Genomic DNA, 228,765 nt, shown 5'->3' with positions numbered 1-228,765 from the left:
CCGCGACGTCGACCCGCGACTCGGGACGCTCGCCGACGCGGACGCCCTGCTGGCCGCCGCGCACGAGCACGACCTGCGGGTGATCGTCGACATCGTGCCGAACCACACCTCCGACCAGCACGAGTGGTTCCGGGCGGCGCTCGCTGCGGAACCGGGGTCGCCGGAGCACGCGCGGTACGTGTTCCGCGAGGGCTCCGGACCCGACGGGTCGCTGCCGCCCAGCGACTGGGTCTCGAACTTCGGCGGGAGCGCCTGGACCCGGGTGCCGGACGGGCAGTGGTACCTGCACCTGTTCGCGCCGGAGCAGCCCGACCTGGACTGGTCGAACCCCGAGGTCCGCGCCGACTTCGAGGACACGCTACGGTTCTGGTCCGACCGCGGGGTCGACGGCTTCCGCGTGGACGTCGCGCACGGGCTCGCGAAGGACCTGTCGACGCCGTACCGGCACTCGGACGAGCAGGCGCTGCCGCTCGACGGCTCGGACCCGCTGTACGACCGCGACGAGGTGCACGAGATCTTCGCGACCTGGCGGACCGTGCTCGACGAGTACGACCCGCCCCGCGCCGCCGTCGCCGAGGCCTGGGCGCCGGCGCCGCGCCGCGTGCTCTACGCCAGGCCGACCGAGCTCGGGCAGGCGTTCAACTTCGACCTGCTCGAGTCACCGTTCGACGCCGACTCGTTCCGCACGATCGTCGAACGGAACCTCGCTGCGTCCGCCGAGTCCGGAGCGTCGAGCACGTGGGTGCTCTCGAACCACGACGTCGTCCGGCACGCGACCCGGTACGGGCTGCCCGACGGCACCGACACCGACGCCTGGCTGATGACCGACGGCACCGACCCGGTGCTCGACCGGGAGCGCGGGCTCCGGCGTGCGCGGGCGGCGACGCTGCTCGTGCTCGCGCTGCCGGGCTCGTCGTACGTCTACCAGGGCGAGGAGCTCGGCCTGCAGGAGGCCGCGGCCATCCCGCACGCGCAGCTGCAGGACCCGAAGTGGCTGCGCACCGGGCACACGGTCAAGGGTCGGGACGGCTGCCGCGTGCCGATCCCGTGGACGCGCTCCGGGCCGTCGTTCGGCTTCGGCGACACCGCGCCGCACCTGCCGCAGCCCGAGGACTTCGGCGCGTGGTCGGTGGAGGCCGAGGACGGCGCCGCGGGGTCGACCCTCGAGCTGTACCGCGCGGCGACGGCGGCCCGGCGTCGGCTGCAGCGCGGCGAGGAACTGCACTGGGTCGAGGCGGGCGACGGCGTCGTGGCGTTCGCGCGGCACGACGGCTGGCGGTCCGTGACGAACTTCGGGACGACGCCGGTGCCGATGCCCGCGGGCGCGGTCGTCGTCGCTTCTGGGCCGCTCGACGACGAGCACACGCTGCCGGGTGAGACGACGGTCTGGCTCAGCTGACCGACCAGCTCCTTCCTCCCCAGGCCACCGGCGGCGGGCTGCTCTCCACAGTGTGAAGAACGCGCCGTCAGCGAGTGCTCCCTGATCGCGACGATCGGGGCATGAACCGACACACATCCCCATCCGGCGGCCCACCCGCCGCATCCGCCGCGCCCGCTGACCGTCCTGCCCGACCCGCGACGGACTGCTCGAGGCGCTGGTGGCGCCGACGGCCCGGACTGGTCGCCGCCGGCGTGGCCACGGCGCTCGGCCTGCTCGGCGGACCCGCGGTGCTCGTCGCGCCGTCGTCCGCCGGCTCGCTGCCCTTCCCCTACGTCGCCGACTTCTCGGACGTCGCCGGTGGCACTCTGAGCGGGGACGCCGCGATCGTCGACGGACGGCTCCGGCTGACCGACGACGAGCTCAGCCAGGCGGGGGCGTGGTCCACGGACGACACGTTCTCGTCCGACCTCGGGCTCGACATCGAGTTCGACTACGCGATGTACCACGAGGGCACGCGTGCGGGGGCGGACGGACTGCTGCTGTTCCTCGCCGACGGCGCCGCACCGCAGGGTGTCGGCCAGTCCGGTGCCGGCCTCGGGTACGCTTGCCGCTTCCACGAGACCCAGGGTGGGGATCACCCCTGCGACCTGCCCGGACTGCCCGGGGCCTTCGCCGGCGTCGCCATCGACCGGTACGGCAACTTCTCGCTGCCGCTCAACCTGTCCGGCCCCGGCGCCGCGCCGGACTCGGTGGTGGTCCGCGGATCGGGCGACGGACTCGACGGCTACCGGTACGTCGCCGGCACCGACGTCCCGCGCGGTGTCCAGACCGACGGACCCGAGCCCCGGACCGTACGGGTGACGCTGCTGCCGCAGGACGACGGCGGCCTCGCGCTCACGGTCCGGCTCGAGACCGAGGCCGGTGCGCTCCGGACCGTCCTCGACCAGGTGCCGCTCCACGGCGACGGCCAGGCGCCGCTGCCGCCGACGCTGCGGCTCGGGTTCGCGGCGTCGACCGGCAGCTACGTCGACGTGCACGAGGTCGACGAGCTCCGGGTGCAGGTGCCGGTCGACCTCGCCGTCGACCAGGACCTGGCACCGGAGGTCACCGCGGGCGAGCAGGTCCGCTGGGACGTCGTCGCGCGCGATGCCGGGCCGAGTGCATCCGATCCGAGCCGCCTGACGGTCGACGTGCCGGCAGGGCTGCGGGACGTCTCCTGGACGTGTCGTGGGGTCGACGGCGGCACGTGCGGCGCCGGCAGCGGGACGGGTGCGGTGTCCACCGACCTCGGGCTCCCACGGGGTGCCGGTGCGGTGGTCACCGTGACCGGCACGGTCCCGGACGACGCGACCGGCACCCTGACGAGCCGTGCGGTGCTCGAACCGGCGTCGGGGCTCGCCGACACCTTCGTCGAAGACAACGTCTCGGTGGCCGAGACGCGTGTCCGGGACGACGACGGACCCGGACCGGGACCCGTCGCGCGGCTCGGCACCGAGAAGTCCGTCGAGCCCGCGACCGACGTCCGCCCGGGCGATGCGCTCACCTACGCGCTCACCGCCCGGAACGACGGGAGCGTCGACGCCGAGCGTGTGGGCGTCACGGACGAGTTGCCCGCCGCCGTGCGCTTCATCGGGTCGGACGACGACTGCACGGCGGACGGACAGCTCGTGACGTGCCGGTCGGCGGACACCCTCGCGCCGGGGGAGCGTCGTACCTTCACGATCCGGACGGTCCTCGACGAGACCTACCGCGGGGACGGTTCCGACGTGGTCAACGTCGCGACGGCGACCTCGCCGTCCGACCCGGACGGGGGCGACCCGTCACCCGGCGTCGCGGTCGGGGTGGTCGACCCCGGCGACGGAGACGGGGGCGCCGACGGCGACGGCGGCGGCGGGACGGGCGCCTCGCCCACACCCGTACCGGCCACGGACACAGCAGGACCCGGCACCGGCGGACGCGGACCCGGATCCGGACCAGGGCGTGGCGGGTCGCTCGCGTACACCGGTTCGTCCGGCCTCGGTCTGCTCGCGCTCGTCGGTGCGGCGGTGACGGCGCTCGGCGGTACGGGCTGGTGGGCGGTCCGACGCCGCAGGGCGCGCGCGGACACGACGGACCCGGCCGGCGGCTGACGGGGCTGACCGGCTGGTGGCCGGAGTGCGGCGGCTCGGTGCTCCCTCAGCGCCGGCCGCCGCCGTCCGGTCGGCTCGCAGCGGGCACGGCGGTACGATTGGGCCACCACCCGCATGCCCGAAAGAGGTCTCGTGTCCGACTCCGTCGACGACGCCGACAAGCGCGCGCGGTACTGGCCGATCCCCGTCCTCCGGGCCGTCCCAGCCGCAGTCGTGGCCGTCGTCATCACCTTCTCCGCCAACCACGCCGCCGGGTACGGACTCGTGCTGTTCGGCGTGGTGGTCCTCGTCGACGCGGTCGTCCTCGCGGTCGCGGGGACCCGGCGGTTGACGGACGATCCCCGATCCCGGCGGACGACACTGGTGCACGCGGGCATCGACGTCGTCGCCGCGGTCGCGGCCTTCGTGACGAGCGGCCTCGGTCTGCCGGCGTTCATCGCGGTCGTCGTGGCCTGGGCGGTGCTGACCGGGGCGCTCGAGCTCACGCAGGGGCTGCGGGCACGGGGCCGGTCCCCGTTCGCCCGGGACTGGACGACCATCGGCGGCCTGACCCTGCTGCTGGCCGTCGCCTTCCTGCTCACCCCGCCGGACTACTCGCAGCGGCTCGGCGGCATCGAGAAGGTGTCGGGCACCCTCGACGCCTCGATCGTCCTCGTCGGCCTGCTCGGCGCCTACCTCGCCATCGCGGCGGTCTTCCACGTGATCGCCGGACTCTCGCACAAGTGGGGAACGGCGGCGCCGACCGCAGCCCCGGACGGAGCACCCCACGCATGAACGCCCCCAGCCGTCGCGACCGTCTCCGTCCGGCGGAGCTCCTCGTGATCTCCGCGATCGTCGCCGTGTTCATCGGCCTCGTCGTGCTGTTCTCGACGCGGGAGTTCGTGCTCGCCCTGGTCTTCCTCGGCATCGCCTTCATCGTCGTCGTGGTGGTCCTCGCGATGCTGCAGCTCGCGTCGTCGAGCGACCAGGACGACAACGACATGCTCGGTGGGCACAAGGCCCCCGGTGAACGCGTCGAGGGCGACGACTTCCACTGACGTCCGCCCAGCCCGCCCGGCCCGGGGCCCGCGGCTGACGCAGGCACGACACGCCCGAGGTCACGAATCGTGAACGGTCCTGTCAGGACCGCGGGTCCTGCCGACATCTCCAGGGTGAGGGAGGTGGGGTGTGGACGTGACCACGGAGACGGACGCGATGCTCGTCCGGGCGATGGCCACGGGCGACCGTGGCGCGCTCGCCCGCGCGTTCGACCGCTACGCCGCGACCCTCACCCGGTACACCTGGGCGCTCGCGGATGACCGGCAGGACGTCGAGGAGGTCGTGCAGGACGCCTTCCTGACGCTCTGGCAGCGCTCGGCGACGCTCGAACTCCCGGCGGACACGGTGCTGCCGTGGCTGCTCGTGGTGTGCCGCAACCTGGCGTTCAACGCGGGACGGAAGCGCACCAAGCACCGCGCCGACGAGCTGCCCGAGACCCTGGCGACCCCGTCCGACCACGGGGAGGCCGCCGAGACGCTCCGCTGGGTGCGCGCCGAGATCGCGGCGTTGCCCGAACTCGACCGGCGCATCTGCGAGCTGTGCCTGCTCGAGGGGCACTCGTACGCCGAGGCCGCGGAACTCCTCGGTCTGTCCGTCGGCGCGGTCACCCAACGCGTCTCCCGCAACCGTCGTCGACTCAAGAAGGTGGTGATGTACGATGAACACTGAACCCCCTGAGGGAGACGACCTGCAGCGCATGCTCGTCTCGATGAAGCAGCACGTCCTCGAACGCGCCACCCCGCGGCCGGCCCGGCGGCGCGGACGGTCCGGCATCGTCGTCGGCGTCGTGGCGCTGCTCGCGCTCGGCACGGCGACCGGTGCGGTCGCGTTGACGCTCACGCAACAGGACCGTCCGGCGGCAGCGCCCGCGCAGACGCAGCAGCCCGAGCCGGCGCCGTCCGCGACGACCCCGAGCTCGGCGCCGATCACCGGCCGGCCGACACCCCGGCCGACGTCGACCCCGGACACGGTGGCGTCCGTCCCGACCGACTGCCGGGCGATCGTGCCGGCGTCGGACTACGACCGCCTGTTCGGCGACGCGCCTTTGATGCAGGTGTTCCCCGACCCGGGGAGTCCCGCCGCGAACCAGATCCAGGCGGAGAAGGATTCGACGAGGCGGGATCCGCTCGCCGGGCCGACCACCCTGTACTGCCTCTGGCGTGACTCCCAGGCGGACATCACAGGGCTGGCCGTGACGCTCGGCACGGGAACGCCCGAGCAGATGGCCGAGCTGGAGCGGACGACGTTCCAGGGCTGGTCGCCGACCTGCGACGAGCGCGACGGCATCCGGACGTGTCGCGCCGTGCGGAGCGACCCCCAGTACGGCACGGACTGGGCGCGCACGACGTACGTCCGCGGGGACACCTGGTTGGTCATCGACCAGTCGAACTTCCCGACGAACGGGCTCCTGCCCGCGATCGTCGGGGAGGTCTGGGGGGACTGACGGCCTGGAGGCACGTGGCGGGCCCCGCCCCGTGCCTCCAGTCCGTCGGTGGGTCCCGTCAGGCCGCCCGCCGGGCCGCAACGACGTCGCGGGCCAGCGCCCGCGTCGCGCGGTTGGGTTCCGGGTCGGTCCGCATCGCCAGCCCGATCCGCAGTGGCGCGACGTCGTCCTCGAGCTCCAGGACCGCGCCGTCGTGCTGCACGCCGGAGTCCGGCACGACCCCGACACCGAGCCCGGCGGTCGCGAACCGCACCACGGCGGGCATGTCGTTCATCTCCGCGACGATCCGTCGCCGGATCCCGAGCCGGTCGAGGGCAGTGTCCAGGATGATCCGGTTGCCGAACCCGTGCGCCGTGTCGATGAACGGCTCACCGGCGAGCTCGGCGAGCCCGACGGAGGTCCTTCCCGCGAGCGGGTGGTCGGACGCCACGAACACGCGGAACGGCATCTCCCGCAGCGGCTCGACCGTGATGCCCGGCGGCACCGCGGGCAACCCCGTGTAGGCGAGGTCGAGTCGTCCGGCCACCAGGTCGTGGACGAGCCCGGTCGTCCCGGTCGGCGACGTCATGAGCTCCACCGCGACGAGCGGGTGGCGCTGCCGGAACCGACGGAGCACCCCGGTGAGGTCGACGATGTCCATGCTCGTGAAGATCCCGAGCCGGACCCGTCCGCGCAGGTCGGCGTCGTCCAGGGTGGCGAGGTCGCGCATCCGGTCGAGGGCGTCGAGGACGGCCCGGGCGTGGGGGAGCAGGTCCTCGCCCGCGGCGGTGAGGATGGTCCGGCGGCCCGTCCGGTCGAACAGCCGGACGCCGAGCGAGCGTTCGAGCGACGCGATGCCCGCCGAGACGGTCGACTGCGCGGCCCACAGGCGCTCGGCGGCACGGGTCACGCTGCCCTCGGCAGCCACGGCGACGAACTGTTCGAGCAGGCGGGTCTCCACCCGACGAGTATCGACCAGGTCGATGGCGGCCATCAAGGAGAACCGTTGGACTCGATGCCGCTCGCGGGACGACCATCGAGGCATGTCCTCGACCACCGCTCCCGCTCCCACCGCCGCTGCCGATCGGGTCCCGGCCCCTCGGGGCCGCCGCGCGCACACCCGGCGCCGGCACGGCTTCGGCTTCTGGGCCGTCGCGTTCGCGTTCCTGGCGGTCATGGCCTTCGCGACCGTCCCGGCCCCGCTCTACGTGATCTACCAGGCGCGGGACGGCTTCCCGACCTTCACCACGACCGTGGTCTTCGCGGCCTACGGGGTCGGTGTCGTGGCGTCGCTGTTCCTCGCCGGGCACCTCAGCGACGTGCACGGACGCCGCCCCCTCGTGCTGGTGTCCGTGGCGCTCGAACTCGTCGCCGCGGTGCTGTTCCTGCTGTGGGACGACGTCGCCGGGCTGCTCGTGGCCCGGCTCGTGACCGGCTTCGGGGTGGGGCTCCTCACCGCGACGGCCACCGCGCACCTCGGCGAGCTCCGCGTCCGGGCCACCGGGTCGGACGCGTCCGCGAAGGGCGCGAGCGTGGCGGCGGGGGCGGTGAACCTCGGCGGGCTGTCGCTCGGGGCGCTCCTCGGCGGAGCGCTCGCCGAGTTCGTCGGTCAGCCGCTGGTCGTGCCGTACGTCGTGTTCGTCGTGGCGCTGGTGGTCGCGTTCGTCGTGGTGCTCGCGGCGCCCGAGACCGTCGACCGTCCCGAGCAGCCGGTGCCGTACCGTCCGCAGCGGATGCAGGCACCTGCCGGGCAGGCCGGGGCGTTCTGGGCGGCCGGGACCGCAGCGTTCGCGGCGCTCGCGGTGCAGGGGCTCTTCACCTCGGTGGCGCCGACCTTCCTCGCGACGACGTTCCACGTGACCGACCGGCTCGCGGCCGGGGCGACCACGTTCGGGGTGTTCGCGGCGAGCGCGGTGTCGCAGATCGTCTTCGCCCGGCTCGCGCAGCGTCGGCAGGTCCAGCTCGGGCTGGTGCTCCTGGTCGTCGGGCTCGCTGTCCTCGCGGTCGCCGCCGTCGTGCTGCAGGTCGGCGGGTTCATCGGTGGCGGGGTCGTCGCCGGAGCGGGCGTGGGGCTGCTGTTCCGCGCGTCGATCGCCCGTGCCGGGTCCCTCGTCGGCCCCGAGCAGCGCGGCGGTGTGCTGGCGGCGACGTTCCTGATCGCCTACGCGGGGCTCACGGTCCCGGTGGTGGCGGTCGGCGCGGCGCTCCTCGTGGTCCCGACGCTACCGGTGCTGCTCGGGTACGTGGTCTTCGTGGTCGTGCTCGCCCTGGTGGCGGGTGTCCGGCTGGCGGCCAACGCCGAGTAGGACGCAGCCGCACGGGCCCCGCCGGCGCCGGGCGGCCCGGCATACTGGGGGCATGGCCCGGAAGCGCACACGACCAGCCCTCGCCGGCCTCGCCGCGGTCATCGCCGGCGGCCTGGTCGCCGCCGGGGTCGTGCTGACGACCGAGCGGAGCGGGGACGACCCGGCCCCCGGCAGCGGACCCACCGCGACGACCGCCACTAGCGCGGCGGAGGCCCCCGACGAGGTCACCGTCACGATCCCGCGCGAGGGCCCCGACCTGCCCGGCGCCGACGTGCTCGACCAGTGCCGGTCGAGCAGCCGCCAGGTCGTCGCACGCTACGAGACGGCCGCGCTCGGCGAGGTCGTCCTGCAGTGCGGGACGTCGGCCCAGGGCTACGAGCACATCCGCGTCCGGCACACCCGCGACTGGCAGGACGTCGTCGCCGGACACGGCAGCCGGGACTGGGACGACGCGATGCTCACCGCGGTGCAGACCGCACTCGGTTCCCCGCGGGACGGGTACCCGGTGGACGCCGGCGACGGCAAGGTCTGCTTCGCCGCACCGGTCCGCTTCGACGACGGCTCCCAGCCCGACGACGAGCCCTTCGTCACGGTCATCGTCTCGGCGACCACCGACCGGGTGATCACCGCCTACCCGACCCGCGACGACGGCTGCTGACGCCGACCGACACCGGCACGTCCTACGCGTGCACCTCGTGCTCGTGCCGCCGGTGCGACACCGGCTCGAGCTGGAACGTCGAGTGCTCGACCGGCACGTCGAAGTGCTCCGCGACGCACTGCTGCAACGCGTCGAGGATCCGCGGTGCGTGCGCCGTCGAGAAGCAGTGGTCGTCCACGACGACGTGCGCCGTCAGGTTCGGCACCCCGGTCGCGACGAGCGTCGCGTGCAGGTCGTGCACCGCGATGACGTGGTCGAGCTCCAGGATGTGCGCGCGCACGTCGTCCAGGTCGAGCCCTGGAGGCGTCGACTCGAGCAGGACGTTCGCGGTCTCCCGCAGCAGCCGGACCGCGCGCGGCAGGATGAGCAGCCCGATCAAGATCGCGGCGACGGAGTCCGCCCGTTGCCACCCCGTCAGCCCGAGGACGACGGCCGCGGCGATCACCGCGACCGAGCCGAGCGTGTCGTTCAGGACCTCGAGTCGTGCGGCGCGGGACGTGAACCCCTCGCCGGAGGCCCGGAGCAGCACCGCGTACGCCACCAGGTTCCCGACGAGTCCGACGACGCCAAACACCAGGAGCGGTCCGGCGTGCACCTCGGCCGGGACGAACAGCCGCTGGACCGCGGAGATCACCACGTAGACGCCGACCGCGAGCAGGATCGCCGCCTGCGCCGTCGCCCCGAGCACCTCGGCCCGCTGGTACCCCCAGGTCCGCTGGGCGGTGGGGGAGCGCCGGGCGAGCCGCGTCGCGACGAGTCCGATGCCGAGACCGCCCGTGTCGACGACCATGTGCCCGGCGTCGACGAGCAGTGCGAGCGACCCGGTCAGCACCGCCCCGACGACCTCGGCCAGCAGGATGCCCGCCGAGATGCAGAACGCGACCAGGAGTGCCCGCTCGGAGGCGTGTCCGTGCGTGTGCCCGTGGTCGTGACCCATGCCCTCGATCGTAGGCAGTCGCACCGACGACGTGCCAGGCTCGGCACGTGACCGTGTCGCCGTGGCAGCTGACGATCCCGCCCGACGTGCTGGCCCGGCTGCACCCGCGGCTCCGCACGTACTTCGGTCCGGTCCCGGCCGGTGACGTCGGTCGCGGCGAGGGCGTCTTCGCCGTGGTCGGCACACCGCGACGCTGGCTGTGGCCGGTCCTCGCGTGCCTCGCCCACGAGGGGGTGCTGTTCCCGGTCTGGGAGCGGGACGTCCCGTTCACGGTCGAGAACCGCCCGGCTCGCGTCGGTCGCGGGGCTGCGGACGGCCGGCAGGCTCAGATCGCCGTGGTCGCGCGCCGCACCTTCCGGTTCCGCTCCGGGTCCCGCACGATGGTGGACGCGATCGCCGCCGGACCGGACGGGCTGGTCGACCACCTCGGGCGCCGCGGGCGTCTCAGTGCGCTGCTGCGCGCCGAGGTCGACGCGACCGGGCCGGGGGCGGGTGCGCTCCGGCTGGTCTCCACCCGGGTGTCGTTGCGGGCGTTCGGGCGCGACCTGGTCGTCCCGGCCCGCGTCGCGCCGCGTGTGACGCTCGTGGAACGATTCGATGACGATGCCGACGTGCAGCGCGTGTCCCTGGTGCTCCACGCGCCGGTGCTCGGCACGCTGTACCGGTACGAGGGGACGTTCCGCTACGCGGTCGAGCCCGACACCGGTCGACGAGGGGATGGCTGATGGCACCGGAGCAGCCGAGGGTGGTCATCGCGGGGGCGAGCGGCTTCGTGGGGCGGTACCTGCAGGACGCCTTCCGCGACGAGGGCTACGAGGTCGTCACGGTCGGACGCTCCGGCGACGCCGTGTGGGGCAACACCATGCGCATCCGCGAGCTCGTGGACGGCGCCGCGCTCGTCGTCAACATGGCGGGGAAGAGCGTCGACTGCCGCTACGGCCGCCGCAACCGCGCGGAGATCCTGCGGTCCCGGGTCGACACGACGCTCGAGCTGGCCGAGGCGATCCGCACCGCCGAGCACCCGCCGCCGCTCTGGCTGAACGCGTCCACCGCCACGATCTACCGGCACGCCGACGACCGACCGCAGGACGAGGACACGGGTGAGCTCGGCGAGGGTTTCTCGGTCTCGGTGGCCCGGGCGTGGGAGCGCGCGTTCTTCGACGCCGACCTGCCCGCCACCCGTCGGGTCGCACTGCGCATGGCCATCGTGTTCGGCGACGGCAGCGCCCTGGTCCCGCTCCTCCGACTCGCGCAGACCGGCCTCGGCGGACCGCAGTACGACGGCCCGTGGTTCCCGACACGCTCCCGACTGCGCGCCGGGACGTACCACCACGACCGGCACACCCACGGGCGGCAGCGCTTCAGCTGGGTGCACGTCGCCGACGTCGTCGGGGTCGTCCGGTTCGTCCGCGACCACCCGGAGATCGAGGGTCCGGTGAACGTGTCGAGCCCGGAGCCGTCGGACAACCGCACCGTGATGGCGACCATCCGCGATGCCGTCGGGCGCCGCATCGGCATCCCGACCTGGCGCTGGATGCTCGAGCTCGGGTCGTTCGCGATCCGCACCGAGACCGAACTCGTCCTGAAGAGCCGGTGGGTGGTGCCGACCCGGCTGCTCGCGGCGGGCTACGAGTTCCGCCACCCCGACCTGCGCGGGGCGCTCGCCGGGATCATCGCCGAGCGCCGTCAGCACCGGGGCTGACCGGCAGCGGCTCGGGTCCGGCGACCGCCGCGGGTTCCGAGTGCGGCGGCACCGCCACGGTCTCCGTCGTCGGCACGACTCGGGGCGTCCGGGACGACCAGAGCACCGCCGCGACCACCACCGCGCCGGCGACCACCTCGACCACGTCGGGGACCTCACCGAAGGCCACCCACGACGCGAGCACGCCGACCACGGGGACGAGCATCGAGAACGGCGCGACCGTGCTCGACGGGTAGGAACCGAGCAGGCGTGACCAGATGCCGTACCCGACCAGCGACGCGACGAGCACGATGTAGAGCAGCCCGAGGTCCGCGGGGAGCGCCGCCGCGGTGAAGGCCGTGCCGAGGGCTGTGCCGACGCGCTCGGGTCCCTCGACGAGGAGTGCGAGGACGGCCATCGGCACCGGCGGCACGATCGACCACCACAGCGTCAGGTGCAGCGGGTTGACCGGACCGGCGCGGCGGGTGGCCACGTTGCCGATCGCCCAACCGAGCGCGCCGCACAGCGCGAGCACGACCGGCACGAGCGCCGCGGCCTGGGCACGGTGGACCGCGATCGCCGCGAGTGCTGCGACCGCGATCGTCACGCCGACCACCTGTCGTCCGGTCAGCCGCTCGCGCAGGAACACCCCGGCGAGCACGACCGTGAACGGCGCCGACGCCTGCAGCACGAGCGAGGCCAGCCCGGACGGCAGCCCGGCCGCCATGCCGAGGTACAGGAACGCGAACTGGAGCACCCCGAGGCCGGTACCGACGAGCAGCAGCCGTCCGAACGGCATCCTCGGCCGCGGGACGAACAGCACCGTCGGCACGGCCAGCAGCGTGAACCGGACGGCGGCGAGCAGGAACGGCGGGAAGTGCTCGAGGGCGAGCGCCGTCGCGGGGAAGTTCAGTCCCCAGACGACGGCGACCAGGACGGCGAGGAGTCGGTCACGAGAGCGCACCTCCCGATCGTCGCGCGTGCCGACCGTGCAGCACCAGCGCAGAGTTCCGCATCGACGTTGTAGCCTCGCTTCATGGTCGGCTTCGACGTGCAGCTCCTCGCCGTGCTCCGGGAGCTCGCCGGGCGGGGGAGCGTGACGGCGGTCGCCACGGCCACGCACCGGACCCCGAGCGCGGTCTCGCAACAGCTCCGCACCCTCGAGCGCCAGGTCGGCGTGCCGCTGGTCGAGCGCGCCGGCCGGGGCGTCCGGTTGACGGAGCACGGCCGGGTGCTCGCGCGCCTGGCGGACGGCGTCGCAACGGCCGTCGCGGAGCTGGACGCCGCGTGGCAGGAACACCTCGGCGGCACGGTCGGCCGCGTCGACCTCGCGGTGTTCCCCTCGGCCGCGGAACTCCTGCTGCCCGGGCTGCTCACGCGCATGCGGGACCACCCCGCGATCGACCTGGTCCTGGTGGACGTCGACGTCGACGAGGATGCCTTCGGGCCGCTCACCGCCGACCACGACGTCGTCATCGGGCACCGGCCGGACGGAGCGCCGCCCGCCGGGCGCGAACGACTCGAGACGGTCCCGCTGCTGCGCGAGCCGCTCGACGTGGCACTGCCGCTCGGGCACCCGCTCGCCGACCGCGACCGGGTCCGCATCGACGAGGTCGTCGGCGAACCCTGGATCGGCGTCCCCGAGGGCTACCCGATCGACCGCGTCCTGACGGCCATGGCCGCCGCGACCGACACCCCGCCCGACGTCGGCTTCCGCACGATCCACCTGCCGGTCATCGAGAACCTCGTCGCGGCCGGGCACGGCGTCGCCCTGGTCCCGCGGTACACGTCGGGCACCCGGGCAGCCGGTCGCTTCCACCTGGCGGAGCTCCGCGCGGTCCGCGCCGGACGCCGCATCGAGGCCCTCGTGCGGCCGGACCTCGCGGTCCGGCCCGCGGTCCGGACCGTCCTGGGGGCGCTGGTCGCGGAGGCACGCGACGTCACCACCCGGGGCGGGTGAGGCGCGCACCGGACCGGCACCGTGCCTCCAGTCCGGTCGTGGCGTCCCGCCACTCGCGCGACGCAACGAAGGCGGCTCCTCGCAGCGGAGTACCGCTGCGAGGAGCCGCCGAGGTTGCGTCTTGCTGACCGGATCGGACCGGACCGGACCTGCCCGGGCCCGGGCCTCAGACCTCGAGGTGGTCGACCAGCTCGTCCGCCAGGCCCGTGTACGTCGCCGGCGTCAGGGCCGTCAGTCGTGCCTTGGCGCCGGACGAGATGTCGAGCCCTCTCACGAAGGCCACGAGCTCGTCCTGGCCGATCCGCTTGCCCCGGGTGAGCTCCTTGAGCATCGCGTAGGGGTCCTCGATGTTCGACTGCCCCGCGGTGACCTCGGCCCGGATGACGGTCTGGACCGCCTCGCCCAGCACCTCCCAGTTGTGGTCGAGGTCCTCGGCCAGCCGCACCTGGTTCACGGCGATCTCGCCCAGGCCGCGGCGCAGGTTGTCGAGCGCGAGCAGCGAGTGCCCGAACGCGACGCCGATGTTCCGCTGCGTGGTGGAGTCGGTGAGGTCGCGCTGCAGGCGGCTCGTGACGAGCGTCTCGGACAGCGTGGAGAACAGCGCCGACGAGATCTCGAGGTTCGCCTCGGCGTTCTCGAACCGGATCGGGTTGATCTTGTGCGGCATGGTCGACGAGCCTGTGGCGCCCGCGACCGGGATCTGCGTGAAGTACCCCATCGAGATGTAGGTCCACACGTCCGTCGCCAGGTTGTGCAGGATGCGGTTCGCGTGCCGGACCCGGTCGTACAGCTCGGCCTGCCAGTCGTGCGACTCGATCTGCGTCGTGAGCGGGTTCCACGTCAGGCCGAGGCCCTCGACGAACTCCTTCGACAGGGCGGGCCAGTCGGCCTCGGGGTCCGCGGCCAGGTGCGCCGAGAACGTGCCGGTCGCGCCGGAGAACTTGCCGAGGTACTCGCCGCCCTCGATCTGGGCGAGGACGCGCTCGAGCCGGTAGACGACGACCGCGAGCTCCTTGCCGAGCGTGGTCGGGGTGGCCGGCTGCCCGTGGGTGTGGGACAGCATCGGCACGGCCTTGAGCTCTTCTGCCATCGTGCGCAGCGTCGCGATCACGGAGCGGTAGGCCGGCAGCCACACCTGCTCGACGGTGTCCCGGACGGTGAGCGCGTAGGACAGGTTGTTGACGTCCTCGCTCGTGCACGCGAAGTGCGTCAGTTCGGCGATGGCGTCGAGCCCGAGGTCGGACAGGCGACGGCGCACGAAGTACTCGACCGCCTTGACGTCGTGACGGGTCGTCGCCTCGATCTCGGCGAGCTCGGCGATCTCCTGCTGCCCGAAGGTCTCGACGACCCGACGGAGCGCGGCCTTGTCGTCGACGCTCAGCGGCGAGGTCGTGAACATGGCGTGGTCGGTCAGGAACACGAGCCACTCCACCTCGACCACGACGCGCGCACGGTTCAGGCCGGCCTCGGAGAGGTGCTCGCCCACCGTGTGCACGACCGGGTAGTACCGCCCGTCGAGCGGGCTGATCGGCTGCGGGGGAAGGGGGGTCATGGGGCTCCCTGACGGACTGCCGGTTCGAGTTGTCGGAAGAGCGCCCGGCAGGCCCGCTCGACGGTCGAGAGCACTCGGTCGAACTCGTGCCGGTCCGCGTAGTACGGATCCGGTACGTCGGTCTGCTGGGGCCAGGCGTCGTCGTACCGCAACAGGAGCGTCACCTTGGCGGCGTCGTCCATGGTCGGTGCCCATGAGCGCAGGACGCGTTCGTGGGATCGGTCGAGTGCGACCACCAGGTCGAGGTCCGGGAACCGGTCCGGGTCGAACTGGCGGGCGCGATGCCTGCTGCCATCGTATCCGCGCGCTGCGAGCGCCGCGATCGTGCGCTCGTCCGCGGGCTCTCCGACGTGCCAGTCCCCGGTCCCGGCCGACTCCACGTGGAACCGGTCGGACATCCCCGCGTCCGCCGCGATCTGCGCGAAGACGATGCCTGCCATCGGCGATCGGCAGATGTTCCCGCTGCAGACGAACGACACGCGGAAGGGTGCTGGGCCGTCCTCGGTCATGTGCTCATCATGACGGGTCGCGGCGCGTGTGCGCGACGGTCACCGGCTTGGAGGCACGGTGCCGGTCGGTCGCCCGGCCCGCGTCACCGACGGCGCCGGTCGAGCGCGGGGCGCACGAACAGGCCGATCAGCCACGAGAACACGGCGAGGACGAAGGCACCCACGATGCCCCAGCCGAACGACTCGACCTGCAGCCCGAAGCCCATCGCGTCGGAGATCCCGGCGACGATGAGCAGCAGGACGGCGTTCACGACGAGCGAGATGAGCCCGAGCGTCAGGACGTAGAGCGGGAACGCGACGACCCGGATGATCGTGCCGACGACGGCGTTCACGAGGCCGAACACGAACGCCACGAGCAGGAACGTCAGCACGACGGCGGTGGTGTCGCCGGTGCCGAACGGGACGACCGTGACGCCGCTCACGATCAGGGTCGTGAGCCAGAGCGCGACGGCGTTGACGACGAGGCGGACGAGGAATCGCATGCCGCCATGATGCCCGGCGGCACCGCCGGTTCCGCTGAGTCGGTGGTCACGCCGTCTGCGTGACCGACACGCGGTTACGCTGTCTGCGTGACTGACACGCGCGTGCACATCCGGCCCGAGATCGCGGTGCTCCCCGCGTACCAGCAGGGTCGGCAGGCCGCCGCGGACGCCTTCAAGCTCTCGAGCAACGAGAACCCGTTCCCGCCCCTGCCCGGCGTCGTCGAGGCGGTCCAGGCCCAGACGGCGTTCAACCGCTACCCGGACGCCAGCGCCCTCGCCGTCCGCGCGGTGCTCGCGAACCGGTTCGGCCTGACCCCGGACCAGGTGCACGTCGCCCCGGGGAGCGTCGCGATCCTGCACGAGCTCGCCCGCGCCGTGAGCGCGCCCGGCGACGAGGTCGTCTACGCGTGGCGCTCGTTCGAGGCCTACCCGGGCGTCGTCACGGTCGCCGGCGCCACGAGCGTGCAGGTCCCGAACCGGCCGGACGGCGGGCACGACCTCGACGCGATGGCCGCCGCCGTGACCGAGCGCACGCGCATGGTGATCGTCTGCTCCCCGAACAACCCCACCGGACCGGTCGTGACCGCCGCCGAGTTCGACGCCTTCATGGCGCGGGTGCCGTCGTCGGTGCTCGTGGTGCTCGACGAGGCCTACGCCGAGTTCGTGACCGAGCCGACCGCCGTCCGGGGCGCTCCGCTGCTCGAGCGGTACCCGAACCTCGTCGTGCTGCGGACGTTCTCGAAGGCGTACGGCCTCGCGGGTCTGCGCGTCGGCTACGCCCTCGGCCCGGCGTACGTGCTCGACGCCGTCCGCGCGTGCGCCATCCCGCTGTCCGTGACCGCGCAGGGACAGGCGGCCGCGCTCGCGAGCCTGGAGCGCGAGGACGAACTGCTCGAGCGCGTCGCCGAGCTCGCGCAGTCCCGCGACCGGATCGTCGCCGCGCTCCGCGACCAGGGCTGGGACGTGCCGGACGCGCAGGGCAACTTCGTCTGGTTGCCGACCGGGGAACGTACCGCACATGCGGCCGATGCCTTCGACCGCGCGGGGATCATCGTCCGGGCCTTCGGGAACGAGGGGATCCGCATCTCCATCGGCGAGCACGAGGCTGTGGAAACACTCCTCGAAACAGCGGCCTCGCTTGTGGAGGACCTCCAGATGGCCCCCTCGGACCGCCCGCTACGCTGACCGGCATGTCATTCCGCGCCGCGGCACCCGAGTCGACCACCGTCCGGCTCCTCGACCCCGAGGGCCGGTTCGTGGAGACCGACGAGAACGCCGAGTACGCCGCCGCTGCCCGGGCGATCCCGCAGGAGACCCTGCTGGCGATGCACCGCCGGATGGTCCTCACCCGGCGGTTCGACCACGCCGGGCACAACCTCCAGCGCACCGGACAGCTCGGCCTGTGGGTGCCGAGCCACGGACAGGAGGCCGCACAGGTCGGCTCGGTCTTCGCGCTCCGGGCGCAGGACCACGTCTTCCCGTCGTACCGCGAGCACGCCGTCACGATGCACCGCGGCGTCGAGCCGATGGAGATCATCGCGATGTACCGCGGGCAGACCCACGGCGGGTGGAACCCGGACGAGCGCGGCAACACGCACGTCTCGACCCTCGTCATCGGGTCGCAGACGCTGCACGCGACGGGCTACGCGCTCGGCCAGCAGCTCGACGGTGTCGTCGGCACCGGTGACCCCGACGTCGACTCGTGCTCGATCGTCTACTTCGGCGACGGTGCGACCAGCCAGGGCGACGTCAACGAGGCCTACGTCTTCGCGGCCTCGACGAAGGCCCCCGTGGTCTTCTTCCTGCAGAACAACCACTGGGCGATCTCCGTCCCGGTGACCACGCAGTCGCCGAGTCCGCTCGTCGACCGCCCCCGCGGCTTCGGCATCCCGAGCGTCCGGGTCGACGGCAACGACGTCCTCGCCTCGTACACGGCGTCCGTCGTCGCGACCGACCACGCCCGCAGCGGGCAGGGTCCCGCCTTCGTCGAGGCCGACACGTACCGCATCGGTGCGCACACGAGCTCCGACGACCCGAGCCGCTACCGCGAGGACGACGAGCTGGCCGAGTGGGTCCGCCGCGACCCGATCAGCCGGTCGGCCGCGTACCTCCGCAGCCTCGGCGTCACCGACGCGCAGCTCGCCGTGTTCGACGAGGAGGGCGAGGACATCGCCGCCGACGTCCGACGCCGCACGGTCGCCCTGACCCCGCCGTCGATCGACGTCATGTTCCAGAACGTGTACCGCGAGCCGCATCCGACGGTCGCCGACCAGCAGGCCTGGCTCGAACGCTACGAGGCCGGTTACGAAGGGGGCTCCCACTGATGAGCACCACCGAGCAGCTCTTCGACTACACGCTCCGCGCCCACCCCGGTGCCGGCGAGGTCCCGAGCGACCCCACCCCGAACCTGCCGATGGCGAAGGCGCTCAACGCCGGGCTCGCCGCGGCGATGCAGGCGGACGACAAGGTCCTGCTGATGGGCGAGGACATCGGCCAGCTCGGCGGCGTCTTCCGCATCACCGAGGGCCTGCAGGAGCGGTTCGGCGCCGCGCGCGTCCGGGACACCCCGCTCGCCGAGTCCGGCATCATCGGCACCGCGATCGGGCTCGCCCTGCGCGGCTACCGCCCGGTCGTCGAGATCCAGTTCGACGGCTTCGTCTGGCCGGGCTTCGACCAGATCACCTCGCAGCTCGCGAAGATGCAGAACCGACTGCCGGCGCACATGTCGCTGCCGGTCGTCATCCGCATCCCCTACGGCGGGCACATCGGCGCCGTCGAGCACCACCAGGAGTCCCCGGAGGCGTACTTCGCGCACACCCCTGGTCTCCGCGTGGTGAGCCCGAGCACGCCGAACGACGCGTACTGGATGATCCAGGAGGCCATCGCGTCGAAGGACCCGGTGATCTTCCTCGAGCCGAAGTCCCGCTACTGGCCGAAGGGCGAGGTCGACCTGATCGGCGGCCACGTCCCGATGCACACGACGCGCGTCGCCCGCACCGGCAGCGAGGTCACCCTCGTCGGCCACGGCGCGATGGTGGCGACGCTCATGCAGGCCGCCGAGCTCGCCGAGTCCGAGGGCACGAGCTGCGAGGTCATCGACCTCCGCTCGATCTCGCCGATCGACTGGGAGCCGCTCTTCGCCTCGGTGCGGAAGACCGGGCGCCTCGTCATCGCACAAGAGGCCTCCGGCTTCGTCAGCGTCGGCAGCGAGATCGCCGCGACCGTCGCCGAGCACTGCTTCTACACGATGCAGGCGCCGCCGCTGCGGGTGTCCGGCTTCGACGTGCCGTTCCCGGTCTCGAAGCTCGAACACCTGCACCTGCCCGACGCCGACCGGGTCCTCGAAGCCGTCGACCGCGCACTCGCGTACTGACCAGAACCGTCCTGACCGTCGAAGGAGCCGTAGTGGCCACCGCCGAATTCCCCCTGCCCGACGTGGGCGAAGGCCTGACCGAGGCCGAGATCGTGCAGTGGCGCGTGGCGATCGGGGACGAGATCGCCGTGGACCAGGTCCTCGTCGAGATCGAGACCGCGAAGTCCCTCGTCGAGCTCCCGTCGCCGTTCGCCGGCACCGTCACCGGACTGCTCGTGTCCGAGGGCGACACGGTCGAGGTCGGGAAGCCGATCATCCGGGTCGAGTCCGACGCGTCGGTCGCCTCCGGTGCACCCACCGGTGTCCAGCCGGGAGGCACGGCGCCGGTCGCCGACAGCGTCCCGACCTCGCCCGTGGTCGCGTCCACCCCGGCGCCCGCTCCCGCCGCGCAGGCCCCCGTGGCGCAGCCCCCCGCCGCACAGACCCCGCCTGCGGCTCCGGCCGCTCCCGCCGCCGCGGCGCCGCCGGCGGCGCGTCACGCCGCGGCGGCCCCCGAGGTCGCCGACCACGCCACGGTCGTCGGCTCCGACGAGTCCTCCGGGGCCGTCCTCGTCGGCTACGGCTCGGCGACCACGTCCCCGTCGCGTCGCAAGCCGGGTGCCCGCCGGGCCGCAGCCCTCGCGGCCGAGGCGAGCCGTGCCTCCAGTGCGGACGCGCAGGCGGCTGCCGAGGCCGCGTCGGACCCGGGTGAGGACTCGACGGCGCAGGCCGTCGCCGCCCAGGGCACGCGCCCGCGCAAGGCCCTCGCCGCCGTGAACGTCCTCGCGAAGCCGCCGATCCGCAAGCTCGCGAAGGACCTCGACGTCGAGCTGACCGAGGTCGTGCCCACCGGGCTCGCCGGCGAGGTCACGCGCGACGACGTCATCCGGCACGCCAAGCAGGCCGGCGTCTTCCGGAACATCGAGACGCCCGAGTGGGGCGACGTCCGCCGCGAGACGATCCCGGTGAAGGGCGTGCGCAAGGCGATCGCGACCGCGATGACCACGTCGAAGTTCACCGCGCCGCACGTCTCGCTGTTCGTCGACGTCGACGCCACCCGCACGATGGAGTTCGTCAAGCGCCTGAAGGCGTCGCCGACGTTCGCCGGCGTGAAGGTGTCGCCGCTCCTCGTCTTCGCGAAGGCCGTGATCTGGGCCGTCCGCCGCAACCGTTCGGTGAACTCGACCTGGACCGACCAGGAGATCATCGTCCACCACTTCGTGAACCTCGGCATCGCCGCGGCGACCCCGCGCGGGCTCATCGTGCCGAACATCAAGGACGCGCAGGACATGTCCCTGTTCGAGCTCGCCCAGGCGCTCGAGGAGCTGACCCTGACGGCCCGCGACGGCAAGACCACGCCGAAGCAGATGGCCGACGGCACCGTGACGATCACCAACATCGGGGTGTTCGGCATGGACACCGGGACGCCGATCCTCAACCCGGGCGAGGTCGCGATCGTGGCTATGGGCACGATCAAGCCGAAGCCGTGGGTCGTCGACGGCGAGGTCCGCGCGCGGATGGTGACCACGATCGGCGCCTCGTTCGACCACCGCGTGGTGGACGGCGACGTGGCCTCGCGCTTCGTCGCCGACATCGCGTCGATCATCGAGGAGCCGGCGCTCCTGCTCGACTGAGCGCCTGCGGGTTCAGTGCTCCTGCCGGTGAGCCAGGAGTGAGCGCAGCGCTGCACCGAAGGCCTCGACCGCGACGACCGCGTCGAGCGCGAGTTCCTCGGGAGTGTCGGTGCTCCCCGCCGCGGCGGAGAGTTCCGCGAACGCCAGCGCGCCGGGGGATCGGTCGTCGTCGAACAGGCGACAGGCCGCCAGCACCGCGTCGGTCCGGTCGCGGTCGCCGTCCCGGTCGAGCACGGTCGACACCGCTGCGGCGGCGCGAGGCTGCGCGGCGCGGAGATCCGCGACGAGCACCCAGGCGAAGTCGTACAGGTCCTTGTCGCCCCGCCGCCAGTAGGCACTGGCTCCCTTCGCGGCGAGGTAGCCGCCGAGGCCCGTGATCCTCGTGTCCTGCCCGGCGACGACGGCGGACTCGACGTCCCGGAGCGCCGGCCCCGGACCGCGGAGGTTCTTCGCGCCGAGGGTGCTCGCGCCCGGGAGCGCGATCTCCTGGTCGGGGCTGTCGGCCACGTCGACGAGGAACTCCACCAGGACGGGGAACCCGTCGACGTCCACGACCCAACGCCAGCCGGTGTTCGGCGATGCCGGGACGAAGCCGACGCGGCGGAGCGCATCCTCGAGCCAGGCGAAGTCGAGCTCGTCGCGGTCCCAGACCACGCCGATGTCGAGGAGCACGTCCACGTCGTTCGTCCCCTGGTGCGGGTCCTCTGACTCGACGAGGTGTTCGGGCACCAGACCCCCGATGAGCAGGAGCCGGTCCCGCCGGTGCCCGACCGCCCGCAACAGGCTGCCGTACGCCGACTCTGCGAGTTCGCGCGCACGCCTGGTCCGCGGAGTACCGGGACCGCTCACGAGAACGCCGGCATCGTCGTGCTGCGGAACCGGTCGGCCGCCTCCTGCTCCCGGTCGCCGCCCGCGCGGAGGTCCGCGTAGGTCCGAGCCGAGGAGGCGACACGGATCCCTGCGCGCACCGTGGTCGTGTCCCGGATGACCGGCGTCGCGGGCGCTAGGCGGAGCCTCGGTACTGCGGCCGGGATCAGCTTCGCGCGGCGCGTCCCCGCATCGATGTCCGGCCATCCGTCCGTCGTCTCGACGTAGGCCGTGACCACCCAGCTCCCCGTCAACGTCGGGACTGCGGTCTCACTGGAGGACACCCCGGTGAGGATGAGGGAGTTCCCGAAGGCCTCGACGAGCTGTGCGACAACCCGTTCGGGGTGACGGTGGACGGAGTGGAACCCGTCGAAGCGCCTCCGCTGTGACGTCTCCCACGCCGTCCAGGAGTCGAGGAGTGCCGGTCCGTTCGTCAGCAGCCTGCCCCTGGATCGGCCGCCGGCGCTCGTCCACCCCTCGGCGTCGAAGCGGGCGAGGGTGTTCGCGACGGTCCCGAGCGATCGGCCGGACAGCCGGGCGATGCTCTCGACGTCGGGTACGGGCAACGGCCCCTGGGAGCGGTCGCCGGAGAGCATCGCGAGCAGTGCCTCCGCGACGTCTGCACGGCCCCGTGACCACGAAGCGACGCTGCCGGACGCGGGATGCTCGCGGGTGGCGTCTCGGTCGACCCAGACCGTCCCGAGGTGCAGGCTGGCCGAGCCGTCGAGACCGACCCAGGATGCTCCCGCGGCCTGCAGGAGCTGTCGAGCCCCGGCGGAGACCGCGTGCGCAGCGACGACGATCAGGTGGTCGTCGTCGCGCGCGCGGACCAGGTCAGGATCGGCGAGGGTGCGCTGCACGTCGCGTGGGTAGCCGTACCCGGCCCATCCGAGGTGCAACGCGCGACGGGAGCCGTCCGGCAGCGTCGCGACGAAGTGCCCGTCGGACCTCGGCGCGAGCACCACGGACCCAGGGGGGAGCGCGGCCTGCAACGCTCGCCTCGCTTCTTCACCCGCAGACATGTTTTCACTGTACAGTGAAAAACGGTCAGAGAGTGAAGATCGGCCGGCCTGCGGCTCCCCGCGCGCCCGGGCCGGATCACGCGGACGTCGCGTGGTGTTCACCGCGTTGTCGGTGGCGCGGGCGATGATCGGTGCATGGCCCACCAGCTCCTGACCCCGGCGCAGGAGATCCGGACGGATCGCCTGGTGCTGACGCCGCTCACCCCGGCGGACATCGACGACGTGCACGCGCTGTTCTCCGACGCGCGCACGTGGACGCACCTGCCGACGGCGCGGCACACGACCCGCTCGTCCACCATCGACATGGTGCAGCGGAAGATCGGTGGTCGCGCGCGGCACGGGCTCGGCTCGTGGGCCGTCCGGACGACCGACGGCACGTTCGTCGGCGTCGGTGGCGTCGACATGACCGCCGGCCACGTGTGGAACCTGGGCTACCGGCTCGCGCCTGAGTCCTGGGGCCACGGCCACGCGAAGGAGATCGCCCGAACCGCCGTCGACGCGGCGGCCCGGGTCGACGCCCACGTGCCGGTGACGGGCCGGGTCCTCACGAACAACCCGGCGTCCGCAGCGGTACTGCGGGCGGCTGGACTCGCGATGGTGTGGCAGGGCAGCTCGGCCGCGCCGCTGCCGGACGGGGTGGAGCGCCAGGTGTGGGCCGACCGGGCACTCACGGACGACCAGTTCGCCTGGCTCGTGCGCAACGCCTGACGCGTTCGTCGGGGTTCGGCACCTGTCGCCCGTCTCCTGCGCGTCGGGTCAGTCCGCGGTCGTCAGGGTCAGGCTCCTGTCTGCCCAGCCGCTGACCGCGTCGGAGTGGGTGGCGACCACGATCGCAGCGCCGGCCGCAGCCAGCGCCTCCAGGTGCGTGAGCACGACTTCGGCGTTCGTGTCGTCGAGCGCGCTCGTCGGCTCGTCGGCGAGCACGATGCGGGGCTGCTTCACGAGCAGTCGCGCGAGTGCGACGCGCTGTTGTTCCCCGCCGCTCAGCTCGTGAGCACGGTCCGGACCGCGGCGGTCCAGGCCGACGCTCCGGAGTGCGGCGGTGACCGACGGCGCCGTACCGACCCGGTGCCGTGGACCGGGGAGCGCCAGCTCGATGTTCGCCGTCACGGACAGGTCGGGAACCAGCCCGAAGTCCTGGAACAGGTACCCGAGCAGGTCCCGCCGGATGTGGCGTGCGCGCCTGGCGTTCCCACCGGCGGTGCGACCGTCGAGGATGATGCGGCCGGCGTCGAGCGTGTCGAGGTGGCCGATGCAGTCGAGCAGGGTCGACTTGCCTGAACCGCTCGGGCCGCGGAGGGCGAGGACCTCCCCGGGTTCGACGCGGAAGGACAACCCGTGCCACAACAGCCGACCGCCGCGGCGCTTCGACGCGTCCTGGACCTCGATCATCGCGCTCCTGCTCCTCGCTCCCGGACGACGGTCCGGGCCGTCGAGCCGACGACGACCACTCCGACGGCGGCCAGGGTGACGACGACCGCGGCAGCGAGCAGCGCCGCGGGGTCCGCCGCGCGGGCGACGGGGTCCAGCACGGAGTGCAACCCGGTCCCGTCCGGACGTCGGCCGACCCAGGTTTCGACGACGGCGACGACTCCGCAGGCCACGAGGATGAACTCGACCGCGAACAGCCCCAGGTCCGCGCGGAGTCCGGACACCCCGGCCGTGGCGAGCACGAAGCGCCGTCGGCCGGAACGCCGTCGGTGTGCCGCGGTGGCGAGGACCGAGAGCGACACCGCGACGGCGAGCCCGCTCACCACCGCTGCCGTCCCGACGCCGACGGCGAGGCGCGCGCGTCGTGCCTCCTCGGCCGCGGCCTGCCCGACGTCGACGACGGCACTGAACTCGCGTCCGATCCCAGCGCGGGTGATGCTGCGCTCGGCGTCGGCCCGGGTGCGGAAGACGACGTCGCCGCTCGACAGCCACGACCCGAGCTGGTCCGGTGTGAAGACACGGGCAGGGTCGGGCACGACGACCAGCGCGGCGTCGTCCAGCCACGTCGGGGTCGTCGCGTCGCCCGGGAAGGTGTAGAGCGGACCGTCGGCCAGCCGGACGGCTGACAGGTGCACGCCCGGCTCTGCGGCGTTCCGCAGGTCCCAGTCTCGAAGCGCCCGGACGAGCCCCGTCCCGTCGAGGTCCGTCCCGTCCGGGAGCCACACCGCCGGTCGGGTGCTGCCGGGCGAGACACGCGAGCCGTCGGTCGCGCGGACGTCCCGGAGCCGGAGGTACCCGTCGTCCACGAACAGCACCGGGACGGTCGAGCGCGCGGCACCGACCGGCACTTCGACCGGCGCGGCGAGGATCGCGCCGCCGTCCACGAGTGCGGACGCCGCGAAGTCCCCGATGCGGTCCCAGTACTCCTGCGTGTCGACCGGGCGTGGGTCCGGCGTGACCCAGAGCTGCACGCTCGCACCGGCGGCACGGAGGTCGCGGTCCATCGAACCCGACCGCGCCACCGCGGTCGCGCCGACGAGGTCGAACACCGCGGCGACGAGCAGGAGCACCGCCGGGAACCGCGCAACTTGGGCGAGTGCGACGAGCGGGGCGGTCGGGCGCGCACCGCGGACCCCCTCCGCCATCGGCACGCGGAGCGCGGCCAGGACGCCGACGCCGTGCGCCGCGATGACGGGGAGGAGGAGCACGGCGGCGATCGCCGCGACCGCCAGCACGAACGGGCCCACGTCCGCGAGGCGGTTGTACCACCAGAGCGCGGCGGCTCCCGTCGGGACAGCGACCCCGATCAGGGGGAGCAGTTCTCGCACGACGGAGCATTCGCCGAGCAGGACCGCGCCGCTGCTCCGGCCGAACGCCTGCTGCACCGCGTACCGCCGCGGGGCTCCCACGGTCCCGACCAGGCACAGGACGACCGCGCCGGTGACCACGAGTCCCACGAGCCCGAGCGTCCCGTCGAGTCGGTCGCTCATGCCGAGCCGCCGTGCGAGCGGGATCGCCTCCGACGACGCCTCGTAGCCGACGCTGCGCAGCGCGTCGACCGTCGCACTCCGGGCGAGGTCGCTCCCGTCGAGCTCGTAGGTCCCGGTGGGGTCGAATTCGACCAGCGCCGCCATCGGCTCGACGCGGGTGGACATGCCACGGGAGAAGTCCGGGTAGCCGGTCCGCAGCCACGTCGCGCCACGCGTCCCGGGTGCCCCGGTCGTGAGCGCCGTCCGACGATCGACGGGCGAGGCGCGGTCGGCGACGAAGCGGACGATGGTGACGTGTTCGGTCCGGGCGACGCGCTCGAGCGCCGCGGCGACGCGCTCGTTGGATCCCGTCGCGGCGCCGGCGGTGGCCGTCACCGTCCCGGTGCTACCGACCGCGCCGGACTCCGCGACCTGGAGCAGCCCGACGAAGCCGAGCACGACCGCGAGGACGGCGGGCACGGCGTATGCGAGCTGCAGCATCCGGTGCGACACGTGCGTTCCCCTCGGTCCCCGAGCAGGGCGGGCGCCGCCGGGGCGCCCGCCCTGCGTGTCAGCAGTTGTGGTAGTACGCCTGGTTGCCGCTGCCGGCCTTCGGGGTCGCTGCGTAGGCGTACCTGCCGCCCGGTACGTTCGTCACGCGCTTGGTCTTCTTCCCCACCGCCGTCGCGCCGTGACAGCTCCGTTCGCGGAAGTAGTTCGACCAGACGTCGCCGCCGCTCACGCCGTACTGCCAGAACGCTCCGTCGCCGCCGCGGGCTGTCCCGCCGACGCCCGTCGTCCTCGAGACCGTGGTCGTGTCCGCGGTGGACAGGACGACACCGCCGGCGTCAGGACCGGACCCGAGTTGCTCGAGCGGCGCGGCCGTCGCCGTCGCGGCGGTGCCGGCCACCAGGCCGACGGTCAGCGCGAGGCCGACCAGCATGTGCTTGTGTGTGCGGTTCATCGTTCCCCCTTCGTGGTGTGCCCGGAACGGGCACGACCACGATGGCAGCAACCGGAACTGATGTCCAGGCCTCTGGAACGTTGTATATCGGTTGTTCGATCACTGGGCGAACAGCGCGTCGCAGAACGGTGTCACGTCCGTCCGGAACGCCCACTGCACGGTGTTCCAGTCGTGCCCGCTCCCCGGCGCGCTCGACACCGACACCCGGGCCCCGGCTGCCGTCGCAGCAGCGCCGAGCTTCCGCGCGTTCGCCGTGAACTCCCCGTCCACCGACCCCGCGACGAGCCACACGCTGTGCCCGGCGAGCCCGTTCTGCCGCAGCAGGGCGATCGGCGCCGCGGCCTGCCACCGCGCGATCGAGCCGCCGAAGGCTTCGTCGGCGCTGTGCCGCGGGCTCTGGTCGATCGGCTGCAGCTCGCTCGAGACGGCGAGGGCAGCGCCGAAGTCACCCGGGTGACCGGACAGGAACTGCATCGTGCAGGTCGCCCCCTGCGAGAACCCGGTCAGCCCCCAGGCCTTGCGGTCGGTCGTCGCGGGGGTGTTCGCGAGGATCCACGCTGGGACGTCCTGCGTGACGTAGGTGTCGACGTTCCCGAGTCGGGAGTCGACGCACATCGTGTTGAGCCCCGGCGAGGAGAGCTGGTCGACCGACACGACGATGGGCGCTCGACCGCCGTGGGCCCGGGCGTACTCGTCGAGGGGCGTGGCGAGCTGTCCGGCGGTGAACAGGTCGCTCGGGGCGCCCGGCTGCCCGGAGAACGCGATCACGACCGGGAGTGGCTGCGGGTCCGGGACGAGCGCCGCCGGCGGCAGGTACATCGCCGCCGGCCGGGGGTGGAAGCCGGAGCGCGTGCCCGGGATGTCCGCGGAGACGATCTGCCCGGACGCGGGCATCGCCGGGGTGGCGGAGGCCGTCGGGCCGCCAGGGGTCGGGTGCGCGGTCGACCGGGCCCCCGCGTGGTAGGTCGGGTAGGGGTCGCTCTGCACGACGGTGCCGAGGGTCGGGTACTTCGCGAACTCGACGTTGATCCCGAGCGCGGGCACGACGAGCGCCGCGGGGACGAGCACGATCGCGAGGGCCCGCCGCCACCCGCCGCCGTGCACGATCCCGGTGACGGCCAGGGCGAGGGCGGCACCGGCGAAGGCGCTCCACATCTGTGTGACCGGGCTCAGTGCGACGCCGAACAGGTCGACGACCGAGGTCGTGAACCAGCACGCGACGAGCACCAGTCCGGCGCCGGCGAGGGCGATCCCTGCTCGCCAGGCCACCCGTCGCCAGGCCGCGCGGTCACGCCACCGCCGGACCGCCGGCAGCAGCACCACGAGGGCGAGGACGACGAAGGCCGTGTCGATCGGGACGAGCTTGTTCGGCGCCTGCAGCGGCGTCGCGAGCAGCCACTCGGTCGGGCTCACCGGCTGCCCGCGCCGACGGGTGCCGGCGCGACGGGCTCGGCGGTGGCGGTGTGCGCCTGCCGGAGGGCCCACAGGTGCTTCGGGCGGAGTCCGGGCACGTACGCGCTCGTCAGGGCCCGGGCCACCCGGGGTGCCTGGAACGCACTCGGCACGACCAGCCAGAGCGGCTCGTGCCGGGCGCCGAACTTCTCCTTGAACCGCTGCAGGGACCGGAACCCGTACACCGGCTCGAGCACCCGGGCGAGCAGCGCGGACCCGCGGGCGACCCAGGAGCCGGCGTCGGTGTGCGGCGCGAGCGGCGTGCCGGACAGGCTGATGGTGGTCAGACCGGCCTCGCGGGCACGCAGGGCCGTGCGGGCGATGAGGAACTCCATGACGCCGGGCATCCCGTCCTCGCCGCGGCGCATCACGTCGAGCGTGTAGCCGGTCAGGGTGCCGTGTTCGTGCACGGGCAGCCAGCTGGTCACGGCGGTGACGCGGTCGTCGGCGGTGACGGCGAGCAGGAGCCGCACGTCGGGGTCGTCGAGCTCGCGGAAGCCGCCGAGCGTGAAGCCCATCTCCGGCAGACGCCGGTCGGCCGCCCAGCGGGTGCAGATCGCCTCGACCTGGGCGCGCATCGCCGGGTCGAGCGCGGCCAGGGTCGTCCACTCGTCGCGCAGGCCCTCGCGGTCGGCGCGGTTCGACGCCGTCCGGAGGTCCTGCCGCTTCTTGCCGCGCAGGTCGAACGTCGTCACGTCGAGCACCGACTCGACGCCGACCGGGAAGGACGCCCAGCCCTCGGTGGCGAGGATCGTGCGGACGGACTCGTGGACGCTCGTGAACGCGGGCGTCCAGCCGTTCCGCTCGCAGGCTCGGGCGAAGGCGGTGACGACCTCGGCGCGGTCACGGGCGGCGCAGGCGGGGTCGGACACGGTCAGGGCGACGTCGCCGTGCACCCGGTAGGCCACCGCGCCCAGCCCGTCGGGGTGGGTCCAGGTGGCGTTGCCGGTCCACGTCCCCATGTGGCCGAGGGTACCGGCGTCCCCGTCGCGGAGCATCTCCCGGTAGCCCGTGTCGCCGAGGGTCGCCGCGGCGAAGCGGGCCCGGACGAGCCGGCCGCGCAGGAGTACGACGGCCAGCAGCACGGCGGCGGGCACGGCCCAGGCGCCGAGCAGCGTCACCTGCCACTCGACCTCGTCCATCGTCAGGCCCCGCCACTGCACGAAGCCCTCGCTCATCGGCTCGATGAGGAACACGTCGGCGAGCACGGCGGTCAGCACGACGAGCAGCCCGGCGGCCAGGACGACACCGGTCCGACGGCCGCGGTGGACGAGCCAGGCGGCGGCGAGGAGCAGGATGCCGACCAGGACGGTCGCCCGGTCGCTCATCGCGTCCGCGAACGGCGAGAGCACGCCGTCCGGCTGCGGCACGACGAGGGTCACGAGCGTGCCGGCACCGAGCGACGCGAGCGTCGCGACGACGACCGAACGGGGCTGGACGGCGGGACGGGCGGCGGTCCGCGGGCGCTCCGGGGCCGGCCGGGAGGCACGGCGCACCACGATCGCGCCGGCTGCGGTCCCGAACAGGGTCGCGAGGGCACGCGCGGTGTCGGACCCGTGCCCGGCGAACAGCACGAGGGTCAGGACGACCGTCCAGAGGACGGCCCGGATCCGGCGACGGCGGCCGACGGGCATCGTCGCGGAGGCGGCGCCGACGAGGGCCGTCGCGACCATCGAGGGGGCGAAGAGCGGCTGGCCCGCCGCGGTCTCGGCGTGCGCCTCGCCCATGGCGGCGCCGACCGTGACGGCGAGGAGGGTCGTCCCGGCGGCGGCCAGGGGAGCGAGCACGCCGATGGCCGCCGTGCGGAGCGATCCGAGGGTGCGTTCTGCGAGCAGGGTGGCGAGCACGACGACCACGAGGGCGGCCCAGGCGACGGGCGGGTGGTGCGGGAAGTCCGGCTCGGCGTGCGCGATGCGTGCGGTGACGACGAGGACGACGGAGGCCACGGCGACGGCGGTCGAGACCGGGTGCCGGCGGAGTGCTGCGACGAGGGTGTTGGGTGCCACGGTGTCATCACAGCCGAGGTGCCACCGTTCCGGCATCGGGCGGTGGCGTGAACCCGGGTGGCCGATCGGCCATCGCCGGTCACCCGCGCGGTGGTGCTCCGACCGCGACCTCCGGCGGGACGTGCTCGACGGGCAGGCGCAGGTGCAGCGCGAAGCCGTCCCCGGGTTGCGGGCCGGACTCGAGCCGACCGCCGAGCAGCGACGCGCGTTCACCCAGTCCGATGAGCCCGAGACCGGACCCCGGGAGCTCCAGTCGCTCGGCACGCGGCGGCCCGTTCACGACGTCGACGAGCACCTGCTCGTGGTGCAGCCGACCGCTGATCCGGACGCTCGCCCCCGGCGCGTGCTTCCGGACGTTCGTCAGGCCCTCCTGCACGAAGCGGTAGACGGCGCGCTGCAGCGGCTGCGACAGGGTGTCCGGCAGGTCGACCGCGACCGAGGTCTCCAGGCCGCTCGCCGCGATGAGCCGGTCGAGGTCGCCGAGCAGGGGCTGCGGCGCCATCTCGCGGTCGGTGCCGCCGGACGCGCGGAGCACCTGCACCATCTCGCGGAGCTCCTGCAGGGTCACGACGCAGAGCTGCCGGATCGTCCGCGCGAACTCGCGCTCCCGGTCGTCGCGTCCGGCCATCTGCATCCCGCCGGCCTGCACCGCGATGAGCGTGACCTGGTGCGAGACGACGTCGTGCATCTCGCGGGCCAGGAGCGCCCGCTCGCGGGACAGCGCGACCTCCGCGCCCCGACGGCGTTCCTCGGCGCGGGACGCCCGGAGTTCGGCGATGCGGTCGACGAGCACCGCCCGGGTGCGGACGAGCATGCCGATCGCGAGCGGTCCGAGGGCGAAGATGAGCGCGTAGACGGTGGACACGACGATCTCGTCGAGCTGCTGCGGGGGACCGACGACGAAGCCGCTGAACCCGACGAACTGCACGACCGCGGCGAGGAGCATCAGCCACCGTCGACTCGTGCGCTCGCCGAGGGTGAAGAGTGCGATGCTCGCCGCGACGACCCCGGAGCCGATGAAGAGCCCGGGCATCGTGAGCGCGAAGGTCAGCACGGGGAAGCGTCGGCGGAGCACCAGTGCCCCGGCGGCGACCAGGGACAGCGTGATCTCCGTCGTGGTGGCTCCCGACAGGTCGAGCACCGCGTCGACGACCGCAGCCGCCAGGAACACGGCGTCGACCACCCACCACGGCGCCTTCCGGGTGCGCGCCCGGCGCAGGCCGGCGTCGACGAGTCCCTCGAGCCTCCCGTCCAGACGCGTCAGCGCGGCCCGGACCCGCCCGGCGGACTCAGCCATCCAGCAGTCCGGCCTCGGCCGCGCGGAGCGCGAGCTGGACGCGCGTGGTGACGCCGAAGGCGGCGAGCAGGGCGCGCACGTCCTCCTTCACGGTGCCGGTGCTGACGCCGATGCGCTGGCCGATCTCGGGGTTGCTCGCGCCCTCGGCGACGAGTCGCACGACGGCGTGCTCTCGGTCGGACAGCTCCGGCGGGACGGTGCTCCGGCGGAGCGCGAACAGGCGGGTGCGGTCGACGCCGGGGGCGAGCACGATGCCCCCGCGGGCCAGCGCCCGGACGTACTCGGCGAGGGACTCGGGGTCGGTGTCCTTGAGGAGGAAGCCGGCCGCACCGGCGTCCATCGCCTCGGCGACGACCTGCGTGTCGGTGTCGAACGTCGTGAGCATCGCGACGGCGGGCGGTTCGGGCAGCTCGCGCAGCTGGGCGAGCACCTGCAGTCCGTTGACCCGGGGCATCCGCACGTCGAGCAGCACGACGTCGGGTCGGTGCCGCCGCACGGTCTCCACCGCGTCCAGGTCCCCGCTCGTGGCGAGCACCTCGATGTCCGCCGCGGCGCCGAGGATGAGCTCGAAGCCGTAGCGGACGAGCGTCTCGTCGTCGACGATCACCACCGTGGTCACGGGCGTCATCTTGTCACGACGTTGGCGAACACCGATCGAATCGCTACTGTGAGGCCCACTGGTCATGTCCGCGCATGACCACCTGCACGACCAGTACGCCGAGCGACGGAGCAGAGGGACCCGCATGACGAGCCGCATCACCGAGGGTGCCGAACCGAAGCACCAGCAGCTGCGGCGGATCCTGCTCGACCTCGCGACCACCCGGCTCGCCCCCGGTGCGGCCATCCCCTCGGAGCGGCAGCTCATCGCCGAGTACGGGGTCTCGCGGATCACGGTGCGCGAGGCGCTCGGGCAGCTCGTCAACGAGGGCTACCTGGAGCGTGTGCGCGGCAAGGGGACCTTCGTCGCCCACCGGCCCGTGCAGTCGACGCTGCACCTGGCGTCCTTCACCGAGGAGATGCGGGCGCTCGGCCACGTCCCGACCACCGTCGTGCTCGTCCGCGAGGAGACCGTGCCGCCCGCCGACACCGTGGCCGCGCTGCGCCTGGGGGACGGTGCGACCGCGTACCACCTCAAGCGCCTGCGGATGGCCGACGGGGCACCGGTGTCGATCGACGACGCGTGGCTCTCGGCGGACGCGTTCCCCGGGCTGCTCGAGCACGACCTGTCCGGGTCCGTGTACTCGCTCGCGGCGACCGAGTACGACACCCCGATCGACCGCGCACAGCAGACCGTCGCGGCGAAGTCCGCCGCCGACGACGTCGCGACCCTGCTCGGGACGAGGACGGGTGCGCCCGTGCTCGAGTTCGACCGGGTGTCGTACTCCGGCGACCGGCCCGTGGAGCACAGTCGCTCCTGGTACCGCTCGGACCGCTACCGCGTGCAGATGGAGGTCACGGCGACCAGCCCGGCCGCCTGACCTCCACCGCCGGTCCCGCGCTGCGCGCGGTGTCAGACCGTGAAGAGCGTGGCGCCGTCGGTGAGCACCGAGCCCACGGTGGACTGCTCGACCGAGTCCGGCGCGCTGCCGAGCACCACCACCGGGCAGACGGGGGAGTAGCCGGCGGCGGAGATCACCGACGGGGTGAACCGCACGACGGGGTCGCCCGCGCGGACGGTGTCGCCCTCGGCCGCGAGCAGCTCGAAGCCCTCGCCCCCGAGCTTCACGGTGTCGATGCCGACGTGCACGAGGACGTCGGTCCCCGCCGCGCCCTGCAGGGCGAACGCGTGCGGGTGCAGCTTGACGATCGAGCCGTCGACCGGGGCCACAGCGGTGACGGGGCCCTCGACGCCGGTGGGGTCGACCGCGACCCCGGCGCCGACGAGCTGTCCGGCGAACACCGGATCCGGCACGTCCGCCAGGGCGACGACCGGACCCGCGAAGGGCGTCCGGACGGTGGTCACCGCTGACCCCGCTGGCGCCGCGTGCCCGTCGTCGGGACTCCGACTCGGACTCCGGCTGCGGCGAGCACGGCGATGGCTCCTGCCACGGCACCCTCCTCCTCACGAGGACATCGACCTGGGCGGAGTTGCCCGGTCGACTCGACTGTAGGCCCTGACCGGACGCTGGCCGTCGAGCGAGTCGACGCCACGGGCAGTTCGCTCGACTCCGGGCGCCCGGACCGGTCCGACGGCGACCGACCGACTGTTGCGCTGTCCGAGTGACGGAACGGGGTCCGTCGTGAGGATGAAGTCCGTGTGGGGGGCTGGACCACGCTCGTCACGGGCCGCTTGACTCTCGGAGCCCGGGGGAGCCTTCCCGACGCGGAAGAGAGGGGAATGCCGATGACGGCACGCGAGATGTTGCTCCAGCAGATCATCGATCAGGACGAGCTGAACGAGGTCCGGGGAGGGGCGTGGATCGACAAGCTCCGCGCTTGGTACTACAAGTACGGGCCCAAGTGCGGCTCGGTCGGCCTCATCGGGATCGGTTCGCCGTCCTGGGTCGGCAAGATGGCTGCGTACGCGATCCTGCACAGCAAGCCGGCGCCGCCGAGCAGCGGCAGCTGCGGTACCTGCATCTGTCACTGAGTTCTGACCGGGCGCCATCGATCGCATCGCCGCGGTCGGTGGTGCCCGCATGGAGAAGCATGCAAACAACTGATGTCTTCCGCTCCCCGGGGGATCTGCCGGTCGGCCTCGGTGCCGTCCGGGCGCAGACCCTCGCGTCGAGCACCTTCTGGCCGATCGACTCAACAGACGTTCCAGTCGACGACGGCTCACTCGTCTTCGTGGTCGTGAGCGCCGGCGACCCGACTCGTGTCCTGCGCTGTGTCGAGAGTCTGACCGCGGACGCTCGTGTGTTGGTCGTCGACAGCGGACCGGGGCAGCTCGACCTCCTTCGGTCGGTGGGCGGCCGGAACGTGGAGGTCGTCCGGCGTCAGTGGACGGGTGACTTCGCGGCAGCACGCAACTTCGCGGTGGACCAGCTGGAGAACGGCTGGGTGGCGTTCGTCGACGACGACGAGTTCCTGCTCCCCGGTCACGCTCAACGGGTCGTCGATGCAGCTCGGGCCCTGGAGAGGCGCCCGTTACGCGATCGCATCATCGGTGGTGTCACCGTCCTCGATCAGACTGCCGGAGTCACGCCGTTCCTGCCGCGTCTGTTCCGGGTGCGCGGAGCCGTGCGGTGGAGCGGGCGGCTCCACGAGGTGCCTGTCCTCCGTGCCGACGGTCAGGTCGAACGTGTTGCGCTCGACGTCACCGTGGCGCACGACGGGTACGAGACGGAGGTGGCCGAGCGACGCCGTCGGAACACGACGATCATCGAGGGCTGGAGAGCCGAGGATGGGCCCGAGGGCCGGCGACTTCTCGCGCACGCGCAGGAACTGGCCGCGGAATCCGAGAGTCCGGAGCGCCGACAGGTGCTCCAGGATGCGATCGCGTCCGGAAGTCTGTCCCTCGAGGAGGAGCTGGGTGCGCGACTCTCCCTGCTCGTCGGGCTGCTCCTGGACGGCGGTCCTCGTGCCGTCCTGGAGGCGCATGAACACGAATCCGCCGCTCGCCGTTTCGGAGAGCCGGGCGCGCTCGAGCTCGCGCTCCTCCGCGCTCGGGCGCTGCTGCTGTTCGCCGAGGTCGAGTGCGCGCGCACCCGTGCGCTCCTCGCGCGCCACCTGCAGAGTGGGTCGGCCGGTGACCCGGCGAGTGATCTCGCGGCCCGCGCAGTCGACGTACTCATCGAGCTCACGGATCGCCTCGGGGAGGACAGCGCGCCCTTCCGTGACCTGTACGGTCAGCCCGGAGGAGCGCTGTGAGGTCGTCAGGCATCCCGGACCACGGTTCCCGTAAGCGTGCACCGCACGTCCCGCAACGTCTCGACTCGGACTGCGGCGTCGCCGCGCTGAGCTCCGTCATGGGGTGCTACGGGGTGCGCCGGAGCGTCGGGCGCATGTGGCAGCTGTACGGACGCTCGCAGACGGCGATGTCCCTGCTGGAGCTGCAGCGGGTCGCGGACCGGAACGGGTTCGACGCGACGTGCTACCGGTTCGACGATCTCCGACAGGTGAGCGATCGGTACCTCCCGGCGGTCCTGCACCTCGACCGTGACGGCGGGCACTTCGTGGCAATCGACCGTCAGCGAGGCGACCGTGTCCGGGTGACCGACCCAGCGGGCGACCAAGGATGGGTCCGGAAGGCGGCCCTCGACACCTCGGGCTACCTGATGACCGTGGTGCCGAGCGAGAGGCCGGCGAGTGCGCGCGAGGACCGCAGCGGGGGAGAGGTGGTGCGTGGACTGCTCTGGAGCGCTCGCGGCCGTCTGTCGGGTGTTGCTCTCCTCTCGCTCGCCGCGACAGCGTCCGGCCTCGCAGTGTCCCAGTTCGTCCGGGTCCTCGTCGATCTCGCCGCCGCCGGCGCACTCTCGTCTGCCGCACTGGTCGCGATCGGGATGATCACGCTGCTCGTCGCAGCCGCGGGAGCCACCTTCGGTTGGCTCTCGACCCGGAAGGCCTTCACGAGCTCGGTGTCCATGGAACGCGAACTCGCGCTCGGCTACGGGACGACGGTGCTCTCCCTGGGGGGTACTGCCTTCCGGGCGTACGCCCCCGGAGACCTGATGGCCAGGTTCACGGACCTGTCCGAGATGCGGTCGTTCGTCCACGACTCGGTGCTCTCCGGGATCCTGAGCGCTGCCACTCTGCTCGGTGCGGTGACGGTGCTGGGGTTGCAGAGCCCGGTCGCAGCACTCGCGTGTCTGGTCGGTGTGTCGGCGATCGCATCAGCGAGGTGGATCAAGGGGAAGCGAATCGAGTCACTGCAACGGCGTGCCGCGGGCGCGGAGAGTGCCTTGACCCAAGCCATGGTCGAAGTCGTCGAGGGTTCCGTGACGAACCGTGGGGCAGCCTGGGTCGCCTACCAGCGACCGAGACTGCGTGCGGCCTTCGACGGACTCATCGATCAGACCAGACGGGTCTTCCTCGTCTCCGCAGCGCTCGAGTTCTCCACGGCCTTCGCCGGGAGCGTGGTCCTGATCGTCGTGATGACCCTGATGGCCTTCCAGGTCCAGGCAGGAACGCTCTCGCTGGGTTCGCTCGCTTCGCTCGCGGTCCTGCTCCCGATGATGTCGGGAGCTGCGTTCGCGCTCGCTGGTCTGCAGCAGGACGTCCAGCGGGCGACCGTCAGCGCGGAACGGATCGAGGAGATCTCCTTCGCGCGGGCTGCGCTCCCGGTCTCCGGCGGCGCGCATGCGGGCGACGGGGCACCGTTGCTCCGTGTCGAGGCGCTGCGTGTCGTCGCGGCCGGGAGCGTCCTCGCGGACCTCCCGCGGCTGAGCATCCAGAGCGGTGAGGTCGTCGGGCTGCGAGGTCCCAACGGAGCGGGGAAGTCGACGATCTGCCGGGTGTTGGCGGGTCTCGAGGACGACTGGACCGGCTCAATCGCGCTCGACGGGGAACCGCTCCGCGACGCCGGCGGCGAGCCCGTGCGGTACGTCCCCGATGCCGTGGCCGTGATGGCCGACACACTCTTGAACAACGTCACGTTCGGTCGGGACATCGAGGACGTCGATCGGATCTGTACGGCGGTCGGTCTCGACGACCTGGCCAGCCGGCTCCCGCTGGGCTACGCGACACCCATCGGACCGCCGCACGTCCGTCTCTCCGGAGGCGAATCGCAGCGGGTCGGCATCGCCCGGGCGCTCGTCGATCGGCCCCGTCTGCTGATCCTGGACGAGGCGACCCGGATGCTCGACGTCGCGACCCAACGCGTGATCGTGGACCGGATCATGGGGCTGGGACTCTGCTCTGCCGTGCTGCTCGTGTCGCACAGCGAGGCGCTCGACAGCCTGGCCACGCGCGTGGTCGAAGTCGGGGTGCCGAATGTCTGACGGGTGCTGGGACGTCCCGAGTGCGCGCGCGGCCATGGGCGCCACGGCCTCGGCCCGAGAACGCGCGTTCCTCCTCCGTCGGATCGCCGTGCTGACGAAGGTGGCGCGCGGGAACATCCTGATGTCCTCCGCGAACCGGCGTCCGGATGCCACGGAGTCCTCGTCGACGGTCACGTACTGCATCCTGGCGTCCGTCCCGGGAACCGACCTCTGTCCGACGCTGTCCTCACTCCCACCCGGAGCAGACGTCCTGGTCGTCGGAGTGGACGACGTGTCGGAGATGCGGCCCGCGGACCGACCGGACCTGCGGGTCACCGCGATCCCGTGCCGATGGAGGAACGACTTCGCGGCGGCGCGGAACGCGGGACTGGATGCGGCCGGCGAGGGTTGGGTCGTGTTCGTCGACACCGATGAAGTGTTCGTGCCGCAGGCATCCGAGTCGCTGGAAGAAGTGCTGCGACACTTCTCGCAGCACCCAGCGAGCGGCCGGCTGGGCGTCTCGCTCCGCGTCTGGGACGGCAATCGCGGGACGGTCTCGCGGGTGGGTCGGGTGATACGAGCGGACGGTCTGGTCCGGTACCGGGGCGCCCTGCACGAGGAGCTCTTCGTCCGCGGCGGAGTCGTCCTCCAGGTCGACCTCGACTGTGACCTCGTGCACGACGGGTACGACGGCGCTGCTGGAGCCGACAAGGCCCGCAGGAACCAAGAGGTTCTGGACGCCGTCGTGGCACGTGGTGAGGCGACCGCGAAGGACCACTACTACCGGAGCCGGGACGCCCGGCCGCTCCGGACCGACGAGGCCACCGAGGCTGACCTTCGTGCGGCGATCGTCCTTGGGCCGCAGACGATCGCCTTCCAAGGGGAACCCCACGTCGCTGCGATCCGGGACCTGATCGGGAGCCAGTTGCAGCGCGGTGCGGTCTCGCAAGCCAGATCGACGCTCGAGACCTCCGAGCAGCAGCTCGACGTCGCGGACCGTGACTCGCTGGCACTCTCCATCGAGCGCGAGGCGCTCCGACAGCAGGCGCGGCAGATCCGGTCTCGCGTCGCCGCGCAGTTGCTGGGTGGGTCCGAGGCCGACCCGGGGCTGCTCGATGACCTCGGTCTGCTCTCGCTGCTCGTCGGCGACGACAGCACCGCGTGGGCGGTGCTGGAGGGCCGACTCGGGGGAACCGTCCCGGACCGGTTCCGAGAAGCTGCCATCGGGATCCGGGACGCGCTCGAGCGTCTCGGAGCGTGAGCGGAGCGCGCCCGCCCGTCTGAACAGGCTCGCATGAGATCGGTTTTGACAATCGTTATCAAGTAGGCCTACGGTCGTCAGCATGCAGAACCGCCGCCTCCTCGCCCTGCCGCTCGTCGCCGGCGCCGCCGCGCTCGTCCTGACCGGCTGCGCGACCTCCTCGTCCCCAGGCAGCGCGTCGAGCGACGGCACGGTCCGCGTGGTCGCCTCGACGAACGTCTACGGCTCGATCGTGCAGTCGATCGGTGGGAAGGACGTCGAGGTGACGAGCATCCTCGACGACCCGTCGCAGGACCCGCACTCGTTCGAGTCGAGCGCGAAGACGCAGCTCGCGGTCTCGAAGGCCGACCTGCTCATCGAGAACGGGGGCGGCTACGACGACTTCATGACCACGCTCGCGAAGTCCGCGAACACGAAGGCCCCCACCATCAACGTGGTCGACCTCTCCGGGCTCGAGAAGGACGGGGACAAGGAGTTCAACGAGCACGTGTTCTACAGCTACCCGACCATGGTGAAGCTCGTGGCCGAGGTCGAGCAGCGGCTGGCGAAGCTCGACGCCGGGCAGGCCGACACCTTCGCGGCGAACGCGAAGACGCTCACCACGAAGCTCGAGGACCTCGAGTCGCAGACCGCCGCCGAGAAGCAGAAGGTCGACGGGGACAAGGTGGCCTACACCGAGCCCGTCCCGGGGTACCTGTTCGAGGCGATGGGCCTCGACAACGTCACGCCCGAAGCCTTCTCGGAGGCGATCGAGGAGGGCGACGACGTCCCGCCGGCCGCCCTCAACGACACGCTCAAGCTGTTCAGCGACAAGACCGTGCGGCTCCTCGCCTACAACGAGCAGACGTCCAGCCCGGAGACCGAGCAGGTCAAGAAGGCAGCCGACCAGGCCGACATCCCGGTGGTCGGTGTCACGGAGACCCTCCCGAAGGGGAAGGATTACGTCTCGTGGCAGCAGGCGAACATCGACGCGATCACGGCGGCCCTCGCGAAGTGACCGCCGTCCAGACCCCCTCGCGAACCGCTGCGGCCCCCGGCCGTGGCGGTTCCGCCGTGCTCGAACTCCGTGACGCGGCGCTGTCGTACGGCTCCCGTGCACTGTGGTCGCACCTCGACCTCGATCTCGCACCCGGGGAGTTCGTCGCCGTGCTCGGGCCGAACGGCGCCGGCAAGACCTCGCTCCTGCGGACGGTCCTCGGCCAGCAGCGCCTGACCAGCGGCACGATGTCGTTCCTCGGCCAGCCCGTCCGACGCGGCCACCGGCGGATCGGGTACATCCCGCAGCAGCGGCTCATGGAGTCCGGGACCCCGCTCCGCGCGCGGGACATGGTCGCGCAGGGCGTGACCGGTTCGCGCTGGGGTGTGCTGCCGGCCAGCCGTACGGAGCGCGCGCGGATCGACCGGATCCTCGACGAGGTCGGCGCGACGGCGTTCGCGGACGCCCCTGTCGCCGAGCTGTCCGGCGGCGAGCAGCAGCGCACCCGCGTCGGGCAGGCGATCGCGGCCGACCCCGCGCTGCTCCTGTGCGACGAGCCCCTCATCTCGCTCGACCTGCGGCACCAGCGCGGCGTCACCGAACTGATCGACCGGCAGCGGCAGCAGCAGGGCGCCGCGGTGCTGTTCGTCACGCACGACGTGAACCCGATCCTCGACGTGGTCGACCGCGTCCTCTACATCGCCGGCGGGCGCTTCCGGATCGGCACTCCGGACGAGGTCCTGCGCGCCGACGTGCTGAGCGACCTGTACGGCACCCCCGTGGACGTCGTCCGGACCATGGGACGCATCGTCATCGTCGGCGGCAACGAACCCCACGACCAGACCGGGGCGCACCACCACTGCGACCCCGACCCGCAGGCGACCGTGCCGGACGAAGGGCGGATCTGATGGACGTGCTGTCGACCGTCTTCTCGTTCCAGGACTACGGCGAGCTGCTCGTGCTCGTCCAGAACTCGATCTGGGCCGGCGCGGTGCTCGGCATCGTCGGCGGCCTGATCGGCCCGTTCGTCGTCGCCCGGAACATGCCGTTCGCGGTGCACGGCATCTCGGAGCTGTCCTTCGCGGGGGCGAGCGCGGCGCTGCTGTTCGGCGCGAACGTCGTCACCGGCTCGCTCGTCGGGTCGGTCGTCGCGGCGCTGCTCATCGGCCTGCTCGGCTCCCGGGCCCGCGAACGCAACTCGATCATCGCCGTCCTGATGCCCTTCGGCCTCGGTCTCGGCATCCTCTGCCTCGCGCTCTACAAGGGCCGCGCGGCGAACAAGTTCGGCCTGCTCACCGGCCAGATCGTCTCGGTCGACAACCCCCAGCTCACCTCGCTCGTGGTCGTGTCCGCGATCGTCGTCGTCACGCTGCTGCTCGTCTGGCGCCCGCTGATGTTCTCCTCGGTCGACCCGGACGTCGCCGCGGCCGCCGGGGTCCCGGTCCGGACGCTCGCGCTCGTGTTCATGCTCGCGCTCGGCCTGGCGACCGCGGTGTCCGTGCAGATCGTCGGCGCGCTGCTCGTCCTGTCGCTCCTCGTGACCCCGGCCGCCGCAGCGCTCCGACTGACCTCGCACCCGGTCGTCGTCCCCGTCCTGTCGACGGTGTTCGCGGTCGTGTCGGTCGTCGGCGGCATCCTGCTCGCCCTCGGCGGCGGGCTGCCGATCAGTCCGTACGTCACCACCATCTCGTTCCTCATCTGGGTCGTCTGCCGCGTCGTCGGCTCCAGGAGGGACCGCCGTGGACGCGACCGGGTCGCGGTCCGCGAGCAGACCGCCGGGGGCGAGCCGCGCCTCCCGGCCGGCGGAGCCGACGCGTCGACCGACGCGGGCCGCAGGGAAGGAGTCACCGCGTGAACGCCGTGCAGAAGCCGAAGCGGAACACCTGGCAGCGCGAGGCGGTGCGAACCGCCCTGTCGAGCACCGAGGGGTTCGTCAGCGCGCAGGCGCTGCACCAGCACCTGCGGGACGACGGGTCCACGATCGGCCTGGCGACCGTCTACCGGGCGCTCGCCGACCTGGCGACCGAGGGTGACGCCGACTCGCTGCAGCAGGACGGCGAGTCGCTCTACCGTGCCTGCACCACCGACACGCACCACCACCACCTGATCTGCCGGAACTGCGGCCGCACGGTCGAGATCGAGGCCGACCCGGTCGAGCGGTGGGCGCAGGACGTCGCGGCCGCGAACGGCTTCACGAACGCCAGCCACGTCGTCGACATCTTCGGCGAGTGCGCGGTGTGCACGGCGTCGCGGACCGGCGCGTAGTCTCCGGCGCATGCACGTCATCCTGGTGCCCGGGTTCTGGCTCGACGCGAGCGCGTGGGACGAGGTGACCCCGGTCCTGCAGCGTGCCGGGCACTCGGTCCAGACGATCACGCGCGACGGCGACACGCTCGACGAGCAGGTCGCGGCGATCGTGGCCGTGCTCGACGACGTGGCCACGCCGGAGGAACCCGTCGCGCTCGCGGGGCACTCCGGGGCCGGGCCGATGGTGCTCATGGCCGCGGACCAGCGACCGGCGCTCGTCGCGCACCTGCTGTACGTCGACACCTTCCCGGGACCGGAGGGCGGGTGCGTCAACGACGAGCTCCCGGTCGTCGACGGCGTCGTGCCGCTGCCGTCGTGGGACGTCTGGGAGCCGGCGACCGTGCGGGGGATGACCCCGGAACTCCGCGCGGCGTTCGAGCAGCGGGCGGTCCCGGAGCCCGCGGCGGTGCCCTCGGACCGGTTCCACTACGCCGACGCCGCGCGGCACACGATCCCGGCGACCGTGGTGTCGTGCGAGGTCCCGGCGACGGAGCTCGCGGCGATGGTCGCGGAGCACCACGCTTGGACGACGGAGCTCTCGGCGGTGGAGGACCTGACGATCGTCGGGCTCGAGACCGGGCACTGGCCGATGATGACGGCGCCGACGGAGCTCGGGGAGCTCCTGGTACAGGCGTTGGCGCCGCGGCCGACGGCGGCGGCGTAGGGCGATCTTCGGCGCCGGCGCTGGCCGGCGTTCGTCGAGTGGGCAGGCGTTCGTCGAGCGGGCCGGCGTTCGTCGAGCGGGCAGGACATGCCATGCGCTAGTCGTCGAGTGGGCGAACTTCGTCGTCGCCGCGTGCCGAGCGTGCCAGATCTGGCCCGCTCGCCCCCGCTGCCCGCACCACCTCGCCCCGCCGCTCCGCCGCCTGCCCGCCCGACCCGGCCCGTCGGCCCCGGCTTGCGACACGCGCGGCCGTCCCGTAACGTTGTCCCCTGGTCCGCTGCGTCCGCGTGGCAGACCCAGTTGTTCCAAGCCCTCCGACCGTCGCGAACGCCGCGGTCGCGCGGTGCTCCCGGCCCTTCGACAGGGTCCGCGAGCCTGGGCGGCGCACACAACCCCCTCGGATCGTCCCCGGACGTTCCGCGTGTGCGCCAGGCAAGTGAACTTGGGAGCGGCCGTCCGGTCGCTCGGTACCTCAGGAGGAAACCATGGCAGCAGTGTGCCAGGTGACCGGAGCCACCCCCGGCTTCGGACACAACATCTCGCACTCGCACCGCCGGACGAAGCGTCGCTTCGACCCGAACGTGCAGAAGAAGACGTACTACGTGCCCTCGCTTCGTCGTAACGTCACGCTCACGCTCAGCGCGAAGGGCATCAAGGTCATCGACGCACGCGGCATCGAGTCCGTCGTCAAGGACCTGCTCGCCCGAGGGGAGAAGATCTGATGGCCAAGAAGGGTCAGGACGTTCGTCCGATCATCAAGCTCCGCTCCACGGCGGGCACCGGGTTCACCTACGTGACCAAGAAGAACCGTCGCAACAACCCGGACCGCCTCGTGCTCAAGAAGTACGACCCGGTGATCCGCAAGCACGTCGACTTCCGTGAGGAGCGCTAAGCATGGCGAAGAAGAGCAAGATCGCGAAGAACAACCAGCGCGCCGAGGTCATCGCGCGCTACGCCGAGCGTCGTCTCGAGCTGAAGAAGGCCCTCGTGGACCCGAACGGCACCGACGAGTCGCGTGAGGCTGCTCGCGTCGGCCTGCAGAAGCTCCCCCGCGACGCGTCGCCGGTCCGCTACCGCAACCGCGACGCCATCGACGGCCGCCCCCGTGGCCACCTCGGTGAGTACGGCATCAGCCGTGTCCGCTTCCGCGACATGGCCCACCGTGGCGAGCTCCCCGGCATCACGAAGAGCTCCTGGTAAGCACCGGCTCCAGCGAACGCCCCGTCCCCTCCGAGGGACGGGGCGTTCGTCGTCCGCGGACCCGTACCGGGGTACACGGCCGTCACATCCGTCACTCGGACCTCACCAGACCCTCGACAACCCCGGAAATCCGGGCGAGTCGGTCCGCGACGACCCGTCCGGCTGGTAGGTTCGCTGACGGTTCCGCCGGGTGTCCTGCCCGCCGGTCCAGAACGTCCAGGGCACCCGCTCCGGGCGGGCGGGCGTCCCGCACGTCCCACCGACACTGCAAGAAGTCCGAGGAGGACATCCATGGCTGACAAGTCACTGAACCGCACCGAGCTCGTCGCTGCCGTCGCGCAGGAGTCCGGCCAGAGCCAGGCCACCGTCAACGGCGTCGTCGACGCGCTGTTCAGCGTCGTCTCGTCGTCGGTCTCCGACGGCACCAAGGTCACCATCCCCGGCTGGATCGCCTTCGAGAAGACCCACCGCGCCGCACGCACCGGCCGCAACCCGCAGACGGGTGAGGCCATCGAGATCGCCGCGAGCGACTCGGTCAAGGTCAGCGCCGGCTCGAAGCTCAAGGCAGCCGTCAAGTAAGACCACTGCACCACACGGAAGGGACGGCTGCGGCCGTCCCTTCTGCCGTTCCCGGGTCCGGCCGGCGGTCCGCGACACTCCTGCACCGGCCTGGAGGCGCGGACCACCGCCCACAGGCAGCTCCGTCGGGTGGGTGGTCGCTCCGGGCAGCGCCTAGGCTTGTCGGGTGGATCGGATCGCGCGCATCGCCGGCCCCGCCGTGCTGCTGCTCGTCGGGTTCGTGTCGCTCCTCGTCGCGCTCGTCGTCGGCGGGGGCGCGGACCGTGCCCTGATCGCCGACCCCGGCGCGGTCGTGCGCTTCGGGCTGCCGATCGCGCGGCTCGTCGTCGACCTGGCCGCGGCCGCCACCATCGGCGGGCTCGCGCTCACCACGGTGGGACTCTCGCGCAGCCGCCCGGAGTGGAACCGAGCCATCGACATCGCGGCGGGCGCGGCCGGTGTGTGGACCGTCGCGGCCGCCGTCGCCACCTTCTTCACGTTCCTCAGCGTCGCCGGTTCCCGGATCAGCCTCGACGAGCAGTTCGGCCAGTCGATGGGGGTCTTCCTCACCGGCACCGACCTCGGGCTCGCCTGGCTCGTCACCGTCCTGGTCGCCGCGGCCGTCACGGTCCTGTGCTTCGCCGTCCGGGCACGCGGCATGGTCGCGCTGACCGCCGGCATCGCGATGATCGGGCTGATCCCGATCGCGCAGCAGGGGCACGCCGCCGGCACCGCGAGCCACGACTCCGCGGTGACCGCACTCGGGCTGCACCTCGTCGGCGCCGCGCTCTGGGTCGGCGGACTCGTGCTGGTCGTGCTGCTCCGCGGGGTCCTCGGCGGCGATCGCCTGCCGTTGGTCGTGGGGCGGTACTCGAGCATCGCGCTCGGGTGCTTCGTCCTCGTCGCGGTCTCGGGCGTCGCCTCGGCGCAGATCCGGGTCGGGGCCTTCTCGAACCTCGGCAGCCCGTACGGCGTGCTCGTGATCGTGAAGTCCGCGGCGCTCCTCGCCGTCGGCGTGCTCGGCGCCGTGCACCGCCGTCGGACGATCCGGTCACTCACCGCCGAGCCCGGTCGCCGCGGACCCTTCTGGACGCTCGTGCTCGTGGAGCTCGCGGTGATGGGCGTCGCGAGCGGGTTCGCCGCTGCGCTCGGACGCACCGCGACCCCGGTCGACCAGGTCGCGCTGAGCAAGACCACCAACCCGTCGCCCGCCGAGCTCCTGACCGACGACCCGTTGCCCCGTGACCCGGGCGCCTGGGGCTGGCTGACGGCGTGGAACATCGACCTGTTCTGGCTCATGGCCGCGGTGCTCGTCGCCGCCGCGTACGTCGCGGGCGTGGTCCGGCTCCGCCACCGCGGGCAGGGCTGGCCGGTCGGCCGGTCGGTGGCGATGGGGATCGCGCTCGTGTCGCTGGTCGTCGCGACCTCGGGCTCGCTGCACACCTACGACCGCTTCCTGGTCTCGGCGAACGTCGGCGCGCACGTCGTCCTCGGCCTGGTGGTGCCTGCGCTCCTCTGGGCCGCGGCGCCGGTCCGGCTCGTCCGCGCCGCGGTGCAGACGCGTGACGACGACAGCACCGGGGTCCGCGAATGGACGGGGCTCCTCGTCGACAACGGCGTCGTGCGGTACCTCGTGCAGCCCTTCCCGGCGTTCGTGCTCCTCGCCACGGTGTGGTGGGCGCTCTACGGCACCCAGGTCCTGCGCTGGTCGGTGAGCGACCCGACCGGCCGCACACTCGTCGACGTCGGCCTGCTCCTGGTCGGGCTCCTCGCCGTCCCCACCCTGCTCACGCCGGTCGCCGCCGGTGCCCGCTCGGCCTCGGTCCCCGCCGCCCTGGTCCGGATCGCCGGCGCCGTGGTCGTCGCGGCCGGTGTGGTCTCGCTCGGCGTCGCGCTGCAGGGGCCGCTCGGGCTCGTGCAGGCGTCGTGGTTCGGGGCGATGGGGCGGACGTGGGGTCCGGACCCGCTCGTCGACCAGGCGCGCGGCGGGGTGGTCCTCGTCGTCGCCGGATCGGCCCTGCTCGTCACGGTCGTGGTCGTCGTCCTGCTCCGACTCCGTCGGGACCGCGGCGCCGTGACGGACCCGCGGCCGACCGAACCGGTGACGACGGACGCCTGATGGCCGTCGAGCTCAGCGCCGAACAGCGGGCCGTCTTCGAGTACATCGAGACGACACGCGACCACGTGTTCATCACCGGTCGTGCCGGGACGGGCAAGTCCACGCTCCTGAACCACCTGTCGTGGAACACCGAGAAGCAGGTCGTGATCTGCGCACCGACCGGGGTCGCCGCGCTGAACGTCGGCGGGCAGACGATCCACTCGCTCTTCCGCCTGCCCATCGGACTCATCGCCGACGCCGAGCTCCGCCAGGGACCCGAGACCCGCAAGCTCCTCAACACCATCGACACGCTCGTGATCGACGAGGTCTCGATGGTGAACGCCGACCTCCTCGACGCCATGGACCGCTCGCTGCGCAAGGCCCGCGGACGGCAGTTCGAGGCCTTCGGCGGCGTCCAGGTCGTGATGTTCGGTGATCCCTACCAGCTGCCGCCGGTCCCGGGCGACGGGGACGAGCGCGCCTACTTCACCGACCACTACCGGTCGATGTGGTTCTTCGACGCGAAGGTGTGGCTCGAGGCCGAGCTGCACATCGTCGAACTCGCGAAGGTGCACCGGCAGCGTGACGACGCCTTCGCGGCCATGCTCACCGCGGTGCGGCACGGGCGCGTCACCGCCGACGTCGCCGGGCAGCTCAACGCCGCGGGGGCACGGCCGGCACCCGACGACGCGATCACGCTCGCGACCCGGAACGACACCGTGGCCCGGATCAACAAGGCGGCGCTCGACCGGCTCCCCGGCAAGGTCAAGACCGCCAGGGCCGACGTCAACGGCGACTTCGGCGGTCGGAACTTCCCGGCCGACGAAGCGCTCGAGCTCAAGCCCGGCGCGCACGTGATGTTCCTGCGCAACGACCCCGACCAGCGCTGGGTGAACGGCACGCTCGGCGTCGTGACGACCATCCGTGACACCGTGTGGGTCGACGTCGACGGGGAGTCGTTCGAGGTCCAGCCGTCCGTGTGGGAGAAGTTCAAGTACTCCTACGACCCGGACAAGAAGGAACTCAAGAAGGACACCGTGGGGGAGTTCCAGCAGTTCCCGCTCCGCCTGGCCTGGGCGGTGACGATCCACAAGTCGCAGGGCTCGACGTACGACCGCGCCGTGGTGGACCTCGGCAACCGGGTGTTCAGCGCCGGGCAGACCTACGTCGCGCTGTCCCGGCTGACCTCGCTCGAAGGGCTGTACCTGACGCGCCCACTCCGGCCGCAGGACATCATCGTCGACCTGGACGTCCGACGCTTCATGTCCGAGGCTCCCCGGATCGTGGCGACCGAGCTCGAGGCCGCCCGCCAGCCCGACGCCGACGCCTGAGGTCCACCGCGTCCGCCGCTCGTCCGACGCGCCCGCAATCCGACGATCGTCGTCCGCCGAGTGGCCCAGATCTGGCGCGATCGAGCGTCACCGCCGACGGATCGCGCACGCTCGGCGGACGACGCGCGGCGTGTCCTGCCCGCTCGCGCGCCAGCACTCGCCCCCCGACGCGACGACGCCCCGCCCACCGGGGTGGACGGGGCGTCGGGGGAGCGGTCGATCAGACGGTGACGTCCATGCGGCGCGAACCGCGGATGGCGCGGATGTTCTCACGGTCGGCGCCGAACGCCGTCAGCAGCAGCACCACACCGACGATCGCGTGGAACAGGTTGTCCGCGAAGGTCAGGGCGAAGACGTTGGCCGAGGTGTTGCCGAGCGCGAAGCCGTACACCGCCATGACGACGAGCACGATGCCGACGAGCAGGTTGCCGTTCCGCGACCCGATGGTGGTGCCGAGGCCCGTGATGAGCAGCACCACGGCGAGGAGCACCCAGAGCAGCGACATCGCCGGGTTCACGCCGAACGCGTTCCAGAGCATCCCGCCCTGGCGGCTGAAGAAGCCGGGGTCGCCGTCGGCGGCGAGGAAGAAGCCCAGGAAGCCCCAGAGCGCGAGGAGGGCACCTGCCGTCAGGGCCAGGCCGCGGTTCGGCGAGGCGGTGATGCTCGGTTCCTTGATGGCCACTTCGGTCTCCTCCTGGTACAGGGTGGTGGCGGTGGGCCCGCCGGCGTACGGAGCCGGTGCGTCCGCCCGTGTGCCGCGTGCGGTGCGGCCGTCGCTCCCGGAGGGGGTGCTCCCCTCGTTCACAGGCGCAGACCGGCGGACCAACGGTATCGTGACCGGCCCCGACCGTCCGAATCGCACCCGAGGAACCAGGCGCACGAGGAGGCCGATGACCGCCACACCGAGGAGGACCAGTCCGGTGACCCGAACGCCCGACCGCACGGCACCCGAGTCGCGGGGACCGAGCGTCTCGCGACGGCTCCGGTGGGGGCTGCTTGCGGCTCTGGGGTTCGTGATCGTTCCTTCCGTCTACGCGGCCGCCGTGCTGACGTCCGTCGGGCAGCGGGTCGAGGACGCCGCGCTGGGCGGGGTCCGCGAGTCCGACCTGTTCGGTTCGGACACTGCGCTGAACGTCATCTCGGTGCCGGTCATCCTGTTGCTGGTCGTCGTCATCGCGGCCGTGGCGTTCGCCCGACGCCGGCTCGCGGTGGGGCTCGGAGCAGGTGTCGTGGTGCTCGCGTCGGCAGCGACCTCGACGCTCGTGAAGCGTATCGCCGAGCGCCCGGAGATCGCCCAGTCGACGACCCCCAACTCGTTCCCCTCCGGCCACGCCACCATCGCGCTGGCCGCCCTGTTCGCCGTGCTCATGGTGACGCCGAGGCGCTTCCGCGGGGTCGTCACCCTCCTCGGCACCGCGTACGCCGTGTTCGTCGCGAACCAGACCGTGGTCTACGGCTGGCACCGGGTGAGCGACATCGTCGGTGCCTGCGCCATCGCCCTGTTCTGGGTGGGCGTCGTCCGCGCGGTCGGCCCCCGGGTGGACCGCGGTGAGCGCGGGGACCGTGACGGCAGCCGGGGTCCGCGGCGCGTGGTGACCGCGATCCTGCTGATCGGTACCGCTGTCACGTTCCTGGTCGGCGTCGTCGCGCTCGTCGTCGGGCTGGCCGGGGGCTCGCACGACCACGGCGCGATCCTGGTCGCCGGGCGCATGGCGTCGAGCGCGAGCGTGCTCGCCGTGGTCTCCGTGGTGTGGCTCGCGGACCGTCAGCACCACGCGGACCGGACCGACACCGCCGCACTGCCCGCCCAGCGCTGACGCCCGCCCGTCCGAGCCCGTCCGCCCACGCCGCCCACGCGCGCCGACCCTGTCGATGGAGCAGACGACGTCGGGCAGCGGCGCAGGACCCGACATCGTCTGCTCCATCACAAGCCAGCGACGGGCGAGGGCCGGTGTCGGGCGGACGCCGGATCCTCCGGCCAGAGTCGCCCGGAGCCGGGAGATGGCGGGAATGCCGCCGCCTGCGCTACGTTGTACCCATCAAGTCGATGCAAACGCATCGATTGGCCGCTGGCGAACAGACCGGCGCGAGCGAGCAAGCCAGGAGGCGTGCACCATGCAGTTCGGCATCTTCACCGTCAGCGACGTCACGACGGACCCCACCACCGGCCGGACGCCGGACGACACCCAGCGCGTCAAGGACATCCTGACGATCGCCGAGCACGCCGACCAAGCCGGCCTCGACGTCTTCGCCACGGGTGAGCACCACAACCCGCCGTTCGTCGCCTCGAGCCCGACGACGATGCTCGGCTACCTCGCCGGTCGGACGAAGCACATCACCCTGTCGACCAGCACGACGCTGATCACCACGAACGACCCGGTGCGCATCGCCGAGGAGTACGCGATGCTCCAGGTGATCTCCGACGGCCGCATGGACCTCATGATGGGCCGCGGCAACACCGGCCCCGTGTACCCCTGGTTCGGCCAGGACATCCGCCAGGGCGTGAACCTGGCGATCGAGCACTACGCGCTCGTCCGCCAGCTCTGGGAGAACGACGTCGTGGACTGGCAGGGCAAGTTCCGCACCCCGCTGCAGGGCTTCACGTCGACCCCGCGTCCGCTCGACGGCGTCCCGCCGTTCGTCTGGCACGGTTCGATCCGCACGCCCGAGATCGCCGAGCAGGCGGCCTACTACGGCGACGGCTTCCTGCACAACAACATCTTCTGGCCGATCCAGCACACCGAGCAGATGGTCGGTCTGTACCGCCAGCGCTTCGAGCACTACGGGCACGGCACCGCCGACCAGGCGATCGTCGGTCTCGGTGGGCAGTTCTTCGCCCGGAAGAACTCGCAGGACGCGTGGAACGAGTTCCGCCCGTACTTCGACAACGCCCCGGTCTACGGTCACGGCCCCTCGATGGAGGACTTCACCGCCCAGACCCCGCTCACGGTCGGCTCCCCGCAGCAGGTCATCGACCGGTACGCGACGATGAAGGACCACGTCGGGCACTACCAGCGCCAGCTGTTCCTCATCGACCACGCCGGGCTGCCGCTCAAGACGGTGCTCGAGCAGATCGACATCCTGGCCGAGGACATCGTCCCCGAGCTCCGTCGCATCAACGACGCGGACCGTCCGGCGCACGTGCCGTCGGACCCGCCGTCGCACGCGGACCGCGTGGCCGCGGCGCTCGCCGCCGGCACCGTCGGCAGCGACCACGTCGCGGCCGAGGACGCGTGGACGGGCGCGTCCGTCTGACCGCAGACGTGACCACCTGACGGACGGGAGGCACGGTGCCAGCTGGCACCGTGCCTCCCGTCCGTCACGCCGGTGACGTTCCGTCCCATCGCGACCGACCTGGGATGCCGATCCGCGCATCGGAAGCCGGATCTCCGGTCCTCCCATGCGCGGATCGGCCTCCTGTGCGCGGATCAGTCTCCGACGCGCGGATCGGAGTGCGAGGTGCGGGCGGGGGCTGGGCGGGCGGGGGCCGGGCGGGCGGGGACCAGCTTCAGGCCGACGACGCAGCCGACGATCCCGGCGATGAACAGCAGGCGCAGGACCGTGACGGGCTCCACTCCGGTTGCCATGCCCCACAGCACGGTGAGCGCGGCGCCGGTGCCCGTCCACACGGCGTACGCGGTGCTGATCGGGATGTGCCGCAGCACGTAGCCGAACGCCACGAGGCTGACGACGATCGTGACGGCGAAGACGGCCGTCGGACCCGGCTGGCTGAAGCCGTCGCTCGCGCCGAGGGCGGTCGCCCAGACGGTCTCGAGCGCGGCGCTGACGAACAGGACGAGCCACGCCACCTCAGCTCACCACCTTGAGGCCGACCACGCAGGCGACCAGACCGAGCACGAGGGCGACCCGGGCCAGCGACGCGGCCTCCTGACGGCGCAGGATCGCGACGACCACGGTCAGCGAGGCGCCGATCCCGACCCAGACGGCGTAGGCCGTACCGACCGGGATCGCCTGCATCGCGAACGCCAGGCCGACCATGCTCAGCGCCATGCCGGCGACGAACACGATCGTCGGGACCACCTTCTTGAATCCGTTCGACGCACTCAGCGCGGTGGCCCACACCGCTTCGAGCACGCCGGACGCCACCAGGACCAGCCAGGCCATGGGAAGCTCCTCTCCTCGTTCCGGCGTGAGTCGCACGAGTGTGCGACTCTTACCGGACCGACGGTAGCACGACTCGCACGACCGTGCGAGTATGGACGGATGACCACGCGCGAAGACCTCGAGCAGCGCCGCGTCGACGTGTCCGACGCCGCGTGCCGCGTGCTCGCCCGGGACGGCCTCGGCGCGCTGAGCGTCCGGGGCGTCGCGGCCGAGGCCGGGCTGCCGCCGAGCACCGTCCGGTACGTCTTCCCGACCCAGGCCGCGATGCGCGAGCACGCCATCACGCTCGTGTTCGACCGCACGCGGGAGCGCATCGACGCGATCCCCGCCGGGCTGCCGGACGACGAGACCGCGCGGCGGATCCTGGTCGAGCTCCTGCCGCTCGACGACGAACGCATCGTCGAGCTCGACGTCTACCTGGCGCTCGGGAACGCGGCGCTGACGGACGACGCGCTCCGGCCGGCCCTCGACCGGGTGGTCGCCGAGATGCGCGCCTGGTGCGACCGGATCGTCGCGCTGGTCGGGGTGCCCGAGGACGACCGCGTCGACGAGGCCTGTCGGCTGCACGCCCTCGTGGACGGGCTCTGCGTGCACGTCACACGCCTGGCCCCGGGGGAGTCCGGCGAGTGGGCGATCGCGCTGCTCGACCGGCACCTGACGGGCCTGCCCACGGCCTGAGGCCCGGCACCGCGCGGCTCGGCGGGAGCAGACGTGCTCCTCGCCTATCCTGTCCCGGTGACGAGCGCCCCCACTCGCCCCACCCCGACCCGCACGCTCACCGGCCCCGGCCTGGTGCTCGGTGCCGTCGTGGTGCTGCTCGCCGTGCGCGTCGCGTCGCCGAGCGTCGGGACGACCGGGCTACCGGACGTCGTGCAGGACTTCCTGACGCTGGCGATCAGCGTCGTGGTCGAGTCGCTGCCGTTCGTCGTGCTCGGCATCGTGCTGTCGATCGTCGTCGAGGTGTGGGTGCCCGTCGGCGTGCTCGAGAAGCTGCTGCCCGAGCGCCCGCTGCCCCGGCGCGCGGTGATCTCGCTCATCGGGATGCTCTTCCCGGTGTGCGAGTGCGGCAATGTCCCGCTGGCCCGCGGGCTCATGCTGCGCGGCTTCACCCCGGCGGAGGCGGTCACGTTCCTGGTCGCGGCACCGATCCTCAACCCCCTCGTCATCATCAGCACAGCGCAGGCCTTCGGGTGGTCCGGCTGGATCCTGGTCGTGCGCATCGTCGGCGGGTTCGTGCTCGCGAACCTGGTCGGGTGGATCGTCGCCGCGCACCGCCGCCCGGCCGAGCTGCTGCTGCCCGCGTTCGAGGCCCGGTGCCGCGCAGCCGTCGGCGCACCGCGGGCCCGGAACCGCTGGCGGGAGAGCGCGGCGCAGTTCGGCGGCGAGACCGCGACGATGATGCCGGCGCTGTTCGTCGGCGCCGGACTCGCCGCGGCGATCCAGGTCGCGGTGCCCCGGTCCACCCTCGTCGCGATCGGGGCGAACCCGGTGCTGTCCGTCGCGGCGATGATGCTCCTCGCCATGACGGTGTCGCTCTGCTCGAACGTCGACGCGTTCTTCGCCCTGTCCTTCGCCTCGACCTTCCTGCCGGGGTCGATCACGGCGTTCCTGCTCATCGGGCCGATCATCGACGTGAAGATGATCGCCCTGCTCCGGACGACCTTCCGGGCGCGCTTCCTGGTGCTGCTCGCCGTCGTCTGCACCCTGTTCACGGCAGCGGTCGGGTTGGTGATGAATGTCCTCGTCTGACAAGGGCCCCGCGTACCTGGGGCTCGGATCGGTGCTCGCGGTCGCACTGTGCACGCTGTGGCTCGCCGCCGTCGGGCACCTCGACCTGTACATCAACCCGCGGTACGACGTCTTCACGATCGTGCTCGCGGCGGTGGCGGTCCCGGCCGCGGTCGCGGGGCTCGTGGTGGTCGCACGCGGTCACGGGCACCGGCACGACGACGAGGCCGACGACGACCACGGCGACCACCACGACGGGCACGGCGGCCACGGCGCGTCCACCGCGCCGAACCGCCGCCGGGTCCTCGGCCGGGTGCTCGGCGGTGCGGCGGCGCTCGTCACCGTCGGGGTCACGGTCGCGATGCTCGTGCTGCCGCCGGCGACCCTGTCGGCCCGGACGGCGCAGCAGCGGAGCGTGGACACCCCGACGCTGTCGAACGCCACCGGGACGCAGGACGTCGCGCTCCTCGGCAGTGCCGGCGTCGACACCTCGCAGTACGGCGTGAAGGACTGGGCCGCGGTGATCCGCCAGACCACCGACACCTCGTCGCTCGTCGGCAAGCCCGTGCGGCTCACCGGGTTCGTGGTCCCCGGCGCCGACGGCACGTTCACCCTCACGCGCTTCGTGATCAGCTGCTGCGCCGTCGATGCCCAGCCCGTCGGACTCGGGGTCGTCACCGACGGCACCGTGCCGGACGCCGACCAGTGGGTCCGGGTCGAGGGCAAGCTCGCGGCGAACCCCGACCCGTCGGCCGACGCACGGAGCGTCATCCGGGCCGCGAGCGTCACCCGGATCGCCCAGCCGTCGGACCCGTATGAGTACTGACCGCACCCCGGAGCTGCGCCGCCGGCCGCGCGACCGGTTCCGCCGCCGGCTCGTCGCGTCGCTGACGGTCTTCGTGCTCGTCGGCGCCGTCGCCGCGGTGATCGGCGCGCAGCAGGGCCCGCGGCTGCGCGAGGTCACCTACGACCCGAGCGGGCTGGTGTCCCGGCCGGCGCAGCGGGTGATCCTGACCGCGAACCAGGCGCTGCAGCGCGTGTCCGCCGGGGACGTGACGGTGACCCCGGCGGCCGCACACACGGTGACGTCGAGCGGCAACACCATCGCCGTCGAGTTCGCCGGACCCCTCGCCTACGACCGCTCGTACGAGATCGCCGTGGCCGGCGTGCGGGCACCCGGGCAGCCCGCGACGTCGGAGCTCCGCACGACGATCCGGACGGGCAGCACCGACGTGCTCGCGCTCGTCCCGGCCGCGAGCCGCACGAGCGGGACGAGCGGGACGAGCGGCACCGCGGGGAGCGCCGGCAAGGACCGGATCGTCCGCCGATCCCTCGACGCCGGCGGTGCGACGACCGTCTACCAGGCCGCCGACATCACCGAGTACGCCCGGCTCGGCCGCTCCCTGGTGGTCGTGAGCGGCACCGACGGCCGGTCCGCCGTCGACATCGTCTCGCTCGCGGGCGGCGTCCAGGACCCGTCCGCGCCCGTGGAGCACCTCACGCTGCCGACCGCCGAGGGCCGCGTCACCGCCCTGCACGTCGCCGACGACGGCGCGTCCTTCGGGTTCGAGTACGCGGACACCACGACCGGGCAGTCCCGGGACGTCGGCCTGTACGTCGTGGACATGACCGGCACGCACCTGCCGACCGCCGTCGCCGCGGACGGCAAGCCCACCGCCGGCGCCGTCCCGATGACCGTCGCGCAGTGGGCGTACGTCCCGCGGACCGAGCGGGCCCTCGTCCGGACCGGCTCGGACGACCTCGTGCTCGTCGACGTCAGCGGGCAGACCGACCCCGTGCGGCTCGGGAGCGCCACCTACCTGCACGGCTTCGTGGGCACGGGGACGACGGCCGTGGTCGAGACGGGCACGGGGGTCGTCCGCCTCGACCTCACGGACGGGAAGCGCACGCCCCTGGCCGCGCCGCCGGGGAGCACCGACGCCGCCTACCTCGGGCGGATCGCCCAGCTCGACGACGACACCTACGTGCGGGTGGTGGGCGACGTGCGTGCGGACGGGACCCTCGCCCAGCGGATCCTGCGCGTGGACGCGAGCCGAGCCTCCCGGCTGCCCGTCGTCGTGCCCGCGGACGCGAGCATCACCGCGGTCTGCCCGTCGCCGAACGGGCAGTTCCTCGCCGTCGCGACGAAGTCGGCGACGAGCGACCTGGTGAGCATCGTCGACGCGTCCTCCGGGGCGCTCGAGGCGAGCATCGACGCGGCCTCGGTCGACTGGTGCGGCGCGCTGCCCTCCGGCGACGAGATCAGCTGACACGCGGCGCGCGCGGCAGCAGCGCCGCGCGATCCCGGCACCGCGCAGCGCAACACCGGCAGCCAGCAGCGCGCCGCGTCAGCGCCGCAGGGTCTGCTTCGGGTACTCCTCGAACCGCCGCAGGTACTCGCCCGAGAACCGGCCCATGTGCGTGAACCCCCACCGGACCGCGACGTCCGCGACCGACACCGTGCCCGGCTCGGACCGCAGCAGGTCGTCGTGGGCGCGGCGGAGCCGGACCTCGCGCAGGTACTCCATCGGCGTGCGCTCGAGCACCCGCTGGAAGGACTCCTGCAGCCCGCGGACGCTCAGGTCCGCCGCCCGCGCGATGTCCGACACCGTGAGCGGCTCGTGCGCGCGGGAGTGGATCGTCTCGACGGCCGCACGGACACGGACGTTCCGGTGCTCGCCCCAGCCGACCGGGGCCGTCTCGCCGTGGAAGCGGTACAGGTCGAGCAGGGCGCGGACGACGTCGCGCTGCGCCTCGTGCCAGGCGAGGGACTCGGCACCCTCGTCGCGCAGTGCCCGCACCGAGCCGCCGACGGCAGTCCGCCACCGGTCCACTGCGGCGGCGTCCGGCGGGGTGAAGCGGTCGAACGCGAGCGTGCCGTCGACCAGGTACCGCTCCGACGCGACGTCGAGCACCAGGTCGCGGTCCAGGTGCACGAGCCGCTGGTCCCAGTCGCGGTACTCCATGTCGAAGCGCTGCTCGATCGGGAAGAGCGTCGGGACACCCGGCTGCATGCGGACCGCGTTGCGCCCCACGTCGACGGTCGCGGACCCCGAGTCGATCCACTGCACGACGACCTGCCCCTCGACGGCGACGTCGCCGCGCAGGGAGCCGTGCATCTGGGAGCGCCGGATGCTCATCCGGTCGTCGCCGATCGCCACGTAGCGGTACCAGTAGTCGTCGTCGACGTGCGACGAGTGCCAGGACTTGCCGGCGTACATGCCCGCGAGGTCGGCGACCGCCGCGTCGGTGTCCGTGCCGGACACCGAGACCAGGGACCGGGGTCCCTCGTTCGCCGTGGAGGTCATCGGCCCAGCCTCCCCCCGCGTGCCCGGACCGCGCAGCGTGTCGCGTGGGTCGGACTCGTCGGTCGCGTTCCGCGGACAAGGGCCGCGCGCGCCGGACAGGCGGGATGACGAACGGGAGGCGCGGTGCCAGCCGGCACCGCGCCTCCCGTCCGTCGACTGGTCGCGTCGCGGACGCGACCCGTCGTGCTGACTAGGCCAGCGTCGCGGTGTCGATCACGAAGCGGTACCGGACGTCCGAGGAGAGCACGCGCTCGTAGGCCTCGTTGATCTGGTCCGCCGAGATGAGCTCGGTCTCCGGCAGGATGCCGTGCTCGGCGCAGAAGTCGAGCATCTCCTGGGTCTCGCGGATGCCGCCGATGGCCGAGCCCGCCCAGCTGAGGCGACGCGGGATCAGGGCGAAGGCGGGGACCTCGAGCGGCTCGGACGGGGCACCGACGTTGACCATCGTGCCGTCGACCTTGAGCAGGCTCAGGTACGCGCCGACCGGGATCTTCGCCGAGACCGTGTTGATGATGAGGTCGAACGAGCCGCGGAGCTCCTCGAACGTCTTCGGGTCCTTCGTCGCGAAGTGGGCGACCGCGCCGAAGCGGAGCGAGTCCTCCTGCTTCGAGGTGGTCTGCGACAGGACGGTGACCTCGGCGCCGAGGGCCGACGCGATCTTCACGCCCATGTGGCCGAGCCCGCCGAGGCCGACGATCGCGACCTTCTTGCCGGGGCCGGCACCCCAGTGGTGCAGCGGCGAGTACAGGGTGATGCCCGCGCACAGCAGCGGGGCGACGCGCTCGATGTCGAGCGACTCCGGGACGCGGAGGACGAAGTCCTCGTTCACGACGACGGCCTCGGAGTAGCCGCCCTGGGTGATCGATCCGTCGGCGGGGTCGACGCCCGCGTAGGTCTGGATGTTGCCCTTCAGGCAGTACTGCTCCTCGCCGGCGACGCAGTTCTCGCACTCGCCGCAGGAGTTCACCATGCAGCCGACGCCGACACGGTCGCCGACCTGGTGCTTCGTGACGTCGCTGCCGACGGCGGAGACGTGGCCGACGATCTCGTGGCCGACGACCTGCGGGTACTGGATCTCGCCCCACTCGCCGCGGACGGTGTGGATGTCCGAGTGGCAGATGCCGGCGTAGGCGATGTCGATCTCGACATCGTTCGGGCCGAGGTCACGGCGGGTGATGGTGGTCTTGACGAGCGGCTCGGTGGCCGACGGTGCCGCGTACGCGTTGACGGTGCGCATTGGTCTCCTCGTGGTGGTGCTTCGCGGGCCGGGTGCGGCCCGCCGACCAGTGTGGTCCCGCGTCCTGGGGACAGGGGGGTTGCGATGGGGTCCCCCTGCCGGGAGCGGGCGGGCGTGTCCCAGGGGTGCGGGGCGGGCGCCGAGTCGCTCGGCGCTTCGCGCTCAGCGCTCCGCGCTTCGCGCTCAGCGCTCCGCGCTTCGCGCTCAGCCGACGAGCCGCGCGAGCCGCTGGCCCGCCACCGTCGCGAACCGCAGCGGGTACCGCAGGGCGTCGTCCGGCTCGCCGGTCGTCTGCGTCGCGAGCACCACGAGCGAGGCCGCGGCCGTGAAGGCGTCGAGCGGAGCGTCCACCTCGCCGGCCACGAGCAGCGCGGTGGCGGCGGGAGCGTGCGCGTCCCGGAGCGCCAGCACGACCGACGGCACCTTGCCCGCCGCGCTCTGCTCGTCGAAGCGGCCCTCACCGGTGACCACCACGTCGGCCCCGTCGAGCAGCCCGGGCAACCCGAGCAGGTCCGCGACCGCACGGGCTCCGGGGACGAGCGTCGCACCCCACGCGAGCAGCCCGAAGCCCACGCCGCCGGCCGCTCCGGCCCCGGGGGACGTCGGGTCGACCGCGGGGAACCGGGCGGCCCACTCGGCCAGCCGGGCGTCCACCGCGGCGATCCGGTCGACCGGCAGGCCCTTCTGCGGGCCGAAGACGGCGGCGGCGCCGGTGGGTCCGAGCAGCGGCGACACGACGTCGGTGAGCACGACGACCCCACCAGGGGGCAGCGGCCGGAGACCGCCGGCGGCGGCGCTCGCCGCGCCGTCCGCGCCGCCCACGTCGCCCGCGTCGCCCGCGTCCAGCCCCAGCGCCTCGAGCACCGGTCGCCCGCCGTCGGTCGAGGCGCTCCCGCCGATCCCGAGCACGAGCCCCGTCGCACCGGCGTCGAGCGCCGCGGCGATCGCCTCGCCGAAGCCGCGGCTCGTCGCCGTCTCCGGCCGCAGCACGCCGCCGAGGAGCGGCAGTCCGCTCGTCGCCGCGAGCTCGACGACCGCCCGACCGTCCGGCAGCCGCAGCCAGTGGGTGCCGACCGGCTGGCCGTCCGGCCCGGTCACCCGGACCGGCACCCGTTCGGCGTCCGGGTACGCGACGGCGAACGCGTCGAGCGTGCCCTCGCCCCCGTCAGCCATCGGCACGAGCACCAGGTCGTCGTCGGGACGCTCGGTCAGCCAGCCGTCACGTACCGCCCCCGCGACGTCGACCGCGGTCGCGGTGCCCTTCAGGGAGTCCGGAGCGATGACGACGCGCACCCGACCACGCTAGCGGGATCCGAGCGCGAAGCGGGGGTGCGGCGCCCCACCGGTCGCCAGGTCCGCCACCAGCTCGCCGAGCAGCGGCGCGAACTTGAACCCGTGCCCGGAGAACCCGGTCGCGACCGTCAGCGGGCCTCGTCGGTCGATCACGAAGTCCTCGTCGGGGGTGGTGTCGTACAGGCAGCTGATGAAGGTCGGCCGGCTCGCGTCGACCCCGGGGACGTACCGCGCCACGTAGGCCTGTAGGCGCGCGGCTTCGTCCGGTCGAGGGGCGAAGTCCCGGTCGTCCGGGTCGACGACCGGTCCCGTCCCGTGGAACCCGACCTTGACGCCCTCGCCCGGGGTGAGCAGGCCGTACACGTCGTCGCCGTCGGCCCAGTGCACGAAGCTCGGCCATGCCTCGTCCGGCAGGCGGCTTGGGAAGTGGGCGGGCTGCTCCTGGGTGACGCGGACGGGCGGGAGGCGCGCCCCGCGTCCGGCGAGCACCGTGCCGACCAGCGTGGGGGCCCACGACCCGGTGGCCGCGACCACGGACCGGCTGCGGATCGTCCGTGGTGCGTGGGAACCCGGTCCGCCGCCGTCGAGGGTCAGGGTGAGCTCGTCGCCGTGGTCCTCGACCTGCGTGACCCGCGTGCCGAACCGGAACTCGGCGAGGCCGGTCCGCTCGGCGAGCCGCAGGAAGGTCTCGATCGCGACCGCCGACCGGATCCGGCCCGCCGTCGCGTGGGCGAGGACGTGCCCCTCGAACGCGATCCCCGGCCAGCGTGCCGCGGCGTCAGCGGGGGAGAGGCGCTCGTGCGGGATGCCTCCGTCCGCCAGCGCGGCGGCGATCGCGTCGACGACCTCGGGACGCCCGTGGTCGACCGCACCGGTCCGGTCGAGCAGCGTCTCGCCCGACTCCCGCTCCAGCGCGTCCCAGAGCGCGAGCGCCCGGGTCGTCAGCGCGACGTACTCCCGGTCGGTGTAGCCCTGCCGGAAGATCCGGGTCGCCCCGTGCGACGATCCCCGGTCGTGGCCGCGGGCGTGCTGCTCGACGAGCAGGACGCGCTCGCCGCGGGCCGTCAGCGCCCACGCCGTCGCGACGCCGACGACCCCGCCGCCGATCACGACGTGCGTGGTGGGCTCGGCGCTCGCGGTGCGTTCCATGCGTCGAGGGTAGTCGCGGCACACGGCACGGATTCCGGACAGACCATCCGGCGCGGTGTAGGCGAACACACATCTGCGCGACCTACGGTTCCGGGAAGCGCGAACGCGTGTACTCCCGGACCGGTCGAAGGACCGCTCACCTCGAAGAGATCGGTCCGATGACGACGATCCCGCTCGCCCCCGGCTTCACCCGCACCCGTCCCGGGAACGGCGGCCGCTCCGGCACCTCCACCTACTCCGCACTCCTCGCGCAGGTCAAGGACCACGGTCTCCTGCGCCGCCGCCGCGGTTTCTACTGGTCGCTGTTCGGCGGCCTCGTCGCCACCCTCGCGCTGGCGTGGGTCGTGTTCTCGTTCCTCGGTGACTCGTGGTTCCAGCTGATCGTCGCGGGGGTGCTCGGCGTGCTGTTCACGCAGTTCGCGTTCCTGTCGCACGAGGCCGCGCACCGTCAGGTGTTCGCGTCGCAGAAGTGGAACGACCATGCCGGCCGCTGGGTCGGCACGTTCCTGGTGGGCTTGAGCTACTCGTGGTGGATGAACAAGCACACCCGCCACCACGGCAACCCGAACACCGTCGGCAAGGACCCGGACATCGAGCCGGACGGCATCCGGTTCCTGCCCGAGGACGCCGCTGCGGCCAAGGGACCGTTCATGCGCACCTTCCTGCGCTTCCAGGGCTGGCTGTTCTTCCCGCTGCTGACGCTCGAGGGCGTGAACCTGCACCGGCACGCGGTGGTCTCCGTCGTCCGTGGCGCCGGTGGCCGTCCGGACACGAAGGGTCGCGTGCTCGAGGGCACGCTGCTCGTGGCGCGGTTCGCGATCTACCTGACGGTGGTGTTCTGGTTCCTGCCGTTCGGGATGGCGTGCGCGTTCCTGGGTGTGCAGCTGGCGGTGTTCGGGGTGATGATGGGCGCCTCGTTCGCGCCGAACCACAAGGGCATGCCCACCATCGCGCACGACGCGAAGGTCGACTTCTTCTCCCGGCAGGTGCGGACCTCCCGCAACATCCGTGGCGGCTGGTGGGTGTCGTTCCTGATGGGTGGTCTGAACTTCCAGGTCGAGCACCACCTGTTCCCCTCGATGCCCCGGCCGGCGCTCCGGCAGGCGCGGCTGCTCGTGCGGGACCACTGCGACACCCTCGACGTGCCCTACACCGAGACCACACTGCTGCGGTCGTACGGCATCGTCGTCCGCTACCTCAACCGTGTCGGCCTGACCGCCCGCGACCCCTTCGCCTGCCCGATGGTCGCGCAGCTCCGCATCCACTGACCCGGTCCGCTGCGCCCGGGCGTCGGTCCCGGCGTAGCGACGCAGTAGAGCGTCAGTGCGGCCGGTCGAACGACCGGATGTCCGCCGGGACCGCCGACACCGACCCGCGCACCCGCACGGGCATCGGGACCAGGTGCTCGGCCGGCACCAGGTCGGGCTGCAGCAGCAGCCGGACGGCCAGGGCGCCCATCGCCTCGTAGGGGAGCGCGGCCGTCGTCAGGGTCGGCTCCAGGTAGAGCGCGATGTCGTCGTCGTCGAACGACACGATCGAGACCTGGTCCGGCACCGACAGGCCCACCTCGGCCAGCGCGCGGTAGACACCGAACGCCAGTCGGTCGTTCAGTGCGATCACGGCGGCGGGGCGTCGACCCGCGGCGAGCAGGTCGCGCATCGCGGCGTACCCGTGGTCGGGGTCCCACGGATGGCAGTCGACCTCGGCCACCGGCACGACCCCGTGTGCGTCGAGCGCCGTCGTGATGCCGTCGAGCCGTCGTTCGATCGCGGCGGTGCTCCACTCGACGGTCGCCGATCGGTCCCGCCCGATCAGGACGACGTCGTCGGTGTGCCCGGCGTCGAGCAGCAGCCGCACGATCTCCTCGCCGCCGGCGCGCTCGTCGGCGAGCACGGTCGCCGTGGGTCGGGTCGCGACGGCGTTGAGCATCACCGTCGGGATACCCCCGCCCACGTCGGGCAGGTCGACGGGGTGCGGTCGGATCGACGCGTAGACCAGGCCGTCGACCTGGTGGTCGATGAGGACCCCGAACGCCGCGGCCATCGCGTCCTGCTGGTCCTCGGTCTCGGTGATGAACAGCACGTGGCCCTGCCGCTTCGCCTCGGCCAGGGCACCGCGGATCATGCCGCTGCCGAACCGGTCGGTGGTGATCGCCTCGGACACCAACCCGATGACCCCGGAGCGACGGGTCGTCAGCGACCGCGCGGTCAGGTTCGGGCGGTACCCGAGCTCGCCCGCCGCGGCACGGATGCGCGCGGCGGCGTCCGCCGACACCCGGGATGCGGGGTGGTCGTTGAGCACCTGCGAGACCGCTGCCTTCGACAGGCCGACCTGTTGGGCCACGTCCGAGAGCGTGACGCGTCGCGCGCTCACGGCAACTCCGCGGACTGTTTGCGCATTCGCTCATCATACGGGCTTGACAGCAGGTGGTGAACCGGTACACCATTCGTGATCAACCGGTTCACCAACGTGGGTGCAACCGATGATGACCTCGATGAAGAGTGGTGCCGAGCAGTGTGTGACCTCCTCCTGACCGACCCTGACCGTCTGTGCGGTGCGCCGTGCTGAGGGTGCCCGACCACTGGGTGTGGGACTTCTGGTTCGCCGACGACGGCGCTCGCCACCACGTGTTCTTCCTGCAGGCGCCGACAGCCCTGGGAGACGAGGGCCGACGCCACCGCGCCGCCCGCATCGGCCACGCCGTGAGCGACGACCTCGTCCACTGGGAGCGGGCTGAGCAGCCGTTCGGCCCCGGGTCCGGCGACGACCACGACGCGACGACGACGTGGACCGGCAGTGTCGTCCGCGGCGACGACGGCCTGTGGCGGATGTTCTACACGGGCACCCGGTTCCTCGCCGACGAGCCCGACCACACGAACGTCGAGACCGTCGGTGTCGCCGTGTCCGAGGACCTCCGCACCTGGGTCAAGCGCCCGGGCCCGGTGACCCGGGCCGACGCCCGCTGGTACGAGACGCTCGGCGCCGCACCGGACGCCGACGGCGCGGTCTTCCGCGAGGAGGCCTGGCGCGACCCCTGGGTGTTCCGGGACCCGGCGGGGGACGGCTGGCACATGCTCGTCACCGCGCGCACGAACGCGGGCCCCCTCGACGAGCGCGGGGTGATCGGCCACGCGGTGTCCACGGACCTCGAGCACTGGGAGGTCCGACCGCCGCTCAGCAGTCCGGGCTCCGGCTTCGTCCACCTCGAGGTCCCGCAGGTCGTCCAGGTGCAGGGCCACTGGTTCCTGCTGTTCTCGTGCCCGGCCGAGGCGCTGAGCCCCGTGCACCCCGCCGCGGACACCACCCCCGGGACGTGGGCGATGCCGATCGACGACCCGACCGGTCCCTTCGACGTCACCCGCGCGGTCCCGCTCACGGACGCCACCCGGTACTCGGGCCGACTCGTGCAGCGCCGCGACGATTCGTGGGCCCTGGTGACCTTCGAGAACGGCGCCCCGGGCGAACCGCTGCCCGGCGTGCTCACCGACCCGGTCGACGTCGACGTCGTGGACGGCCAGCTCGTCCTGCGTGCGACCACGTCCGCGGGCGCGGCTGCGCGCTGACCCCGACCCCGACCCCTCACTTCCCCTCCACACCCCTCCGGCTCCACGGCGCAGCGCCTGCGACCCGGAGGTCCCGACCCGAAGAACCCCTCCAGAGGAGAACCATGAACACCAAGCACATCGCCCGTCGATCGGGGGTGGCCATCGCGGTGCTCGCGGTCGCCGCCGCCGCACTCACCGGCTGCTCGGCCGGTTCCGGATCCGGCAGCGCTGCCGGCGACGGCACCGGCGACATCACCGTCTGGGGCCACCAGGGCCAGACGAGCGAGGTCACCGCGATCCAGGACACCGTGAAGTCCTTCAACGCGTCGCAGAAGAAGGTGCACGTCACGCTCAAGCTGATCTCGGGCGACACCTACACGAGCACCGTCACGAACACCCCGACGAACAAGCTCCCCGACGTGCTCGAGATGGACGGCCCGACGCTCGCGAGCTACGCCTACAACGGCAAGCTCGCCCCGCTGACCGACTCCGTGTCGAAGTCGACCGTGTCGAACGCCACCGACGGCTCGATCGCCGAGGGCACGTACGACGGCAAGCTGTACGGCCTCGCCCAGTACAGCTCGGCGATGGGGCTGTACGGCAACAAGAAGCTGCTCGAGGCCGCGGGGGTCTCGATCCCGTCGTCCCCGTCCGAGGCCTGGACCCCGGAGCAGTTCTCCGACGCGCTCAAGAAGCTCGCCGCCGCGAACTCGTCGGGCAAGTCGCTCGACCTGTCCGAGTCGGCGCTCAACGGCGAGTGGGGCACCTACGGCTTCTCGCCGATGCTGCAGTCCGCCGGCGGCAACCTCATCAAGGGCGACAAGGCGTCCGGCGTGCTCGACTCGTCCGACTCGGTGAAGGCCCTCGAGGACATCGCGTCCTGGAAGCCCTACGTCGACTCGAACACCGACGGCAACGCGTTCCCGAACGGCCGCGTCGCGCTGAGCCTGAGCGGCCACTGGAACTACCCGACCTACTCCAAGGCGATCGGCAGCGACCTGGTCGCCTTGCCGCTGCCGAACTTCGGCGACGGCGAGAAGGTCGGCGCCGGCTCGTGGACGTGGGGCATCGGCTCGTCGACCAAGCACGGCAAGGCTGCCGGCGCGTTCCTCGACTACCTGCTCAACGACGCCAACGTGAAGGCCATCACCGAGGCGAACGGCGCCCCCGCGGCGACCAAGTCGGCGTTCTCCGCGCAGAGCGTCTACCAGTCCGGCGGCGGCCTCGCCCTCTGGGGCCAGCAGCTGGAGCAGTCGTGCCCGGCGACCGCGATCACGAAGAGCTGCATCGCCGTCTACCGCCCGGTGACCCCGGGGTACCCGGTCATCACGTCGAAGTTCGCCAGCGCGCTGTCCGCGGTCTGGGGCGGCGCCGACGCGAAGGAGCAGCTGACCACGGCTGCGAAGTCGATCGACCAGGCCTACTCGGACAACAACGACTACAAGTGATCGGCCGTGGGGGCGTCGGAGTCCGACGCCCCCACCCCCGGTCACCCCGCAGAACCAGGAGACCAGGAGTCCTCGTGACCAGCACGACCACCCCGCCGCCGGCCGCGCCGGCTGCACCGATCGCCGAACGGCGTCGCCGGGTTCCCCGGCAGCTCCGTCGGCAGCGCAGCGACCTCGTCGCGGGGCCGCTCATGGCCCTGCCCGCGATGGCCGGCATCGTCCTCTTCATCGCCGTCCCGTTCGTCGCGGCCATCGGGCTGTCGTTCTTCAACGTGCAGCTCGGCTCGCCGCGCCCGCCGACCTTCGTGGGGTTCAGCCAGTACGTCCGGCTGTTCACCGACCCGGTCGAGGCGCCGCAGTTCCTCCGCGCGCTCGGGAACAACCTGTTCTTCGCGGTGGTCGTCATCCCGCTGCAGACCGGCCTCGCGCTCGTCTTCGCGGTCCTGCTCAACCAGCAGCTCAAGGGCATCCGGTTCTTCCGCACGTTCTTCTTCATGCCGGTCGTCTTCCCGATGGCCCTCGTCGCCGTGATCTGGCGCGTGATCCTCGACCGGAGCGGCAGCGGTCTGCTCAACAGCGCGGTCGAGACCGTCACCGGGGGAGCGGTCGGCCCGCACGACTGGCTCGGCTCCGGTGCCACCGCGATGCTGTCCGTCATCGCCCTGTCGATCTGGCAGGGCGTCGGGTTCCAGATGGTCATCATCCTGGCCGCGCTGCAGGAGATCCCCGAGGAGCGGTACGAGGCGGCTCGACTGGACCGGGCGAACCGGTTCCAGCAGTTCGTGCACATCACCGTGCCAGGTGTCCGCAACACCCTGATCTTCGTGGTGCTGCTCACCACGATCTTCGCCTTCCGCGTCTACGACCAGGTGTACATCCTGATCACCACCGCCGGGGGCAACGAGAACGCCCTCCGCACCGTCCTGTACCAGGCCACGAACGCGATCATCACCGAGAACAGCGTCGGTCGCGCCACCGCGATCTCCGTCGTGCTCTTCGTGATCATCGTCGTCGTCGCCCTGGTCCAGCGCGCCGTGCTCCGACAGAGGAGTGAGAGTTGACCACCATCCGCCCCCGCCGCGTGGCGTCCAAGGCCGGGTCCTACGCGATCCTGATCGTGCTGTCGGCGCTCATGTTCGCGCCCGTCTACTACCTGCTGCTCGGCAGCTTCAAGCCGAGCAGCGAGGTGCTCGACGGCTTCACCGGCTTCCTGCCGATCCACCTGTCGCTCGACAACTACCGCGGGGTCTTCCGGGCACTCGACTCGGACGCCACGGGGTACTTCTGGCAGTTCATGACGAACTCGGTGCTCATCTCGCTCGTGGTCGTCGTCGGCGGACTCGTCGTCAACGCCATGGCCGGCTACTCGTTCGCACGGCTGCAGTGGAAGGGCAAGAACCTGGTGTTCCTGCTCGTCGTGCTGCTCGTCATCGTGCCGTTCGAGTCCGTCGCGGTCCCGCTGCTGTACCTGCTCAACGGACAGCGGGACACCCTGGTGGTGCAGATGATCCCGTTCATCGCGAACGCGTTCTCGATCTTCTTGTTCTACACGTTCTTCCTCAACCTGCCGAAGAGCGTCGAGGAGGCCGCACGGCTCGACGGCCTCGGCGCCTTCGGCACGTTCGTCCGCGTGGTCGTCCCCAACGCCCGCCCGGTGTTCGCGACCGTGGCGATCCTGACGTTCCTGAGCTCGTGGGGGTCGTACCTCTGGCCGTCGATCGTCACGTCGGACCCGACCGCCCGCCCGCTGCCGCTCGAGATCAGCGTGTTCTCCGGGCAGGAGCCCGTCGACTGGGGGCAGACCTTCGCGTTCGGCACCCTGCTGGTGCTGCCCGTGCTGATCGTCTTCCTCGCGTTCCAGCGGTACTTCATCCAGAGCGTCGCCGGATCGGCCGTCAAGGGATGACGCTCGACCCGCAGGTCCGTGAGCTCCTCGCGCGCCTGGCGGAGGAGGGCGGAGCGGGCGGTCCCGCGACCGTCGCGGGCCAGCGCGCGCAGGCCGCGCGGTTCGCGGCCCTCGCCGGTCCGCCGGTCCGGGTCGGTCGGGTCGACGACCGCACCGTCCCGACCGAGCACGGCCCGGTGCCGGTCCGGGTCTACACCCCGCCCGAGCCCGAGCCCGAGCCCGAGCCCGAGCCCGAGCCCGAGCCAGAGCCCGAGCCCGAGCCAGAGCCAGAGCCGGAGCCGGAGCCGGAGCCCGACCTGGTCCCGGACCCGAACCGGGACCAGGACCGCGCGCTGCCCGTCACCGTGTTCCTGCACGGTGGCGGATGGGTGCTCGGCGACCTCGACAGCCAGGACCACCTCGCACGGGTCGTGTGCGCCCGCGCGCGGTGCCTGGTCGTCTCCGTCGACTACCGACTCGCCCCCGAGCACCCGTTCCCGGCCGCGGTCGACGACGCCGAGGCCGTCACGACCTGGGTCCTCGATCACGCCGACGAACTCGGCGGCGACCCCGAGCGCGTGGCGCTGTTCGGGGAGAGCGCGGGTGGGAACCTCGCGGCGGTCGTGGCGCAGTCCCTGCGGAGTCGTCCGGGCCCACGGCCGGTGTTCCAGGTCCTCGTGCACCCGGTGGTCGACCACGCGGACGACAGCGAGTCGATGCGCGTGCACGCGGACGGCCCGGTCCTCACGGCGGCGCAGATGGACTGGTTCTGGGACACCTCCCTCGGACCGGACGGCGACGGGTCCGACCTGCGGGCCTCCCCGCTCCGGTCGCCGGACCTGCGCGGCGTCGCCCCGGCACTCGTGGTGTCGGCCGCGGTCGATCCGCTGCTGGGGCAGGGCACCCGCTACGTCGCGGCGCTCCGGGCCGCCGGGGTCGCGGTCGACCACGTCGTCGTCCCGGGGGTCCCGCACGCGTTCCTCTCCTTCACCGGGCACGTCGACCGCTCGCGCCGCGCGCTCGAGGACGTCGCCGACGCGCTCGCGTCCGCCTTCGCGCGCACCTGATCCAACAGGCCCGGCCCCGTCGGACCCGGCCCCACACCGGACGGGAGGCACGTGGCGGGCCCGCCACGTGCCTCCCGTCCGGTGTGCACCCGCCCTGCGGACCGGGCGCAACGCGCGCCCCGGTTCAGGACCCCGGGGTCAGTCGGTAGACCAGCCCGGCGGTGTCGTCCGTGACGTACAGGCTGCCGTCCGGGCCGGGCACGGCGTCCACCGACCGACCCCACCGCGACCCGTCGTCGTCCTGGAACCCCTCGACGATCGTGCGCGGCCGGCCGAGGGTGTGCGCGGTGTCGTCCCAGGCGCTGTACGACACCGACGGTGGCCGCGGTGGCTCCCGGTCCCACGACCCGTGCGTCGTGACGAGTGCCCCGTCCGCGTACGCCGCGGGCAGGGCGCTCCCGCGGGTGAACACGAACCCGACCGGGGCGCTGTGCGCGGGGAGCCCGACCATCGTCGGGGTGACGGTGGCGCAGTCGAGGGCCTTGCCGTCGGGGTTGTTCGCCGGGTCGTCGACGTACCCGAGGTCGAGCAGGTCGGGCTTCCCACGGGAGTCCGGCTGGCAGAACGGCCACCCGAGCTCGGCCCCCGCCGTGATCCGCGTCACCTGGTCGTCCGGGTGCTCGTTCACGTAGGCCTGCACGCGCTGCCCGTAGTGCCCGCTGCCGTCGTGGAACGGGTACGGCTGCTGGTCGGCCTGGTTCACGGCGGCGAAGAGCGTGCCGTCCGGCGCGTGCGCGAGCCCCTCGCCGTTCCGGACCCCGGTGGCCAGCAGCGTGTTCCCGGTCCCGTCGAGCCGCACCTGCCGGATCACCGCGCGGTCGGGGTGGTCGCGGCGATCGGCGCCGTCGCTGTTCGACGCGGAGCCGATGTCGTAGGCGACCACGCCGTTCCGCACCGCGACGAACTTGCCGCCGTGCCCGCCGGTCGGCAGTCCGTCGACCAGGACCCGGTGGTCGCCGAGCGTCCCGCCGTCGTAGCGCCAGGCCTCGATGCGGGTCGCCTCGCCGAGCACCACGACGGTCCGGCCGTCCTGCTCGGTCACCGCGACGCCCTGCGGGTCGTCGAGTCCGGTCGCGAGCCGGTGCACGGTCGGCGCCCGGACCCCGCCGCGCGGCTCGAGGCGCAGCAGCTCCCCTTCGGAGCCGGTGGTCAGGAGCATGCTGCCGTCGGGGAGCCACGCGGCCATCCGCGCACCGGGGGCGTCCGCCCAGACCTCGGCGCGCCAGCCGCCGGGCACGCGCAGGGAGCGCCCCGCAGCGCGTCCGGCGCGCGCGCCGTCCGCAGTGGTCAGCCGCACGGTGTGCAGTCCGGGCGCCGGGTTCCCGGTCCTGGCCGCGGCCGCGGAGGGCGCCGCCTCGGGCGGTGCGGACGTGCACGACGCGATGCCCACCATGACGAGCGCCACCGCGGCGGCGCTGCCCAGGACCCTGCTCATCCGCTCCACAGCGGCAGGCTAGGCCGGGTTCGTCGCGGCCGGCACGCGAGTGCGCCAGCCGGACCGCCGTCGGCCGGACAAGCCCACGGGACGGACGGGAGGCCCGGGGCGGGCCCGCCACGGGCCTCCCGTCCGGTGGGTCGCCGGCTTTGGAGCGGAGCGCTGCGCGCTCAGATCGCGCCGGCGATCGACCAGAACTCGGGGCCCGGCTTGCTGATGAGGCGCTGGTCCGCGAACGAGCCGTCGGCGAACGTGAGGCGCGCGACCGGAACCCCGCCCTGCGCGGTCTTCCCGGTGTCGACGATCGACGCGACCTGCGCCCGCGGGATCGTCACGAGGTGCTCCGCGGGGAGCTGATTGCCCGTCATCCCGAGGTCCCACATCGACAGGGACTGCTCGCTGATGACCATCAGGTAGGGGCCGGCCTCGTTCGGCAGGGTGCGGGCGGTGGAGCCCTCCTCGCCGCCGGTGTGCTGCGACCGCGAGACGGCCGTCTCGACCGCCGAGGTGACGAGGTTCATGAGCCGGCCGTCGACGCCGACGCCGCCACCGCCACGCTTGAAGCCGCTCGGGACCACCTGGCTGTGGACGAGCACGCGGTCGCCGTCCGAGAGCAACCGGCCGATCTCGGACGCGACGTCGATCGCCGGGCCGGTGAAGAGCGCCTTGTACTTGTCCATCAGTCCCATGGGTCCTGCTCTCGTCGGGGAGTGCGCCGGTCGCGCTCCGTCGGCAAGAACCGTAGTGGCGGGGGATTTCTGTGGGGAAGCGCTTACATTTGTGGGGCCACGGTCTCGTTCTCCGGAAGGCGGGGTCGGCCGGGGGGTCTGCGTCCGTCGCTATCCTCGATGGCACGCGACCGACGAGGGAGGACTCGATTCGGGCATCCAACATGCGCTTCGGCGTGCACGGCAGGTCGTCGCAGCGACGATGAACCCGACGATCCCGATGTCCGGCTTCGACTGGGTCGGTCCGGACGGAACCGTCGACGAGGGGGCGTTGTCGGAGACCAGGCAAGCGATCGAGCTCCTGCTGACCGACCGTGCCGTCCTGCACGTCGGACGGATCAGCGCGCTACCGACGGAGGCGAGCAAGCGCCAGGAGCTCTCGAACGCGATCGTGCGGACGGTGTTCGATCGGCTCCCCGCCCGGCGGAGCGTGCCCGAGGAAGCGCTGAACGCTGCACTCGCGATGTTCGTCGAGGACGTGGCACTGGTCCGACGCGATGCGGTCGATGCGGGTGTGCTCAGCCGGTCGCCGGACGGTGCCGCGTACCGTCTCGCGTCGGAGTGAGCGACGCTGTCGCTGCACCCACCTGCGCTCCGAGCCCGGCGGCAAGCACGTGAGCGTCCTCGAGCGGCAGCCACCGACAGGTCCAGCTGACGGCTTCTCCGTCGTCTGAGCGGAAGCGTTCACCCGCCCGCCAACGCTCCGCGATGTCCGATCCTGGCAGTGCCATGGGGAAGAAGTGGCGCACCGCGATCTCATCTCTGACGGGGCGCAGGTCGTACCGCTGCGGGGCTGCCTCACCGTTCTGCCGGACCGCTGTGATCATTCTCATCGTGGACATACTCCCACAATGGGAATATGCTCGCAGCGTGAGCACACCTGAACTCCGCGAGCCAGCCTTCTGGGTCCTGACCACGCTCGCTCGTGGGCGGGCGCACGGCTACGGGATCATCCAGTCCGTCGCCGAACTCTCCGCCGGCAACGTCGCGCTCGCCGTGACGACGCTCTACAAGACCCTGGAGCGACTCGAGTCGGACGGTCTCGTGGAGGGAGCCGGAGACGAGGTCATCGGCGGGCGTCTCCGGCGCTACTACGCGCTCACCTCGGCAGGGACGCGACGTCTGGAGGACGAGACCGACCGGCTCGCCCTCAAGGTACGAGCACTCGAAGCCGGACTCCGCCGACCGTCCGTCGCACCCGGTCGGGCGTTCGGAGCATGACCAGCGCGCTGGAGCGCCGGTACCGTCGCCTCCTCGGGTGGTACCCCCGTTCGTGGCGGGCCGTCCACGGTGAAGCCTTCGTGGGAACCCTCCTCGACGTGGCGGACGGAGAGGACCGCACGCATCCGACCCGCCAGGAACAGTGGGCGATCGCGGGTCACGGCATCGAGGCGCGCCTCGACCGCATCGTCCTCCCGGAGGTCCGGAACGCCGCCAGCACCGCCGCGCTCGCGATGGGGGCCGGCCTCGGGCTGGCCGAGTTCGTCTTCACGAGTTGGTCGCCGTGGATCCACAGCAATCCGGCTCCGGGACTGATGGTCCAGATCGGACCGTTCCGTGACACCGGCTTCGTGTACGCCGCGCTCTGGGGCGTCGCGCTCTCCGCGGCTCTGGCCGGGCGGTGGGCGGTCGGGAGGGCAACACTGCTCATCCTGGTGTTGCTCGCCACTGTGACGCCGTACTTCCTCGCCTCCCCGTCCGGCGTGTGGAGCGTCGACCGAGCGACGCTGTTCCTGCTCAGCACGTGTGCCGTCGTCGCAGCCCTCGGACGACCACACCGGTCGCACCACACCGCCGCAGCGGCGGTCGGCTGGGCCCTGCTCGGCGCGCTCAGCTACGTCTCGACGAGCGGCCTCAGCGAGTGGCTCTCCAGCCGATCGATCTGGAACGGGAACCTCTACGCCTGGTACGCGACCGGCGTCCTCGAGCTCGCAGCGATCGGGCTGGCGCTCGCACGCTACTGGCGAGCTGCCTTCACGATCGTGCTGAGCCTGGCACCCTACGTCGGGGCGCTCAGCTTCAACAGGCTCCGCGGCTACGTCGGTGACAGCGGCTCCGTGACCTTCCTCGCGGTACCGCTCCTGATCGGCTTGCTCCTCCTGGTCCTGCACAGCTCCGGACGTCTGGAACTCCCCCCGGCGCCGAGCAGGCGGACCTCCCCGTGACGGAAAAGAACGAGAGATCCACCGCTCGCGACGCCGAGCAGGAACGGTCGCTCGTGTTCCGTGAACGCCACCGTGCGCCGAGTTGGATCGTGCTCCTCGGGACCATCGTCGCTGTCGGGAGTGCTGCTGCGCTCGCCGCCTCCGTGCCGTCGATGCCCGGCCGGTCCGTTGCCGACGCGAGCATGCTGGTCACCGTACTGAGCATCGGCACCCTGATCGGACTGGCCGCGGCGACCCAATCGCTCGTGATCACGGTGCGGGAAGGCAGGCTCGTGGTGTGGCTGACGCCCTTCTTCCGGAAGGCGGTTCCGACCGTGCAGATCACCTCGGTCAGCGAGACGGTCATCGACCCGGTGACGTACGGCGGTGTCGGTGTCCGTCGCGCACCGAGAAAGCCGCCGGCAGTGTTCCAGCGCGGCGGGACTGCTGCGGAACTCAGGATGCGGGACGGCTCGACGCTCATCCTCGAGTGCGACGACGTCGTCGGTCTCGCAGCGGCTGTCCGATGAGGACTCAGTCGGACCTGCGCAGTGTCTGCTGAACACCGGTCGGTGTCGTCGTCGTCGCAGTTGCCCAGGAAACGCTTGACGAGGATCACCCGGTACCGTGGCCTCCTCATCGATCGATCGGTGCGCGGCCGTCGGTGAGGGGTGCCCGCGAGCGTGAGGCATCGGTGACGGGCGTCGACTGACAGGTCAACCGCGGTCCGGCATCGGCTCGGTAGCCGATCGGCCCTCGATGCCCTGCTCCTCCAGGCCGGCCTGTCGGACCGGATACTGATGTCACGGCACCACCGCTCGTCTGCGACGTTGCTCACTCCGGCTTCACCGTGGCCGACCTCGATGAGGCGTTGGAGCTCTGGTGCGCAGGTCTCGGCTTCACGCTCGAGCGCACCTTCACGCTCGCCGCGGACGTCACTGCGGCGAGCGCCGGCGTCCATGGAGCGGTGATCCGCGGCGCCACGGTGACCCTGGGGCCCCACCGGATCGAGCTGCTGCAGTACGACCCGCCCCGGACGCCTGAGTCCGCCGGCTCGCCTGCACTCACCGTGCGCAGTGCACATCGCGCTCACGGTCGCGGACATCGACCGGGTGCTCGAGCTCTGCACTGCGCACGGTTGGAGACCGGTCGGGGCGCCCCATCGGATGGCCGAAGGCGCCCGAGTCGGCACACGGATCATCTACCTCGAGGGCGTGCTCGGCGGATTCCTCGAAATGATCGCGCCGCCACAGTCCCCGTAGCCCACGTCGCCCATCCGGTCGATCGTCTGATGCTCGATGACCCCACTGCCGACGGGACCAGCAGGGAACTCCATCAGGTACCGAACAGGCCGAGTGTTCCTGAAATGAGGATCCCCAGACCCCCGACGATCCCCACTGTGCTCCCGACGATCACGTTCAGCCGCTGATCCTTGTTCGTCCCCATGACCCGAGCGTAGGAGTGTCCCGAGCCGATCGATCACCATGGCAGGGCCCGTCTGACGACGCAGCCACTCGGCGAAGCGCGTGTCCGTCGTATCGGCGGGCAGGCAGCAAGAAAGGCCAGCCCGATCGACGGCCGCTGATCCGCAAGGAGTACCCGATCAACTTCTTCAACGCCAAACGCCCAGTCACCGTCATCGTCCTCGGGGTGGTCTTCGCGGCATGTGGCGTCTTCTACGGTCTGTCGCCATCCGAATCGGGTGTGCGGCCTCCGCAGCAGATCATCACCGGCACCTCGATCGCCGCACTCAGCCGCTACGGCAGAGTGGGTGCATGGTCAGCGCAGCACCCAACACGATCCACTTCCATCGCAAGCACCACAAGGCAGTGATGTCCGGCGAGAAGGTCACCACCGTCCGGTGGAACGAGGACGTACCGGTGGGAGCAGCCGTGTTCATCTTCGATGAACACCCGACGGCAGGACCGGTCCCCGGCACCGTGATCGCCGTGCACCGATACCGGCTCGACAGCCTCACTGCCGAACAAGCCCACCAGCCTCCTGAGACTGACATGCAGCTCTTCGCGCAGCAGCTGCGCGAGAACTACTACCCGGATATGCCTTCCGACGCTGTGGTCGAGGTCGCCGAGCTCGCGATTGAGGCGTCCCGATAGCCGATCCTCAACAGGCGGCCGTCCACCCAGCGGCGCGGTGCCGCTACCGCCACCAGGCATCCGGGACCGGCTGTCGCACATAGGTGGTCCGCAAGCTCTCGCGATGAAGGGACGCCATCCGAACAGGCGTCGCCGCTCGCCGAGAGCGCAATCGCTCCGGTGCCCGATCGTCTCCAGGGCGACGCCGAGAACAGGCCGACGACAGCCGACACGCGGACGTCGCTCCCAGAGGAGTGAAGAAGCAGAGAGGACAGGAGACGCCCGAGAAGCGCCAAATCCCACAGAGAGCGAGTGACGGGAATCGAACCCGCGCTACCAGCTTGGGAAGCTGGAGTTCTACCATTGAACTACACTCGCGCATCCCGCCGAGCGGGACGAAGCAAGCCTAGCGGATTCCACGCTGGATGCCAGCCGAGCACCCGGCCGCGCGTCGCGCGGCGGACCCGCCCCGTGCCTCCAGGCCGTTCGTTGGGTCTCCCCTGTGAGGTGCCCCACCTGACGGACAGGTGTCGTCGCCGTGTGTACCGTCCAGGTGGATCGAGCCCCCGACGCGAGGAGGACCCGGATGGTCAGGCATCCCCTCATCGACGACGTGGTCGGCCCCGCCATCGTGGTCCGGTCCGCCTCGCCGGTGGTCTGGTTGACCGAGTCGCTGGCCGCCCTCCTGCGTCGCGCCGCCGAGTCCGGACGCACGGTCGTGCTCCGCACCGGACGGGAGGCAGCACTCACCCCCGCCCTGCGGCACGCGTTGGGCGCGCACCACGCCGCGTGGGCGGTGGACGAGGCCGACGGATCGCTGCGGGACGGGCGGACGGGGGTCGCCGCCTCCGGCGTCGAGGACTTCGTCGAGCACGGGCCCGAGTTGGTCGGCCCGCCGTCGCCGGCACATCCCGAGGTCGCCGACTCGGTCCGGCAGATCAGCATCGACCTGACGCTCCGCCACCACGCGGACCGCGCGGTCGACATCGGCACCGCGATCGAGGCGCTCTGCGACACCGTCGGCACGTGTCCGACGCACTGGGGCACGAGCGAGCCGCTCACGGTGCCGTGGGACCGATGGGTCGTGACGCAGTACGCCAAGCACGAGGCACCCGGGGTGTCGACGTCATACGCGGTGGGCAACGGGTTCTCGGCGACGATGACCGCGCACCTGGTGGACGGCGTGGTCGTGGAGACGATGTCGGCGGTGCTGACGATCCCGGAGGACGGCGCGGACCCGGCGCTCGCGTCGAAGCTCCTGGACGCGGTGCACCGGGTTGCGGACGAGGTCGAGCCGGTGTTCGGCGTCGTGATGCAGCGACGCGGGGACGCGGACCACCTGGTCCGGGCGGCCTCGCACGGCGAACCGTCGCCCCTCGCGGTCGTGGTGGGTGCCGAGGCCACGGCGTTCCTGGACCGCGACGGTGTCTGGCCGCCCGCGCGCACGACGACGTCGGTGTTCGGCGGCGGGGGACTGGTCGTGCGGTTCGACGACGGGTGGGAGGCGCTCGAGGCGTTCCTGGACCGGATCGACGAGGACCGTTTCCTGCAGCTCGTCGGCGGTGCGCCGCTCGACCCCGCGCACGACGACGGCGCCCTCGACGGACACGACCGAGGCGAGCACGCCGGGTCGCAGCGCACCGGTGGACAGCGGGGCGGTCAGGGTGCCGCGTGACGTGACGCTCCTCTGCCGCGGGCCGGTGGAGACCCGTGACGTGGCCGAGGCGTTGCTCCTGCACGACGAGACCTGGGGGGTGCGGGCGCTCGACGACGGTCCCGTGCTGCAGGTCTGCCGGGACGCGGCGACGCCGGTGATCACGGTGCTCGGGGTCCGGCGGGTGGACTCCATGGACGAGGTGCGACGGATCCTGCCGGACGCCCCGTCGCTGTCGACGCCGCTGTGGTGGGTCGACACGGTGACGCCGATCGGCGCCGCGGGGGAGCAGGGTGTCGCGGCCGCACTCGAGGCGTCGATGGACCTCGACGCGTTCTGCATCGTCCACGGCGACTAGCGCCGCGCGGCTGCTGCCGGGACGGTTCCGGGCCGGTCAGTCGCGGTCGTGCATGGCGGCGAGCCGCTCGTTGTACGCCTTGAGGTCGGCGTCGCCGTCGCGGTCGGCCTTGCGGTCGAGGCGCTTGGCGTCCCGCTTGTCCGTGCGCACCCAGTTCCGCACGACGAGCAGGGCGACGAACACCATCGGCAGCTCGGAGGCGCCCCACGCGATCCCGCCCCCCGTGTGCTGGTCGGCGAGCAGTGCGGCGTCGTCCGTCTGTCCCAGCGCGTGGAACCAGTCGATCGCGAACACGGACTGCGAGGTCATGACGGCGACGCCGAAGAACGCGTGGAAGGCCAGCGTCGCGAGCAGCGCGATGATGAGGATCGGGTACGCCGGACGCTTCGGGCCCGGGTCGACGCCGACGAAGACCCAGAAGAACAGGTAGCCGCTGAACACGAAGTGCACGACCATCGCGACGTGCCACTCGTGGGACTGCATGGCGTACTGGTACGCCGGCGTGAAGTAGAACACCACGAGGGACCCGGCGAAGATCACCCCGGCGACGGCGGGCTTCGCGAGGAACTGCATGTACCGCGAGTGCGTGAAGAGCATGAGCCACTCGCGGGCGCCGCGGGAGCCGTCGTTCCGGACCGGGAGCGTGCGGAGGGCGAGCAGCACCGGACCGCCGAGCACGAGCGGCAGCGGCACGAACATCATCAGCAGCATGTGCTGGACCATGTGCGACGAGAAGTGGATCATCCCGTAGACCGCGGGGCCCGCCGAGGTGGTCCAGATGAACAGCGCGCAGCCGAGCAGCCATGCGATGGTCCGGCCGACGGGCCAGGAGTCGCCGCGCTGCTTGAGCTTCCGGACGGCGAGCAGGTACCAGCCGGCCCCGACGACGGCGAGCGCGAGCCACACCCAGTCGATGTGCCACTGCGTCAGGTACGTGTGCAGGGTCTGCGCCGGCGGGTACGGGAACCCGATGAGTCCGGAGCGGGTGTCCTCGCCGGTCTCCGGCGTCTGCGGGATCGGCGGCTGCGAGCGGGAGACGGCGACCGAGACGCCGATGGCGACGGCCATGAAGACGATCTCGGCCAGGGCGAATCGGACGAACAGCCGACGGTCGAGGGGGTCGCGGAGGAGCCCCGGCACGAGCTTCCGGCGCTGCACGACACCGGCGAGCCCGAGCAGCACGAGCACGGTGACCTTCACGGTGATGAGCCAGCCGTACGTCGTCGTGACGAGGTCGAGCGGGCCGGTCAGCCGGAGCGAGGCGTTCACGATGCCCGAGAACGCGACGGCCGCGAACGCCCAGCCCGCGAGTGTGGAGTACCGGGCGACGACGCGTCCGGTGGCGCCCTTGGTCCGGGAGCGCAGGACGACCACGGCGACGAGCCCGCCGGCCCAGACGCACACGGCGACCAGGTGCACCGCGAGCGAGTTCACGGCGTTCGCGTGCTCGAGCGACCCGGCCGCGTGACCGGACAGGGCGAGCGGCAGGAGCGCGAAGAGCCCGAGGACCGTGGCGACGGCGAGCGTCGTGGCCCGGGTCGCGAACGCCGCGACGACCGTGGCGGCCAGGACGGCGACGGCCGACACCACGAGGGCCTGGCCGATCTCGACCTGGAACGCGAACAGCAGGAAGTTCCGCGCGAACACCGGGCTGGTGAGCGGCACGCCGAGGGTGTTCGCCCCGGTGAGCACGATCCCGACCACGGCGGCGAGGAACCACACGGCCCCGGCCGACGCTGCCCAGCGCGCGGCACGGTGCTGCACGCTCGACATCGCGCCGTGGTCCTGCTTCTTGGCGGGGAGCGCGAACGCTGCCACGACGAGCAGACCGATCGTCAGGGCGGCCGTGGTGTCGTGCACCACGCGGGCGACCGGCAGGCCGTACTCGACGAGCTCGCCCGCCGAGACGAGCTGCTGCCCGGCGGTGAACGCGCCGGTGACGGTCATGCCGAGCACGGCGCACGCGACGGCGAGCGGGATCGCGATGACGAGGACCGTCGCGACGGTGGAGTTCCGGCTGGCGACGGGGGCGGGGTCCGGTGCCGTGTCCCCGGGCTGCGTGGCGGCTGACGTGACGGTCATGACCGTCCAATGGTAGGTCGCCCACCTGACACCCGGCTCCCGTCAGTCCCGCTGCTCCCAGATGCCCTCGCTGCCCACCCCGACGAACCCGACCGCCTCGTTGACGTCGAGCATCGGCCGGTTCTCCTCGGCGTTGAACGTGATGATCGACGGCCGCCCCGGGAAGTCCCGCTCGACGGTCTCGATCCCGACCACCTTGAGGAGCCACCCGAGCCGGTGCCCCCGGTGCTCCCGCAGCACGAGCGTGTCCCACTGCATCACGGCGCGGGAGGCGTCGTGCGGCACCTTCAGCTGGCTGAAACCGGCCAGGGTGGTGCTCGGCACGTGCTCGACGGCCACGGTGAGCATGGTGTGCGGGCCGTCGGCGAGCTGCTCCTCGGACTGCCGAACACGGTCGGCGGTCCACACGTCCTCGGGCTCCGCCATGTCGCCGGACGGGGCGTCGGTGCTCATCCGGGTGTGCAGCAGCGCGACCCCGTCGAGCCAGACGTCCGGCGTGCGGTCGGTCCACGTGTGGACGCGGTACTCCGGCCCGGCGGCCGAGGCTGCGCGTTCGTGCAGGGCCCGGACGACCGACGCGTCGGCCGGCAGCCCGAGCCGGCTGATCCGGTTCACCTGACCGAAGTGCCACCCGCGGCCGGTCAGGAAGCGCACGCCGGCCTCGTCCTCGGGGACCGCGCCGGAGCCGGTCGGCGCCGGGACGAACCCCGGGCCGGTGGCGGGGCCGACCTGCCGCGACACCGCGTAGGTCTTGCGCTGCGTGCGGCCCTCGGCGCGGGCGAGCCCCTCCAGGTGGTCGGCGAGCAGCGTCCCGATCCCGCGGCGCTGCCGGTCCGGCCGGACCCCGACCGCGAGCCAGCAGTTCGTGGTCCCGGGCTCGGTCTTCGTGTCGTACGACCCCGCGCCGACGACCGAGCCGTTCGGGTCCCGCACGACGAACAGGCGGCTCGGCGACCCGGGTTCGTGGCACATCGGCAGGTACTCGGCCGGCTTCCACGACAGCTCGGTGAGTCCGTGCACGGCGACCTCGGCGGCGTCGGAGACCGCCAGCCAGTCGCAGAACGCGCGGACCCGCTCGGGATCGTCGTCCATCGTCGCCGGCACGACGAGTTCCTCGACGGTGTACGTGCTCATGGTCGGTCCCCCACTCGGCCGGTCGGACGGCCGTCGTCCGCCGCCCGGAGGGCAGCCGAGCAGCATACCGACGGCGGACCGCCTGCCGCTAGGCTTCCCACCGTGCTGCTCTCCGACCGCGACATCACCGCCCAGCTCGCCGAGGGCCGGATCGGGCTCGACCCGTACGACGCCTCGCTCGTCCAGCCGTCGAGCATCGACGTCCGGCTCGACAAGTACTTCCGGCTGTTCGACAACCACAAGTACCCGCACATCGACCCGGCCGAGGACCAGCCCGAGCTCACCCGCCTGGTCGAGACCGACCCGGACGAGGCGTTCGTGCTGCACCCGGGGGAGTTCGTCCTCGGCTCGACGTTCGAGGTCGTCACGCTCCCCGACGACATCGCGGCCCGGCTCGAGGGCAAGAGCTCGCTCGGTCGCCTGGGGCTCCTCACGCACTCCACCGCCGGCTTCATCGACCCGGGCTTCTCCGGACACGTGACGCTCGAGCTGTCGAACGTGGCGACCCTGCCGATCAAGCTCTGGCCGGGCATGAAGATCGGCCAGCTCTGCTTCTTCCAGCTGTCCAGCCCTGCCGAGAAGCCCTACGGCTCCGCCGAGTACCAGTCGCGCTACCAGGGGCAGCGTGGCCCGACGCCGTCCCGCTCGGCGCTGAACTTCCACCGCGCGGACGTCTCGCAGCGCGACGCCTGACCCGGATCCCGCGTGCACATCGGCACGCGGGAAATGTTGCATGCTGTGTATCGTGGCGGCATGGTCGCTCCACCCCCAGACGCGGCGCCGCCGGTGGCGGCGTCCGACATCCTCCGTGAGGCCCGGATGCGGGCCGGGCTCACCCAGGTGCAGCTCGCCACCCGCGCGGGCGTCACGCAGAGTGTGATCAGCACGTACGAGAACCGCTGCCGCGAACCCTCGTTGGCCGCCCTGCAGCGGCTCGTCCGTGCCGCCGGGTTCGAGACGGTGTTCGACCTGCGTCCGGTGCCGGACCCGCCGTCGCTGCGCGAGCGGGTCGCCGCGCTCCGCGAGGAGCTGGTCGAGGTCGTCGAGTCCTTCGGAGCCGCGAACCCGCGGCTGTTCGGCAGCGTCGCCCGCGGGGACGACGGGCCGCGCAGCGACGTCGACCTGATGGTCGACCTGGAACCGGGCACGGGACTCTTCAGCCTGCTCCGCATCCAGGACGCCGCGGAGCAACTGCTCGGGGTGCGTGTGGACGTCACCGACGCGGCCGGGATGGGCGAGGACGCCCGCCGCGACGCGGTGCCGCTGTGAACCGCGACCTGCGGCACCGGCTCGACGATCTGGTGCACGCGTGCGGGCTCATCCAGGAGTACGTCGCCGACGACGCACTGCCCGAGACCCTGGTCTACGACGCCGTGCGCATGCGCTTGGTCGAGATCGGCGAGGCGGTCCGCGCGCTCCCCGTCGCGGTGACCGCGTCCGAGCCGGGCATCCCGTGGTCGCGGGTGTCGCTGCTGGGGGAGCGGCTCACCCGCCGGTACTTCGACACGACGCCGTCGGTCGTGTTCGGCACGGCCCGGACGGACGTCCCGTCGCTGTGCGCGGCGGTCCGGCGGATGCGCGACACGCACTGCGGTCCCGCCTGACGCGGGACCGTTTGACGCACGACCGGTCGCGACGCGACCAGAGGGACGGACGGGAGGCGCAAGGCGGGCCCGTCAGGTGCCTCCCGTCCGTCTCGGAGTCGTCTAGCGAGGTGTCGCGGTGCCCGCAGCGAGGCGCTGTTGTTGCCACGCGATGTCTGCCGCGGCGAAGTCGTTCTGATAGCACTTGTCGACCTTGGACTCTCCGCCTTGCTCGAACACGTACTGAATCACCTCGTTCTCGGAGCCGGTGACGGTGATCTGCACGCCGGAGTCTTGACTGCACTTCCGGAATGTATCGAACGCCCTCTTGTAGTCGGACTCCGAAATTGGAGCGCCCGTGGTGGGTGAATCAGTGCTCCCGGTCATCTCGGCTTGCACGTACGAATCGGAGGAGGAGCAGGCGGTGGCCCCCGCGATCAATGCGAGGGCCACCAACGATGATGCAATCAGGCGCATCATTCCGAGAAGATGGGCTTCATCCCCGCAACGCCCGCGACGTAGTAGTGGTCCGCCGAGAGCACTGGGTACCCTGGATTGGCCTGCTTGACTGTCAGGACGTAGTTCCCGCTGATCTTCCAGCTGGTCGTGTAGACCTTGCCGCCGGTCGCGCTGTAGTGCTGTCGAACCGCGACCTTCAGTGCGTCCCTGCAGTTCACCGCGTTCGTGTCCGCGCCACCGTTGGTCGAGGAGTGGCCGACCGCGGAGCCGCCCGGACAGGTCTGCGCGCTCGTTCCGACCGCGTTGGCGGGTAGGGCCATACCACCGATGAGGGCGCCGGCCATGATTGCACCAGCTGCGAGTTTCGTAGCCAACTTCATCTTGATCTCCTTTGATCTCAGAAGGCGACCAACCGCCCCCCGAATACTGACGCTACGCACGCGGATCTTGGATCGTAAGTCGGTGTTTTGGTGGACCATGGGGTACAGAAAAGCCCCAGCAGGGGATGGGGCTTTTTGCTCGTTGGTCGGGTCAGCTACCGGCCGTCGCGAGCGACTCGAGCGTGTCGTTGCCCTGGTAGGCCTCGATCGCGTTCTCCTTGGTGACCAGGACCGGGGTCTCGTAGATCGTCGAGTACTGCTCGCCCTTCATGATGAGCGGGATCGAGCCGGTCTCGGAGTCCTGACCGGTGACGATCGGGGATGGTCTGTCCCTGGACTGAGTCGTGCATGCGCCCGAACCGTGACGTCCGCCGGGGAGGTGGATTGAGCTGCCGTCGTGTGCCGCTGTGGACGTCGCGGGCGCTTGCCGGGTAGAACTCACTTCAATCAAGTCGCACCCGAGTGAGCACTGTCCTGTGCGGCCCGCGCTCAGGCCAGGCCAGTCGTGGTGTCTACACATGCGCCCCTGCCCGCATGAAGGGCCTTCCCTTCGGGCCGACCAGCTCGTTCCTACTTCTGTGCGCTGCCTTCGGTCCCGCGGGGTGGGACGTCCGCGCCGAACGCTTCTTGGCGATTGCGACGTTGCGCGCTCTCCGGCGGTTCGGGCAGGTCGTGAAGACCGGGCTCGCGATCGGTGTGTCGATGTGATGCCTGTGTTTCTTCGACGTCTCGGGGCTGTCGAAGCTGCTGCGGACGCGGGACGGCCCCGTCTCGCCGGAGCGAGACGGGGCCGTCGGTGCTGGTGCTGCTGTGGTGTTGCTGCGGAAGGGGATCAGCCCTGCTTCGCGAGGTCCTCGAGGGTGCTGTTGCCCTTGTAGGCCTCGACCGCGTTCTCCTTGGTGACCAGGACCGGGGTCAGCTCGACGGCCGGCACGATCTTCACACCATTGTTGTTGTTCTTGTCCTCGGTGGTCTTCGGGGTCTTGCCGTTCGCGACGTCGGAGACGAGGTCGATGGCGGCCTGGGCCTCCTCCGTGGTGTTCTTGTAGATCGTCGAGTACTGCTCGCCCTTCATGATGAGCGGGATCGAGGCGGTCTCGGAGTCCTGACCGGTGACGATCGGGTTCGGCTTGCCGGCGGCCTTGGTGGCGGTCAGGATCGCGCGGGCCAGGGTGTCGTTCGGCGACAGGACGCCGTCGAGCTCGGTGTTCGTGTACGACTTCGTCAGGATGTCGGTCATGCGCGACTGGGCGTTCTGCGCGAGCCATCCCTGCGTGTTGGTGTCCGAGAAGCTGGTGCGACCCGAGACGACCTTGACGGTGCCGTCGTCGATCTTCGGCTGGAGCACGTCCATGGCACCGTTGAAGAAGACCTTCGCGTTGGCGTCGTCGGGCGAGCCGGAGAAGAGCTCGATGTTGTACGGGCCGTTCGGCTTCTTGGCCTTCATGCCGTCGAGCAGGGCCTGCGCCTGCAGCTGACCCACCTTGAAGTTGTTGAACGCGACGTAGTAGTCGACGTTCTCAGTGTTCAGGATGTTGCGGTCCCAGGCGATGACCAGCGCGCCGGACTTCTTGGCGGCGGCAACCTGCGTGCCGAGCTGCGAGCCGTCAGCGGCGCCGATGATGACGGCCTTTGCGCCCTTCGTCACCATCGCCTGGATCTGCCCCTGCTGGTCCGGGACGGGACCGTCTGCCTTTGCGTACTGGATGTCGGCCTTGAAGCCGGCGTCCGTGATCGACTTCTCGAAGGCTGCACCTGCGAGGACCCAGTTCTGCGAGGTCTTGGCGGGCAGGGCGACACCGATCAGGTCGCCCTTCTTGATCTGGACGTTCGAGGCGCCGGAGGTCGACGAGCCGGAGCCGGTGTCGTTGCCACGGGCCGAGCAGCCACTGAGGGCGAGGCCCGCGACCAGTGCCAGACCGATGCCGGCGATGAGCTTCTTGCGCATGAGATTGCTTTCTCTTCGTTGAGGAGTGGAGCGGTGTTGGTGAGGGGATCGAGCGGGCGGACACCGGAGCGGCCGCCCGGCACGCGTTACTGGATGTTGACCTTCTCCGGCTGGTCCTCGATGGACCGCGGCTGCTGGGCGGCCACCGTGTTCTGCTCGGTGTCCTTGCGTTGGAACTGCTTCAACATCCCGCCGATCAGGGACGGACGACCCTGCGACTTCGAGTACACGTCGAAGGCGACGGCGACGAGGAGGACGAGACCGCGGATGATCTGCACCTTGTTGGACTCGAGGCCCACCAGGGAGAGACCGTTCGACAGCAGGGCCATGACCAGACCACCGATGATCGAACCCGAGATCGTGCCGATGCCACCGGCCACCGCGGCGCCACCGACGAACACGGCGGCGATCGCGTCGAGCTCCCAGCCGGTGCCGTCAGCGGGGCCCGAGGCACCGGAGTAGCCGACGAACACCATGCCGGCGACGGCGGCCAGGACCGACATGTTCATCATCACGAAGAAGTTGACCTTGCGGGCGCTGACGCCGGACAGGACCGCGGCGTTCGCGTTGCCACCGACGGCGTAGACCTGGCGACCGAAGATCGTGTTCTTGGTGAGGAAGCCGTAGACGATGGTCAGGACGCCGAGGATGATCGCGACGATCGGGATCGAGGTGCCCGCCGGGCCGTGACCGAACAGGTACGTGGCGACGAGGGTGACGGCGACCAGGATGCCCGTGCGGACGACCGACACCCACAGCGGGACGAGCTCGGCCTGCATCTTCTTGCGACGCTGGCGGCCACGGAACTCGAGGAAGACGAGGACCAGGCAGGTGATGATGCCCAGGATGACCGTGCCGTTCGAGAACCCGAAGTCCGGGCCGAAGTCGGGCAGGAAGCCCGAGCCGATGGTGTTGTAGGTGTTCGGCGTCGGGACCGACGTCGAGTTGCCGATGATCTGGTTCGCACCGCGGAAGATGAGCTGACCGGCCAGGGTCACGATGAAGGCCGGGACCTTCACGAACGCCACCCAGAAGCCCTGCCAGGCGCCGACCGCCGCGCCGACCGCGAGGCCGAGCAGGATCGCGGCCCACGCCGGGAAGTGCCACTGCGACATCGACTGCGCCACGATGATGCCCGTGAACGCGGCGACCGAGCCGACCGACAGGTCGATGTGCCCGGCGATGATCACCATGACCATCCCCAGCGCGAGGATGAGGATGTAGGAGTACTGCAGGAACACGTTGATGATGTTCGTCGGCTCGAGGATCAGCCCGTCGGTCCAGATCGAGAAGATGATCAGGATCGCGATGAGGGCGATGATCATGCCGTACTGGCCGATGCTGTTGCCCTTGCCGAAGAGCAGTTTCAGGTTCTTCATGAGACGGTGGCGCCCTTCCGCGCGGAGGTCATGCTGCGCATGAGCGTTTCTGGATCGGCCTGGTCGGCGGGGACGTCAGCCGTGATCTGGCCCTCGAAGATCGTGTAGATCCGGTCGGAGAGGCCGAGGAGTTCGGGGAGCTCGGAGGAGATGAGGATGATGCCCTTCCCCTGCGCCGCGAGCTGCTGGATGATGCCGTAGATCTCGAACTTCGCGCCCACGTCGATGCCGCGGGTCGGCTCGTCGAGGATCAGCAGGTCCGGGTCGGTGAACATCCACTTGGACAGGACGACCTTCTGCTGGTTCCCGCCGGAGAGCTTGCCGACGTTGTCCTCGACCGAGGGCACCTTCGTGCGGAGCATCTTGCGGTACTTCTCGGCGACGTCGTACTCCTTGAGCGAGTCGACGACACCGCCCTTCGAGATCTTCGGCAGGTCGGCCGCGACCGTGGAGCGCTTGACCGTGTCGAGCAGGTTGAGCCCGAGTGCCTTGCGGTCCTCGGAGACGTAGCCGAGGCCGTTCGCGATCGCCTGCTGGACGTTCGCGATCTTGACCTCGTGGCCGTCCTTGATGATCTGACCATCGATGAAGTTGCCGTACGAGCGCCCGAAGATGCTCATCGCGAGCTCGGTGCGGCCGGCGCCCATGAGGCCCGCGAAGCCGACGATCTCGCCGCGGCGGACGTGGAAGTTCGAGCCCTTGGCGACCAGGCGCGACGGGTCCTGCGGGTGCTGCACGGTCCAGTTCTTGACCTCGAAGAACACCTCGCCGATCTTCGGCGTGCGGTCCGGGAAGCGGCTCTCGAGCGACCGACCGACCATCCCGCGGATGATGCGGTCCTCGTTGACGCCGTCGCCCTTCACGTTCAGGGTCTCGATCGCCTTGCCGTCACGGATGATCGTGATCTCGTCGGCGATCTGCTCGATCTCGTTGAGCTTGTGGCTGATGATGATGCTCGCGATGCCCTTGCCCTTGAGGCCGACGATCAGGTCGAGCAGGTGCTGCGAGTCGTTCTCGTTGAGCGCGGCGGTCGGCTCGTCGAGGATGAGGAGCTTGACGTCCTTGTGCAGGGCCTTCGCGATCTCGACGAGCTGCTGCTTGCCGACGCCGAGGTTCTTGATCTGCGTGTCGGGGTCCTCGTCGAGGCCGACGCGGGCGAGCAGGTCCTGGGCGCGCAGCTGGGCGCTGGTCCAGTCGATCACGCCGAAGCGGCCGGGCTCGTTGCCGAGGAACAGGTTCTCGGTGATTGACAGCTCGGGGATGAGCGCGAGCTCCTGGTGGATGATGACGATGCCGGCCTGCTCGGACTGCTTGATGTCCTTGAAGCGGACCTCTTCGCCCTCGTAGACGATCTCGCCGCTGTAGGTGCCGTACGGGTAGACGCCCGACAGGACCTTCATGAGCGTGGACTTGCCGGCGCCGTTCTCGCCGCAGATCGCGTGGATCTCGCCGGCGCGGACGCTGAGCGACACGTCCGAGAGCGCCTTCACACCAGGGAACTCCTTGGTGATCGAACGCATCTCGAGGATCGTCTCGGCGCTGGTGACGGACCTGGTGGCCAGGTCCGGTCCCTGTGGGGTTGACGCCACGGTGCATCTCCTTCTGCCGCTGCAGTGCGGCAGTCCTTCGGGTGGTGAAGCTGCGGCAACGGGGGCACAGGAGTCCTGTGTGGACCTCGTTGTCGCGTCCGGTGTCCTCGTCGTGTGACGGTCATGTGACCGTTCACATCGGCGGAACGGAGGTAATTTACGCACAGCCCCGACGCGGCTGTCAATTCGGATTGGTCGCGTTTGTGTAACGGCCCGCGTGATCTGGCGCATCACGGTCGCGCACCACCCCCGAGGTGGGGTGGTGGACCTCCGGTCCGCGCGCGCCGGGTGGGCGCGACGGGCATCTGTGGAGCAGCAACTGTCGGGCCCGGTGGCGGCACCCGACGTCTGCTGCTCCACGGACGGACGGACGGACGGACGGACGGACGGGAGGCGCGGGGCGGGCCCGCCCCGATCCTCCAGGCCGGTGGTGGGTCGCGTCAGCGACGCCGGGGCGCGCCCGTCGAGCCGCGCACGACCAGCTGGGGGACCAGGTCCACCGGGCGGAGCGCCTGCTCCGCGGCGGGCAGCAGCAGTTCCACGCACCGGCGGCCGAGCTCGGGGAAGTCCACCTGCACGGTGGTGAGCGGCGGCCAGAGGTGCTTCGCCTCGGGGATGTCGTCGTAGCCCACCACGGACAGGTCACCCGGCACGTCGAGCCCGTAGGAGCGCGCCGCGTGCATGACCCCGAGCGCCATCGCGTCGTTCGAGCAGAAGATCGCCGTGCAGTCCCGGTACCGCAGGAGCTCCCGACCGGCGTGGTAGCCGAAGTCGGCGGTCCAGTCGCCCAGGATCGGCGGGACGACGGGCATGTCCCGGTCGCTCATCTCGCGCAGGAAACCCTGCATCCGGGCCTCGGCCTCGATCCAGTCCCGCGGCCCCGCGATGTGCCGGACGTACTCGTGACCCAGGTCGAGCAGGTGCGCGGTCGCGAGCCGGGCGCCCTCCATCTGGTCCACGAACAGGGTCGAGGGGCCGTCCCCGACGCTCGTGCGCAGTGCCACGTAGGGCGTCCGCATGCCGAGTTCCTCGATGAGGTCGAACACGCGCTGCTGCGGCGCGATCACGATGATCCCCTCGACGTCCTGGTCGAGCAGGTGCCCGAGGCCGTCGCGCACGGCGGTGTCCGTCGCGTCGGCGATGTTCGACGTCGTGACCGAGTAGCCGCGGGTGACGGCGGCGTCCTCGATCGCCTGCATCGTGGCTGCCGGACCGTAGTGCGACCGCTGCGCCGTGAGGACGCCGATCGTGTGCGTCCGGCTCGTCACCAGCGCCCGCGCGGCCCGGTTCGGCCGGTACTGCAGCTGCTCCATCGCGGCGAGCACCTTGTCGCGGGTCTCGGCACGGATCGCGTCGGAGTTGTTGAGCACCCGCGACACGGTCTGGTGCGAGACGCCGGCGACCCGCGCGACGTCGCGGATGCTGGGCGAGCGCGGTTGCTGTGTCCGCGGTGACGCCATCGTTGCTCTCTCCCGCCCGGGGCCGTGGCACCTCGATGTGCACGTTCACATTCCGAGCCAGATCATTATGCACGTCCGGGGACTGCACGCCAGCCGACTTGTCGAAGTCGCGGGTCGTGCGCTACGGTTCACGGCGTATCCGGTATGTCACCACCGGGTCGCACAACTGCAGATCGGCCGTCCGCCCGAGGACGGCAGTCGCTCCAGACCTCAGAGAACAGCGGCACCCGCAGCACACCACGTGCTGGGGGTGCCGCTTTTTCGTTGCTCGTTCACCCCCCCCCGATCCACCACGAAGGAGTGGTCGTGACCCGTGCCCGCACCCTGACGAGCTTCGTCGTCCTGTCGATGACCGGAGGCGTCATCTTCCAGGTCGCCTACATCCGGTTCGTGTTCCTCGCCGACACCGCGCATGCGCTCGGGCTGTCGGTCCAGCGCTACGGCGAGGTGACGTCGGTGTTCGGCGCCGTCGCCGTGGTGATGTACTTCTGCGGCGGCTGGTTCGCCGACCGGTTCCCACCGAAGGTGCTCATCGTCGTGGCACTCGCCGGCATGGGCGCCGTCGACCTGTACCTCGCATCGGTCCCCGGCGAGACCGGGGTCGTGGTCGCGCACGTGCTGATGGCGGTGCTCGGCATGGGGCTCTACTGGTCGTCGCTCGTCAAGCTCGTGTCGATGCTCGGGTCCGCGGACCAGCAGGGCACGCTGTTCGGCTGGCTCGAGGGGGTCCGCGGGATCACGTCGACGATCGTCGGGTTCGTCGGCGCCGGGATCGTCGCCGCCGCGATCGCCGAGACCGTCGGGGTGCTCTGGGTGATGCGGATCTACGGCGTGCTCTGCCTGCTGTCCGCGGTGCTCGTGCTGGTCGTCGTCCGGACCGATCGCAGTGCCCTCGCGCAGGTCGACCGGCAGGCGGTGTCCCTCCGGGAGCTCGCCGCCGCGGTCCGGAACAAGTACACCTGGCTCATCGGCGGCTCGATCATGCTGATGTACTGCTTCTACACGCTGCTCGGGTACCTCACACCGCTGCTGCAGGACGGCTTCGCGGTGCCCGTCGTGCTCCTCGGGGCGATCGGGGTCGTCCGGACCTACGTGTTCCAGATCGTCGGGGGACCGGTCGGCGGTGTGCTCGTCGACCGGTGGACGCGGTCCTCGCCCGCGTTCCTCCGATGGGCCTTCGTCGTCGCAGCGGTCAGCGCCGTCGGGTTCCTCGTCCTGCCGCACGACCCGGCGCTCGTCGGGGTCGCCGTCGCGCTCATGGTCGTGATGTGCCTGGCGGTCTTCACCTCGCGCGGCGTCTACTGGGCGCAGGTCGGCGAGGTCGAGGTCCCGCTCGCCCAGCGCGGCGGTGTGATCGGCCTGGCCTCCGGCATCGCGTACCTGCCCGACGCCTTCCTGCCCGCACTCGGTGCCTGGTGGGTCGGCGACCCCGCGAACGGCGTGCCGCAGCAGGGCGGCGGCTACACGGCCATGTTCGCCGTGCTCGTCGTCGCCGCCGTGCTCGGCGTCCTGCTCACCACCGTCACGATGCGCGTCCGCGCGCGTGACCTCCGCAGCCGTCCGGCGGACGACGTCGTCGTCGCCGCCTGAACCCCCACGAAAGGACCCCCATTGGACATCCGCGACTTCTCGCTGGACCTGTTCTCGCTCGCCGGCAAGCGGGCGATCGTCACCGGCGGCAACTCCGGGCTCGGACAGGCGTTCTCGCTCGCGCTCGCCAAGGCCGGCGCCGACGTCTTCGTCCCCAGCGTCGTCGACGACGACGGCACCACGCGCGCCCTGGTCGAGGCCGAGGGCCGTCGCTACGCGTTCCTCGAGGTCGACCTCACCGCCGCAGACGCCCCGGAGCGGATCGTCACCGCGTGCGAGGAACAGCTCGGCGGGATCGACGTGCTCGTCAACTCCGCCGGGATCTGCCTGCTCGACGAGGTCGACGCCTTCGACCGCGAGAAGTGGGACCCGATGGTGGCCGTGAACCTGACCGCACCGTTCGCGCTCGGGCACGCGGTCGGGAAGCGCTTCGTCGCGCAGGGTTCCGGGAAGATCATCAACATCGCGTCGCTCTTCGCGTTCCTCGGCGGGCAGTGGTCCCCGGCGTACGCGGCCACCAAGCACGGGATCGTCGGCTTCACGAAGGCGTACTGCGACGAGCTCGCGCAGCACGGCGTCCAGGTCAACGCGATCGCGCCCGGGTACTTCGCCACGAAGATCACCGAGCGCACGCGGTCGGACCCGGAGACGAACCAGCGCGTGCTCGACCACGTCCCGGCCGGCCGCTGGGGCGACGTCGCCGACCTGATGGGCGCGACCGTCTTCCTCGCCTCCCGCGCATCCGACTACGTCAACGGCCACACGCTTACCGTCGACGGCGGCTACCTCGTCCGCTGATGCGACCACCCGCGTCGCCCATCGACGGGACCAGGCGCGGCCGGGAAGCCCGTGGCGGGCCCGCCCCGCGCCTCCCGTCCGCGCTCCCCACGACCAGACCCACCGCACGCCACCAACGAAAGGTGCACCCCATGATCGACTCGATCGCCACCCTCGACCGCGCTGAGATCCTCGCGCACCTGGCCACCGTCGTCCGGCCCGACCAGCTCGAGACCGACCCGCAGCACCTCGCCGAGGCCAGCGTCGACCGGTTCAAGAAGTACCAGGCGGTGCACGGCATCCACGACGCCCCCACGCCGGTGGCGATCGTCAACGCCGAGTCCACGGCGGACGTCGCCGCAGTCCTGGCCTTCGCCGACGAGCACGTCGTGAACGTCGTCCCCCGCACCGGTCGAACCGGCACCGAGGGCGGCCTCGAGACGAGCGTCGTCGACACGATCGTGCTCGACTGCTCACGGATGGACGCCGTCCTGCGCGTCGACGAGGAGAACATGCAGGTCACGGTGCAGGCGGGCGTTCCGCTGCAGCGCCTCGAGGACGAGCTCCGTGCACGCGGCCTGACCACCGGGCACTCGCCGCAGTCGAAGCCCCTCGCGCAGTACGGCGGGCTCGTCGCCACCCGCTCGATCGGGCAGTTCTCGACCCTCTACGGCGCGATCGAGGACATGGTCGTCGGGCTCGAGGCGGTGTTCCCCGGCGGTGCCGTCCGTCGGATCAAGGCCGTCCCGCGCCGCTCGGCCGGCCCGGACATCCGCCACGTCGTGATCGGCAACGAGGGTGCGCTCTGCGTCATCACCGAGGTCACCGTCAAGGTCTTCCGGTACCAGCCCGAGAACAACGAGTTCCACGGCGCACTCGTCGACGACATGCGGACCGGCATCGCGATCCTCCGCGAGGTCGTCGTGAACGGCTTCCACCCGTCTGTCGTCCGGCTCTACTCGCCCGAGGACGCGAACCAGCACTTCGCGGACTTCTCGCAGGGCAAGTGCGTGGTCGTCTTCGTCGCCGAGGGGCCGAAGGGCATCGTCCGCGCGACGAGCGAGGAGATCCAGCGTGTGCTCGACCAGCACCCGCACACCAAGGTGGACCCGGCCCGGATCGAGCAGTGGTTCGACCAGCTCAACTGGGGGCAGGACAAGATCGACGCCGAGAAGGCCACGATGCTCCGTGACCGGCACCTCGGCTACACGACGGAGATCTCCGCCGACTGGTCCGCCGTCGGCGACGTGTACGACGCCGTCATGCGCCGCATCCGGACCGAGTACCCGCACGCCGACGACCTGACGATGCTCGGCGGGCACTCGTCGCACAGCTACCAGACCGGCACGAACATGTACTTCGTGTACGACTACCGCATCGACTGCTCCCCGGAGGAGGAGATCGAGAAGTACCACATCCCCCTCAACGCGATCATCGTCGAGGAAGCCCTGCGCCACGGCGGCTCGATGGTCCACCACCACGGCGTCGGCAAGTACCGCACGCCGTGGGTCGAGGAGGAGCACGGCTCGGCGTTCGCGATCATGCACGGCCTCAAGGCGCAGTTCGACCCGAAGGGCATCATGAACAAGGGCACGATCTTCCCCGCACCCGGGGCGATCCAGCCGGCAGCCGCCGACCCGGTGACCGACTTCGGGGCGACCCGCGCATGACCCGGTACCTCGTCGGCATCGACAACGGCTCGCAGTCGTCGAAGGTCACGGTCTTCGACGAGCGGGGCGGGGTCGTCGCCGAGGGGCGGGTCCCGCTACGACCGAACCACACCCCGGCGCCCGGGGTGGTCGAGCACCCGGACGACGACCTGTGGGACTCGATCGCGGCCGCGTGCCGGATCGCGATGGCGGCGTTCTCCGGGGACCCCGCCGAGATCGTCGGCGTCGGTCTCTGCACCATCCGGTTCTGCCGTGCCGTGCTCCGCGCCGACGGGTCCCTCGCGCAACCGGTGCAGTCGTGGATGGACGCGCGGGTGTCCGGGCCGTTCGCCGCCGAGCGCGACGACGTCGCCTTCGTCACGTCGTCCTCCGGGTACGTCACGCACCGCCTGACCGGTCGCTTCCGGGACGCCGCGGCGAACCACCAGGGCGTCTGGCCGATCGACACCGACACCTGGCGCTGGTCCGACGACCCGCGGGCGTACACCGCCACCGGGATGCGCCGCGACCAGCTGTTCGAGCTCGTCGATCCCGGCGAGGTCCTCGGGCACGTCACCCCTGCCGCGGCCGCCGCGACCGGGCTCCCCGCGGGACTGCCGGTCGTCGCGACCGCGAACGACAAGGCCGTCGAGGCGCTCGGTTGCGGCCTGCTCGACCCGACCACGCTGCTCGTCTCGCTCGGCACCTACATCGCCGGCATGTCGGTCGGGGCGCGGAACCGCACTGGGACCGACTGCTGGACGAACTTCGGGTCCGAGCCGGGTCGCTACCTGTACGAGTCCGGTGGTATCCGCCGCGGCATGTGGACGGTGAGCTGGTTCCGCGACCTGCTCGGCCCCGAGGCCGCGGCCGCCGCCGAGGCCGCGGGCGAGCGCGTCGAGGAACGCCTGAACCGTGAGGCCGCCGCCGTCCCGGCCGGCTCCGACGGACTCCTGGCGGTGCTCGACTGGCTCGCGCCGTCGGACGCGACGTTCCGGAAGGGGTCGCTGCTCGGCTTCGACGGGCGGCAGGGCCGGGCGCACGTGTACCGGTCGATCCTCGAGGGCATCGCGATGACGATGCGGGAGCGCACCGACGCGATGGCCGCCGAGCTCGACACGACGCACGAGCGCGTGGTCGTGTCCGGCGGCGGGTCGTCGTCCGACCTGATGATGCAGATCACCGCGGACGTGTTCCAGCGGGAGGCGATCCGCATGGTCGGCGACGGTGCGGCCGGTCGGGGTGCGGCGATCTGCGCGGCCGTCGCGACCGGGGTGCACCCCTCGTTCGCCGAGGCGGTGCAGGCGATGGTCGTCGAGCGCGACCGCTTCCGGCCCGACCCGGGGAACGCCGCGGTCTACGACGCACTCCGCGCGGTGCACGCGGACGCGGCGGCGCACACCGACCCGCTCTACCGGCGGACGGCCGCGATCGTCGGCTGACGGTCGCCGATGCGACCGGACGGCGGGCGGGTCAGAGCCAGTTCCGCTTCCGGAACACCACCCACAGGATGCCGGCGAGCGCGAGCATCGCGACGATGGCGGCGGGGTAGCCGTAGCGCCAGTGCAGCTCGGGCATGTGGTCGAAGTTCATGCCGTAGACGCCGGCGATCAGCCCGGGGGCGAACAGGATGGCCGCCCACGACGAGATCTTCTTGACCTCCTCGCCCTGCTTGTGCGCGGCGCGGGCGAGCTGCCGGCTCTCCTCGCCCTGCGCCAGGCTCGCGCTCGTCATCCGGCGCATGGCCTCGTTCTGCTCCTGGCTGACGAGGGTCGCGTGCAGCGTCAGTGCGTTCTCGAGGAGGGCCCGGAACGAGTCCACGCGCTCCGTGACGCGCAGCGCGTGGTCGAGCACGTTCCGCAGGCGGTGCTGCACCTCGTCGTCGACGCCGTACTTGTCAGCGCCGCGCAGGAGCCCCTGGACCATCGCGGGCACCGGGGTCGTGGCGCGCTGGAAGGCGAGGACCTCGCTGAGCAGCTGGTAGATCCGCTTCGAGACACCCGGGTCGACCTGGCCGGCGAACAGCTGGTCCTCGATGGCGTCGACCTGGTCCTGCAGGACCTCGACGACCGGCGCGTAGCCGTCGACGACCTCGTCGAGCACCGCCGCGGTGACGGCCTCGGAGCCCTTCGCCAGGAACTCCGGGTCGGCCTCGACGCGGCAGCGCAGGGCCGCCAGGTCGGGCTTCGCCGCATGCCGGACGCTGATCACGAAGCGGTCGCCGACGAACAGATGCACCTCCCCGAACTCGACCTCGTTCGTGTCGGTGCGGTGCCAGGCCGGTCGGAGCACCAGGAAGAGCGTGTCGCCGTACCGCTCGAGCTTGGCGCGCTGGTGGCCCTTCCGGGCGTCCTCGACGGCGTTCTCGTGCAGGTCGAACTCACTCGCGACGGCGGCGAGCTCGGCATCGTCCGGACGGAGCAGTCCGATCCAGGCGAGGTCGCCCCGGGTGTCGGGCGACAGGGTCGACGGACTGCCGACGCGACGTCCAGCGACGTAGACGGCGTTGTCGATGAGTGCCATGTCGTGCTCCTCGAGTGTCGGGAGCAGGCCGGCGCGAGACCCGGGCGGGCCGGGACGGGTGTGCACGCGCCCGGGCGTCCCGGGGGAGCGGGGGCGTACGTCAGCGAACGGGCAGGGCGACGACCGCGGCGGTCGTCCGGCCCGATCGAGGATGGTCACCCGACATCGCGCCTCACCTGCCCTTCCGGTTCGTCGTGCTGGTCCGTCCGTGCTGGACGGACCGAGGCCACCCGTCGTGACCGAGGGGCAACGCTACCCCGGTCCGGGCGGGACCACCAGCGCGGGGTGGTCACATGCCCCAGACGTCCCGGTTCGATGAGGCGACCGCGACGGCACCGGCACCGAGGGCCGCGACCACGTCGGCCTTGTCGCACACGAGACCGCCGGCGACGATCGGCACGTCGACGTCGTCGCGCAACCAGGTGAGCACGCGGGGCACGCACCCCGGCAGGATCTCCACCGCGTCCGGCTGCGACTGCGCCACGACCCGGGCGAGCTGGTGGTACGAGAACGAGTCGACGAGGAAGAACCGGTGCACGGCGACCAGCCCGGCCCGCTTCGCCGCCCGCACCAGGTTCGCCTTCGTCGACAGCACCCCGTCGGCGCGGGTGTTCGCCGCGAGCCAGGTGACCACGACCTCCCTGGCGGCGAACCCGTCGAGCAGGTCCACGTCGACGAGCACGGTCTTGCCGGTGGCCTTGCAGCGCTCGACGGTGTCGGCGACGTCGAGCACGCTGCCGTAGAGCAGGAAGACGACGCCGCGGTCCGACGCGAGCACGGCGTCGAGCGAGCCCGGGTCCTTGACACTCGCGACCACCGGGTCGTCGGCGAGCAGGTCGAACAGCACCGCGGCGCTCGTCGGCGTGTGGGCGGTCGTCATGCGCCCATTGTGCGCACATGCTCCTCGACGTCTTCGGGGAGCAGGTCGCAGCAGCCCGTTGCTGGCATCGTCCCGGACCCGGACCCGGACCCGGACCCGGACCCGGACCCGGACTCGGACCCGGACCCGGGCCTCCGTGCCGCGGTCCGCGCTCTCGGCGGACTGTGCAGCAGCGCAGGCGTTCCGGTTCGGTTCGGTTCGGCGACGGTCGTCTCCGTGCCGCTCGTCGGGACGGACGTGCCGGAGATGACGAAGGTCGCGTTCACGACGTCCGCCGGGCAGACGACCGTCACGGAGATGGTCGCGGCGATGACGTCGATCACGTCGGTGCACTTCGCGCAGTGGCAGGACGGTGCGCTCGTGCAGAACGTTGAACTGCACCGGGGAGAGCAGGGTGCGTCCGCTTCGCCGACCGGGACGCGAGGGCTCGACTGGAACCGGCTGAACACCTGTCTCAAAAGCATCGGGGTGAGTTGGGCGGTGATCGCGGTCCTCGGCCTCGCGTGCGGCGCCGCGTGCGCCACCGCCGTGCTGTGTACGCGGTGCCTGGCCGCCGCAGCGGGCTTCACCACCGGGACCATCGCGAAGTGCGTGTCCGTCGCCTGGGCGTAGCGATCCGGTCGGAACGGCGCGCTGCAGGTCGCAGCGCGCCGTTCCGCTGCGGGCGCTGTCCCGCTGCGGGCGCCGGGCTCCGGGCACAGGGGGTGCCGGGCGCGCGCCGGGTCAGCGCGTGACGCGCAGCCCCTGTCGCTCGAGCTCCGTCAACTGCCAGCCGAGCCACGGGCTCCACGCGAAGGGTGCTCCGGCGACGGACTCCCGGAGCGCGTCCTCGGAGACCCATGCCCACTCGGCGACCTCGTCGTCCGCGGGCGCCGGGACGTCGTCGGTCACGGCGCGGAACACCGGGCAGACCTCGTTCTCGACGATGCCCGAGGCGTCCACCGCGCGGTACCGGAAGTCGGGCAGCACGAGCTCGACGTCGCGGACGGTGATGCCCAGCTCGCGCGACGCTCGACGGGCGACGGCGTCCTCGAACGCCTCGTCCGGGCCGGGGTGGCCGCAGAACGTGTTGGTCCACACCCCGGGCCAGGTCTTCTTCGAGAGCGCACGACGGGTGACGAGGACGTCGCCGTCGGTGTTCCGCACGTGGCACGAGAACGCCAGGTGGAGGGGAGTGTCGGTCGTGTGCACCGCGAACTTGTCCGCCGTGCCGACCGGGGTACGGTCCTCGGCCAGCAGGACGACGGTTTCCGGGAAAGTGTTCATCTGCCCCGATAGGTTAGGCCAATGAGCGAGGAAGCGGCCACCGTGGCGCAGATCGACCTGGGGTTGGTCGACGACTGCATCGAACGCTTCTTCACCGTGTCCTCGGCCCGGGCCCGTCGCTTCGGCCGCCCGTCGGAGGAACTCTGGCGCGTGCTCCGCAAGGCGAGCATGGGCGGCAAGCGCTTCCGTCCCCGCATGGTCCTCACCGCCTACGGCTTCCTCGGCGGCACCGACCACCACGCGGCCGCGAACGTCGCCGCCGCCTACGAGCTCCTGCACACCGCCCTGGTCGTGCACGACGACGTCATCGATCGCGACTGGTCCCGCCGCGGTGAGCCGAACGTCGCCGGGTCGTTCCGCGACACCGGCACGACGGGCGGCCTCGCACTGCCGACCGCCGAGCACCGTGGCGTGAGCGCGGCCGTCATCGCCGGTGACCTGGCGCTGGTCGCCGCGGCCCGGTTCATCGAGGCCTCGGGCGTCACCGGCGAGCGACGCTCCCGGCTGCTCGAGATCCTCGACGACGCGGTCTTCGCGAGCGCGGCCGGCGAGATGACCGACGTCGACCTGGCGCACGGCGTGATGCCCTCGGTGGACGAGGTCCTCGCGATGGAACGGGCGAAGACGAGCGTCTACTCGTTCGAGGCGCCGCTGCAGTCCGGCGCGGTCCTGGCCGGCGCTCCGGAGTTCGTGGTCGAGGCGCTCGGGGCCTTCGGCCGCGAGATCGGGATCGCCTACCAGATCGTGGACGACCTGCTCGGGGTGTACGGCGACGAGGCCGCGACCGGCAAGTCCGTCCTCGGCGACCTCCGCGAGGGCAAGCGCACCATGCTCGTCGCCTACGCGGCCACCACGGACTGCTGGGACGACATCGCGCCGTACCTCGGCGACCCCGACCTGACCGAGGAGCGTGCCGCCGAACTCCGTGCGACCCTGGAGACCTGCGGCGCCCGCTCGGCTGCCGAGTCCCGGATCGCCGAGCACGCCGCACTCGCCCGAGCCGAGCTCGCGGCGCTGCCGTACGACCTCGCCGACCGACTGGAGGGCCTCGTGACCGAACTGCTGGAGCGCGTGCGGTGACCCAGACCGCACCCCCCCGTCTGCCCCTGTACGACGCGACGGCCGAGGCTGCGTCCGGGGTGGTCATCGAGCGCTACTCGACGTCCTTCGGACTCGCCAGCCGGCTGCTCACGAAGGACACCCGCGAGCACATCCGGAACGTCTACGCCCTGGTCCGCGTCGCCGACGAGGTCGTCGACGGTCCCGCGACCGAGGCCGGGCTCGACCACGACCTCGCCCGCACGGTCCTCGACGAGCTCGAGGCGGACACCGAGCGGGCGATGGCGCTCGGCTTCTCGGTGAACCCCGTCGTGCACGCCTTCGCCCGCACCGCCCGCGTCACCGGGTTCGGCCCGGAGCTCACGAAGCCGTTCTTCGCGTCGATGCGCATGGACCTCGAGCAGACCGAGCACGACCAGGAGTCCTTCGACCGCTACGTGTACGGCTCCGCCGAGGTCGTCGGGCTCATGTGCCTGCGTGCCTTCGTGCACCGCGCGGGCCGGCCGACGTTCGACGACACCGTGCTCGTGGACGGCGCGCGGGCCCTGGGCGCCGCGTTCCAGAAGGTCAACTTCCTCCGCGACCTGCACGCCGACTTCGAGGTCCTCGGCCGCTCGTACTTCCCGGGCGTCGACATCCGCTCGTTCGACGAGACGACGAAGCGCCGCCTGGTCGCCGACGTGCAGGCCGACCTCGACCGTGCCGCGCTGACGGTGCCGCTGCTCCCCGCCGACGCGCGCAAGGCCGTCGGACTCGCGCACGCGCTGTTCCAGGAGCTCAACGACCGCATCGCGGCGACTCCGGCGGACCGGCTGGTCACCAGCCGGGTGCGCGTCCCGAACCCGGTCAAGGCCCGGCTCGCCGCGCAGGTGCTCGCCGGACGCGCGCCGCTCGCGTCCCGGGCCGCGCACCACCGGACGGGAGGCTCGCGGTGACCCCGCCACGCGCCTCCGGTCAGAAGGCGGTCCCGACCACCCCGGGACGCACGGTGCCCGCCCGTCGTGTCGTCGTCGTCGGCGGTGGCATCAGCGGACTCGCGTCCGCCGCACTGCTCGCGCGGGAGGGCTACGCCGTCACGGTGCTCGAGCAGCGCGACCAGCTCGGTGGCCGCGCCGGTTCGTGGGAGCGCGACGGCTTCCGGTTCGACACCGGGCCGTCGTGGTACCTCATGCCCGAGGTGTTCGACCACTTCTTCCAGCTGCTCGGTACCTCCGCGGACGCCGAGATGGAGCTGATCAAGCTCGACCCGGGCTACCGCGTGTACTCCGAGGGGCACGACGAACCGATCGACCTGCTCGCCGACAGAGAGGCCAACATCGCGCTCTTCGAGTCGATCGAGCCCGGTGCCGGCGACCGCATGCGGAAGTACCTCGACTCGGCGGCCGACACGTACGCGATGGCCGTCCGCCGGTTCCTGTACACGACCTTCGAGGACCTCACGAAGCTCGCGGCGCCCGACGTGCTCCGTCGTCTGCCGAAGCTCGCGCGCCTGCTGCTCCAGCCGCTGTCGACCTTCGCGTCGAAGGCCGTCCGGGACCGCCGGCTGTGGCAGGTCCTCGGCTACCCGGCGGTGTTCCTCGGCACGAGCCCGTACGCGGCGCCGAGCATGTACCACCTGATGAGCCACCTCGACCTGGCCGACGGAGTGCTCTACCCGAAGGGCGGCATCACCGAGGTCATCGCCGCCGTCGAGCGCGTGGCCCGGCGCGAGGGCGTCACCATCGCCACCGAGTCGCCGGTCGAGCAGATCCTCGTCGAGGACGGCCACGTCACGGGTGTCGTCCACCGCGACGCGACCGGTGCCCGGCACACCCTGCCGGCCGACCTCGTCGTGAGCGCGTCGGACCTGCACCACACCGAGCTGCACCTGCTGGGCCCCGAGCACCGCACCTACCCCGAGGCGCACTGGCGGAAGCGCGATCCGGGTCCGAGCGCCGTGCTCGCGTACCTCGGCGTCGACGGCCCCGTCCCCGGGCTGCTGCACCACACCCTCGTGTTCACCGAGGACTGGCAGGCGAACTTCGGCGCGATCTTCGGCAAGGACCGGCACGTGCCGGACCCCGCGTCGATCTACGTGTGCGCGCCCTCGCTCACCGACGACTCCGTCGCGCCCGAGGGCACGAGCAACCTGTTCGTCCTCGTACCGCTGCCGGCCGACCTGTCCATCGGCAAGGGCGGCATCGACGGTGCCGGCGACGCCGAGGTCGAGCGGATCGCCGACCGGGCGATCGACGTCATCGCCGAGCGCGCCGGTGTCCCCGACCTGCGGGACCGGATCCGGGTGCGCCGGACGATCGGCCCGCAGGACTTCGCCGACGACTACAACGCCTGGAGCGGCTCGATGCTCGGGCCGGCGCACACGCTGGCGCAGAGCGCGTTCTTCCGCGAGAAGAACGTCTCGGGCAGGGTCCAGGGGCTCTACTACGCGGGCGCCTCGACGACCCCGGGCATCGGGTTGCCGATGTGCCTGATCAGCGCCGAGGTCCTGCTCAAGCGCATCCACGGCGACACGAGCACCGAACCGCTGCCGACCCCGCTGCCCTCGCCCGTGGGTTCGTCGCGGACCGCTGGCTGATGCCGGGGCTGTACCTCGCCGGACTGCTCGTGTCGATCACCGGCGTCGCGGTGCTCGACGCCCGCTACCGCCTGTTCTTCTGGCGGGCACCGTGGCGGGCGGCGACCGTGATGGCCGTCGGCATCGTGTTCTTCATGGTGTGGGACGTCGCCGGGGTCGCCCTCGGCATCTTCTTCATCGGTCCGCAGGACCTGCTGACGGGCATCCTGCTCGCACCGGACGTCCCGCTCGAGGAGCTCTTCTTCCTGGTGCTGCTCTGCTGGACGACGATGGACCTGGTCGGGTTCGTCCGACCCGTGCTCGAACGCCGGGCATCGGCCGCGGGACGGTCACGGTCGTGAACGCCACCTACGCGCTCCTCGCGCTGCCGTTCTTCGCCGTGGTCGCCGTCGTCGCGGTCGTGGCGGGGGTCGTCGCGCGGCGTCGGGGACGCGGCGGTGCCGCCGCTCGGGGTTCCCGCCGGGTCGCTGTCGCCACCTCGGTCGTCGCGGGCATCGCCCTGCTCGTCATGACGATCGTGTTCGACAACGTGATCGTCGGCACGGGCGTCGTCGCGTACGACGCATCGCTGATCAGCGGGCTGAAGATCGGTGTGATCCCGGTCGAGGACCTGGCGTACTCGATCGCGGCCGTCGTGCTGCTGCCCAGCCTGTGGGTCCTGTTCGACCGCTCCACCCCCGTACCGGAGGAGACCCCGTGAACGCCACCACTGCCTCCAGGCCGTCGACCCTGCGCGCGCTGTTCGTGTCGTCGCGGCCGATCAGCTGGGTGAACACCGCCTACCCGTTCGGGGCGGCCTACCTGCTCGGCAGCGGGGTCGGCGTCGAGGGCGGCGGCGGGTTCTCGCTCGTCGCGTTCCTCGTCGGCGTCGTGTACTTCCTCGTGCCCTACAACCTGGCGATGTACGGGATCAACGACGTCTTCGACTACGAGTCCGACCTGCGGAACCCGCGGAAGGGCGGCGTCGAGGGCGCCCTGCTCGACAAGAGCGTGCACCGCACGACGCTCTGGGCCGTGGTCGTGACGAACGTCCCGTTCCTCGTGGCGCTCGTCGTGCTCGGGGCGCTGTCCGGCAACGGCCCGTGGTCGTGGCTGGTGCTCGCCATCAGCGTGTTCGCGGTGATCGCGTACTCGGCGCCGGGACTGCGCTTCAAGGAGAAGCCGTTCCTCGACTCGCTCACGTCGTCGACGCACTTCGTGTCGCCGGCGGTCTACGGCCTGGCGCTCGCGGGGCCCGTGTGGACCGGGCAGCTCGTCGCGGTGTGCGTGGCGTTCTTCCTGTGGGGCGTGGCCTCGCACGCGTTCGGAGCGGTGCAGGACGTGCTCGCGGACCGGGCGGGCGGGATCGGCTCCGTGGCGACGGTGATCGGCGCGCGGGCGACTGTGCGCCTGGCGTTCGTGGCGTACCTCGTCGCGGGCGTCGCGCTGCTGTTCTCGGACTTCCCGGGGCCGATCGCGGCGATCGTCGTCGTGCCGTACGCGCTCAACGTCCTGCCGTGGTGGAACGTCACGGACGCCGGGGCCGAGTCGGCGAACGCGGGGTGGAAGCGGTTCCTCTGGATCAACTACCTCGCCGGTTTCATCGTCACGATGGCGCTCATCGCCTACGCGTTCACGCACTGACCGGACCGGCCCGCCCGCCGTTCCGCCGCCGGGCGGTCCGTCGTTCCGACCGTCGATGGAGCAGCAGACGTCGAGTCGGCCCGCGGACACCCGACGTCTTCTGCTCCACCGACGAGACGCAGACGATCCCGCCCGCCTGCGCGCCCCCGCCGCAGCCCCTGACAGACTGGACGCACGCGCCGCGGGAGTCGTGGGGCGCCGGTCACGAAGGAGTGCACGCATGACGGTCCGAATCATCCACGTCGGTCTCGGAGGGTGGGGCGGCAACTGGGCCCGCACCGCCATCCCGCAGGTCACCGAAGTGGAGGTGGTCGGGCTCGTCGACCCGAGTGCGGCCACGCTCGAGGCCGTCCGCACCGACCTCGGCATGCCGGAGAGCAGCGCGTTCGCGTCCCTCACCGAGGCCCTCGCCGCGGTCGAGGCCGACGCCGTCGTCATCACCGCTCCGGCCGTCACCCACGTGCCGCTCGCGCTCGAGGCGCTCGAGGCCGGTAAGCACGTGCTCGTCGAGAAGCCGTTCGCGAACTCCACGGACGAGGCGCTGCAGGCCGTCCGCCGGGCCGAGGAGCTCGGCCTCGTGCTGCAGGTCAGCCAGAACTACCGCTGGTACCCGGCGCCCCGCGTCGTGCAGGAGCTGCTCGAGGCGGACGCCGTCGGGGAGCTCTCGGCGATCGACATCGACTTCCGGCAGTGGGACAACGACGAGCCCGTCGAGACCTACCCGCACTACCGGTTCCCGCACCCGATGATCAACGACATGGCGATCCACCACTTCGACCTGCTCCGGATGGTCACCGGTCGCGAGGCCGTCCGGGTGTACGCCCGCGCCTCGTACCCGTCGTACAGCAAGTACCAGGACGAGGCGATCACCTCGATGGTCATCGAGCTCGAGGGCGGCCTCGTCGTGAGCTACCGCGGCAGCTGGCTGAGCCGGGCGCCGCGCACCGCCTGGGCCGGCGAGTGGAGCATCCAGGGCGAGGACGGCGAGCTCTGGTTCACGAGCCGCGACGGCTCGCCGAGCGAGGTCGCCGGTGACCGCGTCACGCTCCGGAAGGACCAGGACGCGGCGGCAGAACCCGTCGAGCTGCCCTCGATGCAGCACGCCGACCGGCAGGGCGGGCTGCAGGCCTTCGCCCGGTCGGTCGAGGGCGGTCCGGCTCCCGAGACGAGCGGCCGCGACAACCTACGGAGCCTCGCGGTCATGGAGGCGGCGGGGCGCTCGGCGGTCTCCGGCGTCCCCGAGGACGTCGTCCTCCCGGACTGACCCGCGCCGCTCGGCGCAGCAGCGCGCGCCGCACCGGACGGGAGGCACGTGGCGGGCCCGCCACGTGCCTCCCGTCCGCTGTCCGGCTGCGCCGGGCGGCTCCGCTGAGACCACGCCGGTCCCGCACTGGTAGGCACGATGCATGGCCAAGGACAGTCTCCCCGAGCTGGAGCTCGCGAACGTACGCACGCGTGAGCGGCTCACCGACAGCGTCGCCGAGATCCGGCGGCGCTCGGACGTGCCTGCGCGCACCCGGCTCGCCGTCGCGAAGGCGCGCCAGCGCTGGCACCGCGACCCCACCCCGCTCGTGGCGATGGGCATCACGGCCGTCACCGGCATCGCGGCGATCGTCCTCGGGGCGCGCATCGGCCGGACCGACGCCGGGCACCTCGACCGACCGCCGGCGTCGACGGCGTTCACCGCCCTGCTGCCGTTCGGCGCCCGCGGCGAGCCGGACCCGGACCAGGCGAAGGGCGGACGCAAGGGGCGGAAGGCCCGTCGGAAGGCGGCCGAGGATTCGCTCGAACGCGACCCGGTGCACCGGAACCGCGTGAAGCAGCGGGCCGGCATCTCGGCCGTGCAGCGTCGGGCGACGGCGAACCGGAAGCAGGCCGCGAAGCGGTCGAAGGCGGCGGCGAAGGCCCTCGCGAAGACGAAGGGCTGAGCCGATGGCGCGCAAGCAGCACGACCTGGACGACCTGCAGCACAAGCCCGCGCCGGACGACCCCCGGAAGCCGGACAGCCCGGCGGACCTCACGAAGCCGTCCTTCACCTACACGCTCAAGAAGACCCTCCGGGAGTTCTCGAGCGACCAGTGCACGGACCTCGCCGCGAGCCTGACCTACTACACGGTGCTCGCGCTCTTCCCGGGCCTGCTGGCCATCGTGTCGATCCTCGGCCTGGTGTCGAACCCGAAGGACACGATCGAGACCCTGCTCGACGTCGTGCGGAACGTCGGCGGCGGACAGGTCGCCGACCTGCTGCAGAGCCCGATCGAGGGGCTCGTCCGTTCGCCCGCGGCCCCGATCACGTTCATCGTCGGTGTGCTCGGCGCGCTCTGGTCGGCGTCCGGCTTCGTCGGGGCGTTCGGCCGCGCGATGAACCGGATCTACAACGTCCGCGAGGGCCGCCCGATCTGGAAGCTCCGCCCGACCATGCTCGGGGTGACGCTCTTCACGGTCGTGCTGCTCGTCGTCGGCCTGCTCGTGCTCGTCTCCGGGCCCTTGGCGCGAACGTTCGGGGACGTCGTCGGCCTCGGCGACGCGGCCGCGCTCGTGGTCTCGATCGTGCAGTGGCCGATCCTGCTCGCGATCATGATCGTGATCGTCGCAGTCCTGTACTACTGGGCGCCGAACATCCGCCAGTCGAAGTTCAAGTGGGTCAGCGGCGGGGCCATGCTCGCCATCACCATCTGGATCGTGGCGAGCGTCGGGTTCGGCTTCTACGTCGGCAACTTCTCGAACTACAACGCGACGTACGGGTCCCTCGGTGGCGTGATCATCTTCCTGCTGTGGATCTGGATCACGAACAACGCGCTGCTGTTCGGTGCGGAGTTCGACGCCGAGCTCGAGCGCGGGCGGCAGCTGCAGGCGGGCATCCGCGCGGAGGAGGACATCCAGCTCCCGGAGCGGGACACCCGGCAGATCGAGAAGCAGGACGAGCAGCACGCGAAGGACGTGCTCGAGGGCATCCGAATCCGCGAGAGCGCGGGACGCACCAAGGACTGACCGCCTCCGGTCCACGGCCTGGAGGCACGGTGCGGGTCCGCCGCGCACCGTCCGTAGGGTGGTGGGATGACCGACACCGCACCTGCCGCCACCCGTCCCGTCGCCCTCGTCACGGGCGCGACCCGGGGGATCGGCCGCGCGATCGCGCTCGACCTCGGGCGGACGCACCACGTCCTCGTCGGTGGCCGCACCGCCGCCGCGGTCGACGCCCTGGTCGCGGAGCTGCCGAGCGCGGCGCCCTTCGTCGGGGACCTCGGCGCCGGTGACCTGCCCCCGCTGCCCGACCGGCTCGACGTGCTCGTGCACTCCGCCGGGGTCGAGCAGGGCACCCGGATCGCGGACACCCCGCGCGACGTGTGGGAGTCCGTGTTCGCCACGAACGTCTTCGCGGTCGCCGAGCTGACCCGGGTGGCGCTCCCGGCACTCCGGGCGGCGCGGGGCATCGTCGTGCCGGTGAACAGCGGCTCCGGGTTCGTCGCCGGACCGGGCGGGGGCGTGTACGCGGCGTCGAAGTTCGCCCTGCGCGCGTTCGCTGACGCCCTGCGCGACGAGGAACGGGCGAACGGCGTGCGAGTGTCGAGCGTGCACCCCGGTCGGACGGACTCCGACATGCAGCGGGCGCTGACCGAGAAGCTCGGCGAAGACTACGACACCGCGTACTACCTCGCCCCGGAGGACGTCGCCGCCGCGGTCCGCACCGTGGTCGACCTGCCGGAGCGCGGGACGATCGAGTCGCTCGCGATCCGGCCGACCCGGCGGCGCTGACCAGCCCGGGCTACCGCAGCTCGATCCTCGTCGTCAGGTGGAGTCGCTCGAGGAACGTCTCGTCGTGGCTCACCACCACGAGCGCACCGCGGTAGGCCCGCAGGGCGTCCACGAGCTGGTCGACGCTCGTCAGGTCGAGGTCGTTCGTCGGCTCGTCGAGCACGAGCACCTGCGGCGGCGGGTCCGCGAGCACGAGCGCGGCGAGCGCCACCCGGAAGCGCTCCCCGCCGGACAGGGCCCCGGCCGGGCGGTCGACGGTGTCGCCGCGGACCAGGAACCGGGCCAGGCGGTTCCGGACCTCGGCGACCGGGACGTGCGGGGCGTCCCGCCGGACGTTGTCGAGCACCGAAGCGGTGTCGTCGAGCGTGTCCTTCCGCTGCGGCAGGTACGCCACCCGGTCGACGTGCGGGACGGCCGAGGTCTCCGGCAGCGGGTGCTCCCGCGCGTCCGGCACCCCGACGAGCTGGTCGAGGAGCGTGCTCTTGCCGACCCCGTTGTCCCCGACCACGGCGACCCGCTCGGGCCCCTGCACGATCGTCTCCCGGCCCCGCACCGTCACGGTCGCGATGCGCCGCGACGCCGGGACGTCCGGGTCGGGCAGGGTCACGTGCAGGGACTCGTCGTCGCGCAGGCGGGACTCGGCCTCGTGCTTCGCCGACAGGGCCGCGGCCTCGTCCTCGGCGTACCCGGTGCGGAGCTTCCCCGCGGTCTGCTCACCGCGCTTCCGCATCTCGTTCGCGAAGATCTTCGGCATGCCCTCGGCGGCCTTCCGGCCCGAACGGGCGCGGCGGGCGATCTTCGTCTCGGCCTCGATGCGCTGTCGCTGTTCGGCGCGGTGCCGCTGCTCGGCGACCCGGACCTCGCGCTCGACCGCCGCCTGCTGCACGGCGACGTGCGCCTCGTACTGCGCGTAGGTCCCGCCGTACACGGTCGCCGAGCCCTGCCGCAGCTCGACGGTCTCGTCGACGTGCTCCAGGAGCTCGCGGTCGTGGCTGACGACCACGAGGGTCCCGCGCCAGTCGTCGACCAGGTCGAGCAGCAGGCCACGGGCACGGCGGTCGAGGTTGTTCGTCGGCTCGTCGAGGAACGCGATCGGCCGGCCGCGCAGTCGGATGCCGGCGACCGCGGCCAGGACGGCCTGCCCGCCGGACAGCGTCGCGATCGGCCGGTCCAGGACGGCGGCACCCGTCCGGATCGCGGCGAGTCCGATGGCGTCGAGGGCGGCGACGGCCCGCTCCTCGAGGTCCCAGTCGTCCCCGACGGCGTCGAAGTGCTCCGGGGCGGCGTCCCCGTCGAGGATCGCGCGGAGCGCCGTCAGCGCCGGGCGGATGCCGAGCAGGTCCGCGACCGTGTCCTCGGGACGCGTGGCGAGCCGCTGCGGCAGCAGGTCCACGGGACCCGACGTGCGGACGGTGCCCGACGTGGGGTGGAGCTGCCCCGTGACGAGCCGGACCAGCGTGGACTTGCCGGCCCCGTTCCTCCCGACCAGGCCGGTGCGGCCGGACCCGAAGGCGGTGGACAGGTGGTCGAGCGCGACGGTGCCGTCGGGCCAGGTGAAGGTGACGTCGTGCAGGACGACGGAGGGTGTTGCGGGCATGGGGGTGCCTCCCGGATCGTGAGCTGGGCGCACGACACCGGACCCGCGGCGACCCGGAGGGGTCGACGGCGCGGACACGCCCGACGGGGCGCGACGATCACGGTGTCAGCGCGAGGACTGCGCGGTACCGGTGATCGACTGCAAGGCGGCTCTTCCGTCGGGGACCCCCGTGTCCGCCACCCGTGCCGCCGGTCGGTCTCCCGCCCCGGCAGCCCCGCGGTGACGACGAGGTGTCACCCACCGTACGGCTGGACCCGGCCCCAGGCAAGAGATGACAGGCAAGAGGTGACAGGCTGGACGCATGCCGGAGAACCTGCTGCCGAACCCGACCGCGAACCCCGCGACCCTGCTGCCCGAGGAGCCGGAGGTGACCGCCGCGCTCGCCGCCGACGCTCCCGTGTCGAGCGTCGTCGTGTCGCACCCGTCCTCGAGCCTGGCGTGGGCGCTCCTCGCCGACGAGGCCTGGGAGCGCGGCGCGACCCTGGAGTCCTACGCCTACGCCCGCGTCGGGTACCACCGCGGCCTCGACGCCCTGCGGAAGGCGGGCTGGCGTGGCGCCGGACCCGTGCCGTGGTCGCACGAGCCGAACCGCGGGGTGCTCCGGGCGCTGTTCGCCCTGCGGCGCGCGGCCGAGGCGATCGAGGAGCCCGGCGAGCCCGAGCGGCTGACGGACTTCCTCGACCAGAGCGACCCGGAGGCGCTCCGCGCGCTCACCGCGGGCCAGTAGCGCCGGGCTTCGCGCCGGGACGCTGCGCGCCGCTGGAGGCCCGCGTCGCGTCCCGCACAACGGAAAGCACTCCGCACCACGCAATCGCGTGGCACGGAGTGCTTTCCCTTGTGCGCAGGTGCACCGCACCACGCAGGTGCACCGCACCACGCAGGTGCACCGCACCACGCAGGTGCCGCCATCGGCGGCCCGGCGCCCTACCCGAGCACCACGCTCCACGAGAACGCCTGCGGCCACAGCTGGTGCTCCGGCAGCACGTCGAGCCCGCACGCCCGCGACCCCAGCCCGTGCTGCGCCGCGTCGAGGTACAGGTACGTGTGGTCCGGCGTCGGCAGCTCGTACGGGTGCATCGCCTTCCCGATCTGCTGCGCGGTCCACGGCGACAGCGTGAAGCCCGCCCGGTGCGCCCCCACCGTCGTCACCGTGAACGGACCCACCGACAGTGCACGCAGCTCCGGCCGGTGCCCCGTCTCCTGCGGCATCGAGTACTCGACACCGAGCGAGCGCACCGGAGCGCTGAACCGTCCGACGCGTGCGGCGTGCGACGAGTCCGCGTAGGACTCCAGCGGCCCCGTCCCGAACCAGTCGGCGGACCCGTCGAGCAGTCCGGCGGGCAGGTCGAACCGGACGCCGATCCGGGGCCACGTGACGTCCCAGGCGCCGAAGGGCACCGCGTCCGTCTGCAGCAGCAGTCCCGCGTCGGTCAGGGTCCAGCGGTGTGTCACGTCGACGCCCCATCCGCTGTTCGCCGCCGCCACGCGCACGCGCTGCGCCAGCCCGTGGTCGGTCCGGGTCACCGCGACGAGCCGGTGCGTCAGCCGGTCGAGCCCGCGGTCCCGCCAGCGCTCTGCCGAAGCCGGGGCGTCCGGGTCACCGACGCCCGCGGTGAGCACCGGGTCGGCCGTCTCGTACCCGCCCTGCGACGACAGGCTGTCGTTGTCGGTCGGTGCGCGCCACAGCTCCAGGCGCGGCCCCGCCACCTCGTGCCCCTTCCAGGACACCAGGTCGCCTCGGGCGCTGAACGTCCCCTCGCCGAGACGGTCGCCCTCCCACCCCGTCCTGGAGGCCCGTGGCACGTCCGCCGGTCGGCTCGCGACGAGCCGCTGGGCGCGTGCCACGACGTGGCCGGTGTCCGCCCACGCGGTCGGGCCCGCCAGCTCCGCGGTGACGTCGAACCACAGTTCCTCGCCCGCGGCCGGTGCGGCCGTCGCGGCGGCGAGCACCTCGTCCGGCACCGGCACCGTGGCGGACTCCCGCGCGGCGACGACGCCGGGGGCGAAGCGTCCGGAGGCCTCGACGACACCGTTCCGGCTCAGCGTCCAGCAGAACCGCAGTCCCGCGGTCGAGGCCGAGTGGAACCGGTTCTCGACCAGCACGGTCCGCTCGCCGAGCGAGAACCGGATCGGGGCGACCACGGCGGCGAACTCCGCCAGTCCCGGGGTGGGGCTGTCGTCGGGCAGCACGAGACCGTCCATCACGAAGTTGCCGTCGTGCACGACCTCGCCGAAGTCGCCGCCGTACGCGTAGTAGTCCGTGCCGTCGGCGGTCCGGGCGAGCAGCCCGTGGTCCCGCCACTCCCACACGAAGCCGCCGTGCAGCCGGGGGAAGCGGTCGACCAGGGCCTCGTACTCGGCGATCTGCCCGGGGCCGTTCCCCATCGCGTGTACGTACTCGCAGTGCAGGAACGGCTTCGAGCGCTGCCGTGCCGCCTCGGCCGGACCGCACTCCATGAGCGGCGTCGGGGTCCCCCCGCCGATCGACTCGGTCTCCTGCAGCGTCGGGTACATCCGCGAGTAGACGTCGGTGTACTCACCCGTGTAGTCGCCCTCGTAGTGCACGGGCCGCTCGTCGTCGCGGTCGTGCACCCACTGCGACATCGCGGCGAGGTTCCGTCCGGTGCCGGACTCGTTGCCGAGGGACCACATCACGATCGACGCGTGGTTCTTGTCGCGTTCGACCGTGCGGGCGATGCGGTCCAGGAACGCGTCGCGCCAGGCCGGGTCGTCCGAGGGGTTCCCGACCCAGTCGGTGAACAGGAAGCCGTGCGTCTCGAGGTCGCACTCCAACACGACCCAGAACCCGAGCTCGTCGGCCAGGTCGAGCACGCGGGGGTGCGGCGGGTAGTGCGAGGTGCGGATCGCGTTGACGTTGTTCCGCTTCATCAGCGCCATGTCGGCGCGGGCGTGCTCCTCGTCGAAGACCCGCCCGCGCACCGGGTGGGTCTCGTGCCGGTTCACACCGTGGAAGACCACGCGCTCGCCGTTCACCAGGAACCGGTCGCCGACGATCTGCACGGTGCGGAAGCCCAGCCGGAGCGCGACCGTCTCACCGCCAGCACGTCCGCCGGCGGCCGTCCCGGTGGACACCGTCGCGTCGTACAGCCGGGGGAGCTCGGCGCTCCACGGCTCGACGCCCTCGACCGTGATCGGTGCGACGTCCTCCGGGGTGTCCCAGGTGACGTCCACGTCGAGCGACGGCACCGTGAACCGGACGGGGAACGCGGCGTCGAGCGTCGGGAACGTGATGGTCCCCGTCCCGGTCGACGGGCGTCCCGAGGCGGCGGTGCCCGCGGTCGCGGCGTCGCCGAGCGTGGCGGTCCAGCCGGCTCGGACGAACACGTCGTCGACGGGCGCGGTCGGGCGGGCGAGCAGCGTGACGGAACGGAAGATCCCGGGCAGCCACCACTGGTCCTGGTCCTCGAGGTACGAGCCGGCGCTCCACTGGTGCACGCGGACGAGCAGCTCGTTGTCACCCGCGCGGAGCAGCGGGGTCACGTCGAACTCGGTCGCCAGCCGCGACCCGGTCGACCATCCGACGAGTTCGCCGTTCAGCCACACCCGGAAGTGCGACTCGACGCCGTCGAACCGGAGCAGCACGCGGGCCGCCGCGTCGAACGACGACGGCAGCGAGAACGTGCGTCGGTGGTCGCCGGTGGGGTTCTCCTCCGGCGGGTGCGGCGGGTCGATCGGGAACGGGTACTGCAGGTTCGTGTAGCTCGGCGCACCGTGCCCGTGCAGGACCCAGTGCGACGGGACGGGCAGGCTGCCCCACCCGTCCTCCACCCCCGGGAGCGGGACGTCCGCGACCGGCGACCACCGGAAGTCCCAGTCCCCGTCGAGCGACAGGGAGGGGGCGTCGGTGTGCAACCAGGCCCGCGGCGCGAGCCGGGTGTCCGAGCCCGGTGCCGTCGAGGCGAGCGCGTCGAGTGCGTCGAGCGCATCGGGCGTGGTGCTGGTGGTGATGGAGGACGAGTGAACAGCGTTGGTCAACCCTTGACCGATCCTTCCGTGAGGCCCCCGCGCCAGAAGCGCTGCAGGACGATGATCGCGATCACGAGCGGGATGACCGAGACGAGCACCCCGCCGGTGGTGAGCTGGTAGAACTCTGGCAGACGATCGACCTGCGCACGCCAGTTGTTGAGCCCGAGCGTGATCGGGTACAGCTTCTGGTCCGCCAGCATGATGAGCGGCAGGAAGAAGTTGTTCCAGATGCCGACGACCTGGAACAGGAACACCGTCACGAGCGCCGGCGTCATCTGGCGCAGCACGATCGTGTGGAAGATCCGCAGCTCCCCGGCCCCGTCGATGCGCGCCTGCTCGAGGAGCGCCGTGTCCACCGACGCCGCCGCGTACACCCGGCACAGGAACAGGCCGAACGGCGAGACGAGGCTCGGGATGAGCACGCTCCAGTACGTGTCGGTCAGGCCCATCGTCGAGAACAGCAGGAACAGCGGCAGCGCGGTCGCGGTGCCCGGGACGAGCACGCCGCCGAGGATCGTGCCGAACACGAGCTGTCGGCCGCGGAACTCGTACTTCGCGAGCGCGTACCCACCCGCGGCCGCGAAGTACGTCGCGAGGACCGCACCCACGCCCGAGTACAGGACGCTGTTCGCGATCCAGCGGACGAAGATCCCGCCGTCGTACGAGAACACCTGCTGGATGTTGCTGAACAGGGCGAACTCGCCGCCGAACCAGAACCCGTTCGTCGCGAACAGCGCGCCCGTCGTCTTGGTCGCCGCGATGACGACCCAGTACAGCGGCACCAGGAAGTAGATCGCGACGACGACGAGGATCCCCGTCACGACGATCTGCGACTTCCCGGTCCGGTCCAGCTTGCGACGCTGGTGCGCCGTGATCGACGTGGTGTCGACCGGCTCGGCGGCCCGGTCGGTCACGGGCGCGCTGGAGCTCAGGGCGACGCGCCAGCGGCGCCGCGACGCCAGCGCCGCAGGAGCCTGCGACTGCGGTCCGTCAATGCGTTCACTGGTCATGCTTCCGCCCCCTTGCGGTCAGCCGGGAGGCCCGTGGCGGCTCCGGTGGTCGTGCTGCGGTTCGCGACGCCGGTCGCGGTGCGCGACCCGTCGCCGGTGGTGACACGCGTCTGGAGCGCACGCCGTGCCTCCCGGCCGTCCCGCTTCGCCCGCTTCCGCTGGTCGCGCTCGTGCTTCGGCGGACGGTTCGTCAGCGCCAGGAACGCGAACGACAGGACGAACGCGGCCAACGCGATGATCACGGCCTGCGCGCTCGCGACGCCGTACTCGTTGAACGCGAACGCGTTCGTGTAGGCGGCGTAGTTCGGCGTGTACTCCGTGTCGATCGCCGGGGCGACCGTGGACAGGATCTGCGGCTCCGCGAAGAGCTGCAGCGTGCCGATGATCGAGAAGACCGTCGTCAGGACGAGCGCCGGGGCGATCAGCGGGACCTGGATCCGCCAGGCGACCTGGAAGGGTCCCGCGCCGTCCATCTTCGCGGCCTCGTAGACCTCGCCGGGGATCGACTTCAGCTGCGCCACGATGATGAGCATGTTGTAGCCGGTGTACGTCCACGTGACGATGTTCGCGATCGACCACAGCACGCTGTTCGCGCCGAGGAAGTCCGGCTGCAGCCCGACGGACTGCAGCAGGTCGACGATCGGCGACAGGCCCGGGACGTACAGGAACGACCACAGGATCGTCGCGATGACGCCGGGGACGCCGTACGGCATGAAGTAGACCGCGCGGAAGAACGCGGGCCAGCGGGCGCTCGCCGACTCCAGGAGCAGCGCGAGGATCGTGCACGCGATGATCATGATCGGCACCTGCACGATGCCGAACAGGAGCATGCGGCCGATCGACGCGACGAACCCGGAGTCCTGCAGTGCGATCGCGTAGTTGTCGAAGCCGGCGAAGCGGCCGGTGACGCCGTCCTCGCCGAACAGGCCCTCGCGGTCGACGGTCGTGAAGCTCTGGAAGAGGGCGCTGATGATCGGGATGATGAACGTCAGCAGGAACAGGGCGAGGAACGGGGCGAGCAGGATCCACGGGGCACGCTTCTGCGCGCTCGTGGCCTTCGTGCTCGTGCGGTAGCCGGTTCCCGGCTGGGTGGCGGTCATCGGGCGGTCCTCACGCTCAGGCCCTTGTCCTTGAAGGACTGGACGATCTCCCGCTGGGCGAGCTCGACGGCGTCGGTCAGCTTGAGGCCGCCGGTGAGCTTGCGACGGAACTGGTTCTGCAGGCTGGTGAACGCCGACTGGGTCACGGGCGACCACGACCACTCGATGTTCTGCTCCTTCGCCGCGGGGACGAAGACCTCCTCGTTGTAGTTCTGCCCGGAGAACCACTCGCTCGGCTGCTCACGCTGCGCCCCGATGTAGTCGCGGGCGGGCGACCACCCGATGCCGCAGTACTTGATCATCGCGTCGATGCCCTCCTTCGAGGTGGTCATCCACGTGATGAACTCGAGCGCCTCGGCCGGGTGCTTCGCGTTGGCGAGGACCGCGGCGCTCGAGCCGCCGATCGCGCTCGAGCCGAAGCCGGACGCGTCCCACTTCTGCATCGGCGCGACCTTCCACTTGCCCTCGCCGCCCTGGATGGACTCGATGAGGGCGTCGCCCCAGCTCGCGCTCGTGACCGCAGCGATCCGGCCGTTCGCGCACGCTGCGTACCAGCCGGGGGAGTAGGCGCCGGCGGACGTGTCGACGAGTCCGTCGTCGATGCAGCCGTCGAAGAACTCCGCGACCCGCAGCGTGGCGTCGTCGGTCATGTCGACCACCCACTCGTCGCCGTCGGTCGTGAACCAGCGGGCGCCGGCCTGCTGCGCGTACGCCGCGAACGGCGAGGCGTCGGCGACCGGGAAGACCTCGAGGTAGTTCTGCTTGCCGGTCTTCCGGACCTTGTCGGCGAGCACCTTCCACTCGTCCCACGTCGCCGGGGGTTCGCCGCCGGCCTGCTCCAGGATCGCGGTCTGGTAGTAGAAGCCCATCGGGCCGGTGTCCTGCGGGATGCCGTAGACGCCGTCGACGAACTCGACCTGGGCCCATGCGGCCTCGTCGTACTTCGACTGGTACTGCTTGGCGCCGTAGCGTGCGAGGTCGACCAGGCCGTTCGCGAGCATGAACTCGGGGATCTGTCGGAGCTCGACCTGCCCGATGTCCGGACCGCCGCCGGCCGCGAGCGCGGAGTACATCTTCTGGTACCCGCCGCTGTTGCCGCCCGGGATCCAGTTCGCGGTGACCTGGATGCGGGGGTTCTTCGCGTTCCAGACGTCGCAGACCTTCTGCAGGTCCTTCAACCACGCCCAGTACGTGATCTGCACGGTGTCACCGCCGGCCGCGGGGATCACCGCCGCCTTGTTCACGTTCGTCGAGCCCGGGACCGCGCAGCCGGCGAGCAGGCCCGCCGCGGCTGTCCCGAGCCCGAGGCTCAGCAGGTTTCGTCTCGACAGCTGTCGTCCAGATGGTGATGGCGTCATTGCCTGGTCTCCGGTTCGTCGGCGGATCGGGTCCGCTGCCAGTAGAGCACGAAACTGAGCGCTGCTGTGTTTCCACGAAGCCGTTCACGGTTCTTCACGGCTGCTCGTCACCTGACCCGATGGTGCACCGCGGCCGGGGCGGCTGGGTGTCGGCTCCGAGCCGTGGACGCGTCCGGGCCACCGGGGGGATCGTGGGGCGCACACGACACGTCGGGGTTCGTGACGCCCCGGCGCACCGCCGAGAGGAGCTGTCATGACGACGACGAACGCGACGAGTGAGCTGCGCAGGGTCCTGGGGGAGCGGCTCGAGGGCGGGGGCACGTGGGCGTGGGCCTACGCCGACGTGTCCGGCAACGTCGAGGACCCGCGACGGCAGGCCGCGCTGAAGCTCCGCGCCGTCGAGGAGTCCCTCCGCGCCCAGGGCGCGAGCGCCGAGGTCGTCGACACGATCGCCGGCGAGTTCGAGCAGGAGCCGGGGATGCCGTCCCCGGTCGCCCGGTACGTGCTCGTCCACGACGGCGAGCTCGTGCTCAGCGAGGTGCTCCCCGGCCACCTGCACGGTGCCGAGGCGATCGGCGTCGGGGCCGTGCCCGACCTCGTGCCCCTCGTCGCCCACCGTCCGATCGATCTGCCGTTCCTGGTCGTGCAGGTCGGCAAGGACGGCGGCGGCTACCGCGCGTTCCGGCTCGGCCACCCCGCCACGGCCGACGACGAGGAGCGCATCAGCGGCGAGACCTTCGACCAGCACAAGGTCAAGGGCGGGTTCGGTGACTGGAAGCAGCCGCGCTGGCAGCGTCGCACGGAAGAGGTCTGGCGGCAGAACACGGCCGAGGTCGCTGCGGCCGTCGACAGGGCCGTCACCCGACTCGACCCGGCGCTCGTCGTCGTGGCCGGCGACTCGCAGACCCGGCCGATGCTCCTGGAGAAGCTGTCCTCGAAGGCCCGGGGGCTCGTCAGCGAGGTGCCCGGGGGCGGCTTCGACGAGACCGTCCTGGGTGACCACACCCGCGTCGCCCTGGCCCGGGTGCTCGCCACGCACCGGCACGACCTGGAGGACCTGGTCCGGACCCACGTCGGGCGCGGGGACGACCAGGCCGTCACCGGACTCGGGCCCGTCGTCGAGGCCCTGCAGCAGGCACAGGGTGCGACCGTCGCCCTCGACGCCGTGGCGATCGGTGACGAGACGCTGCTCGCACTCGGGGCGGCACCCTGGATCGCGACCACGCCGGATCGGGCGGCCGGGGCGCCCGTGATCGGTCCCGTGCCGGCGGTGTGTGCGCTCGTCCGGGCCGCCGTGCTCACCGAAGCCGAGCTCGTGCTGGTGAACGCGGCTTCCCTGCCGAGTGGGGCACCGGCGGCGGCGCTGCTCCGCTGGCCGGTCGGGCCGTCCGTGCCGGCCTGAGCCGCGCCGGTACGCCGCCACCGCACGGTGGTCGGTCCACCGACGAACGGGTTCCGTCCGGGCAGCTGGTGCCTGCCCGGACGGAACCCGTCGCGTGTCCGGGGCTGGAAGCCCTCAGGGCGTGGTCGTCACCGGTGCTGGGTGACCGGGACGGTCTGCCAGGCGCCACCGAACGGCGCCCTGACGCTGATCGTGGTGAACTTCCCCTTGCGGCTGTCCGAGAACGTCCCGTCCTGAGCGGTCCGGACGATGCTGCCGATCCACCCCGGCCAGCGGATCGACGCCGACGAGTCGGCCACGGTCGTCCCGGTCACGGTGGTGGTGTCGGTCCGGGCGTCGTAGACCGCTCGAGCGTCGCGCACGGTCGGAGCCTGCGGTGCGCCCGGTGCGGTGAAGCCCGGGTCCACCGCGCCCTGACCCGGCTGCGCGACCACGGGTGCGGTGAAACCGGGATCGGTCTGGCCGGGGTTCGGCTCGGCGACCACCGGCGACGTCGGTTCGCCCTCGACGATGGCGACCGGCTGCCACGCCTCCGAGACCGTCGACCGAACGGAGACCGTGGCGTCGATGGGCAGCCCGGCCTTGCGGGTGTCGGAGAACGACCCGTCAGAGCCGGTCATCGCGATGAAGTTGGCGCCACTCGCCCACCGGATCAGGACGGCCGAGTCAGCGCGACCGATGCCGGTCACCGTCGTGTCGCCCGTGCTGGCGTCGCGGACGGCGACCAGGTCCTTGACCGTGGGCGCCGGCGACTGCGCGCTCGCCGCGTACGGACCGTCCAGGGTGAGCGCCGACGCGGGGCCGGCTCCGGTGAGCAGGCAACCGGCTGCGACCGCTGCGGTCAGGAGCGTCGCGCCGGTGGTCTTGATGTGCTTTCGCATGGAACCTCTTTCGTCTGGGGCTCTGGTCGGAGCCGGACGAATCCTGACGTGATCGGTCGAAGACATCCTGTATGCAATATGTAAAGCTGGTTCATCGCTTGAGGGTGACGCGGCACGGCCCGCCCTGCGCATCCCGCCCGCCCTGGGCTGCCCCGCCCGACTCGATCCATCTCGGTCGATTTTCGTCACATGCGATATATTGGTCAGATGCGTCGAACAGTCAGAGGGATCAGCTCGGTCGCAGCGCGAGCCTGTGCCGCCGGTACGACCGTGCTCCGCCGCGCCGACGACCGCACCAGGACACGAGCGCTCCGGGCGGGAGAGCGTCGGCGTGCACCGGCGTCGGTGCACGCGTACGACGGACTGACCGACCGCAGTCTCGTCCTCGCTGGCATCTCCGCGGACGGCCCCGGGCGGCAGGTCGTCCTCGTGCTCGAGGAGATCGGCCCCGGCGCGGCGTTCGCGGGTGTGCGGACGGCGCTCGCCGTGGCGGCCGGCCTCGCCGCTCGGACCGGCCGGACGCTCCGGATCGTGACGACGGGCACCTCTCCACGCCGAGCATCGACCCGGACGACCGAGCGGTTCCTCGCACAGCGCTTCGCGTCGGTCGTCCCGTCCGGGCTTCCGGCGGTGCGGGTCGTCCGACGCGAGGACCTGGGCGACGCGACGTTCGCCGCCGACACGGTCTGGATCGCGACCTACTGGCGCACGGCGCACGCGCTGGACGTCGCGGCGCGGGCCGGTGTGCTCCACCGCGACCGGGTGGTCTACCTGGTGCAGGACCACGAGCCCGGCTTCCTGCCGTGGTCCACCGCGTCCGCGGTGGCCTCGGCGACCTACCGCGCAGGCTTCGTGCACTGTGTCAACTCGACCCCGGTCGCCGAGGCGCTCGAGCGCCACGAGGGGATCGAGGTCGATCCCCGGTTCGTGTTCGCACCGGAGCTCGATCGTGCCGGGATCGACCGCGCCGAGGCTGTGCGCGGCGCGCGAGACCCCGGAGGCGTCACCCGAGTCCTGTTCTACGGTAGGCCCGGCAAGCCGCGGAACATGTTCCCGCTCGGGGTGGCCGCGCTCCGGGTCGCGGCGCGCGAACTCGCGGGCGACCGTGTCGACCTCGAGTTCCTCTCGGCGGGTGAGCCGCACGCGGACGTCGATCTCGGTGACGGGCACCTCCTCCACTCGGTCGGCACCCTGAGTTGGGACGGGTGGTTCGACCTCCTGGGGACTGCGGACGTGGTGCTCTCCCTGCAGCAGAGCCCGCACCCGAGCCATCCGCCGCTCGACGCGGCGCGTTCAGGGGCCGCCGTGGTGACGAACGAACTCGGCGGCCTGCGGTCCGGGCTGTACCCGGCGCTCGCTGCTGTCGACGCGGACCCGGCGGCTCTCGGGGCCGCCGTCGCCGACGCCGTCCGTACTCGGGTGCGGCGCGCTCCGGGGGGAGCGGTCCCGGGCGCATCCCTCGGCCGGTCGCTCGCGACGGTGCTCGACGAGCTGGCGCGGCGCTGCTGACCGGTCGCTCCCCGACGGATCGTCCGCGGCCGGTGTGCTGGACCCTGCCGTCGCCCGCGTTCAGGCCTGCACGCGGCGTCTGCTCGGCAGGCGGAAGGCGAACGCGACCGGCGTGTTCCGGAGCGGCACGAACGCGACGAGACCGAAGGTCGTCCCCAGGATCGTCAGGCCCGCGACAGTGAGGGTCGGGTGTGCGACGAGCAGCGGCATCGCCCCGGACCACAGCGCCGCGGCGAGGGTCACGGCGATGATCGCCGTGTGCGTCAGGTAGGGCACCACGGACCAGCGACCGAGTGCACTGATCGGCGTCGCCCATGCGTACCGTGTCGCGGTCCTGGCGGCGAGCAGGACGGCGACGGTACCGACCATCGTCTGGACGACCCCCACCGCGGGCTGGGCCACGCCGCCGAGGCGTGCGTGCAGCTCGCCGAGGACGGCCCAGAGGACCAGCGCGCACACGGATGTGGTCGGCCCGGTGCGTTCGACACGGGCGACGATCGGGGACGCCGCCCGGGCGCCCACGACCGTGAAGAACAGGTAGAGCGGCAGCCCCTGCAGTCCGGGTCCGAGGACGTGCCACGTGTCGTCACCGAGTGCGGTGCGGCCCCAGCCGATCAGAGCCGCGCACATCACGAAGGTCGGGATGAGGACCGCGGCGGTCGGGAGGCGTCTGGTGGCCCAGATGACGACGAGGTGCAGCGCGAGTGCCCACAGGTACCAGATCTCTCCGTTCGGACGGATCGGTGATGCGGCCACGCGGAGGAGTTCACCGACGAGGTCGACCGACGTCCCCGCCGTCACGTCGCGGAGGACGCGGTACCCGAGGACCACGGGCTGCCACAGCGTGTAGAGGTAGCAGAGCGGGAGCACTCGGGCCGCCAGTGTCCGGACCGTCGCGGCCGGATCGGTGAGGGAGCGACCGGAAACGATCCCGGAGACGAGGAAGAACACGGGGAGGGAAGCGAGGAAGCGCTGCAGGAGCCAGGTCGCCTCGGGCGAGGGCGAGGGGCTCCAGGACGTCGCGTGGATCAGCACGATCCCGGCGATCGCCAGGCCCTTCGCCGTGTCCAACCATCCAACGCGCATGCTGCTGATGTTACATATGTAGGATGTCAGATCGGTGTGAATCTGCTGCAGTCGGCCTCAGTCGTGCGAGCGGTCCGTCCGTGGCACGAGCGGCAGCGCCAGCAGGGGCAGCACCGCCACGAGTCCGAACGACGCCGCGAAGCCGAGCGTCCCGACGAGCGCCCCGACCCCGGGGCCGACGGCGCTCGCCGCGAGGAACTGCCCGGTGTTCTGCGTGCCGAGTGCCCGGCCGGACCAGGACGGTCCCGCGGCCTCGGCCACCGACGTGTACGCCAGCCCGTTGTCCGCGACCGTGACGCTCGTCGCGACGAGGAGGAACACCGCTGCTGCCGCCCAGTGCGACACGTCGACGAGCGCCATCACGCCCATCACCGCCGCGGCCGACACCGCCACCACGCGCAGCGGCCCCACGCGGGACCGGGCACGGTCGCTCCATGCCCCGACGAGGATCCGTCCGACGGCGCCGACGAACTGGGACACCCCGACGAGCAGGCCGGCGGCCGGGGTCGACCAGCCGAGCCCCACGAGCCACACCAGTCCGTAGGTCGACAGCGTGAACTGCGGCACCACGAGCAGCACCGACACCGCGTGCACCCGCCACAGGAAGCCGGACGAGCGGTACGGGTTCGCGGCCGTCGTCGAGGCAGCGCCCGGGGCCGGAGCCGTCCGGGCCGGTCGCGGCGGATCGACGATGCCGGCGGCGCACAGCACGGTGAGCACGGCGCTCAGGACGAACGGCAGCACCAGGGCGGCGCGGATGCCGGACCCCTCGGCCAGCTGCGGGACCGTGACCGCCGCGAGCGTCACGCCGAGCGGCTGCGACATCTGCCGGATGCCCATCGCCAGGCCGCGCCGCTCCTTCGGGAACCACCCGACCACGACCCGCCCGCTCGCGGCGTTGGTCGACGCGCTCGTCATGCCCGCCGCCAGGAACGCCACGCCGAGCAGCACCGGGTTCCCCGCGGACAGCCACGCCGCGACCACCGTCACCGTGGTGAGCGCCAGCCCGCCCGCGATCACCACGCGCTCGCCGACCCGGTCGGTCACCGCACCCCAGGCGATGAGCGTGAGGACGAGACCGATCGTGGGTGCGGCGGCGAACAACCCGGCCGACGCGAGCGGCATGCCCTGCGCGACCAGGTGTGGGATGAGCAGGGCCGGCGCTGAGACCACCAGGGTGCCGGCGGCCTGGGCGGCGACGCCGAGGGCGAGCATCGTCCACGCGCGGCGGGGTGTGGTCATCGGTGCAGCCTGTCGTTCTGGATCGGTACCAATTGGTATACCATCACGGTATACCAACCGGGGCCGATCCGCACTAGGCTGGTCCGCCGTGACCGGAACGACGACCGACGACGCGACGACCGACGCCGCCCCGGTGTCGCAGACGAGCCAGCTCTACGACAACCTGCGCGAGGCGATCCTGACCCTCGACATCGCGCCGGGCGAGCGCATCTCGGAGCGCGGACTCGAGAGTCGCTTCCACGCCTCGCGGACGCCCGTGCGCGCGGCGCTGTCCCGCCTCGAGCGCGAGGGCCTCATCCTGCACGAGGGGCGCTCGTGGACGGTCACGCCCATCGACCTCGACGAGATCGCGTCGCTCGCCGAACTGCGCGGGGTCCTCGAGCCCGCTGCTGCTCGGCTCGCCGTCGGCCGGGCCTCCGTCGAACAGCTCGACGAGGTCCGGGCGCACCTGGACGACCTCCGGGGCGCTCCCGACCGCGAAGCCGGCATCCGGATGGGATCGACCTTCCACCTCGACCTCGCCGCGCTCGGCGGCAACCGGTTCATCACCGACACCGTGGCCGACGCCCTCACCCGGCTCGAGCGCACGCGCTGGATCGAGGTGCGCACCGCCGAGGCGCGCGACGCCGCGTGGGCCGAGCACAGTGCCATCCTCGACGCGGTCCGCGACGGCGACGCCGACCGAGCAGCTGACCTGCTCGCCGCGCACGTCGCGGGGACGAACGACCGGCTGCTCAGCTGGATCGCGCAGGAGCGTCGTCGGCTCCGCGGTGCGGGCGTGACGATCGTCGGCTCGGCGGCCGTCCTCGACGAGACCGAGTACCAGCACGCTGACGTCCAGGCCGACGCGAGCTGACCTCACGCGCCAGCCCGACGTGACCCCACGGCAGACCTGCCCGACGTGTCCACCCGGTGGAGGTGACGGCCGCGGACGACCCGCATCGTGCCTCCTGTCCGGGCGTCGCCGCGGCGAACGTCTCGAGTCGCTGGCCCGAGCCTGCCGGGGCCCGCGTCAGGGACGCGCTGCGTCCTCCGACCCCTCGAGCGGATCGGTGACCGATGAGGCGCCGTGCTCGGTGCGGTCGAGCAGCGCGTCGCGCACCTCGGCCTCGTCGGTGGTGAGTCGGATGGCGTGCTTGCTGCCGGACCGGGTCGACTGTGACATGGCGTTCCTCCTGTGTGCGTGGGCATCGGGTGGTGCAGGCCCCCGGCCTGCGGATGCGCTTCCTCACGGGACGTACTGAGGTCGGATCAGTGTGCCGCCGCCTGTCCGCGGAGCGCAAGCGATTCCGGCAACCTGTGGAGAAGTCGCGTCGTGCGCCGTGCCTAGGATGGTCCGGCCGCGCCGAGCGCGGCACTGACACGGACACCGGACGGGAGGCACGGCGTGGGTCCGCAGCGCACCGCACCCCCCACGGTCTACGACGTCGCGTCCGAGGCCGGCGTCTCCATCGCGACGGTCTCGCGCGTGCTCCGCACGCCCGACGCGGTCCGCGAGGGAACCCGCCACAGGGTGCAGGCGGCGATCCGGAGCCTCGGCTACGTGCCCTCGGGCACCGCGCGCGCACTGGCAGGACGCCGGACCGGCGTGGTCGGGCTCCTGCTGCCCGGGTTCGACGTCGTACCGGACGAGCGTCCCGACCTCGTCACCGACGGCGGCGTCCGGGTGGTCGACGACCGACGGCACGTGACACAGCCGTTCTCGTCGAACCTGTACTTCGACGAGGTCCTGCGCGGCGCCGAGACCGAGGCGTGGCAGCGCAGCCTGGCGCTCATGGTGGCGGCGGGGCGGGGGTCCTCCCGGGACGTGCTCGTCAACGACGTCGCCGGCCGGGTCGACGGGCTCGCGGTCCTCGCCCAGACCGTGCCGGACGACCTGCTCGAGCACGTCGCCCGCCGTGTCCCGGTGGTGGTGCTCGCGGACGACCGGCGGTCGCACGGGTTCGACTCGGTGAGCGTGGACAACGCGGCGGGGATGCGGACCCTCGCGTCGCACGTGATCGGCCGGCTCGGGATCCGGTCGCTCGTGTACCTGGCCGGGCCGATCGACTCCCCGGACGACATGGAGCGCTCGGCGGGGTTCCGGCAGGCGCTCGACGACCACGACGTGCCGGCCCGGTCCGTGCGGGTCGTGCACGGTGACTTCGGCCGGGCCCGAGCGCGGGAGCTCGCGGCGGGGCTGCTCGACGGTGCCGAGGTGCCGCGGGCGATCGTCTGCTCGAACGACCAGTCCGCGCTCGGGGTGCTCGACGCGGCGGGGGCCCGCGGGCTCCGGGTGCCGGACGACCTGGTGGTGACGGGGTTCGACGGCATCGACGCCGGACGGTTCTCGAGCCCGCGGTTGACGACCGTGCACCAGCCGATGGGGGAGCTCGGGCGTGCCGCGGTCCGGGCGATCGTCGACCGGCTCGAGCGGCGGGAGGGGCCGCCGCGGGCGTTGCGCCTGCCGGTCGAGGTGCTGCTGCGCGAGAGCTGCCCGCCCGCGCTGTAGCGGCGGAGTGCCCCGGGCACCCGCCCCCTCCTCTCCGCCGCGACCAGCCCCGGCCCTCGAGGTGCCGAGATCCTGGACTCTCGATGCTCCGGGCGGCATCGAGTGGCACCCCGACGAGCAGCACGCGGCGAGTCGTGGCACCTCGGCGGGGTGTTGATGCGCGTGTCGGGAGATGAGCGCGCCACATCCGGCGCGCTCGACCCTCGCCGCCGACGATCTGTACCCGCGCCGCGAACGCGAGCGGCACGTCGTGCACACTCGGCGGCCGACGATCGATGAGTCGGGTGGTGTGACGAGCGCGCCACATCCGGCGCGCTCGACCCTCTCCGCCGACGATCTGTGCACCCGCCGCGCACGCGAGCGGCACGTCGTGCACACTCGGCGCCATTCGCCGCGCACTCGAGCGGCACGTCGTGCACGCTCGAGGCCCCGCGTTCGAACGGCGTCCCACCCCGGGAAACAACACGGCCGGTTGCATCCCGTGATGTAAGCGCATACATTGTCCGGGTACCCACTCGACACGGAGGTCGACCGAGCAATGACGCTTCCCCCACAGCGCACGCCGGAGCGCGCCGCGCCGCGCACCCGCGCCCCCGAGCGGTCGCGGCGCCGCGGCCGCCTTGCCGCCGCGCTCGCCGGCATCGCCGTCGTGGCCCTCGCCGCCACCGGCTGCAGCATCCAGGTCCGCTCCCAGCCGGACCCGAGCATCGGCAAGGACACGATGCTCATCAACGCGGACCGCGGCAACCCGCTGTTCGACCGCAACTTCAACCCGTACATCTCGAACGCCCGCACCGCGAGCAAGTGGATGTACGAGCCCCTCATCGAGATCAACCCCCTCGACGGCAAGGGCACCCCGTGGCTGGCGAGCTCGTGGAGCCAGCCGGACGCGAAGACCATCGACATGACGATCCGGAAGGGCGTCGAGTGGTCCGACGGCAGGCAGTTCAGTGCGGAGGACGTCGTCTTCACGTTCGACCTGCTCCAGAAGTTCCCCGCGATGGACATCAAGGGTGCCTGGCAGCACATCGACCGCATCGAGCGGGACGGTGACCACGTCGTCTTCCACCTGAAGAGCGACGACGTGCCGAGCCTCAACATCATCGGTGCGACGTACATCCTCCCCGAGCACCACTACGGCAAGATCAAGGACCCCACCACCTGGCGTGACCCGGACCCCGTCGGCACCGGCCCGTTCGTGCTCGGCAACTACTCCGACCAGCAGTACTCGATGGACAAGAACCCGCGGTACTGGCAGGCGGACAAGATCGCCATCAAGCACCTGATCCTGCCGGCGACGAACACGCAGCTCGACACCGTCACGCGCGGCTACGACTGGGCGTACTCGTTCATCTCCGACGTCGAGGGCACCTGGGGTGCGGCGTCCCCCGACAACAAGTGGTGGTTCCCGGCCGGCGGTGTGATCGGCCTCATCCCGAACCTCACGAAGGCGCCGTACAGCGACGTCAATGTCCGCAAGGGCATCTCGTACGCGCTGAACCGCGACGACATCGCCGAGACCGCGTCCGAGGGCAACCTCAGCGCCGCGGGACAGACCGGCCTGATCCTGCCGAACCAGGAGCAGTACCTCGACCCGTCGATCCCCGACAAGGGCATGATCACGCAGGACACCGACCGGGCCCTCGCTGAGTTCGCCAAGTCCGGGTACACCCAGCAGGGCGGCAAGCTCGTCAAGGACGGCAAGCAGCTCGAGATCAGGCTCATGACCGCGAACGGCTACTCGGACTGGCTCCGCGCCGCGCAGCAGGTCCAGCGCGACCTCGGGAAGATCGGCATCAAGGTCGACATCCAGGCGCCGCAGCCCGCGGGGTACCAGCAGAACATCAACAACGGCCAGTTCGACATGGCGATGGGCGGCATGGGGAACGGCGACGTCTTCCAGGCCTACAACTCGCTGCTGTCGAGCGACTTCTACCAGCCGGTCGGCAAGTCGACCGTGAACAACTTCGAGCGGTACCGGAACGCCGACACGCAGCAGCTCCTCGACGCGTACAAGGCGACGACCGACAAGGCCGAGCAGCAGCGGATCCTGAACCAGCTGCAGGGGATCGTGTACGACGACCTGCCCGTGATCGGCATGTACTACGGCGGGCTCTGGGGCCTGTTCAACACCGGCAAGTTCGTCGGCTGGCCGAGCGCGGAGGACCCGTACATGGCACCGCAGAACTACGACTCGGCACCGCTGCTCATCTTCACGAAGCTGCGACTCAGAGACAGTGAAGCGGGCCGGAAGATCATGGAGGAGCAGGCCAAGTGAAGTACATCCTGCAGAAACTCGTCCTCTTCGTCCTCACCCTCTGGGCCGCGGTCACGCTGAACTTCGTGCTCCCGCGCCTCATGCCCGGCAGCCCGTCCGACGCGGCGCTGGCGAAGCTCAGCCAGAACGGCCCCGTCACGGACGCGACCAAGAAGGCCATCGAGGCGCAGCTCGGCGTCCCCTCCGGCAACCTGTGGGACCAGTACGTCAGCTACCTGCACCAGGTCGTCACCCTCGACTTCGGCACGAGCTACACGTTCTACCCGCAGCCCGTCGGTGACCTGGTCGGCCGGGCCTTGCCCTACACGCTCGTGCTCGTCGGCACGGTCACGGTCCTCGCGTTCGTGATCGGCACGCTCATCGGCGTCGCGGCGGCGTGGAAGCGCGGCACCTGGCTCGACTCGCTCCCGACCCTGTCCGGCAGCTTCATGTCGACGTTCCCGTACTTCTGGACGGCGCTCCTGCTGCTGTTCTTCCTCGGCTACGTCCTGCACTGGTTCCCGACCACCGGGGCGTCCTCGGCGACGAGCGTCCCCGGCTGGAACGGCGAGTACGTCGGCGACGTGCTCCTGCACGCGATCCTGCCGGCGGTAACGATCCTCGTGACGAGTCTGGGCGGCTGGATCATCGGCATGCGGAACGCCATGATCAACACCCTCGGCGACGACTACGTCACCTTCGCCGAGGCGAACGGCCTCCGCGGCCGCACGGTCGCCGTCCGGTACGCCGCACGCAACGCGATCCTGCCGAACCTGACCGGCTTCGGCCTGGCCCTCGGCGGTGTCGTCGGCGGCTCGGTCCTGGTCGAGCAGGTGTTCGGCTACCCGGGCATCGGCTACCTGCTGTTCAACGCCGTGATCGGGCAGGACTACCCGCTCATGCAGGCCCTCTTCCTGATGATCACCGTGTCGGTGCTCATCGCCAATTTCATCGTGGACGTCCTCTACGGCGTCCTGGACCCGAGGACGCGCCGATGACGACCAACTCGCGATGGGCGGCGTGCTCTGCCCACAACCACCACCCGAGGACGCGCCGATGACGAACATCAAGGCACCCGACGCAACCGTCGCAGTACGAACGCAAGACACGCAGCACGACCAGCAGGCCCCCTCCAAGCTCCGGTCAGCAGGACGACAGTTCGGCGTCGTCTGGAGCAACACCAAGGCCCGCGTCGGCATCTGCATCCTCGCCTTCTTCGTCCTCGTGGCGATCGCCGCCCCGCTCCTCGCCCCGTACGGCGCCAGCCAGAACGGCTTCGCGCGGAACGCCGACGCCACCTGGGCGCACTGGATGGGCACGACCGCCGCCGGCGAGGACGTCCTCTCCCAACTGATCTACGGCGCCCGGGTCTCCGTGCTCGTCGGCGCGGTCGCGGGCTTCCTGTCCACGCTCGTCGCCGTCGCGATCGGTCTGAGCTGGGGCTACATCCGCGGCTGGGTCGCCGAGGTCATCGGGTTCATCGTCAACCTGTTCCTCGTCATCCCGGGTCTGCCGCTCATGATCGTCATCGCGGCCTACCTGCAGAACGGCGGCATCGCGGTCATCATCGCCGTGATCGTCGTGACCGGTTGGGCCTGGGGCGCGCGCGTGCTCCGCTCCCAGACGCAGTCCCTCCGGAGCCGCGACTTCGTCACGGCGGCGCAGTTCTCCGGTGACGGTGCGACCCGCATCGTGTTCCGCGAGATCCTGCCGAACATGACGTCCCTGATCGTCGGCAGCTTCTTCGGTGCGGCGACGAGCGCGATCCTCGCCGAGGCGGGCCTGGAGTTCCTGGGGCTCGGCGACTCGTCGATCGTCAGCTGGGGCACGATCCTCTACTGGGCGCAGAACTCGAACGCGCTGCTCACCGGCCAGTGGATCCTGCTGTTCGCCCCCGGTCTCTGCATCGCCCTCCTGGCGATGAGCCTCACCCTCATCAACTTCGGCGTCGACGCCGTGTCCAACCCGCGGCTGCGCGAGGGCGCGCGCCGCAAGAAGGAGGCAGCAGCATGAGCGGCCAGACACCCGACGTGACCAGCGACGGCCTGGAGGCCCGTGGCGGCGCCGCCACGCGCCTCCCGTCCGACGCCACGCACGCGACGCAGGACGTCCTGCTCGACGTCCGCGACCTGTCGGTCGTCTACGAGTCGGCCGGCCAGACGGCCGTCCAGGCCGTCGACCACGTGTCGTTCAGCCTGCGCAAGGGCGAGTTCGTCGGCCTGGTCGGCGAGTCCGGCTCGGGCAAGTCGACCCTCGGCTACGCGCTCACCCGGCTGCAGAAGCCGCCGGCGCGGACCAACGGCGGCAGCATCGTCTTCGCCGGGAGCGACATCCGCGACCTCGACGACGAGGCGCTGCGCCAGCAGCGGCAGGGCGGATTCGCGATGGTGCTGCAGTCCGGCATGAACGCGCTCAACCCGGTGCGGACCGTCCGCAACCACTTCGTCGACGTGTTCAAGGCCCACGGCCACGTGCCGCGCGAGCGCTGGGACGCGCGGATGCGGGAGCTCGTCAGCAAGGTGAAGCTGCCCGAGACGATGCTCGCGCGGTACCCCGGGGAGCTCTCCGGCGGCATGCGCCAGCGCGTCTCGATCGCCCTCGCGCTGTCGCTCGAGCCGCAGCTCATGGTGTTCGACGAGCCGACGACGGCCCTCGACGTGCTCGTGCAGCACGCCGTGATGGACACGATCATCGAGCTGCAGCGCTCCGAGGGCTTCACGGCGATCCTGATCAGCCACGACCTCGGCATCGTGCTCGAGGCGACCGAGCGCGTGCTCGTCATGCACGAGGGGCGGATCGTCGAGGACGGTCGCTCGCTCGGGGTCCTCCGCGACCCGCAGGACGACTACACGAAGATGCTGCTGTCGCACTACGCGGACCCGCGCGCCGCGGTGGTCTCGCTGCCCGGCTTCCCCGACCGGTCGCTCCGTTCGTCCGAGGGGGCGACGCGACGACAGACGACCTCGTCGTTCAGCACCGTCGGGTCCCGCGAACGCAGCGCCGCCCGCAACCCGATCGTCGTCGACCACCTCGTGAAGACGTACCCGGCGCCCCGCCGCGGCGAACAGCCCGTGCAGGCCGTCCGCGACGTGTCGTTCACGCTCGAGCCCGGGCAGTCGCTCGCCCTCGTCGGCCAGTCCGGCTCGGGCAAGTCGACGATCGCGAAGATGCTCACCGGTGTCGAGCAGCCGACGAGCGGCACGGTGCGCTTCGGCGACACGGACGTGGCTCGTCTGGGCAGGAGGGGCCTGAAGGACCTGCGCTCCGAGGTGCAGATGGTGTTCCAGGACCCCTACGCGGCGCTCAACCCGCTGCACACCGTCGAGTACATCCTGTCCCGGCCGATCGCGAACTACACGAGACTCCGCGGCCGCGATGCCCGTCGCCGGATGCTCGAGATCCTCGAGACCGTGGGCCTGACGCCCGTCGAGCAGTTCGCGCAGAAGCTCCCGCACCAGCTCTCCGGCGGGCAGCGGCAGCGCGTGGTGATCGCTCGGGCGCTCGCGAGCGACCCGCAGGTGATCATCGCCGACGAGCCCGTCTCGATGCTCGACGTGACGCTGCGCGCGGGCGTGCTCGCGCTGCTCGAGGACCTGCGCGAGCAGTGGGGCGTCTCACTCCTCTACATCACGCACGACCTGCTGAGCGCCCGACTCATCACCGACGACATCATGGTGCTGCACGACGGCGCCGTGGTGGAGCTGGGTCGCACGGCCGAGGTGCTGCAGCACCCGCAGGACGACTACACGGTCGCGCTGCTGGACGCGGTGCCGAACCCGCGGCGGACACTGCTCGCATGAGCACCCTCCACGAGTTCCCCGTCGTCGCGCCGTTCGGCCACCTGCCCACCCCCGAGGGAGTCGACACCGTCGGCATCGACCTGCCCGTCGGGCGGCTCACCGCCTACCGCGTGGTCCCGGACGGGCCGTCGAAGGGCGTCGTGCTCGTCGTCCCCGGGTACACCGGCTCGAAGGAGGACTGGCGCACCTTCATGCCGCTCCTGCGCGAGGCCGGCTGGACCGCGGTCGCGATCAGCCGCCGCGGCCAGGCCGACTCCGCGGCGCCGACGAGCCCGTCGGACTACTCGCTCGAGGAAGAAGCGGCCGACGTCGTCCGGGTCGCCGCCCTGCTCGACGACGGCGCCCCCGTGCACCTGATCGGCCACTCGCTCGGGGGTGTGATCGCACGCGCCGCGGCCATCGCGTCCCCGCAGTCGTTCCGGAGCGTCGTGCAGTTCTGCTCCGGGCCGTACGGCTGGCCCTACCGCAAGGTCGCCGAGCTGACGATCCTGCACGACACCGGCGGGAACCTCCGTCAGCTGTTCGACTCGACGAACCCGCTGTGGGCCGGGCGTCCGGACGACGAGCTCCCCGACGACGCCCGGATGGTCCGCGACCGCTTCGACGCGACGAGCCCCCTGAGCGTCGTCGCCGGCGGGCACATCCTCGAGGACCACACCGACTCCTCCGCCGAGCTCCGCGCGACCGGGCTGCCGGTCCTCGTGGCGCACGGCGAGTGGGACGGTGCCTGGCCGATCCCGTGGCAGCGGCAGATGGCGGAGGACACCGGCGCCCGGTACGAGGTCGTCCCCACGAGCTACCACGGCCCCCACGTCGAGAACCCCGGCGCGACCATCGCGCTGTTCGACGACTTCCTGTCGGCGCACTGACGCCGGCGCACTGAAAGGACCCATCATCACCACGCTGCAGTTCCCCGACGGCTTCCTCTGGGGTGCCGCCACCGCCGCCCACCAGATCGAGGGCAACAACGTGAACTCGAACTGGTGGGTGCACGAGCACGAACCGGACACCACCATCGTCGAGCCCTCCGGCGACGCCGCGGACAGCTACCACCGCTACCGCGAGGACATCCGCATCGCCGCCGACCTCGGCCTGAACTCCTACCGGTTCAGCATCGAGTGGGCGCGCATCGAGCCCGAGCGCGGGTTCGTCTCCCGCGCCGAGGTCGACCACTACCGCCGGATGGTCGAGGCCTGCCACGACGCCGGCATCGAACCGATCGTCACCCTCATGCACTTCACCGTGCCGCGCTGGTTCGAGCGCGACGGCTTCTGGCGCGCCGACGACGCCGCGGACCTGTTCGCCCGCTACACCGAGGCCGCGCTGCCCGTCGTGCAGGACGGGGTCCGCTTCGTCTGCACGATCAACGAGCCGAACATCGCCGCGATGCTCGCCGGCGGCGAGGACGCCGCGAACCTCGTCGCGTACGGCCTGCCGAACCCCGACCTGCACGTGGCGGACCAGCTGCTCGCGTCGCACCGGCGCTCCCGCGAGGTCCTGTCGCAGGTCCCCGGCATCCAGTCCGGCTGGACCATCGCCACGCAGGCGTTCCGCGCGAACGGCGAGCCCGGGTCCGAGGAGATGCTCCGCGAGTACGGGTACCCGCGCGACGACTGGTACCTCGAGCAGGCCGCCGGCGACGACTTCCTCGGTGTGCAGGCCTACACCCGCACCTTCATCGGTGCCTCGGGCCCGGTGCCGGTCGCGGACGACGTCGAGACGACCCTGACCGGGTGGGAGTTCTACCCCGAGGCCTCGGCCGACGGACTCCGCAGCGCGTGGGAGCTTTCCGGTCACGTCCCGCTGATGATCACCGAGAACGGGATCGCCACGGCCGACGACTCCCGCCGGGTCGCCTACACGCAGGGCGCCCTCGAGGGCATCCACCGCTGCATCGAGGACGGCATCCAGGTGCTCGGCTACCAGCACTGGTCCCTGCTCGACAACTACGAGTGGGCCTCCGGCTACCGGCCGACCTTCGGGCTCGTGGCGTGGGACCGGGAGACGTTCGCGCGGACGCCGAAGGACTCGGCGCGCTGGTACGGCCGGGTCGCGCAGGCGAACGCGCTCGAGACGCGTCGCTGACGCGACCCCACGACGGACTGGAGGCGCGGTGCCAGCTGGCACCGCGCCTCCAGCTCATCAGGTGGTCGCGTCCGGAGCGGGCCGGTCGAACCAGGCGAGCAGCGCCTCCTCGGCCTTGCGCGAGCCGCGCTCGCGCGCGATGTCCAGGGCGGTCCGGCCCGCTGCATCCGGCAGCGTGACGTCCGCACCGCGCTCGAGGAGCGCCTCCGTCGTGCCGCGACGGTCGAACCAGGCCGCGGCGTGCAGCGGGGCGAAGCCCCATCGGGTGTCGACCTCGTCGATGTCGGCCGGGTCCGCCCCGAAGCCGTCGAGTTCGAGTGACAGCCCGCCGACGTCTCCGTGGCCCGCAGCCCGCACCGCGGGGGCGGCCCACTCGAGCCAGCCGTCCGGCACCGGGCCGTGCCAGCCGTGGACCGGACGCTCCTCGAGGGCGGCCCACTCGAACTCCGCGACCGGCCGGACCTCGATCACCACGTCGCGGAAGTGCACCGCGAGCTCGCCGGTGGGGGAGAGCAACAGCCGGAGCTCCCACACGTCGGCGTCCACGTGCGCGATCTCGCCTCGGGACACCTGCACGTCCCCCGCGAGGACCGCCAGCGCTGTCGTGTCCGCCGGCTCGAGGACCGCACGGTGGAACTCGAGCGTCACGCGGGCGTGGTTCCACCGGCGCCACAGGCCGTCCGGGGTGTCGAGGACCTCGTCGGTCCGGACCACGACGGCCGCGCGCACGGAGCTCGTGGGGGCCTCGTCGATGCCCGCGGTGTCGCCGCCCGGTGTCTCGGTCACCTGCCATTCGGCGATCCTGGACTCGTTCCAGGAGACCGAGGCGAGTGCGGCGACGGACGGCGGGGCATCGGTGACCAGGCGCGCGAGGTGTTCGGCGTAGCCCTCGACGTCTTCGAGGGACACGTACCCGACCCCGGGCCAGCCCACTCGACTCCATCGCACGGTCTCGACGTTACCGGTGTTCCTGCGGCACCGGGCGTGCGTACTCGCGGACCGGCCGGCCCGACCACGCTGCCACGACCCCGATCCCGCGGAGCAGGGTGCGCAGCGCCGCGGCACCGCGCTGCTGGCGGTTGACCAGCGGCGCAGTGACCAGCCGGCCGGAGCCGACGACGATGCGCGCGAGACCGCCGAGCAGGACCGCGAAGCGCGCCGGGGCGCTGGTCGCGAGCGCGAGTGCCACGAGGGCTTCGGTGTTGCCGCTGCGGACGGCCCGCCGGAGGATCCACCTCGGGCGACAGCGCGCCGCCGGGACGGTCTCGTGGACGACGGCACCCTCGCACCAGACGATCCGTCCGCCCCTGCTGGTGAGCTGCCGGGTCAGCATGATGTCCGACCCGCCGGTCGTCCCCAGGCGGAGGTCGAACCGGAGGTCGCGAGCACGCAACGCGTCGACGGACAGCAGCAGGTTGTTCGTCGCCGCAGTCGGGCACGGAGCGCCGTCGGCGAAGTCCGGACGGATGAAGAAGTTGCCGAGGAGCGCCCACCGTGGCGGGTCCACCGCGAACGAGAACTCGACGGGTCCGGTCACACCGTCGGCGTCGGAGCGCCGCCGCACGTCCGTCAACCGCAGCAACCAGCCCGGATCGACTTCCTCGTCGTCGTCGACGAAGCAGACCCAGCGGTACGTGTCGGCGGCGCGGAGCGCAGCGTTGCGCGCGGCGGCGATGCCCGGCGCGGGTTCCGCGACGAGCCGCACCGGGAAGCCCAGCTCGCCGCGGACACCGTCGACCGCAGGTGTGGCACTGTGCCGCGGGTCGTTGTCCACGACGAGCACGTCGAACGGCGGAGCGTCCACCATCCGCTCGAGCGACCGGAGGAGTGCGACGAGACCGTCCGGCCGCCGGAAGGTCGCGACGGTGACCAGGATCCCGGCGCGCTGCACGGCGGTCACCGGGCGCCCCACTTGGCCGGTGCTGCGACGGCGGCGAACAGCCTCCGGTAGGTCAACGCTCGCGACACGTCGAGTGGGGCGATCGCCCGCAGCCGATGCAGGTCCGCGATGCGACGACCAGCGTTCCCCGGCGCGCGGAGCCAGGCTGCGAGCCGTCGAGCCGCAGCGCCCCGCCCCGCCCCGGTGGCGCCGACGGCCTGGTCGACGTGCAGCCGGTACTCGATCACGGGGCCGTCGTCGAGCACCAGCGCACCCGCCGCCGCGGCACACAGCGAGTACCAGCGGTCGTGCAACCACCCGGTCGGGACGGACGGTGCCGTCCGGACCAGCGCTCCGCTGACCGCCATCGCCGCGCCGGTCGCGACCGGTGTCCGGATCACGGCGTGCAGCTGCGCGTCACGGGTGCGGTCCGCGAAGCGGTCCGGCCGCGGGTAGAGGTCGCTGAGCAATCCGGGCAGCGGGTCGCCGGAACCATCGATGAGTCGCGCGTCCGAGGCCACTGCCAGGGCATCGTTGCGGACGACCTGCGCAACCTGTCGCTCGATGCGGTCAGGGAGCCACACGTCGTCCTGGTCCGCGAAGAGCACGACGTCGGACGCGCCGATCCGTGCGTGCCGAAGGGCTGCGGCGAAGTTCTGTCCGATCCGGGCGAGCAGGGCGTCTCCCGGGACGCCGGGGGTGCTCGCGGCGACGACCCGGACGGGGAGACGGTCCGCGGCGGCCGCGATGACCTGCCGCGTGGCGGCCGAGGAACCGTCGTCGAGGACGACCAGCTCGTCCAGCGACACGGTCTGTTCCGCCATCGACTCGAGCTGACGGCGCAGGAGATCACCACCGTCGCGGGTCGCGAGGACGCACACCACACGGCGGGTGTCGTGGGAGAGGTCAGCGTGCACGGACGGTCCTCCTGGATCGGTGGCGGACGGGGCGGTCGTCGGCGAGGGCGGCCGGCGCGGTGGCGTCCGGCGCGGTGGGAGCCGTGGTCGTCGGTGCCCCGGGGGTCAGCAGGGAGAGCATCAGGACGAGCGGCACCGTGGCGCGGAACGCGTCGAACGAGCAGAAGACGACGACGACGATGACGCTCAGCGCGCGGACGGTCCGGTCGCCGTTCCGGAACCAGGTCGCCAGGAGTGCGACGAGGGCGACGAGCCCGAGCACACCCTGTGTGGCGAGCGTCGTCACGTACTGGTTGTCGACGGTCTCGAAGCCGTTCTGGTTGAGGTGGCCCAGCTCACGGAGTGCGAGCTCGGAGCCGTACCCCGAACCGAACAGTGACTGGACGACCGGGCGGCCGAGGAGTGCCGGCGCGGAGTCGATCGACTCCGCGCGGTTCGTGTAGGAACCCGAGTCCAGCAGGACGGCGACGGCCTGGGCGATGTCATCGCTGCCGACCGCGGCCACCACCGCGGCGACCACGGCGAGCAGGAGCACCCGTTCGGTGCGGCTGCGCTGGGCCGTCATCGTGAGCCACACCACCGCGGCGCTGAGCGCGAGGACCACGCTCCGCGAACCGGTGACGACCAGGGTGAGGAGCAGGAGCGCCAGGACGAGGGCCTTCGTCCAACCCGAGAGCCGCTCGTCCATCAGCACGAGGACGGCGCCGAACGCGATGAGGAGTCCGAGCAGGAGCGGGTGCACCACCGAGCCGGCGGCGCGCAGGAACTCGCCCCCGAGCAGGAAGTTCGGGGACGGCGTCTCGGCGCCGTACTCCCAGACGCCAGGTCTTCCGAGCACGAACACGAAGAAGAGCGCGAGGACCGACTCGATCACCGCGAACCACACCACTGCACGCCGGACGAACCGGACGTCGCGTGGCGTGCAGCGAGCGGCCGCGAGCACGGTGCTCAGGGCGACGCCGGCGAACTGCGGGATCTCGACAGCGGCGCTCGGGCGGAGTCCGCCCAGGAAGACGAGCGCCAGGGTGATCGTCACGTGGGCGACCCACAGACCGATCGTCAAGCTCGTCGGGACAGAGGCTCGGAACGACCCGGGGACGAGTGCGGCCGCCGTCGAGAGGACGACCGCAGCTGCGATCACCGGACCGGTGATCTCGACCGGGATGCCGAACCCGCCGGCGGCGAGGACGAGCCCGATCGCAGCACTGATCAGGAACCCGCGCACGACCTGCGGCGGGCACAACTGCCGGATGAACACGGCGGCGACCGCTGCGGCGAAGGCTGCGAGGGCGATGGTCATCGGGTTCCTCCACGCGGCCAGCGGCGTGCGCAGCGGGCGAACTGCACGCCGCCCGCCGCCGCTTCGGCCACCACCAGGGCCGCCATGGTGCCGACGGCCCCGGAGGACGGTGTCAGGAACGCGATGCTCGGTAGGGCGACCGCGGCCGCGACCACGGCGGCGATCGCGATCCAGCTGGCCTCTCCCAGTGCGACGAGCGTCAGCCCCCCGCCCCGGTTGCAGCAGACGAGCAGCGCCAGCGCTGCCGCCCACCCGACGACCGCGCTGTCGGCGATGACTTCCCCGCTGAAGAGCACCGGCACCGCCACCGGCATGGCGACGAGCACGGCGGCGGCACTGGCCACCCCGAGCGTGACGTTGACCAGGAGCGCGGAACGGAGACGAGCAGACCGCTGCGACTCCAGCGCAGCACCCACCCAACTCTGCAGCCGCGTCGGCACCGCGGTCGCGACCCCCAGCCCCATGCGCAGGGGGCGGTCGACCGCGGCGTAGACCGGGACCGCGCCCGGGGCGACCAGGCCGAGCAGGATCGTCGGAACGGTCGTGGTGCACACGGTGACGGCGCGACCGGCCACCAGGACGCGCTGGTCGAGGACGACTCGCAGGGATGCGCGGAAGTCGGCACCGCTCGGCCAGTGGGGGAGCCCCGGAACGGTGCCGGCGAGGACGACCGTGGTCACCGCCGCGATGAACAGGCCACAGCCGTAGGCCTCGAGCGGTCCACCACCGGCGACGAGCAGTGCGCCGCCGAGCACGCAGACGGCGCGGGGGAGGCTGTCGACCAACAGGATCAGCTCCGGTCGGTTCACGCCGACGAGGTACCAGCTCGGCGTGAGGGTCGCGAGCACGAGTGCCACCGCGCACAGTGACGCCGCGACGGGCGCAGTCTGCGCGAGCACCGCGGCCGCGAGGGCCGCGAGCGGGGCGATCACGGCCACGGCCACCAGGCGAGACGCCAGCGACCGGCTGTACAGCGTGCGACGACCAGCGGGATCGCCCGCGACGCGTTGCGGACCGATGACGCCCCAGCCGAGCTCTGCGAAGACGGCACCGGTCCCGCCGGCTGCCAGGCCGATCGCGACGTCACTCCACCCCGCGGCACCGTACTGGTCCGCGATCGCGGGGAGCGCCACGAGCGGGGAGACCGCGGACACGACCGGCACGAGGACGAAGCTCGCAGAGCGCGAGATCTCACGGAGAGCAGCGTTCGAAGGCACGACCAAAACCTAGCATGTGAAATACTATTAGGTCAATCTGGCCCAGAACTCGTCGAAGCGCCGCTCGACGTACGCCTCGAGGCGGTCGTCCACGGGGACCTCGTCCGGCGTCGGGTGGACCGTTTCGATGGCCTCGGCCAGTCGTACCGGGTCGCCAGCGGGGACCTCGACGAGGCGGGCACCGACGATGTCGCGGATCTCCGCGAGTGCCGTCGATCGGCGGGTGATCACGACGCGACCGGATGCGAGACCCTGCCACACCTTGTTCGGGATCACGGAAGCGGCCTTCGACGACGTGCCGAAGACACCGAGGACGACGTCGTGCCGCGCGATCTCGGTCGCGAGGAGGTCGGTCGACACCGGGTCGACGAAGCGCACGCGGTCCTGCAGACCAACGTCGACGACCGCCCGCTCCGTCGCCGGACGGGCGGCACCGGCGCCGACGAAGGTGGCGACGACGTCGCGCCGCGACACGGCCCGCCCCAGGGCGCGGACGATGACCGGGACTCCGTGCAACGGGATGTAGTTGCCGTAGTACAGGACCCGCAACGGCTCGGCGGCGGTCCGCGGTGGCGTGTGCGCAGCCCAGCGCGGTGCGCCGACCGGCAGGGTCGCGACGGTCGTCCGGGGTGCTGTGCGGCGGACCGCCGTGGCTCGGACGTCGGTGTCGACGAGGTAGACGTCGGCGACCCGACGGGCGAAGGCGTCCTGCAGTCGGTACCGCAGCGCGCGCGGCGACCCGGGGGCCGTGACCTGCCAGTCCTCGACGTGGGTCTCGTGCAGACCGATGAAGCCGTCCACCACGAGCCGGGCCCCGCGGATCCGAGCGACGGCTGCGGTCACCGGCGTGAACTTGAGCTGCATCTCGGCGAGCAGCAGGACGTCCCCACGACGCGTTGCCCGCACGAGGCGGACGGCGTCGACGAGCGCCTGTCGCAGGACGCCACCAGTCGTCGACGGCGGGACCACCTCGACGTCTGCTCCGCGCCGACGGAGGTCCGCGATGATCCGCTGCGAACGGGGGTACTGCGGGTCGACCGCTCGGTGCACGACGATGCGCGGCCGGATGCTCCTCGGGCCGTGGGCCGCGTCTCGGCGACGGGTCATGCGGGCGACGGTCCCGATGTCTCCGACCGCGACCGGCGAGCGGTCGGGCGGTTCGGGAGCGGCGCGGCGCTCGCGGTGGTCCCGTAGTACGCGGCGTAGGCGCCGTAGCTGCCGTAGCCCTGCACTTCTTGTGACGGCACGAGGGTCGCCACGAGCCCGAGGACACGGCTCCCGATCGTCTCGAGGAGCTCGATCGCCTCGGCGAACTGAGCGCGCGTGGCCCGCTTCGATCCACTGACGACGATGACGCCTCGGGTCGAGCGACTGATCACGGCGGCGTCGGTCACCGGGAGCAGCGGCGGTGCATCCACGAGGACGACGTCGAAGCGCCCGGTGAGCTCGGCGAGGAGCGCCTGCATGCCGACGGAGCCGAGGAGCTCGCTCGGGTTGGGCGGGATGGCGCCGGCGGGCAGTACCTGGAGTCCGTTGTTCCCCCACGGCTGGAGCAGGTCGTCGAGTTCTGCGGCACCGATGAGGACGTCGGTCAGCCCCGCTGCTCCCTCGATCCCCATGAGTTCCGCGCCCCGCGGTCGCCGCAGATCGCCGTCCACGAGCACGACGGACGCGCCGGTCTCGGCGATCGCGACGGCGAGGTTGGCCGCCGTCGTGGACTTGCCCTCGCTGGGGACGGCGCTCGTGATGACGAAGCTCCGCTCGCTCGCGCCGATGTCGACGAACTGCAGGTTCGTGCGGAGCGTCCGGAAGGACTCGGCGATCGGGCCCTTCGGCTTGCTGTGCACGACGAGCGGGTGCCGGTCGATGTCCGGTGCGAGACCGATCGTGCCGATGACCGGCACGTCGGTGATCGCCTCGAGGTCGGCCTTCGAGTGGATCCGCGTGTCGAGCGCGCGTCGAGCGAGCAGCAGGCCGAGCCCCGCCGCGGAGCCGAGCACGACCGAGAGCCCGAGGGTGACCGCGAGCTTCGGGTCCGACGGGGCGGTGGGGACGGTGGCCGGCTCGAGGACGTCGATCGACACGGGGCTCGAGCCCCCCGTGGTCGGGGCCTCGATGCCGTTCGAGATCACCGAGGCGAAGTTCTTCGAGATGGAGTTCGCGATCTGCGCGGCACGGCTCGGATCGGTGTCGGCGACCACGAGGTCGATCAGGACGGTGTTCGTCGGTGTGGATGCCTTGACGTGACCTGCCAGGGCCGCGGGCGAGGTCTTCAGGTCGAGGTCGTCGATCACGGGCGTGAGGACACGCGAACTCGTGATGACCCCGACGTAGGACTTGACCTTGAGTTGCGCGGCGCTGCTGCCCTGCACGACCTCGACCGCGCTGCCCTCGTCGACGGACTTCACGGCGACGAACAACTGCGCCTTCGCCTCGTACACCGGGGTGGTGGTGAGGAAGGCGACTGCCCCGACTGCGACGCCGACGAGGGTCGTCGCGAGGAGCGTGACCCAACCCCGGCGAACGAGGCGGAGGAGTTCGGGGAACTGCATGGTGATCGGTCCTGTCGGTCGGTGGAGCGAGCGCGGTCGGGTCGCGGTGCGGGTCAGCGCGCGGTGTACGTGGTCGTGTCGGATCCGTTGACCTTCTCCGGCGCTGAGCCGCGGAACTCGACGGTGTTGCCGCTGTTGGTGGCGAGGCTCTTGCCGACGGTCTTCGCCCGGATGGTGTTGTCAGCGCCCTCGATGATCAGCATGTCGACGTCGAAGTCGATCGTGACCTGAGCGCCGTTGGTCAGCAGGGCGACGGTGTCGCACGGATCGTCGAGTGTCAGGGCGTTGTCCGTGAGGTCCTCGGCGATCACGGTCAGCTGCCCGTTGTCGCAGACGCCGGTCTTCGGGGGAGCCGATCCCTCGGAGAGCGCCGCGGGCGCTTCGGACTTCGTGGGCGTCGGGCTGGAGCCGTCGGTGTGATCGGCGCCGGAACACCCGGTGAGGGTACCGAGCAGGGCGATTGCAGCGATGGTGGTGATGATGGAACGAGTACGGATCATGGTTTCCTCCTATACACAGGATATCAGTATTTCATCGCAGTTGCGAGTCGAAATGCCGGAGGGCCCTCGCTGGGAGCGAGGGCCCTCCGGGTGGGGTGGGACGAGCGTCAGGCGGGGTCGGTCGTGAAGTTGTAGTCGGTGACCTCTTCCTTGGTGGGGGTCGTCTGGTAGATCTTGGTCATGTAGGCGTTGCCGGGCGCAAGGTAGGTACCGTCGATCGCGACCTTGCCGAGGTCGTCAGCGGTGCCGGAGCCGATCTTGCGAGCCCAGGTGGCGGTCTTCGGGCCGGTCCAGATCTCGACGGTCGCGCCGGGGGTCGCACGGAGGGTCCAGTCCGTGACGGAGCCGTTCTGGTCGCGTTCGATCTGGTCGACGGCGTGGAAGCTCTCGGTCTGCAGGTCGCCGAGTTCGGTGACGGTGGTCTTGCCGTTCAGGGCGATCTGTTCGGCCTTGAGCTTGTAGGTCGTGTCGGCGGCGAGGGAGCCGGGCTTGGTCTTCCAGTTGCCGAAGCCGTCGGCCTTGGCCGTGGCGACCAGGCGACCTCGGGGGTTGATCCAGGTCCAGATCTCGACGGTCGCGCCGGGGGTGGCGGTCCCGGCGAAGACCACGCCGGGGTCCGTGCCGCCGAGGATCACGTCCTGGGCGGTGGGGCTGGTGATGACGGTGTCCTGGAACGCGACGGTCGAGAAGGCGAACATGCGGATGTCGTCGACGTAGCCGCCGATCGCGGTCTCCTTGCCGGCGAGTTCGTAGTAGCTCGAGGCGAGCTCGCCGGTGGCGGACCAGTTGCCGTTCTCGTCAGCGTAGGTGGTGAACAGGATGCGGCCGATCTCGGGCCAGGTGCGCAGCTGGACGGTGGAGAACGGCGTCGCGGTGCCGGTGAAGGTGACCTTTCCTGCGGTGATCCGGTCGGCCTTCGCGTCGTCCTGGGTGGGGCTGGTGATCACGAGGGGCCGGTTGCTGACATTGATGTCGAGCTCAGCTGCGACGGTGGTCTCCAGGGCACCCTTCGACTGCGCGGTGACCGTGACCCGGTTGGTGTCGGGGCGGAAGTTGCCCTGGATGCTCCAGTTGCCGTCTGCATCGGTGGTGGTCGTGTGGGTCGTGCCGGTGTCGTCCCGCAGGGTGATCGTCGCGCCGGGCTCGCCGCGGCCGGTGACCGTCGCGAGGGTGGAGTCGACGGTGGCGGTGGGGGCGTTGGCGGTGACGGCGGCACCGAAGTCGGCCGTCGCGCTCGTGGTCTGGGTGCCCTCGATGCCGGTCTGCTCGATCGTCAGCTCGTGGGAGCCAGGTCCGATCGGGTCGATCTGGGTGGACCAGGTGCCGTCATCGCCGACCGTCGCGCTGGCGATGGGGTCGGTGCCGTTCTTGATCGTGATCACGGCACCCTTCGCCCCGGTGCCCGAGACGGTGGCCTTCTTCGTCACGTCCTGGTCGAACGTCACGGTCGCCGTCGGAGTCGTGACGGCCGGCGCCTCGATCGTGGTCGCGGTGAACGAGTTCAGCGACACCGGCCCGAGGCTCGTGGAGCCGTTGATGGAGTAGTTCATGGAGCCGTTGCCTGCAGCCGCATCGCTGTCAGCGATCACCTTCGCGATCCAGCGGAGACCCATGCCGGCGTTCTGACCGAACCCGCTGGAGTTCGCGCTGTCGAAGGTTCCCGTCAGGCTCTTCCCATCCGATGACACGCTGACATCGGTCAGGTTCAGGCTCGACGCGCCCTGCCAGTCCTCATCGACGTAGTGGAACTGGCCGGCAACCGTCTGGTCCGCCGCGAAGGTGCTGTGGCTGGGAGCCGCCAGGGTCACCTCGAACTTGGCTGCGCTGTACTGGTTGGTGGACTTCACTGCGAACGGGACGTCGGTCGCAGTGCCTCGCTCGAGTCGGACGCCGCTGGACACATCGCTCACGACGCCGCCACCGGCGAGACCGGGAACGGTCGTCGGGCTCGTGCTGTCGACCGACACGGTGCCAGCAGCGGTGCTGCCGGTGATCTTGTACCCCATCGAGCCTTCGCCGGCGAGGGTGTCGTTCGATGCGATCACCTTCGGCAGCCATCGCATCCCGTAGCCGTCGAACTGCGCGAAGTCGGGCACGTTCTTGAACGTGCCCGTCAACGTCTTGCCATCGGTCGACACGGTCACGTCGGACAACGTCAAGCCGACTGAGTCCAGCCACGTGGTGCTGCCGCTGCGATGGTACTGACCGGGAACCGTCTGATTCGCGTCGAACCTCGCCCCTGCCGGGGCGGTCAGTCGGATGTTGAGGTTGGCTGTGTTGTACCAGGCAACGGACCGGACCGCGAACGGCACCGGTGTCGGCTGGTTGCGCACGAGCGACGTCGTGGGGGAGGAATCGGCTTGGATGCCGCCGTTCGCCGCAGGGGGAACCGGCGACGCCGGATCGATCGGCATGGTGTCGAAGCGGTAGGCGCTCGTGTCCCGGAGCCAGAACTGCGTGCGATGGCCCTGGTCCTCGCGGTCCCAGGACATGTACTTGTTGAACTTCGGGCTGTAGAAGTTGTTGTCCTTGAAGGTCCAGGCGAAGACGCCTGACGGGGAATCGAGGCAGCTGTCACCCTGGCTGCTGTAGAGCGACGGGGTCGGGGCGAGGTTGTTGGCCAGCAGGCAGGTGTTCCCGGCACCGCGAATGGCGAACGTCCCGCTGGCGTACTTGTACGCCGTCCACGTCCCTGCGCCGGACTTGGCGGCCGCTTCGGACGAGAACGACCCGTACTGCCCGTTCTGCTTGACGGCCACCCACTGGCTCGCGCTCATCTTGTGGATGAGCTGGAACGTGGCTCCCGTCTGGGGGGCCGTGGTGGCCGAAGCGGAAGCGGCCCCGAACGAGAGTCCGGAGGCGAGCGTCGCGATGGCGAGCGCCGAGGCGCTGACCGCCCGCCCGACCCGTGACTTCTTGCTGGTCATGCGTCATGCCCTTTCGGTAGTGGTCCCGTGCATGGCACCAGCACGGGACGGAGAGATATAAACATATCAAATGTACAGTGATGGTGGCGAAGTCGGCGGCGCTCGCGTGCCCCGTCGCCCTCGTCGAGCGTCCGGGGTTGCCCTGCTCGCGGTCCCGTCGCGGCCTTCGTGATGTGCGTCCCCGGTGCTCCCTCCTGCTCGGGACATCGCCATGACTGCGAGGGGGACGGGCTCGACGGAAGTGTCGCTGCTCGGCCTTGCGTCCACAGGACTCAGGTGTAGAGTTGAGTCCATCGGACGCAAGTCCGCAGACTTCCGCAACCACGCACCCGACAGAAGGAGCACCACACCATGGGACGTGCAGTAGGCATCGACCTCGGAACCACCAACTCGGTCGTCAGCGTGCTCGAGGGCGGTGAGCCCACGGTCATCGCGAACGCCGAGGGGCTCCGCACCACGCCGTCGATCGTCGCCTTCACCAAGGACGGCGAGGTGCTGGTCGGCGAGACCGCCAAGCGTCAGGCCGTCACGAACGTCGACCGCACCATCGCGAGCGTCAAGCGCCACATCGGTACCGACTGGAAGGTCGACATCGACGGCAAGAGCTACACGCCGCAGGAGATCTCGGCCCGCACGCTCGGCAAGCTTAAGCGCGACGCCGAGCAGTACCTCGGTGAAGACGTCACGGACGCGGTGATCACCGTCCCGGCGTACTTCAACGACGCCGAGCGTCAGGCCACGAAGGACGCCGGTGAGATCGCCGGGCTCAACGTCCTGCGCATCATCAACGAGCCGACCGCGGCCGCGCTGGCCTACGGCCTCGACAAGGGCAAGGAAGACGAGCTCATCCTGGTCTTCGACCTCGGTGGCGGCACGTTCGACGTCTCCCTGCTCGAGGTGGGCAAGGACGACGACTTCTCCACGATCCAGGTCCGCGCGACCTCGGGCGACAACCGCCTGGGCGGTGACGACTGGGACCAGCGCATCGTCGACCACCTGGTCAAGAAGTTCAAGGACGAGCACGGCGTCGACCTGTCCACGGACAAGATCGCCAAGCAGCGTCTGAAGGAAGCCGCCGAGCAGGCGAAGAAGGAACTGTCGTCGCAGATGTCGGCGAACATCCAGCTCCCGTACCTGACGCTGACGGCCGACGGCCCGCTCAACCTCGACGAGACCATCTCGCGCGCCCAGTTCGAGCAGATGACCTCCGACCTGCTCGACCGCACGAAGAAGCCCTTCAACGACGTCATCAAGGAAGCGGGCGTGTCGGTCAACGACATCGCGCACGTGGTGCTGGTCGGCGGCTCGACCCGCATGCCCGCCGTGGCCGAGGTCGTCAAGTCGCTGACCGGTGGCAAGCAGCCGAACCAGGGCGTCAACCCGGACGAGGTGGTCGCCGTCGGCGCCGCACTGCAGGCCGGTGTGCTGAAGGGTGAGCGCAAGGACGTCCTGCTCATCGACGTCACGCCGCTGTCGCTCGGCATCGAGACCAAGGGCGGCCTGATGACGAAGCTCATCGACCGCAACACCGCGATCCCGACCAAGCGCAGCGAGACCTTCACGACCGCTGACGACAACCAGCCCTCCGTCGCGATCCAGGTCTTCCAGGGCGAGCGCGAGTTCACCCGGGACAACAAGCCGCTCGGCACGTTCGAACTGACCGGCATCGCGCCGGCTCCCCGTGGCGTCCCGCAGGTCGAGGTCACGTTCGACATCGACGCCAACGGCATCGTGCACGTGTCCGCGAAGGACAAGGGCACCGGCAAGGAGCAGTCGATGGTCATCTCCGGCGGCTCGTCGCTGCCGAAGGAGGACATCGAGCGCATGGTCCGCGAGGCCGAGGAGCACGCGGCCGAGGACAAGGCCCGCCGTGAGGCCAACGAGCGTCGCAACCAGGCGGAGCAGCTCGTCTACTCGATCGAGAAGCTCATCAAGGAGAACGACGAGAAGCTCCCCGCGGACGTCAAGTCCGAGGTGCAGGCCGACGTCGACGCGCTGAAGTCCGCCCTCGCGGGTGAGGACGACGACGCGGTCAAGACCGCCTACGACAAGCTCAACGAGTCGCAGGGCAAGCTCGGCCAGGCCATCTACAGCCAGCAGGACGCGGGTGCCGCGGCCGGTGGCGAGCAGCCGACCGCCGACGGCCAGGCGCAGCAGGACGACGAGGACATCGTCGACGCCGAGGTCGTGGACGACGAGGACGACAAGGACAAGAAGTAACGATGACGGATCCCAAGGACAACGTGCCCGAGGACGCCGAGCCCCAGGTCGAGGGCGACGCCACCAACGCGCAGGAGCCCGAGGACCTCATCGAGGCGGAGGGGCCGGACGTGGAAGTGCCCACCGACGGCCCCGCCGCTGGCGGCCCCCAGTCGGACCTCTCCCCGGAGGACCAGGCGCTCCTGGACGACGCCGCGCGCGGCATCGAAGAGGACAAGCTCTCCCAGGCGGACCGCGACCTCGTCGCCGACATGCGTGCCGACATGCTCCGCGCACAGGCCGAGCTGGTGAACTTCCGGAAGCGCGTCGAGCGCGACCGCGAGGCGAACCGCGACGCCGTCATCGCCGAGGTCGTCCGCGCCCTGCTCCCGGCCCTGGACGACCTGACCCGTGCCGAGGCGCACGGGGACCTCGCGGACGGTCCGATGCAGGTCATCGGGCAGAAGATCCGCGGCGGTTTCGACAAGTTCGGGCTCGTGCAGATCGGCGAGAAGGGCGAGACCTTCGACCCGAAGGTGCACGAGGCGATCGTGCAGCTGCCCACGCCGGGTGCGACCGACCAGACCGTCGCGGACGTCGTGGAGCCGGGCTACAAGCTCGGCGACCGCGTCCTGCGTGCGGCCAAGGTCGCCGTCGCGGTCCCGGCCTGAGCAGGCTCGTCACGACCAGGAACGGAAGGTAGGGCTCGATGGCCAGTCAGGACTGGTTCGACAAGGACTTCTACAAGGTCCTCGGCGTCGACAAGACGGCGAGCGACGCTGAGCTGAAGAAGACCTACCGCAAGCTCGCCCGGCAGTACCACCCGGACTCCAACCCGGGGGACGCCGCGGCCGAGTCCCGCTTCAAGGAGATCAGCGAGGCGTACTCGGTGCTCTCCGACAAGGAACAGCGCGCCGAGTACGACCAGGTCCGCGCCATGGGCTCGGGCGCCCGCTTCACGGCGGGTGGCCCGGGCGCCCAGGGCGGGTTCGAGGACGTCTTCGGCGGCATGTTCGGCCAACAGGGCGGGCAGCGCGTGCGCTTCGGTCAGGGCGGAGGTCGCGGTGGTGCCGGTGGCTTCGAGGACATCCTCGGTGGGATGTTCGGCGGCGGCGGCGGCGGGGGCTTCGGGCAGTCGTCCGGCGGCTTCCGCGGCTTCGGCGGTCCGACCAAGGGCCGGGACGTCACCGCGTCGACGACGCTCGACTTCACCACTGCGATCGCCGGTGACACCGTCAAGCTCTCGCAGGGCAACGGCAAGCCGGTGAACGTCCGGATCCCCGCCGGCGTCGCCGACGGACAGAAGATCCGCCTGCGCGGCCGCGGCGAGCCGAGTCCGGACGGGGGTGACGACGGCGACCTGGTCGTCAGCGTCTCCGTCCGGAAGCACCCGGTCTTCGAGCGCGACGGGCTCAACCTGCGGGTCGACGTGCCGGTGACGTTCGCCGAGGCGGCGCTCGGCGCGACGATCCAGGTCCCGACGCTCGGCGGCGAGCCCGTCAAGCTCCGCGTCGCGCCCGGCACGCCCTCTGGTCGTGTCCTGCGCGTCAAGGGACGCGGGGTCGCGACGAAGAGCGGGACCGGTGACCTGCTCGCGACCGTGCAGGTCGCGGTGCCGTCGCACCTGTCGGACAAGCAGCGCGAGGCCGTCGAGGCCCTCCGCGCGGCACTACCCGACGAGGACCCTCGCGAGGACCTCCTCGCCAAGGCGCGCAGCTGACGCTGCGCGACCACAGCAACGAACCGGCCGGGGCCCACGCTGCCGGTGCCGGCCCGTCGCGAAGCGGCGGGTCGGCCGTGCCGGTGGGGAGAGGCCCGGTGCGGCTCCGTCAGGAAGCCGCACCGGGCCTCCAGGCTGGTCCTGCACCACGCGGACGACGGAGAGGAAGAGGCCGTGACCGACATGGACGAGAACTCGCCCGTCTTCGCGATCGCGACGGCGGCGGAACTCGCCGAGATGCACCCGCAGACGCTGCGGCAGTACGACCGGCTCGGCCTGGTCGTGCCCGGCCGGACCCGCGGCGGATCGCGCCGCTACTCGATGCGGGACGTCGTGCAGCTGCGGGAGATCGCACGCCTGGGGTCCGAGGGCGTCTCGCTCGAGGGCATCCGCCGCGTGCTCGAGTTGGAGAACGAGAACAAGGCGCTGCGGGAGCGCGTCCGTGAGCTCGAGACGGCCCTCGCGGATCAGCTCATCAACCGCCCGGGCGCGCGCGTGTTCGCCGCGACGACCACGGGGGCCGCGGTGTCACTCCGCGCCGGGGCGCGACCGCAGCGGAACACGCAGATCGTGCTCTGGCGCCCGATGTCGTGATCTTCCGTACGGAGAGTATCAGTGTGAGCGATCTGTTCACGCTGATCGGAACGGAGGCCATCCGCTTGCGCGGACGTGGTTCGGTGGTTCGGGAAGGGATCGCGCTCGTCGCGGCATCGATGGTCGTCCTCGGAGTGGGCGGCTGCGCGGCGTCGACTGCTCGGACCGGACCGGTCCTCACGGCACTGGTCGGGACGTGGTCCTGCGACGTGAGTGGGACGGGTGGGAAGCGCGTCGCTCGGTCGACGACGGCGTGGACCCCGCACTGTCCTACTACGGCGGTGACCGGTACCGCATCGAGATCGAACGCGGCGCCTGGAGGCTGAGCGGTGAGCGTCAGGGGACGGCTGTGTCGGCATCCGGACGATGGGGGAAGGAGCCGCTCCTGTGGGCTCCAGCCGGGCAGTCGATCGAGTACCAGTTCACTGCGGACGGCGGCCCGGCGGTGTCCTTCTCGCCCGGCACGCGCCTGGCGCAGCGACCCGAGCGCATCGAGGCGGATGCCTACGGGGACGAGCCGGAGTTCCTGAACCACAGCGCTGAGGTGACGGTGAGCTCGACGACCATCACCGCGACGATCGAGGACGCGGACTTCCCGACGCACACGGTCACCAGCACGCGATGACCCTGGTGTCCAAGTCGGTGCAGGCGCCGAGTGCGTGGACATGGCGGTGACGTCCGGCGCGAGTGCGTCCTCACCCAGGCGCGTGGTCGGGATCGGGGCGCAGGGGCATCGATCGGAGGGCTCGCTCCGCAAGCCGACCGTCGCCGCCCTCGACCGCGAGCTGCAGTGCGACGATCCGTTCCCACGGCAGTGCGATCGGCAAGTCCTCGTGGCGGAGTCGGAAGGTCAGGGCGTCGACGGACCCTCGGAGCCGTGAGCAGAGCACGGGGTTCGTGCACGACGCGATGGAACTGCGGTGGACCGGGGCAGCCGCATCGGTCACGGCATCCCACTCGCCGAGCCGGACGGTGTCGAGCAGTGCTCCGACGCGACTCCCGAGCGCGGACCGCACGGTGCCGTCGAGCGGGGTGCAGGGCGCGATCGCGCGGGCGGGGGGCGAGGGCCAGCCGTGGACATCTCAGGTACGAAAGCGTCGGCGTGCCGGTCGCAGGCGTCGCTCAGTACGCTGACCGGATGCGCGTGTCTGACTTCGCCGACCAGTTCCGGCGAGACCCCGGCGACGGGGGACCGGACCTGGTGACCATCGACGGCACCGACCGGTTCCTGCTCGACGAGGCGCCGCACGTGCACGGCGACGCGGTCCGGCAGCCCGGCGAGGTCGCCGTCGTGGACGACCGGGCCGGGGTGCTCACCCTCGGGCTGATCACACTGCACGGTGCCTCGGACGTCCGGGTCGTGCAGGACTCCCTCGCCGGGGTCCGGGCGCTCCAGGCCGCCGCCGGCACGTTCGGGCTGCGCGGCTTCCGGCACGCCGAGACCGCCGAGCAGGCCTTCCGTGACGTCCGGCTCGTGCTGCTCCGGCTCTCGAAGTCGAACGACCGACTGGACGAGCTCGCCCGTGCCGTCGCACGCTGGGCCGCCCCGGACGTGGTGCTGCTGTGCGGCGGGGTCACGAAGCACATGACGCTGTCCCAGAACGACGTCCTCCGCCGGTACTTCGGCGAGGTCACCCCGTCACGTGGGCGGGGGAAGTCCCGGCTCCTCGTCGCACAGGATCCCCTGCGCGCCGCCGCCGTGCGGGCGGACACGACGAACCCGTGGCCGCGCGCGGTGCACGTGGACGAGCTCGGCATGACGCTCGTCGCACACGGCGGGGTCTTCGCGGGCACGTCGCTCGACCAGGGCACCCGGGTGCTGCTCGACGTCGCCGACCAGGCGGTCCCGACGGCGCGGACGGTGGTCGACCTGGGCTGCGGCAACGGCGTCATCGCGACCGCGATCGCGCGGCGCCGGCCGCGGGTCCGCGTGGTCGCGACGGACGTCTCGTCGATCGCGGTCGCGTCGACGCGGGCGACGGCGGCGGCGAACGGCGTGGCCGACCGGGTCGCGGTCGTGCGGTCGGATGCGGGCGACGAGCTCGACGAGGGCGCGGCGCAGCTCGTGCTCTGCAACCCGCCCTTCCACGAGGGCACGACGGTGAGCACCGACGCGGCCGAGGCGATGTTCCGGAACGCGGCCACGATCCTCCAGTCCGGCGGTGAACTGTGGTGCGTCTGGAACTCGCACCTGCGGTACCGGCCGCTCCTGGAGCGGTCGGTCGGGCCGACGCGGCAGGTCGTGCGGACCGCCAAGTTCACGGTCACCGCCTCACGGCGGTCCTGACGCGCGACGGGAGGCCGGTGGCTGCGTGCGCCACGGGCCTCCCGTCGTCGTGTGGGTCGCCCTGGGCGACCGGCGGCCGTCAGGCCGGGACGTAGTCGAACGTGTCCGGGTCCGGCCCGGTGCGGTGTCCCTTGTCGAGCGAGGTGATCGCCGTCATGTCGTCGTCGGAGAGCTCGAAGTCGAAGATCGCGAAGTTCTCCTCGACGCGCGAGCGGGTGACCGACTTCGGGAAGACGATGTCACCGCGCTGGATGTGCCAGCGGAGGACGACCTGCGCCGGGGTCTTGCCGGTGTTGCCGGCGATCCGGGTGATGGTCTCGTCGTCGAGCACGAGGCCCTGGGCGATCGGGGACCAGGCCTCGGTCGCGATGCCGTGCTCGCGGCCGTACGCGCGGAGCTCGTCCTGGACGAGGTACGGGTGCACCTCGATCTGGTTCACGGCCGGGGTGATCGTGGTCTCGGAGGCGAGACGGTTGAGGTGGTGGGTCTGGAAGTTCGAGACACCGATCGAGCGGGCGGTGCCGCCGCGGTAGAGCTCCTCCATCGCCTGCCAGGTCGGCACGAAGTCCGACACCGTGGGCAGCGGCCAGTGGATGAGGAACAGGTCGGTGTAGCCGCCGAGCAGGTCGGCCGACTTCTTGCCGTTCTCGAGCGCCGCATCCGGGTCGTGGAACCCGTTGTTGAGCTTCGAGGTGACGAAGATCTCCGAGCGGTCGATACCGGACTCGGCGATGGCCTCGCCGACCTCCTTCTCGTTGCCGTACATCTCGGCGGTGTCGATGTGGCGGTAGCCGACCTCGAGGGCGGTGAGGGTGGCTTCCTTGGTGTTCTCCGGCTCGATCTGGAACACCCCGAAGCCGAGCTGGGGGATGGTCTTTCCGTCGTTGAGCGTGATGTTCGGAACGGTCATGACGACATGCAACCAAACGGCCCCCAGCGCGCTTCCCGGGAACGTCCAGACGGGCGCGTCCCCCGACCGGGGGCGCCCCGCCAGCGAGGCCGCGACGGGGCGACCCGGCTAGGCGAGCGACGCGGTGATGTAGGCGAGCAGCGCCTCCGCGTAGGCCCGTGCCGCGTCCGGAGCGGGGAACTCCCGGTCGGCGCCGTCGATCGTCGCCGTCACCGCGAAGCCCGCGCTGAGCGAGACGAAGGCCGGGCCGAGGAGCTCGCGGAGCTGGTCCTCGCGCGGCAGCCAGAGCGACTCGGACGCCTCGACCGAGTCGAGCGCCCACTCGGTCGTGCCGTTGAAGCCGAGCACGGTGCCGCTCGGGTAGTCGTGCCGCTCGACGGTCATCTCGGACACCGTGTAGACGTCGTCGTCGACGCCCGGCTTGTCGATGACGAAGCGGTCTCCGGTGGTCGGGTGCCAGCGGAGTCCGGCGTCGCGGAGGGACCGGGCGAGCTCGACGGTGATCACCGGTCCACCCTGCCACGGAGCCGGTGTCACGCGCCCGGCGACGCGGAATCCGTCCCCACCCCTGGGGCGCACCGAGTCGGGCGTACTAGCATCGCGGAGCACCCCTGCGCACGCGGTCGTCACGACGCCCGCGTGCGCAGATGCGACGACGCCTGGGCGACCGGTGTCGTGCCTCCCGTCCGGTCCCACCGGCCACGGGCACGACCGCCGGCCGGTGTCAGGACCACCGTGGCGGCACGAGCCGCGCCCGGTCCCGTCAGCCCCGACCCAGTCCGCCCAGAGAAGGACCCGCATGACCCTCGAGCGCGAGGAACTCCGTGACGACTGGACCGTGGCGATCGCGGGGGACCAGGTGCCGAGCGGGGCACCCGCCGACCTCGTCGGTCGCGCGCTCCCGGCGACTGTCCCCGGGCAGGTGCACACCGACCTCGAGCGCGAGGGCGTGATCGCCGACCCGACGTTCGACCGCAACGAGGACGCCTCCGCCTGGGTCGGCCGCGCCGACTGGGCCTACCGGCGGCACGTCGACGTCGACCCGCGTGGGTTCGAGCGCGTCGACCTGGTGTGCGACGGCCTGGACACCGTCGCCGAGCTGAGCCTGGACGGTGTCGTCCTCGGCACCACGCGGAACATGCACCGGCGCTACCGCTTCGACCTCAACGACGTCCCCGGTCCGACGGGGCGGCGCGAGCTCGAGCTGCTGTTCGAGTCGGCCTACCGCGAGGCCGGCCGCGTCGCCGCGCGCGCCGGTGCGATGCCCGGCCCGTACGACGAGCCGTTCCCGTACGTCCGCAAGCAGGCGTCGAACTTCGGCTGGGACTGGGGGCTCACCGCCGTCACGAGCGGGCCGTGGCGCCCGGTCGCGATCGAGCGGTGGTCGACGGCCCGACTGGCCGAGGTCCAGCCCCTCGTCGACGTCGAGGCGGGGGAGGGGGTCCTCGACGCGCACGTCCGGGTCGAGCGCTCGGGGATGAACGACCTCGACCAGGACGGCGAGGACGACGACCTGGTGCTCGTGGTCACGGTCGCCGGCCCCACGGTCGACGGCGGGACGACCCGACAGCGGTCCCGGGCGCAGCTGACCCCGAAGGACGACGAGACCGTGGTGACCGTGCGGGTGCCGGACGCGCTCCGCTGGTGGCCGAGGGGGTACGGCGCGCAACCGCGGTACGACGTCACCGTCGAGCTGCAGACGGTCGACGGCGAGGTCCTGGACCGGCACACGGCGAAGACCGGCTTCCGTTCGGCGCGCATCGACACCACCGACGACGCCGTGGGCAAGCCGTTCGACGTGGTCGTGAACGGCGCCGTGGTCGACGTCCGCGGCGTGAACTGGATCCCCGACGACGTGATCGTGTCGCGGGTAGACCGTGTCCGGGTGTCCGAGCGGCTGCGCGTCGCGGCGGACCTCGGCGTGAACCTCGTCCGCGTCTGGGGCGGCGGGGTCTACGAGTCCGACGAGTTCTACGACGTGTGCGACGAACTCGGGCTGCTCGTGTGGCAGGACTTCGCGTTCGCCTGCGCGGCGTACCCGGAGATCGAGCCGATCCGCAGCGAGGTCGTCGCCGAGGCACGGGACAACGTCGCGCGGCTCTCCGGTCACCCGTCGCTCGTGCTCTGGAACGGCAACAACGAGAACATCTGGCTGCACGACGTCGACGGCTGGGCCGACGTACTCGGCGACCGCGGCTGGGGGCTCGACTACTACCTCGACCTGCTGCCGACGATCGTCGACGCGGTCGACCCGTCGCGCTTCTACACGGTCGCGTCGCCGTGGTCCGGGTCCGAGAGCCTGTTCGCGAACGACGTCGACCACGAGACCCACCACTCGTGGGACGTCTGGAACCGGCTGTCCGACGAGCACTACCGCGACTCGGTGCCGCGCTTCGTGTCGGAGTTCGGCTGGCAGGCGCCGCCCGCGTGGCGCACCCTGCGGGACGCCGTCACCGACGAGCCGCTCCGCGTCGACGCGCCGGGCGTCGTGCACCACCAGAAGGCCGACGACGGGATGGCGAAGCTCGCCCGCGGGATCGCGCCGCGGTTCGGCTCCGTGGACCCGTCGGAGTTCGACCGCTGGCACTACCTGACGCAGCTGCAACAGGCGCGGGCGGTCGCGACGGGCGTCGAGCACTGGCGCACGCACTGGCCGCGCAACACAGGTGTCGTGCTGTGGCAGCTCAACGACCTGTGGCCGGTGTCGTCGTGGTCGGCGGTCGACTCGGCGGGGCGGCTGAAGCCGCTCGCGCACGAGCTGCGTCGCCTGTACGACGACGTCCTGCTGACGATCCGGCCGGTGACCCGCGGGTCCGTGGCGGCTGGTGCCGCTGCGCCCGGCGACGTCGGGGTCGTCGGCGGGCCCGATCAGGCCGACGGGTCTGATCAAGCCGACGCGTCGGGTCCGACCGACGGGTCACGTCCGGCTCCTGACGACCAGCCTGGAGGCGCGGAACACGACGTCCCGTCGGCTGCCGCCGGTGGGACGGCCGAGTTGGTCACCCTGTCCGACACGCTGTCCCTCGGGGTGTCACCAGGCGCCTTCGGGCAGTCGCCCGTCGAGGTCGCCGTGCGGTCGGCACGCGCCGGCCGGGACAGCGTCGTGCGCGTCCGCCGGGTGACGGTCGCGGGCACGATCCTCGCCGAGGTGACGCTCCCCGTCCGCCTGTCCGAGGCCGGGGTCGCGGTCGTCGCCCTGCCCGAGTCGGTCGGTGTCCTCGACGACCCGACGCGCGAGCTCGTCGTGGCGGACATGGACTGGCGGCGCGCGGTGTGGACGGCCACCCCGGACAAGGACGTGCGCTGGGAGCCGGCGCGGTACCGGACCACGGTGACGCCGGCGGCGGACGGGGACGGCCACGACCTGGTCGTCGAGGCGGACTCCCTCGTGCGGGACCTGCTCGTCCAGCCCGACCGGCTCGCCCCGACCGGCACCGTCGACCGCGGGTTCATGACGCTGCTGCCGGGGGAGCGGGTCGACTTCCGGCTCCGCGGGCTGACCGACGCCGACGTCCGGCGGCTCGGCGAGCCCTTCGTGCTGAGCTCACTCGACGAACACCTCTGAAATACTGCACACTGCTCTGATATACTGATCCCGCGTTCCGTCGGCCGACGGGCGCGGGATCGGCTCCCGACCGGTCCCTCCCCGGAACCGGAAGGCCGTCGATGTCGCTCGCAGTGCGCCAGATCCACTCGACGGAGGCCGCGTCTCCCGCGCCTCGACGCCCTGCGGCCGGCCTCTCGGTCGTGCTCGCGACACTCGACCTCGTCCTGCTCACCGTCGCCTTCACGACGGCGCACCTGCTCCGCTTCCCCTGGGAGGTGCCACCGGTGCACACCGCGCCGGGGTGGACCGAGTTCCTCGTCGCGCCCTGCATCGTCGTGCTCTGGATGACGATGCTGTCGGTCTTCCGCACGCGGCACCCGCGGATCGTCGGGGTCGGCGGTGACGAGTACCGCCGGCTCCTCACGGCGAGCCTGCTCACCGGCGCCGCGGTCGCGATCGTCGCGTACGCCGTCCGACTCGACCTCGCCCGCGGCTACGTCGCGATCGCGTTCCCCGTCGGTCTCGTGCTGCTCGCACTCGGACGGAAGGCCGTCCGCACCGTGCTCGCGGGGCAGCGTGCCCGGGGTCGGCGGCTGCAGGACGTCCTGCTCGTCGGCGACCTGGACGACGTCCGCTACGTCGGGCGACGGATCGTCGTGACGCCGGCAGCCGGGTACCGCGTCGGTGGGGTCGTCACGGACTGCCCGGCCCCGGACGGCCTCGTCGACCTCGACGGGGTCCGGCTGCCCGTGCTCGGCGGGCTCGACCGGGTGCTCGACCTCGCGGCGTCGACCGGCGTCGCGGCCGTGGTCGTCGCGGGTGCCGTGCGGGGTGGTCACGAGCGGCTCCGGCGGCTCGGGTGGGAGCTCGAGGAGCGCGGGGTCGAGCTCGTGGTGTCGTCGCCGCTCGCGGACATCGCCGCCGGCCGGGTGCACGAGCGCCCCGTGGACGGTCTGCCGCTCATGCACGTCGAACTCCCGGACTACCGGCGCCGCGCGGGCAAGCGGGTCCTCGACGTCGTCGCGGCGACGCTCGGACTCGTGCTCCTCGCGCCGGTGTTCGCCGTCGTCGCGGCGGCGATCCGGCTCGACGACGGCGGGCCGGTGCTGTTCCGGCAGGCGCGCGTGGGCCGCGGCGGGCAGGAGTTCCCGATCCTGAAGTTCCGGACGATGTGCGTCGACGCCGAATCGCGCGTCGCCGACCTCGCGCAGTACAACCAGGGCGCAGGTCCCCTGTTCAAGATGCAGGCCGACCCGCGGGTGACCCGCGTCGGCGCGTTCCTCCGCCGGACGTCGCTCGACGAGCTCCCGCAGCTCTGGAACGTCCTGACCGGCACGATGAGCCTGGTGGGGCCACGTCCGGCGCTCCCGCGCGAGGTCGCCGTCTACCGGGACTTCGCGGATCGCCGCCTGCTCGTGACCCCGGGCATCACCGGGCTCTGGCAGGTCAGCGGTCGCTCCGACCTGGACTGGGCCGAGGGCGTCCGGCTCGACCTGCACTACGTCGAGAACTGGTCGTTCCTGCACGACGTCGTCATCCTCGCGCGGACGATCCCGTCCGTGCTGCGTTCCCGCGGCGCCTACTAGCCGCCCACCGACCCCGGCCGTGCCTTGACCCGCGACCGGAACGGCGCACCCCCGGAGAGCAACGGCCTCCGGGGGTGCTGCCGTGCGGCGTCTGCCTGTGCGAACGGTGACGGTTCCGGCGCTCGCCTGTGCTTCCGGGAGCGTGCGGGTTAGCATGGACGCACCACGGACTTCCGCCCGACGTGTCGACGGCGACTCGGAACCAGCGGCGACCAGAACTCGATCCAAGGAGTCACCATGTTGCAAGGCCTCGGCGGGGTGCACCTGCTGATCATCCTCGGCATCATCATCCTGCTGTTCGGTGCGACCAAGCTCCCGGCACTCGCCAAGGGCCTCGGTCAGTCGATCAACATCTTCAAGAAGGAGATGGGTGACGACAAGAAGGGCAAGGACGACACGACGGTCACCACCGTCGCGCCGGACACCACCACGGGCACGGCGCAGTCGGCCGCTCCCGCACAGCCAGTGGTCAACCCCGGCCCCTCGGTGCAGCCGAACTCGGACAGCCGGCAGTAACGCACCGCCGGTTCCCCCACGGATCCAGGACCCAGCCCCGTCCTGTCGGCAGCCCCCGCGACCACCGGTCGCGGGGGCTTCGGCGTTGCCGGGGTCCGTCCGGCTGCGGCGCGGGACAGCTCGCGTCGCGCGCCTTGGAGCCGGTCGGAGCGCCCGCATCGCCGGCGGAGGATGATGGGCCGATGAGCGCCCCGGCCGCCACGGCACCCCTGCGGGACGACCGGCGCACCGTGCTCGTCGTCGCGATCCTCGCCTCGTTCGTGGTGGGTCTCGACACGAGCGTCGTGAACGTGGCGCTCCCCGTGATCCGCCAGGACCTCGGCGGCGGGCTCGTCGTGCAGCAGTGGGTCGTCGACGCCTACTTGGTGACGCTCGGGTCGTTGATCCTCGTCGCGGGGTCGCTCTCCGACGCGTTCGGACGGGTCCGCATCGTCAGGTGGGGACTCGTCGTCTTCGGGGTCGCATCGGTGGTGTGCGCCGTCGCCCCCACCGGGGCGGTGCTCATCGTCGCCCGCGCGCTGCAGGGCGTCGGCGGCGCCCTCGTCACCCCGAGCTCGCTCGCGCTCATCGTCGCGGCGTTCCGGGGGTCGGCGCAGACGAAGGCGATCGGGACGTGGACCGGCTGGTCGAGCGCGGCGATGATCCTCGGTCCGCTGGTCGGCGGGCTCATCGTCGACGGGATCGGCTGGCGGTGGATCTTCGTGCTCACAACGGCGCCGATCGTCGTCACGATCGTGCTCGTGACCCGGATCACCGGCGACGTGCACCCGGCACACCGGCCGCGGATCGACGTCACGGGTGCGGTGCTCGCGGTGCTCGGCGTCGGCGGGGCGGTGCTCGGGCTGATCGAGCAGGAGCGCCTCGGCTGGACCGCCCCCGTGGTCGTCGTGGCCCTGGTGGTCGGTGCCGCGTCCCTGCTGGCGTTCGTCCCGTGGGAGCGACACGTCACCCGGGCCGGTCGGGTGCCGCTCGTGCCGCTCGAACTCTTCCGGGCGCGGAACTTCTCGGTCGGCAACGCGGCGACGCTGTCCGTCTACGGCGCGCTCGGCATGGTCGGCTTCGTCGTGACGCTCTTCGTCCAGGAGGTCTGGGGCTTCCCGGCCTGGCTCGCCGGCCTCGCGACGCTGCCCCCGACCCTGCTGCTCCTGCTGCTGTCCTCCACCGTCGGAGTCCTGGCCGGACGCTACGGCCCGCGGTGGTTCATGGCGGCCGGCCCCGCGGTCGCCGCCGTCGGTGCGCTCCTCATGATCGCCGCCGGTCAGGACCCGCGGGCGTACTGGTGGTCGGTGCTCCCGGGCCTGGTGCTCGTGGGGGTCGGGATCGCCACGATGGTGACGCCCCTGACCAGTGCGGTGCTCGGGTCGGTCCCGGAGTCCGGGGCCGGCGTCGGGTCGGCCGTGAACAACGCCCTCGCGCGGATCGCCAGCCTGGTGACGGTGGCGCTCGCCGGGGTCGTCCTCGGTGGTGGGATGAACACCGCCGGGTTCCACCGCGCCGCGGTCGTGATGGCGTGCCTGCTCGCCGCCGGCGCCGTCGTCAGCGCGGTCGGGATCCGGAATGATCCCGCGCGCACATGAGTTGAGTCGAGTAGGCTCAAGTACAACTCCACGGCACGGAAAGGACGGACCGCATGGCGAACCTCCAGGGCGCTCCCGACTCGCAGGAACGGCAGAAGACCGCCCTCGAGCAGTACGGCGTCGACCTCACCGCGATCGCCCGGAGCGGCAAGCTCGACCCGGTCGTCGGCCGGGACGCCGAGATCCGCCGGGTGTCGCAGGTGCTCACCCGCCGCACGAAGAACAACCCGGTGCTCATCGGTGAGCCCGGTGTCGGCAAGACCGCCGTCGTCGAGGGGCTCGCACAGCGCATCGTCGCCGGGGACGTCGCCGACTCGCTCAAGGACAAGCGCCTCGTCTCGCTCGACATGTCCGCGCTCATCGCCGGTGCCAAGTACCGGGGTGAGTTCGAGGAGCGGCTCAAGGCCGTCCTCAAGGAGATCGACGAGTCGGACGGGCAGGTCATCACCTTCATCGACGAGCTGCACACCCTGATGGGCGCCGGCGGCGGTGAGGGATCGGTCGCGGCGTCGAACATGCTCAAGCCGATGCTCGCGCGCGGTGAGCTCCGGCTCATCGGCGCGACGACGCTCGACGAGTACCGCGAGTACATCGAGAAGGACGCCGCGCTCGAGCGCCGCTTCCAGCAGGTCTTCGTGGGGGAGCCCACGGTCGAGGACACCGTTGCGATCCTGCGCGGACTCAAGGAGCGGTACGAGGCGCACCACAAGGTGACGATCAACGACTCCGCGCTGGTGGCCGCGGCGAGCCTGTCGAACCGGTACATCTCCGGCCGTCAGCTGCCCGACAAGGCCATCGACCTGATCGACGAGGCCGCGAGCCGACTCCGCATGGAGATCGACTCCAGCCCGGTCGAGATCGACGAGCTCAAGCGCACCGTCGACCGGCTGCGCGTCGAGGAGTTCGCGCTGAAGCAGGAGAAGGACGACGCCTCGAAGGCGCGCCTCGAGACGCTGCGCGCCGAGCTCGCCGGACGGCAGACGCTGCTCGACGAGCTCGAGCAGCGCTGGCAGGCCGAGCGGGCCAGCCTGAACCGGATCGGTGAGCTGAAGCAGCAGCTCGACGAGCTGAACATGCGCAGCCAGCGGGCGCAGCGCGAGGCCGACTACGAGACGGTGTCCCGGCTCGAGTACGGCGAGAAGCCGCGCATCGAGGCCGAGCTCGCCGCCGCCGAGCAGGCCGAGAGTGCCGAGCGCATGGTCAACGACAGCGTCACCGACGAGGACATCGCCGCCGTGATCGCGCAGTGGACGGGCATCCCGATGGGGCGTCTGCTGCAGGGCGAGACCGAGAAGCTGCTGCACCTGGAGACCGAGCTCGGCCGCCGGATCATCGGGCAGCGGAGCGCGGTCGGCACCGTGTCCGAGGCCGTCCGGCGGACCCGCGCAGGCATCTCCGACCCGGACCGTCCGACGGGCTCGTTCCTGTTCCTCGGTCCCACCGGTGTCGGCAAGACCGAGCTCGCGAAGGCGCTCGCCGAGTTCCTGTTCGACGACGAGAAGGCCCTCGTCCGGATCGACATGAGCGAGTACGGCGAGAAGCACTCGGTCGCGCGGCTCATCGGCGCCCCGCCCGGGTACGTCGGCTACGAGGCCGGCGGGCAGCTCACCGAGACCGTCCGGCGTCGGCCCTACTCCGTCGTGCTGCTCGACGAGGTCGAGAAGGCGCACCCGGAGGTCTTCGACGTCCTGCTCCAGGTGCTCGACGACGGACGACTGACCGACGGGCAGGGTCGGACGGTCGACTTCCGGAACACTATCCTCATCCTGACGTCGAACCTCGGCTCGCAGTTCATGACGGATCTGTCCCTGTCGGACGCGCAGCGCGAGGAGGCGGTCCGCGAGCTCGTGCAGCAGGCGTTCCGTCCCGAGTTCGTGAACCGGCTCGACGACATCGTCGTGTTCCAGGCGCTCACGAGCGACGACCTCGGTCAGATCGTCTCGCTGTACGTCGACCGGCTCGCCCGCCGCCTGTCCGACCGGCGGCTCGAGCTCGCGGTCACGCCGCAGGCACGTGGCTGGCTCGCCGAGCGCGGGTACGACCCGGTGTACGGGGCGCGCCCGCTCCGCCGGTTGATGCAGCGGCAGATCGACGACCAGCTCGCGCGCGGCATCCTGTCGGGGGCCGTGCGCGACGGCGACACGGTGCGGGTGGACGTCGCCGACGGCGGCGACGCGCTCGTCGTCGAACCGTTCGAACTGGCGGAGATCGTCGAGGAGTGATGCGGCGGGTGCACGGCATCTGGCCTGGAGGCGCGGTGCCGGTCCCTGGGACCGGCACCGCGCCTCCAGGCCTACCGTGCAACGCATGCCTGAGCTGCGCGTGTTCCGTCGCCTGACCGAGACCATCGAGGGGGCCGGCGTCCTCGACAAGGCCGTCGACCTCGACCGCGCGGTGGTCCGCGCCACGGCGCGTCCCCGAGCCCTGCGGCAGCTGCTGCACGGCGTCCCGCTCGGGCACCCCGTCCACCCGCTGATGGTGCAGGTCCCGCTCGGCGCCTGGATCTCTGCGGCGGTGCTCGACCTGCTGGGCGGTCGTGGCAACGCCCGGGCCGCGAAGACCCTGGTCGGTGTCGGACTGGTCTCCGCGAGCGGCGCGAGCGTCGCCGGCTACGTGGACTGGGCGGAGCTCGACCGTGAGCAGTTGCGTACCGGCTGGGTGCACCAGGCCGTCAACTGGATCGGCATCTCGCTGTACGGCCTGTCGTGGATGCAGCGCCGGGCCGGGAACCACGGTGTCGGCAAGCTCACCGGGTTCGCCGGACTGCTCGTCGTGAGCGTCGGCGGCTACCTCGGAGGGCACCTGGCGTACCGCCAGCGTGCCGGTGTGAGCGACCACGGCGAGGTACCGTTCGACCGCTGAGTTCCCAGCCGGTCCACTGGAACATCAGATGTGATCGCTACATGCGCATCCTGGTGGTGGACGACGAGACAGCACTGGCCGACCTGATCGCCAGGGGCCTCGCACGGCAGGGCATGGTGGCGGACGTCGCGTACCGCGGGGACGACGCTGACGAGCTCCTCGCCGTGAACGACTACGACGTGGTCGTGCTCGACCGTGACGTGCCGGGTCTGCACGGCGACGTGGTGGCCCGCCGACTCGCGGCGCGTGGCGCGCTCACCCGCATCCTGATGCTCACCGCGGCGACGACCCTCGCCGACCGGGTGCACGGCCTGGAACTCGGCGCGGACGACTACCTGGCGAAGCCGTTCGAGTACCCGGAACTGGTGGCCAGGGTGCGGGCGCTCGGCCGACGCAGTGTCGCGCCGGTCGCTCCGGTGCTCGACCGCGCGGGGTTCGTGCTCGACTCGAACCGCCGCACGGTGACCCGGGACGGGCGTCCGCTCGACCTGACGTCGAAGGAGCTCGGCGTCCTCGAGGTGCTGCTGCGGGCGGACGGTCGGTACGTCTCGGCCGAGGAGCTGCTCGAGAAGGTCTGGGACGTGCACACCGACCCGTTCACGTCGGCGGTGCGGGTGACGATGTCGAAGCTGCGCAGGAAGCTCGGCGCCCCCGACCCGATCCGCACGGTGCCGGGTCAGGGGTACGCACTGTGAGCAGGCGACCGCGACCACGTGCCGGATCGCGGTCGCGGTCGCGGTGGCGCTGGCGGTCGCGGTGGCGCTGGCGGTCGCTGAGTCTCCGGGCGCGGACGGCTCTGACGTTCGCGCTGGCGGCGATGGCGCTCGTCGCGGCATCACTCGCGTTCGTCAACCTGGCGTCCCAGTGGTCCCTCGCAGCCATCGAGGGGGTGGTGTCCACGGAAGCGTCGCGGCGCGGACGGGCTGAGCTCCTGCCGGACGATCGTGGTCCGCAGGGTGCCGACGTGGCCGACGCGGACCGCGAGGTGGCGCTGATCGCGGTCGTCGCCGAGCAGCAGTGGCAGTGGTCCACGTCGGCGGTCGTGGTGGCCGGCGGCCTGGCGGGTGGGATCGGCTGGTTCGTCAGTCGACGGATGCTCTCGCCGATCGACCGGATCACCGCCACCGCGAACCGGATCTCGGCGACGACGCTCGACGAACGGATCGCGCTCGACGGTCCGGACGACGAACTCCGCCGCCTCTCCCGCACCATCGACGCGCTGCTCGACCGGCTCGAGGCCGCGTTCGAGGCCCAGCGCCGGTTCGTGTCGCACGCGGCGCACGAGCTGCGGACGCCGCTGGCCGTCCAGCGTGCGACGCTCCAGATCGGACTGCCGGACGACGCCACACCACCCGACGTGGTCGCTGCGCGGACGGAGATGCTCGAGCAGAACCGGCGGACCGAGCACCTGGTCGAGTCGCTCCTGGTCCTCGCCGAGGCCGAACGCGGTCTGGAGGGCAGCTCGGTCCTGGTCGACCTCGGATCGTGCGTCGCGGCTGCGGTGGGCGGTGTCCGCGCCGCTGCTGCGGTGACGGGAGTCTCCCTGTCGGTCGAGGGGACCGCGCCCGACGGGGTGGTCGGAGAACCCGTCCTCGTCCAGCAGCTGCTGGGCAACCTGCTCGACAACGCCGTCGAGTACAACGTCCCCGGCGGCGTCGTCCGGGTCGAGCTGCACGCGGGCGGCTTCGTCGTCGAGAACAGCGGACCGGACGTCCCCGCGACGGAGATCGCCGCGCTGTCGCAGCCCTTCCGTCGTGGCGCACAGACCGGCTCGCACCGGCACAGCGGTCTCGGGCTGTCGATCATCACCGCGATCGTCACCGCGCACGGCTGGAGCCTCGTCCTGGCGCCCGGCGAGCGAGGCGGCCTCCGGGTCGCGGTCGGTGTTTCGTCGGTGGGACCCGCCGGGTGACGCTGGCGCAACACGGTACCTGCTGAACTCGGAACATGACACACACGACATGGCAGAAGATGGTCCGCTGCACCGTGGTCGCAGCCCTCATCGTCGCAGCGCCGCTGTCGCTCGCTGCATGCACGTCCTCACCGGCGTCGTCCGACTCCACGTCCTCCGCCAGCGGAGTCGGCGCTCGGTGGGGTGCGTGCATGCGGGACGCCGGACTGGACGTCGAGGACCCGGACGACGAGTCGGTCCGCACCGGTACCTACCCGGCACCGGACGGCGGTGACGGACAGGCGTTCACCCGACAGGCCCAGGAGTGCTCGGAGCAGGTCGGTGTCGAACGCGCCGATGCCGCGCAGCAGCAGCAGTGGGAGCGGCAGTACGCCAAGGTCGCCGACTGCATCCGCGACCGCGGCTTCGACGACCTGCCCGAACAACAGCCGGGCGTCCTCGACTTCAACGACTACCCCCGCGCGGACGAACCCGGGTTCGCCGACGCCGCATCGGCGTGCCTGGCCGAGTTCGCGCCCGACACCCAGGCGGTCGACCGCTGATGCGTCCGTCCACCTCCGCCCCTCACCAGAACCGCACCAGGAAGACCCCCGTGATCACCACGAAGACCGTCCTCGGCGTCGTCGCCGCCGCACTGCTCGCACCCGCGCTCCTGGCCGGGTGCTCGTCGAGCGGGACCACCACGAAGCCGAGCAGTCAGAGCTCGGCGAACAGCAAGGCTGCCGAGGACGCCGCGTTCGGCGACTGCATCCGATCGAAGGGCTTCGAGTGGGACGACAGCGGGGACACGGGTGACAGCACGACCGCAACCCTGCCGGACGGCGCTTCGCCAGAGGCGTTCGACGAGGCGATCACGGCGTGCTCGAAGCAGGTCAGCCCGGACGGACAGGCAGGCGCCGCCGAACTCCCGCATGACCCGAAGGCGGACCGCGCGCTGGGCGAGTGCGTCCGACGGCAGGGCTTCGAGGACTACCCCGACGACGCCCAGGGACAGGCTGCGTACGAGCCGGAGGACGCCACGGCGTTCGGTCCGGTCGAGAAGGCGTGTCTGGCCGAGGCCTACGACGTCGAGGTGCACTGATGGCGGCATCGCGCGCACGTCACGTCGTGGTGTCGACGTGCTTCGTGGCCGCGGTCCTGGGCGCCGGGGTCGCCGCCTGGAGCGTCGTCACACCGGCGGACTCCGCGCCGGCGTCGGCACGGCAGACCCCCGCACCCGCGACGACGACCATCACCAAGGGCGACCTGACCGACACGAAGGTGTTCTCCGGCAGCCTCGGCTTCGACCGACCGGTGCCGTTGCCGGGGAGCGCGACGGGCACGGTCACGTGGTTGCCCGAACCGGGAAAGGTGATCGCCCGGGACCAGCCGCTGTACGCCGTGGACGAGCATCCCGTCCGGGCCATGTACGGCAGTGTCCCGCTCTGGCGCGACCTGACACGCGGCGCGGAGGGCGCCGACGTGCACCAGCTGAACGAGAACCTCGCCGCGCTCGGCTACGGCGTCTCGGTGGACGACGTCTTCGGGCCTCGGACCGAGCGAGCCGTCCGGCAGTGGCAGGAGCACCACGGCCTGACCGTCGACGGCTCCCTGGGCGCCGACGACATCGCGTTCGTCCCGGGCGAGGTCCGGGTCGCGTCGCGGACGGCGCAGCTCGGCGCACCGGTCAACGGCGACGTCCTGCAGCTCACGGGGACCACCCCGGTGGCACTCGTCACCGTGCAGCCCGCCGACGAGCAGCGGCTCGCGGTCGGGACGACGGTCAGCATGCGGATCGGTGGTGTCGGCGACCCGGTCGAGGGGGCGGTCGTCGACACCCGGCAGGACGAGGACCAGGGTGACGGCACCGTCGAGGTCACGATCGCGTTCGACCCGGGCGACCGGGACGTCCCACAAGGCGGCTCGGTGCAGGTGACGGCGTCCGGGCAGTCCGCACACGACGTGCTCTCCGTCCCGGTCGCGGCCCTCGTCGCCGGCGACGGGAAGGCGTTCGCGCTCGACGTCGTCCGGTCGTCCGGGGCGACCGAGCGGGTCCCGGTGACCGTGTCGTTCGTTGCCGAGGGCCGTGCCGCCATCGACGGCGCCGTGCGCCAGGGCGATCGCGTGGTGGTGCCCTCGTGAGCACGGACGACGGCGCCCGCACGGCCGAGGGCGGCGCTGCGCCGGTCCTCGCACTCCGGGACGTCAGCAAGGTCTACGGCGACGTCCGCGCGCTCGACCGCGTGTCGTTGGACGTCGCCACCGGCGAACTCGTCGGGGTCGTCGGGCCGTCGGGGTCGGGCAAGTCGACGATGCTCAACATCGTCGGCACGCTCGACCGGCCGACCTCGGGCACCCTGCACATCGCGGGGAACGACGTCGGCGCGATGCGGGACGACGACCTGTCGGCGCTGCGTGCCGAGCACATCGGCTTCGTCTTCCAACACTTCCACCTGCAGTCCGGGGCGACCGCTTGCGAGAACGTCGCGGACGGCCTGCTCTACACCGGCACCCCGCGTCGCGAACGTCTCCGCCGTGCCGTCCGTGCGCTCGGTCAGGTCGGACTGGGACACCGGGTCGACCACCGTCCGAACGAGCTGTCCGGCGGGGAGAAGCAGCGGGTCGCGATCGCCCGTGCGATCGTCGGCTCGCCCACGATCCTGCTCGCGGACGAGCCGACGGGGGCACTCGACAGCGCCTCGGGCAGCGCGATCGTCGAGTTGCTCCGCGAGCTCAACGCGGGCGGCACCACCGTGCTCGTCATCACCCACGACCTGGACCTGGCGGCATCGCTGCCCCGAGCCGTCCGGATGCGTGACGGGCGGGTCCAGGCCGATTCGGGCACCGACGTGTCCGCGGTCCGCGGCATCGCCGACGGCGTCCGGGCGACGGCGGGTGCCGCATGAGCCGCCGAGCTGCGCTGGCCCCCGTCGACCTGCTCCGACTCGGGGTCTTCGGGCTCCGGACACGTCCCGGGCGGGTGGTCCTGTCGGCGCTCGGCATCGCCATCGGCATCGCGGCGATGATCGCCGTCGTCGGGATCTCGTCCTCGAGCAAGGCGGCCCTCGACCAGGTCCTGGACCGGCTCGGCACGAACGTGTTGACCGTGACCGAGGCGCAGGGGTTCGGTGAGACCCCACCGCTGCCGTCCACGGCGGTCGACTCGATCGCCCGGCAGGACGCGGTCGAGCTCGTCTCGGGTGTCGGGACCGTTCCCGACGCCCGGGTGTACCGCAACAGCCTGGTGCCGGCCGCGCAGTCCAAGGGCCTGGGTGTCATGGCGGCGTGGGGCGACCTGCCGCGGGTGCTGGGCGGCGAGGTGGCCTTGGGACGATGGCTCGACCCCCACGCCGACGCACCCGCCCAGGTGGTGCTCGGATCGTTCGCCGCCGAGGCCCTGGGCATCCAGGAGGTGCGCCCCGACAGCCGCGTCTGGATCGGCGGGCAGTGGGTCCAGGTCGTCGGGGTGCTGGCACCGATGGAGCTCGCACCGGACCTCGACGGTCAGGTCTACGTGCCGCGCGGGTTCGCAGCGGATGCCGGGTTCGACGGGCACCCGACCGCCGTGTACACGCGTGTCGACGGCGAGCGGGTGGCCGAGGTGCGCTCCCGGCTCGCCCGTGCGATCAGTCCGCTGAGCCCGCAGGACGTCGCCGTCACCCGGCCGTCCGACGCGCTCGCCGCGAAGAACGCCACCGACGACTCCTTCACTGGGCTGCTCATCGGCATCGGCGGTGTCGCACTGCTGGTCGGGGGCATCGGTGTCGCGAACACCATGGTGATCACCGTGCTGGAACGCCGTGCCGAGGTCGGTGTGCGACGGGCGCTCGGTGCCCGGCGTCGCACCATCCGCGACCAGTTCCTGGTCGAGTCGTTGCTGCTGTCCTTCATCGGTGGGCTCGCCGGCGTCATGATCGGACTCGGGGTGACGGTCGTCTTCGCGCTCGTTCAGGGCTGGCCGATCGCGGTACCCCTCTGGGCCGTCGGCGGTGGGCTGGGCGCCACCGTGGTGATCGGCGGCGTCTCCGGGATCTACCCGGCGGCACGAGCAGCGCGGATACCCCCGACTTCGGCGCTCGCAGCGGTCTGAGGGCGGTCGCGTCGGAGCGTCATCGGGTCCGCCCGGTGTCGCTCCGACGCGGGCCGGGACGGGACCCCGCACCCGCGGCGCCGGTACGCCGCACAGGCAGCCGAACCGGGCACATCCACCCGCCTGTTTGTTCTGCGTTGGAACAGTTGCGTTCCTGTGGTTCAGCGTCGTATCGTTCTCGAAACCAACGGGAACGAAGGAGTTCGGACATGTACGCAACGGAGCGCCACGACGCGATCGCCGCGCAGCTGCAGCGTGCCGGCCGGGTCTCCGTCGCCGACCTCGCCGACCACTTCGACGTCACCACCGAGACCGTCCGCCGCGACCTGGACCTGCTCGAGACCGCGGGCGTCCTGCGCCGGGTGCACGGGGGAGCGGTCCCGGTCGGACGCTCCAGCGTGGTCGAGCTCACCGTCGCCGAGCGCGAGGGGCAGCACGGCCCCGCCAAGTCGGCGATCGCCCGCGCCGCGATGCGCCTGGTGCCCGCGACGTTCACCGGCTCGATCGCCCTCGACGCGGGGACGACCTGTGCAGCCGTCGCGTCCGAACTCGCCCGGTGGGAGCCCGCGACCCCCGGCGCCACGCTGACGGTCGTCACGAACTCCGTCCCGATCGCCGCCACCCTGCAGCACAGCCCGCACGTCGAGCTGCACCTGCTCGGCGGCCGGGTCCGCGGGGTCACGAGCGCTGCCGTCGGCACCGCCACCGTCGAGCAGATCGCCGGCCTGCGCCCCGACGTCGCCTTCGTCGGCACGAACGGCCTGTCCGCCGGCTTCGGCCTGAGCACGCCCGACGAGTACGAGGCCGGCGTCAAGGGCGCCTACGTGCTCGCCGCCCGCCGGAGCGTCGTCCTCGCCGACGCCGCCAAGCACGGCGTCGAGGCGCTCATGCGCTTCGCCCGCCTCGACGAGATCGACACGCTCGTCACCGACCAGGAGCCCCCGGCCGACCTCGCCGGTGCGCTCGCCGACGCCGACGTGGAGGTCGTGGTCGCATGAACGGCACCGCCAGCACCCGCATCGTCACCGTGACGCCCAACCCGTCCCTCGACCGGACCATCGAGCTCGCCGGCGAGCTGCACCGCGGCGCCGTCCAGCGCGCCGTGCACACGACGGCCGAGCCCGGCGGCAAGGGCGTCAACGTCTCGCGGGTCGTCGTCGCCAGCGGCGGGGACACCCTGGCCGTCCTGCCCGGCGACGAGCTCGACCCCGTCCTGCTCGGCCTCGCGACCCGCGGCATCCCGACCGCGGCGCTCCCGATCGGCGCCCCGCTGCGCTCGAACGTCACCGTGACCGAGCCGACCGGCACGACGACGAAGCTCAACGAACCCGGCCCCTCGCTCGCCGGCCGCCTGGACGACCTCGCCGCGCTCGTGGCCGACGCCGCCGGACCGACCGCGACCGGGCCCGCCGCTCGCTGGGTCGTGTTCGCCGGCTCCCTGCCGCCCGGGCTGCCCGACGACGCGCTCGCCGTGCTCGTCCGCGCCGTGCGCCAGCGCCACGGGGACACCGTCCGGATCGCCGTCGACTCGTCCGGTCTGCCCTTCACCGCGCTGCTGCAGTCCGGTGAGCGCATCGACCTGGTGAAGCCGAACGCCGAGGAGCTCGCCGAGGTCGTCGGCGGGGAGCCGGACGCGTACGAGCAGGACCCGGACGCCGCCGCGGTGGCCGCCCAGCGCCTGCGCGACAAGCACGTCGACGCCGTCCTGCTCACGCTCGGCAGCGCCGGAGCCGTGCTCGTCTCGGACGAGGGCGCCTTCGCCGCCGCCGCACCGCGCATCGTCGCGCGCTCGACGGTCGGCGCGGGGGACTCCTCGCTCGCCGGCTACCTGCTCGCCGAGGTCGCCGGTGCGACCCCCGCCGAGCGGCTCGCCCAGGCCGTCGCCACGGGGGCTGCCGCCGCGGCGCTCCCCGGCAGCGACGTGCCGGCCCTCGACCACACCGACCCCGGCAGCGTGACCGTCCGGACCCTGCACCCGACGCAGGTCCCGGCACCGATCGCCTGACCGACCCCCACCGCACCACCACTTCGCAGCACCACCCCCGAACAGCAATGCCCGCGCCTCGGCGCCACTGCAAAGGAGCAACCCCATGTCCGCAGACACGACGCAGCGCCTCATCAGCGCGGAGCTCGTCGGCCTCGACGAGGACCTCGGCGGAACGTCCTCCGACGTCATCCGCGTGCTCGCCGACCGCGTCGCCGCCACCGGCCGTGCCGCCGACGGCAGCGCCCTCGCCGAGGACGCGATCAAGCGCGAGGCGAGCGTCGGCACCGGTGTGCCCGGCGGCATCGCGATCCCGCACGCGCGGTCCGCCTCGGTCTCGAGCCCGACGCTCGCGTTCTCCCGCCTGGCGCGGAAGGTGCCGTTCGGTGCGCCGGACGGCGACGCGGACATCGTCTTCATGATCGCGGTGCCCGAGGGTGCGGACAAGGACCACCTGACGGTCCTGTCGACCCTGGCGCGTGCCCTCATCCGCGACGACTTCACCGCGGCGCTCCGCGCGGCCGCGACCCCGCAGGACGTCGTGGACCTGGTGCAGCGCGAGGTCGGCGGCGAGGTCGCCGAGGCCGGTGTCGGCGCCCCGGCGCCCGCTGCCGCCGCCCCGGCCCCCACCACCACGGGCTCGGGTGCCCGCAAGGTCATCGTCGGCGTCACCGCGTGCCCGACCGGCATCGCGCACACCTACATGGCCGCCGACGCCCTGGTCGCCGCCGCCGAGCGCGCCGGTGCCGAGATGCACGTCGAGACGCAGGGCTCCTCGCAGGTCGAGCCGCTCGACCCCGCCCTGATCGCCCGCGCCGACGCCGTCGTGTTCGCGGTCGACGTGGACGTCCGCGACCGCAACCGCTTCGCCGGCAAGCCGCTGGTGTCCGGACCGGTCAAGCGCGGTGTCGACGAGCCGGACAAGATGATCGCCGAGGCCCTCCGCGCCGCGGACGACCCGCACGCCGCACGCGTGCAGGGCGGGGCTGCGACGACCGCCGAGTCGAACAAGGCCGACGAGCACTTCGGGCAGGCGCTCAAGCGCTGGCTGCTCACCGGCGTCAGCTACATGATCCCGTTCGTCGCGGGCGGCGGTCTGCTCATCGCGCTCGGCTTCCTGCTCGCGGGCTACGCCATCGCGCTGCCGCACGGGGACTCCGGGCAGAACAACGCGGTGTACACGCTGACGAACTACACGCTGCTCAACCTGCCGCCGGAGGGCCTCGGCTACTACCTCGGCGCCGCCGCGTTCCAGATCGGCGGGGTGTCCCTCGGGTTCCTCGTCGCCGCACTCGCCGGGTACATCGCCTACGCGATCGCCGACCGCCCCGGCATCGCGCCGGGCTTCGTCGCCGGGTCGATCGCCGTCTTCATGAACGCCGGCTTCCTCGGCGGGCTCGTCGGTGGTCTCATCGCCGGTGCCGCCGCGTACTGGATCGGGCGCATCCCGACCTGGCGCTGGCTCCGCGGCCTGATGCCCGTCGTGATCATCCCGCTCTTCGCGTCGATCATCGCCTCCGGCCTGATGCTCCTCGTGCTCGGCGGCCCGATCGCCTGGCTCATGACGCAGCTGACGAACTGGCTCAACTCGCTCAACGGCGCCTCGGCGATCCTGCTCGGCGTGATCCTCGGCCTGATGATGGCGTTCGACCTCGGTGGCCCGGTCAACAAGGTCGCGTACTCGTTCGCCGTCGCCGGGCTCGGTGCCGGGACCGCCACGAACGTCGTCCCGTTCGAGATCATGGCCGCCGTCATGGCCGCGGGCATGGTCCCGCCGCTGGCCCTGGCGCTCGCCTCGACCGTCCTGTACCGCAAGGGCTTCACGAAGCCGGAGCGCGAGAACGGCAAGGCCGCGTGGCTGCTCGGTGCGTCGTTCATCTCCGAGGGCGCGATCCCGTTCGCCGCAGCCGACCCGCTGCGCGTCATCCCGGCGTCGATGATCGGTGCCGCGGTCACGGGTGCGATCTCGATGGCGGCCGGCGTGACCTCCCGCGCACCCCACGGCGGCATCTTCGTGTTCTTCGCCATCGGGGACGTCGCGATGTTCATCGTCGCGATCGTGGCCGGCACGGTCGTGTCCGCGCTGGTCCTGGTCGGCCTGAAGAAGTGGGTGCGCAAGGCACCCGCCGCCGAGGCGGCGGCCGCCGACCAGGCGGCCGTGGCCGGCGAGACGATCGGCCAGCGCGCGCCCGCTGCGGTCTGACGCGACGCCCTGACGGACGGGAGGCACGGTGCCAGCTGGCACCGTGCCTCCCGTCCGTCTGCCGCACCCCCGTTCCCGCCCTGCCCGCCCTGTGCGTCGAGGTGCCGGAATTCCGGTACCTCGCGGTCCGGAGCGGCCGTCCGTCGCACCCGGGCGCCCACGCAGCGGCGAGTCGTGGCACCTCGGCGACACGTCGCCGAGCGCGTCGGCACCACGCCCACTCGGCTCGCGCTCAGGTGGCGTGCTGACTCCTGGCAGGACGCTCAGACAGAGTGGACCCATGACGACCGCCCTCACGCTGCCGCCGACCCTGCCCGCCTCGACCAGGAGTGCGGGTCAGGAGGCGGGCACCGAGGACCTCGGTGGCCTCTCCGGCTTCGTGCTGCAGGTCATCGACGCGCTCGGCGAGTGGGGCGTCGCGATCATGCTCTTCGTCGAGACGGTGTTCCCGCCCATCCCGTCCGAGGTGATCCTGCCGCTCGCGGGGTTCCTGGCGGGAGCCGGGCGGATGAACCTCGTGCTCGTGCTGCTGCTCGCGACGCTCGGGTCGTACCTCGGCGCGCTCGTGCTCTACTGGCTCGGCGCGGTGATCGGGTTCGAACGGACCGTGCGCTGGCTCGGGAAGCTGCCGCTCGTCGACGAGGACGACTTCCGCAAGGCCGCGGACTGGTTCCACCGGCACGGCAGGAGCGCGGTGTTCTTCGGCCGGTTCGTGCCGATCGTGCGGAGCCTGATCTCGCTGCCGGCGGGCGCCGACCGGATGCACCTCGGCACGTTCTCGGTGTTCACGATCATCGCGAGCGGCATCTGGAACAGCGGCCTGGTGCTGCTCGGAGCGGCGTTCGGGACCCAGTACGACAAGGTCGAGCAGTACACCGAGTGGATCGACCGGGTGCTCTACGTCGCGATCGCCGTCGTCGTGGTGACGTTCGTGGTGCGACGGGTCCGGCGTGCCCGGGCGGAACGCGCCGATCGCGGGCGCCGACGTGCGGCACCCGCGAACGACTGAGCGGTCACTTCTTCGTGAGGGCCGACTCCTTGTGCGCGGCCTTGTTGCCGGACTTCTCCGACTCGACGATCCAGTACGGGTCGTCGTCCGTCGGCTTGCAGTCCTGCCCGTCGAACGTGAAGTCCTTCGTCTTCTTCTCGACCAGCTTGCCGGTCGTCTTGCCCTGCGAGGTGTTCCAGTGCACCTCGTCGCCCTTCGACAGCGCCACGATGTCCTCCTTGCGTAGTCCCGGGCTCTCCGGGAACCCGGACGCTACCCCCGCAGTTCCGCGGATCCACGGGGATCTGTCCCCCATCACGATGTCGTAACGGCACCGCGGATCCGAGGTGGGACGCGTACCGTTGACCGTGAGTCACCTTGCCGGCGTCTGCCGCGGAACCCGATGACTCCCGACGGATCGAAGTACAGCATGACCCTGGTCGACAGCGCGCGGGCCGACACGGTCCTGGCGGGCCGCTACCGGCTCGTCAAGCTCATCGGCACGGGCGGCATGGGGTCGGTCTACGAAGCTCGCGACGAACACACGTACCGTGCGGTCGCGGTCAAGCTCTTCGCGACGCCGGACTCGATGACGACGGCCGACCGGGTCCGCCAGGAGCGCGAGATCCGGCTGCTCAGCATGCTGTCGCACCCGGGTCTCGTGCCGCTGTACGACGCCGGCACCCACGAGTTCGGGGACGGCCCGCACCGCTTCATCGTGATGGAGCTCATCGCCGACACGACGCTCCTCCGCCGGCTCGCGGGCGGCCCGCTGCACAACTACGAGGTCGCCGACCTCGGGGCGCAGCTCGCCGACGCCCTGGCGTACGTGCACTCGCGCGGCATCGTGCACCGCGACGTGAAGCCGGCGAACATCCTCATCAACGACGAGGGCGCCTCCGGCTTCGCCCGTGCCGTGAAGCTCACCGACTTCGGCGTCGCGCACTTCGTCGACGGCTCCCGCTTGACGAACGACGGCACGATCATCGGCACCGCGGCGTACCTCAGCCCGGAGCAGGTCGCGGGGGAGCCGATCGGCTTCGCGACCGACGTGTACTCGCTCGGCCTGGTGCTCCTCGAGTCGCTGACCGGCAAGCAGGAGTACTCGGGCACCCTGATCGAGGCTGCCCTCGCCCGGCTGCGGCACGACCCCGAGGTCCCGGACTCGGTCGGTCCGGACTGGCACGACCTGCTCGCCAAGATGACCCACCGCGACCCTGCCCGCCGTCCGACGGCGGTCGCCGTCGCGAACGCGCTCCGTGGCGGGTCGACGCAGATCACCGGCCCGGTGCCCCTCGGCCCGGAGCGGACGAAGCACAAGCGCGACCACAAGATGCACCGCGCCGCCCACCGGCACGCACGGCGCGGCACGTTCGCGGCGGTCCGGCGCTGGCGTCGTCGGAACGTCCTGGTCGGGTCGTTCGCGGCCTTCGGGGTGCTCGCCGCGTGCACCGCGGCGTACATCGCGGGCACCCTGCACTGACCCGGCCTCCGACGACCCAGGTCCCTGGCAGGATGGGTCCATGAGCGACCAGCGCTGGATCAAGATCTGCGGTCTGTCGACGCCCGAGACCGTCGACGCCGCCGTGGACGCGGGTGCCGACGCGGTCGGGTTCGTCTTCGCCGCCGGCAGCCCCCGCACCGTAACGGCTGACCTCGTGAAGGAGCTCGTCGAGCGGGTGCCGGAGGGCATCGATGCCGTCGGGGTGTTCCGTGACCAGCAGATCGACGAGATCGTCGGCATCGCGTCCGAGGTCGGGCTCACCACCCTGCAGCTGCACGGGGGCGAGTCGGCGAGTGACTTCGCCCGTGCGCGGGACGCCGGGTTCTTCACCATCCGGGCCGTCGCCGCCGACGACTTCCTGCGCGAGACGCCCGAGCAGCGCGCGGCCTTCGACCACGACCTGCTGCTCCTCGACGCCGCCGTGCCGGGTAGCGGGCGGCTCGTCGACCCCGCGACGATCGCGGGGAAGGTGGACGAGGCGTGGATCCTCGCCGGAGGGCTCACCCCGGCGAACGTGGCCGCCGCGGTCCAGGCCCTGGACCCCGACGGCGTGGACGTGTCGAGCGGTGTGGAGTCGGAGCGCGGGGTCAAGGACGTCGCGCGGATCCGCTCCTTCGTCGAGGCGGTCCGCAGCATCCCCTGAGCGGACCCAGCCGGGCCTGGCGTCGTCGGATCGAGCCGCGTCGCGGACGTGACCGGATGACGGACGGGAGGCACGTGGCGGGCCCGCCACGTGCCTCCCGTCCGTCCGGTGCGCGTCAGCGCACGCTCAGCGCAGCGTCGGGATCAGCTCCGTCAGGAACGCGTCGGTGTCCTCCCAGCCCTCCACCGCGTGGCAGGGGACGCCGAGCGCCTTGACCGGGTAGTCGTTGCCCTCGGGGTCGAGGCGGTCCCCGACGAACAGCACGTCGTCGAGGGCGATGCCGGTGAGCTCGGCGAGGCGTCGCATGCCGTAGGCCTTGTCGATGCCCTTCCGGGTGATGTCCACGCTCGTCGAGCCGCCGGAGCGGACCTCGAGGTCGGGCAGCTCGGCCTGCACGAGCCGGCGGAGGTGGTCCTTCTTCTCGCCGGTCGGGTCCCACCGCTTCTTCACGTCCACCGGGGCCGACTGGCCGAGGGCCGAGAACGTGATCTGCGACCCGCGGTCCTCGAGGATCGGACCCCAGGTCTCCGACTCCCAGAACCCGGCGGCCTTCGCCTGCGTCTCGACCGCGGCGAGGGCACGGGACTTCTCGTCGTCGGTGAGGTCCTCGGCGTACTGCAGCGCCCAGTCCGACCCGGACCAGCGGTAGTAGGCGGTGCCGCAGGTCGGGAGCAGGTGGAGGTCGTCGAGGACGAGTCCGTCGCGGGCACTCAGGGGCGTCACGAGCTGCTGCTCGAACTGCTGGAAGTTCCCGCCGGAGATGACCGCGACCGGGACCGTGGCGAGCAGCGACGCGAAGGTCTCGAGCATGCGCGGGTCGAGCGGGGACTTCGACGGCGCGAGGGTGTCGTCGAGGTCGAAGGCGACGAGGCGGGGCGTGGTCATGCCCTCGATCCTGCCAGATCCGTCGTGCTCCGCCGGTGCGGGCGGTCGTCAGGCCCGGTGCGTCGCGGGCACCCGGTCGCGCGCGTAGGTGATGTCGGTGTACCCGTGCGGGGCGGGCTTGCCGTCCTCGCCGAGGTTCACGAAGACGACCTCGTCGATGGTCAAGATGCTCCGGTGCGTGAAGAGGTTCCGGGCCTCGGCGCGCATCGTGAGCGAGGTGCGGCCGAACCGGGTCGCGACGAGGCCGATCTCGACGATGTCGCCCTCCCTCGCCGAGGACACGAAGACGATCTCCGACATGTACTTCGTGACGACCTTGCCGTTGCCGAGCTGGATGATCGCGTACACCGCGGCCTCTTCGTCGATCCAGCGCAGCAGGCTGCCGCCGAACAGGGTGCCGTTGGCGTTGAGGTCCTCGGGGCGGACCCACTTGCGGGTGTAGAAGTTCATCTCCGGGGCCGGCTCGGCGGGGTCCTGGCCAGGGGCCGGTGTCGAGTCCTGCGCGGGGTCCGGTGTCGAGTCCTGCGTGGGGTCCGGTGTCGTGTCCTGCGTGGGGTCCGGTGTCGAGTCCTGCGTGGGGTCCGGTGTCGTGTCCTGATCCATGTCCGGACATGGTACGCCCCCGTGGCGCTGGAGCGCTCCACGGGGGCGGACTGGTCCGACGCTCGTCGACTACTCCTTGACGAGGACGACCTCGTCGAGGGGGAGCCGCGTGCGCGGCGCGACCTCGCGCTCCGCGGCCTGGTCGCCGAGCTGCGCGGGGTCCGCCACGGTGCCGATCGCCGTCACGGTGTACGGCCGGAAGCGCTCCGGCAGGTCGAACGCGGCCCGGAGACCCTCGGCGTCGATGCCCGCCATCTGGTGGACGTGCAGGCCCTCGGCGTGCGCCTGGACCGTGAGCGCGGCGAGGGACTGGCCGAGGTCGTACTGCGCGAACGGACGCTCGTCGCCGTCCTCGGTCACGGTCTCGAGGACACCGACGACGAGGGCGCTCGCGCGGAACGCCCACGCGGCGTTGAAGCCGAGCAGGTTGTCGTTGATCTTCCGGAACGTGTCCGTGCCACGGCGGCCGGCGACGAAGCGGCGCGGCTGGTGGTTCATCGCGGACGGGGCCCAGCGGGCGGCCTCGAGCAGCGCGTCGAGCTGCGCGTCGGTGACGGTGGCGGTCTCGTCGTAGGAGCGGGGACTCCAACGCTCCTCGAGGAGCGGCACGAGCGGCTGGCTGGAGTCGGTCGAACGGGTGAGCGTGTCGGGCGTCGAGGTCATGGTGCGTGCAACGGTACCGATGCGTCGCGCATTTCCCGTCCGAGCGCGTCTGTGAGCAGTCACATGGTCGTCCGTCCGGGACCGGGCTGACAGGATGGAGGCGATGGGTGGCGTCTTGACCGGGTTCGCGATCATCGGCGCGATCATCGCCGCCGGGTACGTCGTCGGTCGCGCCGGGCTGCTCGGCCCGCACGCCCAGTTCGTGATGAGCCGGCTCGCCTTCTTCGTCCTGATGCCCTGCCTGCTCTTCCACACCATCGCGACGGCGCACATCGAGACGCTGGTGTCGCCGATGCTCTGGGTCTCGCTGATCAGCGCCGTCACGGTGGCGCTCGTCGCCGTGCTGGTCTTCCGCCTGGTGCTCCGGCGCTCGGTCGCGACGACGACGGTGGGGGCGCTGGCCTCCGGCTACGTGAACGCGAACAACATCGGGCTGCCGGTCGCCGTCTACGTCCTGGGCCAGGCCACCGCGGTCGTCCCGGTGATCCTGCTGCAGCTCGTCGTGCTCGCACCCCTGGCGCTCACCGTCCTCGACGCGGCGACGGCCACCGGGGGCACCTGGCGGAGCCGGGTCGCCGGACCCTTCCGCAACCCGATCATCATCGCGTCGCTGCTCGGTCTGGTGTGCTCCGCGCTCCGGATCGAGATCCCGACGCCGGTCCTCGAGCCGTTCGCCCTCGTCGGGGCCGCCGCGGTGCCCGTGGTGCTCCTGTCCTTCGGCATGAGCCTGCACGGGGCGACCCCGCTGCGGGACCCCGCGATCCGGGCGGACGTGCTCGTGGCCGCCGGGCTGAAGCTCGTGGTGATGCCGCTCGTGGCGTTCGTGGTCGCCCGGCTCGTGTTCCGGCTCGACGAGCAGGACGTGTTCGTGCTCACGACGCTCGGTGCCCTGCCGGCGGCGCAGAACGTCTTCAACTACGCGCAGCGGTACCAGGCGGCGGTCCCGGTCGCGCGGGACGTCGTGCTCGTCTCGACGATCGGTGCGGTGCCGGTGCTCGTCGTGGTCGCGGCGGTGCTGCACCCGTAGCGTGCGCGCCCGGGCGGCGGCGCCGAGTGGGCCAGATGTGGGCCGCTCAGCGGCCCGTGGCGGCGTGTTGCGCCCGCCGGGCGCGACACGGGCGGCGTGTCCTGCCCGCTCGCGGTGGCGGGTGGGGACTGTCGGACTGGAGGCGCGGGGCGGGCTGGCACCGTGCCTCCCGTCCGTCGCGAGGTCGCGAAGGTGCCACATCTGGGCCGCTCGGCGGCCCGTGGCGGCGTGTTGCGCCCGCGGGGCGCGACGCGGGCGGCGTGTCCTGCCCGCTCGCGGTGGGAGCAGGTGGGCGAGAGGGGACGCGTCAGAAGATCATCGGGCGGTCGTCGTCGAGCGAGGTCTCCAGGTCCAGGTCGACCGACACGGGGACGTGGTCGCTCGGGGCGTCGCCCTTCCGCTCGTCGCGGTGGATGGTCGCGCCGACCGTGACGTCGGCGAAGGCCTGGGACCCGAGCACGAAGTCGATGCGCATGCCCTCGTTGCGGGGGAACCGGAGCGACTTGTAGTCCCAGTACGTGTAGCCCTCGGGGACGATCGGGCGGACGACGTCCTGCAGGCCGCGGGACTCGAACGCGCGGAACGCCGCACGCTCCGGTTCGCTGACGTGCGTCGCGCCCTCGAACACGGCCACGTCCCAGACGTCCCGGTCGAGCGGCGCGACGTTCCAGTCGCCCATCAGCGCGAGGGGTGTCTCCGGCTCGGCCTCGAGCCACTCGGACGTCCGGTCGGCCAGCTGCTCGAGCCAGTCGAGCTTGTACGTGTAGTGCGGGTCGCCGAGCTCGCGGCCGTTCGGGACGTAGAGGCTCCACAGCCGGACGCCGTCGACGGTGACGCCCATCGCGCGGGCCTCGACGGGCAGGTCCGGTCCCTCGTGGCCCTTCAGGAACCCGGGCTGGCCGGGGAAGTCACGGGTGACGTCCTCCATCGGCAGCCGGCTGGCGAACGCGACGCCGTTCCACTGGTTCAGGCCGTGCGCCTCGACCTGGTAGCCGGCGGCCTCGAACGCCTCCACCGGGAACTGCTCGGGCTTGCACTTGATCTCCTGCATGCCGAGGACGTCGACGTCCTCGCGGACCAGCCAGTCGACGATCCGGCCCACTCGGGTGCGGACGGAGTTGACGTTCCAGGTCGCGACGCGCATGGGATCGAACCTACCGGTGCCGCCGGAGCGCGGGCCGATCGACCGCGTGCTCGAAGCCGACGAACCGCGGGCTAGAAGCCGACGCCCCGTGCCGCCATGAACGGCGCGGGGTCGGTCGTGGCGCCGTTGATGTGGACCTCGTAGTGCAGGTGGCACCCGGTCGAGTTGCCGGTCGAGCCGACGAGGGCGATGAGCTGCCCGGCCGAGACCTGCTGGCCAGGCGAGACCCGGAAGCCGCCGTTGACGATGTGCCCGTACGCGGTCTTCACGCCACCGCCGTGGTTGATCCGGACGTAGTTGCCGTACCCGCCGTACCAGCCGACGTAGTCCACGGTGCCGGCCGACGCCGCGACGATCGCCGTCGAGCAGCCGCTCGTCAGGTCGAGCCCGTCGTGCTTGGTGACCCGCCCGGTGATCGGGTGCACGCGGTAGCCGTAGGGGCTGATGACGTAGCCGCCGGCGGGACGGACCCAACCGGTGCCGGAGCCGGAACCCACACTGCCGCCGCCGCCACCGCTCGGCGCGGGAGCACCGCCGCCACCGCCGCCGCTGTTCGCGGCAGCTGCCGCGGCTGCTGCTTCGCGCGCGCGGGCCGCTGCTGCCTCGCGCGCGGCCTTCTCGATCGCGGCCTTGCGCTCGGCCTCGCCCTTGGCGAACTCGGCCTCGGTCCGGACCCGCCCCGAGGTCAGCGTCGCGAGCTGGGCGTCGAGCCGGGCCTTGTTGTCCTGCTGCTCGGTGTAGGCCGACTGGACCTTGTCGGCCGCGGCCTGGGCGGCGTCCATCCGCTCCTGCGCGGCGGCGGCGAGCCGGTCGAGCTCCGCCGAGGCCCGGTCGGCCTGCGCAGTGAGGGAGCGGGCGACGGCGGCGTCCGCGGTCGCTGCGGCCTCGACCCGCTCGGACTGCTCGGAGAGCTTGCTCAGCGCACCGAGGTCGTAGAGGAGGTCGCGCGCGGACTCGCCGCCGGACAGCACGGAGGCCGTGACGTCGGCGCCACCGTGTCGGGCCATCTGCGCGGCGAGCTGCCCGGCCTGGGCGGCACTCTGCTCGGCGACCTTCGCGTGCTCCTCGGCGTCGGCACGGAGCTTCTGTTCCTTCTCGGCGGCGTCCTGCGCGTCGCTCTGCGCGGCGTAGAACTCGTCGCCGAGCCGCTGTGCCTCGGCCTCGGCTTCCTGCACCTGGGTCGCGAGGCCGTCGATGATGCCCCGGATCGTGGTGATCTGCTCCTGCTTCGCGGACTCCTGCCCGCGGGCGGCCATCACGTCGTCCCACGAGGGGTACTTCGCGGCACTCGCACTCGGCGCGTCCAGCAGGACCGTCCCGAGCAGGCCGGCGAGCGCCAGTCCGGTCGCGGCGAGGCGGAACCGGAGGGACGTGCGGGGGATGCGGCCGTTGGTGGGACGAGTCACGGAGTCGAGCCTATACATCCGTTCAGGCATCCCGGTCCGACGGCGCGCCGCTGTGGACAAGTCCGATGGACGAACGACACACGACGGACGGCACGCGCCGCACGGCACGCGCCGCACGCCGACGCGCGGACGCCAGCCGCCCGCTCAGAACCCCCGCTCGCGCCGGATCACGTCGGCGCTCCCCACCACGTCCCGCCGCAGCACCGCCGCGCCGGCGGTCCCGGCGTAGTCGTACACGTCGTACCCGGTGCAGTGGATGATCGACGCGGGGGAGCCGAGCGAGTCCTCGACCGCGGTGGTCCAGACGTCGTTCGCCCCGATCACGACGAACGTCGGCCGGGCGTCCCGGTAGGCCCCGAGGTCGACGAGCCACGGGTAGGCGTCGAACGTGTCCCGCACCTGCAGGAGCTGCACGTCGGACGCGGCGTAGGCGGCGAGCGGTCGGACGGTCCAGAACTGCCCGACGCCGGTGACCTGCCGACCGTCCGCCCACCGGTCCAGGCACGAGACCGAGCCGTACCGGGCGTGCGCGACGGCCGAGACGGTGCCGGGCGCGGTCGCGACCCCGGCGAGGAGCACCGCGGCGGCCGCGACCGCCAGGGTCAGCCGGAGCCCGCGGCGGGGCCGGTGCACGCGGGTCGTCCGGACGGCGGTGCGGGTGAGCTCGGCGACCGCCACGAGCGCGAGGAGCGGGGCCGTGACGATCGGCTCGAGGTACCGCGGGGTGTCCGACCCGGCGACGACGACCCCGACCGACACCGCGACGACCGTGACGAGCGGCAGCGCGGTCGCGACGAGCACGGTGCGCGACGTCCGGACCCGCCAGGCCCAGACCGTCCCGCCCGCGGCGAGCAGCACGCCCGCGAACAGGAGCAGCAGGCCCGCGTCCCCGGCGGCCGATCCCGCACGGTCGTCGGTGAGCGCGGCGAAGAACGACAGCGTCCCGCCTGCGTGCTCGGGGTGCACGTACGTCGACGGGTCCAGGGAGACGAACGGCCGGAGCGGGATCCGCAGCAGGTACCCGACGACCGACCCCGCGACGAGCGCCCCGGACAACCGGGCGACCGGGCGCCACGGCAGCCGTCGTGCAGCGGCGAGCAGCACGAGCGTGACGACGACCGGCGCCGCGGACCACGGCACGTACAGCGGGTTCGACGCCGTCGTGCACGCCGCGACGAGCACGAGCACCACGAGCCCGGTCACGGACGCCCGACCGGTCCGGACGGCACGGAGCACGAGCACCGCGGTGCCGAGCATCGCGAGCAGGGCGCCGTAGTAGTAGGTCGTCGTGAGGAGCAGCGACGCGAGTTCGAGCGACGTGGCGGTCGCCGACGACTCCGTGAGCACCAGCAGCGTGACGAACCCGAGCGCCACCGCCGCGGTCGCGATCCGCGCCGAGCGCCGTGCGGACGGCATGAGCTCGTTCGCAGCCGCCCGCACCAGGGCGTACACGGCGAGCAACACCAGGACGCCGTTGAGCGCCAGGGCCTGCTGGGCCGTCGCCGTCACGAGCGAGCAGAGCAGGTAGACCGGCAGCTCCGGGAAGAAGAACAGCGCCGGGGACATCGCCCACTCGAACGGCTGCCCGGAACGGATCGAGCGCTCCACGAGCGGCAGCAGCACGGAGTCCGCGTCGTACCAGAGCAGGGCGACCCGCTCGGTCGCGACGACGTGACGCAACGCGATGACGGACAGGGCCAGCGCGACGACCGCGCCCAGTGCCTCCCGGCCGACCGTCGCCACCCACCGGCGGTGGGCCGCCGAAGCGGGTCCGGACGCGACCGAGGCGCGCGGCTCCGGTGCGTCGTGGGACATGAGGCGGAGCGTACCGAGCCGTCCGGAGCGCCGCCTGCGGGTGGCGGGGAACGGCCGACGGGTGCGATCCCGGGGTGACCGACTACCCTGGTGCGCTGTGACCGACGCGCGCGAACAGCTGATCCAGCACATCTCGGACGAGGCCGTGTTCCACGGCGACTTCACGCTGACCAGCGGGAAGCAGGCCTCGTACTACATCGACCTGCGCAAGGTGAGTCTCGACCACCGCGTCGCACCCCTGATCGGACAGGTCATGACGGACCTGCTGCAGCAGGTCCCGGACGTCGACGCGGTCGGTGGCCTGACCATGGGTGCGGACCCCATCGCGAGCGCCGTGCTGCACCAGTCGGCCGCGCGCGGCCTGACCTACGACGCGTTCGTCGTGCGCAAGGAGCCGAAGGACCACGGTCGCGGCAAGCAGGTCGAGGGCCCCGACGTCCGCGGCAAGCGCGTCGTCGTGCTCGAGGACACCTCCACGACCGGCGGATCGCCGCTCAAGGCGGCGGAGGCGCTCGAGCGCGAGGGTGCGATCATCGCGGCCGTCGCCGTCGTCGTCGACCGCGACACCGGCGCGAAGGAGCGCATCGAGGCGGCCGGGTACCCCTACTTCGCTGCGATCGGGCTGGCCGACCTGGGGCTGAGCGCGTGACCGGGGAGCGTCCGGACGACGCGCGCGAGCCCGAGGACACCGCCGGCCCGGCAGACGGGGACGACGGCCTGGAGGCTCAGCGCGCGTCCGCCTCGGACGCTCCGTTCCGCGGGCTCCGCAGCGCCGCGGACATCTTCGGTGCGCCCCGGTCGGCGGACGAGTGGCCCTCGCGGCGCGAGCGCCGCGAGGCGGAGCGGGCCGCCCGGGAGACGGGCGCGCCGCTGCCGGAGCCGTTCACGTCGGACGTGCCGACCGCGCCGGCCTCGGCCGCCGAGTCTGCAGAGCCTGCCGACGGCCGTCCCGCGCCGCTGGCCGAGCGTCCGGTGCCGCCGGCGGTGACGCCTTCGGTGCCGGCCGCGCGCGAGCCGGACGACGCCGGGGCCACGCAGGCCATCCGGATGGACGACGAGCTGCAGGCACCCTCGGTCAACCCGCAGGCGAGCGCCGAGCACGAGCGGGAGACGCTCGGGGAGCGCATCCCGCCGGCCGCACCGGTGCCGCCGACGAGCACGACGCAGCACCCCTCCTCCATCACGCTGCCGACGGCGCTCACGCACCGGGACGAGCGCGCGGCCGAGAACCGTGCCGTCGACGAGGAACGCCGTCGCACCGACCCGTTCGGCCAGGGGCGCAGCGACGTCGACTGGCTCGGTCGGGCGACCGGTGCGCAGACACCTCCGCCGCCGGTGACCCCGACGGGCCCGGTGGCGCAGCCCCTCGGCGTGCACGGGGTGCTCCCGCCGACGCCGGCTCCCTCGACCGGGGAGCCGCCGAGCTTCACCGAGCTGCTGCGGCTGCAGGGCGTCGGGGACGACGAGCGCGGCGCCACCGAGCGCCCGTTCGACTGGGCGATCCGGGACGACGAGACCGGCGAGGTCCCGACGACCCTGACGACCGACTCGTTCGACACCACGGCGTTCGGCGCCGGCTCGTGGTCGCTCGCGGACGAGGCGGACGACGACGTCGTCTCGGGCGAGGTCGACACCCCCGCGGACGGGACGACGGTGCTGCCGATCGCGCCGCCGCCCGCTGCGCCGGTCGCCTCGGTGGCTGCGCCGGAGCCGTCGTCAGCTGCTGCGTCCTCCGAGCCGCCGACCGGGGCCACCCCGTGGTGGGCTGCACCCGACGCGACCGCCGCACCCGTCCCGCCCCTGGTCGAGCCGGCACCGCGTCCGGCGTCCGACGCGGCGACGACCCGACTGCCGTTCCCGATCGACGACCGGCAGGACGTCGGCCACGGAGCCGACCGCGACGACGACGTCACGCCGGGCCCCCGCCGGTCGGGCGCCCCCGGGGTCGGGGAAGGCGACGAGATCGACCAGTCCGAGTGGGACGGCCGCGAGACCAGCGACACGAGCGCCATCAAGGACCTGTTCGGCACCGCCGCCGTCGGGCAGCTCGGCGCCACCGGGTACGACCCGCACGAGACCGGCACGCGGATGATGCCCGCGGTCCCCTCGGCCGACCGGGCAGGGGCACCGCGCCCCACGGCCGAACCCGCGCAGCCGAACCGCGCCGCGGTCCTGCTCGACGAGGGCGTCTCGCGCCTGAAGAACGAGGGCAAGCGCGGGAAGCAGCTGCTCATCGGCGGGGCCGTCGTGCTCATCGTCGTGCTGCTCGTCGCCGTGTTCGCCCTGACCCGCTGGATCCTCGGCGGCTCGATCGAGGAGTCGACGCCGGCACCGAGCTCGACCGCGGCCGCCTCGGCCCCCGCGACGCCCGAGGCCACCCCCGAGTCCGGCACGGCGCAGGGGTCCACCCAGCAGCAACCGGCCGCGACCCTGCAGTTCGCCACGACGCAGGCCGCCCCCGGTGTGCACCCGTGGACGGACCTGGCGGGCGGGGAGTGCCTGTCCCCGTTCACGAACGCGTGGGACCAGAGCTACACGGTGGTCGACTGCTCCTCGCCGCACACCGCGCAGCTCACCGCCCGCGTGCAGGTGTCCGCGAGCCAGTGGCCCGGACCCGAGGCCCTCGCGGAGCAGGCGGCGAAGACCTGCCAGAGCTCCGAGGCGATCGACACCGCGGCGGCCGCGAAGGTCGGCGACGTGCAGGTGCAGGGCTCCTACGCCCCCGACCAGGCCACCTGGGACCAGGGCAACACGTTCATCTCGTGCTTCGCGACCCGTGCGCAGGGGCAGATGCTGACCGGGTCGCTGGCGCCGGACGGCAAGTAGTCCGGCACCAGCGCCCGCGGCTCAGCGCGGCCGTAGCCGCGGGTCAGGCCTCGGTCGGGACCGCTGCCGAGGCATCGTCGAGCGTCCGGACCTCGTCCGCCGTGAGCTCGAGCTCGGCGGACGCCAGGAGCGCCGGCAGCTGCTCGGTGTTCCGGGCGCTGGCGATCGGCGCGACGACGTCCGGGCGGCCCTGCAGCCACGCGAGCGCCACCGAGGCGATCTCCACGCCGTGCGCCTGCGCGATCGTGTCGAGGGCGTCGACCACCGCGAGTCCCTGGTCCGAGAAGTACCCGGACACCTGCCCCTCGCGGTCCCGCCCGGCGAAGTCGTCCTTCGTGCGGTACTTGCCCGTCAGGAACCCGGCGGCCAGAGCGAAGTACGGCACGACGCCCAGGCCCTCGGCGGCGGCCAGCGGCGCGATCTCCGACTCGTACGGCTCGCGGGTGACCAGGTTGTAGTGCGGCTGGATCGCGACCGGCAGCGCCAGTCCCTCGGCCTTCGCGATGCGGATCCACTCCTCGGCACGTGCGCGGGAGTAGTTCGAGATCGCCGTGTACCGCACCAGGCCCTCGCGGACGAGCTGGTCGAACGCGCGGACGGTCTCCTCGAGCGGGGTGTCCTGGTCGTCGAAGTGCGCGTAGTACAGGTCGATCCGGTCGGTGCCGAGCCGCTCGAGGCTCGCGCGGGCGGCCGCGGCGACGTTCGACGCCGACAGCCCCGGGAACTGCGGGTGCTGCGACACCTTCGTGGCGATCACCACGTCGTCGCGCTTGCCCGAGGCTCGGAGCCACGAGCCGATGACGCGCTCGGACTCGCCGCCCTCGTTGCCGTCGCCCCAGGCGGAGTAGACGTCCGCCGAGTCGATGAAGTCGCCGCCGGCACCGGTGTAGGCGTCGAGCACCCGGTGCGAGGTCTGCTCGTCGGCGGTCCAGCCGAAGACGTTGCCGCCGAGGGCGAGGGGGAACACGTGGAGGTCGCTGGTTCCGATGCGGGGCATGCGGAGGTCCTTTCCTGGTCGTGCGGATCGGTCGTACGGGTCGCCCGTACGGGTCCGGAGCGTGCCCGGACCGCCCCACGCTATGCCCGTCGTCTGACTCCCCGATCCGCCGGTGGCAGCGCGCTGTCCCGTCGGTGGCAGGGTGTTCCATGAGGGGATGACCACCACCGCCGACGCCCTCACCGACCCCCGCTCCTCCGTGCGCCTGCGCGCCGTGATGGCCCTCGGGACCGCGGCGGACCCGGCCGACCTCGAGTTGCTGCTCGAGCGCTGCGCTGTCGACCCGGACCTGCAGGTGCGCGAGGCGCTGACGTGGTCGCTGGTCCGGTTGCCGGCCGAGCTGACCGTGCCGCGGCTCGTCGAGCAGCTGCACCGACCGGAGGCGCAGGCCCGGTCACAGGCGCTCCACACCCTCTCGAAGATCCGCGATGCCTCGGTGTACCCGGCCGTGGCCGATGCCCTCGGCGACCCGGACCCCGGCGTCGCCCGGACCGCCTGGCGCGCGGCCGCGCTGCTCGCACCGGAGAGCGAGCGCCCGGCGCTGGCCCGTCGGCTCGCCCGGGAGCTCGGCTCCGGCGACCGCGAGCGTCGGCTCGCGTTGAGCCGCGCGCTCGCCTCCCTCGGTCCGGAGGTCGCGGGACCCGTCCTCACCGAGGCGGCCGAGCGTCGCGGGGACGCCGTCCGCGAGCACGTCGCGGACACCGAGCGCCTCCTCGCCGACCCGGACGCCGGGTCGGCGCTCGCCGTCGAGCGCGCACGACGCGAGATGGCGCTGGGACGCGGCAAGCGCGCGTCCGGCTGACCACCTGACGGACGGGAGGCACGGGGCGGGCCCGCCCCGTGCCTCCCGTCCGTCCCTGGGGCCCCTGTGTCGGGCCGCACTCGTCGGGCCGCACTCGTCGGGCCGCACTCGTCGGGCCGCGCGTGTCGTGCGGTGCGGGTCGCCGCGACCGGTTCCCGGGGTTCCGGGGCGGGCCGGGGAACACCCGGATTCGGGTCGCCGAACAGGCCCGATCGGCTTGCACGTGCGGATCGGGACGGGCAGGGTGGTGGGCGAAGGGGAGTAGCTCCCAGCGCGTGCGTCGACACACTGGCCATCACGACGATCGGCCCGGTGCACCACCCGTCCGGTCCCACCCGGCGGGCGAGCGAGACCTTCGGCCGTTCTGTCGTGCCGAAGCGCTCCCACCCCTGTGCTCCGGTGCGGCCCGACCAAGGGACCACCCCGTGATCGACACCTCCACGCCCACCGCCACCGAGCGGGCACACGCACCCCGGATGGGCCGCAGCGCCTGGGGCCGCATCGCGATCTGCATCGTGCTCGCCCTGCCCGCTGTCGTCTTCCGTGTGACGGGCTTCGCGCCGAACGCCGTCGTCGACCTGCTCGTCTTCGGCGGGGCGGTCGTCGCTGCCTCGTTCCTGCTCGCCTGGGCCGCCGAGGCCGCGCAGAAGGACATCTCCGGTGCGCTCGCCATCGCGATCCTGGCGCTCATCGCCGTGCTGCCCGAGTACGCCGTCGACCTGTACTACGCGTTCCGCTCCGGCTACGATCCCGCCTACGAGCAGTTCGCCGCCGCGAACATGACCGGCTCGAACCGGTTGCTGCTCGGGTTCGGCTGGCCGCTCGTCGTGATCCTCTCGCTGCTCGTCGCCCGTCGCTCCGTCAAGGCCGGCTCGCTGCCCGCCTCGGCGACGAAGGTGCTGCAGCTCGAGACGTCCTCGCGGCTCGACATCGGCTTCCTGGCGCTCCTGGCGGTCGTCGCGTTCCTCATCCCGCTGATGGGCTCCATCCCGATGTGGTTCGGGTTCGTGCTGCTCGCCGCGTTCGTCGCCTACCTGTGGCGCGCGTCGAAGGTGTCCGACGGGGACGACGAGGACGAGGAGATGGTCGGGATGGCCGGCAACATCGCCTCGATGCCGACGCGGGCCCGTCGCTGGACGATCGTCGCGCTGTTCGTCGTCGCCGCCGCGGTCATCCTGTCGTCGGCGGAGCCCTTCGCCGAGGCCCTGGTCGCCTCGGGCAGCGCGCTCGGCATCGACAGCTACTTCCTGGTGCAGTGGCTCGCGCCGCTCGCCACCGAGGCGCCCGAGTTCATCGTCGCCGCGCTGTTCGCCCTGCGCGGGATGGGTGGCGCCGCGATCGGGACGCTCATCGCGTCGAAGGTCAACCAGTGGTCGCTGCTCGTCGGGTCGCTGCCGATCGCGCACGTGCTCGGCGGTGGGACCACGGGCGGGCTGCCGCTCGACGGCCGGCAGGTCGAGGAGTTCATGCTCACCGCGTCGCAGACCGTGCTCGGGGTCGCGATCATCATCGCGCTGCGCTTCCACCGGTGGTCGGCGATCGCCCTCGTGGCGCTGTTCGCGGTGCAGTTCGTCGTCACGGACACGAGCGGGCGGTGGGTGTTGAGCGTGGTGCACCTCGTCGCGGCCCTCGTGGTGTTCTGGGTGCACCGGTCGTCGATCCTGCCGACGCTCGCGGCGCCGTTCCGGCGGGCGGGGGCCGCGGCGGTCCGCACCTGACGGGTGTTGCTCGGGGCTGCGGGTGCGGCACTTCCCGGCACGAGTGCGCCGCTTCCCGGGGCCGCGAGCGGGCGGAACACGCCGCGTGCGTTCCGTCGAGCGAGCAGAAGTCGTCGGGTTGCTCCGCCGAGCGTGCCAGATGTGGGGCGCTCGGCGGGCAGGGGACCGGGACCGGGGACCGGGGACCGGCCCGAGCGTGAGCGCCGAGGTGCCGAGACTCGCCCTCGGCGGGACGCCGAGGTTCCACGGGCGGCCGCGTGACGCGTCGAGATGCCGGAATCTCGGCACCTCGACGGAGAGTGCGGCGCGTGTCGTCGTCTCCGGCAGCACGAGCGGGCGGGACACGCCGCGTGCGTCCCGTCGAGCGTGCAGAGGTCGTCGGGGCGCTCCGGCGAGCGTGACAGATGTGGGGCGCTCGGCGGCGTCCGCGCGGATCAGTGCGGGTCGGGCGTCAGCCAGATGGCGCTCGCCGCGGCCGCCGGCAGGTCGACGAGGGACACCGCGCCGTCGGCGGACCGACGGGTGACGGCGATCACGCCCGCGTAGTCCCGGACCCGCTCCACGCGCAGGTGCGTCCCGAGCCCGACCCCGAGCTCGTCGAAGTACCGCAGCAGGGACGGGTCGTCGTCGGACACCCGGTCGACGACCCCGCACGAGCCGGGCTCCACGGACCCGAGCAGCGTGCCCGGTGACGCCGGGACGGTGCCGTCCGCGGCAGGGATCGGGTCGCCGTGCGGGTCGTGCGTCGGGTGTCCGAGGTCGGCGTCGACCCGCTCGAGGAACGTCTCCGACACGGCGTGCTCCAGGGCCTCGGCCTCGGTGTGCACCTCGTCCCACGAGTACCCGAGCCGCTGCACCAGGAACGTCTCGATCAGCCGGTGCCGCCGGACCATCGCCACGGCGACCTGCTGCCCGAGCGGGGTGAGCACGACGCCGTAGTAGGGGGTGTGCTCGATCAGACCGTCGCGGTCGAGCTTCCGGAGGTTCCCCGACACCGTCGATGCCGAGACCCCGAGCGACGCGGCGATGTCCCGGGTCGCGAGCCCCTGCCCGCCGCGCTCCCCGGCCTTCCACACGAGTTTCACGTAGTCCTCGGCCATGGTGCTGAGGGAGGGGAGCCGCATGGGTCAATGGTACAAACGGGACGTGACCTCGACCGAGCCCGTGCGCCGTCGCCGTCCGCGCTGGCCGGTCCCGTCGTCGCTCCTGCTCGGGCTGCTGCCGCTCGTCGCGTTCGCCGCGGTCAGTGCCTGGCGGTCCCGACCGAGCGACGACTACGCCACGCTCGGCCAGACGGTCGACAGCGTCGTGCACGCCCTCGTGCTGCCCGAGAGCATCGCGGTGCTCGTGCTCTGCGTGTACGTGACCGCCCTCGGCTGGTGGCCTGGCGCGGCGGTCGACCACGACCGGACCCCGCTGCGGTGGACCTCGGTGACCGTCGTGCTGATCGCCGTGGTGTGCGCCGCGCGGCTGCCGCTCGTCGACTGGTCGGCGCTCCCGGTCCGGTACTTCGTGCTGCTCACCCTCGGCGTGCTGTTCGTCGGGGTGTTCGAGGAGCTGCTCACCCGCGGGGTCCTGCTCGTCGGGCTCCGGCGCCGGCTGCCCGAGTTCGGTGTGTGGATCGCCTCGTGCGTGCTGTTCGGGCTCCTGCACCTGCTCAACGTCCTCGCCGGGGCAGCCGTCGGCGCGACCCTGCTGCAGGTGGGGTTCGCGGCCTCGTTCGGCTCGACGCTGTACCTGGCACGTCGGCTGACGGGGAACCTGCTGCTGCCCGTGCTGCTCCACGCCTTCTGGGACTTCGGGTCGATCGCGGTGTCCGCCACGGTCGACACGACGGACCTCGGCCGACTCCTGCCCGTCGGGATCGTCGGCCTCGTGTCCTTCGGCGTACTCGCCCTCGGGCTCGTCGCCGGCGGGCTGGTCGCATGGCGTGACGACCGGCCGCGCCGCCTGCAGCGCCGGTGGCGGGACGTGCCGCCCGCCGGGGTGGACGCGGGGCGGGGAGCCGAGCCGAGCCTCCAGGCCGGGGTCTGAACCACCGACGGACGGATCGACGGCCCACGTGACGGACCGCCCGGTCGGCCCGCGCGCCGGCCGCCCGACGCTGCGAATGCCCACAGCCTGCGGTCCGGTTCACCCGCTGGAGGGGGATCGTTCCCCCACCGGCAACCACCCCTCCTTAGCGTCGCGGTGTTTCCACACCGGTACATCGAGGAAAGGGGCGTCGCCCGCGGGCGACCACCACACATGCGCAGAACCGCACTCCGCGGGGTGACCGTCGCGACGGTCGCGACCGCCCTCGTGATCGGGTCACCGCTCGTCGCCCAGGCCGCGACGACGTACCCGAGCGACTCCACCCCGCCGAACCTGATCAGCCTGCTGAACGGCTACGACCAGTACTGGACCTCGACGGGGACGAACAACCTCCACGGCACCGTCGACGACGGTGCGACGCTCGCGAAGAACGACGAGCTGACGAGCTGGATCAACCAGCACGCCACGAAGGCGCAGCAGTTCACGGCGCTGCAGGACGCCGAGTACAACAACGCGACGAACACTGCGTACGACCAGTCGTTCACGGTCTCGCAGGGCCTCGGCGACGTGCTCGGCAAGCTGTTCGTCAAGGGCCGCCTGGACGGTTCGCTGCCGCTGACGAACGCCCTCATCAACTCCTCGAACGGCACGAGCGGCGCCTACGTCGGCACCGGAGCGGCCAAGGCGCACTTCAGCTACCCGCGGCCCTACCTGCCGTCCGACCCCGCGGCGACGCTGCCCGCCGGGGACGACCAGGTGAACTGCAACCCGGCGACCGTGAACGCCTCGTCGCTCGCCGCGAACCGCACCGGCAAGGCGTGGGCGGACGCGAAGGGCAACCTCACGATCACGCGCGTGCCCGCCACGACGGACACCACGCACGAGTTCTCGCCGAACGACGTCGTGCTCGACGCCGGCTACGGCCAGAAGGGCATCTGCACCGGCGGTTCGTACCCGTCCGGGCACACCACCACGGCGTACCAGGCCGGCATCACCCTCGCCACGCTCGTCCCCGAGCTCGCACCGGAGATCCTCGCCCGCACCTCGGAGGCCGGCAACGACCGCATCGTCCTCGGCGTGCACTACCCGCTCGACATCATGGGCGGACGCATCGACGGCGAGGCCGCCCTCGCCACCCGCTGGTCTGACACGCAGTACCGCACGCAGGTCCTCGAGCCCGCCCGGGCCGAGCTCGTCAAGTACCTCGAGGCGCAGTGCGGCGGGACCCTGGCGTCCTGCATCGCCGCCGAGAAGCCCTACACGGACGACCCCTACGGCGGCCAGGCGATGCCCGGCGGCACCGCGCAGGTCGTCACCGACCGTGCATCGGCCGTGTCGGTCTACCACGAGCGCCTCACCTACGGCTTCGCCCGCACGGGCGTCGCGGGCCAGGCCCCATCCGTGCCGGCCGGCGCGTCGAACCTGCTCCTCACGGCGTTCCCGACGCTGACCGACGCGCAGCGCACCGCTGTGCTCGCGCAGACCGAGATCGACTCGGGCTACCCGCTCGACCAGACGGGGTCCGCCAACGGCTCGTGGGAGCGGCTCGACCTCGCCGCGGCGACGAGCGCCACGGTCGCGATCCAGGCCGACGGCAGCGCGAAGGTGCTCTCCACGGGTGGGGCCGTCCGGGTCGTCACCGGGGTGCTGACCGCCCCGCAGGGCACCACGGTCCGGGCCGGCAGCGCCATCGCCCTCCGCGGCACCGGCCTGGCCGCCGGCGCCACGCTCCAGGTCGTGCTGCACTCCGACCCGGTCACGGTCGGCACGCTCACGGTCGGCGCCGACGGCACCGCGACCGGCTCCGTCACGATCCCCGCGGGGACCGCAGCGGGATCGCACACGCTCGACCTGGTCGACGCGTCGGGTGCCTCGGTGCTCGTGTCGCCGCTCGGCATCACGGTGACCGCGGCGGCCAGCGGCTCGGGAACGACCGGCGGCTCGGGAACGGCCGGCGCAGCCGGCACCGTCCCGGTCGGCGTGCACCTGCCCGTCGTCAGCGGCTGACGCACACCCCTGACGGACGGGAGGCGCGGTGCCCGCCCGCACCGCACCTCCCGTCCGTCCTCCCCACCACCCCCACACCGGGAGACACCCCGTGCAGCGCACCACCCTCTGGACCACCGTCGGCGGCGTCGCCGCCGCCGTCGCGGCGGCCGCGATCGCCCTCCCCCTCCTGGTCGGCGGCGGACCCGCCCCCGCGGCCGGCACCACCCGCGCGGCCACGGCGTCCGCGACCTCGGCGCCGAGCGTTCCGTCCGTCGACGCCGCGGCGCTCGCCGCCCTGCCCGAGGCGCAGTACTCGGCCGTGATCGGCGGGCTGCTCCCGTGGGACCGGACGACCACCTCGGTCGACGTGTTCCACCTGACCGCCGACGCCCCGCTGTTCGGTGACGCTCGGACCGCCCCCGTGGCGCGGCTCGCGAAGGACGACTTCCTGCAGCAGCCGACCACGGTCGTCGGTGTGCGACGGCAGGGCCCGTGGGAGCTCGTGCTGACGCCCGCGCGGCGACAGCTGCCCTCGGCCGCCGGAGCCGGCGGTGCCGCGGCGCAGACCGCGGCGTGGGTGCCGACGGCCCTGCTGACGGCGGCACCGGCGCCGACCTCGCGCGTCGTGATCTCGACGAAGGAGCAGTCCGTGTCGATCGTCTCGGCGTCGACCGGAGCGGTGCAGCAGCACTTCGCCGCGGGCGTCGGGACGGCGGACACCCCGACGCCGACCGGGGTCACGGGCTACCTGGAGCAGCGGTACGTCGACCCGTCGCAGGGCACCGGCGACCACCCGATCCAGCTCACCTCGCTGCACTCGAGCGCCGCCGACGAGCCGTACGGCGGGCACGACGGCGGGCTGATCGGGCTGCACTGGAACGCCAAGACCTCGGGTGCGGTGTCGCACGGGTGCGTCCGGCTGTCCGCCGAGGCGGTGGCGGCGGTGGACGCCCTGCCGCTCGGCACGCTCGTCACGGTGGAGTGAGGCGCGGGCCGGCAGGCGCCCTCGCTACATCTCGACCTCGACGGGCTCGGGACGGACGAGCTCGTGGACGCCCGTGATGACCTCGCTCGGGCGGAACGGGTAGCGGTCGATCTCGGCCTGGTCGCTGATGCCGGTCAGGACGAGCACCGTGTGCAGCCCCGCCTCGATGCCGGCCTGCACGTCGGTGTCCATCCGGTCGCCGATCATGCCCGTGTTCTCGGAGTGCGCCCCGATCCGGTTCATCGCCGACCGGAACATCATCGGGTTCGGCTTGCCCACGACGTACGGCTGCTTCCCGGTGGCCTTCTCGATCATCGCGGCGATCGCACCCGTGGCCGGCAGGACCCCCTCGGCTGAGGGTCCGGTCGCGTCCGGGTTCGTCACGATGAACCGGGCACCGTCGCGGATGAGCCGGACGGCCTTCGTGATCGCCTCGAACGAGTAGTTCCGCGTCTCGCCGACCACCACGTAGTCCGGTGCGGTCTCGGTCATGATGAACCCGGCCTCGTGCAGGGCGGTGGTCATGCCGGCCTCGCCGATCACGAACGCCGAGCCGCCGGGCATCTGGGAGCGACAGAAGTCGGCCGTCGCCAGGGCGCTCGTCCAGATGCGTTCCTCGGGCACGTGCAGGCCGGAGCTCCGCAGGCGGGCGCTGAGGTCCCGCGGCGTGAAGATCGAGTTGTTCGTCAGGACGAGGAACTCGGTGCCCTCGTCGAGCCACTGCTGGATGAGCTCGGGGGCGCCCGGGAGCGCCTGGTTCTCGTGGACGAGCACGCCGTCCATGTCGGTCAGCCAGCACTCGACGTCGTCGCGGGTCGCCATGCGCCCAGGGTACCGGGAGCGCTCGGCAGCCGGTCGGCCACCGAGCACTGGCCGACCGGACACCGAGCGGCGTTCGGCTTTGCCCTAGGCTTTTCCGTACACGTACCGGATCCGGATCAGGAGGCCCTTCCGTGCTCGTCGACCCTGGCACCCCCAGCGCCGCACCCCGCCCGACCACAGCCAGCCCGGCAACGGAACGCGAGCAGTCAGCGGCGGCGGGTGAGAAGCCCGCCCCGCGCCGCCGCGGCCGGCCGAACGTGCTGAGCCGCGACCAGGTGGTCGACGCCGCGACGGCCATCGCGAACGAGGAGGGCCTCGACCGCCTGTCCTTCCGCGCCCTCGGCGCCCGCCTCGGCGTCGCCCCGATGACCGTGCACCGGACCATCGGCGGCCTGGACGACCTGCACGCCGAGCTCGTCCGCCGCACCGTCGACGAGTTCACCGCGACCTTCGTCTGGCCGGACGACTGGCGCCAGGTGGTCTGCGTGTTCGCCCGGACCTTCCGGCAGCTCATGCACACGCACCCGCTCGTGCTCGAGTCGCACAGCCAGCGCGCCCCGCTCGCCTCGACCGAGTCCGACGCCGTCGTGGCGAAGGTCGTCGGCGCCCTGCGGCAGGCCGGGCTGAGCGAGCGGGACGCCATGTACGCGTTCTTCGTCGTGTACGACTTCGTGGTCGGGCACGCCGGGGTGCAGGTCGGCCGGGGCGACTCCGACGCCGGGCGTCCGGAGCGGCACCGGCTCGTCGGCGAGATCCTCGGCGAGCACTCCTACGACGAGCGGTTCGAGCTCGGCCTGGAGATCCTGCTCAGCGGGATCGAGGCACGCGTGCGCTCGACGAACGCAGCCGCAGCGCCCCAGGCAGACCGGTGAGCACGGTCGACCCGCAGCAGGCCCGCCGCGAACGCGAGGCCCGCTTCCGCCGGACGCCCCTCGCCCTCGCGATGACGGTCCTCGGCGGCCTGCTCGTCGTCGCCGCCGGCGCGGTCGGCGGCGCCGCGATCGGGCAGTTCGTCCTGGTGTTCCGGATGATGAACCTGAACAGCGTGTTCTCGCACAGCCCCGACCCGGACACCGCCCTGTGGGCCGCCCCCGTCGCGGTCGTCGGCACGCTCGTCGCCGCCGCGGTCTACACCCGCTGGAACCACCGCTGGTCCGGTCGCACCAGCGACGTCGCGGGCATCGGCGTGCTGCCGCTCTGGCTCGTCGGGGCCGCGGCGTTCCTGTGGTGGACGACGCAGACGCAGTGGCCCGCCCCGGATCGCGTCGGGACCGAGGTCGACCCGACGTTCGGCCACGACCAGGCCTGGAGTGTCGGCGACTGGGTCTGGTACGCCACCGTCTGGTTGCTCCCCGCGCTCGTGACGGTCTTCGCCGTGCTCGCCTGCGTCGCCGGCGGTGTCACGCGCCTGGGCCGGGGGAGCCGCCGCGCACGCCTGACCGACGTCCTGCAGCAGGGCAGCCGGACCACGGGTGAGGTCACCGCCGTCAGCGGTGCGACCACACCGGACGCGGCGCGGACCCTGCTGCGGTGGACGTTCACGTTCGTGGACCTGCAGGGCGTCCGGCGCTGGGTGGAGCGGACCGAGGGCTTCGCACCCGGCGAGGGCCCGGAGCTCGGACGCGCGGTCACGGTGCTGTACGACCCGGCGCGGCCCGGCGACCGGAAGCGCATCTTCGCGTCGACCGGGAAGGGGCAGGACCCGGAGGAGTTCCTGCGCCCGGGCACGACGTAGGTTGGCACTTCTCAACGAAATCCGCGTCACCCTAGGCTCGTTGGCCGTGTCAGAACAGAAGCCCCAGCCCCAGTACCAGCCGTACGCAGCAGCGCCCGCTGCTCCGCCGCGCACCAACACCCTCGCGATCATCGCCCTCGTGGCGGCGTTCGTCGCGCCGATCGTCGGGTTCGTCCTCGGCTTCGTCGCGATGTCGCAGACCCGGAAGCGCGGCGAGGGCGGCCGCGGCCTCGCGCTCGCGGCCGTCATCGTCGGCGGTGTGATCACCCTGCTGTACGTGGTCCTCGTCATCGCGCTGGTCGCGGTCGCGGCGAGCGCCCCGACGGTCGAGTACCCGACGGGGTACTGACCGCGTCCGGCCGGCGGTGACGCCGGTCGCCGGACGGGAGGCGCGGGGCACGCACCGTACGCTGGTCGCGTGACCGAGCGCCTCCCGTCCGACCCCGTGGTCCCGTCGACGGGACCGGCACACCGGGGCGACCACGCGCCGGAGCTGCCGCCGACGCACGAGGCGACCACCAACGGCGTCGGGCCGCACCCCGAGCCGTGGCCGGACGACCCGCGGCTGGACCCGGAGCTCCTCGCCGCCGGGGACACCCGCAACGTCGTCGACCGGTTCCGCTACTGGTCGATGGACGCGATCGTCGCCGAGCTCGACACCCGTCGGCACGGGTTCGACGTGGCGATCGAGAACTGGCAGCACGACCTGAACATCGGGTCGATCGTGCGCAGCGCGAACGCGTTCCTGGCCGGGACCGTGCACATCGTCGGACGGCGGCGGTGGAACAAGCGCGGGGCCATGGTGACCGACCGGTACCAGCACGTCCGGTACCACCCCGACGTCGACGCGTTCCTCGCGGCGATGCGCGACGAGGGCCGACCCGTCGTGGCGATCGACAACACCCCGGGGGCCGAACGCATCGAGACGGCGGCGATCCCGGAGCGGTGCGTGTTCCTGTTCGGGCAGGAGGGGCCGGGGCTCACCGAGGCGGCCGTCGCGGGGGCGGACGCACACCTCGAGATCACGCAGTTCGGGTCGACGCGGAGCATCAACGCCTCGGCGGCGGCTGCGATCGTCATGCACGCGTGGGTCGTGCAGCACGCGGCGCTGCCGGCCTCCTGACCAGGCGGGCGGCGCGCTGCGGCGAGCGCCGCGGCTAGCGTCGTGCGGTCGTCCGGCGGGCGACCAGGCGGGGCTCGACGAGGGTCTCCTGCGCTGGTGCGGTCGGGTCGGCGATGCGGGCGAGCAACCGCTCCCCGGCGCCGCGGCCGATCTCCACGCTCCGGTCGTCGATGCTCGTCAGCGCCACGTACGCGGTGGCGGCGAGCGGGGTGTCGTCGTATCCCATCACGGACACGTCCTCGGGGACGCGCAGGCCTCGGTCGGCCAGGGCGGACAGCGCACCGAGCGCCATGACGTCGTTCGCGGCGAACACCGCCGTGACGTCGGGGTGTTCGTCCAGCAGGTGCCCGACTGCCTGGGCGCCGGCGGCCTCGGTGGGCTCGCCGCGCATCACGCTCGTGACGACCGTCGGCACCTCTGTCCGCAGACCGGTCAGCCGCTCCGCGGAGGCGGCGGAGCTCGCGCCCACGAAGCCGATGCGCGTGTGCCCGAGCGACAGCAGGTGCTCTGCGGCCATCCGGCCGCCGGCGCGGTCGTCGTTGGCGACGGTGTCGGCGCGGGGGAGGGTCGCGCGACCGCCGGCGACCACGACGGGCATGCTCGCGGGGATCGCGAGGTCGGTGTCGGGCTCGCCGGCGATGACGATGCCCTCGACTCGCATGGACAGGAATCCCTCGACCGGCGAGGCGTCGAGGCCGGTGTTGAGGAACCGGTCCGCCACCACCAGGCGGTGCCCCTGGTCCTGGAGCGACTCGCGCAGACCGGTCAGCAGGTCGACGAACCACTGGTTCCGGAAGTCGTCGAGCACGACGCCGATCGTGCGGCTCCGGGTGCCGGCGAGCGAGACCGCGGCGGTCGAGGGGCGGTAGTCGAGCTCCTGGATGGCCGTCAGGACCGCCTGTCGGCGCTGGTCGCTCACCCGGGGGGAGCGCTGCAGCACGAGCGAGACGAGGGACTTCGACACCCCGGCACGGGCGGCCACGTCGTAGATGGTGGCGGGCTTGTGCTCCGCCGTCGCTGGCGTGCCGTCTGCGCTGGCGGGCGTGCCGTGTCCCATGATCTCCGTCGACCTCCTGTGGTGTCCCTCGATCGTAGCGGGCGCCGTTCCGCGGTTGTCAGGACATGGGTGCGGGGGTCTTGTCTCACCTGTCTCGGGCCCGGTGGTTCGGCGTGCTCCCGCACAACGGGAAGCACGCCGCGCCACGGACTTCCGCGGCACGGCGTGCTTCTGGTTGTGCGGAGCGGCAGCGCCGCGCGGCACCGCCGGCCCGGCTCCGGCCGCCGGCCCGGGCCCCGCCGCTACCCGATCAGGCTCGGCCGCAGGTCGCGCAGCGTCCGCGTGCGGGTCTGCCGGGCCGTCACCACGAGGGACACCAGCAGCGCGCCGAGCAGCCAGCACGCGAGCACCCCGACGTCGGACCACACCGCGCTCATCGACCCGCCGTACATCGTCTGCCGCAGGGCATCGACCGAGTACGTCATCGGCAGCGCGAAGTGCAGCGCCGCCAACGGACCCGGCAGCGTCTGCCACGGGAACGTCCCACCGGCGGTCACGAGCTGCACGAGCATGAGCACGAGCCCGAGGAACTGACCGACCGAGCCGAGCAGCACGTTGAGCGCCATGATGATCGCCGCGAACGTCGCCGAGGCCAGGACCATCACGCCCACCGTCGACCCGGCGTGCACCACGTCGAGGTCGAGCGCGAACCGCACGATCAGGAACAGCGCCGCCATCTGCACCACCCCGAGGAGCGCCGGCGTCAGCCAGCCGCCGAGCACCACCGACAGGGGCTTCCGCACCGCCGTGATCGCCCGCTTCGAGATCGGCTTGAGGATCAGGAACAGCGCGTACATGCCGATCCAGGCCGCGAGCGAGATGAAGAACGGCGCGAGCCCGGCACCGTAGTTCGACGCGGCGGCCACGTTGTCGTCGCCGACCTTGACGGGGTCCGAGATGACCGATGCCTGCGCGTTCCGCTGGGACGCCGTGGACGCCGGGATCTTCGTGCGCCCCTGGTCGAGCTTCGACGCGAGCTCCTTCGAGCCGCTCTCGAGCTGGTCCACCCCGGACGACAACGACGACGCACCGGACGCGGCCGACGCGGCACCGGAGGCGAGCGACGACGCTCCGGAGGACAGCGTGGGCGCGGCGTCGGCGAGCTTCGACGTGCCGGCCGAGACCTGCGACGCGCCGGTCGACAGCTGCGACGCCCCGGACGCGGCGGACGCGATCCCGTTCGACAGCGTCGGTGCGGCGGCGGCGAGCTGCGCGGCCCCGTCCGTCACCTGCTGCGACCCGTCACGGAGCTGGTCGAACCCCTGCAGCGCCGCCTTCGCGTCGGCGAGCTGCTGCTGCGTCTTCTCGTCCTGTAGCTGGGCCTGCACGGTCGCGGCGACCACGGCCTGCTGCTCCGGCGTCAGGGTGACCCCGCGGTCGGCGGCGGCCTGGGTGATCGCGGCCGTGACGGTGTCCGGCGACGCGATCTGCAGCGCCTGGAGCGCCGGGTCGGTCTTCTTGGTCAGCAACGTCAGGTTGTCCGACACCTGCTTCGCACCCCCGGCGAGCTGCTGTGTCTGCGCCGGCAGGTCCGCCGTCTGCCGCTGCGCGTCGGCGAGTCCCGATGCCAGCGACGACGCCCCGGACGCGACCTGGCCGGCCCCGTCCGCGAGCTGCCGCGTCTGCGACGGCAGCTCGGCCGTCCCCGCCGCGAGCTGCGACGCCCCCGCCGACAGCTGGTCCGTCCCGGACGCGAGTTGCCGGGCCCCGTCGGCGGCCGAGGTTGCCCCCGAGGCGAGCTGGCCCGCCCCGTCGACGGCGTCGCCGAGGCTGTCCCGCACGTCCGCGAGCCCGACGAGCAGGGTCTTCGCCGCCTGCTTCCCGACCCGCTCCGCCACGGCGGTGCGCATGGTCTTGCCGGCCTGCTCCGCGATGGTGGACGCCAGGTACGAGTTGGTGTCCGCCGTCGTCATGACGAGTTCGGCGCGCTTCGGGTCGTCGCCCTGCGCCGACACGAGCGACTCCGAGAAGTCGTGCGGGATGGTCACGACGAAGTCGTAGGTGCCGTTGCGCACGCCCGAGCGTGCGTCGGCCGCGGAGGTCTCGGTCCACTTGAAGTCGGCGCCGTCGAGGGCCTGCTTCGTGACGTCCTCGCCGTAGTCGACGCGCTCACCGTCCAGGGTCGCGCCGGCGTCCTGGTCGACGATCGCGGCCGGGACCTGGTCGAGCTTGGCGTACGGGTCGCGGTTGGCCCACAGGTACGCGCCGCCGTAGAGCAGCGGCACGATCATCAGGGCGATGAACGCCAGGCGTGCGAGCGGTGTCGCGGTGAGCCGCGCGAGTTCGGCGCGGATGAGCGAGGGGATGGTCACGCTGTCGCCTCCGTGGGCAGGTGGTCGGTGTCGGCCGGGAGGCTCGTGGGGCCTCCGTCGGTCACGGTCACGTCGTCGGGACCCTCGGTCTGGTGCGGGTCGGACACGGTGTCCGTCCCGATGGTGTCGAGCAGCTGCTCGACGGTCGCCGCGGCCGCCTTGGAGGTCACGACGACGACGGTCACGCCGCGGCGGGCGACGTCGCGCACCACCGCGAACCACTCCGCCACGGCGCCCCCGTGCCGCTCGGGGGTGGTGAGCACGATGCCCGTCACCCCGTCCCGCAGCAGCGCGAGCTCGACCAGCAGCCGCACCCGCACGCCCGTCGGGACCCGCTGCACGGCGGTGTCGGCGTACTCCCGCATCCCGAGCTCGTCGAGCACGGTGTCGACGTGCCGGCGGGAGGGCCGCTGCCCGGCGAACGCGAGCTCCTCGCGCACGACCTGGGTCAGCGTGAGCACCGGGAACGGCTCGGCGACCCCGGGGGTGTCCACGAGCGCGAACGCCGTGCGCACCGCCCCCGCGTCCGGGTGTCCGTCGAGCAGCACCCGTCCGGTCTCGGGCTGCATCCGGCCGCCGGCGACGAGCGACGCGAGCACGGGTGCCTGTTCGGTCTCGACGGCGACGACCCCGGGCCGCCCGGGTCCGGCGACGGCGGACACGACGGGCAGCGCCGCGCCGGGCTCCTCGCCGATGCCGACGTGGTCGAGTTCGAGCGTCGTCATGCGCGGGCCTCCGGGGTGGTGGTCGTGGTGGTGGGGGACACGGGGGCGACCGGCTCGGACAGCAGTGCCGTCCGCCAGTCGATCCCGGCGGTGCCGAGGGCCGACAGCACGACCATGCGCCGGCCGGCCTCGTCGGTGGTGCCCGAGCGGGTGGCCTCGTCGAGGACGGTGATGCACGCGCCCTCGACCAGTCGGCCGAGCGTGGCGGGGTCGACGTCGTCGCGCATCGAGCCCTCGGCGATCCCGAGCGTGCACGCCTCGCGCACCTGGGCCCGCAGGGGCGCGAAGACCTCGGCCACGGACTCGGCGAACGGCGAGCGCACGGCGATCCGGGCCATCGAGCGGACGTGCGACACCTCGGACCAGAGCGCGACCGCGATCACGGCGAGGCGCGACGCCGGCGGCAGGACCCCGAGGTCCGAGGTCGTCGGCATGGCGGCGGCGATCCGGGCGGCCCCGGCGGTGACGAGCTCGCGGACCAGGTCGTCCCGCGACGGGAAGTGTCCGTAGACCGCACGGCGGGACAGTCCGGCGGCACTCGCGATGGTCTCGAGCGACGCGTCCGGGTCCTGCTGCAGGACGGTCTTCGCGGCCTCGATCAGGGCGGCGCGGTTCTCGGTCGCGTCACGCCGGGGGGCGCGCACGGGCTGGTCTGCGGTGGTCACGGCGACCATCGTACGATCGTGCACAGCGGTGTGCAAGTTCACAGATCGTGTACCCCCGGACGGGGGCCAGTCCCCCGAAGTGCGGACTGCGGTGCCTGTGAGCGACCGCATAACTTCACAGGAATTCCCACCACGGACGGAACCCGAGGAGTGCGCCCTGTGACCAGAGCTACACCGAACCGTGCAACACCAGATCAGACAGACCCCACCACCCCAATCCGGCACCGCCGGCTCACCCGCGTCCTGACCGCCGGCATCGCCGCCGTGGCCCTGACGTGCGGCGGACTCGCCGTCGGCGGCGCCGCGAACGCCGCCCCGACCGGGCTGTCGTCGGCCGACCTCAAGCTCGCGCAGCCGCTCCGCGACGCGAAGCCCTCGAAGACGATCGCCGCGTTCGTGCGGACGACCGGCGAGGGTGCGCTCGCGGTCGACGCGAAGGCCAAGGGCGGCGACCTGACGAAGTCGAAGACCCAGTCGACGCAGGCGAAGCAGCGCGTGCAGGCGATCGCGTCGACGGTCGACGCGGTCAGCGCCGCCGTCAAGCAGTCGGACGCGAAGGCCACCGAGCTGTACTCGACCGAGTACACGGTCCCCGGCGTCGCGGTCGTCGCCGACGTCGACGCGCTCCGCAGCATCGCCGAGCGCTCCGACGTCGAGAGCATCATCCCGCTCACCCCGAAGAAGATCGTCGACCCGGCACCGGGCGATGCGTCGCAGGCCCCGAGCGGCGTCGACCCCGACCTGGTCAAGCCGGGCGCGGACGGCGTCAGCCCGAAGAACGCGGCGAGCGACGTCTACACGCGGGCCCTCGACGCGTGGCAGCAGACCGGGAAGACGGGCAAGGGCGTGAACATCGCCGTGCTCGACACCGGTCTCGACTACACGCAGGCGGACTTCGGCGGCCCCGGCACCACGGCCGCGTACCAGACCGCCCTCGCGAGCACGAACGCCCCCGACCCGAGCTGGTACGACGGCTCGAAGTACCTCGGCGGCTACGACTTCGCCGGTCCGACCTACAACGCGGACACCTCGAGCGCGGCGTACGACCCGACCCCGAAGCCGGACGCGAACCCGATCGACGGCAAGGGCGGCGACCACGGCACGCACGTGGCGGGCACCGCGGCGGGCTTCGGTCTGACGGCGGACAAGAAGACCTTCCGCGGCGACTACTCGAAGCTCACGAACCAGACCGTGCAGGACATGTGGGTCGGCCCGGGCACCGCGCCCCAGGCCGGGCTGTACGCCCTCAAGGTGTTCGGTGACGACGGCGGCTCGACCGACCTGACCGGTGCCGCGCTCGACTGGGTCGGCAAGGCCCTGACCGAGGGCAAGGACATCAACGTCCTCAACCTGTCGCTCGGCTCCGACTACGGCGCGCCGGACGACCCCGACAACGCCAAGATCGACGCGCTCACCGCCCGCGGTGTCCTGCCGGTCATCGCCTCGGGCAACGCCGACGACTTCACCGACATCGGTGGCTCGCCGGGGAACGCCGAGGGCGCCCTGACCGTGGCCGCGAGCGCCACCGGCCAGTCGCTCTTCGACGGTGTGCAGGCGACCGCCCCCGCGGACGTCGCGAACACCTACCGCGCGCAGTACTCGCAGAACTACCAGGGCACCCTGCCGGTCGAGGGCGACGTCGTCGTCCCGTCGACGAACATCGACGGCTGCCAGGCGTTCAGCGCCGACGAGGCCGCCGAGGTCAAGGGCAAGGTCGTCTGGCTGAAGTGGACCGACGGCGCACTCGAGTGCGGCTCGGGCGTCCGCTTCAACAACGTCCAGGCAGCCGGCGGTGTCGGCGTCCTGCTGGCCGGAACGGTGACGAGCTTCGACTCCGGCATCGCGGGCAACGCGACCATCCCGGGAGCCGAGCTCACGTCGGACAGTGTGGCGAGCCTCCAGGCCGCTGCCCAGGCCGGGACCCTGCACGTGCGCTTCGCACAGGAGCTCAAGGGCTTCCAGCTGGCGACCGACCAGGCGAACGTGAACACGCTCGCACCGTTCACCAGCCGTGGCGTCCACGGATCGTTCGACGACATCGTCAAGCCCGACGTCGCCGGCCCCGGGGTCAACGTGATCTCCGCGGCCAACGGCACCGGTGACGGCCGCATGTCGATGAGCGGGACCTCGATGGCGACCCCGCACGTGGCCGGCATCGTCGCGCTGACGTTCCAGTCGCACCCGTCCTGGACGGCCCCGCAGGTCAAGGCCGCCGTGATGAACACCGCGACGCACGACGTCCGCCAGGGCGACCGCACGGCCACGCTGCTCCGCCAGGGCACCGGCCGCGTCGACGCGCTGCAGGCGGTCACCGCCGGCACCACGGTCCGCAGCATCGAGAACGACCAGCTCGTCACCGCCTCGTACGGTGTCGTCGAGGTCAGCGGTGCCACGACCGAGTCCCGCACGCTGCAGATCGAGAACACCGACGGCCGTCCGCACACCTACGACGTGGCCTACCAGCCGCAGGTGGACCAGCCGGGCGTCGCGTTCACGCTGAGCACGAAGCGGGTCACGGCTCCGGCCCACGGCACCGCGACGGTCAAGCTGACGTTCACGATCGCCGACCCGACGAAGCTCCGTCGCGTCATCGACCCCACGCAGGAGTCGGTGCAGTCCGGCTACCAGCGTGAGTTCGTCGCCGCGGCGTCGGGTGTCGTGGCCTTCACGCCGACCGACTCGTCGCTCAACCCGCTCCGTCTCGGCGCCTACGTGGCCCCGAAGCCGGTCAGTGCGGTGCACGGCAAGGACATCGCGTTCTCGGGCACGCAGACCACGGCGGACCTCGCGCTCACCGGGCGTGCGGTCGACCAGGGCGACGCCGTGACCGGGTACCACTCGGTCGTCGCGCCGTTCGTGCTCGGCGGGACGGACCCGCAGGAGTCGTTCCCGGCCGGTTCGGCGAAGCAGTCGCTCCAGGCCGCGGACATCCGCTCCTACGGTGCGAACTACGACAAGGCGTCCGACACGCTCGCGTTCGGCGTCCAGACCGCCGGTGCCGACGCCAACCCGGGCGCCGTCACCAACGTCGAGGTCATGATCGACACGAACCGCGACGGGAAGCCGGACTACCTGGTGTACGACGCGAAGTCGGCCACGGTCGACGCCACGTTCGCCACCACGGTGGACCTGGCGACGGGCAAGACGGTCGACTCGCAGCCGCTGGGCGGCGGGACCGCCGGGCAGGACGTGAACACGTTCGACAGCGCCGTGAAGGTCCTGACGGTCTCGGCCTCGACGATCGGCGCGACCGGTCCGTTCGACTACTCGGTCCTGACCGAGTCGGCGTACGCCCCGGCCCTCGCCACGAGCGGCTCCTCCGTCGTCGACGAGACCGACTCGGCCACGTACGACCCGTCGAAGCCGGCGCTGACCTTCGCGCAGGGCACCACCACCGGTGTGCTCTTCGCGGACCAGGGCTCGCTGCAGGTCACGCGTCCCGCGGACGTCACGAACGCCCGCATCCTGCTGCTCCACCTCGGCAACGCGGTGGGCGACCAGGCGGACACGCTCGCGGCGGCGCAGACCGCGCCGACGCTCGCGCTCCGCAAGGGCAGCGCCGTGACGATCTCGGGTGACCCGAAGGTCGGCAAGACGCTCCGCGCGCAGCACGGCTCGTGGGACGGCAAGAAGGTGACGTACTCGTACCAGTGGCTCCGTGACGGCGTGGCCGTCAAGGGTGCGACCGGCGAGCGCTACTCGCTCGGCACGACCGACCAGGGACACCGCTTCCAGGTGCAGGTCACCGCGAAGGCGACGGGGTACCAGGACGGTTCGGCGACCTCGAAGTCGACCGCTAAGGTGGCTCCGCGTCGCTGACGCACCACCCGGAACGCCCCGTCACCCCTCGGTGGCGGGGCGTTCCGCACGTCCGGCGCAACCTGAGTGCGGCAACAGGACATGTAGTTAGACAAACTAGGCAACAGGTGCGAAGGTCGTCCCATGCGAACGCAGAGCACCCTGATGCAGCTCCGGGCCAACCCGATGGAGTGGCGCCGCCGTGGGCTCACCCCGCCGGACGCGATCCAGGCCATGGTGGCCGAGCGCCTCGCCGAGCCGGGGCACTCCCAGCCGGTCGGCGATCCGTCCTACCAGGACTTCTTCCGCGCCTGACCGCGGAGCGTCACCTCGGATCCAGCGTCACCACGGACGGACGGGAGGCACGGTGCCAGCTGGCACCGTGCCTCCCGTCCGTCCGTGGGTCGCGACCACGTCGCGACGCGACCCGGTCCGACTGCGCGAGGTAGCGGGCAGGTGACCGTTCGATAGACTCGGGTGGACCATCGGCCCAGCCCGCCGGTGCGGTCCTCCGCCAACGTGAGGAGAACCTCCATGCCCGCAGCAGTCATCATCGGTGCCCAGTGGGGTGACGAGGGCAAGGGGAAGGCCACCGACCTCCTCGGCTCCCGCATCGACTACGTCGTCAAGTTCAACGGTGGCAACAACGCCGGGCACACGGTCGTCGTCGGCGGCGAGAAGTACGCGCTCCACCTGCTGCCGTCCGGCATCCTGACGCCCGGCGTCACCCCGATCATCGGCAACGGCGTCGTCGTCGACCTCGAGGTCCTGTTCCAGGAGCTCGACGCCCTGCGCGCCCGCGGCGTCGACGTGTCGAAGCTGCTCGTGTCGGCGAACGCGCACGTCATCACGCACTACCACCGCACCATCGACAAGGTGACCGAGCGGTTCCTCGGCAAGCGCCAGATCGGCACCACCGGCCGCGGCATCGGCCCGACCTACGCCGACAAGATCAACCGCGTCGGCATCCGCATCCAGGACATCTTCGACGAGAACATCCTCCGGCAGAAGGTCGAGGCGGCCCTCGACCAGAAGAACCACCTGCTCGTCAAGGTCTTCAACCGCCGCGCGATCGACGCGGACGAGGTCGTCGAGTCGCTGCTGTCCTTCGCGGACCGCCTGCGTCCGATGGTCGCCGACACCGCGCTCGAGATCCACCGCGCGCTCGAGCGGGGCGACACCGTCCTGTTCGAGGCCGGGCAGGCAACGATGCTCGACGTCGACCACGGCACCTACCCGTTCGTGACCTCGTCGTCCGCGACCGCCGGTGGCGCCGCGACCGGTTCCGGCATCGGGCCGGGCAAGCTCGAGCGGATCATCGGCATCGTCAAGGCGTACACGACCCGCGTCGGCGCCGGCCCGTTCCCGACCGAGCTGTTCGACGAGTCGGGGGAGTTCCTCCGCGCGAACGGCTTCGAGTTCGGGACCACAACCGGTCGTCCGCGCCGCTGCGGCTGGTACGACGCCCCGATCGCCCGGTACACCGCCCGCATCAACGGCGTGACCGACTTCGTGCTGACGAAGCTCGACGTGCTGACCGGCCTCGAGACCATCCCCGTGTGCGTCGCGTACGAGGTCGACGGCCAGCGCGTGGACGAGGTCCCGGTCAACCAGTCGGACTTCCACCACGCGAAGCCGATCTACCAGGAGTTCCCCGGCTGGACCGAGGACATCACGGGTGCCCGCTCGTTCGAGGACCTGCCGCAGAACGCCCAGGACTACGTGCTGGCGGTCGAGGCGATGTCCGGCGCCCGGATCTCCGCGATCGGTGTCGGCCCCGGCCGTGACGCGATCGTCGTGCGCCACGACCTGCTCGGCGCGGCGCTCTGAGCATGCGGGTCCTGTTCGTCTGCAGCGGCAACATCTGCCGATCGCCCCTCGGTGCCCAGGTCCTGACCGCCCGGCTCGGCCCGGACGCGCACGCGTTCACGGTCGAGTCGGCGGGCACGATCGCCGACGACGGTGCCGCGATGGACGGCCCTGCGGCCGCGCAGTCCGCCCGGCTCGGCGGTGACCCGTCGACGCACCGGTCCCGCTACCTGACGGAGCAGATCGCGGCGTCGGCCGACCTCGTGCTGACGGCCGAGCGGTCGCACCGCGCAGCCGTGGTGTCGCTCGCGCCCCGGGCGGCGAAGCGGGCGTTCACGATCAAGCAGTTCGCGCGGGTGCTCGACGGGCTCGAACCGGAGGACCTGGCCGGCATCGAGACGGCGCAGGACCTGGTCGAGCGGGTCGCCCGGCTCCGGGGGACCGTGCCGCCGCCGGCCGACCCGGCGGACGACGACGTCGACGACCCCTACCGGCGCTCGGACGAGACGCACGTGCGGGTCGCGGACGAGATCGACGCGGCGCTCGCGCCGATCGCGGACGCCCTGCGCGCGCTGCGCTGACGCCGCGCGGCCGCGCTGATCCGAGCGGCCGCGCTACCGCGGCCAGGTCGCGACGACGGCCACGGCGTTGAACAGCACGTGCGCCACGACCGCGGCGCCGATCCGGTTCGTCATCGCGACGAGCGTCCCGGTCAGCAGCCCGAGCACGAACGTCGTCACGAACACCTGGAACCCGCCGAGCGTCGTCGTCGCCGAGCCCAGGAACAGGTGCGACAGGGCGAACAGGAACGCCGTCAGCACCACCGCGAGCCACTGCGTCCGCGGGGTCAGCTCGTCGGCCAGGATGCGCTGGAACAGGCCGCGGAAGAACAGCTCCTCGAGCACGGGGCTGACGAGCACGATGCCGATCGCCGACACGACCAGGAACCCCACGTCGGGAGCCCCGAGCGACGGCGCGGGGGTCAGCCCGGTCGTTCCCGTGAACGAGATCGCCAGGACCACGTCGAGCACCCGCGCCAAGATCACGATGCCGAGCGCGAAGACCAGGTCGCCGAGCTCGATCCGGAACCGGGAGAGCGTGCCCCGGCCCGTCCGCGCGAGCACCCACACGGCACCGAGCGCGAGCGGCACCCACACCGACAGGTCGCCGACGAGCACCTGCAGCACCGGCGTCGGGATCGCCCCGCGGAGCGTCAGGGTGCTGACGATCCGGGCGAGCACGACCGCCACGACGAGTGCGATGAGCAGGGCGACGAGGTCCCGCTGCCGGGCGGTCGATGGCTCGTGGGCGGCCGCTTCCGGCTGGGTCGTCATGGGGCGAGCGTAGAGGACCCCCGACGCGGATCGCGGAGAACAGCCGAGTGGGCCTCGATCATGTGACACTATTTGAATGCCGTCTGCTGGGAAAACCCCCGCAGAGCCTGTGTGGGACCACGGGGACGGCGAGGATCGGGGAAGGACGGCCGCGTGGAACTGCGCGACTACATCACTGTGCTCCGCAAGGGGTGGGTGCTCATCGTGGTGCTCGCCCTGGTGGGGGTGGCGGCCGCGGCCGGTTTCTCCCTGCTGAAGAAGCCGGTGTACTCCGCCTCTGCCCAGGTGTTCGTGTCGACGGAGACGTCTGGCAGCGCGAGTGACCTGGCGCAGGGCAACACCTTCACGCAGCAGCGCGTGCTGACGTACTCGAACCTGGTGCAGACGCCGATCGTGCTCCTGCCGGTGATCTCGTCGCTCAAGTTGGACATGAACGCGGACCAGCTCGCGAAGATGGTCTCGGCGACGGCGCCGACGAGCACCACGCTCATCTCCATCACCGTGAACGACACGAACCCGGTGCAGGCGACCGAGATCGCGAACGCGGTGTCGTCGAGCCTGACCAACGTCGTGCAGGACATCGAGGCCACCGACGCGAACGGCACGAGCACCGTCAAGCTCACCCGCGTCAAGCAGGCCGACGTCCCGCTCAGCCCGGTCAGCCCGAACGTCCCCGTGAACATCGCCCTGGGTCTGCTCGTCGGCCTGGCGCTCGGCGTCGGCATCGCCGTGCTGCGCGAGACGCTCGACAACCGCGTCCGCACCGAGACCGACGTCGAGAAGATCAGCGCCAAGCCCGTCGTCGGTGGCATCGCCTTCGACGGCAAGGCCTCCGAGCGTCCGCTCATCGTGCAGGTCGACCCGCGCAGCCCGCGCGCCGAGTCCTTCCGCACGCTCCGCACGAACCTGCAGTTCCTCGACCTGGGCACCGGCGCACGCACCTTCGTGATGACGTCGTCGATGCAGTCCGAGGGCAAGAGCACCACGGTCGCGAACCTGGCGATCGCGCTCGACAGCGCCGGCTTCCGCGTGATCCTGATCGACGCCGACCTGCGCCGTCCGCGCGTCGGCGAGTACATGGAGGTCGACGGCTCCGCCGGGCTGACCGACGTGCTGATCGGCCGCGCCTCGCTCGAGGACGTCGCCCAGCCCTGGGGCCGCGGCAACCTGGTCGTGCTGCCGGCTGGTCAGATCCCGCCGAACCCGTCGGAGCTGCTCGGCTCGAAGGCCATGCAGGACCTCATCACGACGCTCGAGGGGCAGTTCGACTACGTGCTGTTCGACGCCCCGCCGCTGCTGCCCGTCACCGACGCGGCGATCCTGTCGAAGAAGGCGTCCGGCGCGATCCTCGCCGTCGCCTCCGGCAAGACCCACAAGGGCCAGCTCGCCGCCGCCGTCGCGTCGCTCGAGAACGTCGGTGCTCCCATCGCGGGCTTCGTCATCACGATGATGCCGGTGCGCGGACCGGGTGCGTACGGCTACGGCCGCTACGGCTACGGCTACGGCTACGGACTGGACGAGGCGGAGCCCACCCAGCCCGACACGAAGGCGCCGAAGAAGGCGCGTGGGAAGCTCGGCACGCTGCGCCGGGCCGACCGCTGAGACCGGGGGACGACATGCGTGCAGGCCGGGGGGCCCGAGGCCTCGGCAGTGATCTGAAACGGAACACCCTGATCGGCGTCGCCGCCGTGGTGGTGCTCCTGGTCGTCGTGGACGTCGTGCTCGTCGCGATGGCGCTGGGACGGACCGCACCGGAGGCGGTCGGCTCACCCCGACCCGTCCCCACCTTCGGAGCGTCCTCGGACGCGACGCCGACGCCGTCGGCGTCCGCCACCCCGACACCGGACGCGTCCGCGCAGGGTGCGTCCCAGAGCCCGGCCCGCCGTCTGCTGTCCGCAGTGGACGGACGGGAGGCATGGCGTGCCTCCAGTGCGTCGTGTTCCGTCGCGCAGGTGGTGCTGGAGCACACCGTCGACGGCGGGACCACGTGGACGCCCGTCGCCCTGGGCGACGACGTGCGCGCCGTGTGGGGGATGCGCGCGACCACGGACGGACTCTCGTTGCTGGAGGCCGTCGGTGACGGCTGCGAGGCGACCGAGCGGACCTCCGTCGACGACGGCGTGACCTGGAAGGCGGCGGCAGCCGGCGCCTCGGGCGCCGGCATCACGCCGGACGGCGTGCGCCTCGGCACCACCACCGTCGCGAACCCGTGCCCGGAGCCGCTCGACGCGTTCCAGGGCACCCGCACCGCGATCGTCGTCTGCGACGGCCAGGTCGAGTGGCGCACCGGGACCGCCGCGTGGGTGGACGTGCCGCTCGGCGGCGTCCGCGGCGTCGCGGTCGACGGCAACTCGTACACGCTCGCGCGGGTCGGGGCGTCGGCGTGCGAGGGCGTGCAGGTCGAGACCATGACCGCCATCGGGGTCACGCCGGCGACGCCAACCACCCCGGTGGGGTGCAACCCGGCGCCGACCACGGGGCCGATCGCGATCGACCGGGCGGGGCAGTCCGTGTGGATGTGGGCGGGCGACACGGTCGCGGTGTCCGCGGACGGGGGCAAGACGTGGTGAGCCGGGGCCGACCGTGACGGCGGAGCGGGTCCGGCCGACATCTGCTCCTGCGGCGACGCAGGAGTGGAGCCGCACGTACTCGAGGCGCGTGCTCGTCACGGACCTGCTCGCACTGATCTGGGTCGTGTTCGGCGTGCAGATCGCCTGGCTCGGTCTCAGCTCGAACCTCGCGACGAACACCGCTGACCTGCGGCTCAGCTACTTCGCGATCTCCGTCGTCGTGATCGTCGTGTGGATGACGGCCCTCGCCCTGTACGACACCCGCGGAGCCCGCGTCATCGGCACCGGCAGTGCGGAGTACCGCCTGGTCGCGGACTCGAGCGTGCGGGTGTTCGGCCTGCTCGCGATCGCAGCGTTCCTGCTGCACGTCGACCTGGCCCGTGGCTACGTCCTGATCGCGTTCCCGGTCGGGATCCTGGTCCTGCTGCTCTCGCGATGGATGTGGCGGCAGTGGCTCGTCGCCGAGCGCAAGCACGGGGGCTACTCCGCCCGGGTCCTGCTCGTCGGGTCCACCGCGAGCGTGCTCCACATCGGTCGCGAGCTCGCCCGCACACCCGAGGCTGGCTACCGGGTCGTGGGTGCCGCGGTGTCCAACGGGACCCGTGGTGTCCTGGACGGCTCGACGATCGAGAGCTTCGGCGGCATCGACGACGTGGCGTCAGCGCTCCAGGTGACCGGGGCCGACACCGTCGTCATCACCAGCTCGGACGACCTGCCGCCCGAGCGGGTCCGCCAGCTCAGCTGGTCGCTCGAACCCGGCCGGCAGCACCTGGTCGTCGCGCCCAGCCTGACCGACATCGGTGGTCCACGCATCCACACCCGACCGGTGCAGGGCCTGCCGCTGATCCACGTCGAGACCCCGACGTACTCCGGTCGGAAGCTCTACACGAAGCGGGCCTTCGACCTGGTCGGATCAGCCGCGCTCCTGATCGTCCTGTCCCCGGTGCTGCTCGTCCTCGCGCTCCTCGTCAAGACGTCGTCTCCTGGACCCGTGTTCTTCCTGCAGGAGCGCGTCGGCTTGAACGGCTCGACCTTCCGCATGATCAAGTTCCGCTCGATGGTGGTCGACGCCGAGGCCCGTCTGCAGGAGCTCAGCACGCTCGACCGTGCCGAGGGCAACGCCGTCCTGTTCAAGATGAAGAACGACCCCCGGGTGACCCGGATCGGTGCGTTCATGCGGCGGTACAGCCTGGACGAGGTGCCGCAGCTGTTCAACGTGCTCGTCGGCGACATGTCCCTCGTCGGGCCGCGTCCGCCGCTCGCCCGCGAGGTCGAGCGGTACGACTCCCACGTGCACCGACGGTTCCTGGTGAAGCCCGGACTCACTGGCCTCTGGCAGGTGAGCGGACGTTCGGACCTGTCCTGGGAAGACTCGGTGCGGTTGGACTTGTACTACGTGGAGAACTGGTCCATCACGGGCGACGTGATCCTGCTTTGGAGAACGGTCCGCGCCGTCACCGCGTCGAAGGGCGCGTATTGACAGGCCCGCTCCGCTCATCAACCGGTGCGGAACTTCGTAGCGTCGGCCTGACCCCGAGTGAACTTTGTCCGTTCCTACGCGACTGGAGCAAGAAGTGACCAAAACAGTCGACCGCCAGCCGCGGGTTGCGATCATCGGTACCCGGGGATATCCGAGTTTCTACGGAGGATTCGAGACGGCCGTCCGCCACCTTGCTCCGGCCCTCGCGGACGCGGGATGGGAAGTTACGGTGTACGGGCGCGGGCGAGTTGCTGATGAGGGAGGGGAGGGGGATCCTCGCATCATCACGCGTACCACGCGCGGACTCGAGACCAAGGCGTTCAGCACTCTCTCGTACGGCCTCACTGCTACAGCAGACGCTATCCGGAGAAGAACTGATGTAGCGCTCGTCATGAACGTCGCCAATGGCTACTGGCTTCCACTTCTCAAGCTGCGCGGCATCCCGGTAGCGATGAACGTGGACGGTATCGAGTGGGAGCGCGCGAAGTGGGGCAGAGCCGCGAAGCTGGTATTCCGGCTCGGCGCTCGGCTCTCTGCGATGTTCGCTGAAACGTTGATCGTTGATGCACGCGCCATCGGCGACTTCTGGAAGTCGCGGTATCGCCGGGACAGCACCTTCATCCCGTACGGCGCGATCGAAGACAGTGGCGGTGTGCTTCCCGCCGGGCTTGGCAAGGGGAAGTACGTCCTTCTCGTCGCGCGTTTCGTCCCCGAGAACACAGTGCACGAGTTCTTCGATGCAGTCGAAGTTCTGGCGCCGAACCATGACGTCGTGATCGTCGGATCCGAAGGGTACGGCGGCGACCTTGACAATCGAGCCCGCGATCTGGACGAGCGGTTCGCGCGAGTCCATTGGCTCGGCCACCTGGCCAACGATGAGGTACTCCACGCGCTCTGGTCCGGCGCCGGAGCATACTTTCACGGCCACAGTGTCGGAGGTACGAATCCGGCGCTCGTGCAAGCGATGATGCTGGGTTCCCCGATCGTCGCTCGTGACACCATTTACAACCGCGAGGTACTCGGTAACGAGCACGGCCTTTTCGTGGAGGCGGATGCGGCGAGTATCACCAGCGCCCTGGCTCGAGTGCTTGGCGACGAGGGGTTGCAACGGCAGATCAGCGCGCGGAGCGAAGCGCGGGCCCGAGAGCACTACACGTGGCGAGGAGTGACCGAGAGTTACGAGAAGGCGCTTCGACTGCTGCTCCCGGCGAGAGGGACGCAAAAATCATGACCAGCATCCTCATCGATCAGATCGCCCTGAGTGCGGACGGCAGCGACCGCGGTTTGGGACGGTACGCATCTGTCCTCGGGGCAGCCGCCCATCGCGTGACCGATGCGACTGACATCGTCGGGCTGCCCGAGGACTATGTACTCCCGCTCCGTGTGAACCGAGCGTTGCGAGCTGAGAACCGCGCAAAGATCGCCTATCACGCGACCGGGGCCTACCACCTACCTCTCGTCAAGGACCGGCCTTGGGTCTGTTCCATTCAGGACGTCATACCGCTGGACTTGAAGGCTTACCGCAAGCTGGGCCTGAAGAGCCGTCTGCATTTCGCCAACGCGCGTCGAGCGGACGTGATCGTTGCTAACTCCCGCTACACCGCAGAACGAGTCGAGGCTCGCCTTGGAAGGAGCGCGACCGACATCCCTGTACTCCCGCTCCCCATCGGGGCTCCGTACAGCGACGCGCGGGTCGCTACTCGATACCGTCAGGACTCGAAGCAATACGTGGTCGCGCTTGCTGATTTTCGCTCCACGGACACACGGAAGAGGCTTCATTGGATCAAGCCGGTCGCTGAGAGCCTTCGACAAATCGGCGTCGAGATGGTGGTCGCGGGCCGAGGGCTTGAGGCAGTCCGAGACTGGCCCGTGGCGGTCGAGTCGAACCCCACCGACGAACGCCTCGCAACGCTTTACGCGGGGGCGCTCGCCACTTTCTACCCGTCTGCCTACGAAGGTCAGGGACTACCACCTGCTGAGGCAATGGCCGTGGGCTGTCCGGTGATCGCTTTCCGAAACACGTCGATCTCCGAGGTCGTGGGGACGCCGGAGTTTCTCCTGGACGATCCTGTCCCGTGGTCGTTGCAGGATCTGGAGGCTCCGCTCCCGGTGGAAACGATCAAGGAACTCCTGGCCCGCATCAGCGTCTGGATTGCGGATCCGTCTCTGCATGAAGCACTCGGTAGGGAAGCGCGAGCGCGAACCCTGGCCTGGGGGCAGGATCAGTTCGATGCGGCTCTCGCGGAGCTGTACCGCGGGGTGCAACGTGGCTGAGCGCGTCATGATCAATGACTTCATCTCAGTGCGAGGGAGCAGCGGATCGAGTCGCGGCGCTCGTCGGGTCGAGGAAGCGATCCGTGACGACTTTGACGTCCGGATAGCAGCGCCTCGCCGAGAGCCGGAAGGGCGAGCGCTGCGACTCGCGTTCATGTTGCTCTGGGACTTCCTGATCGTTCCGCTCCGCGCGATGCGAGCAGGAGCAAAGCTGATTGTTCACTGCACGAACACCGGTTGGGCGATCGGCGGTGTTCGAAGCGTCGTTGTGATGCACGACACGATGGTGCTCGACCACCCCGCCTACTTCGGAACAGCATTCCGCTGGTACGCCCATCTTGCGTTCGGTCTCTCAGCAAGAGCGGCTCACCTCGTTGTGACTCCATCCGAGCATTCAAGGCGCCAGATCCTCAACCGGTGGCCGAGCGCGATGGTGAAAGTGATTCCCTGGCCGGTGGAGCTGGCTTCACCGAAGGGCGACCGCGCCCAGCGGAACCGCCGCGTGCTCGTCGTCGCATCTGCGGATCGTCACAAGCGTCTCCCTCTGGCAATTGCGGTCGTAGAGGCGGCCCGGGCACGCAGCGGAGAGGACATCGGGCTGGACCTCGTCGTCCGCAGCGGCAACGACCAGGATGCGCTCATGGCCGCTGTCAGTGGGAACGAGAGCTGGATCCGAGTTCACCGAAGCGTTTCGGAGGTCGCTCTGTCCGACCTCTACCAACAGGCCATCTGTGTCCTGGTCACCTCGATCGACGAAGGCTTCTGTCTCCCTGCTGTGGAGGCTGCTGTGCACGGCACACCTGTCGCGCATGCGGGGCCGGGTGCATTGCCTGAGGTCGCTCCGTTCGACGGCGCGCCTTCGGACGTCCTGATGAGCGATGAGGAGCTGCTGGTGACACGGGTGATCGACCTCCTGGACGATTCGCGAGCGCAGCAAGAGGCGGAACGGTTGAGACAGCACGTTCGAGAGAACTTCTCGCCGGCCCGTGTGCGAACAGCTTGGCTCGAGGCGCTTGAGGCTGTCCGATGCAAGTGACGATCATGCACGGAAGCAACGACGTCTACGGCGCAAGCCGCGTTCTGCTCGACGAAGTCGCTGCCTTGCAGCAGATCGGCCACACTGTGACCGTCGCCCTCCCAGCTCGCGGCCCGCTCACATCGGCACTCGAAGACAACGGTGCACTGGTGAGGATCGACCCAAAGATCGCCGTTCTACGGCGCTCGCGATTGCGGGACGCCCTTCGGCTTCCTGTGCTTCCTTCGTACCTTCGGGATGCGGATCTCGTGGTCCTTTGGACGCTGGCCCTAGCCCTGTATGCTCCGCTCCTCGTGGTCCGGCGCAAGCAGTTCTACTTTTCCGTTCACGAGCTCTTGCTCGGGAGCTTCGGATCAGCGCTCGTCCGTGCCCTGGTCGTCCCGAACTCGGCACCAGTGTTCGCGTGCAGCCGGGCTGTTGCCGCATGGCTCGCGGGTCTCGGCGTCAGCAGGTCGCGTTTGCACGTCACCTACCCCGCCTTCTCGTGGACAGTGCGGGAGCCGTCGACGCCTTCCGAACGCTTCACCATCGCCGTTGTCGGACGTGTCAACGGGCACAAGGGACATCGAGAGGTGACTGAGGCGTTCCTCGCTCGAATCTCCGACCGGCCCACCTGGAGGTTGCTGTTGGTCGGGTCGCCCTACCCGGGACAAGAGGCGGCCTACGACGATGTCAAGGCACTCGTAGGCGGTCACGATCAGATCGAGTTGCTCGGGGAAGTGCCCGGCTTTACGTCGATCTCCCAGCAGCTGGACATCGTCGCCTGTTTCCCGGACAGGCCGGAGCCGTTCGGGCTCGTACCAGTGGAGGCCTGGGCAGAAGGAGTGCGTGCAGCGGGCTTCGACGACGGCGGTGCGGCCGAGGTACTTCGCGTCGTAGACGGTGTGAGGGTCCCGCGTGGAGACGACTCAGTCCGCGCAATCGGAAACGCACTTGACGAAGCATGGAAAGGTCATCGTTCTTGGAGGTCACCAAGTTGCGAAGCGGTTTCGTCCGTCTTTTCATCGGAGGCACGAGTGCGCCGTCTTGAGGCCGTGTTGACAGCTCTGGAAAGCAAGTGAACGTCGACAGTGTCGTCGTGCTCGGCGGCCCTGCATGGGAGACGACCGCGAACCAGACGTCGATGCAGACTGCCCGTGCGCTGAGCTCTTCCGTGCCTGTCTTGTACGTCAGCCGGGCAGATCCTCGTCCGATCCGGGCTCGAATCGCGGCCGTGCTATCCCGCTCGAGAGGCTCCCGCAAATCGCGCGCGATCCCCGAGGGGCACGATCTCATCCTCGTCGGACCTCCGCCGTGGGCCGATTGGCTTCCATTGGTGAGGCCAGCGTTCACACGCGCCGTTGTCCGGCGCGTCCTGATGAGGCGCATCGATGTGCAACTGCGTCGGCGAGGGTTGTCGAAACCGGGCCTCATCGCCTACTGGTGGATGTTCCCGGAGATCGTCGCCAGCCCGAGGTGGACTTGGCGTGTCTTCGATGTCATCGACCGGCACTGGGGATATGTCTGGCTGAGGGACGATCATGCACGCAACGCCAACCTCTCCCTTGCGATCCAGAGCGCTCAGGCCGCGGACAACGTCTTCGCTGTGACATCAGGTCTCGCTTCGGAGTTGTCGTCCGAGTCTGGCGTACCTGTCGAGGTGCTTCCGAACGCGGTGGACCTTGAGCGAGTCAAAGCGATCTTCAACAACACCCCGAGGGCGGTACGTTCGCTGAACGGCAGGACTGCGGTCTACGTCGGGGGCTGGAACGAGCGCGTCGACATGGGGCTCTTCGAACGGATCGTCGTTGAGCACACTGACTGGAACTTCGTCATCATCGGCGGCGGAACAGAGGCTGTGCCAGCGCTTGCAGGGGACAACGTGTACTTCCTCGGCGATCTGGACTACGACTCAGCAATGCAGGTCATGTCGTCCGCGTCGGTTGGGATGCTTCCGTTTCGAGACAACGACTACACTCGTGCAAGTAGTTTTCTGAAGGTCTTCGACTACCTTGCAGCAGGCCTCGCAGTCATCGCTACACCATTCGAAGCAACGCAGCAGTTGGCAGACGAACATCCCGAGGTAGTGACGGCTTTGCCCGCCGATCGCTGGTCCGAATACTTCCGAAGTGAGATCTGGGCGTCTGACGTCCTGGTGGACCTTGACGAACTTCCGAGCACGGCTGAGCGTGCGGCGCGATTGGCCACGATCCGATCGGGCTCCTCGGAGAACGCGGCATGAACCCGTTCGGAGTCGCACTGGCAGCCTTGGTGGGTATCTACTTTGCGCTTTTCATCCTCACCAAGCCATCCAGGCTGGCCATCCTCCTCGTCGCAGGCATGTTCGTTACGCGTCTCAATGTGGATGTTGGAGGGCTCAACTTCCGACCAGAGACACTTGCTGGTCTCCTCGCCGGAATAGCGCTGCTCTCGCCGAAGAGAACCGGGCGCTCGCTGCCCGTATCTACTGTCGTATCGATCGGCGCTGTTCTCCTGTGGCTCTTGCTCGGAGCGATGTCATCGGTCATCGGCTCACCCGAGCTGAGCAAATCGCTCAGTGTATTGATCTGGTGCCTTCTAAGCGTGGTGTCCGCCGTGTGGATCGCTCGCAATCCGGATCAATGGAAGAGGATGATCCGGATCGGCGCCGTGATCGCGTTGATCTCCTCAGCGCTTGCCGTCCTCTTCTGGGCGGCCGCATCCGCCGGGCTTTCGAAAGTAGGAGTGCAGGTCGACCCGACTTACGGAGGATACGCATCCTACGTGGCATCGATTGAAGCGAACGTCCTCGCCGGCCTGCTTTGCCTTTGGGGGATTGTGGCCGCTTGGAATCCACTCGGCGCCATCAACCGGGGCGTCCAGAGGGGCCTCGTGATGGCCGCACCGATCGCAATCCTCACTACGCACACCCGTGCGGCTTTGGTCTCACTGATCCTCGGCCTCTGCGTTGTCTTCGTTTGTCGACGTTCAGCTCGAGGTCTCGTCCTAGGCGCTGGGTTCATTGGCGGAGTGGCCAGTATGTGGCTTCTGTTCTCCGGCGGTGACAGTGGCTTCGCCAAGTTCGGCAACTTGTTCGACACGTCGGGTGGAACTGGCGGGCTCCGCCTGCAACTCAACACCTTGGCCTTTGAAGAGTGGAAGAGCTCCGATTCCACGCTGCTGGGCCTCGGCTGGAACTCCTTTGGACAGCGTCACGTTGATCCGACGAGGCCCTTCTTGAACCTGCCCGCTTACATCGGAAACCTACCGCTCCAACTCGTCTATGACGGTGGTCTTCTCGCGCTCGCCACGGTAGCTCTGGGTGCGTCCATCGTGGTGATCATTCTCGTTACGCGGAAGAGAGGGGGGTTGGTCCTCGCTCTCGCCGTTCCTTACCTGTTGTTCTCGCTTTCAACGAGCGTGCTCTGGCTGTTCGAGACGTGGTTCTGGGTTGGTCTTGCGTGGGGACTGATGGCTGATGGCAGGACGAGCGAGGACTTGCCGGGCCGAGACATCACCGGCCTTTCGGAGGCACGTGTTTAGGTTCTTGAGAGATGGCGGCCTCTTGTTCCTGGCGGAAGGGATCTCGAGACTGGTCGCGTTCTCCGTGACCTTCGTCATCGCTCGTCGCGTGGGCCTCTCTGAAGTGGCCGTCATCACGCTCGCGCAGTCCCTGCTGGCCTACGCGACGGTCGCGGGTGACGGCGGGATGGGCACCGGGGCGGTCACTCGGATCGTCGGAGGGGAGAGCGTTCGTGCGATCGTGCGGGGTACTGCGCGAACGCAGCTCGGTCTGACGCTTGTCGCGAGCTTGGTCGTCGTGCCGATAGTCGCTTCGAGCGCAGGGTGGCCCCTCGCGATCGTGCTCGCCGCGACGCCGTTCGCGATCGCATCGTCGACGAGCTACGTCCTACAAGCACGACAAGACGTCGCCTCGATCGCCGCTGCGCGTATTTCTGGGAACGTCGTCACGGCGGGCGTCGGCGTCCTCGCGGCGAGCTCGGCTCTGCCGCTTCCGCTCATCGCTGCCGCCTATCCGCTGGGAGCTCTGACCACGGCGCTCGTAGGTAATTTGCGTGCGGGGACAAGACCTGGCGACCTGCTCGGGCGCCCGTCGCTGGCGTTCTTGCTCTCGGACTGGAAGCACGGCCTCGGACTGTTCGGGTACACCCTCACCGTGCATTTCTACGCGTCAGTGCTCTTGATTCTCTCGTCAACGCTGTCGGGCGGTGCGAACCTGGTCGACATCGCGCTCGCGACTCGGCTCCTCCTGATCTTCAGCATCCCGGCGCAGATCATCGAGTCGATCCTGCTACCGCGTTACGCGAGGCGATCGGGCAGCGACGGGTTTAGAGGTCGTGTCCTCCGCGACGCAGTCCTTGGCTTCGTCGCAGGCTGCATCGCCTGCGCGGCTCTCGTGGTCGCAGCACCGATCTACGTTCCCCTGCTGTTCGGGCCGTCCGCCGAAGGTGCGGTGGGCACCGTGCAATCAGTCGTTCTGCAGGTCCCCATCTCGATCGCGACTTCTGTTCTCAGCGCGGGCTTGCTGGCCCGACGTCGATCGCTGGGCTTGACCATCGCCTACATGTCGGCTGCTGTGATCCAGGTTATTTGGGCGGTGTCATTCGCTTCTTCTGGCCCGGAGCGGATGGGTCTCGCGATCGTTGTCAGCGAGATCGGTTTGGCTCTCGGCGCCATGATCGCCTTCTCACGCACGAAGGCGACGCCGGCGGTCGCGTCGGGCGCCTGACCCTTCAGGTGGGCAAATCACGGATGCGGCGCGCTGGGACGCCCGCATACAAACCGTCCGCTTCCGTGGAGCTGGCGACAACTGCGCCAGCGGCGATGACACAACCTGCTGCTACACGCACCCCAGCTAGGACCGTCACATTTGCACCGATCCAGCATCCATCGCCTACGTGGATCGAATCGACGACACTACGGCCGGCGCGTTGCGCAGAGTGCCCGATTTCGTGCGTTGTCGCCGCAAACACTGTGCGCGGACCGACGTACACGTGCGCCCCAAGGACGATCTCTCCATCGTCGATGAAGCATGAGTGGTTGATGAATGAACGTTCGCCGACCTTCAATCGGCTCGTCTTGATCAGCGTTCGAGATCGGATGACCGCTGTCGGTGCGATCTCGTACCCGATCGCGGCCATCATCGTCACGCGAGTTCTAGCAGGCACGATGTGCCGCATCAGGACGATGTTCGTGATGATTCGGCGGACACGGCCAGGCATGACGACAGGCTAGTGGAGTCAACAGGCCGTACCCGTCTGTCAAGCCCGGACCTCGTTCGATCACGCGGTCTCCAGACCAGTTGATGCAGCGCGCGCGCTGTGCTCTCAGCCGAGGGCCCTAGGGCGTGTGGTGGGGAGGAGATGGACAGCAAGCGAACCGGAGAGGCCTAGGCGAGGGGAAACGAGACGAATACAGCCGAGCGTGCGACGGGTGCTCATTTTTCTGTGAGAATGAACAGTACGCGTCCGAACCGGGACGCTGGCGTCTGTCGGACAGGGGACAGCAAGTTGGATCAGATATTGATCGTCGGAGCCGCAGGGTGGCAGAACGCAGGTGACGATCTGCTTGCAGAGGAGCTGCGCGACTACGTGGCCGACAACGGGCACCGAGCCCGTCTGGTCGGAGGGCCCAAGGTGCGCGCCATCGACAAGGCGAACGGCCTTGAGATGGGCGGGTCGATCCGAGAGCGATTTGCCCTGGTGCGGGCGATCGCTCGCTCTAGAGGCGTTCTCATCGGGGGCGGCGGGCTACTCGACGATCGGCGTGCGCTCTTCTACAGGCCGTTCACTCGGGCAGCCGCTGTGGCACGCGTCTTACGGGTGCCCTATGCGTTTGTTGGCGTCGGCGTCGGCCCCATACGAAGCGCTCGCACCGCTCGGAACTACCGGTGTGCCGTACGTGGTGCTCGAAGGACGCTGGTTCGTGACCAGGAATCGGCCGAGCGCCTGATCGAGATTGGGTGTGCAGCCGCGGACATCGAAGTCGTGGGTGACCCGGTGACGTGGAGGGCGATTAAGTCGTCTTCGCGACGGACGTACGAGTGGGCGGTCAACCTCCGAGAATGGGAGCCGCCCTCGCGAGACGAGGGTTTCATGTTCGACGCCGAGCGTGTCACGGAGAACATCGCCCGGTGCCTCGCGGAAGTTGTCGACGAGAACGACCGCGTCGTCCTCGTATCGATGAGCGAGTTGAAAGGAGATGACGATCGCGTGGCGCTCGAGCGACTCCGGGTCGCCGCCGGGCACCCTGAGTGGCCGATTGTGTCGGGTCTGGACGTGGCTAGCCGAACTCTCGAGGACTCTCGCAACGTCCTTTCGATGCGCTTGCACGGATGTCTGATTGCGGCGCGCTCAGGAGCCAGAGTCCTCGGATTGGCGTACGAGCCGAAGGTCACGCAGCAGGCCCGCAGGGTCGGTTTCGTGAGTCTGTCGGTTGAGGATGCGGCCCAGGCCGTTTCACTTCGTGAGGCGATTGCGTCAATGACGGAAGCGCAGGACTCTGCGGGCTCCTCGCCGGAATGGCCTCTCTAGACCTGATTCACGTGTCGATTGGCCCCATGAGCGCACCCCGCTGCCTCTCCCCTGAGGCGCTTGGCTGTGGCAACTTCGTCGAAGACACTCTGAACTCAGTCGTGGCCAGGCTTGCCTGCTGCAGGCCCCGCGCACGCATCCTTCAGGGACTCAGCAGAGCTGTCTGACGAGCTCTTGCACCTGAAGGGCAGCACAATTGGTATCAGCGCTGACGAGGGCGCGGCCAGGTGCTGGACAGGCGCCGCAGGGCCAAGATTCGGGGAACGGGCCATAAGATCGCTTCATGTCCGACCTGCCCGAGTCGCGACGCACTGCTGTACGCCGGGGGAACAGGGCCCGGATCGTGCTGTGGATCGTCTTGGCCGTCGTCCTGCTCGTCATCCTCGCCGTCGCCTGGGTGGGGGTGCGCGGTGTGCTCGCGAAGGGCCACCTGGAGAACGCCGTCGCCGACGTCCAGACGCTCCGGACACAGCTGACCGGCGGCGACACCGCGAGCGCAGAGAAGACTGCGGCGCACCTGGAGGACGAGGCCGGCGCGGCCCGCTCGTTGACGGGCGATCCGATCTGGCGTGCTTCGGAGCACGTTCCGTTCTTCGGCACCAACCTGCGTGCCGTCCGGCAGATCGCCGGCGTGGTCGACGACGTGTCGCAGGGCGCGGTGAGCCCCGTCGCGAGTGTCGTCGGCAAGCTCGGCACGGATTCGTTCGCGCCGAAGAACGGCAAGGTCGACCTGCAGCCCCTCTTGCAGGCGCAGGCACCGGTCGCAAGGGCGACCGCGACGATCGACAAGGCGGTCACGGACGCCGATGCGATCGACACGGCAAACACGCTTTCTCCGGTGACGTCCGCGGTGAACCAGCTTCGGAACGCCCTGACGTCCGTGCACGGGCAGGTCGACACCGCGAACCGCGTCGTGCAGCTCGCCCCGGCGATGCTCGGCGCCGACGGCGACCGCCAGTACCTGCTGCTCTTCCAGAACAACGCCGAGCTGCGTGCCGGGGGCGGCATTCCCGGCGCCGTGGCGCTGCTCAACGTGAACGACGGCTCCGTCGCGTTCGGTGACCAGCGGTCGGGCTCCTCGTTCGGCCCGTACCCGCAGTCGGTGCTCCCACTCGACGACGGCACGAAGGCGCTCTACGGCGACATCACCGGGCAGTACATGCAGGACGTGACGCTCACCCCCCGTTTCGACGTCTCCGGCAAGCTCGCCCAGGCGATGTGGCGGCGGGAGACCGGCCAGCAGGTGAACGGCGTCATCGCCATCGACCCCGTGACCCTCGGCTACCTCCTCAAGGCGACCGGGCCCGTGCAGCTCGCGACCGGTGACACGCTCACGTCCGACAACGCCGTCAAGCTGCTGCTGAGCGAGGCGTACGCGAAGTACTCCGACCCGAAGATGCAGGACGCGTTCTTCGCCTCGGCGGCCAGCGCGGTGTTCGAGAAGGTCTCGAGCGGCGGGTTCAACGCGAAGCAGTTCGTCGCCGCGCTGACGCAGTCGGCGGGCGAGGGACGGCTCCGGCTCTGGAGCGCCGACGCGTCCGAGGAACAGCTCATCGACGGTACGGCAGTCTCCGGCGCGCTGCCGACGGCGGACGAAGAGACCCGGCAGTTCGGCGTCTACCTGAACGACGGCACCGGCTCGAAGATGGACTACTACCTGCAGAAGACGGTCTCGGTCGGGTCGTCGGTCTGCCGGAAGGACGGCTTGCCGACCTCCGCGGTCGAGGTGACGATCAAGAACACCGCGCCGGCAGACGCCGCCACGAGCTTGCCTGCGTACGTTACAGGCGGAGGGACCTACGGCACGAAACCGGGCGAGATCAAGACGCTCATCGCGGTCTACGCGCCGACGAACGCGATCTTCCTCGGCGCCTCGCAGGACGGCAAGGCGGTCGGCGTGCAGACGGCGACCGACGACGGTCACCCGGTCGCGCAGCTACGGACCGTCCTGGCACCGGGCGAGAGCGCGACGTTCCGCGTCGCCTTCCTCGGGCAGGCGAAGAACGCGAAGGCCGGCACCGAAGTGCTGTCCACCCCCGGCGTCGAGCAGACCGAGACCCTGCCGCTGCGCTTCGACTGCGCTGCGCCGGTGCCGCAAGGCTGATCGCGAACCATAGACCCGCGCAGGTCCTGGCAACGTGATGAACGGTCGCGTTGCTCCAGGAAACGCGGATCCAGCTACCCCCAGACCGAGGGGAACCGATGCAAGCTGAGCGCCCTCGACGCGTGCTCATCGGGCTCACAGGGGTACGAATCTGGGCCTGTGAGTGGCGCTGACCTCGGCCATGAACTGGGGTTTTCCGCTCGTGTGAACTCCGTGTTACACGATGCTGACCATCGGGCGAATCGGTGTCTCTGAGGTGACGTCTGGAGGAAGTTACGGATCTGGTGGCAACACGCTGGGTATTCCCGCTAGATTGAGGGAACTTCGCCATAGCAACCGCGTGCACCACGTGGCTTGCGAGCGGTGCACGGGCTCTGGGTGTCAGGGTCTGAAGGATCAGATCACTAGGGGAAACACTTCTATGAAGAAGCTCATCGCCGCTGCCGTCCTCGCGGGCGCAGCTTTCATCGCCATCCCGACCGCGGCCAACGCTGCTGGGTACACGCCGGACTCCGACGTGTCGGTCTCGGGTAGCTACACCGCCGGGGGCACGGCGACGGTCGCCTTCACGCCGGGCGCCTTCCAGGACAACGAGTCGGTCCGCGTGCAGGTCACCGGTGCCGGTGCGGTCACGCTCGGCGCCCTGCCGACCACGACCGTCTCGAAGGACTACACCGCGAACGCCGACGGATCGCTCACCGTGCGCGTCACGTTCCCGGCCGGTGGCTCGGGCACGTACAACCTGACCGCGACGGGCGCGACCTCCGGTGTGACCGGCTTCGCGACCTTCACGATCGCCCCGGCCGGCGCGACTTCGGTCGCCGCCAACGGCAACACCGGCACCCCCGGTGAGCTCGCCTTCACGGGTGGCACCATCTCCACGCTCGGCCTCTGGGCTGCCGGTGGCGCCATCGTCCTCGGTGGTGGCCTGCTGGTCGTCCGCAAGTCGGTCCGTCGCCAGCGCGAGACCGTCTGAGCCTCGCTCGACTGACGGAACCCCTCGGCACCTCGGTGCCGGGGGGTTCTTCTCGTCGCGGGACGTGTGGTCTTCAGGCGACGAGCAACGCGACCGCCACGACGGCGACCACCGCCAGCGGCGCGGCGATCCACAACCACCACGGGAACATCGAGGGCGGACGGTAGGGGCGGCGTTCGGGTCGGGCCATGCGCTGACGGTAGGTCACGAATGTTTCCGGCAGGGGCGCGCTCTGTGCTTCTTCAGCCGCAAGTGCCGAACTCGGACAGCATGCCGAGTGCAACAAGGCCGCAGGCGGTCAGTACCGGCCGCGGCGACGAGCGACGGCGAGGAGCGCGAGCGCGAAGGCGCCGAGGACCACGAGCGCCACGCCCACCCACATTGAGCCGGGATCGGTGACGAGGATGAAGAACCCGAACAGGGTGATGATGCTCGCGGTGATCGTCCGGGACGCCATCAAGAAGCGCCATCCGGGGTCGCCGCGTCGGGTCATGCTGCCGACGCTACGCGCGCCCCTGGCAGGGACACGGAGATGCCTCAGCTCCGCCGCACCCGCCCCAGCACCACGACCCCCAGCAGCACCCCGAGCACGGCCCCCGAGGTGTTCGCGAGCACGTCGTCCACCGACGCGAACCGCGCCGGCAGGAACAGCGCCTGCGTCGTCTCGATCGCGCAGCTCACCAGGAACCCGCCGAGCATCCCCACCCACCACCGCCTGGCGCCGAGCAGCAGCACGGCCAGGAACCCGAACGGCGCGAAGAACACCACGTTCGCCGTGAACTCGACCGCGCTGTACCCGAGCCACGACGGCGCCCCGAGCCGCTGCCCGGCCGCGATCGCCCGCACGAGCCACGGGTGGATCCCGCCGTCGACCGGCGTCCCCCACGTCGCCACGAGCACGACGAGCAGCCCGTATGCACCCGCGATCGTCCACGCCACCCGCTTGCTCCGCACGGAGGCGTGTGCCGCCCGCTCCCGCGCGTGCACCGCCGCGTCGATCAGGCTGCCGAGCAGCACCCCGACCAGTCCGGCGGTCGCGACGTCCCGGAAGCGGTCCCACCGTCCGTCGGCGTGCACCGCCGCTGCCGCGGCGAGCACCAGGACGAGCAGGCAGCTCACGACCGCACGCTGCCGCACCCCACCCGGCCTGGAGGCACGCCCCACCACCGCGAGCAGCACCGGCACCGGGACGGTCACCACCGTCACGACCATCGCCATCGCGAAGCCCGGGTCGACGTCGAGGGTGCCGTGCCCGACGGCGCGCAGCGCCGCGAGGGCCCGTCCCAGGGCGGACCGCAACCCGTCCGCGGTGCCCGGCACGAGCATCAGGGCGACCAGCAGCCCGACCGCCGCCCACAGCACGATCCGCACGACGGTCGTCCTGCTCGCGGTGGTCACGGGAACCGACCGTACTGTGCCGCGCCTCCCGGCCGGTGGCGACCGTCCGACGGCGGCGACGTCCCCCGGGAAGTCGTTCATCCGCGAAACGAGTACCCCGTTTCGGACCTGTACCCCGTTCCGGTGTCCCCCAACCCCGGAATTCCGGGGGTGCTCGATCGATCGCATTGGCGCGAACCGTGAATCGGCGGGCATCGCTGGCGGGGCGGGTGGTCGGCCCCGTACGGTTCTGGTGTCAGCAGATGTACCCCGGATCGCGAAGGAGAGCGACAATGAGCATCACCGTCAACACCGACAGCCGAGCCGAGGTCACGCTCGACACCGAGACCGTCGACGTCATCGCGATCCTCGAAGCGGAAGCCGAGCACGCCGGTCGTGCCGCCCGTGCCAAGACCACCTGGACCCAGGAAGACGACGGCGAGTGGATCGCCAACTACGGCGGCTACTTCGGCGGCACCGTCGACAAGCGCGACGGTCGCTACGTGGCCTCCGACACGTTCGGACTGGTCGTCGGCGACTTCTCGACGCTCGAGGACGCCCAGGCCAAGCTCGCCGACCAGCTGCACGTCATGCTGCCGGCAGTCATCCGGCCGATCGACTAGTGCCCGGCGACCATCCCGGCCCGTCGTCGGACGGGCCCCGCGACACCAGCGCACCGCACAACACCACACTGCACGGTTCCACCAGCACCACCATCACGAGGAGCACCACCATGAGCACGAGCGTCACCAGCAGCCACCAGGCCGAGGTGACCGTGGACACGGCGACCATCGAGGTCATCACCGGCATCGCTGCCGGGGTCGTGTCACCCGATGCGCCGGCCCGCGCGCACGTCGTCTGGTCCGAAGCCGACACGGGGCTCTGGGCGGCGAACTACGGCGGGTACTACGGGGGAGTGGTCGACCAGCAGGGCGCGCACTTCTTCGTCTCGGACACCTACGGGCAGTACGTCGGGGACTTCCGCTCCCTGCACGAAGCCCAGGACCGACTGGCCGAGCGACTGCACCAGCTGCTGCCGGACGTCCGGCGGACGCTCGACTGACCTGGTCTGCTGCTGCAACGACGGAGGGCCGGGACACCATCTGGTGTCCCGGCCCTCCGTCGTTGCTGGTCGCTTCTTGCTGGCCGGTGGCCGTTGGCCGCCGGTCAGCGCTCCTGTGCGGTGCGACGGCGGTGCAGCAGGACCAGGCCCAGGCCGATCGCCATCAGGACGAACGAGGCACCGAGG

Annotated in this window: 212 protein-coding genes, 1 tRNA gene and 1 pseudogene (2 of these 214 cut by a window edge); 137 read left to right on the top strand and 77 right to left on the bottom strand. The window is 71.5% G+C overall.

Annotated features, from left to right (window positions below; translation table 11 throughout):
• The 6 genes from HUN58_RS10090 to HUN58_RS10065 all read left to right on the top strand — a co-directional run.
• On the top strand, positions 1–1,399 hold the 3' portion of the coding sequence (locus HUN58_RS10090; protein ID WP_180225779.1) for a glycoside hydrolase family 13 protein. Its footprint begins 242 nt before the window's first position; 1,399 of the gene's 1,641 nt are visible here — the last part of the coding sequence; its start codon lies off the left edge, out of view; it ends in the stop codon at positions 1,397–1,399.
• Positions 1,400–1,632: 233 nt separating this feature from the next.
• Positions 1,633–3,510: an LPXTG cell wall anchor domain-containing protein gene (locus HUN58_RS10085; protein ID WP_180225778.1), complete on the top strand. Its 1,878-nt coding sequence runs from the start codon at positions 1,633–1,635 to the stop codon at positions 3,508–3,510.
• Positions 3,511–3,642: 132 nt separating this feature from the next.
• Positions 3,643–4,284, top strand: a complete 642-nt coding sequence (locus tag HUN58_RS10080) for a hypothetical protein (protein ID WP_254631439.1) — start codon at positions 3,643–3,645, stop codon at positions 4,282–4,284.
• Positions 4,281–4,547 carry a hypothetical protein gene (locus HUN58_RS10075; RefSeq protein ID WP_058741858.1) on the top strand — a complete coding sequence of 89 codons (267 nt, stop codon included), beginning with the start codon at positions 4,281–4,283 and terminating at the stop codon, positions 4,545–4,547. The genes HUN58_RS10080 and HUN58_RS10075 overlap by 4 nt, the downstream gene beginning before the upstream one ends.
• A gap of 136 nt (positions 4,548–4,683) precedes the next feature.
• A complete protein-coding gene (locus HUN58_RS10070) occupies positions 4,684–5,217 on the top strand; it encodes an RNA polymerase sigma factor (RefSeq protein WP_254631438.1) in 534 nt (177 codons plus the stop codon).
• Positions 5,207–5,992: a hypothetical protein gene (locus HUN58_RS10065; protein ID WP_141859979.1), complete on the top strand. Its 786-nt coding sequence runs from the start codon at positions 5,207–5,209 to the stop codon at positions 5,990–5,992. Before HUN58_RS10070 ends, HUN58_RS10065 begins: the two co-directional genes overlap by 11 nt.
• 58 nt (positions 5,993–6,050) lie before the next feature.
• Here HUN58_RS10065 and HUN58_RS10060 read toward each other — a convergent pair whose 3' ends face one another.
• The gene (locus tag HUN58_RS10060; RefSeq protein WP_180225777.1) at positions 6,051–6,965 is read right to left on the bottom strand and encodes a LysR family transcriptional regulator; all 915 of its coding nucleotides are present in this window, start codon (positions 6,963–6,965) and stop codon (positions 6,051–6,053) included.
• Between the two features lie 49 nt (positions 6,966–7,014).
• Between HUN58_RS10060 and HUN58_RS10055 the strand changes: the two genes are divergently transcribed.
• Together HUN58_RS10055 and HUN58_RS10050 are read left to right on the top strand one after the other, a co-directional pair.
• Complete coding sequence (locus HUN58_RS10055; protein WP_114850401.1) at positions 7,015–8,277, top strand: MFS transporter; 1,263 nt, start codon at positions 7,015–7,017, stop codon at positions 8,275–8,277.
• A gap of 52 nt (positions 8,278–8,329) precedes the next feature.
• A complete protein-coding gene (locus HUN58_RS10050) occupies positions 8,330–8,935 on the top strand; it encodes a hypothetical protein (protein WP_180225776.1) in 606 nt (201 codons plus the stop codon).
• A 22-nt stretch (positions 8,936–8,957) separates the two neighbouring features.
• On the opposite strand, the gene HUN58_RS10045 is transcribed toward HUN58_RS10050, so the two are convergent.
• Positions 8,958–9,872: a cation diffusion facilitator family transporter gene (locus tag HUN58_RS10045; protein WP_114850399.1), complete on the bottom strand. Its 915-nt coding sequence runs from the start codon at positions 9,870–9,872 to the stop codon at positions 8,958–8,960.
• Between the two features lie 47 nt (positions 9,873–9,919).
• On the opposite strand from HUN58_RS10045, the gene HUN58_RS10040 reads away from it, so the two are divergent.
• Both HUN58_RS10040 and HUN58_RS10035 read left to right on the top strand, forming a co-directional pair.
• Entirely contained in the window at positions 9,920–10,597 is a 678-nt protein-coding gene (locus HUN58_RS10040; protein ID WP_114850398.1) for a DUF4166 domain-containing protein, read from the top strand.
• The gene (locus tag HUN58_RS10035) at positions 10,597–11,574 is read left to right on the top strand and encodes an epimerase (protein ID WP_180225775.1); all 978 of its coding nucleotides are present in this window, start codon (positions 10,597–10,599) and stop codon (positions 11,572–11,574) included. The genes HUN58_RS10040 and HUN58_RS10035 overlap by 1 nt, the downstream gene beginning before the upstream one ends.
• On the opposite strand, the gene HUN58_RS10030 is transcribed toward HUN58_RS10035, so the two are convergent.
• A complete protein-coding gene (locus tag HUN58_RS10030; protein ID WP_180225774.1) occupies positions 11,543–12,517 on the bottom strand; it encodes an EamA family transporter in 975 nt (324 codons plus the stop codon). The genes HUN58_RS10035 and HUN58_RS10030 overlap by 32 nt on opposite strands.
• Positions 12,518–12,589: 72 nt before the next feature.
• Between HUN58_RS10030 and HUN58_RS10025 the strand changes: the two genes are divergently transcribed.
• The gene (locus HUN58_RS10025) at positions 12,590–13,513 is read left to right on the top strand and encodes a LysR family transcriptional regulator (RefSeq protein ID WP_180225773.1); all 924 of its coding nucleotides are present in this window, start codon (positions 12,590–12,592) and stop codon (positions 13,511–13,513) included.
• 166 nt (positions 13,514–13,679) lie between these two features.
• Here HUN58_RS10025 and purB read toward each other — a convergent pair whose 3' ends face one another.
• From purB to HUN58_RS10010, 3 genes are all read right to left on the bottom strand, one after another.
• Complete coding sequence (gene purB / locus HUN58_RS10020) at positions 13,680–15,065, bottom strand: adenylosuccinate lyase (RefSeq protein ID WP_180225772.1); 1,386 nt, start codon at positions 15,063–15,065, stop codon at positions 13,680–13,682.
• Positions 15,062–15,574: a low molecular weight protein-tyrosine-phosphatase gene (locus HUN58_RS10015; RefSeq protein ID WP_114850393.1), complete on the bottom strand. Its 513-nt coding sequence runs from the start codon at positions 15,572–15,574 to the stop codon at positions 15,062–15,064. Before HUN58_RS10015 ends, purB begins: the two co-directional genes overlap by 4 nt.
• Positions 15,575–15,657: 83 nt before the next feature.
• Positions 15,658–16,056: a phage holin family protein gene (locus HUN58_RS10010; protein WP_114850392.1), complete on the bottom strand. Its 399-nt coding sequence runs from the start codon at positions 16,054–16,056 to the stop codon at positions 15,658–15,660.
• Positions 16,057–16,143: 87 nt separating this feature from the next.
• Here HUN58_RS10010 and hisC point away from each other — a divergent pair, with 87 nt between their 5' ends.
• The 4 genes from hisC to HUN58_RS09990 all read left to right on the top strand — a co-directional run bounded on the left by hisC (position 16,144) and on the right by HUN58_RS09990 (position 21,042).
• A complete protein-coding gene (hisC, locus tag HUN58_RS10005; protein ID WP_114850391.1) occupies positions 16,144–17,241 on the top strand; it encodes a histidinol-phosphate transaminase in 1,098 nt (365 codons plus the stop codon).
• Between the two features lie 5 nt (positions 17,242–17,246).
• Complete coding sequence (locus tag HUN58_RS10000) at positions 17,247–18,380, top strand: thiamine pyrophosphate-dependent enzyme (protein WP_180225771.1); 1,134 nt, start codon at positions 17,247–17,249, stop codon at positions 18,378–18,380.
• Between the two features lie 89 nt (positions 18,381–18,469).
• Positions 18,470–19,429, top strand: coding sequence for an alpha-ketoacid dehydrogenase subunit beta (locus tag HUN58_RS09995; RefSeq protein WP_114850442.1), 960 nt, complete (start codon positions 18,470–18,472; stop codon positions 19,427–19,429).
• A gap of 32 nt (positions 19,430–19,461) precedes the next feature.
• Positions 19,462–21,042 carry a dihydrolipoamide acetyltransferase family protein gene (locus HUN58_RS09990; RefSeq protein WP_208745491.1) on the top strand — a complete coding sequence of 527 codons (1,581 nt, stop codon included), beginning with the start codon at positions 19,462–19,464 and terminating at the stop codon, positions 21,040–21,042.
• A 12-nt stretch (positions 21,043–21,054) separates the two neighbouring features.
• On the opposite strand, the gene HUN58_RS09985 is transcribed toward HUN58_RS09990, so the two are convergent.
• The gene (locus HUN58_RS09985) at positions 21,055–21,771 is read right to left on the bottom strand and encodes a hypothetical protein (RefSeq protein WP_180225769.1); all 717 of its coding nucleotides are present in this window, start codon (positions 21,769–21,771) and stop codon (positions 21,055–21,057) included.
• A 116-nt stretch (positions 21,772–21,887) separates the two neighbouring features.
• Positions 21,888–22,931: a hypothetical protein gene (locus HUN58_RS09980; RefSeq protein ID WP_180225768.1), complete on the bottom strand. Its 1,044-nt coding sequence runs from the start codon at positions 22,929–22,931 to the stop codon at positions 21,888–21,890.
• A gap of 135 nt (positions 22,932–23,066) precedes the next feature.
• Between HUN58_RS09980 and HUN58_RS09975 the strand changes: the two genes are divergently transcribed.
• Positions 23,067–23,639: a GNAT family N-acetyltransferase gene (locus HUN58_RS09975; protein WP_180225767.1), complete on the top strand. Its 573-nt coding sequence runs from the start codon at positions 23,067–23,069 to the stop codon at positions 23,637–23,639.
• 48 nt (positions 23,640–23,687) lie between these two features.
• Here HUN58_RS09975 and HUN58_RS09970 read toward each other — a convergent pair whose 3' ends face one another.
• The 7 genes from HUN58_RS09970 to HUN58_RS09940 form a co-directional block, all read right to left on the bottom strand.
• Positions 23,688–24,323, bottom strand: a complete 636-nt coding sequence (locus HUN58_RS09970) for an ABC transporter ATP-binding protein (protein WP_141859998.1) — start codon at positions 24,321–24,323, stop codon at positions 23,688–23,690.
• The gene (locus HUN58_RS09965) at positions 24,320–26,332 is read right to left on the bottom strand and encodes a hypothetical protein (RefSeq protein WP_208745490.1); all 2,013 of its coding nucleotides are present in this window, start codon (positions 26,330–26,332) and stop codon (positions 24,320–24,322) included. The genes HUN58_RS09970 and HUN58_RS09965 overlap by 4 nt, the downstream gene beginning before the upstream one ends.
• Positions 26,333–26,402: 70 nt before the next feature.
• Positions 26,403–26,795 (bottom strand): lactococcin 972 family bacteriocin, encoded by a 393-nt coding sequence (locus HUN58_RS09960; protein WP_141860003.1) that lies wholly within the window; start codon positions 26,793–26,795, stop codon positions 26,403–26,405.
• A 99-nt stretch (positions 26,796–26,894) separates the two neighbouring features.
• Entirely contained in the window at positions 26,895–28,208 is a 1,314-nt protein-coding gene (locus HUN58_RS09955; RefSeq protein ID WP_147281444.1) for an esterase family protein, read from the bottom strand.
• Complete coding sequence (locus HUN58_RS09950) at positions 28,205–30,253, bottom strand: bifunctional lysylphosphatidylglycerol flippase/synthetase MprF (protein WP_180225765.1); 2,049 nt, start codon at positions 30,251–30,253, stop codon at positions 28,205–28,207. Before HUN58_RS09950 ends, HUN58_RS09955 begins: the two co-directional genes overlap by 4 nt.
• A gap of 79 nt (positions 30,254–30,332) precedes the next feature.
• Positions 30,333–31,550, bottom strand: a complete 1,218-nt coding sequence (locus tag HUN58_RS09945; protein WP_180225764.1) for a sensor histidine kinase — start codon at positions 31,548–31,550, stop codon at positions 30,333–30,335.
• Positions 31,543–32,169 (bottom strand): response regulator transcription factor, encoded by a 627-nt coding sequence (locus HUN58_RS09940; protein WP_217488598.1) that lies wholly within the window; start codon positions 32,167–32,169, stop codon positions 31,543–31,545. The genes HUN58_RS09945 and HUN58_RS09940 overlap by 8 nt, the downstream gene beginning before the upstream one ends.
• A gap of 124 nt (positions 32,170–32,293) precedes the next feature.
• Between HUN58_RS09940 and HUN58_RS09935 the strand changes: the two genes are divergently transcribed.
• Positions 32,294–33,028 (top strand): GntR family transcriptional regulator, encoded by a 735-nt coding sequence (locus tag HUN58_RS09935; protein WP_180225762.1) that lies wholly within the window; start codon positions 32,294–32,296, stop codon positions 33,026–33,028.
• 32 nt (positions 33,029–33,060) lie between these two features.
• On the opposite strand, the gene HUN58_RS09930 is transcribed toward HUN58_RS09935, so the two are convergent.
• The gene (locus HUN58_RS09930) at positions 33,061–33,513 is read right to left on the bottom strand and encodes a PTS glucose transporter subunit IIA (RefSeq protein ID WP_180225761.1); all 453 of its coding nucleotides are present in this window, start codon (positions 33,511–33,513) and stop codon (positions 33,061–33,063) included.
• 381 nt (positions 33,514–33,894) lie between these two features.
• On the opposite strand from HUN58_RS09930, the gene HUN58_RS09925 reads away from it, so the two are divergent.
• From HUN58_RS09925 to HUN58_RS09855, 15 genes are all read left to right on the top strand, one after another.
• On the top strand, positions 33,895–34,140 hold the full coding sequence (locus tag HUN58_RS09925; RefSeq protein WP_167509975.1) for a hypothetical protein: 246 nt from the start codon (positions 33,895–33,897) through the stop codon (positions 34,138–34,140).
• A gap of 59 nt (positions 34,141–34,199) precedes the next feature.
• On the top strand, positions 34,200–35,363 hold the full coding sequence (locus HUN58_RS09920; protein WP_208745489.1) for a glycosyltransferase: 1,164 nt from the start codon (positions 34,200–34,202) through the stop codon (positions 35,361–35,363).
• Positions 35,360–37,432 (top strand): ATP-binding cassette domain-containing protein, encoded by a 2,073-nt coding sequence (locus HUN58_RS09915; protein WP_114850377.1) that lies wholly within the window; start codon positions 35,360–35,362, stop codon positions 37,430–37,432. Before HUN58_RS09920 ends, HUN58_RS09915 begins: the two co-directional genes overlap by 4 nt.
• Positions 37,425–38,672 carry a glycosyltransferase gene (locus HUN58_RS09910; protein ID WP_180225759.1) on the top strand — a complete coding sequence of 416 codons (1,248 nt, stop codon included), beginning with the start codon at positions 37,425–37,427 and terminating at the stop codon, positions 38,670–38,672. Before HUN58_RS09915 ends, HUN58_RS09910 begins: the two co-directional genes overlap by 8 nt.
• A gap of 82 nt (positions 38,673–38,754) precedes the next feature.
• Positions 38,755–39,669: a metal ABC transporter solute-binding protein, Zn/Mn family gene (locus HUN58_RS09905; RefSeq protein ID WP_141860019.1), complete on the top strand. Its 915-nt coding sequence runs from the start codon at positions 38,755–38,757 to the stop codon at positions 39,667–39,669.
• A gap of 56 nt (positions 39,670–39,725) precedes the next feature.
• Positions 39,726–40,556 (top strand): metal ABC transporter ATP-binding protein, encoded by an 831-nt coding sequence (locus HUN58_RS09900; protein WP_254631661.1) that lies wholly within the window; start codon positions 39,726–39,728, stop codon positions 40,554–40,556.
• Positions 40,556–41,503 carry a metal ABC transporter permease gene (locus HUN58_RS09895; protein ID WP_114850373.1) on the top strand — a complete coding sequence of 316 codons (948 nt, stop codon included), beginning with the start codon at positions 40,556–40,558 and terminating at the stop codon, positions 41,501–41,503. Before HUN58_RS09900 ends, HUN58_RS09895 begins: the two co-directional genes overlap by 1 nt.
• Positions 41,500–41,913, top strand: coding sequence for a Fur family transcriptional regulator (locus HUN58_RS09890; protein ID WP_114850372.1), 414 nt, complete (start codon positions 41,500–41,502; stop codon positions 41,911–41,913). Before HUN58_RS09895 ends, HUN58_RS09890 begins: the two co-directional genes overlap by 4 nt.
• A gap of 10 nt (positions 41,914–41,923) precedes the next feature.
• Entirely contained in the window at positions 41,924–42,619 is a 696-nt protein-coding gene (locus HUN58_RS09885; RefSeq protein WP_175325319.1) for an alpha/beta fold hydrolase, read from the top strand.
• 485 nt (positions 42,620–43,104) lie between these two features.
• Positions 43,105–43,341 (top strand): 50S ribosomal protein L28, encoded by a 237-nt coding sequence (gene rpmB, locus HUN58_RS09880; protein ID WP_022903747.1) that lies wholly within the window; start codon positions 43,105–43,107, stop codon positions 43,339–43,341.
• Positions 43,341–43,511 (top strand): 50S ribosomal protein L33, encoded by a 171-nt coding sequence (gene rpmG / locus HUN58_RS09875; RefSeq protein ID WP_022908193.1) that lies wholly within the window; start codon positions 43,341–43,343, stop codon positions 43,509–43,511. The genes rpmB and rpmG overlap by 1 nt, the downstream gene beginning before the upstream one ends.
• A 2-nt stretch (positions 43,512–43,513) precedes the next feature.
• Entirely contained in the window at positions 43,514–43,819 is a 306-nt protein-coding gene (rpsN, locus tag HUN58_RS09870; RefSeq protein ID WP_022903745.1) for a 30S ribosomal protein S14, read from the top strand.
• Positions 43,820–44,110: 291 nt separating this feature from the next.
• Positions 44,111–44,398 carry an HU family DNA-binding protein gene (locus tag HUN58_RS09865; protein WP_058741891.1) on the top strand — a complete coding sequence of 96 codons (288 nt, stop codon included), beginning with the start codon at positions 44,111–44,113 and terminating at the stop codon, positions 44,396–44,398.
• A 166-nt stretch (positions 44,399–44,564) separates the two neighbouring features.
• Positions 44,565–46,496, top strand: coding sequence for a cytochrome c oxidase assembly protein (locus HUN58_RS09860; RefSeq protein WP_180225757.1), 1,932 nt, complete (start codon positions 44,565–44,567; stop codon positions 46,494–46,496).
• Positions 46,493–47,806, top strand: a complete 1,314-nt coding sequence (locus HUN58_RS09855; protein ID WP_114850441.1) for an ATP-dependent RecD-like DNA helicase — start codon at positions 46,493–46,495, stop codon at positions 47,804–47,806. The genes HUN58_RS09860 and HUN58_RS09855 overlap by 4 nt, the downstream gene beginning before the upstream one ends.
• 220 nt (positions 47,807–48,026) lie before the next feature.
• On the opposite strand, the gene HUN58_RS09850 is transcribed toward HUN58_RS09855, so the two are convergent.
• Positions 48,027–48,488 carry a DUF4383 domain-containing protein gene (locus HUN58_RS09850; protein ID WP_167509977.1) on the bottom strand — a complete coding sequence of 154 codons (462 nt, stop codon included), beginning with the start codon at positions 48,486–48,488 and terminating at the stop codon, positions 48,027–48,029.
• Positions 48,489–48,726: 238 nt separating this feature from the next.
• On the opposite strand from HUN58_RS09850, the gene HUN58_RS09845 reads away from it, so the two are divergent.
• Both HUN58_RS09845 and HUN58_RS09840 read left to right on the top strand, forming a co-directional pair.
• A complete protein-coding gene (locus HUN58_RS09845; RefSeq protein WP_208745488.1) occupies positions 48,727–49,623 on the top strand; it encodes a phosphatase PAP2 family protein in 897 nt (298 codons plus the stop codon).
• 298 nt (positions 49,624–49,921) lie between these two features.
• The gene (locus HUN58_RS09840) at positions 49,922–51,061 is read left to right on the top strand and encodes an LLM class flavin-dependent oxidoreductase (protein WP_058741896.1); all 1,140 of its coding nucleotides are present in this window, start codon (positions 49,922–49,924) and stop codon (positions 51,059–51,061) included.
• A 173-nt stretch (positions 51,062–51,234) separates the two neighbouring features.
• On the opposite strand, the gene HUN58_RS09835 is transcribed toward HUN58_RS09840, so the two are convergent.
• Together HUN58_RS09835 and HUN58_RS09830 are read right to left on the bottom strand one after the other, a co-directional pair.
• Positions 51,235–51,615, bottom strand: a complete 381-nt coding sequence (locus HUN58_RS09835) for a multidrug efflux SMR transporter (RefSeq protein ID WP_114850367.1) — start codon at positions 51,613–51,615, stop codon at positions 51,235–51,237.
• 1 nt (position 51,616) lies between these two features.
• Positions 51,617–51,931 (bottom strand): multidrug efflux SMR transporter, encoded by a 315-nt coding sequence (locus HUN58_RS09830; protein WP_114850366.1) that lies wholly within the window; start codon positions 51,929–51,931, stop codon positions 51,617–51,619.
• A gap of 99 nt (positions 51,932–52,030) precedes the next feature.
• On the opposite strand from HUN58_RS09830, the gene HUN58_RS09825 reads away from it, so the two are divergent.
• The 4 genes from HUN58_RS09825 to HUN58_RS09810 are packed head-to-tail and all read left to right on the top strand — an operon-like array spanning position 52,031 to position 55,929.
• Positions 52,031–52,609 carry a TetR/AcrR family transcriptional regulator gene (locus HUN58_RS09825; RefSeq protein WP_114850365.1) on the top strand — a complete coding sequence of 193 codons (579 nt, stop codon included), beginning with the start codon at positions 52,031–52,033 and terminating at the stop codon, positions 52,607–52,609.
• A 57-nt stretch (positions 52,610–52,666) separates the two neighbouring features.
• A complete protein-coding gene (locus HUN58_RS09820; RefSeq protein WP_141860034.1) occupies positions 52,667–53,680 on the top strand; it encodes a permease in 1,014 nt (337 codons plus the stop codon).
• The gene (locus HUN58_RS09815; RefSeq protein WP_180225756.1) at positions 53,667–54,485 is read left to right on the top strand and encodes a TIGR03943 family protein; all 819 of its coding nucleotides are present in this window, start codon (positions 53,667–53,669) and stop codon (positions 54,483–54,485) included. The genes HUN58_RS09820 and HUN58_RS09815 overlap by 14 nt, the downstream gene beginning before the upstream one ends.
• Positions 54,475–55,929 carry a hypothetical protein gene (locus HUN58_RS09810; RefSeq protein ID WP_180225755.1) on the top strand — a complete coding sequence of 485 codons (1,455 nt, stop codon included), beginning with the start codon at positions 54,475–54,477 and terminating at the stop codon, positions 55,927–55,929. Before HUN58_RS09815 ends, HUN58_RS09810 begins: the two co-directional genes overlap by 11 nt.
• A 78-nt stretch (positions 55,930–56,007) precedes the next feature.
• Here HUN58_RS09810 and HUN58_RS09805 read toward each other — a convergent pair whose 3' ends face one another.
• From HUN58_RS09805 to HUN58_RS09790, 4 genes are all read right to left on the bottom strand, one after another.
• Positions 56,008–56,967 (bottom strand): helix-turn-helix domain-containing protein, encoded by a 960-nt coding sequence (locus HUN58_RS09805; protein ID WP_180225754.1) that lies wholly within the window; start codon positions 56,965–56,967, stop codon positions 56,008–56,010.
• Positions 56,968–57,157: 190 nt separating this feature from the next.
• On the bottom strand, positions 57,158–58,204 hold the full coding sequence (locus tag HUN58_RS09800) for an NAD(P)-dependent alcohol dehydrogenase (RefSeq protein WP_058743303.1): 1,047 nt from the start codon (positions 58,202–58,204) through the stop codon (positions 57,158–57,160).
• Between the two features lie 204 nt (positions 58,205–58,408).
• Positions 58,409–59,497: a glycerate kinase gene (locus HUN58_RS09795; RefSeq protein WP_180225753.1), complete on the bottom strand. Its 1,089-nt coding sequence runs from the start codon at positions 59,495–59,497 to the stop codon at positions 58,409–58,411.
• A 9-nt stretch (positions 59,498–59,506) separates the two neighbouring features.
• A complete protein-coding gene (locus HUN58_RS09790; RefSeq protein WP_180225752.1) occupies positions 59,507–60,646 on the bottom strand; it encodes an FAD-dependent oxidoreductase in 1,140 nt (379 codons plus the stop codon).
• Between the two features lie 158 nt (positions 60,647–60,804).
• Between HUN58_RS09790 and HUN58_RS09785 the strand changes: the two genes are divergently transcribed.
• Positions 60,805–61,914: an acyl-CoA desaturase gene (locus tag HUN58_RS09785; protein WP_180225751.1), complete on the top strand. Its 1,110-nt coding sequence runs from the start codon at positions 60,805–60,807 to the stop codon at positions 61,912–61,914.
• Positions 61,915–61,966: 52 nt separating this feature from the next.
• Here the strand turns inward: HUN58_RS09785 and HUN58_RS09780 are convergent, their stop codons facing one another.
• The gene (locus tag HUN58_RS09780; RefSeq protein WP_208738882.1) at positions 61,967–62,989 is read right to left on the bottom strand and encodes a LacI family DNA-binding transcriptional regulator; all 1,023 of its coding nucleotides are present in this window, start codon (positions 62,987–62,989) and stop codon (positions 61,967–61,969) included.
• Positions 62,990–63,216: 227 nt separating this feature from the next.
• Between HUN58_RS09780 and HUN58_RS09775 the strand changes: the two genes are divergently transcribed.
• The 5 genes from HUN58_RS09775 (at position 63,217) to HUN58_RS09755 (ending at position 68,591) form a co-directional block, all read left to right on the top strand.
• The gene (locus tag HUN58_RS09775; protein WP_254631660.1) at positions 63,217–64,209 is read left to right on the top strand and encodes a glycosyl hydrolase family 32; all 993 of its coding nucleotides are present in this window, start codon (positions 63,217–63,219) and stop codon (positions 64,207–64,209) included.
• Positions 64,210–64,313: 104 nt separating this feature from the next.
• On the top strand, positions 64,314–65,639 hold the full coding sequence (locus tag HUN58_RS09770) for a sugar ABC transporter substrate-binding protein (RefSeq protein ID WP_141860054.1): 1,326 nt from the start codon (positions 64,314–64,316) through the stop codon (positions 65,637–65,639).
• 74 nt (positions 65,640–65,713) lie between these two features.
• Positions 65,714–66,700, top strand: a complete 987-nt coding sequence (locus HUN58_RS09765) for a carbohydrate ABC transporter permease (protein WP_229666874.1) — start codon at positions 65,714–65,716, stop codon at positions 66,698–66,700.
• Positions 66,697–67,545: a carbohydrate ABC transporter permease gene (locus HUN58_RS09760; RefSeq protein ID WP_208738883.1), complete on the top strand. Its 849-nt coding sequence runs from the start codon at positions 66,697–66,699 to the stop codon at positions 67,543–67,545. The genes HUN58_RS09765 and HUN58_RS09760 overlap by 4 nt, the downstream gene beginning before the upstream one ends.
• Positions 67,542–68,591 carry an alpha/beta hydrolase gene (locus tag HUN58_RS09755; protein ID WP_208745487.1) on the top strand — a complete coding sequence of 350 codons (1,050 nt, stop codon included), beginning with the start codon at positions 67,542–67,544 and terminating at the stop codon, positions 68,589–68,591. Before HUN58_RS09760 ends, HUN58_RS09755 begins: the two co-directional genes overlap by 4 nt.
• Positions 68,592–68,715: 124 nt before the next feature.
• Here the strand turns inward: HUN58_RS09755 and HUN58_RS09750 are convergent, their stop codons facing one another.
• Positions 68,716–70,026: a sorbosone dehydrogenase family protein gene (locus HUN58_RS09750; RefSeq protein WP_208745486.1), complete on the bottom strand. Its 1,311-nt coding sequence runs from the start codon at positions 70,024–70,026 to the stop codon at positions 68,716–68,718.
• Positions 70,027–70,196: 170 nt separating this feature from the next.
• Positions 70,197–70,715 carry a hypothetical protein gene (locus HUN58_RS09745; protein WP_208745485.1) on the bottom strand — a complete coding sequence of 173 codons (519 nt, stop codon included), beginning with the start codon at positions 70,713–70,715 and terminating at the stop codon, positions 70,197–70,199.
• A gap of 241 nt (positions 70,716–70,956) precedes the next feature.
• Between HUN58_RS09745 and HUN58_RS09740 the strand changes: the two genes are divergently transcribed.
• The 6 genes and pseudogenes from HUN58_RS09740 to HUN58_RS09720 all read left to right on the top strand — a co-directional run bounded on the left by HUN58_RS09740 (position 70,957) and on the right by HUN58_RS09720 (position 75,012).
• Entirely contained in the window at positions 70,957–71,319 is a 363-nt protein-coding gene (locus HUN58_RS09740; RefSeq protein ID WP_208745484.1) for a DUF2087 domain-containing protein, read from the top strand.
• 305 nt (positions 71,320–71,624) lie between these two features.
• Positions 71,625–71,975, top strand: a complete 351-nt coding sequence (locus tag HUN58_RS09735; protein ID WP_174779026.1) for a PadR family transcriptional regulator — start codon at positions 71,625–71,627, stop codon at positions 71,973–71,975.
• A gap of 80 nt (positions 71,976–72,055) precedes the next feature.
• Positions 72,056–72,919 (top strand): hypothetical protein, encoded by an 864-nt coding sequence (locus tag HUN58_RS09730; protein ID WP_217488597.1) that lies wholly within the window; start codon positions 72,056–72,058, stop codon positions 72,917–72,919.
• The gene (locus HUN58_RS09725; protein WP_208745482.1) at positions 72,916–73,428 is read left to right on the top strand and encodes a hypothetical protein; all 513 of its coding nucleotides are present in this window, start codon (positions 72,916–72,918) and stop codon (positions 73,426–73,428) included. Before HUN58_RS09730 ends, HUN58_RS09725 begins: the two co-directional genes overlap by 4 nt.
• A gap of 218 nt (positions 73,429–73,646) precedes the next feature.
• A pseudogene (locus tag HUN58_RS21015) lies at positions 73,647–73,940 on the top strand (VOC family protein); the annotation flags it as partial.
• Between the two features lie 733 nt (positions 73,941–74,673).
• Complete coding sequence (locus HUN58_RS09720; protein WP_174779022.1) at positions 74,674–75,012, top strand: ASCH domain-containing protein; 339 nt, start codon at positions 74,674–74,676, stop codon at positions 75,010–75,012.
• Positions 75,013–75,298: 286 nt separating this feature from the next.
• Here the strand turns inward: HUN58_RS09720 and HUN58_RS09715 are convergent.
• Positions 75,299–75,369 (bottom strand) — tRNA-Gly (locus HUN58_RS09715).
• Between the two features lie 208 nt (positions 75,370–75,577).
• Here HUN58_RS09715 and HUN58_RS09710 point away from each other — a divergent pair.
• Both HUN58_RS09710 and HUN58_RS09705 read left to right on the top strand, forming a co-directional pair.
• A complete protein-coding gene (locus HUN58_RS09710) occupies positions 75,578–76,666 on the top strand; it encodes a DUF6177 family protein (protein WP_208745481.1) in 1,089 nt (362 codons plus the stop codon).
• A gap of 1 nt (position 76,667) precedes the next feature.
• Positions 76,668–77,003 (top strand): hypothetical protein, encoded by a 336-nt coding sequence (locus tag HUN58_RS09705; protein WP_141860092.1) that lies wholly within the window; start codon positions 76,668–76,670, stop codon positions 77,001–77,003.
• A 36-nt stretch (positions 77,004–77,039) separates the two neighbouring features.
• Here the strand turns inward: HUN58_RS09705 and HUN58_RS09700 are convergent, their stop codons facing one another.
• The gene (locus tag HUN58_RS09700) at positions 77,040–79,085 is read right to left on the bottom strand and encodes a cytochrome c oxidase assembly protein (RefSeq protein ID WP_114850350.1); all 2,046 of its coding nucleotides are present in this window, start codon (positions 79,083–79,085) and stop codon (positions 77,040–77,042) included.
• Between the two features lie 42 nt (positions 79,086–79,127).
• Positions 79,128–80,219, bottom strand: coding sequence for a GNAT family N-acetyltransferase (locus HUN58_RS09695; RefSeq protein WP_180225750.1), 1,092 nt, complete (start codon positions 80,217–80,219; stop codon positions 79,128–79,130).
• Between the two features lie 102 nt (positions 80,220–80,321).
• On the opposite strand from HUN58_RS09695, the gene dcd reads away from it, so the two are divergent.
• Genes dcd through HUN58_RS09680 form a run of 3 tightly spaced genes read left to right on the top strand, consistent with a single transcriptional unit; the run spans position 80,322 to position 81,823 of the window.
• Positions 80,322–80,912 carry a dCTP deaminase gene (gene dcd / locus HUN58_RS09690; RefSeq protein WP_058743010.1) on the top strand — a complete coding sequence of 197 codons (591 nt, stop codon included), beginning with the start codon at positions 80,322–80,324 and terminating at the stop codon, positions 80,910–80,912.
• A 60-nt stretch (positions 80,913–80,972) separates the two neighbouring features.
• A complete protein-coding gene (locus tag HUN58_RS09685; RefSeq protein ID WP_180225749.1) occupies positions 80,973–81,488 on the top strand; it encodes a helix-turn-helix domain-containing protein in 516 nt (171 codons plus the stop codon).
• Positions 81,485–81,823, top strand: coding sequence for a DUF86 domain-containing protein (locus tag HUN58_RS09680; RefSeq protein ID WP_141860099.1), 339 nt, complete (start codon positions 81,485–81,487; stop codon positions 81,821–81,823). The genes HUN58_RS09685 and HUN58_RS09680 overlap by 4 nt, the downstream gene beginning before the upstream one ends.
• Positions 81,824–81,925: 102 nt before the next feature.
• Here the strand turns inward: HUN58_RS09680 and HUN58_RS09675 are convergent, their stop codons facing one another.
• From HUN58_RS09675 to HUN58_RS09650, 6 genes are all read right to left on the bottom strand, one after another.
• A complete protein-coding gene (locus HUN58_RS09675; protein ID WP_167509980.1) occupies positions 81,926–82,087 on the bottom strand; it encodes a hypothetical protein in 162 nt (53 codons plus the stop codon).
• A 191-nt stretch (positions 82,088–82,278) separates the two neighbouring features.
• On the bottom strand, positions 82,279–82,641 hold the full coding sequence (locus HUN58_RS09670; RefSeq protein WP_141860101.1) for a hypothetical protein: 363 nt from the start codon (positions 82,639–82,641) through the stop codon (positions 82,279–82,281).
• Positions 82,642–83,473: 832 nt separating this feature from the next.
• Positions 83,474–84,589, bottom strand: coding sequence for a sugar-binding protein (locus HUN58_RS09665; protein ID WP_141860105.1), 1,116 nt, complete (start codon positions 84,587–84,589; stop codon positions 83,474–83,476).
• An 86-nt stretch (positions 84,590–84,675) separates the two neighbouring features.
• A complete protein-coding gene (gene mmsB, locus HUN58_RS09660; protein WP_141860107.1) occupies positions 84,676–85,968 on the bottom strand; it encodes a multiple monosaccharide ABC transporter permease in 1,293 nt (430 codons plus the stop codon).
• Positions 85,965–87,488 (bottom strand): multiple monosaccharide ABC transporter ATP-binding protein, encoded by a 1,524-nt coding sequence (gene mmsA / locus HUN58_RS09655; RefSeq protein ID WP_144803497.1) that lies wholly within the window; start codon positions 87,486–87,488, stop codon positions 85,965–85,967. The genes mmsB and mmsA overlap by 4 nt, the downstream gene beginning before the upstream one ends.
• 509 nt (positions 87,489–87,997) lie before the next feature.
• Positions 87,998–89,017 (bottom strand): LacI family DNA-binding transcriptional regulator, encoded by a 1,020-nt coding sequence (locus HUN58_RS09650; RefSeq protein ID WP_114850343.1) that lies wholly within the window; start codon positions 89,015–89,017, stop codon positions 87,998–88,000.
• 306 nt (positions 89,018–89,323) lie between these two features.
• On the opposite strand from HUN58_RS09650, the gene HUN58_RS09645 reads away from it, so the two are divergent.
• The 4 genes from HUN58_RS09645 (at position 89,324) to HUN58_RS09630 (ending at position 94,475) form a co-directional block, all read left to right on the top strand.
• Complete coding sequence (locus HUN58_RS09645; protein ID WP_180225748.1) at positions 89,324–90,607, top strand: MFS transporter; 1,284 nt, start codon at positions 89,324–89,326, stop codon at positions 90,605–90,607.
• 21 nt (positions 90,608–90,628) lie between these two features.
• Positions 90,629–91,405 carry an SDR family oxidoreductase gene (locus HUN58_RS09640; RefSeq protein WP_114850340.1) on the top strand — a complete coding sequence of 259 codons (777 nt, stop codon included), beginning with the start codon at positions 90,629–90,631 and terminating at the stop codon, positions 91,403–91,405.
• Positions 91,406–91,536: 131 nt separating this feature from the next.
• Positions 91,537–93,054 carry an FAD-binding oxidoreductase gene (locus HUN58_RS09635; protein ID WP_114850339.1) on the top strand — a complete coding sequence of 506 codons (1,518 nt, stop codon included), beginning with the start codon at positions 91,537–91,539 and terminating at the stop codon, positions 93,052–93,054.
• Positions 93,051–94,475 carry an FGGY-family carbohydrate kinase gene (locus HUN58_RS09630; RefSeq protein WP_180225747.1) on the top strand — a complete coding sequence of 475 codons (1,425 nt, stop codon included), beginning with the start codon at positions 93,051–93,053 and terminating at the stop codon, positions 94,473–94,475. Before HUN58_RS09635 ends, HUN58_RS09630 begins: the two co-directional genes overlap by 4 nt.
• Before the next feature lie 31 nt (positions 94,476–94,506).
• On the opposite strand, the gene HUN58_RS09625 is transcribed toward HUN58_RS09630, so the two are convergent.
• Together HUN58_RS09625 and HUN58_RS09620 are read right to left on the bottom strand one after the other, a co-directional pair.
• Positions 94,507–95,556 carry a magnesium and cobalt transport protein CorA gene (locus HUN58_RS09625; RefSeq protein WP_114850440.1) on the bottom strand — a complete coding sequence of 350 codons (1,050 nt, stop codon included), beginning with the start codon at positions 95,554–95,556 and terminating at the stop codon, positions 94,507–94,509.
• A gap of 289 nt (positions 95,557–95,845) precedes the next feature.
• Entirely contained in the window at positions 95,846–96,436 is a 591-nt protein-coding gene (locus tag HUN58_RS09620) for a glycerol-3-phosphate responsive antiterminator (RefSeq protein ID WP_114850337.1), read from the bottom strand.
• Positions 96,437–96,652: 216 nt separating this feature from the next.
• On the opposite strand from HUN58_RS09620, the gene HUN58_RS09615 reads away from it, so the two are divergent.
• Complete coding sequence (locus HUN58_RS09615; RefSeq protein ID WP_180225746.1) at positions 96,653–97,048, top strand: hypothetical protein; 396 nt, start codon at positions 96,653–96,655, stop codon at positions 97,046–97,048.
• A 111-nt stretch (positions 97,049–97,159) separates the two neighbouring features.
• On the opposite strand, the gene idi is transcribed toward HUN58_RS09615, so the two are convergent.
• Positions 97,160–97,702 (bottom strand): isopentenyl-diphosphate Delta-isomerase, encoded by a 543-nt coding sequence (gene idi / locus HUN58_RS09610; protein WP_141860118.1) that lies wholly within the window; start codon positions 97,700–97,702, stop codon positions 97,160–97,162.
• A 21-nt stretch (positions 97,703–97,723) separates the two neighbouring features.
• On the opposite strand from idi, the gene HUN58_RS09605 reads away from it, so the two are divergent.
• The 10 genes from HUN58_RS09605 to HUN58_RS09560 all read left to right on the top strand — a co-directional run bounded on the left by HUN58_RS09605 (position 97,724) and on the right by HUN58_RS09560 (position 106,715).
• A complete protein-coding gene (locus tag HUN58_RS09605) occupies positions 97,724–98,782 on the top strand; it encodes a polyprenyl synthetase family protein (RefSeq protein ID WP_141860120.1) in 1,059 nt (352 codons plus the stop codon).
• On the top strand, positions 98,779–99,696 hold the full coding sequence (locus HUN58_RS09600) for a phytoene/squalene synthase family protein (protein WP_114850333.1): 918 nt from the start codon (positions 98,779–98,781) through the stop codon (positions 99,694–99,696). Before HUN58_RS09605 ends, HUN58_RS09600 begins: the two co-directional genes overlap by 4 nt.
• Positions 99,693–101,336 (top strand): phytoene desaturase family protein, encoded by a 1,644-nt coding sequence (gene crtI, locus HUN58_RS09595; protein WP_114850332.1) that lies wholly within the window; start codon positions 99,693–99,695, stop codon positions 101,334–101,336. The genes HUN58_RS09600 and crtI overlap by 4 nt, the downstream gene beginning before the upstream one ends.
• A complete protein-coding gene (locus tag HUN58_RS09590) occupies positions 101,336–101,677 on the top strand; it encodes a lycopene cyclase domain-containing protein (protein ID WP_180225745.1) in 342 nt (113 codons plus the stop codon). The genes crtI and HUN58_RS09590 overlap by 1 nt, the downstream gene beginning before the upstream one ends.
• Positions 101,674–102,036 (top strand): lycopene cyclase domain-containing protein, encoded by a 363-nt coding sequence (locus HUN58_RS09585; protein ID WP_114850330.1) that lies wholly within the window; start codon positions 101,674–101,676, stop codon positions 102,034–102,036. Before HUN58_RS09590 ends, HUN58_RS09585 begins: the two co-directional genes overlap by 4 nt.
• Positions 102,033–102,959 carry a prenyltransferase gene (locus HUN58_RS09580; protein ID WP_114850329.1) on the top strand — a complete coding sequence of 309 codons (927 nt, stop codon included), beginning with the start codon at positions 102,033–102,035 and terminating at the stop codon, positions 102,957–102,959. The genes HUN58_RS09585 and HUN58_RS09580 overlap by 4 nt, the downstream gene beginning before the upstream one ends.
• Before the next feature lie 220 nt (positions 102,960–103,179).
• Complete coding sequence (locus tag HUN58_RS09575) at positions 103,180–104,223, top strand: Gfo/Idh/MocA family protein (protein WP_114850328.1); 1,044 nt, start codon at positions 103,180–103,182, stop codon at positions 104,221–104,223.
• Between the two features lie 142 nt (positions 104,224–104,365).
• Positions 104,366–104,887, top strand: coding sequence for a hypothetical protein (locus HUN58_RS09570; protein WP_114850327.1), 522 nt, complete (start codon positions 104,366–104,368; stop codon positions 104,885–104,887).
• A gap of 4 nt (positions 104,888–104,891) precedes the next feature.
• Complete coding sequence (locus HUN58_RS09565) at positions 104,892–105,950, top strand: YihY/virulence factor BrkB family protein (protein WP_254631580.1); 1,059 nt, start codon at positions 104,892–104,894, stop codon at positions 105,948–105,950.
• Between the two features lie 66 nt (positions 105,951–106,016).
• Positions 106,017–106,715 carry an SDR family oxidoreductase gene (locus HUN58_RS09560; protein WP_180225744.1) on the top strand — a complete coding sequence of 233 codons (699 nt, stop codon included), beginning with the start codon at positions 106,017–106,019 and terminating at the stop codon, positions 106,713–106,715.
• Positions 106,716–106,725: 10 nt separating this feature from the next.
• Here HUN58_RS09560 and HUN58_RS09555 read toward each other — a convergent pair whose 3' ends face one another.
• Entirely contained in the window at positions 106,726–108,312 is a 1,587-nt protein-coding gene (locus HUN58_RS09555; RefSeq protein ID WP_180225743.1) for an ABC-F family ATP-binding cassette domain-containing protein, read from the bottom strand.
• A 301-nt stretch (positions 108,313–108,613) separates the two neighbouring features.
• Between HUN58_RS09555 and HUN58_RS09550 the strand changes: the two genes are divergently transcribed.
• Positions 108,614–109,039 (top strand): DUF3151 domain-containing protein, encoded by a 426-nt coding sequence (locus HUN58_RS09550; RefSeq protein ID WP_114850325.1) that lies wholly within the window; start codon positions 108,614–108,616, stop codon positions 109,037–109,039.
• A 197-nt stretch (positions 109,040–109,236) separates the two neighbouring features.
• On the opposite strand, the gene HUN58_RS09545 is transcribed toward HUN58_RS09550, so the two are convergent.
• The 4 genes from HUN58_RS09545 to HUN58_RS09530 all read right to left on the bottom strand — a co-directional run bounded on the left by HUN58_RS09545 (position 109,237) and on the right by HUN58_RS09530 (position 115,767).
• Positions 109,237–112,185, bottom strand: coding sequence for a glycoside hydrolase family 2 TIM barrel-domain containing protein (locus HUN58_RS09545; protein WP_254631684.1), 2,949 nt, complete (start codon positions 112,183–112,185; stop codon positions 109,237–109,239).
• A gap of 119 nt (positions 112,186–112,304) precedes the next feature.
• Complete coding sequence (locus HUN58_RS09540; RefSeq protein ID WP_180226064.1) at positions 112,305–113,213, bottom strand: carbohydrate ABC transporter permease; 909 nt, start codon at positions 113,211–113,213, stop codon at positions 112,305–112,307.
• A 92-nt stretch (positions 113,214–113,305) separates the two neighbouring features.
• Positions 113,306–114,409 carry a carbohydrate ABC transporter permease gene (locus HUN58_RS09535; protein WP_254631579.1) on the bottom strand — a complete coding sequence of 368 codons (1,104 nt, stop codon included), beginning with the start codon at positions 114,407–114,409 and terminating at the stop codon, positions 113,306–113,308.
• Entirely contained in the window at positions 114,406–115,767 is a 1,362-nt protein-coding gene (locus HUN58_RS09530; RefSeq protein ID WP_141860127.1) for an extracellular solute-binding protein, read from the bottom strand. Before HUN58_RS09530 ends, HUN58_RS09535 begins: the two co-directional genes overlap by 4 nt.
• 253 nt (positions 115,768–116,020) lie before the next feature.
• Here HUN58_RS09530 and HUN58_RS09525 point away from each other — a divergent pair, with 253 nt between their 5' ends.
• Complete coding sequence (locus HUN58_RS09525) at positions 116,021–117,169, top strand: Vms1/Ankzf1 family peptidyl-tRNA hydrolase (protein WP_141860129.1); 1,149 nt, start codon at positions 116,021–116,023, stop codon at positions 117,167–117,169.
• 128 nt (positions 117,170–117,297) lie between these two features.
• Here the strand turns inward: HUN58_RS09525 and HUN58_RS09520 are convergent, their stop codons facing one another.
• Complete coding sequence (locus HUN58_RS09520) at positions 117,298–118,050, bottom strand: hypothetical protein (protein WP_141860130.1); 753 nt, start codon at positions 118,048–118,050, stop codon at positions 117,298–117,300.
• Positions 118,051–118,395: 345 nt separating this feature from the next.
• On the opposite strand from HUN58_RS09520, the gene HUN58_RS09515 reads away from it, so the two are divergent.
• Positions 118,396–119,559 (top strand): hypothetical protein, encoded by a 1,164-nt coding sequence (locus HUN58_RS09515; RefSeq protein ID WP_208745480.1) that lies wholly within the window; start codon positions 118,396–118,398, stop codon positions 119,557–119,559.
• Between the two features lie 60 nt (positions 119,560–119,619).
• Here the strand turns inward: HUN58_RS09515 and HUN58_RS09510 are convergent, their stop codons facing one another.
• Entirely contained in the window at positions 119,620–120,645 is a 1,026-nt protein-coding gene (locus HUN58_RS09510; RefSeq protein WP_114850319.1) for an acyltransferase, read from the bottom strand.
• Positions 120,646–120,702: 57 nt separating this feature from the next.
• Positions 120,703–121,887, bottom strand: a complete 1,185-nt coding sequence (locus HUN58_RS09505; protein ID WP_217488566.1) for an MFS transporter — start codon at positions 121,885–121,887, stop codon at positions 120,703–120,705.
• An 88-nt stretch (positions 121,888–121,975) separates the two neighbouring features.
• Between HUN58_RS09505 and HUN58_RS09500 the strand changes: the two genes are divergently transcribed.
• On the top strand, positions 121,976–122,743 hold the full coding sequence (locus HUN58_RS09500; RefSeq protein WP_141860138.1) for a GntR family transcriptional regulator: 768 nt from the start codon (positions 121,976–121,978) through the stop codon (positions 122,741–122,743).
• Positions 122,744–122,899: 156 nt separating this feature from the next.
• Here the strand turns inward: HUN58_RS09500 and HUN58_RS09495 are convergent, their stop codons facing one another.
• Positions 122,900–123,052: a hypothetical protein gene (locus tag HUN58_RS09495; RefSeq protein WP_167509982.1), complete on the bottom strand. Its 153-nt coding sequence runs from the start codon at positions 123,050–123,052 to the stop codon at positions 122,900–122,902.
• 222 nt (positions 123,053–123,274) lie between these two features.
• On the opposite strand from HUN58_RS09495, the gene HUN58_RS09490 reads away from it, so the two are divergent.
• From HUN58_RS09490 to HUN58_RS09460, 7 genes are all read left to right on the top strand, one after another.
• On the top strand, positions 123,275–124,378 hold the full coding sequence (locus HUN58_RS09490; protein WP_254631576.1) for a LacI family DNA-binding transcriptional regulator: 1,104 nt from the start codon (positions 123,275–123,277) through the stop codon (positions 124,376–124,378).
• A 538-nt stretch (positions 124,379–124,916) separates the two neighbouring features.
• Complete coding sequence (locus HUN58_RS09485; protein ID WP_254631658.1) at positions 124,917–126,656, top strand: ABC transporter substrate-binding protein; 1,740 nt, start codon at positions 124,917–124,919, stop codon at positions 126,654–126,656.
• On the top strand, positions 126,653–127,633 hold the full coding sequence (locus HUN58_RS09480; protein ID WP_114850316.1) for an ABC transporter permease: 981 nt from the start codon (positions 126,653–126,655) through the stop codon (positions 127,631–127,633). Before HUN58_RS09485 ends, HUN58_RS09480 begins: the two co-directional genes overlap by 4 nt.
• Before the next feature lie 58 nt (positions 127,634–127,691).
• Complete coding sequence (locus HUN58_RS09475; RefSeq protein ID WP_114850315.1) at positions 127,692–128,648, top strand: ABC transporter permease; 957 nt, start codon at positions 127,692–127,694, stop codon at positions 128,646–128,648.
• Positions 128,645–130,435, top strand: coding sequence for an ABC transporter ATP-binding protein (locus tag HUN58_RS09470; protein ID WP_180225741.1), 1,791 nt, complete (start codon positions 128,645–128,647; stop codon positions 130,433–130,435). Before HUN58_RS09475 ends, HUN58_RS09470 begins: the two co-directional genes overlap by 4 nt.
• The gene (locus HUN58_RS09465) at positions 130,432–131,304 is read left to right on the top strand and encodes an alpha/beta fold hydrolase (RefSeq protein ID WP_180225740.1); all 873 of its coding nucleotides are present in this window, start codon (positions 130,432–130,434) and stop codon (positions 131,302–131,304) included. Before HUN58_RS09470 ends, HUN58_RS09465 begins: the two co-directional genes overlap by 4 nt.
• Positions 131,305–131,338: 34 nt before the next feature.
• Entirely contained in the window at positions 131,339–132,520 is a 1,182-nt protein-coding gene (locus HUN58_RS09460; RefSeq protein ID WP_208738931.1) for a glycoside hydrolase family 1 protein, read from the top strand.
• A 57-nt stretch (positions 132,521–132,577) separates the two neighbouring features.
• Here the strand turns inward: HUN58_RS09460 and HUN58_RS09455 are convergent, their stop codons facing one another.
• From HUN58_RS09455 to HUN58_RS09415, 9 genes are all read right to left on the bottom strand, one after another.
• A complete protein-coding gene (locus tag HUN58_RS09455) occupies positions 132,578–133,429 on the bottom strand; it encodes an ankyrin repeat domain-containing protein (RefSeq protein ID WP_167509983.1) in 852 nt (283 codons plus the stop codon).
• A 49-nt stretch (positions 133,430–133,478) separates the two neighbouring features.
• Positions 133,479–134,420, bottom strand: coding sequence for a glycosyltransferase family 2 protein (locus HUN58_RS09450; RefSeq protein ID WP_167509984.1), 942 nt, complete (start codon positions 134,418–134,420; stop codon positions 133,479–133,481).
• A complete protein-coding gene (locus tag HUN58_RS09445) occupies positions 134,417–135,316 on the bottom strand; it encodes a glycosyltransferase (RefSeq protein ID WP_114850310.1) in 900 nt (299 codons plus the stop codon). Before HUN58_RS09445 ends, HUN58_RS09450 begins: the two co-directional genes overlap by 4 nt.
• Entirely contained in the window at positions 135,306–136,616 is a 1,311-nt protein-coding gene (locus tag HUN58_RS09440; protein WP_180225739.1) for an O-antigen ligase family protein, read from the bottom strand. The genes HUN58_RS09445 and HUN58_RS09440 overlap by 11 nt, the downstream gene beginning before the upstream one ends.
• Positions 136,613–137,833: an oligosaccharide flippase family protein gene (locus HUN58_RS09435; RefSeq protein ID WP_180225738.1), complete on the bottom strand. Its 1,221-nt coding sequence runs from the start codon at positions 137,831–137,833 to the stop codon at positions 136,613–136,615. The genes HUN58_RS09440 and HUN58_RS09435 overlap by 4 nt, the downstream gene beginning before the upstream one ends.
• 27 nt (positions 137,834–137,860) lie before the next feature.
• The gene (locus HUN58_RS09430; protein WP_180225737.1) at positions 137,861–138,940 is read right to left on the bottom strand and encodes a glycosyltransferase; all 1,080 of its coding nucleotides are present in this window, start codon (positions 138,938–138,940) and stop codon (positions 137,861–137,863) included.
• Positions 138,937–140,385, bottom strand: a complete 1,449-nt coding sequence (locus HUN58_RS09425) for a polysaccharide biosynthesis tyrosine autokinase (protein ID WP_180225736.1) — start codon at positions 140,383–140,385, stop codon at positions 138,937–138,939. The genes HUN58_RS09430 and HUN58_RS09425 overlap by 4 nt, the downstream gene beginning before the upstream one ends.
• A gap of 53 nt (positions 140,386–140,438) precedes the next feature.
• Positions 140,439–140,885 carry a hypothetical protein gene (locus tag HUN58_RS09420; protein ID WP_114850305.1) on the bottom strand — a complete coding sequence of 149 codons (447 nt, stop codon included), beginning with the start codon at positions 140,883–140,885 and terminating at the stop codon, positions 140,439–140,441.
• A 107-nt stretch (positions 140,886–140,992) separates the two neighbouring features.
• Positions 140,993–143,812 (bottom strand): hypothetical protein, encoded by a 2,820-nt coding sequence (locus HUN58_RS09415; RefSeq protein WP_180225735.1) that lies wholly within the window; start codon positions 143,810–143,812, stop codon positions 140,993–140,995.
• 351 nt (positions 143,813–144,163) lie between these two features.
• Between HUN58_RS09415 and dnaK the strand changes: the two genes are divergently transcribed.
• From dnaK to HUN58_RS09385, 6 genes are all read left to right on the top strand, one after another.
• Positions 144,164–146,032, top strand: coding sequence for a molecular chaperone DnaK (gene dnaK / locus HUN58_RS09410; protein WP_114850303.1), 1,869 nt, complete (start codon positions 144,164–144,166; stop codon positions 146,030–146,032).
• 2 nt (positions 146,033–146,034) lie between these two features.
• The gene (locus HUN58_RS09405; RefSeq protein ID WP_114850302.1) at positions 146,035–146,682 is read left to right on the top strand and encodes a nucleotide exchange factor GrpE; all 648 of its coding nucleotides are present in this window, start codon (positions 146,035–146,037) and stop codon (positions 146,680–146,682) included.
• A gap of 38 nt (positions 146,683–146,720) precedes the next feature.
• Positions 146,721–147,731: a DnaJ C-terminal domain-containing protein gene (locus tag HUN58_RS09400; protein ID WP_114850301.1), complete on the top strand. Its 1,011-nt coding sequence runs from the start codon at positions 146,721–146,723 to the stop codon at positions 147,729–147,731.
• A 183-nt stretch (positions 147,732–147,914) separates the two neighbouring features.
• On the top strand, positions 147,915–148,325 hold the full coding sequence (locus HUN58_RS09395) for a MerR family transcriptional regulator (RefSeq protein WP_114850433.1): 411 nt from the start codon (positions 147,915–147,917) through the stop codon (positions 148,323–148,325).
• A gap of 196 nt (positions 148,326–148,521) precedes the next feature.
• On the top strand, positions 148,522–148,950 hold the full coding sequence (locus HUN58_RS09390) for a hypothetical protein (protein ID WP_180225734.1): 429 nt from the start codon (positions 148,522–148,524) through the stop codon (positions 148,948–148,950).
• A gap of 513 nt (positions 148,951–149,463) precedes the next feature.
• Positions 149,464–150,612 carry a class I SAM-dependent methyltransferase gene (locus tag HUN58_RS09385; RefSeq protein WP_180225733.1) on the top strand — a complete coding sequence of 383 codons (1,149 nt, stop codon included), beginning with the start codon at positions 149,464–149,466 and terminating at the stop codon, positions 150,610–150,612.
• Between the two features lie 79 nt (positions 150,613–150,691).
• On the opposite strand, the gene HUN58_RS09380 is transcribed toward HUN58_RS09385, so the two are convergent.
• Positions 150,692–151,522: an aldo/keto reductase gene (locus tag HUN58_RS09380; RefSeq protein WP_114850297.1), complete on the bottom strand. Its 831-nt coding sequence runs from the start codon at positions 151,520–151,522 to the stop codon at positions 150,692–150,694.
• 108 nt (positions 151,523–151,630) lie between these two features.
• Complete coding sequence (locus HUN58_RS09375; protein WP_114850296.1) at positions 151,631–152,029, bottom strand: pilus assembly protein CpaE; 399 nt, start codon at positions 152,027–152,029, stop codon at positions 151,631–151,633.
• A gap of 292 nt (positions 152,030–152,321) precedes the next feature.
• Here HUN58_RS09375 and HUN58_RS09370 point away from each other — a divergent pair, with 292 nt between their 5' ends.
• The 17 genes from HUN58_RS09370 (at position 152,322) to HUN58_RS09290 (ending at position 172,787) form a co-directional block, all read left to right on the top strand.
• Positions 152,322–155,087, top strand: a complete 2,766-nt coding sequence (locus HUN58_RS09370; protein WP_217488596.1) for a glycoside hydrolase family 2 protein — start codon at positions 152,322–152,324, stop codon at positions 155,085–155,087.
• A 101-nt stretch (positions 155,088–155,188) separates the two neighbouring features.
• Positions 155,189–156,655, top strand: coding sequence for a sugar transferase (locus HUN58_RS09365; protein WP_217488565.1), 1,467 nt, complete (start codon positions 155,189–155,191; stop codon positions 156,653–156,655).
• A gap of 237 nt (positions 156,656–156,892) precedes the next feature.
• Positions 156,893–157,171, top strand: coding sequence for a twin-arginine translocase TatA/TatE family subunit (gene tatA / locus HUN58_RS09360; protein WP_058740778.1), 279 nt, complete (start codon positions 156,893–156,895; stop codon positions 157,169–157,171).
• Positions 157,172–157,353: 182 nt separating this feature from the next.
• A complete protein-coding gene (locus tag HUN58_RS09355) occupies positions 157,354–158,748 on the top strand; it encodes an MFS transporter (protein WP_114850294.1) in 1,395 nt (464 codons plus the stop codon).
• A 53-nt stretch (positions 158,749–158,801) separates the two neighbouring features.
• Entirely contained in the window at positions 158,802–160,970 is a 2,169-nt protein-coding gene (locus HUN58_RS09350; RefSeq protein WP_114850293.1) for an ATP-dependent Clp protease ATP-binding subunit, read from the top strand.
• An 85-nt stretch (positions 160,971–161,055) separates the two neighbouring features.
• Positions 161,056–161,610 carry a DUF2231 domain-containing protein gene (locus HUN58_RS09345; RefSeq protein ID WP_208745479.1) on the top strand — a complete coding sequence of 185 codons (555 nt, stop codon included), beginning with the start codon at positions 161,056–161,058 and terminating at the stop codon, positions 161,608–161,610.
• A gap of 41 nt (positions 161,611–161,651) precedes the next feature.
• Complete coding sequence (locus HUN58_RS09340) at positions 161,652–162,305, top strand: response regulator transcription factor (protein WP_141860174.1); 654 nt, start codon at positions 161,652–161,654, stop codon at positions 162,303–162,305.
• Positions 162,306–162,574: 269 nt separating this feature from the next.
• Positions 162,575–163,522: a HAMP domain-containing sensor histidine kinase gene (locus tag HUN58_RS09335; protein WP_208745478.1), complete on the top strand. Its 948-nt coding sequence runs from the start codon at positions 162,575–162,577 to the stop codon at positions 163,520–163,522.
• A 191-nt stretch (positions 163,523–163,713) separates the two neighbouring features.
• Positions 163,714–164,064 (top strand): hypothetical protein, encoded by a 351-nt coding sequence (locus HUN58_RS09330; protein ID WP_208745477.1) that lies wholly within the window; start codon positions 163,714–163,716, stop codon positions 164,062–164,064.
• A gap of 50 nt (positions 164,065–164,114) precedes the next feature.
• Positions 164,115–164,603 carry a hypothetical protein gene (locus HUN58_RS09325; RefSeq protein ID WP_208745476.1) on the top strand — a complete coding sequence of 163 codons (489 nt, stop codon included), beginning with the start codon at positions 164,115–164,117 and terminating at the stop codon, positions 164,601–164,603.
• On the top strand, positions 164,603–165,643 hold the full coding sequence (locus HUN58_RS09320; RefSeq protein ID WP_208745475.1) for a peptidoglycan-binding protein: 1,041 nt from the start codon (positions 164,603–164,605) through the stop codon (positions 165,641–165,643). Before HUN58_RS09325 ends, HUN58_RS09320 begins: the two co-directional genes overlap by 1 nt.
• The gene (locus HUN58_RS09315) at positions 165,640–166,407 is read left to right on the top strand and encodes an ABC transporter ATP-binding protein (RefSeq protein ID WP_141860184.1); all 768 of its coding nucleotides are present in this window, start codon (positions 165,640–165,642) and stop codon (positions 166,405–166,407) included. Before HUN58_RS09320 ends, HUN58_RS09315 begins: the two co-directional genes overlap by 4 nt.
• Positions 166,404–167,591, top strand: a complete 1,188-nt coding sequence (locus tag HUN58_RS09310) for an ABC transporter permease (protein ID WP_180225731.1) — start codon at positions 166,404–166,406, stop codon at positions 167,589–167,591. The genes HUN58_RS09315 and HUN58_RS09310 overlap by 4 nt, the downstream gene beginning before the upstream one ends.
• Positions 167,592–167,800: 209 nt before the next feature.
• Complete coding sequence (locus tag HUN58_RS09305) at positions 167,801–168,589, top strand: DeoR/GlpR family DNA-binding transcription regulator (protein ID WP_114850284.1); 789 nt, start codon at positions 167,801–167,803, stop codon at positions 168,587–168,589.
• A complete protein-coding gene (locus HUN58_RS09300; protein ID WP_114850283.1) occupies positions 168,586–169,596 on the top strand; it encodes a 1-phosphofructokinase family hexose kinase in 1,011 nt (336 codons plus the stop codon). Before HUN58_RS09305 ends, HUN58_RS09300 begins: the two co-directional genes overlap by 4 nt.
• Before the next feature lie 85 nt (positions 169,597–169,681).
• Positions 169,682–171,778, top strand: a complete 2,097-nt coding sequence (locus HUN58_RS09295) for a fructose-specific PTS transporter subunit EIIC (RefSeq protein ID WP_180225730.1) — start codon at positions 169,682–169,684, stop codon at positions 171,776–171,778.
• Positions 171,779–172,058: 280 nt separating this feature from the next.
• Entirely contained in the window at positions 172,059–172,787 is a 729-nt protein-coding gene (locus tag HUN58_RS09290) for a DedA family protein (RefSeq protein ID WP_231050024.1), read from the top strand.
• 4 nt (positions 172,788–172,791) lie between these two features.
• Here HUN58_RS09290 and HUN58_RS09285 read toward each other — a convergent pair whose 3' ends face one another.
• Positions 172,792–172,995: a DUF2945 domain-containing protein gene (locus HUN58_RS09285; RefSeq protein ID WP_180225729.1), complete on the bottom strand. Its 204-nt coding sequence runs from the start codon at positions 172,993–172,995 to the stop codon at positions 172,792–172,794.
• Between the two features lie 174 nt (positions 172,996–173,169).
• Here HUN58_RS09285 and HUN58_RS09280 point away from each other — a divergent pair, with 174 nt between their 5' ends.
• Together HUN58_RS09280 and HUN58_RS09275 are read left to right on the top strand one after the other, a co-directional pair.
• Entirely contained in the window at positions 173,170–174,249 is a 1,080-nt protein-coding gene (locus HUN58_RS09280) for a serine/threonine-protein kinase (protein WP_180225728.1), read from the top strand.
• 40 nt (positions 174,250–174,289) lie between these two features.
• Complete coding sequence (locus HUN58_RS09275; RefSeq protein ID WP_180225727.1) at positions 174,290–174,913, top strand: phosphoribosylanthranilate isomerase; 624 nt, start codon at positions 174,290–174,292, stop codon at positions 174,911–174,913.
• A 126-nt stretch (positions 174,914–175,039) separates the two neighbouring features.
• Here HUN58_RS09275 and HUN58_RS09270 read toward each other — a convergent pair whose 3' ends face one another.
• The 3 genes from HUN58_RS09270 to HUN58_RS09260 form a co-directional block, all read right to left on the bottom strand.
• Positions 175,040–175,798, bottom strand: coding sequence for an HAD-IIB family hydrolase (locus HUN58_RS09270; RefSeq protein ID WP_180225726.1), 759 nt, complete (start codon positions 175,796–175,798; stop codon positions 175,040–175,042).
• A gap of 48 nt (positions 175,799–175,846) precedes the next feature.
• Positions 175,847–176,248, bottom strand: a complete 402-nt coding sequence (locus HUN58_RS09265; RefSeq protein WP_175325143.1) for an acyl-CoA thioesterase — start codon at positions 176,246–176,248, stop codon at positions 175,847–175,849.
• Between the two features lie 222 nt (positions 176,249–176,470).
• Positions 176,471–177,064, bottom strand: a complete 594-nt coding sequence (locus HUN58_RS09260; protein WP_180225725.1) for a nitroreductase family protein — start codon at positions 177,062–177,064, stop codon at positions 176,471–176,473.
• Between the two features lie 103 nt (positions 177,065–177,167).
• Here HUN58_RS09260 and HUN58_RS09255 point away from each other — a divergent pair, with 103 nt between their 5' ends.
• Complete coding sequence (locus HUN58_RS09255; protein WP_180225724.1) at positions 177,168–178,091, top strand: AEC family transporter; 924 nt, start codon at positions 177,168–177,170, stop codon at positions 178,089–178,091.
• 307 nt (positions 178,092–178,398) lie between these two features.
• On the opposite strand, the gene HUN58_RS09250 is transcribed toward HUN58_RS09255, so the two are convergent.
• The 3 genes from HUN58_RS09250 to HUN58_RS09240 all read right to left on the bottom strand — a co-directional run bounded on the left by HUN58_RS09250 (position 178,399) and on the right by HUN58_RS09240 (position 182,456).
• On the bottom strand, positions 178,399–179,235 hold the full coding sequence (locus HUN58_RS09250) for an exodeoxyribonuclease III (protein WP_114850278.1): 837 nt from the start codon (positions 179,233–179,235) through the stop codon (positions 178,399–178,401).
• 71 nt (positions 179,236–179,306) lie between these two features.
• Positions 179,307–180,641: a peptidoglycan DD-metalloendopeptidase family protein gene (locus HUN58_RS20930; protein ID WP_180225723.1), complete on the bottom strand. Its 1,335-nt coding sequence runs from the start codon at positions 180,639–180,641 to the stop codon at positions 179,307–179,309.
• A 144-nt stretch (positions 180,642–180,785) separates the two neighbouring features.
• Positions 180,786–182,456, bottom strand: a complete 1,671-nt coding sequence (locus HUN58_RS09240) for a hypothetical protein (RefSeq protein ID WP_180225722.1) — start codon at positions 182,454–182,456, stop codon at positions 180,786–180,788.
• A gap of 97 nt (positions 182,457–182,553) precedes the next feature.
• On the opposite strand from HUN58_RS09240, the gene pyrE reads away from it, so the two are divergent.
• Both pyrE and HUN58_RS09230 read left to right on the top strand, forming a co-directional pair.
• Entirely contained in the window at positions 182,554–183,105 is a 552-nt protein-coding gene (gene pyrE / locus HUN58_RS09235; protein WP_180225721.1) for an orotate phosphoribosyltransferase, read from the top strand.
• Complete coding sequence (locus HUN58_RS09230) at positions 183,102–185,282, top strand: hypothetical protein (protein WP_180225720.1); 2,181 nt, start codon at positions 183,102–183,104, stop codon at positions 185,280–185,282. The genes pyrE and HUN58_RS09230 overlap by 4 nt, the downstream gene beginning before the upstream one ends.
• Positions 185,283–185,325: 43 nt before the next feature.
• On the opposite strand, the gene HUN58_RS09225 is transcribed toward HUN58_RS09230, so the two are convergent.
• Positions 185,326–186,279 carry an aldo/keto reductase gene (locus HUN58_RS09225; RefSeq protein WP_180225719.1) on the bottom strand — a complete coding sequence of 318 codons (954 nt, stop codon included), beginning with the start codon at positions 186,277–186,279 and terminating at the stop codon, positions 185,326–185,328.
• A gap of 157 nt (positions 186,280–186,436) precedes the next feature.
• Here HUN58_RS09225 and HUN58_RS09220 point away from each other — a divergent pair, with 157 nt between their 5' ends.
• Positions 186,437–187,081, top strand: coding sequence for a HEAT repeat domain-containing protein (locus HUN58_RS09220; RefSeq protein ID WP_141860206.1), 645 nt, complete (start codon positions 186,437–186,439; stop codon positions 187,079–187,081).
• 425 nt (positions 187,082–187,506) lie between these two features.
• Entirely contained in the window at positions 187,507–188,799 is a 1,293-nt protein-coding gene (locus HUN58_RS09215) for a sodium:proton exchanger (RefSeq protein ID WP_208738887.1), read from the top strand.
• Between the two features lie 434 nt (positions 188,800–189,233).
• Here the strand turns inward: HUN58_RS09215 and HUN58_RS09210 are convergent, their stop codons facing one another.
• Positions 189,234–189,923: a metal-dependent transcriptional regulator gene (locus HUN58_RS09210; protein WP_180225718.1), complete on the bottom strand. Its 690-nt coding sequence runs from the start codon at positions 189,921–189,923 to the stop codon at positions 189,234–189,236.
• Between the two features lie 22 nt (positions 189,924–189,945).
• On the opposite strand from HUN58_RS09210, the gene HUN58_RS09205 reads away from it, so the two are divergent.
• From HUN58_RS09205 to HUN58_RS09195, 3 genes are all read left to right on the top strand, one after another.
• Positions 189,946–190,833, top strand: a complete 888-nt coding sequence (locus tag HUN58_RS09205; protein ID WP_180225717.1) for a CPBP family intramembrane glutamic endopeptidase — start codon at positions 189,946–189,948, stop codon at positions 190,831–190,833.
• Positions 190,834–191,046: 213 nt separating this feature from the next.
• Positions 191,047–192,840, top strand: coding sequence for a phosphatase PAP2 family protein (locus tag HUN58_RS09200; RefSeq protein ID WP_180225716.1), 1,794 nt, complete (start codon positions 191,047–191,049; stop codon positions 192,838–192,840).
• A gap of 91 nt (positions 192,841–192,931) precedes the next feature.
• Positions 192,932–193,807: a L,D-transpeptidase gene (locus HUN58_RS09195; protein ID WP_180225715.1), complete on the top strand. Its 876-nt coding sequence runs from the start codon at positions 192,932–192,934 to the stop codon at positions 193,805–193,807.
• A gap of 24 nt (positions 193,808–193,831) precedes the next feature.
• Here HUN58_RS09195 and HUN58_RS09190 read toward each other — a convergent pair whose 3' ends face one another.
• Positions 193,832–194,629: an HAD-IIA family hydrolase gene (locus tag HUN58_RS09190; protein WP_058743328.1), complete on the bottom strand. Its 798-nt coding sequence runs from the start codon at positions 194,627–194,629 to the stop codon at positions 193,832–193,834.
• Positions 194,630–194,760: 131 nt separating this feature from the next.
• Between HUN58_RS09190 and HUN58_RS09185 the strand changes: the two genes are divergently transcribed.
• From HUN58_RS09185 to HUN58_RS09170, 4 genes are all read left to right on the top strand, one after another.
• Positions 194,761–195,501 (top strand): TetR/AcrR family transcriptional regulator C-terminal domain-containing protein, encoded by a 741-nt coding sequence (locus HUN58_RS09185; protein ID WP_141860213.1) that lies wholly within the window; start codon positions 194,761–194,763, stop codon positions 195,499–195,501.
• The gene (locus HUN58_RS09180; RefSeq protein ID WP_141860215.1) at positions 195,498–196,364 is read left to right on the top strand and encodes a DUF3592 domain-containing protein; all 867 of its coding nucleotides are present in this window, start codon (positions 195,498–195,500) and stop codon (positions 196,362–196,364) included. The genes HUN58_RS09185 and HUN58_RS09180 overlap by 4 nt, the downstream gene beginning before the upstream one ends.
• A 46-nt stretch (positions 196,365–196,410) precedes the next feature.
• Positions 196,411–196,713 carry a DUF4190 domain-containing protein gene (locus HUN58_RS09175; protein WP_114850266.1) on the top strand — a complete coding sequence of 101 codons (303 nt, stop codon included), beginning with the start codon at positions 196,411–196,413 and terminating at the stop codon, positions 196,711–196,713.
• Positions 196,714–196,857: 144 nt separating this feature from the next.
• Positions 196,858–197,487, top strand: coding sequence for an RNA methyltransferase (locus HUN58_RS09170; RefSeq protein WP_141863239.1), 630 nt, complete (start codon positions 196,858–196,860; stop codon positions 197,485–197,487).
• A 34-nt stretch (positions 197,488–197,521) separates the two neighbouring features.
• Here HUN58_RS09170 and HUN58_RS09165 read toward each other — a convergent pair whose 3' ends face one another.
• The 4 genes from HUN58_RS09165 to HUN58_RS09150 all read right to left on the bottom strand — a co-directional run bounded on the left by HUN58_RS09165 (position 197,522) and on the right by HUN58_RS09150 (position 202,246).
• Positions 197,522–198,469: a LacI family DNA-binding transcriptional regulator gene (locus HUN58_RS09165; protein ID WP_229666881.1), complete on the bottom strand. Its 948-nt coding sequence runs from the start codon at positions 198,467–198,469 to the stop codon at positions 197,522–197,524.
• A gap of 317 nt (positions 198,470–198,786) precedes the next feature.
• On the bottom strand, positions 198,787–200,856 hold the full coding sequence (locus HUN58_RS09160) for a YhgE/Pip domain-containing protein (protein ID WP_180225713.1): 2,070 nt from the start codon (positions 200,854–200,856) through the stop codon (positions 198,787–198,789).
• Positions 200,853–201,581, bottom strand: a complete 729-nt coding sequence (locus HUN58_RS09155) for a hypothetical protein (RefSeq protein WP_208745474.1) — start codon at positions 201,579–201,581, stop codon at positions 200,853–200,855. The genes HUN58_RS09160 and HUN58_RS09155 overlap by 4 nt, the downstream gene beginning before the upstream one ends.
• Positions 201,578–202,246: a TetR/AcrR family transcriptional regulator gene (locus tag HUN58_RS09150; protein WP_180225711.1), complete on the bottom strand. Its 669-nt coding sequence runs from the start codon at positions 202,244–202,246 to the stop codon at positions 201,578–201,580. The genes HUN58_RS09155 and HUN58_RS09150 overlap by 4 nt, the downstream gene beginning before the upstream one ends.
• Before the next feature lie 159 nt (positions 202,247–202,405).
• On the opposite strand from HUN58_RS09150, the gene HUN58_RS09145 reads away from it, so the two are divergent.
• The 4 genes from HUN58_RS09145 to HUN58_RS09130 all read left to right on the top strand — a co-directional run bounded on the left by HUN58_RS09145 (position 202,406) and on the right by HUN58_RS09130 (position 208,434).
• Positions 202,406–206,065 carry a S8 family serine peptidase gene (locus HUN58_RS09145; protein WP_217488595.1) on the top strand — a complete coding sequence of 1,220 codons (3,660 nt, stop codon included), beginning with the start codon at positions 202,406–202,408 and terminating at the stop codon, positions 206,063–206,065.
• A 123-nt stretch (positions 206,066–206,188) separates the two neighbouring features.
• Entirely contained in the window at positions 206,189–206,359 is a 171-nt protein-coding gene (locus HUN58_RS09140) for a hypothetical protein (protein WP_167509991.1), read from the top strand.
• Positions 206,360–206,578: 219 nt separating this feature from the next.
• A complete protein-coding gene (locus HUN58_RS09135) occupies positions 206,579–207,874 on the top strand; it encodes an adenylosuccinate synthase (RefSeq protein WP_141860223.1) in 1,296 nt (431 codons plus the stop codon).
• 2 nt (positions 207,875–207,876) lie between these two features.
• Complete coding sequence (locus tag HUN58_RS09130; RefSeq protein ID WP_180225709.1) at positions 207,877–208,434, top strand: hypothetical protein; 558 nt, start codon at positions 207,877–207,879, stop codon at positions 208,432–208,434.
• A 33-nt stretch (positions 208,435–208,467) separates the two neighbouring features.
• Here the strand turns inward: HUN58_RS09130 and HUN58_RS09125 are convergent, their stop codons facing one another.
• Positions 208,468–209,187, bottom strand: coding sequence for a CPBP family intramembrane glutamic endopeptidase (locus tag HUN58_RS09125; RefSeq protein WP_144803001.1), 720 nt, complete (start codon positions 209,185–209,187; stop codon positions 208,468–208,470).
• Positions 209,188–209,340: 153 nt separating this feature from the next.
• Between HUN58_RS09125 and HUN58_RS09120 the strand changes: the two genes are divergently transcribed.
• From HUN58_RS09120 to HUN58_RS09075, 10 genes are all read left to right on the top strand, one after another.
• Positions 209,341–210,789 (top strand): polysaccharide biosynthesis tyrosine autokinase, encoded by a 1,449-nt coding sequence (locus HUN58_RS09120; RefSeq protein ID WP_180225708.1) that lies wholly within the window; start codon positions 209,341–209,343, stop codon positions 210,787–210,789.
• Between the two features lie 14 nt (positions 210,790–210,803).
• A complete protein-coding gene (locus HUN58_RS09115; RefSeq protein ID WP_180224570.1) occupies positions 210,804–211,757 on the top strand; it encodes a hypothetical protein in 954 nt (317 codons plus the stop codon).
• Between the two features lie 13 nt (positions 211,758–211,770).
• Entirely contained in the window at positions 211,771–213,237 is a 1,467-nt protein-coding gene (locus tag HUN58_RS09110) for a sugar transferase (RefSeq protein WP_208745473.1), read from the top strand.
• A gap of 94 nt (positions 213,238–213,331) precedes the next feature.
• Positions 213,332–214,468 (top strand): glycosyltransferase, encoded by a 1,137-nt coding sequence (locus HUN58_RS09105; RefSeq protein WP_208745472.1) that lies wholly within the window; start codon positions 213,332–213,334, stop codon positions 214,466–214,468.
• Positions 214,465–215,511: a glycosyltransferase gene (locus HUN58_RS09100; RefSeq protein WP_208745471.1), complete on the top strand. Its 1,047-nt coding sequence runs from the start codon at positions 214,465–214,467 to the stop codon at positions 215,509–215,511. Before HUN58_RS09105 ends, HUN58_RS09100 begins: the two co-directional genes overlap by 4 nt.
• A gap of 7 nt (positions 215,512–215,518) precedes the next feature.
• Positions 215,519–216,547, top strand: coding sequence for a glycosyltransferase (locus tag HUN58_RS09095; protein WP_208745470.1), 1,029 nt, complete (start codon positions 215,519–215,521; stop codon positions 216,545–216,547).
• A 5-nt stretch (positions 216,548–216,552) separates the two neighbouring features.
• Positions 216,553–217,608 (top strand): glycosyltransferase family 4 protein, encoded by a 1,056-nt coding sequence (locus tag HUN58_RS09090; RefSeq protein WP_254631683.1) that lies wholly within the window; start codon positions 216,553–216,555, stop codon positions 217,606–217,608.
• Positions 217,609–217,862: 254 nt separating this feature from the next.
• Positions 217,863–218,768, top strand: coding sequence for a glycosyltransferase (locus tag HUN58_RS09085; protein ID WP_254631657.1), 906 nt, complete (start codon positions 217,863–217,865; stop codon positions 218,766–218,768).
• Positions 218,765–220,048, top strand: a complete 1,284-nt coding sequence (locus tag HUN58_RS09080; RefSeq protein WP_208745467.1) for a hypothetical protein — start codon at positions 218,765–218,767, stop codon at positions 220,046–220,048. The genes HUN58_RS09085 and HUN58_RS09080 overlap by 4 nt, the downstream gene beginning before the upstream one ends.
• Positions 220,049–220,112: 64 nt before the next feature.
• Positions 220,113–221,255, top strand: coding sequence for a lipopolysaccharide biosynthesis protein (locus tag HUN58_RS09075; RefSeq protein WP_208745466.1), 1,143 nt, complete (start codon positions 220,113–220,115; stop codon positions 221,253–221,255).
• A 4-nt stretch (positions 221,256–221,259) separates the two neighbouring features.
• Here HUN58_RS09075 and HUN58_RS09070 read toward each other — a convergent pair whose 3' ends face one another.
• Positions 221,260–221,748: a DapH/DapD/GlmU-related protein gene (locus HUN58_RS09070; protein WP_217488594.1), complete on the bottom strand. Its 489-nt coding sequence runs from the start codon at positions 221,746–221,748 to the stop codon at positions 221,260–221,262.
• A gap of 300 nt (positions 221,749–222,048) precedes the next feature.
• On the opposite strand from HUN58_RS09070, the gene HUN58_RS09065 reads away from it, so the two are divergent.
• The 3 genes from HUN58_RS09065 (at position 222,049) to HUN58_RS09055 (ending at position 226,139) form a co-directional block, all read left to right on the top strand.
• Positions 222,049–223,059 carry a polysaccharide pyruvyl transferase family protein gene (locus HUN58_RS09065; RefSeq protein ID WP_208745465.1) on the top strand — a complete coding sequence of 337 codons (1,011 nt, stop codon included), beginning with the start codon at positions 222,049–222,051 and terminating at the stop codon, positions 223,057–223,059.
• A 283-nt stretch (positions 223,060–223,342) separates the two neighbouring features.
• Positions 223,343–225,163, top strand: coding sequence for a DUF4012 domain-containing protein (locus HUN58_RS09060; RefSeq protein WP_208745464.1), 1,821 nt, complete (start codon positions 223,343–223,345; stop codon positions 225,161–225,163).
• 421 nt (positions 225,164–225,584) lie between these two features.
• Positions 225,585–226,139 (top strand): hypothetical protein, encoded by a 555-nt coding sequence (locus HUN58_RS09055; protein WP_058742196.1) that lies wholly within the window; start codon positions 225,585–225,587, stop codon positions 226,137–226,139.
• A gap of 298 nt (positions 226,140–226,437) precedes the next feature.
• Here the strand turns inward: HUN58_RS09055 and HUN58_RS09050 are convergent, their stop codons facing one another.
• Together HUN58_RS09050 and HUN58_RS09045 are read right to left on the bottom strand one after the other, a co-directional pair.
• The gene (locus HUN58_RS09050) at positions 226,438–226,632 is read right to left on the bottom strand and encodes a hypothetical protein (RefSeq protein WP_208745463.1); all 195 of its coding nucleotides are present in this window, start codon (positions 226,630–226,632) and stop codon (positions 226,438–226,440) included.
• Positions 226,633–226,676: 44 nt separating this feature from the next.
• Positions 226,677–227,537, bottom strand: coding sequence for a VanZ family protein (locus HUN58_RS09045; RefSeq protein ID WP_208745462.1), 861 nt, complete (start codon positions 227,535–227,537; stop codon positions 226,677–226,679).
• A gap of 272 nt (positions 227,538–227,809) precedes the next feature.
• Here HUN58_RS09045 and HUN58_RS09040 point away from each other — a divergent pair, with 272 nt between their 5' ends.
• Both HUN58_RS09040 and HUN58_RS09035 read left to right on the top strand, forming a co-directional pair.
• The gene (locus HUN58_RS09040) at positions 227,810–228,139 is read left to right on the top strand and encodes a hypothetical protein (protein WP_114850242.1); all 330 of its coding nucleotides are present in this window, start codon (positions 227,810–227,812) and stop codon (positions 228,137–228,139) included.
• A 110-nt stretch (positions 228,140–228,249) separates the two neighbouring features.
• Positions 228,250–228,579 (top strand): hypothetical protein, encoded by a 330-nt coding sequence (locus HUN58_RS09035; RefSeq protein ID WP_147281434.1) that lies wholly within the window; start codon positions 228,250–228,252, stop codon positions 228,577–228,579.
• 104 nt (positions 228,580–228,683) lie between these two features.
• Here HUN58_RS09035 and HUN58_RS09030 read toward each other — a convergent pair whose 3' ends face one another.
• Positions 228,684–228,765: the 3' portion of a tandem-95 repeat protein gene (locus HUN58_RS09030; RefSeq protein ID WP_180225706.1), read on the bottom strand. The gene runs 4,838 nt beyond the window's last position; only the last 82 of its 4,920 coding nucleotides appear in the window; its start codon lies beyond the right edge, outside the window; it ends in the stop codon at positions 228,684–228,686.

It is taken from the genome of Curtobacterium sp. Csp1, from assembly GCF_013347185.1.
This window is presented reverse-complemented; position numbering and strand designations above follow the sequence as displayed.

Excerpts from the sequence above, each read along its gene's own strand:
- HUN58_RS09100 (WP_208745471.1), top strand. The coding sequence starts at position 214,465 with ATGACCAGCATCCTCATCGATCAGATCGCCCTGAGTGCGGACGGCAGC.
- mmsB (WP_141860107.1), bottom strand. The coding sequence starts at position 85,968 with ATGAAGAACCTGAAACTGCTCTTCGGCAAGGGCAACAGCATCGGCCAG.
- HUN58_RS09060 (WP_208745464.1), top strand. The coding sequence starts at position 223,343 with ATGTCCGACCTGCCCGAGTCGCGACGCACTGCTGTACGCCGGGGGAAC.
- HUN58_RS09255 (WP_180225724.1), top strand. The coding sequence starts at position 177,168 with ATGGGTGGCGTCTTGACCGGGTTCGCGATCATCGGCGCGATCATCGCC.
- HUN58_RS09090 (WP_254631683.1), top strand. The coding sequence starts at position 216,553 with ATGCACGGAAGCAACGACGTCTACGGCGCAAGCCGCGTTCTGCTCGAC.
- HUN58_RS09260 (WP_180225725.1), bottom strand. The coding sequence starts at position 177,064 with ATGACCTCGACGCCCGACACGCTCACCCGTTCGACCGACTCCAGCCAG.
- HUN58_RS09960 (WP_141860003.1), bottom strand. The coding sequence starts at position 26,795 with ATGAACCGCACACACAAGCACATGCTGGTCGGCCTCGCGCTGACCGTC.
- HUN58_RS09555 (WP_180225743.1), bottom strand. The coding sequence starts at position 108,312 with ATGCCCGCAACACCCTCCGTCGTCCTGCACGACGTCACCTTCACCTGG.
- HUN58_RS09380 (WP_114850297.1), bottom strand. The coding sequence starts at position 151,522 with ATGACCGTTCCGAACATCACGCTCAACGACGGAAAGACCATCCCCCAG.
- HUN58_RS09125 (WP_144803001.1), bottom strand. The coding sequence starts at position 209,187 with ATGACGACCCAGCCGGAAGCGGCCGCCCACGAGCCATCGACCGCCCGG.
- HUN58_RS09300 (WP_114850283.1), top strand. The coding sequence starts at position 168,586 with ATGAACGGCACCGCCAGCACCCGCATCGTCACCGTGACGCCCAACCCG.
- HUN58_RS09225 (WP_180225719.1), bottom strand. The coding sequence starts at position 186,279 with ATGCCCCGCATCGGAACCAGCGACCTCCACGTGTTCCCCCTCGCCCTC.
- HUN58_RS09700 (WP_114850350.1), bottom strand. The coding sequence starts at position 79,085 with ATGACCGTCACGTCAGCCGCCACGCAGCCCGGGGACACGGCACCGGAC.
- HUN58_RS09910 (WP_180225759.1), top strand. The coding sequence starts at position 37,425 with ATGTCTGACGGGTGCTGGGACGTCCCGAGTGCGCGCGCGGCCATGGGC.
- HUN58_RS09250 (WP_114850278.1), bottom strand. The coding sequence starts at position 179,235 with ATGCGCGTCGCGACCTGGAACGTCAACTCCGTCCGCACCCGAGTGGGC.
- HUN58_RS09710 (WP_208745481.1), top strand. The coding sequence starts at position 75,578 with ATGGTCAGGCATCCCCTCATCGACGACGTGGTCGGCCCCGCCATCGTG.
- HUN58_RS09275 (WP_180225727.1), top strand. The coding sequence starts at position 174,290 with ATGAGCGACCAGCGCTGGATCAAGATCTGCGGTCTGTCGACGCCCGAG.
- HUN58_RS09370 (WP_217488596.1), top strand. The coding sequence starts at position 152,322 with ATGACCCTCGAGCGCGAGGAACTCCGTGACGACTGGACCGTGGCGATC.
- HUN58_RS09905 (WP_141860019.1), top strand. The coding sequence starts at position 38,755 with ATGCAGAACCGCCGCCTCCTCGCCCTGCCGCTCGTCGCCGGCGCCGCC.
- HUN58_RS09920 (WP_208745489.1), top strand. The coding sequence starts at position 34,200 with ATGCAAACAACTGATGTCTTCCGCTCCCCGGGGGATCTGCCGGTCGGC.
- HUN58_RS09815 (WP_180225756.1), top strand. The coding sequence starts at position 53,667 with ATGTCCTCGTCTGACAAGGGCCCCGCGTACCTGGGGCTCGGATCGGTG.
- mmsA (WP_144803497.1), bottom strand. The coding sequence starts at position 87,488 with ATGCGTTCGATCACCAAGGAGTTCCCTGGTGTGAAGGCGCTCTCGGAC.
- HUN58_RS09825 (WP_114850365.1), top strand. The coding sequence starts at position 52,031 with ATGACCACGCGCGAAGACCTCGAGCAGCGCCGCGTCGACGTGTCCGAC.
- HUN58_RS09400 (WP_114850301.1), top strand. The coding sequence starts at position 146,721 with ATGGCCAGTCAGGACTGGTTCGACAAGGACTTCTACAAGGTCCTCGGC.
- HUN58_RS09550 (WP_114850325.1), top strand. The coding sequence starts at position 108,614 with ATGCCGGAGAACCTGCTGCCGAACCCGACCGCGAACCCCGCGACCCTG.
- HUN58_RS09345 (WP_208745479.1), top strand. The coding sequence starts at position 161,056 with ATGCCTGAGCTGCGCGTGTTCCGTCGCCTGACCGAGACCATCGAGGGG.
- HUN58_RS09790 (WP_180225752.1), bottom strand. The coding sequence starts at position 60,646 with ATGGAACGCACCGCGAGCGCCGAGCCCACCACGCACGTCGTGATCGGC.
- HUN58_RS09310 (WP_180225731.1), top strand. The coding sequence starts at position 166,404 with ATGAGCCGCCGAGCTGCGCTGGCCCCCGTCGACCTGCTCCGACTCGGG.
- HUN58_RS09720 (WP_174779022.1), top strand. The coding sequence starts at position 74,674 with ATGGTCAGCGCAGCACCCAACACGATCCACTTCCATCGCAAGCACCAC.
- HUN58_RS10010 (WP_114850392.1), bottom strand. The coding sequence starts at position 16,056 with ATGCGATTCCTCGTCCGCCTCGTCGTCAACGCCGTCGCGCTCTGGCTC.
- purB (WP_180225772.1), bottom strand. The coding sequence starts at position 15,065 with ATGACCCCCCTTCCCCCGCAGCCGATCAGCCCGCTCGACGGGCGGTAC.
- HUN58_RS09330 (WP_208745477.1), top strand. The coding sequence starts at position 163,714 with ATGCGGGACGCCGGACTGGACGTCGAGGACCCGGACGACGAGTCGGTC.
- HUN58_RS09425 (WP_180225736.1), bottom strand. The coding sequence starts at position 140,385 with ATGCAGTTCCCCGAACTCCTCCGCCTCGTTCGCCGGGGTTGGGTCACG.
- HUN58_RS09155 (WP_208745474.1), bottom strand. The coding sequence starts at position 201,581 with ATGACGACGCTCGAACTCGACCACGTCGGCATCGGCGAGGAGCCCGGC.
- HUN58_RS09035 (WP_147281434.1), top strand. The coding sequence starts at position 228,250 with ATGAGCACGAGCGTCACCAGCAGCCACCAGGCCGAGGTGACCGTGGAC.
- HUN58_RS09190 (WP_058743328.1), bottom strand. The coding sequence starts at position 194,629 with ATGGCGACCCGCGACGACGTCGAGTGCTGGCTGACCGACATGGACGGC.
- rpsN (WP_022903745.1), top strand. The coding sequence starts at position 43,514 with ATGGCGAAGAAGAGCAAGATCGCGAAGAACAACCAGCGCGCCGAGGTC.
- HUN58_RS09305 (WP_114850284.1), top strand. The coding sequence starts at position 167,801 with ATGTACGCAACGGAGCGCCACGACGCGATCGCCGCGCAGCTGCAGCGT.
- HUN58_RS09620 (WP_114850337.1), bottom strand. The coding sequence starts at position 96,436 with ATGACGACCGCCCACACGCCGACGAGCGCCGCGGTGCTGTTCGACCTG.
- HUN58_RS09470 (WP_180225741.1), top strand. The coding sequence starts at position 128,645 with ATGAGCGGCCAGACACCCGACGTGACCAGCGACGGCCTGGAGGCCCGT.
- HUN58_RS10075 (WP_058741858.1), top strand. The coding sequence starts at position 4,281 with ATGAACGCCCCCAGCCGTCGCGACCGTCTCCGTCCGGCGGAGCTCCTC.
- HUN58_RS10060 (WP_180225777.1), bottom strand. The coding sequence starts at position 6,965 with ATGGCCGCCATCGACCTGGTCGATACTCGTCGGGTGGAGACCCGCCTG.
- HUN58_RS10025 (WP_180225773.1), top strand. The coding sequence starts at position 12,590 with ATGGTCGGCTTCGACGTGCAGCTCCTCGCCGTGCTCCGGGAGCTCGCC.
- HUN58_RS09630 (WP_180225747.1), top strand. The coding sequence starts at position 93,051 with ATGACCCGGTACCTCGTCGGCATCGACAACGGCTCGCAGTCGTCGAAG.
- HUN58_RS09570 (WP_114850327.1), top strand. The coding sequence starts at position 104,366 with ATGGCCAAGGACAGTCTCCCCGAGCTGGAGCTCGCGAACGTACGCACG.
- HUN58_RS09530 (WP_141860127.1), bottom strand. The coding sequence starts at position 115,767 with ATGACGCCATCACCATCTGGACGACAGCTGTCGAGACGAAACCTGCTG.
- HUN58_RS09800 (WP_058743303.1), bottom strand. The coding sequence starts at position 58,204 with ATGCGCACCGTCAACGCGTACGCGGCACCGTCGGCCACCGAGCCGCTC.
- HUN58_RS09465 (WP_180225740.1), top strand. The coding sequence starts at position 130,432 with ATGAGCACCCTCCACGAGTTCCCCGTCGTCGCGCCGTTCGGCCACCTG.
- HUN58_RS09495 (WP_167509982.1), bottom strand. The coding sequence starts at position 123,052 with ATGTCACAGTCGACCCGGTCCGGCAGCAAGCACGCCATCCGACTCACC.
- HUN58_RS09885 (WP_175325319.1), top strand. The coding sequence starts at position 41,924 with ATGCACGTCATCCTGGTGCCCGGGTTCTGGCTCGACGCGAGCGCGTGG.
- HUN58_RS10045 (WP_114850399.1), bottom strand. The coding sequence starts at position 9,872 with ATGGGTCACGACCACGGGCACACGCACGGACACGCCTCCGAGCGGGCA.
- HUN58_RS09565 (WP_254631580.1), top strand. The coding sequence starts at position 104,892 with ATGGCGCGCAAGCAGCACGACCTGGACGACCTGCAGCACAAGCCCGCG.
- HUN58_RS09865 (WP_058741891.1), top strand. The coding sequence starts at position 44,111 with ATGGCTGACAAGTCACTGAACCGCACCGAGCTCGTCGCTGCCGTCGCG.
- HUN58_RS09095 (WP_208745470.1), top strand. The coding sequence starts at position 215,519 with ATGATCAATGACTTCATCTCAGTGCGAGGGAGCAGCGGATCGAGTCGC.
- HUN58_RS09485 (WP_254631658.1), top strand. The coding sequence starts at position 124,917 with ATGACGCTTCCCCCACAGCGCACGCCGGAGCGCGCCGCGCCGCGCACC.
- HUN58_RS09080 (WP_208745467.1), top strand. The coding sequence starts at position 218,765 with ATGAACCCGTTCGGAGTCGCACTGGCAGCCTTGGTGGGTATCTACTTT.
- HUN58_RS09755 (WP_208745487.1), top strand. The coding sequence starts at position 67,542 with ATGACGCTCGACCCGCAGGTCCGTGAGCTCCTCGCGCGCCTGGCGGAG.
- HUN58_RS09295 (WP_180225730.1), top strand. The coding sequence starts at position 169,682 with ATGTCCGCAGACACGACGCAGCGCCTCATCAGCGCGGAGCTCGTCGGC.
- HUN58_RS09995 (WP_114850442.1), top strand. The coding sequence starts at position 18,470 with ATGGCGAAGGCGCTCAACGCCGGGCTCGCCGCGGCGATGCAGGCGGAC.
- HUN58_RS09970 (WP_141859998.1), bottom strand. The coding sequence starts at position 24,323 with ATGATCGAGGTCCAGGACGCGTCGAAGCGCCGCGGCGGTCGGCTGTTG.
- HUN58_RS10065 (WP_141859979.1), top strand. The coding sequence starts at position 5,207 with ATGAACACTGAACCCCCTGAGGGAGACGACCTGCAGCGCATGCTCGTC.
- HUN58_RS09535 (WP_254631579.1), bottom strand. The coding sequence starts at position 114,409 with ATGACCGCCACCCAGCCGGGAACCGGCTACCGCACGAGCACGAAGGCC.
- HUN58_RS09665 (WP_141860105.1), bottom strand. The coding sequence starts at position 84,589 with ATGCGCAAGAAGCTCATCGCCGGCATCGGTCTGGCACTGGTCGCGGGC.
- HUN58_RS09475 (WP_114850315.1), top strand. The coding sequence starts at position 127,692 with ATGACGAACATCAAGGCACCCGACGCAACCGTCGCAGTACGAACGCAA.
- HUN58_RS09070 (WP_217488594.1), bottom strand. The coding sequence starts at position 221,748 with ATGCCTGGCCGTGTCCGCCGAATCATCACGAACATCGTCCTGATGCGG.
- HUN58_RS09405 (WP_114850302.1), top strand. The coding sequence starts at position 146,035 with ATGACGGATCCCAAGGACAACGTGCCCGAGGACGCCGAGCCCCAGGTC.
- HUN58_RS09625 (WP_114850440.1), bottom strand. The coding sequence starts at position 95,556 with ATGGCACTCATCGACAACGCCGTCTACGTCGCTGGACGTCGCGTCGGC.
- HUN58_RS09830 (WP_114850366.1), bottom strand. The coding sequence starts at position 51,931 with ATGGCCTGGCTGGTCCTGGTGGCGTCCGGCGTGCTCGAAGCGGTGTGG.
- HUN58_RS10035 (WP_180225775.1), top strand. The coding sequence starts at position 10,597 with ATGGCACCGGAGCAGCCGAGGGTGGTCATCGCGGGGGCGAGCGGCTTC.
- HUN58_RS09115 (WP_180224570.1), top strand. The coding sequence starts at position 210,804 with ATGCGTGCAGGCCGGGGGGCCCGAGGCCTCGGCAGTGATCTGAAACGG.
- HUN58_RS09320 (WP_208745475.1), top strand. The coding sequence starts at position 164,603 with ATGGCGGCATCGCGCGCACGTCACGTCGTGGTGTCGACGTGCTTCGTG.
- HUN58_RS09440 (WP_180225739.1), bottom strand. The coding sequence starts at position 136,616 with ATGACCATCGCCCTCGCAGCCTTCGCCGCAGCGGTCGCCGCCGTGTTC.
- HUN58_RS09210 (WP_180225718.1), bottom strand. The coding sequence starts at position 189,923 with ATGCGGCTCCCCTCCCTCAGCACCATGGCCGAGGACTACGTGAAACTC.
- HUN58_RS09525 (WP_141860129.1), top strand. The coding sequence starts at position 116,021 with ATGACGACGACGAACGCGACGAGTGAGCTGCGCAGGGTCCTGGGGGAG.
- HUN58_RS09200 (WP_180225716.1), top strand. The coding sequence starts at position 191,047 with ATGCGCAGAACCGCACTCCGCGGGGTGACCGTCGCGACGGTCGCGACC.
- HUN58_RS10015 (WP_114850393.1), bottom strand. The coding sequence starts at position 15,574 with ATGACCGAGGACGGCCCAGCACCCTTCCGCGTGTCGTTCGTCTGCAGC.
- HUN58_RS09265 (WP_175325143.1), bottom strand. The coding sequence starts at position 176,248 with ATGAACTTCTACACCCGCAAGTGGGTCCGCCCCGAGGACCTCAACGCC.
- HUN58_RS10000 (WP_180225771.1), top strand. The coding sequence starts at position 17,247 with ATGTCATTCCGCGCCGCGGCACCCGAGTCGACCACCGTCCGGCTCCTC.
- HUN58_RS09945 (WP_180225764.1), bottom strand. The coding sequence starts at position 31,550 with ATGGCTGAGTCCGCCGGGCGGGTCCGGGCCGCGCTGACGCGTCTGGAC.
- HUN58_RS09130 (WP_180225709.1), top strand. The coding sequence starts at position 207,877 with ATGCGGGTCCTGTTCGTCTGCAGCGGCAACATCTGCCGATCGCCCCTC.
- HUN58_RS09840 (WP_058741896.1), top strand. The coding sequence starts at position 49,922 with ATGCAGTTCGGCATCTTCACCGTCAGCGACGTCACGACGGACCCCACC.
- rpmB (WP_022903747.1), top strand. The coding sequence starts at position 43,105 with ATGGCAGCAGTGTGCCAGGTGACCGGAGCCACCCCCGGCTTCGGACAC.
- HUN58_RS09420 (WP_114850305.1), bottom strand. The coding sequence starts at position 140,885 with ATGATCCGTACTCGTTCCATCATCACCACCATCGCTGCAATCGCCCTG.
- HUN58_RS09520 (WP_141860130.1), bottom strand. The coding sequence starts at position 118,050 with ATGCGAAAGCACATCAAGACCACCGGCGCGACGCTCCTGACCGCAGCG.
- HUN58_RS09350 (WP_114850293.1), top strand. The coding sequence starts at position 158,802 with ATGGCGAACCTCCAGGGCGCTCCCGACTCGCAGGAACGGCAGAAGACC.
- HUN58_RS09220 (WP_141860206.1), top strand. The coding sequence starts at position 186,437 with ATGACCACCACCGCCGACGCCCTCACCGACCCCCGCTCCTCCGTGCGC.
- HUN58_RS09510 (WP_114850319.1), bottom strand. The coding sequence starts at position 120,645 with ATGCGCGTTGGATGGTTGGACACGGCGAAGGGCCTGGCGATCGCCGGG.
- HUN58_RS10050 (WP_180225776.1), top strand. The coding sequence starts at position 8,330 with ATGGCCCGGAAGCGCACACGACCAGCCCTCGCCGGCCTCGCCGCGGTC.
- HUN58_RS09560 (WP_180225744.1), top strand. The coding sequence starts at position 106,017 with ATGACCGACACCGCACCTGCCGCCACCCGTCCCGTCGCCCTCGTCACG.
- HUN58_RS10055 (WP_114850401.1), top strand. The coding sequence starts at position 7,015 with ATGTCCTCGACCACCGCTCCCGCTCCCACCGCCGCTGCCGATCGGGTC.
- HUN58_RS09355 (WP_114850294.1), top strand. The coding sequence starts at position 157,354 with ATGAGCGCCCCGGCCGCCACGGCACCCCTGCGGGACGACCGGCGCACC.
- HUN58_RS09290 (WP_231050024.1), top strand. The coding sequence starts at position 172,059 with ATGACGACCGCCCTCACGCTGCCGCCGACCCTGCCCGCCTCGACCAGG.
- HUN58_RS09340 (WP_141860174.1), top strand. The coding sequence starts at position 161,652 with ATGCGCATCCTGGTGGTGGACGACGAGACAGCACTGGCCGACCTGATC.
- HUN58_RS09965 (WP_208745490.1), bottom strand. The coding sequence starts at position 26,332 with ATGCTGCAGCTCGCATACGCCGTGCCCGCCGTCCTCGCGGTCGTGCTC.
- HUN58_RS09135 (WP_141860223.1), top strand. The coding sequence starts at position 206,579 with ATGCCCGCAGCAGTCATCATCGGTGCCCAGTGGGGTGACGAGGGCAAG.
- HUN58_RS09785 (WP_180225751.1), top strand. The coding sequence starts at position 60,805 with ATGACGACGATCCCGCTCGCCCCCGGCTTCACCCGCACCCGTCCCGGG.
- HUN58_RS09590 (WP_180225745.1), top strand. The coding sequence starts at position 101,336 with ATGCCGGGGCTGTACCTCGCCGGACTGCTCGTGTCGATCACCGGCGTC.
- HUN58_RS09975 (WP_180225767.1), top strand. The coding sequence starts at position 23,067 with ATGGCCCACCAGCTCCTGACCCCGGCGCAGGAGATCCGGACGGATCGC.
- HUN58_RS09280 (WP_180225728.1), top strand. The coding sequence starts at position 173,170 with ATGACTCCCGACGGATCGAAGTACAGCATGACCCTGGTCGACAGCGCG.
- HUN58_RS09605 (WP_141860120.1), top strand. The coding sequence starts at position 97,724 with ATGAGCGAGGAAGCGGCCACCGTGGCGCAGATCGACCTGGGGTTGGTC.
- HUN58_RS09395 (WP_114850433.1), top strand. The coding sequence starts at position 147,915 with ATGGACGAGAACTCGCCCGTCTTCGCGATCGCGACGGCGGCGGAACTC.
- HUN58_RS09740 (WP_208745484.1), top strand. The coding sequence starts at position 70,957 with ATGAACCCGACGATCCCGATGTCCGGCTTCGACTGGGTCGGTCCGGAC.
- HUN58_RS09240 (WP_180225722.1), bottom strand. The coding sequence starts at position 182,456 with ATGTCCCACGACGCACCGGAGCCGCGCGCCTCGGTCGCGTCCGGACCC.
- HUN58_RS09650 (WP_114850343.1), bottom strand. The coding sequence starts at position 89,017 with ATGGCGTCACCGCGGACACAGCAACCGCGCTCGCCCAGCATCCGCGAC.
- HUN58_RS09935 (WP_180225762.1), top strand. The coding sequence starts at position 32,294 with ATGACGAGCCGCATCACCGAGGGTGCCGAACCGAAGCACCAGCAGCTG.
- tatA (WP_058740778.1), top strand. The coding sequence starts at position 156,893 with ATGTTGCAAGGCCTCGGCGGGGTGCACCTGCTGATCATCCTCGGCATC.
- HUN58_RS09040 (WP_114850242.1), top strand. The coding sequence starts at position 227,810 with ATGAGCATCACCGTCAACACCGACAGCCGAGCCGAGGTCACGCTCGAC.
- HUN58_RS09270 (WP_180225726.1), bottom strand. The coding sequence starts at position 175,798 with ATGACCACGCCCCGCCTCGTCGCCTTCGACCTCGACGACACCCTCGCG.
- HUN58_RS09980 (WP_180225768.1), bottom strand. The coding sequence starts at position 22,931 with ATGTCTGCGGGTGAAGAAGCGAGGCGAGCGTTGCAGGCCGCGCTCCCC.
- HUN58_RS09635 (WP_114850339.1), top strand. The coding sequence starts at position 91,537 with ATGATCGACTCGATCGCCACCCTCGACCGCGCTGAGATCCTCGCGCAC.
- HUN58_RS09895 (WP_114850373.1), top strand. The coding sequence starts at position 40,556 with ATGGACGTGCTGTCGACCGTCTTCTCGTTCCAGGACTACGGCGAGCTG.
- HUN58_RS09415 (WP_180225735.1), bottom strand. The coding sequence starts at position 143,812 with ATGACCAGCAAGAAGTCACGGGTCGGGCGGGCGGTCAGCGCCTCGGCG.
- HUN58_RS09805 (WP_180225754.1), bottom strand. The coding sequence starts at position 56,967 with ATGACCTCCACGGCGAACGAGGGACCCCGGTCCCTGGTCTCGGTGTCC.
- HUN58_RS09055 (WP_058742196.1), top strand. The coding sequence starts at position 225,585 with ATGAAGAAGCTCATCGCCGCTGCCGTCCTCGCGGGCGCAGCTTTCATC.
- HUN58_RS09575 (WP_114850328.1), top strand. The coding sequence starts at position 103,180 with ATGACGGTCCGAATCATCCACGTCGGTCTCGGAGGGTGGGGCGGCAAC.
- dnaK (WP_114850303.1), top strand. The coding sequence starts at position 144,164 with ATGGGACGTGCAGTAGGCATCGACCTCGGAACCACCAACTCGGTCGTC.
- rpmG (WP_022908193.1), top strand. The coding sequence starts at position 43,341 with ATGGCCAAGAAGGGTCAGGACGTTCGTCCGATCATCAAGCTCCGCTCC.
- HUN58_RS09695 (WP_180225750.1), bottom strand. The coding sequence starts at position 80,219 with ATGAGCACGTACACCGTCGAGGAACTCGTCGTGCCGGCGACGATGGAC.
- HUN58_RS09810 (WP_180225755.1), top strand. The coding sequence starts at position 54,475 with ATGAGTACTGACCGCACCCCGGAGCTGCGCCGCCGGCCGCGCGACCGG.
- HUN58_RS09770 (WP_141860054.1), top strand. The coding sequence starts at position 64,314 with ATGAACACCAAGCACATCGCCCGTCGATCGGGGGTGGCCATCGCGGTG.
- HUN58_RS09685 (WP_180225749.1), top strand. The coding sequence starts at position 80,973 with ATGGTCGCTCCACCCCCAGACGCGGCGCCGCCGGTGGCGGCGTCCGAC.
- HUN58_RS09365 (WP_217488565.1), top strand. The coding sequence starts at position 155,189 with ATGTCGCTCGCAGTGCGCCAGATCCACTCGACGGAGGCCGCGTCTCCC.
- HUN58_RS09745 (WP_208745485.1), bottom strand. The coding sequence starts at position 70,715 with ATGGGACTGATGGACAAGTACAAGGCGCTCTTCACCGGCCCGGCGATC.
- HUN58_RS09140 (WP_167509991.1), top strand. The coding sequence starts at position 206,189 with ATGCGAACGCAGAGCACCCTGATGCAGCTCCGGGCCAACCCGATGGAG.
- HUN58_RS09670 (WP_141860101.1), bottom strand. The coding sequence starts at position 82,641 with ATGAAGTTGGCTACGAAACTCGCAGCTGGTGCAATCATGGCCGGCGCC.
- HUN58_RS09750 (WP_208745486.1), bottom strand. The coding sequence starts at position 70,026 with ATGAGCAGGGTCCTGGGCAGCGCCGCCGCGGTGGCGCTCGTCATGGTG.
- HUN58_RS09385 (WP_180225733.1), top strand. The coding sequence starts at position 149,464 with ATGCGCGTGTCTGACTTCGCCGACCAGTTCCGGCGAGACCCCGGCGAC.
- HUN58_RS09050 (WP_208745463.1), bottom strand. The coding sequence starts at position 226,632 with ATGACCCGACGCGGCGACCCCGGATGGCGCTTCTTGATGGCGTCCCGG.
- HUN58_RS09430 (WP_180225737.1), bottom strand. The coding sequence starts at position 138,940 with ATGACCCGTCGCCGAGACGCGGCCCACGGCCCGAGGAGCATCCGGCCG.
- HUN58_RS09505 (WP_217488566.1), bottom strand. The coding sequence starts at position 121,887 with ATGACCACACCCCGCCGCGCGTGGACGATGCTCGCCCTCGGCGTCGCC.
- idi (WP_141860118.1), bottom strand. The coding sequence starts at position 97,702 with ATGAACACTTTCCCGGAAACCGTCGTCCTGCTGGCCGAGGACCGTACC.
- HUN58_RS09925 (WP_167509975.1), top strand. The coding sequence starts at position 33,895 with ATGACGGCACGCGAGATGTTGCTCCAGCAGATCATCGATCAGGACGAG.